The organism is Sarcina ventriculi, from assembly GCF_900456775.1.
GTDB classification, from domain to species: Bacteria; Bacillota; Clostridia; order Clostridiales; family Clostridiaceae; genus Sarcina; species Sarcina ventriculi.
The window spans coordinates 230,687-461,372 of sequence record NZ_UAUL01000007.1 but is presented as its reverse complement, the minus strand read 5'-3'; the positions used below and the strand labels follow the sequence as shown (position 1 = coordinate 461,372).

206 protein-coding genes, 10 tRNA genes, 1 pseudogene, 4 riboswitches and 3 other annotated features (2 of these 224 cut by a window edge) are annotated in these 230,686 nt (G+C 27.9%); of the genes and pseudogenes, 171 read left to right on the top strand and 46 right to left on the bottom strand.

The window, feature by feature from the left end; genetic code table 11:
• The 11 genes from DR020_RS06410 to DR020_RS06360 form a co-directional block, all read left to right on the top strand.
• Positions 1–552, top strand: partial view of a hypothetical protein gene (locus DR020_RS06410; RefSeq protein ID WP_112365543.1) — the 3' portion only. It extends 12 nt beyond the left edge of the window; the window shows 552 of its 564 coding nt (coding positions 13–564); its start codon lies beyond the left edge, outside the window; it ends in the stop codon at positions 550–552.
• Between the two features lie 170 nt (positions 553–722).
• Positions 723–797: transfer RNA gene (locus DR020_RS06405), tRNA-Glu, on the top strand.
• Between the two features lie 7 nt (positions 798–804).
• Positions 805–880, top strand: a tRNA-Val gene (locus DR020_RS06400).
• Positions 881–893: 13 nt separating this feature from the next.
• A tRNA-Asp gene (locus DR020_RS06395) sits at positions 894–970 on the top strand.
• Positions 971–974: 4 nt separating this feature from the next.
• Positions 975–1,049: transfer RNA gene (locus DR020_RS06390), tRNA-Glu, on the top strand.
• Between the two features lie 7 nt (positions 1,050–1,056).
• Positions 1,057–1,132, top strand: a tRNA-Val gene (locus DR020_RS06385).
• A gap of 13 nt (positions 1,133–1,145) precedes the next feature.
• Positions 1,146–1,222: transfer RNA gene (locus DR020_RS06380), tRNA-Asp, on the top strand.
• Between the two features lie 4 nt (positions 1,223–1,226).
• Positions 1,227–1,301 (top strand) — tRNA-Glu (locus DR020_RS06375).
• Between the two features lie 6 nt (positions 1,302–1,307).
• A tRNA-Val gene (locus DR020_RS06370) sits at positions 1,308–1,383 on the top strand.
• A 14-nt stretch (positions 1,384–1,397) separates the two neighbouring features.
• Positions 1,398–1,474 (top strand) — tRNA-Asp (locus DR020_RS06365).
• A 5-nt stretch (positions 1,475–1,479) separates the two neighbouring features.
• Positions 1,480–1,554 (top strand) — tRNA-Thr (locus DR020_RS06360).
• Between the two features lie 54 nt (positions 1,555–1,608).
• On the opposite strand, the gene DR020_RS06355 is transcribed toward DR020_RS06360, so the two are convergent.
• From DR020_RS06355 to DR020_RS06330, 6 genes are all read right to left on the bottom strand, one after another.
• The gene (locus DR020_RS06355) at positions 1,609–2,643 is read right to left on the bottom strand and encodes an ATP-binding protein (RefSeq protein ID WP_055259096.1); all 1,035 of its coding nucleotides are present in this window, start codon (positions 2,641–2,643) and stop codon (positions 1,609–1,611) included.
• Positions 2,636–3,652 (bottom strand): DnaD domain protein, encoded by a 1,017-nt coding sequence (locus DR020_RS06350; RefSeq protein WP_055259094.1) that lies wholly within the window; start codon positions 3,650–3,652, stop codon positions 2,636–2,638. Before DR020_RS06350 ends, DR020_RS06355 begins: the two co-directional genes overlap by 8 nt.
• An 88-nt stretch (positions 3,653–3,740) precedes the next feature.
• A complete protein-coding gene (locus DR020_RS06345) occupies positions 3,741–4,940 on the bottom strand; it encodes a S8 family serine peptidase (RefSeq protein ID WP_112365542.1) in 1,200 nt (399 codons plus the stop codon).
• 78 nt (positions 4,941–5,018) lie between these two features.
• A complete protein-coding gene (locus DR020_RS06340) occupies positions 5,019–5,453 on the bottom strand; it encodes a DMT family transporter (protein WP_055259091.1) in 435 nt (144 codons plus the stop codon).
• A gap of 128 nt (positions 5,454–5,581) precedes the next feature.
• Positions 5,582–6,061 carry a dUTP diphosphatase gene (locus DR020_RS06335; protein WP_055259089.1) on the bottom strand — a complete coding sequence of 160 codons (480 nt, stop codon included), beginning with the start codon at positions 6,059–6,061 and terminating at the stop codon, positions 5,582–5,584.
• 173 nt (positions 6,062–6,234) lie between these two features.
• Positions 6,235–6,780 carry a hypothetical protein gene (locus DR020_RS06330; protein ID WP_055259087.1) on the bottom strand — a complete coding sequence of 182 codons (546 nt, stop codon included), beginning with the start codon at positions 6,778–6,780 and terminating at the stop codon, positions 6,235–6,237.
• Between the two features lie 443 nt (positions 6,781–7,223).
• On the opposite strand from DR020_RS06330, the gene DR020_RS06325 reads away from it, so the two are divergent.
• From DR020_RS06325 to DR020_RS06275, 12 genes are all read left to right on the top strand, one after another.
• Positions 7,224–8,477, top strand: coding sequence for a UDP-N-acetylglucosamine 1-carboxyvinyltransferase (locus DR020_RS06325; protein WP_112365541.1), 1,254 nt, complete (start codon positions 7,224–7,226; stop codon positions 8,475–8,477).
• A gap of 19 nt (positions 8,478–8,496) precedes the next feature.
• A complete protein-coding gene (locus tag DR020_RS06320; RefSeq protein ID WP_055259085.1) occupies positions 8,497–9,291 on the top strand; it encodes an MBL fold metallo-hydrolase in 795 nt (264 codons plus the stop codon).
• Positions 9,292–9,411: 120 nt separating this feature from the next.
• Positions 9,412–9,909 carry an SEC-C metal-binding domain-containing protein gene (locus DR020_RS06315; RefSeq protein ID WP_055259084.1) on the top strand — a complete coding sequence of 166 codons (498 nt, stop codon included), beginning with the start codon at positions 9,412–9,414 and terminating at the stop codon, positions 9,907–9,909.
• Positions 9,910–10,128: 219 nt separating this feature from the next.
• The gene (gene rlmH, locus DR020_RS06310) at positions 10,129–10,608 is read left to right on the top strand and encodes a 23S rRNA (pseudouridine(1915)-N(3))-methyltransferase RlmH (RefSeq protein WP_058993573.1); all 480 of its coding nucleotides are present in this window, start codon (positions 10,129–10,131) and stop codon (positions 10,606–10,608) included.
• A gap of 102 nt (positions 10,609–10,710) precedes the next feature.
• Positions 10,711–11,034, top strand: a complete 324-nt coding sequence (locus DR020_RS12415) for a hypothetical protein (RefSeq protein ID WP_207655891.1) — start codon at positions 10,711–10,713, stop codon at positions 11,032–11,034.
• 27 nt (positions 11,035–11,061) lie between these two features.
• The gene (locus DR020_RS12410) at positions 11,062–11,241 is read left to right on the top strand and encodes a hypothetical protein (protein ID WP_207655890.1); all 180 of its coding nucleotides are present in this window, start codon (positions 11,062–11,064) and stop codon (positions 11,239–11,241) included.
• Between the two features lie 396 nt (positions 11,242–11,637).
• Positions 11,638–12,432 (top strand): MerR family transcriptional regulator, encoded by a 795-nt coding sequence (locus DR020_RS06300; protein ID WP_235865670.1) that lies wholly within the window; start codon positions 11,638–11,640, stop codon positions 12,430–12,432.
• 82 nt (positions 12,433–12,514) lie between these two features.
• Positions 12,515–13,192, top strand: coding sequence for a DUF554 domain-containing protein (locus DR020_RS06295; protein WP_112365540.1), 678 nt, complete (start codon positions 12,515–12,517; stop codon positions 13,190–13,192).
• A gap of 27 nt (positions 13,193–13,219) precedes the next feature.
• Entirely contained in the window at positions 13,220–13,918 is a 699-nt protein-coding gene (locus tag DR020_RS06290; RefSeq protein WP_112365539.1) for a B3/B4 domain-containing protein, read from the top strand.
• A gap of 163 nt (positions 13,919–14,081) precedes the next feature.
• Complete coding sequence (locus DR020_RS06285) at positions 14,082–14,696, top strand: sugar O-acetyltransferase (protein WP_055259073.1); 615 nt, start codon at positions 14,082–14,084, stop codon at positions 14,694–14,696.
• A 147-nt stretch (positions 14,697–14,843) separates the two neighbouring features.
• Positions 14,844–15,587 carry a carboxymuconolactone decarboxylase family protein gene (locus DR020_RS06280; RefSeq protein ID WP_112365538.1) on the top strand — a complete coding sequence of 248 codons (744 nt, stop codon included), beginning with the start codon at positions 14,844–14,846 and terminating at the stop codon, positions 15,585–15,587.
• Positions 15,588–15,620: 33 nt separating this feature from the next.
• Positions 15,621–16,055, top strand: coding sequence for a cupin domain-containing protein (locus DR020_RS06275; protein WP_112365537.1), 435 nt, complete (start codon positions 15,621–15,623; stop codon positions 16,053–16,055).
• Positions 16,056–16,124: 69 nt separating this feature from the next.
• On the opposite strand, the gene DR020_RS06270 is transcribed toward DR020_RS06275, so the two are convergent.
• From DR020_RS06270 to DR020_RS06260, 3 genes are all read right to left on the bottom strand, one after another.
• Positions 16,125–16,430 (bottom strand): hypothetical protein, encoded by a 306-nt coding sequence (locus DR020_RS06270; protein WP_112365536.1) that lies wholly within the window; start codon positions 16,428–16,430, stop codon positions 16,125–16,127.
• Between the two features lie 171 nt (positions 16,431–16,601).
• Positions 16,602–22,217 carry a beta strand repeat-containing protein gene (locus DR020_RS06265; protein ID WP_112365535.1) on the bottom strand — a complete coding sequence of 1,872 codons (5,616 nt, stop codon included), beginning with the start codon at positions 22,215–22,217 and terminating at the stop codon, positions 16,602–16,604.
• Positions 22,218–22,750: 533 nt separating this feature from the next.
• On the bottom strand, positions 22,751–23,218 hold the full coding sequence (locus DR020_RS06260; protein ID WP_058993554.1) for a DUF2383 domain-containing protein: 468 nt from the start codon (positions 23,216–23,218) through the stop codon (positions 22,751–22,753).
• A gap of 175 nt (positions 23,219–23,393) precedes the next feature.
• Between DR020_RS06260 and DR020_RS06255 the strand changes: the two genes are divergently transcribed.
• The 11 genes from DR020_RS06255 (at position 23,394) to DR020_RS06205 (ending at position 36,465) form a co-directional block, all read left to right on the top strand.
• The gene (locus DR020_RS06255) at positions 23,394–23,885 is read left to right on the top strand and encodes a GNAT family N-acetyltransferase (RefSeq protein ID WP_055259064.1); all 492 of its coding nucleotides are present in this window, start codon (positions 23,394–23,396) and stop codon (positions 23,883–23,885) included.
• 134 nt (positions 23,886–24,019) lie between these two features.
• Complete coding sequence (locus DR020_RS06250) at positions 24,020–25,207, top strand: M20 metallopeptidase family protein (protein WP_112365534.1); 1,188 nt, start codon at positions 24,020–24,022, stop codon at positions 25,205–25,207.
• 183 nt (positions 25,208–25,390) lie between these two features.
• Positions 25,391–26,572, top strand: coding sequence for a macrolide family glycosyltransferase (locus DR020_RS06245; RefSeq protein ID WP_112365533.1), 1,182 nt, complete (start codon positions 25,391–25,393; stop codon positions 26,570–26,572).
• 246 nt (positions 26,573–26,818) lie between these two features.
• Positions 26,819–28,204: an MFS transporter gene (locus DR020_RS06240; RefSeq protein WP_112365532.1), complete on the top strand. Its 1,386-nt coding sequence runs from the start codon at positions 26,819–26,821 to the stop codon at positions 28,202–28,204.
• 28 nt (positions 28,205–28,232) lie between these two features.
• Positions 28,233–28,676 carry a MarR family winged helix-turn-helix transcriptional regulator gene (locus DR020_RS06235; protein ID WP_058993544.1) on the top strand — a complete coding sequence of 148 codons (444 nt, stop codon included), beginning with the start codon at positions 28,233–28,235 and terminating at the stop codon, positions 28,674–28,676.
• 169 nt (positions 28,677–28,845) lie between these two features.
• On the top strand, positions 28,846–29,385 hold the full coding sequence (locus DR020_RS06230; protein ID WP_112365531.1) for a TetR/AcrR family transcriptional regulator: 540 nt from the start codon (positions 28,846–28,848) through the stop codon (positions 29,383–29,385).
• 176 nt (positions 29,386–29,561) lie between these two features.
• Entirely contained in the window at positions 29,562–30,767 is a 1,206-nt protein-coding gene (locus tag DR020_RS06225; RefSeq protein ID WP_112365530.1) for a macrolide family glycosyltransferase, read from the top strand.
• Positions 30,768–31,019: 252 nt separating this feature from the next.
• The gene (locus DR020_RS06220; RefSeq protein ID WP_055259050.1) at positions 31,020–31,706 is read left to right on the top strand and encodes a response regulator transcription factor; all 687 of its coding nucleotides are present in this window, start codon (positions 31,020–31,022) and stop codon (positions 31,704–31,706) included.
• Complete coding sequence (locus tag DR020_RS06215) at positions 31,690–32,748, top strand: HAMP domain-containing sensor histidine kinase (protein ID WP_235865669.1); 1,059 nt, start codon at positions 31,690–31,692, stop codon at positions 32,746–32,748. The genes DR020_RS06220 and DR020_RS06215 overlap by 17 nt, the downstream gene beginning before the upstream one ends.
• 160 nt (positions 32,749–32,908) lie before the next feature.
• A complete protein-coding gene (locus DR020_RS06210) occupies positions 32,909–34,705 on the top strand; it encodes an ABC transporter ATP-binding protein (protein ID WP_055259046.1) in 1,797 nt (598 codons plus the stop codon).
• The gene (locus tag DR020_RS06205) at positions 34,705–36,465 is read left to right on the top strand and encodes an ABC transporter ATP-binding protein (protein WP_058993538.1); all 1,761 of its coding nucleotides are present in this window, start codon (positions 34,705–34,707) and stop codon (positions 36,463–36,465) included. The genes DR020_RS06210 and DR020_RS06205 overlap by 1 nt, the downstream gene beginning before the upstream one ends.
• Positions 36,466–36,533: 68 nt before the next feature.
• On the opposite strand, the gene DR020_RS06200 is transcribed toward DR020_RS06205, so the two are convergent.
• Both DR020_RS06200 and DR020_RS06195 read right to left on the bottom strand, forming a co-directional pair.
• Positions 36,534–37,382 carry a MurR/RpiR family transcriptional regulator gene (locus DR020_RS06200; RefSeq protein ID WP_055259034.1) on the bottom strand — a complete coding sequence of 283 codons (849 nt, stop codon included), beginning with the start codon at positions 37,380–37,382 and terminating at the stop codon, positions 36,534–36,536.
• Between the two features lie 49 nt (positions 37,383–37,431).
• Entirely contained in the window at positions 37,432–38,286 is an 855-nt protein-coding gene (locus DR020_RS06195; protein ID WP_112365529.1) for a Cof-type HAD-IIB family hydrolase, read from the bottom strand.
• A 212-nt stretch (positions 38,287–38,498) separates the two neighbouring features.
• Here DR020_RS06195 and DR020_RS06190 point away from each other — a divergent pair, with 212 nt between their 5' ends.
• Positions 38,499–39,380 (top strand): PHP domain-containing protein, encoded by an 882-nt coding sequence (locus DR020_RS06190; protein ID WP_112365528.1) that lies wholly within the window; start codon positions 38,499–38,501, stop codon positions 39,378–39,380.
• A gap of 102 nt (positions 39,381–39,482) precedes the next feature.
• On the opposite strand, the gene DR020_RS06185 is transcribed toward DR020_RS06190, so the two are convergent.
• A complete protein-coding gene (locus DR020_RS06185; RefSeq protein WP_112365527.1) occupies positions 39,483–39,683 on the bottom strand; it encodes a hypothetical protein in 201 nt (66 codons plus the stop codon).
• A gap of 402 nt (positions 39,684–40,085) precedes the next feature.
• On the opposite strand from DR020_RS06185, the gene DR020_RS06180 reads away from it, so the two are divergent.
• Together DR020_RS06180 and DR020_RS06175 are read left to right on the top strand one after the other, a co-directional pair.
• On the top strand, positions 40,086–40,373 hold the full coding sequence (locus DR020_RS06180) for a hypothetical protein (protein ID WP_207655889.1): 288 nt from the start codon (positions 40,086–40,088) through the stop codon (positions 40,371–40,373).
• Positions 40,374–40,405: 32 nt separating this feature from the next.
• A complete protein-coding gene (locus tag DR020_RS06175) occupies positions 40,406–41,035 on the top strand; it encodes a class I SAM-dependent methyltransferase (protein ID WP_055259027.1) in 630 nt (209 codons plus the stop codon).
• 86 nt (positions 41,036–41,121) lie between these two features.
• Here the strand turns inward: DR020_RS06175 and DR020_RS06170 are convergent, their stop codons facing one another.
• Both DR020_RS06170 and DR020_RS06165 read right to left on the bottom strand, forming a co-directional pair.
• Positions 41,122–41,859 carry a hypothetical protein gene (locus DR020_RS06170; RefSeq protein WP_055259026.1) on the bottom strand — a complete coding sequence of 246 codons (738 nt, stop codon included), beginning with the start codon at positions 41,857–41,859 and terminating at the stop codon, positions 41,122–41,124.
• Between the two features lie 105 nt (positions 41,860–41,964).
• On the bottom strand, positions 41,965–42,522 hold the full coding sequence (locus tag DR020_RS06165) for a nitroreductase family protein (protein WP_112365525.1): 558 nt from the start codon (positions 42,520–42,522) through the stop codon (positions 41,965–41,967).
• A gap of 354 nt (positions 42,523–42,876) precedes the next feature.
• Here DR020_RS06165 and DR020_RS06160 point away from each other — a divergent pair, with 354 nt between their 5' ends.
• Together DR020_RS06160 and DR020_RS06155 are read left to right on the top strand one after the other, a co-directional pair.
• Complete coding sequence (locus DR020_RS06160) at positions 42,877–45,144, top strand: SH3 domain-containing protein (protein WP_112365524.1); 2,268 nt, start codon at positions 42,877–42,879, stop codon at positions 45,142–45,144.
• A gap of 199 nt (positions 45,145–45,343) precedes the next feature.
• Complete coding sequence (locus DR020_RS06155) at positions 45,344–46,336, top strand: NADH:flavin oxidoreductase (protein WP_112365523.1); 993 nt, start codon at positions 45,344–45,346, stop codon at positions 46,334–46,336.
• Between the two features lie 64 nt (positions 46,337–46,400).
• Here DR020_RS06155 and DR020_RS06150 read toward each other — a convergent pair whose 3' ends face one another.
• The gene (locus DR020_RS06150) at positions 46,401–47,051 is read right to left on the bottom strand and encodes a flavodoxin family protein (protein WP_058993527.1); all 651 of its coding nucleotides are present in this window, start codon (positions 47,049–47,051) and stop codon (positions 46,401–46,403) included.
• Positions 47,052–47,260: 209 nt separating this feature from the next.
• On the opposite strand from DR020_RS06150, the gene DR020_RS06145 reads away from it, so the two are divergent.
• The 3 genes from DR020_RS06145 (at position 47,261) to DR020_RS06135 (ending at position 48,637) form a co-directional block, all read left to right on the top strand.
• Positions 47,261–47,647: a winged helix-turn-helix transcriptional regulator gene (locus DR020_RS06145; protein ID WP_055259020.1), complete on the top strand. Its 387-nt coding sequence runs from the start codon at positions 47,261–47,263 to the stop codon at positions 47,645–47,647.
• A 21-nt stretch (positions 47,648–47,668) separates the two neighbouring features.
• Positions 47,669–48,007 (top strand): winged helix-turn-helix transcriptional regulator, encoded by a 339-nt coding sequence (locus DR020_RS06140; protein ID WP_055259019.1) that lies wholly within the window; start codon positions 47,669–47,671, stop codon positions 48,005–48,007.
• Positions 48,008–48,100: 93 nt separating this feature from the next.
• Positions 48,101–48,637: a fasciclin domain-containing protein gene (locus DR020_RS06135; RefSeq protein WP_112365522.1), complete on the top strand. Its 537-nt coding sequence runs from the start codon at positions 48,101–48,103 to the stop codon at positions 48,635–48,637.
• A 42-nt stretch (positions 48,638–48,679) separates the two neighbouring features.
• On the opposite strand, the gene DR020_RS06130 is transcribed toward DR020_RS06135, so the two are convergent.
• Complete coding sequence (locus tag DR020_RS06130; RefSeq protein ID WP_055259017.1) at positions 48,680–50,287, bottom strand: oleate hydratase; 1,608 nt, start codon at positions 50,285–50,287, stop codon at positions 48,680–48,682.
• A 252-nt stretch (positions 50,288–50,539) separates the two neighbouring features.
• Complete coding sequence (locus DR020_RS06125) at positions 50,540–51,187, bottom strand: TetR family transcriptional regulator (protein WP_055259016.1); 648 nt, start codon at positions 51,185–51,187, stop codon at positions 50,540–50,542.
• A 202-nt stretch (positions 51,188–51,389) separates the two neighbouring features.
• On the opposite strand from DR020_RS06125, the gene DR020_RS06120 reads away from it, so the two are divergent.
• The 17 genes from DR020_RS06120 to DR020_RS06040 all read left to right on the top strand — a co-directional run bounded on the left by DR020_RS06120 (position 51,390) and on the right by DR020_RS06040 (position 66,271).
• Positions 51,390–51,914 carry a flavodoxin gene (locus DR020_RS06120; RefSeq protein WP_112365521.1) on the top strand — a complete coding sequence of 175 codons (525 nt, stop codon included), beginning with the start codon at positions 51,390–51,392 and terminating at the stop codon, positions 51,912–51,914.
• 30 nt (positions 51,915–51,944) lie between these two features.
• Positions 51,945–52,388 carry a nuclear transport factor 2 family protein gene (locus tag DR020_RS06115; protein ID WP_112365520.1) on the top strand — a complete coding sequence of 148 codons (444 nt, stop codon included), beginning with the start codon at positions 51,945–51,947 and terminating at the stop codon, positions 52,386–52,388.
• A 193-nt stretch (positions 52,389–52,581) separates the two neighbouring features.
• Positions 52,582–53,550, top strand: coding sequence for a tRNA dihydrouridine synthase (locus DR020_RS06110; protein WP_112365519.1), 969 nt, complete (start codon positions 52,582–52,584; stop codon positions 53,548–53,550).
• Between the two features lie 128 nt (positions 53,551–53,678).
• Positions 53,679–54,719, top strand: coding sequence for an aldo/keto reductase (locus tag DR020_RS06105; protein WP_055259011.1), 1,041 nt, complete (start codon positions 53,679–53,681; stop codon positions 54,717–54,719).
• Between the two features lie 151 nt (positions 54,720–54,870).
• Positions 54,871–55,806, top strand: coding sequence for a type I phosphomannose isomerase catalytic subunit (locus DR020_RS06100; RefSeq protein ID WP_055259010.1), 936 nt, complete (start codon positions 54,871–54,873; stop codon positions 55,804–55,806).
• A 102-nt stretch (positions 55,807–55,908) separates the two neighbouring features.
• Entirely contained in the window at positions 55,909–56,211 is a 303-nt protein-coding gene (locus tag DR020_RS06095; protein WP_055259009.1) for a hypothetical protein, read from the top strand.
• Between the two features lie 238 nt (positions 56,212–56,449).
• On the top strand, positions 56,450–57,550 hold the full coding sequence (locus DR020_RS06090; protein ID WP_160110452.1) for a helix-turn-helix domain-containing protein: 1,101 nt from the start codon (positions 56,450–56,452) through the stop codon (positions 57,548–57,550).
• Between the two features lie 348 nt (positions 57,551–57,898).
• Positions 57,899–58,798 carry a L(+)-tartrate dehydratase subunit alpha gene (gene ttdA, locus DR020_RS06085; protein ID WP_112365517.1) on the top strand — a complete coding sequence of 300 codons (900 nt, stop codon included), beginning with the start codon at positions 57,899–57,901 and terminating at the stop codon, positions 58,796–58,798.
• Complete coding sequence (gene ttdB / locus DR020_RS06080; RefSeq protein WP_055259005.1) at positions 58,795–59,409, top strand: L(+)-tartrate dehydratase subunit beta; 615 nt, start codon at positions 58,795–58,797, stop codon at positions 59,407–59,409. Before ttdA ends, ttdB begins: the two co-directional genes overlap by 4 nt.
• A gap of 172 nt (positions 59,410–59,581) precedes the next feature.
• A complete protein-coding gene (locus DR020_RS06075) occupies positions 59,582–60,313 on the top strand; it encodes an FAD-binding oxidoreductase (RefSeq protein ID WP_055259003.1) in 732 nt (243 codons plus the stop codon).
• Between the two features lie 173 nt (positions 60,314–60,486).
• Complete coding sequence (locus DR020_RS06070) at positions 60,487–61,200, top strand: Crp/Fnr family transcriptional regulator (protein ID WP_112365515.1); 714 nt, start codon at positions 60,487–60,489, stop codon at positions 61,198–61,200.
• A 200-nt stretch (positions 61,201–61,400) separates the two neighbouring features.
• Positions 61,401–61,820, top strand: a complete 420-nt coding sequence (locus DR020_RS06065) for a flavodoxin (protein ID WP_112365514.1) — start codon at positions 61,401–61,403, stop codon at positions 61,818–61,820.
• 212 nt (positions 61,821–62,032) lie between these two features.
• On the top strand, positions 62,033–63,238 hold the full coding sequence (locus DR020_RS06060) for an FprA family A-type flavoprotein (RefSeq protein ID WP_112365513.1): 1,206 nt from the start codon (positions 62,033–62,035) through the stop codon (positions 63,236–63,238).
• Positions 63,239–63,405: 167 nt separating this feature from the next.
• Positions 63,406–64,041, top strand: coding sequence for a flavodoxin family protein (locus DR020_RS06055; protein ID WP_112365512.1), 636 nt, complete (start codon positions 63,406–63,408; stop codon positions 64,039–64,041).
• A gap of 120 nt (positions 64,042–64,161) precedes the next feature.
• The gene (locus DR020_RS06050; RefSeq protein WP_112365511.1) at positions 64,162–64,698 is read left to right on the top strand and encodes a flavodoxin family protein; all 537 of its coding nucleotides are present in this window, start codon (positions 64,162–64,164) and stop codon (positions 64,696–64,698) included.
• 53 nt (positions 64,699–64,751) lie between these two features.
• The gene (locus DR020_RS06045; protein WP_112365510.1) at positions 64,752–65,873 is read left to right on the top strand and encodes an aldo/keto reductase; all 1,122 of its coding nucleotides are present in this window, start codon (positions 64,752–64,754) and stop codon (positions 65,871–65,873) included.
• A 20-nt stretch (positions 65,874–65,893) separates the two neighbouring features.
• Positions 65,894–66,271: a MerR family transcriptional regulator gene (locus DR020_RS06040; RefSeq protein WP_055258992.1), complete on the top strand. Its 378-nt coding sequence runs from the start codon at positions 65,894–65,896 to the stop codon at positions 66,269–66,271.
• A gap of 131 nt (positions 66,272–66,402) precedes the next feature.
• Here the strand turns inward: DR020_RS06040 and DR020_RS06035 are convergent, their stop codons facing one another.
• Positions 66,403–66,933 carry an SH3 domain-containing protein gene (locus DR020_RS06035; RefSeq protein WP_112365509.1) on the bottom strand — a complete coding sequence of 177 codons (531 nt, stop codon included), beginning with the start codon at positions 66,931–66,933 and terminating at the stop codon, positions 66,403–66,405.
• Positions 66,934–67,184: 251 nt separating this feature from the next.
• Between DR020_RS06035 and DR020_RS06030 the strand changes: the two genes are divergently transcribed.
• Positions 67,185–67,763: a TetR/AcrR family transcriptional regulator gene (locus DR020_RS06030; protein ID WP_055258987.1), complete on the top strand. Its 579-nt coding sequence runs from the start codon at positions 67,185–67,187 to the stop codon at positions 67,761–67,763.
• Between the two features lie 191 nt (positions 67,764–67,954).
• Complete coding sequence (locus DR020_RS06025; RefSeq protein WP_112365508.1) at positions 67,955–68,773, top strand: N-acyl homoserine lactonase family protein; 819 nt, start codon at positions 67,955–67,957, stop codon at positions 68,771–68,773.
• Positions 68,774–68,853: 80 nt separating this feature from the next.
• Here DR020_RS06025 and DR020_RS06020 read toward each other — a convergent pair whose 3' ends face one another.
• Entirely contained in the window at positions 68,854–69,423 is a 570-nt protein-coding gene (locus DR020_RS06020; RefSeq protein WP_058993498.1) for a TetR/AcrR family transcriptional regulator, read from the bottom strand.
• A 171-nt stretch (positions 69,424–69,594) separates the two neighbouring features.
• Here DR020_RS06020 and DR020_RS06015 point away from each other — a divergent pair, with 171 nt between their 5' ends.
• The 3 genes from DR020_RS06015 to fliB all read left to right on the top strand — a co-directional run bounded on the left by DR020_RS06015 (position 69,595) and on the right by fliB (position 75,082).
• The gene (locus tag DR020_RS06015) at positions 69,595–71,685 is read left to right on the top strand and encodes an efflux RND transporter permease subunit (RefSeq protein ID WP_112365507.1); all 2,091 of its coding nucleotides are present in this window, start codon (positions 69,595–69,597) and stop codon (positions 71,683–71,685) included.
• An 18-nt stretch (positions 71,686–71,703) separates the two neighbouring features.
• Positions 71,704–73,677 carry a YhgE/Pip domain-containing protein gene (locus tag DR020_RS06010; RefSeq protein WP_112365506.1) on the top strand — a complete coding sequence of 658 codons (1,974 nt, stop codon included), beginning with the start codon at positions 71,704–71,706 and terminating at the stop codon, positions 73,675–73,677.
• Between the two features lie 172 nt (positions 73,678–73,849).
• A complete protein-coding gene (gene fliB, locus DR020_RS06005; RefSeq protein ID WP_112365505.1) occupies positions 73,850–75,082 on the top strand; it encodes a flagellin lysine-N-methylase in 1,233 nt (410 codons plus the stop codon).
• Between the two features lie 39 nt (positions 75,083–75,121).
• Here fliB and DR020_RS06000 read toward each other — a convergent pair whose 3' ends face one another.
• Positions 75,122–76,309, bottom strand: a complete 1,188-nt coding sequence (locus DR020_RS06000) for a glycoside hydrolase family 16 protein (RefSeq protein WP_207655888.1) — start codon at positions 76,307–76,309, stop codon at positions 75,122–75,124.
• Positions 76,310–76,799: 490 nt separating this feature from the next.
• On the opposite strand from DR020_RS06000, the gene mgsA reads away from it, so the two are divergent.
• Positions 76,800–77,177 (top strand): methylglyoxal synthase, encoded by a 378-nt coding sequence (mgsA, locus tag DR020_RS05995; protein ID WP_055258976.1) that lies wholly within the window; start codon positions 76,800–76,802, stop codon positions 77,175–77,177.
• Between the two features lie 105 nt (positions 77,178–77,282).
• On the opposite strand, the gene DR020_RS05990 is transcribed toward mgsA, so the two are convergent.
• Entirely contained in the window at positions 77,283–78,191 is a 909-nt protein-coding gene (locus DR020_RS05990; protein ID WP_055258973.1) for a DMT family transporter, read from the bottom strand.
• Between the two features lie 138 nt (positions 78,192–78,329).
• Between DR020_RS05990 and DR020_RS05985 the strand changes: the two genes are divergently transcribed.
• The 19 genes from DR020_RS05985 to DR020_RS05900 all read left to right on the top strand — a co-directional run bounded on the left by DR020_RS05985 (position 78,330) and on the right by DR020_RS05900 (position 98,285).
• Positions 78,330–79,238, top strand: a complete 909-nt coding sequence (locus tag DR020_RS05985; RefSeq protein ID WP_112365503.1) for an AraC family transcriptional regulator — start codon at positions 78,330–78,332, stop codon at positions 79,236–79,238.
• 2 nt (positions 79,239–79,240) lie between these two features.
• Positions 79,241–79,807: a TetR/AcrR family transcriptional regulator C-terminal domain-containing protein gene (locus tag DR020_RS05980; RefSeq protein ID WP_055258970.1), complete on the top strand. Its 567-nt coding sequence runs from the start codon at positions 79,241–79,243 to the stop codon at positions 79,805–79,807.
• A gap of 139 nt (positions 79,808–79,946) precedes the next feature.
• Positions 79,947–81,641, top strand: coding sequence for an oleate hydratase (locus tag DR020_RS05975; RefSeq protein ID WP_055258968.1), 1,695 nt, complete (start codon positions 79,947–79,949; stop codon positions 81,639–81,641).
• 183 nt (positions 81,642–81,824) lie between these two features.
• Positions 81,825–82,397, top strand: coding sequence for a LysR family transcriptional regulator (locus DR020_RS12615; RefSeq protein ID WP_265327739.1), 573 nt, complete (start codon positions 81,825–81,827; stop codon positions 82,395–82,397).
• Positions 82,390–82,713, top strand: coding sequence for a LysR family transcriptional regulator substrate-binding protein (locus DR020_RS12610; protein ID WP_321523635.1), 324 nt, complete (start codon positions 82,390–82,392; stop codon positions 82,711–82,713). The genes DR020_RS12615 and DR020_RS12610 overlap by 8 nt, the downstream gene beginning before the upstream one ends.
• A gap of 81 nt (positions 82,714–82,794) precedes the next feature.
• Positions 82,795–83,355 (top strand): TetR/AcrR family transcriptional regulator, encoded by a 561-nt coding sequence (locus DR020_RS05965; protein WP_055258965.1) that lies wholly within the window; start codon positions 82,795–82,797, stop codon positions 83,353–83,355.
• Positions 83,356–83,432: 77 nt separating this feature from the next.
• On the top strand, positions 83,433–84,359 hold the full coding sequence (locus DR020_RS05960) for a DMT family transporter (RefSeq protein ID WP_055258963.1): 927 nt from the start codon (positions 83,433–83,435) through the stop codon (positions 84,357–84,359).
• A gap of 206 nt (positions 84,360–84,565) precedes the next feature.
• Positions 84,566–86,635 (top strand): efflux RND transporter permease subunit, encoded by a 2,070-nt coding sequence (locus DR020_RS05955; RefSeq protein ID WP_112365502.1) that lies wholly within the window; start codon positions 84,566–84,568, stop codon positions 86,633–86,635.
• Entirely contained in the window at positions 86,628–88,580 is a 1,953-nt protein-coding gene (locus DR020_RS05950) for a methyl-accepting chemotaxis protein (protein ID WP_112365501.1), read from the top strand. The genes DR020_RS05955 and DR020_RS05950 overlap by 8 nt, the downstream gene beginning before the upstream one ends.
• Before the next feature lie 336 nt (positions 88,581–88,916).
• Positions 88,917–89,480: an alkyl hydroperoxide reductase subunit C gene (ahpC, locus tag DR020_RS05945; protein ID WP_055258958.1), complete on the top strand. Its 564-nt coding sequence runs from the start codon at positions 88,917–88,919 to the stop codon at positions 89,478–89,480.
• Positions 89,481–89,484: 4 nt separating this feature from the next.
• Complete coding sequence (locus DR020_RS05940) at positions 89,485–91,173, top strand: FAD-dependent oxidoreductase (RefSeq protein WP_112365500.1); 1,689 nt, start codon at positions 89,485–89,487, stop codon at positions 91,171–91,173.
• A gap of 189 nt (positions 91,174–91,362) precedes the next feature.
• Positions 91,363–91,611, top strand: coding sequence for a hypothetical protein (locus DR020_RS05935; protein ID WP_112365499.1), 249 nt, complete (start codon positions 91,363–91,365; stop codon positions 91,609–91,611).
• Between the two features lie 431 nt (positions 91,612–92,042).
• Entirely contained in the window at positions 92,043–93,476 is a 1,434-nt protein-coding gene (locus DR020_RS05930) for an NADP-dependent glyceraldehyde-3-phosphate dehydrogenase (protein ID WP_112365498.1), read from the top strand.
• A 141-nt stretch (positions 93,477–93,617) separates the two neighbouring features.
• Positions 93,618–93,858: a binding site (T-box leader), on the top strand.
• A gap of 100 nt (positions 93,859–93,958) precedes the next feature.
• Positions 93,959–94,582 carry a class I SAM-dependent methyltransferase gene (locus DR020_RS05925; RefSeq protein WP_058993473.1) on the top strand — a complete coding sequence of 208 codons (624 nt, stop codon included), beginning with the start codon at positions 93,959–93,961 and terminating at the stop codon, positions 94,580–94,582.
• 20 nt (positions 94,583–94,602) lie between these two features.
• Positions 94,603–95,757, top strand: coding sequence for a trans-sulfuration enzyme family protein (locus tag DR020_RS05920; protein ID WP_055258946.1), 1,155 nt, complete (start codon positions 94,603–94,605; stop codon positions 95,755–95,757).
• Positions 95,744–96,652, top strand: a complete 909-nt coding sequence (locus DR020_RS05915; protein ID WP_055258944.1) for a PLP-dependent cysteine synthase family protein — start codon at positions 95,744–95,746, stop codon at positions 96,650–96,652. The genes DR020_RS05920 and DR020_RS05915 overlap by 14 nt, the downstream gene beginning before the upstream one ends.
• Positions 96,653–96,670: 18 nt before the next feature.
• Positions 96,671–97,126 carry an S-ribosylhomocysteine lyase gene (locus DR020_RS05910; protein WP_055258942.1) on the top strand — a complete coding sequence of 152 codons (456 nt, stop codon included), beginning with the start codon at positions 96,671–96,673 and terminating at the stop codon, positions 97,124–97,126.
• 218 nt (positions 97,127–97,344) lie between these two features.
• Complete coding sequence (locus tag DR020_RS05905; protein ID WP_055258940.1) at positions 97,345–97,785, top strand: MarR family winged helix-turn-helix transcriptional regulator; 441 nt, start codon at positions 97,345–97,347, stop codon at positions 97,783–97,785.
• 119 nt (positions 97,786–97,904) lie between these two features.
• Positions 97,905–98,285, top strand: a complete 381-nt coding sequence (locus DR020_RS05900; RefSeq protein WP_112365497.1) for a ferritin family protein — start codon at positions 97,905–97,907, stop codon at positions 98,283–98,285.
• A gap of 69 nt (positions 98,286–98,354) precedes the next feature.
• Here the strand turns inward: DR020_RS05900 and DR020_RS05895 are convergent, their stop codons facing one another.
• Positions 98,355–98,765, bottom strand: a complete 411-nt coding sequence (locus tag DR020_RS05895; protein ID WP_112365496.1) for a nuclear transport factor 2 family protein — start codon at positions 98,763–98,765, stop codon at positions 98,355–98,357.
• Positions 98,766–99,131: 366 nt separating this feature from the next.
• Between DR020_RS05895 and DR020_RS05890 the strand changes: the two genes are divergently transcribed.
• Positions 99,132–99,662 carry a glutathione peroxidase gene (locus DR020_RS05890; RefSeq protein WP_055258934.1) on the top strand — a complete coding sequence of 177 codons (531 nt, stop codon included), beginning with the start codon at positions 99,132–99,134 and terminating at the stop codon, positions 99,660–99,662.
• A 54-nt stretch (positions 99,663–99,716) separates the two neighbouring features.
• Here DR020_RS05890 and DR020_RS05885 read toward each other — a convergent pair whose 3' ends face one another.
• Positions 99,717–100,031 (bottom strand): winged helix-turn-helix transcriptional regulator, encoded by a 315-nt coding sequence (locus DR020_RS05885; protein WP_055258932.1) that lies wholly within the window; start codon positions 100,029–100,031, stop codon positions 99,717–99,719.
• Between the two features lie 138 nt (positions 100,032–100,169).
• Between DR020_RS05885 and DR020_RS05880 the strand changes: the two genes are divergently transcribed.
• The 9 genes from DR020_RS05880 to DR020_RS05840 all read left to right on the top strand — a co-directional run bounded on the left by DR020_RS05880 (position 100,170) and on the right by DR020_RS05840 (position 106,300).
• Positions 100,170–100,574: a pyridoxamine 5'-phosphate oxidase family protein gene (locus DR020_RS05880; RefSeq protein WP_112365495.1), complete on the top strand. Its 405-nt coding sequence runs from the start codon at positions 100,170–100,172 to the stop codon at positions 100,572–100,574.
• A 127-nt stretch (positions 100,575–100,701) separates the two neighbouring features.
• Entirely contained in the window at positions 100,702–101,508 is an 807-nt protein-coding gene (locus tag DR020_RS05875) for a protein-ADP-ribose hydrolase (RefSeq protein WP_112365494.1), read from the top strand.
• Positions 101,489–102,340: an SIR2 family NAD-dependent protein deacylase gene (locus tag DR020_RS05870; RefSeq protein ID WP_235865668.1), complete on the top strand. Its 852-nt coding sequence runs from the start codon at positions 101,489–101,491 to the stop codon at positions 102,338–102,340. The genes DR020_RS05875 and DR020_RS05870 overlap by 20 nt, the downstream gene beginning before the upstream one ends.
• Before the next feature lie 85 nt (positions 102,341–102,425).
• The gene (locus DR020_RS05865; protein WP_055258925.1) at positions 102,426–103,850 is read left to right on the top strand and encodes a non-oxidative hydroxyarylic acid decarboxylases subunit C; all 1,425 of its coding nucleotides are present in this window, start codon (positions 102,426–102,428) and stop codon (positions 103,848–103,850) included.
• Positions 103,850–104,077: a non-oxidative hydroxyarylic acid decarboxylases subunit D gene (locus tag DR020_RS05860; protein ID WP_055258923.1), complete on the top strand. Its 228-nt coding sequence runs from the start codon at positions 103,850–103,852 to the stop codon at positions 104,075–104,077. The genes DR020_RS05865 and DR020_RS05860 overlap by 1 nt, the downstream gene beginning before the upstream one ends.
• Positions 104,077–104,424 carry a prenylated flavin chaperone LpdD gene (gene lpdD, locus DR020_RS05855; RefSeq protein ID WP_112365492.1) on the top strand — a complete coding sequence of 116 codons (348 nt, stop codon included), beginning with the start codon at positions 104,077–104,079 and terminating at the stop codon, positions 104,422–104,424. The genes DR020_RS05860 and lpdD overlap by 1 nt, the downstream gene beginning before the upstream one ends.
• Positions 104,425–104,480: 56 nt before the next feature.
• Positions 104,481–105,038 (top strand): UbiX family flavin prenyltransferase, encoded by a 558-nt coding sequence (locus tag DR020_RS05850; protein ID WP_055258919.1) that lies wholly within the window; start codon positions 104,481–104,483, stop codon positions 105,036–105,038.
• 14 nt (positions 105,039–105,052) lie between these two features.
• Positions 105,053–105,832 carry an IclR family transcriptional regulator gene (locus DR020_RS05845; protein WP_112365491.1) on the top strand — a complete coding sequence of 260 codons (780 nt, stop codon included), beginning with the start codon at positions 105,053–105,055 and terminating at the stop codon, positions 105,830–105,832.
• A gap of 18 nt (positions 105,833–105,850) precedes the next feature.
• Positions 105,851–106,300 carry a DUF3237 domain-containing protein gene (locus tag DR020_RS05840; protein ID WP_055258914.1) on the top strand — a complete coding sequence of 150 codons (450 nt, stop codon included), beginning with the start codon at positions 105,851–105,853 and terminating at the stop codon, positions 106,298–106,300.
• 108 nt (positions 106,301–106,408) lie between these two features.
• Here DR020_RS05840 and DR020_RS05835 read toward each other — a convergent pair whose 3' ends face one another.
• The gene (locus tag DR020_RS05835; RefSeq protein ID WP_055258913.1) at positions 106,409–107,008 is read right to left on the bottom strand and encodes a TetR/AcrR family transcriptional regulator; all 600 of its coding nucleotides are present in this window, start codon (positions 107,006–107,008) and stop codon (positions 106,409–106,411) included.
• Between the two features lie 294 nt (positions 107,009–107,302).
• On the opposite strand from DR020_RS05835, the gene DR020_RS05830 reads away from it, so the two are divergent.
• From DR020_RS05830 to pdxT, 5 genes are all read left to right on the top strand, one after another.
• Positions 107,303–108,526 carry an MFS transporter gene (locus DR020_RS05830; RefSeq protein ID WP_112365490.1) on the top strand — a complete coding sequence of 408 codons (1,224 nt, stop codon included), beginning with the start codon at positions 107,303–107,305 and terminating at the stop codon, positions 108,524–108,526.
• Positions 108,527–108,665: 139 nt separating this feature from the next.
• Positions 108,666–110,042 carry an MATE family efflux transporter gene (locus tag DR020_RS05825; protein ID WP_112365489.1) on the top strand — a complete coding sequence of 459 codons (1,377 nt, stop codon included), beginning with the start codon at positions 108,666–108,668 and terminating at the stop codon, positions 110,040–110,042.
• Positions 110,043–110,185: 143 nt separating this feature from the next.
• A complete protein-coding gene (locus DR020_RS05820; protein ID WP_112365488.1) occupies positions 110,186–111,295 on the top strand; it encodes an NADH-dependent flavin oxidoreductase in 1,110 nt (369 codons plus the stop codon).
• A 138-nt stretch (positions 111,296–111,433) separates the two neighbouring features.
• Complete coding sequence (gene pdxS / locus DR020_RS05815) at positions 111,434–112,303, top strand: pyridoxal 5'-phosphate synthase lyase subunit PdxS (RefSeq protein ID WP_112365487.1); 870 nt, start codon at positions 111,434–111,436, stop codon at positions 112,301–112,303.
• Positions 112,304–112,306: 3 nt separating this feature from the next.
• On the top strand, positions 112,307–112,867 hold the full coding sequence (gene pdxT, locus DR020_RS05810; RefSeq protein ID WP_112365486.1) for a pyridoxal 5'-phosphate synthase glutaminase subunit PdxT: 561 nt from the start codon (positions 112,307–112,309) through the stop codon (positions 112,865–112,867).
• 73 nt (positions 112,868–112,940) lie between these two features.
• Here the strand turns inward: pdxT and DR020_RS05805 are convergent, their stop codons facing one another.
• Complete coding sequence (locus tag DR020_RS05805; RefSeq protein ID WP_112365485.1) at positions 112,941–114,191, bottom strand: PucR family transcriptional regulator; 1,251 nt, start codon at positions 114,189–114,191, stop codon at positions 112,941–112,943.
• 345 nt (positions 114,192–114,536) lie between these two features.
• On the opposite strand from DR020_RS05805, the gene DR020_RS05800 reads away from it, so the two are divergent.
• Positions 114,537–115,214 carry a manganese catalase family protein gene (locus DR020_RS05800; RefSeq protein WP_055258899.1) on the top strand — a complete coding sequence of 226 codons (678 nt, stop codon included), beginning with the start codon at positions 114,537–114,539 and terminating at the stop codon, positions 115,212–115,214.
• Between the two features lie 60 nt (positions 115,215–115,274).
• On the opposite strand, the gene DR020_RS05795 is transcribed toward DR020_RS05800, so the two are convergent.
• Positions 115,275–116,627, bottom strand: coding sequence for an MATE family efflux transporter (locus DR020_RS05795; protein WP_112365484.1), 1,353 nt, complete (start codon positions 116,625–116,627; stop codon positions 115,275–115,277).
• 160 nt (positions 116,628–116,787) lie between these two features.
• Here DR020_RS05795 and DR020_RS05790 point away from each other — a divergent pair, with 160 nt between their 5' ends.
• The 11 genes and pseudogenes from DR020_RS05790 to DR020_RS05740 all read left to right on the top strand — a co-directional run bounded on the left by DR020_RS05790 (position 116,788) and on the right by DR020_RS05740 (position 130,856).
• Positions 116,788–117,711 carry a hypothetical protein gene (locus DR020_RS05790; RefSeq protein WP_112365483.1) on the top strand — a complete coding sequence of 308 codons (924 nt, stop codon included), beginning with the start codon at positions 116,788–116,790 and terminating at the stop codon, positions 117,709–117,711.
• Between the two features lie 628 nt (positions 117,712–118,339).
• Positions 118,340–119,164 (top strand): BglG family transcription antiterminator LicT, encoded by an 825-nt coding sequence (gene licT / locus DR020_RS05785; RefSeq protein WP_112365482.1) that lies wholly within the window; start codon positions 118,340–118,342, stop codon positions 119,162–119,164.
• A gap of 140 nt (positions 119,165–119,304) precedes the next feature.
• Positions 119,305–121,161 carry a beta-glucoside-specific PTS transporter subunit IIABC gene (locus DR020_RS05780; protein WP_112365481.1) on the top strand — a complete coding sequence of 619 codons (1,857 nt, stop codon included), beginning with the start codon at positions 119,305–119,307 and terminating at the stop codon, positions 121,159–121,161.
• 176 nt (positions 121,162–121,337) lie between these two features.
• Entirely contained in the window at positions 121,338–122,795 is a 1,458-nt protein-coding gene (locus DR020_RS05775) for a glycoside hydrolase family 1 protein (protein ID WP_112365480.1), read from the top strand.
• A 242-nt stretch (positions 122,796–123,037) separates the two neighbouring features.
• A pseudogene (locus DR020_RS05770) lies at positions 123,038–124,003 on the top strand (aldo/keto reductase).
• Between the two features lie 532 nt (positions 124,004–124,535).
• Entirely contained in the window at positions 124,536–125,177 is a 642-nt protein-coding gene (locus DR020_RS05765) for a ferric reductase-like transmembrane domain-containing protein (protein WP_112365479.1), read from the top strand.
• A gap of 258 nt (positions 125,178–125,435) precedes the next feature.
• Positions 125,436–126,056: a DUF488 domain-containing protein gene (locus DR020_RS05760; RefSeq protein WP_112365478.1), complete on the top strand. Its 621-nt coding sequence runs from the start codon at positions 125,436–125,438 to the stop codon at positions 126,054–126,056.
• 191 nt (positions 126,057–126,247) lie between these two features.
• The gene (locus DR020_RS05755) at positions 126,248–127,843 is read left to right on the top strand and encodes an alpha-glucoside-specific PTS transporter subunit IIBC (protein WP_055258880.1); all 1,596 of its coding nucleotides are present in this window, start codon (positions 126,248–126,250) and stop codon (positions 127,841–127,843) included.
• Between the two features lie 37 nt (positions 127,844–127,880).
• Positions 127,881–128,414, top strand: a complete 534-nt coding sequence (locus DR020_RS05750; protein WP_112365477.1) for a hypothetical protein — start codon at positions 127,881–127,883, stop codon at positions 128,412–128,414.
• A gap of 141 nt (positions 128,415–128,555) precedes the next feature.
• Positions 128,556–129,884, top strand: coding sequence for a 6-phospho-alpha-glucosidase (locus DR020_RS05745; RefSeq protein ID WP_112365476.1), 1,329 nt, complete (start codon positions 128,556–128,558; stop codon positions 129,882–129,884).
• 204 nt (positions 129,885–130,088) lie between these two features.
• On the top strand, positions 130,089–130,856 hold the full coding sequence (locus tag DR020_RS05740; protein ID WP_112365475.1) for a MurR/RpiR family transcriptional regulator: 768 nt from the start codon (positions 130,089–130,091) through the stop codon (positions 130,854–130,856).
• A 166-nt stretch (positions 130,857–131,022) separates the two neighbouring features.
• Here DR020_RS05740 and DR020_RS05735 read toward each other — a convergent pair whose 3' ends face one another.
• Positions 131,023–131,832 carry an undecaprenyl-diphosphate phosphatase gene (locus tag DR020_RS05735; protein ID WP_055258873.1) on the bottom strand — a complete coding sequence of 270 codons (810 nt, stop codon included), beginning with the start codon at positions 131,830–131,832 and terminating at the stop codon, positions 131,023–131,025.
• A 222-nt stretch (positions 131,833–132,054) separates the two neighbouring features.
• Here DR020_RS05735 and DR020_RS05730 point away from each other — a divergent pair, with 222 nt between their 5' ends.
• From DR020_RS05730 to DR020_RS05710, 5 genes are all read left to right on the top strand, one after another.
• Positions 132,055–132,693 carry a lactate utilization protein gene (locus DR020_RS05730; protein ID WP_112365474.1) on the top strand — a complete coding sequence of 213 codons (639 nt, stop codon included), beginning with the start codon at positions 132,055–132,057 and terminating at the stop codon, positions 132,691–132,693.
• Positions 132,694–132,757: 64 nt separating this feature from the next.
• Complete coding sequence (locus DR020_RS05725; protein ID WP_055258869.1) at positions 132,758–132,985, top strand: hypothetical protein; 228 nt, start codon at positions 132,758–132,760, stop codon at positions 132,983–132,985.
• Positions 132,986–133,056: 71 nt separating this feature from the next.
• Positions 133,057–133,168: riboswitch (SAM riboswitch) on the top strand.
• Between the two features lie 176 nt (positions 133,169–133,344).
• Complete coding sequence (locus DR020_RS05720) at positions 133,345–134,778, top strand: amino acid permease (RefSeq protein ID WP_235865667.1); 1,434 nt, start codon at positions 133,345–133,347, stop codon at positions 134,776–134,778.
• A gap of 135 nt (positions 134,779–134,913) precedes the next feature.
• A riboswitch (SAM riboswitch) is annotated at positions 134,914–135,024 on the top strand.
• Positions 135,025–135,185: 161 nt separating this feature from the next.
• Positions 135,186–136,472, top strand: coding sequence for an O-acetylhomoserine aminocarboxypropyltransferase/cysteine synthase family protein (locus tag DR020_RS05715; RefSeq protein WP_112365472.1), 1,287 nt, complete (start codon positions 135,186–135,188; stop codon positions 136,470–136,472).
• 1 nt (position 136,473) lies between these two features.
• Complete coding sequence (locus DR020_RS05710; protein WP_112365471.1) at positions 136,474–137,349, top strand: homoserine O-acetyltransferase/O-succinyltransferase family protein; 876 nt, start codon at positions 136,474–136,476, stop codon at positions 137,347–137,349.
• A gap of 91 nt (positions 137,350–137,440) precedes the next feature.
• On the opposite strand, the gene hcp (DR020_RS05705) is transcribed toward DR020_RS05710, so the two are convergent.
• The 3 genes from hcp (DR020_RS05705) to DR020_RS05695 all read right to left on the bottom strand — a co-directional run bounded on the left by hcp (DR020_RS05705) (position 137,441) and on the right by DR020_RS05695 (position 141,695).
• The gene (gene hcp, locus DR020_RS05705; RefSeq protein WP_174208899.1) at positions 137,441–139,084 is read right to left on the bottom strand and encodes a hydroxylamine reductase; all 1,644 of its coding nucleotides are present in this window, start codon (positions 139,082–139,084) and stop codon (positions 137,441–137,443) included.
• Positions 139,085–139,328: 244 nt separating this feature from the next.
• Complete coding sequence (locus tag DR020_RS05700; protein ID WP_174208898.1) at positions 139,329–140,696, bottom strand: YjiH family protein; 1,368 nt, start codon at positions 140,694–140,696, stop codon at positions 139,329–139,331.
• A gap of 198 nt (positions 140,697–140,894) precedes the next feature.
• Positions 140,895–141,695 (bottom strand): leucine-rich repeat domain-containing protein, encoded by an 801-nt coding sequence (locus DR020_RS05695; protein WP_112365470.1) that lies wholly within the window; start codon positions 141,693–141,695, stop codon positions 140,895–140,897.
• A gap of 396 nt (positions 141,696–142,091) precedes the next feature.
• On the opposite strand from DR020_RS05695, the gene hcp (DR020_RS05690) reads away from it, so the two are divergent.
• Positions 142,092–143,729, top strand: a complete 1,638-nt coding sequence (gene hcp, locus DR020_RS05690) for a hydroxylamine reductase (protein ID WP_112365469.1) — start codon at positions 142,092–142,094, stop codon at positions 143,727–143,729.
• A 158-nt stretch (positions 143,730–143,887) separates the two neighbouring features.
• Here the strand turns inward: hcp (DR020_RS05690) and DR020_RS05685 are convergent, their stop codons facing one another.
• Positions 143,888–144,115: a hypothetical protein gene (locus DR020_RS05685; RefSeq protein ID WP_112365468.1), complete on the bottom strand. Its 228-nt coding sequence runs from the start codon at positions 144,113–144,115 to the stop codon at positions 143,888–143,890.
• A 240-nt stretch (positions 144,116–144,355) separates the two neighbouring features.
• Between DR020_RS05685 and DR020_RS05680 the strand changes: the two genes are divergently transcribed.
• The 4 genes from DR020_RS05680 to DR020_RS05665 all read left to right on the top strand — a co-directional run bounded on the left by DR020_RS05680 (position 144,356) and on the right by DR020_RS05665 (position 148,374).
• On the top strand, positions 144,356–145,126 hold the full coding sequence (locus tag DR020_RS05680; RefSeq protein ID WP_112365467.1) for an SDR family NAD(P)-dependent oxidoreductase: 771 nt from the start codon (positions 144,356–144,358) through the stop codon (positions 145,124–145,126).
• Between the two features lie 57 nt (positions 145,127–145,183).
• Positions 145,184–146,056 carry an SDR family oxidoreductase gene (locus DR020_RS05675; protein WP_112365466.1) on the top strand — a complete coding sequence of 291 codons (873 nt, stop codon included), beginning with the start codon at positions 145,184–145,186 and terminating at the stop codon, positions 146,054–146,056.
• Between the two features lie 254 nt (positions 146,057–146,310).
• A complete protein-coding gene (proB, locus tag DR020_RS05670) occupies positions 146,311–147,120 on the top strand; it encodes a glutamate 5-kinase (RefSeq protein ID WP_112365465.1) in 810 nt (269 codons plus the stop codon).
• 3 nt (positions 147,121–147,123) lie between these two features.
• Positions 147,124–148,374, top strand: coding sequence for a glutamate-5-semialdehyde dehydrogenase (locus DR020_RS05665; protein ID WP_112365464.1), 1,251 nt, complete (start codon positions 147,124–147,126; stop codon positions 148,372–148,374).
• A gap of 67 nt (positions 148,375–148,441) precedes the next feature.
• Here the strand turns inward: DR020_RS05665 and DR020_RS05660 are convergent, their stop codons facing one another.
• On the bottom strand, positions 148,442–149,596 hold the full coding sequence (locus tag DR020_RS05660; RefSeq protein WP_055258844.1) for an iron-containing alcohol dehydrogenase: 1,155 nt from the start codon (positions 149,594–149,596) through the stop codon (positions 148,442–148,444).
• 343 nt (positions 149,597–149,939) lie between these two features.
• Here DR020_RS05660 and DR020_RS05655 point away from each other — a divergent pair, with 343 nt between their 5' ends.
• Entirely contained in the window at positions 149,940–150,770 is an 831-nt protein-coding gene (locus DR020_RS05655) for an AraC family transcriptional regulator (protein ID WP_160110451.1), read from the top strand.
• A gap of 46 nt (positions 150,771–150,816) precedes the next feature.
• On the opposite strand, the gene DR020_RS05650 is transcribed toward DR020_RS05655, so the two are convergent.
• Positions 150,817–152,103: an MFS transporter gene (locus tag DR020_RS05650; RefSeq protein WP_112365462.1), complete on the bottom strand. Its 1,287-nt coding sequence runs from the start codon at positions 152,101–152,103 to the stop codon at positions 150,817–150,819.
• A 369-nt stretch (positions 152,104–152,472) separates the two neighbouring features.
• On the opposite strand from DR020_RS05650, the gene DR020_RS05645 reads away from it, so the two are divergent.
• The 3 genes from DR020_RS05645 to DR020_RS05635 are packed head-to-tail and all read left to right on the top strand — an operon-like array spanning position 152,473 to position 156,201.
• Positions 152,473–154,548: a molybdopterin oxidoreductase family protein gene (locus DR020_RS05645; protein WP_112365461.1), complete on the top strand. Its 2,076-nt coding sequence runs from the start codon at positions 152,473–152,475 to the stop codon at positions 154,546–154,548.
• Between the two features lie 13 nt (positions 154,549–154,561).
• Entirely contained in the window at positions 154,562–154,975 is a 414-nt protein-coding gene (locus DR020_RS05640) for a 4Fe-4S dicluster domain-containing protein (protein ID WP_112365460.1), read from the top strand.
• Positions 154,975–156,201: an NAD(P)/FAD-dependent oxidoreductase gene (locus DR020_RS05635; RefSeq protein ID WP_112365459.1), complete on the top strand. Its 1,227-nt coding sequence runs from the start codon at positions 154,975–154,977 to the stop codon at positions 156,199–156,201. The genes DR020_RS05640 and DR020_RS05635 overlap by 1 nt, the downstream gene beginning before the upstream one ends.
• Positions 156,202–156,309: 108 nt before the next feature.
• Here the strand turns inward: DR020_RS05635 and DR020_RS05630 are convergent, their stop codons facing one another.
• Positions 156,310–157,275 carry an SLAC1 family transporter gene (locus DR020_RS05630; RefSeq protein ID WP_112365458.1) on the bottom strand — a complete coding sequence of 322 codons (966 nt, stop codon included), beginning with the start codon at positions 157,273–157,275 and terminating at the stop codon, positions 156,310–156,312.
• A gap of 282 nt (positions 157,276–157,557) precedes the next feature.
• Here DR020_RS05630 and DR020_RS05625 point away from each other — a divergent pair, with 282 nt between their 5' ends.
• From DR020_RS05625 to DR020_RS05585, 9 genes are all read left to right on the top strand, one after another.
• Positions 157,558–159,255, top strand: coding sequence for a ferredoxin hydrogenase (locus tag DR020_RS05625; protein WP_112365457.1), 1,698 nt, complete (start codon positions 157,558–157,560; stop codon positions 159,253–159,255).
• Positions 159,256–159,409: 154 nt separating this feature from the next.
• A complete protein-coding gene (locus tag DR020_RS05620) occupies positions 159,410–159,811 on the top strand; it encodes a 4Fe-4S dicluster domain-containing protein (protein WP_112365456.1) in 402 nt (133 codons plus the stop codon).
• A 70-nt stretch (positions 159,812–159,881) separates the two neighbouring features.
• A complete protein-coding gene (locus DR020_RS05615) occupies positions 159,882–161,081 on the top strand; it encodes a molybdopterin molybdotransferase MoeA (RefSeq protein WP_112365455.1) in 1,200 nt (399 codons plus the stop codon).
• Between the two features lie 10 nt (positions 161,082–161,091).
• The gene (locus DR020_RS05610; RefSeq protein ID WP_112365454.1) at positions 161,092–161,664 is read left to right on the top strand and encodes a molybdenum cofactor guanylyltransferase; all 573 of its coding nucleotides are present in this window, start codon (positions 161,092–161,094) and stop codon (positions 161,662–161,664) included.
• 6 nt (positions 161,665–161,670) lie between these two features.
• Positions 161,671–162,159 (top strand): molybdopterin-guanine dinucleotide biosynthesis protein B, encoded by a 489-nt coding sequence (gene mobB / locus DR020_RS05605; protein WP_055258822.1) that lies wholly within the window; start codon positions 161,671–161,673, stop codon positions 162,157–162,159.
• A gap of 48 nt (positions 162,160–162,207) precedes the next feature.
• On the top strand, positions 162,208–162,699 hold the full coding sequence (locus tag DR020_RS05600; protein ID WP_055258820.1) for a MogA/MoaB family molybdenum cofactor biosynthesis protein: 492 nt from the start codon (positions 162,208–162,210) through the stop codon (positions 162,697–162,699).
• An 18-nt stretch (positions 162,700–162,717) separates the two neighbouring features.
• Positions 162,718–163,734, top strand: a complete 1,017-nt coding sequence (locus DR020_RS05595) for a molybdopterin-binding protein (RefSeq protein ID WP_112365453.1) — start codon at positions 162,718–162,720, stop codon at positions 163,732–163,734.
• Positions 163,735–163,763: 29 nt separating this feature from the next.
• Entirely contained in the window at positions 163,764–164,240 is a 477-nt protein-coding gene (moaC, locus tag DR020_RS05590) for a cyclic pyranopterin monophosphate synthase MoaC (protein WP_055258816.1), read from the top strand.
• Between the two features lie 162 nt (positions 164,241–164,402).
• Complete coding sequence (locus DR020_RS05585; RefSeq protein ID WP_112365452.1) at positions 164,403–165,881, top strand: 4Fe-4S dicluster domain-containing protein; 1,479 nt, start codon at positions 164,403–164,405, stop codon at positions 165,879–165,881.
• Positions 165,882–166,049: 168 nt separating this feature from the next.
• Here DR020_RS05585 and DR020_RS05580 read toward each other — a convergent pair whose 3' ends face one another.
• Complete coding sequence (locus DR020_RS05580; RefSeq protein WP_112365451.1) at positions 166,050–167,030, bottom strand: hypothetical protein; 981 nt, start codon at positions 167,028–167,030, stop codon at positions 166,050–166,052.
• A gap of 561 nt (positions 167,031–167,591) precedes the next feature.
• Between DR020_RS05580 and DR020_RS05575 the strand changes: the two genes are divergently transcribed.
• From DR020_RS05575 to DR020_RS05530, 10 genes are all read left to right on the top strand, one after another.
• A complete protein-coding gene (locus DR020_RS05575) occupies positions 167,592–168,641 on the top strand; it encodes a carbamoyl phosphate synthase small subunit (RefSeq protein ID WP_058993400.1) in 1,050 nt (349 codons plus the stop codon).
• 12 nt (positions 168,642–168,653) lie between these two features.
• On the top strand, positions 168,654–171,863 hold the full coding sequence (gene carB / locus DR020_RS05570; protein ID WP_112365450.1) for a carbamoyl-phosphate synthase large subunit: 3,210 nt from the start codon (positions 168,654–168,656) through the stop codon (positions 171,861–171,863).
• A gap of 197 nt (positions 171,864–172,060) precedes the next feature.
• Complete coding sequence (locus tag DR020_RS05565) at positions 172,061–172,270, top strand: hypothetical protein (protein ID WP_055258806.1); 210 nt, start codon at positions 172,061–172,063, stop codon at positions 172,268–172,270.
• A 281-nt stretch (positions 172,271–172,551) separates the two neighbouring features.
• Complete coding sequence (gene murI / locus DR020_RS05560; RefSeq protein ID WP_055258804.1) at positions 172,552–173,334, top strand: glutamate racemase; 783 nt, start codon at positions 172,552–172,554, stop codon at positions 173,332–173,334.
• Between the two features lie 218 nt (positions 173,335–173,552).
• Positions 173,553–173,816, top strand: coding sequence for an STAS-like domain-containing protein (locus DR020_RS05555; protein WP_112365449.1), 264 nt, complete (start codon positions 173,553–173,555; stop codon positions 173,814–173,816).
• Positions 173,817–174,080: 264 nt separating this feature from the next.
• Positions 174,081–174,593, top strand: coding sequence for a peptidylprolyl isomerase (locus DR020_RS05550; RefSeq protein WP_055258800.1), 513 nt, complete (start codon positions 174,081–174,083; stop codon positions 174,591–174,593).
• A gap of 88 nt (positions 174,594–174,681) precedes the next feature.
• Complete coding sequence (locus DR020_RS05545; RefSeq protein WP_055258798.1) at positions 174,682–175,371, top strand: helix-turn-helix domain-containing protein; 690 nt, start codon at positions 174,682–174,684, stop codon at positions 175,369–175,371.
• Between the two features lie 259 nt (positions 175,372–175,630).
• Positions 175,631–177,334, top strand: a complete 1,704-nt coding sequence (locus DR020_RS05540; RefSeq protein ID WP_112365448.1) for a S8 family peptidase — start codon at positions 175,631–175,633, stop codon at positions 177,332–177,334.
• Between the two features lie 82 nt (positions 177,335–177,416).
• On the top strand, positions 177,417–178,742 hold the full coding sequence (locus DR020_RS05535; protein ID WP_112365447.1) for a peptidoglycan-binding domain-containing protein: 1,326 nt from the start codon (positions 177,417–177,419) through the stop codon (positions 178,740–178,742).
• Positions 178,743–178,765: 23 nt separating this feature from the next.
• Complete coding sequence (locus tag DR020_RS05530) at positions 178,766–180,082, top strand: peptidoglycan-binding domain-containing protein (RefSeq protein ID WP_112365446.1); 1,317 nt, start codon at positions 178,766–178,768, stop codon at positions 180,080–180,082.
• A 75-nt stretch (positions 180,083–180,157) separates the two neighbouring features.
• Here DR020_RS05530 and DR020_RS05525 read toward each other — a convergent pair whose 3' ends face one another.
• Positions 180,158–181,210, bottom strand: a complete 1,053-nt coding sequence (locus DR020_RS05525; protein WP_112365445.1) for a YkvI family membrane protein — start codon at positions 181,208–181,210, stop codon at positions 180,158–180,160.
• A 152-nt stretch (positions 181,211–181,362) separates the two neighbouring features.
• Between DR020_RS05525 and DR020_RS05520 the strand changes: the two genes are divergently transcribed.
• The 3 genes from DR020_RS05520 to DR020_RS05510 all read left to right on the top strand — a co-directional run bounded on the left by DR020_RS05520 (position 181,363) and on the right by DR020_RS05510 (position 184,230).
• Positions 181,363–182,475, top strand: coding sequence for a hypothetical protein (locus DR020_RS05520; RefSeq protein WP_112365444.1), 1,113 nt, complete (start codon positions 181,363–181,365; stop codon positions 182,473–182,475).
• Between the two features lie 78 nt (positions 182,476–182,553).
• A complete protein-coding gene (locus DR020_RS05515; protein WP_112365443.1) occupies positions 182,554–183,486 on the top strand; it encodes a TIGR01212 family radical SAM protein in 933 nt (310 codons plus the stop codon).
• 24 nt (positions 183,487–183,510) lie between these two features.
• Positions 183,511–184,230, top strand: a complete 720-nt coding sequence (locus DR020_RS05510; RefSeq protein WP_055258787.1) for a 2-phosphosulfolactate phosphatase family protein — start codon at positions 183,511–183,513, stop codon at positions 184,228–184,230.
• A 50-nt stretch (positions 184,231–184,280) separates the two neighbouring features.
• Here DR020_RS05510 and DR020_RS05505 read toward each other — a convergent pair whose 3' ends face one another.
• The 4 genes from DR020_RS05505 to DR020_RS05490 all read right to left on the bottom strand — a co-directional run bounded on the left by DR020_RS05505 (position 184,281) and on the right by DR020_RS05490 (position 189,003).
• Entirely contained in the window at positions 184,281–185,204 is a 924-nt protein-coding gene (locus tag DR020_RS05505) for a DMT family transporter (protein ID WP_055258785.1), read from the bottom strand.
• 207 nt (positions 185,205–185,411) lie between these two features.
• Positions 185,412–186,353: a DMT family transporter gene (locus DR020_RS05500; protein WP_112365442.1), complete on the bottom strand. Its 942-nt coding sequence runs from the start codon at positions 186,351–186,353 to the stop codon at positions 185,412–185,414.
• 57 nt (positions 186,354–186,410) lie between these two features.
• The gene (locus DR020_RS05495; protein WP_112365441.1) at positions 186,411–187,331 is read right to left on the bottom strand and encodes a DMT family transporter; all 921 of its coding nucleotides are present in this window, start codon (positions 187,329–187,331) and stop codon (positions 186,411–186,413) included.
• Between the two features lie 496 nt (positions 187,332–187,827).
• Entirely contained in the window at positions 187,828–189,003 is a 1,176-nt protein-coding gene (locus DR020_RS05490) for a class I SAM-dependent rRNA methyltransferase (protein WP_112365440.1), read from the bottom strand.
• A 135-nt stretch (positions 189,004–189,138) separates the two neighbouring features.
• On the opposite strand from DR020_RS05490, the gene DR020_RS05485 reads away from it, so the two are divergent.
• On the top strand, positions 189,139–191,061 hold the full coding sequence (locus DR020_RS05485) for an ABC transporter ATP-binding protein (protein ID WP_112365439.1): 1,923 nt from the start codon (positions 189,139–189,141) through the stop codon (positions 191,059–191,061).
• Positions 191,062–191,205: 144 nt separating this feature from the next.
• A complete protein-coding gene (locus tag DR020_RS05480) occupies positions 191,206–191,823 on the top strand; it encodes a hypothetical protein (protein WP_055258776.1) in 618 nt (205 codons plus the stop codon).
• Positions 191,824–191,897: 74 nt separating this feature from the next.
• Here the strand turns inward: DR020_RS05480 and DR020_RS05475 are convergent, their stop codons facing one another.
• Positions 191,898–192,113 carry a (2Fe-2S)-binding protein gene (locus tag DR020_RS05475; RefSeq protein WP_055258774.1) on the bottom strand — a complete coding sequence of 72 codons (216 nt, stop codon included), beginning with the start codon at positions 192,111–192,113 and terminating at the stop codon, positions 191,898–191,900.
• A 210-nt stretch (positions 192,114–192,323) separates the two neighbouring features.
• Between DR020_RS05475 and DR020_RS05470 the strand changes: the two genes are divergently transcribed.
• The 3 genes from DR020_RS05470 (at position 192,324) to DR020_RS05460 (ending at position 198,602) form a co-directional block, all read left to right on the top strand.
• Positions 192,324–193,661, top strand: coding sequence for a hypothetical protein (locus DR020_RS05470; RefSeq protein WP_112365438.1), 1,338 nt, complete (start codon positions 192,324–192,326; stop codon positions 193,659–193,661).
• A 39-nt stretch (positions 193,662–193,700) separates the two neighbouring features.
• Positions 193,701–193,981 (top strand) — a binding site (T-box leader).
• 137 nt (positions 193,982–194,118) lie between these two features.
• On the top strand, positions 194,119–197,229 hold the full coding sequence (gene ileS, locus DR020_RS05465) for an isoleucine--tRNA ligase (RefSeq protein WP_112365437.1): 3,111 nt from the start codon (positions 194,119–194,121) through the stop codon (positions 197,227–197,229).
• A 374-nt stretch (positions 197,230–197,603) separates the two neighbouring features.
• Positions 197,604–198,602, top strand: a complete 999-nt coding sequence (locus tag DR020_RS05460) for a LacI family DNA-binding transcriptional regulator (RefSeq protein WP_055258768.1) — start codon at positions 197,604–197,606, stop codon at positions 198,600–198,602.
• A gap of 72 nt (positions 198,603–198,674) precedes the next feature.
• On the opposite strand, the gene DR020_RS05455 is transcribed toward DR020_RS05460, so the two are convergent.
• Positions 198,675–198,860, bottom strand: coding sequence for a hypothetical protein (locus DR020_RS05455; RefSeq protein WP_055258765.1), 186 nt, complete (start codon positions 198,858–198,860; stop codon positions 198,675–198,677).
• A gap of 110 nt (positions 198,861–198,970) precedes the next feature.
• On the opposite strand from DR020_RS05455, the gene DR020_RS05450 reads away from it, so the two are divergent.
• The 4 genes from DR020_RS05450 (at position 198,971) to adhE (DR020_RS05435) (ending at position 206,323) form a co-directional block, all read left to right on the top strand.
• Positions 198,971–199,546, top strand: a complete 576-nt coding sequence (locus tag DR020_RS05450; protein WP_055258763.1) for a nucleoside recognition domain-containing protein — start codon at positions 198,971–198,973, stop codon at positions 199,544–199,546.
• A gap of 9 nt (positions 199,547–199,555) precedes the next feature.
• Positions 199,556–200,080, top strand: a complete 525-nt coding sequence (locus tag DR020_RS05445) for a spore maturation protein (protein ID WP_058993366.1) — start codon at positions 199,556–199,558, stop codon at positions 200,078–200,080.
• Positions 200,081–200,591: 511 nt separating this feature from the next.
• Positions 200,592–203,183 (top strand): bifunctional acetaldehyde-CoA/alcohol dehydrogenase, encoded by a 2,592-nt coding sequence (gene adhE / locus DR020_RS05440; protein WP_112365436.1) that lies wholly within the window; start codon positions 200,592–200,594, stop codon positions 203,181–203,183.
• Between the two features lie 542 nt (positions 203,184–203,725).
• Positions 203,726–206,323, top strand: coding sequence for a bifunctional acetaldehyde-CoA/alcohol dehydrogenase (adhE, locus tag DR020_RS05435; RefSeq protein WP_112365556.1), 2,598 nt, complete (start codon positions 203,726–203,728; stop codon positions 206,321–206,323).
• A gap of 75 nt (positions 206,324–206,398) precedes the next feature.
• On the opposite strand, the gene DR020_RS05430 is transcribed toward adhE (DR020_RS05435), so the two are convergent.
• A complete protein-coding gene (locus tag DR020_RS05430; RefSeq protein WP_112365435.1) occupies positions 206,399–207,067 on the bottom strand; it encodes an aquaporin in 669 nt (222 codons plus the stop codon).
• Between the two features lie 314 nt (positions 207,068–207,381).
• Between DR020_RS05430 and DR020_RS05425 the strand changes: the two genes are divergently transcribed.
• The 12 genes from DR020_RS05425 (at position 207,382) to DR020_RS05370 (ending at position 223,626) form a co-directional block, all read left to right on the top strand.
• Entirely contained in the window at positions 207,382–208,626 is a 1,245-nt protein-coding gene (locus tag DR020_RS05425) for an aminopeptidase P family protein (protein ID WP_112365434.1), read from the top strand.
• A gap of 71 nt (positions 208,627–208,697) precedes the next feature.
• Positions 208,698–208,872: riboswitch (Lysine riboswitch) on the top strand.
• 161 nt (positions 208,873–209,033) lie between these two features.
• Positions 209,034–210,788 (top strand): Na+/H+ antiporter NhaC family protein, encoded by a 1,755-nt coding sequence (locus DR020_RS05420; RefSeq protein ID WP_112365433.1) that lies wholly within the window; start codon positions 209,034–209,036, stop codon positions 210,786–210,788.
• A gap of 166 nt (positions 210,789–210,954) precedes the next feature.
• Positions 210,955–211,199: a binding site (T-box leader), on the top strand.
• Positions 211,200–211,325: 126 nt separating this feature from the next.
• A complete protein-coding gene (metG, locus tag DR020_RS05415; RefSeq protein ID WP_112365432.1) occupies positions 211,326–213,263 on the top strand; it encodes a methionine--tRNA ligase in 1,938 nt (645 codons plus the stop codon).
• 140 nt (positions 213,264–213,403) lie between these two features.
• On the top strand, positions 213,404–214,948 hold the full coding sequence (metG, locus tag DR020_RS05410; RefSeq protein ID WP_112365431.1) for a methionine--tRNA ligase: 1,545 nt from the start codon (positions 213,404–213,406) through the stop codon (positions 214,946–214,948).
• Between the two features lie 191 nt (positions 214,949–215,139).
• Positions 215,140–216,648, top strand: coding sequence for a DUF445 family protein (locus DR020_RS05405; RefSeq protein WP_160110450.1), 1,509 nt, complete (start codon positions 215,140–215,142; stop codon positions 216,646–216,648).
• A 146-nt stretch (positions 216,649–216,794) separates the two neighbouring features.
• A complete protein-coding gene (locus DR020_RS05400) occupies positions 216,795–217,574 on the top strand; it encodes a TatD family hydrolase (RefSeq protein WP_058993356.1) in 780 nt (259 codons plus the stop codon).
• Between the two features lie 41 nt (positions 217,575–217,615).
• Positions 217,616–218,158, top strand: coding sequence for a ribonuclease M5 (gene rnmV, locus DR020_RS05395; protein WP_058993355.1), 543 nt, complete (start codon positions 217,616–217,618; stop codon positions 218,156–218,158).
• A gap of 9 nt (positions 218,159–218,167) precedes the next feature.
• The gene (gene rsmA, locus DR020_RS05390; protein WP_112365429.1) at positions 218,168–219,016 is read left to right on the top strand and encodes a 16S rRNA (adenine(1518)-N(6)/adenine(1519)-N(6))-dimethyltransferase RsmA; all 849 of its coding nucleotides are present in this window, start codon (positions 218,168–218,170) and stop codon (positions 219,014–219,016) included.
• Between the two features lie 80 nt (positions 219,017–219,096).
• A complete protein-coding gene (locus DR020_RS05385) occupies positions 219,097–220,797 on the top strand; it encodes a hypothetical protein (RefSeq protein WP_112365428.1) in 1,701 nt (566 codons plus the stop codon).
• 188 nt (positions 220,798–220,985) lie between these two features.
• A complete protein-coding gene (locus tag DR020_RS05380; RefSeq protein ID WP_055258740.1) occupies positions 220,986–221,552 on the top strand; it encodes a hypothetical protein in 567 nt (188 codons plus the stop codon).
• Positions 221,553–221,635: 83 nt separating this feature from the next.
• A complete protein-coding gene (locus tag DR020_RS05375; RefSeq protein ID WP_112365427.1) occupies positions 221,636–222,412 on the top strand; it encodes a prolipoprotein diacylglyceryl transferase in 777 nt (258 codons plus the stop codon).
• A gap of 365 nt (positions 222,413–222,777) precedes the next feature.
• Positions 222,778–223,626, top strand: coding sequence for an Mrp/NBP35 family ATP-binding protein (locus DR020_RS05370; protein WP_055258736.1), 849 nt, complete (start codon positions 222,778–222,780; stop codon positions 223,624–223,626).
• 47 nt (positions 223,627–223,673) lie between these two features.
• On the opposite strand, the gene thiT is transcribed toward DR020_RS05370, so the two are convergent.
• Positions 223,674–224,372, bottom strand: coding sequence for an energy-coupled thiamine transporter ThiT (gene thiT, locus DR020_RS05365; protein ID WP_055258734.1), 699 nt, complete (start codon positions 224,370–224,372; stop codon positions 223,674–223,676).
• Positions 224,373–224,454: 82 nt separating this feature from the next.
• Positions 224,455–224,562: riboswitch (TPP riboswitch) on the bottom strand.
• A 349-nt stretch (positions 224,563–224,911) separates the two neighbouring features.
• Between thiT and nrdD the strand changes: the two genes are divergently transcribed.
• A complete protein-coding gene (gene nrdD, locus DR020_RS05360) occupies positions 224,912–227,026 on the top strand; it encodes an anaerobic ribonucleoside-triphosphate reductase (protein ID WP_055258732.1) in 2,115 nt (704 codons plus the stop codon).
• A 159-nt stretch (positions 227,027–227,185) separates the two neighbouring features.
• On the opposite strand, the gene DR020_RS05355 is transcribed toward nrdD, so the two are convergent.
• On the bottom strand, positions 227,186–227,878 hold the full coding sequence (locus DR020_RS05355) for an HDIG domain-containing metalloprotein (protein ID WP_112365426.1): 693 nt from the start codon (positions 227,876–227,878) through the stop codon (positions 227,186–227,188).
• Positions 227,879–228,103: 225 nt separating this feature from the next.
• Here DR020_RS05355 and nrdG point away from each other — a divergent pair, with 225 nt between their 5' ends.
• Positions 228,104–228,610, top strand: coding sequence for an anaerobic ribonucleoside-triphosphate reductase activating protein (gene nrdG / locus DR020_RS05350; protein WP_112365425.1), 507 nt, complete (start codon positions 228,104–228,106; stop codon positions 228,608–228,610).
• 77 nt (positions 228,611–228,687) lie between these two features.
• Positions 228,688–230,169 carry a leucyl aminopeptidase gene (locus DR020_RS05345; protein WP_112365424.1) on the top strand — a complete coding sequence of 494 codons (1,482 nt, stop codon included), beginning with the start codon at positions 228,688–228,690 and terminating at the stop codon, positions 230,167–230,169.
• 77 nt (positions 230,170–230,246) lie between these two features.
• Here DR020_RS05345 and asnS read toward each other — a convergent pair whose 3' ends face one another.
• On the bottom strand, positions 230,247–230,686 hold the 3' end of the coding sequence (gene asnS / locus DR020_RS05340) for an asparagine--tRNA ligase (RefSeq protein ID WP_112365423.1). 958 nt of this gene lie beyond the right edge of the window; only the last 440 of its 1,398 coding nucleotides appear in the window; its start codon lies beyond the right edge, outside the window; the stop codon is at positions 230,247–230,249.

Here is a 230,686-nt window from a genome sequence, read left to right as displayed (position 1 = left end):
ATTAAAGATAATAATTCTTTAGACGAGGGAAGAGAATTTAAGGTCAGACGTATGAATTATGATCAGGTGGTTGTTAATTATCCAGGGGAAAAAGGTATAGAAATTTTAAAAACTGATGATGTTGAATTTATTAGTGAAAATGAATTTGATGATTTTTTAATAAAGCATAGATATTTATTAAAAATAAAGATAAACAGAGGAATTTCAGTAGTATTTTATAAATATCTTTTTGATGAGTTAGAAAAATTAATACAAGATACAATAGTCGATTTTAAAGTTTTAAAAGATAGTTTTAAAATTGTTAATAAAAGAGGAATGTGGGAAAAAGAAATGGTTATTATGCTAAATCATGAATATAGTATACAAGTAAGTGTTAATGGTGAAAAATTTAAAAAAGATAGTTATAGATATGATGTAAAACAATTAACAGAAGATGAATTAATGGAATTTTGTAAATTTAATATTGATAAATTAGAAAAGGATATAGAAAATAAAAATAAAGAATTAAATATGTTTAAAGAAATAAAAAGCAATATTAATGAAAATGTTTAAATAGTGATTAAATATAATAGTTAAGATACAGTTTAAGTAGTATAAAAATACTAAATGATAAATAAAAAGAGAAAATATTAAAAAAAGTTAAAAAAAATAGTTGACACTTCTTTAGTTTTTCTGTATTATATTTATGTCGGGTAACCGAATATAGGAAATGTTAATTATAAGGCCCGTTGGTCAAGCGGTTAAGACACCACCCTTTCACGGTGGTAACAGGAGTTCGATTCTCCTACGGGTCACCATTTTTAAGGTCGCATAGCTCAGCTGGGAGAGCATCTGCCTTACAAGCAGAGGGTCACAGGTTCGATCCCTGTTGTGACCACCATTTAAAAAAATACGGTTCAGTAGCTCAGTTGGTTAGAGTGCCGGCCTGTCACGCCGGAGGTCGAGGGTTCGAGCCCCTTCTGAATCGCCATTAAGGCCCGTTGGTCAAGCGGTTAAGACACCACCCTTTCACGGTGGTAACAGGAGTTCGATTCTCCTACGGGTCACCATTTTTAAGGTCGCATAGCTCAGCTGGGAGAGCATCTGCCTTACAAGCAGAGGGTCACAGGTTCGATCCCTGTTGTGACCACCATTTAAAAAAATACGGTTCAGTAGCTCAGTTGGTTAGAGTGCCGGCCTGTCACGCCGGAGGTCGAGGGTTCGAGCCCCTTCTGAATCGCCATTAAGGCCCGTTGGTCAAGCGGTTAAGACACCACCCTTTCACGGTGGTAACAGGAGTTCGATTCTCCTACGGGTCACCATTTTAAGGTCGCATAGCTCAGCTGGGAGAGCATCTGCCTTACAAGCAGAGGGTCACAGGTTCGATCCCTGTTGTGACCACCATTTTAAAAAAATACGGTTCAGTAGCTCAGTTGGTTAGAGTGCCGGCCTGTCACGCCGGAGGTCGAGGGTTCGAGCCCCTTCTGAATCGCCATATTTGCTGGCATGGCTCAACGGTAGAGCAGCTGACTTGTAATCAGCAGGTTGTAGGTTCGATTCCTATTGCCAGCTCCAAAAAACTTCAACATATGTGTTGAAGTTTTTTTATTTTACATAAAGAAATTCATCCTAGAATTTATAGTAGGATGAATTTGCATTTTGCACTTTAGTTAAATTTTTTTTACTTCGTATTTCTTTAGTATTATTTTTAATTCTTATATCGTCACCATATACATTAAACAATCTAAAGTTTCCAAAAAGTCTTGATGTTATTCTTTCTATATACATAGTTGTAAGTTCAGAAATATTTAAGTTAGTGGAAATAATCATTTTTTTATTAAGAAGTAATTTTTTATTTAATAGATTGAAAAGTTCTGTTCTTGTAAAGTCAGTTATTTGTTCTGCTCCCAAATCATCTATTATAAGAAGATCACAATTTACAAGCAAATCTTCTAGTTCTATGTTATTTTCAAACTTTATTTCCCTTAAATTTTTAACTAGTTCATCTGATGTTCTGTATATAACCAAAAAACCTGAATCTAAAAGAGATTTTGCAATACAATAGGTTAAAAATGTTTTCCCAGTTCCAGGACTTCCGTAGAAAAGGAGATTATCGTTTATATTTTTAAAGTTAGGAATATATTCATTTGATATTGAATTTAATATTATTTGCATATTTTCCCTTGGAGAAAACATCTTATCTGTCCTTTTGTTAGAATAAACATCTAAAGAAAAACTACTAAAATTATTTACTCTTAAAGTATCCTCTAAATGTGAATTTTCATAATAAACTTTTATAAGTTTGTTTTTATAACAAGTACATTTTTTAGGTCCTATGTAACCTGTATCTTGACATTTTGGACATCTATAGTGAAGATTTAAATAATCAGTACTATATCCTCTTTCAACAAGCATTTCATACTTTTTAGCTCTTAAGTCTTCTATTTTTTCTCGAAGTTCATTAAGTTCAGCTTCTTTGTTAGGTGAATTTTTTAGTGCACACATAGATAGATTTAAACATTGCTTTGCTATGTTTTTTTCTAGCTTCATTATTTCAGGATACTTATCTTCAATTTCTTTAGTTCTTTGTTCTAATGATAATTTTTCTTCTTGACGTATTTTTTCATATAAATTCATAAGTTTAGTTTGATATCCCTTAATCATCGTCGTATTCACCATCATCCCATCCTAAAAGTTGTTTTTCTAACTTATCATAATCATATTGTCTTTGAGTGAAGTTAGCAAAGTTAGAAGGTTTGTCTTTATGAAAATTAATATTATTATTTTTATAATTATTATTTTGTATTTGAGTTTGTTTATTAACATCTTTAGTAGCTATATCTTCTAAAGTAGTTATATTATCTTTAAACCATTTAGCAAGTATGCCATCTATATATCTAAAATCTGCTCTATTTAGCCTTTGTGAACAAATATCACAAGCTTTTAATATAACTTCTATAGAAAAATTATATTGGAATAGCCATTTTTCTATCATATCCTGATGAGGTTTCATAATATCAGAATTCTTTATACCTAAATAATTCAAAATATTTCTTATTTTAGTCCATTTATCTTCATGTTTTGTTATAAGGTTTTGAGCATCATCTACTGTTTTAACTCCTGCATCAAACCAAGAAAGGGCAACCTTTTCAAAATATCTAGAATCATTTTTTCCTTTAGATAAGCAGTATTCTATAAGGATTAATATAAGTTCAGATGAAAAATTAAATTCACTTTGCCAAGATAAATAGTTAGACATTTCAGAGGGAGAAAGAGTTCTTCCTATAAGGTTTTCTATGTCTCTAAGCATATCTTTGTTATTTGATTGAGATAGTGCTGACAAAAGATCTATATTTTTTTTGTAGGTATCTTCTGAGTCTACTAAATCAATAAATTCTATGTTAAAATTATTCATTTTATCTATTGGATTTAATTTTATCACGCCTTCTTCATTCCAGTATGATAATGCGTTCATAATATCAGATTCTAAAAGGTTAAGTTTAGCAGCGAGTATTGAAGAACTTATTCCAGGTTCACCGCTCATGCTATATTTTAATAAAAGTATATACACTTTTACAAACTCACCGCGAGCTTTTAGCATATATTTATCTATAAATACATTATTGACTGGAGTGAAGTTATTAGCTGAGTTTTTAAGCATAAAAGTACTCACTTTTAGACTCCTTTCTGCTGTTAGTTATGCTATATAAGTATAATAATTATATCAAAGACAGTTTTTGATAACAACATGTAATACTTGTTTATAAAATTGATTTAAAAAATCTTTTTAGGTCTAAATATCCTTCACCAACTGTATCGTTTGAATAATATTCTATTTCATTACAGCTTAAGGTGATTAAAGAACGTAAATCTTTTAAAGTTAAATTAGGAGTATTATCTAATAAAATAGCACAAAGACCTGAAATATAAGCACAAGCTAAGGAAGTGCCACTAAAAGTTATATAATTATCATTAAGTTTTCTAGGATAAAGCTTAATCCCATTATTTTCGGGAATATATGAGGCATTAGAATTTAAGCAGCGTATTTCAGAACAAGCTGCACTAAGTTCTGGCTTTTTTAGATTTTTATTTCCTGATGATGAAAAATTATAAGGTTCAATTTCATGTTTAGTAGTATTTAATCCGCCAACAGTTAAACAATTTTTACATAATGCTATGCCCTTTATAGAATTTTCTAGGTTTAAATTGCTTCCAGATGCTACAATAGGAATTATATTTTTAAATTCAGCTAATTCAAAGATAGACTCAAAGCAATTTAATATAAACGGATTATTATCAAATGTTTCAAAAGGAAGGCATAAAACTCTAATGTTTAAAGAAGTATCCATTATTAAAGATTCTATTGCGAATAAAATATCTGATATAAAACCTTTTCCGGTAGAATTAAATGCTTTATAGCAACAAATAGAACCTTTTTCAACTATACCTTTGTATGTTCCTTCAGATGAAATTCCACTTCCGCATATAATTCCAGCTACTGCTGTACCATGTCCATTATCATCATATGGATATTTATAATTGTTTATTAAGTCAACAAAATGTTCAAGTTTATTAAAAGGTTTTACTAAATCTGGATGAGGATAAACTCCGCTATCTACTAAGCCTATATTTATATAATCACTTTTTATAGCTGGCATTTGTAAGTTTATATGATTGGCAGTTTTTAAGCTTAATCCACATAAAAATGCATACGGATCTAAAGAAATAAATTCAATTTCGGGATATTCTAAGAGTCTATTTATAGACCTAGGAGTTAATATAGCACAAATTATAGAGAGTGAGTCTACGCTGTTTAAAACTACACCTTTTAGTGATTTTATTTTTTTTTTCATGTCATTTACAAATTTTTTGCATTTTATAATCACTCTATATGACGTGTAATAGGATTTTTCTAAAGAAAATTTTAGATTATTATCTAATTTATTTTTGTATGAAAACATGATTATTACTCCCATTTAAAATACTATAATATTATATATTATGAATGAGAGTAAGTTTTTGATATCTAAAATTTAGTATTAATGAAATTTCCATTTAAATATTATAATCCCTGCAATCATAACAGCAACGCCTATAAATTCATTTAATGAAAATGTTATTTTAGGTGTTTCAAATAATCCAAAGGCATCTATGAGAGCGGCGACTACGAGTTGAGCTACTAAAATAGTGGCTATACCATATGTTGGACCAAGACCTGCAACAGTTTTTATAACGGTAAATGTTATAATTACGCCTAAAACCCCTCCAAGAAGATAAATTTTATTAACAGATACTAAACCTTTCATATTGCCTTTTCCAATAAAAAACATGATGATTAAAGATAAAACAAAAGCTGAACCTTGAACGATAGTTGTAGCTTCCCAAAGTCCTATTTTTTCATTTAATCTTGTGTTTAAAACTCCCTGAATGCTCATAGCAGCCCCAGAGATAATAGCAAGTATTATTGCTATCATAAACAGAACACCTCCTACTATGTTTAAAGTAACATTTTTATATGATTTATTAATGGTACATAAAGACTAAAAATATTAAATGTTAGATAAACATAGTATTTCCAAAATAAAAAAAAACTCTCTAAAAATTAGAGAGCAATTTTGCAAAATTTATTTTGAAAAAATTCTTGTTTTATTTTAGAACTTGAGAATCCAAGAGTTATTCCAAGGCTAATGAAATCTTCAAGTAATGTTTTGTAATGATCCATTGAATTTGAGATTATTAAGTCATTTGTGTCAATAAGTAAATTTAAGAATTGATCGCTCAAACAATAATCATTAGGTTTTACAGCAATGTATTCTAAATTATCATATCCTTTATCTATACCAATTCCAAGTATAAGACTTAAACAGTCGATATATTTTTTTAGAACAATATTTGGGGAAACTAAATTATCATCATTAGATATCCAATATTTAAAACATTTAGTTTCAGCTGCTAAATTACTAATTTTAACCTGTAAAGATAAGTGCTTTCTAGTATTAATTTTATAGCTAGTTAGGCTTTTATCTATAAAGATATTTTTCATTAAATCCTTCTCATGGGAGAAGAAATCTTTTAAATACATAAAATAACCCCCTTGGCATTATTCGAAAATATTCCTAATAGTAATTTTACAAAAAATTTTGATAATTGAAAAGCTTAGAAAACGAATATATAATAAAAATTCAGTAAATTTAGTAAAAAATTAAGAGATGTAAGAAGTTAACTTTTCTTATATCTCTTATATTGATATAAAAATTAATAAGATGGAAGGGTATAAGTTTTAATTATGTTATCTTTTTTATTATGCGTAGATTTCCAAAGTTCTATATTAGATACTTTAACTACATTTCTTTTAGAAGCTGTTCTAAGTGGTAAAAATTGATTAATTGGTTCACTTTTTTTGATAGGCTTTCCAAGAGAATTAAAAGATAATGGCATAAATAATGGAGAATCAATATTTTCTCTAATAGAAAAGCCATGTAGTTTTAACATATCATTTAAAGATCTATGTAATTTCTTAATATATCCCTTATTCTCTATTCTAAGGCTAGCTGATTTATTTAAATAATCGTGATAATTTAAATCACCTGTTAATTCAATTTTAAATTTTTTGTATGGTTTAATAAGTTTCTTTAGTATGTTATCTAACTTTTCAACGTTTGGATCTTCTAATGTTTCTAAAGGAATATAAAAAGTAGAAGAAGTTCTTGAAATTTTATATTTTCTTTGAATATTCCTCTGTAAAAATTCTATAGATTTTGTTGAATCAAAATCTAAAGTGGCTACTAAATAGTATCTCATACATAAAAACCCTTTCTAAAACCCAATGGGTATAAAAATAAATATTTATAAATATAATGAATGTAATTACTTTTATAGTATAATTTTAATTTTAATATATAATTATTCATTGAAAATTGATTAAATAATTATTAAGTTAATTATGATAAGTTAATATTAAAAAGTAGTTTTTTTATATATAATTGATAGAATTAAAAAAAAACTTTAAATATTGGTTTATTATGATATAATGAAACGTATGAGTAATTTAAAATTAAAAGAATATTAATAAATTAAAAAACTCAAGTTACTAAAAATCTTTAGTTTTAATTATACAATAAAGTTAAATTATTTAAATTTATTAAATAATTATAGCATATAATAACTTTGTTGATAAGAAAGATTTTAAAACCAAATGAAATTAATTAGAAATCAGATATAAAAAAATAGCAAGGGTGAATTTTATGGAAAAATTAATTATAAATGGTGGTAGCTCATTACGTGGTGAGGTTGAAATAAATGGTGCTAAAAATGCCGCAGTAGCATTGTTACCAGCAGCGATATTAGCAAGTGAAGGAAAATGTGTTATAGATAACGTTCCTGACATAGAAGATGTACATTGCTTGGAAAGAATACTAAAAAGCTTAGGAGCAAAGGTTAACAAGTTAAATTCTAACGCTTTAGAGATAAATGCACAAACTATAGATACAGTTAATGCGTGTACTGAAGATGTAAGAAGAATGAGAGCATCTTACTATTTTATAGGAGCTTTATTAGCTAGATTTAAAGAAGCTAGGGTTGAACTTCCAGGGGGATGTCCAATTGGGGTTAGGCCAATAGACCAACATATAAAAGGTTTTGAAGCATTAGGAGCAAAAGTGTCAATAGAACATGGAGCTGTAAATATAATGGCTGAAAAATTAGTTGGGACAAATATATTTTTTGATGTAGTAAGCGTTGGAGCAACTATAAATCTTATGATAGCTGCTACTTTAGCTGAAGGAACAACAACACTTGAAAATGTTGCAAAGGAACCACATGTAGTTGATGTTGCTAACTTCTTAAACTCCATGGGAGCAGATATTAAGGGTGCAGGAACTGATGTTATAAAAATAAGAGGCGTTGAAAAACTAAGTGGATGTAACTATAGTGTAGTTCCAGACCAAATAGAAGCAGGAACATTCATGATAGCAACAGTAGCAACAAAAGGAGATGTTGTTTTAAAGAATGTAATTCCTAAACATTTAGATTCAATTAGCGCTAAACTTATTGAAATGGGAGCAAAGGTTGAAGAGGGAGACGATAGTGTTAGAGTATATGTTGATGGACCTTTAAAGGGAATCAGTATAAAAACAGCACCATATCCAGGATTTCCAACAGATGTGCAACAACCAATGTGTACATTATTATCAAGCATTCCAGGAAGAAGTTTAATAGTAGAAACAATTTGGGAAAATAGGCATAAGCATGTTGATGAGCTTGAAAAGATGGGAGCACAAATAAAGGTTGAAGGAAGAACTGCCATAATAGATGGAGTTGAAACTTTAACTGGTACTTTAGTTAATGCAACTGATCTTAGAGCTGGTGCAGCTTTAGTAATAGCTGGGCTTATAGCAGAAGGTGAAACTCAAATCACTAGTATAGAACATATAGATAGAGGATATCCTCATATAGAAGATAAATTTAAAAAGCTAGGTGCGAAAATAACAAGAAGATAATTAAAATAGGGGGAAGCTTATGATATTTTGCTCATTATATAGTGGTAGTAGTGGAAATAGTATGTTCATATCATCAGAAAATACAAAAGTTTTAGTTGATGCTGGATTATCAGGTAAAAAAATAATAGAAGCACTAGAACAAATAAATGAACAGCCTAATGAGCTAGATGGAATATTTATAACCCACGAACATATAGACCATATAAAAGGCGTAGGAATAATATCAAGAAAGTTTGACATACCTATTTATGCGAATGAAAAAACATGGAATGCCATGGAGAATACTATAGGAAAGATAAAAGAACACAACATAAAAGTTATACCTAAAAGGAGTATTACAACTATAAAGGATTTAGACGTAATTTGTTTTAATACTCCGCATGATGCAATATCTCCTATGGGATATACATTTCATTCAAAAGGAAAGAGTGCAAGTATAGCCACAGATATAGGTACATTTACTGATGAAATTAAAAATAATTTAGCAGAATCAGATGTAATACTTTTAGAAGCAAATCATGATATTCAGATGCTAAAGTATGGCCCGTATCCATACAGCTTAAAGAGAAGAGTTTTAAGTGAAATAGGCCATTTGAGTAATGAAGATTGTGGAAGTGCTCTTTTAGACATATTAAAGCAAAATAATAAGTGTAGAAAAATAGTTTTAGGTCATTTAAGCAATACAAATAATGTACCAGAACTTGCATATAGAGCAGTAAAGAATATATTAGATGAAAAGTCATTAATTAGTGAGAGAAAGTTAGATATTAAATTAGCTGATAGAAATAAGCCAAGTAGTTATATTAAGTTTTAGGTTAATGGATAATTTGTGACAATAAGTAAATTATGAAAATACATATTATGTATTGAAACAAATGGTTTTAATTATTATAATTTAAGTAAATTAAAAACTATAGAAAAAGAGGAGTAAATTATGAGCTTATACAAACAATGGACAGACATGGTTGTAGAATATGTAAAAACTAAAGGAGAAGCTGCTTTTTGGAAAGAGTATAGCGATATAGAAACTAGAATATATAAAAATTTTCTAGCTAATCATAGTGAAGTAAAAAAATCTAGTATAACTAATCTTGCTAAAGAGTTTGATGCAAGTATTGAATTTATAATGGGATTTGTTGATGGAATAAATGATAGTTTAAAGACTCCATACGATTTAGAGAAAGTAACTGCTGATGAAGAATTAGTTTTTGATATAGATTTTGAAAAACTTTATTTCAATATGTTAGATGCTAAAGCTGAATATTTATTTGACTTACCACAATGGGAAGCTATTTTCTCCGTAGAAAAGAGAAAAGAGATAGCTACAGCTTATAAACAATCTAAGATAGTTAGAAATGAAAATAAAATCGGAAGAAACGACGCATGTCCTTGTGGAAGCGGAAAGAAATATAAAAAATGTTGTGGTAAATAATACGCAACGAATAGAGGCTGCTAGAAATTCTAGTGGCCTTAACTTAGTTTATGAGTAAATAAATACTGAAGTAAGAAATTAATTTTAATTAAGTTTAATTATTATATAAAAAAGGTTTTCCACAGTATATTCACAATAATAAATAAAATATGTGGATAACTTTTTAGTATTTGTGGATAAAATTCAAAAGTGTAAAGGTTATAAGAATGGAGAAAATTGATGAATATAACTATAATTTCAGTAGGAAAGTTAAAAGAAAGATATTTAAAAGATGCAATAGCTGAGTATTCTAAAAGATTAACTAGATATTGTAAGCTAGATATAATAGAACTTCAAGATGAAAAAACTCCAGATAATGCATCTGAGAAGGAAGAAGAATTAATAAAAGAAAAAGAAGGTAGAGCTATTTTATCAAAAATAAAAGAAAATGCTTTTGTAGTTGCTATGGATCTTAAAGGAAAGCAATTAACATCAGAAGAGTTTGCTAATTTTATAGAGAATCAAGGTATTGTAGGAAATTCAAATATTGTATTTATTATAGGTGGTAGTCTTGGTATTTCTCAAGAGGTTATAAAAAGAGCAAATGAGAAGATATGCTTTTCTAAAATGACCTTTCCTCATCAATTATTTAGAGTGATGTTACTTGAACAGATTTATAGAGGATTTAGAATAATGAAGAATGAACCGTACCATAAATAGTGCGGTTTTTGCTAAAATTGTATATGATTATTTTGGATGAAATAATTAATAGATGAGCTTGTGTAGTGATTAACACTTTACACCAAATGGGGGAAATAATATATGTTAAACTATCAATATTATCCTAAGAATAACATGGTCACTAATAATTTAAAAAATATTATAAATGTTTTTATTAATAGCTATGATACTATATCTTCTATAGATGATAAAAAACTTAAAAGTAATGAAGTATTAAGTGTGTGTAAAGATGGTTTAAAGAATATAGGGTATAGAGTTGAAAGCAAAGAAGATGGAACAATCCAAGTTCCAGTGTTATTTGGAAGGAATAATTCATTAGAAAAAGCTTTTAAGGCTGATGCATATAATGAAAAAGAAAAAACTGTTATAGAGGTTGAAGCAGGAAGAGGAGTAATGAATAATTAATTTTTAAAGGATTTATTTCAAGCATGTATGATGCAAGATGTTGATTATTTGGTTATAGCTGTTAGAAATGAATACAAAACAAAAACTAAGAATAACAGGGAACGAACAAATTATGATTTTGAAGAAGTATGTAAATTTTTTGATGCACTATATGCAAGTGATAGATTACAATTACCGTTAAAAGGAATATTGATAATTGGCTATTAAAATTTAAATAATATATGTAAAAATAGCGTGATTTAAGCGGATTATATTTGTATATTTTTTAGCACAAACTATTGTCAAAAGTAAATAAAGCTGTAGGTTTTATAGGTAATGGCACAGATGTAAATTCAATAGATAATCGCAGTATCTGAGCAATCTAAAATCAAGAAATTCTTTTGTATTATAGACTGTTAAAAGAATTTTTATACTAATCATTAGTTTTAAATATATATTCTTAGAGATTTGTTATATAAAAGTCCTCTTTTTAAGAACCTTAGATTTTAATTAATCTGTATGTGGTTTTTAGAAGGAGGATTTTTTCATGTGCAGTTTTATTAATAAAGAAAATTTTAGGTTATATTATATTTACAATAATAAATAGCAAGAGGGGGAAAATGTATGAATGGCTTATTCACAATTGGTGAGGTATCAAAATTATTTGATATCAATATTAAAACATTAAGATATTATGATGAAATTAATTTATTTAAGCCTATATTTATAGATAAGTTTAATAAATATAGATATTATTCAGCGGATCAGTTTGAACAGTTAAATACAATAATGTATTTAAAGGCTCTTGGAATGCCTTTAAATAAAATAAAATTTCATTTAAGCACACGTAGTATTGATAATATAACACAATTATTAGAAGAGCAAAAAAAGATTACAGTAGAAAAGATAAAAGAACTCCAATATATAGAAAGAAAAATTGAAAATAGGTTAAAACAAATTAATTATGCAACAAATTATGATAAATTAAATATCGTTGAGGAAATTGAATTTGATGAAAGAAATATTATTCTACTAAAGGAAAAAATAAAATGCAATAAAGATTTAGAATTATCGATTAGAAATTTAGAAAACAAGAGTAGAAAAAAGGCATCTATTTTCAATGGAAAAATAGGTGTATCAATTTCTAAGGATAATTTAAAAAGAAAAAGATTTAATGAGTATGATTCTATTTTTTCTTTTACAGATGGAGAAGAGTATAACAAGCAATTAAGAAAAATTTTGCCTAAGGGAACTTATGTTACTATTCGTTTTAATGGAAATCATAAGGATTCACCATCTTATTATGATAAACTTTTAAAATATATTGAAAAAAATAAGTATGAGATTGCGGATGATTCGATAGAAATAGCATTAATTGATTTTGGATTAACCACAAAAAAAATCAGAGTTTATAACTGAAATTCAGATATTGGTAAAATGATTTGACTCTCCAGTTACTAGAGCCTTTATAATCGAGATGTAAGTGACTGGAGGTGTTGATATGATTGGAACTATAGTAAATTGCACTGCTATTATAATTGGAAGTATCTTAGGAACTATTTTAAAAAATGGAATAAAAGAAAAATATAAAGATATTATGTTAAAAGCTATGGGGCTATCGGCTGCGCTTTTAGGAGTTAGTTCGGCAGTAAAAGGAATTAATGATAGTAATTATCCTGTTTTATTTATTATAAGTTTAGCGATATGTGGACTTATTGGAGAAGCATTAGCATTAGAAAAAAGAGTTAATAATCTTACATCAAAATTTTCTAAGGGCAATTTAGTAGAGGGATTATCTACAGCAGTACTATTATTTTGTGCAGGTGCTTTATCTATTTTAGGGCCTCTTGAGAGTGCTTTAAATGGAAATAATACGTTATTATACACTAATGCTATATTAGATGGCATAACTTCAGTTGTTTTAGCATCAAATTATGGAATAGGAATAGGGATTTCTGCATTTGTATTATTCATATGGCAAGGTTCAATTTATTTATGTGCAGATATTATCTCACCATATATAACACCAGCTTTATTAAATGAGATATCAATAGTTGGTGGAGTTTTAATATTAAGTTCAGGATTAAATATATTACAGATTAAAAAAATAAATGTTTTAAATTTGTTGCCATCACTACTTGTTCCTGTTACATACTTTTTTATTAAAAGTTTAATATAGATTAATTATAATTTGAGGTGAAATGATATGAAATTTAGTGTGTCAAAAGAAGTTTTTGAAAAAATGGATAATGTATGTTTTGGAGTTATAGTAGCAAGAGGTGTTAATAATAAGGAGAATAAGAAAATAGCTAAAATTCTAGAAGATAATATAGCGTCAGCAGAGGTAAAATTTAAGGATAAAAAAGCAAAAGAAATAGATGAAATAATCGATTATAGAAATTCATTATTAAAATTAGGAATAAATCCTAATAAATTTATGTGTTCTATAGAAGCTATAATGACAAGAATATTAAAAAAGAAAGGTTTTCCTAGCATAAACCCAATTGTTGATTTAGGAAATGCTGTATCAATAAAGAATGTAGTTACTCTTGGTGCTCATGATATTGGGAGTTTAAAAGATGATATATGTATTAGATTTTCAAAAAAAGGGGATAAATTTGTAGCGTTTGGGTCAAAAGAAGAGGAAGAGTTAGAAGATGGTGAATTAATTTATTGTGTTGGCAATGAAGTTAGAACTAGAAGATGGATTTGGAGACAAAGTGAAAAGGGCAAAATTACAGAAGAAACTACTGATATATTTTTTCCGATAGATGGATTTAAAGATAAAAATTATGATAGTGTAGTTAATGCAATGAATGAATTAGTAGAACTATTACAAGAAAATTTTGAGTGCCAAATAAAATTTGGGGTTGTGGATGTAAACAATCCAGAGTTTGAATTTTAAAAATTATAAGAAGTAAGATAGAGATAATTAATTAAAAGTTGTAGTTATAGCTACAACTTTTTTAGTTATAAAAATTTTAATAAATAATTTACTTTTTTTGTTTAAATAGTAAATTATAAGATTTATAATAATATAAAGATATAATTTATTAGGGGGAGATAAAATGGAATTAAGAGAGATAATAGAAAGACAATACAGCGGAAAGTTGTATTATTGTAATGATGAAAAAATATTAAAAGAACAAGGCAAGTGTGCAGATTTATTATATGATTTTAATCAAACACGCCCATCAGAGATGGAAAAGAGAAATAAATTATTAAAACAAATGTTTAATGAAATAGGTGACAACTGTTATATAGAACCGCCTCTTAGAGCAAATTGGGGAGGAAAAAATGTTCACTTTGGAAATGGTGTTTATGCAAACTTTAATCTTACTTTAGTTGATGATGGAGAAATATTTGTTGGAAATAACGTTATGTTTGCTCCAAATGTAATTGTTGCCACAGCTACACATCCTATACATCCAGAGTTAAGAAGAAAACAAGCTCAATTTAATCTACCAATATATATAGGTAACAATGTTTGGATTGGTGCAGGCTCGATAATACTTCCAGGTGTAAAAATAGGAGATAATACTGTAATTGGTGCAGGAAGTGTGGTAACAAAGGACATTCCTTCAAATGTAGTAGCTGTTGGTAATCCATGTAGAGTTTTAAGAGAAATTAATGAGAGAGATATGGAGTATTATTATAGAGACATGAAGATTGATATTGAATAAAAGATAAAAATATCATAAGGATTGTGTATTATTTTTAAGTTAAAAAAAATAATACAATATGTATTGACTTAGAGTGGACTTTAAGGAGTAAACTATGGGTAAGGTAAAGGGATTTGCTTAGAAATATTTATTAGGGAGGTAATTTTAATGAATAGAGTAGAAGAAGCAAATAAAATGATGCAAAAGCTTGGTGTTAAAGAAAATTCATTAGCTAAATCTTTTGATGAGTTTGAAACTGTAAAGAATAACTTTATTTATGGTGAAGTGTGGAAGCAAGGAAATATGGATGAAAAATTAAGAAGTATTGTTACAGTAGCGGTTCTTGCAACTGTGGAAGGAAAAGATTTAGAAGAGCAAATTCGTGTAGCACTTAATATTGGAGTAAAGCCACAAGAACTTTTAGAAGTTTTTCATCAAGGGGTTCCGTACATTGGATTTGCAAAAGCTGAGAAGGGTTTAGAAATTCTTAAAAAAGTTTTTGATGAAAAAAATATTTTAATGCCTTTAGAACATAGTGGTGTTGTTACGGAAGAAAATAGACTTGAAAAGGGGATTAGTGTGCAAAAATCAATTTTTGGAGAAAGAATTGATAAGATGAGAGCGTCTGCACAAGGGCAACAAAAGATAATGCAAGATTATTTATCAGCTTATTGCTTTGGCGATACTTATACTAGAAAAGTTCTTGATTTAAAAACAAGAGAACTTATAACTTTTGTTTGCATATCTGCATTGGGTGGATGTGATAATCAAGTAAAATCTCATGTAGGAGGTAATCTTGAAGTTGGAAATAGTAAGGAATTATTGATTTCAGCTATTTATCAATGTCTTCCATACATTGGTTTTCCTAGATCTTTAAATGCCATTTCAGCAATTAATGAAATTGCAAAGTAAAAAATAATAAATTATTTAGAAAGAGGTAATAACATGAAAGTAGCAAATAAAGAGCAATTTGAAAAAGAAAATATATTTGGAATGGGTATGCCCAATAATGCATATGCTAAATATTTTATAGGCGATTCATTTTTAAATCCGCTTACAAAGCCAGGTGAAAGTGCAGTATTTCTTGCTAATGTAACTTTTGAACCGGGATGTAGAAATAATTGGCATATACATCATGCCAAAAGTGGTGGTGGACAAATTTTAATCTGTACAGCAGGTAGTGGATGGTATCAAGAGGAAGGTAAAGAAGCTGTTAGTTTAGAACCAGGTATGGTTATTACAATCCAAACAGAGGTAAAGCATTGGCATGGTGCAAAAGCTGATTCATGGTTTAGTCATATTGCAGTAGAAGTTCCAGGCGAGGAAACAAGTAATGAATGGTGTGAAGAAGTTTCTGATGAAGTATATAGTAAGTTATAAAAGTTAATATAATTTATGTGATAAATGAAAAACCACTAGCTAAGCTAGTGGTTTTTTTATATAAATATTCTATTTAGAAATATTTCCATTATCAATAGTATATTTACTTCCGTTAGGAGCTGTGTATGTTCCATTTAATGCTACTAATCCATTATTAGTTATTTGATATACGACATTATTAGCTATTTTGTTAACTTGAAGATTTTTATTTTTTAAGTATAGTTGTCCTTTAGAGTTTGCTCCAGGGTTATAATTTATAGAGATTATATCTCCAACAGTATATTTTGTACCATTTATTAAACCTGTAAGGTCATAACCTTGTTGGTTAGCTCCAAATTCTTCTCCTTCAGCGTTAATATTTTTTATTAAATCCATATTTGAAGAATATAACTTGATATTTATTCCATCATTATTAGAACTTCCAATCCAAGTATGAGAGCCATTAGCTGAAATTACACCATTTTGGAAAATTATATTAGTGGTGTTTCTTCCCCAAGTATCAAGAATTATTGTTCCTAGAACAGGTTGTTCATTGTCTACAAGTCCTTACTGAGACATTGATTGTAACATTTCTTTAGCTGTGGCTTGTTGATTTGAATTTGTTACTGAATTTAATGCATTTGTAATAGAATTAACAAATTCATTAAATTGTTCAGTAGTTCCCTTTTGTAATATTTGGTCTTTTATTTGAAGTAATGTATCAAACATAGGCATTGGATATTGTTTAAATGTACTAATAATTTCATTTGAAAGATTTAGATAGTCTTGTGCAGTTAAATCATTATTAGTTTCCATTAAATTAATTTTATCAAGCCATGCTCTTAAGTTTAATGGTTGAATAGATATAGCTTCATTTATAGCATTCATTTTTTCTTGATATGATATGTTAGAGTTAACTAGCCATAAATATTCATTAGATTTTTCTAAAGCTGGTGTATCTGCATTTTGATATAATAAGTCATAATTAGTATTGTATATGTTTGTTGTTATTCCACTTGACCATCCACTTACATCAGCTCCTTGACTTTGAGACCAGCCAAATATATTATTACCTATTTCCCATTGACCATCAGTATAATATATAAATGCACAGTGACCTGGTTGTCCAACTGGTTGTGCTGGAATTCCAAATACTTGACATGATGATGCACCTAGCTTTGATGTAGCTCCACAAACTCCTCCGTCATACCACACATCTAAAACATTAGGATTTGGGCCATAAAAATCAGGGCCAAATACGCTTGTTCCTGTATGTGGATTTGTTTCATTATAGTTTATGGTATAAGCTATATTATTCAATCCACCGTTGCTAGAATTTATAAAACCATTATGATTTTGTAGAATTACATCTCTTAACTCCATTATTTGAGAATTTGGTACATTTGTATTAACTACATATATTAAATGTTTTATATCTAAAGTTTTAAATATAGGAAGCATACCACCATCTGCGTTTAATGTTTCAAAAATATTATATCTTTCAACAGGATTTCCTATATTACCATTACATGGCCATGAAGCTATTGGATTAGCGTTAGCTATAGCAGTTGCAATAGCTAATTTTAAATTAAATCCGTATCTTGAATTAGCATATGTATTCCAAATATTAGACCAAATTTGAAGTCCATTTATATTTACTCCTTCTTGACTTGTCCCTTCTAAATATTCTTGCATTGCAGTTTGATTATTTAAGACCCAATTTATAAATTCTTTATTAGCTGTGCTTTGATTAATAAAGTTTTCAAGGTTGTTTTCACCGATTCTACTTATAAATTCATTAGCAGTAATATCATAGTTTAAACTTGCATTAGTTAAGATGTCGCTATTACCGTTTTGGGTTATTGATGAACTGATATTACTATTTATTTTATTAAGATATTGTGATATATCACTTGAATTATTTATAGTAATTGTTGGAGTTGGTTTGATGCTTATTGTAAGTAAATTATCTGTATTTGCGTTTAATAAGAAATTAGAATTACTTTGTATATTTGATAATACTTTTATTGGAAATAATTCATTGTTTATATCTAAAGCAAATGTGTAGTTTTCTCCTTTAGCTAAATTACTTAAAGTTGATTCACTAATTATCCCTTGTACACTTGAAGTGTTATTATCTAAATTAGTTGTGTCTACTGAATCAATTATCTGATTGCTTGAATTTAAAATAACTAATTTTTTATTGCCATTTAAAATACTTTCACTTTGACCGTTAGCTAAATTACTATTTACTACTAAGTTATTTCCTTGCCAATATACATTGCTTGTATAAGCATTTTGTCCAAATTTAACAGATACTAACCCATCTTTAGTTATTTCAAAATATTCTGTGTTACCACTTATATTACCTAATACAGTATTTCCATTTAAAATTACTGGTTTAGAAATATTTGTATTATAACTTAAACCTATAATATCACCATAACTAAAAGATTTACCGTTTAAAGCTTCAGTTAATTGATTTGTAGAACCATTATTAATAGAAGAATTAGAAATTTCTTGTCCTTGGCTATTATATAGAGTTAAGTCGAAATAATGAGATTGTCCATTACCAAAACTATTAGAATAGTTGTTTACAGTAAATTGCATGGTTTCAGGGTTAAATGCAATGCTTGATACTAGAGCTCCAATATTTCCATTATTGTTATAAAAATTTATATAACTATTAGCTAATTTTATGTCTGAACTTATAGTAGGTTTAATGATTGTTGGGATATATCCTTTTGTTGTTATGGTTATTTCAGTATTGCTAGTAAATCCATTAATATCAGTTATAGGAATATTAAAGTTTCCACTTGAATTTGTTGTACCTGTAAAAGTTTGTCCATCTACTGATATAATTACTGGAGTGTTTGGATTTGCTGTACCTTCTACATTTGTTTTTGTTATATTTCCATTTGAACCTAGGATATCGACTGGTTGAACTTGGACAAATTTATTATTTAAATTTTCTAATCCATTATTTGTTATTTCAAAGTATTCTCTTGCACCTGTTGAATTTCCGATATTATTTTTTCCAGAATAAACATTAACTTTTGTATAAGAAGGATTATATGAAATTTCAACTATATCGCCGTTTGTATATGGAGTATTATTAATTTGATTAACAATGCTAGATACATCATTTAACTCATTACTACTAAAAGATTTTATTGTATTACCAGTAATAGGGTTTATAATAGATATATTTAATGTATTACCGTAAAAAGCTCCTGTATATTCTTTATCATTTATTGGTTGTTGAGTAACTTGAAGTGTTTGGTTAACTGGATTAAATGCTATATCAAAAATAGGAACATTTGTGTTATTTAAAACTTCTATTTTATTCTGACTTACATGCATATTTGATGCATATTGTACTGTTAATAAAGAAACATTTTGATTATTAACAAAAACTCTAACTTCACTACCTATTGGAGCTTGATCAATTGGAATGTCTAATGAAAATTCTCCATTAGAGTTAGATTCAACTACTTTAGAGGTATTTCCATAGGATATAGTAACATTTGTATTAGCTAAAGTTTTTCCAGTTAGAGTCATATTTTTTGTTCCAGTATATAAAACTTGAGAAGTTGTTAAATTTTTATTTGCTACTGCAACTAATCCATTTTGAGTTATTTCAAAGCATTTAAATTGATTTGTACAATCGATTTGACTTTGTCCACTATTAAGTAATAATTGCCCCATAGATAATTCTATTTCTTGAGGTTCATAGACTGCAATTATATCTCCATATTTAAAACTTGCACCATTTAAATTATTGCTTGATGAAAATACACTAAATTGACTTGGAGTACAACTTGTTAATACATTACCAGTTGTTTGGTCTATAAGTTGTACTGCAAAGTTAGAATGATTATTATCTACTACTGTCATATTTGCAGGATTAAAACTAACCATTTGACCAAAAGTACCATCTTGATCTTTATCAGATATAGTTATATTGGATTTTAGTATTCCAAGGGTATTAATAGCTGTTGGATTTACAATTGTAGCAAGTTCTCCAGATGTTTGAACAACTATATTAGTTGAGTCTGTAAATCCATTAGAATCTGATATTGTTAAACTGAATTCACCATTAGAGTTAGTTTTAGTAGTAAACGTTTGTCCATTTACTAATACTGTTACTGTTTGATTAGGTTTATTAGTGCTACCACTAAGTGTTCCAGATGTAACACTTCCATTACCTAAAACATCAAAAGGGTTTACTTTTATGTGTTCCATATTTGTTGATACTAAACCGTTTTTTTCTATGCTAAATGTTGCAGTTTGATTTACATTATAGGTTTTTCCGTTAACATTAGATATGTTTATTTCACTTGAAGAGTAAGGATATACAATTTGTATAATATCCCCATATGTATAATTTAAGTTATTAAATGCTTGAGATAGAGCATTTTCAGGATATTGCCCACCACCATAGACATTTACAGATTTTATTAATTCTCCAGTATTAGAATATAAAGCAACTGTAAATAATACTTGTGTGTTAGAAGCGTATGGATTTGTTTCAGCCCAGCCAGAATTGAATTGAATTTTATTTGTACTTGGGTTAAAACTTAATGTTCCTATGTTTTGATTCCAGTGGTTGTTTAAACTAATACTATTGTTTTGTATTTTGTATACATTAGGATTCAAAGTTGGAGTTATGTTTTGTACAGAGCCATTGCTTACAACCTGTATGTTAGTTGTATTAGTAATATTATTTGTAGCTGTTATATCTAAAGAAAAATCTCCGTTAGCGTTGGAAGTAGTTGTATAATCTTTATTGTCTATCCAGATATTAACTTGGGTATTTGCCGTTGTAGTTCCTGATACAGTTATCTTATTACTATTTAATTGATAATATACAGGATTAATTTTTAAAGTATTTACTTGCTTTAATCCACTTTCCTCAATAACAAATGATACAGTTTTATTTACATTATAAGTTTTACCGTCTATATTAGAAATGCTTATTTTACTTGATGAATAAGGATAAGATATTTGTATAATATCTCCATATGTATATTTTAGATTATTGAATGCATTACATAGAGCATCTTCAGGCCACTCATTACCATAGACATTGACTGTTTTTATTACTTGACCATTGCTTGATAATAAAGTGATAGCAAATAATTCTTGGGTACTAGAAGCATATGGATTTGTTATTGCGTTTCCTCTTGTTACTTGTAATTGTGAAGTTTGTGGATTAAATGTTATTGTTCCTAAACTTTGTTGCCATGTGTTATTTAATGTTATTACATTTTGTTGAATTTTATATACATTAGGATTTAGTGTAGGATTTATAGTTTGTAATGCGCCATTACTTTCTATTTCTATGTTAGTTGAGCTTGTTATATTTTCATCTGCTGAAATGTTTAATGAAAAATCTCCATTAGCGTTTGAAGTAGTTGTATAATCTTTATTGTTTATCCATATATTAACTTGAGTGTTTGCAGTTGTAGTTCCTGATACGGTTGTTTTGTTACTGTTTAGAGTATAATATATTGGGTTTATATTTAAAGTATTTATTTCTTTCAATCCACTTTGTTGTATAACAAATGATGTTGTTTTACTTATATTATAATTTGATTGTCCATTAACATTAGAAATGCTTATTCTACTTGAGGAATAAGGATATGTTATTTGTATAATATCACCATATGTATAGTCTAAATTATTAAATGCTTGAGATAATGCATTTTCAGCATATTGTCCACCACCATAGACATTTACAGATTTGATTACTTGTCCATTATTAGAGTATAGGGTTATTGCAAATAGTTCTTGACTACTTGATGCATAAGGATTTGTTTCTGCCCAACCAGAATTAAATTGAATTTTATTAGTAGTTGGATTGAAAGTTAGAGTTCCTATATTTTGGCTCCAAGTATTATTTAATGTTATTGTGTTGTTAGATAGGGGATTTGTATTCTCATTTGTTGTTATATTTTTTATATTTGTAGTTTTTACATTTTCATTTACAACTGGAGTTTTTGTATTTTTATTTGTTTTTATATTTTGATTTGTTGAACTTGATGAAGTCGATTCAATTTTAGGTGAATTAGATAACAACGTAATGCTTTTAAATTGAGATACATTTCCAGATACAACTTGGGAACTAAGAGCAATCGTTCCTGCTAGTGTAATTAGTGATACAAGTTTTTTTAGTTTCATTTAGTTACCTCCTAATGGATTGTTAAAAAATAATTTTAATTTCATTTAGTTATATATAACAATTATTTTTATAAAGCTTTATATGGTATTAATTTTTTTAGATAACGTATACATAAATAATACTTGATATACATATTTAAATAATAGGTAAATATATAATATTAAACTAATTTTACCTTAATTTATTTAATTTTATTGGAAAGTATTATCATAGAAATTATATAACATATTTATTAGTATATGTGGTATAAATTTAACATATTATTAATTAAATTAAAAAAAATATATAATATTTATACAATTAAAAATAAAAAACAATTATTAAATAGAAAAATGTTTGAAAATTATATGCTATAAAGAAGAGATTTTATTATTCATTGAAAAGTTTTCAAAAGCATATAAAAATAGTGCTGATTAAAAAGCAAATATTTAAATTTGCTTTTTAATAGTGTAGATTAAGATGTAAATTAAACCATGTATTTATTATTAGACTATTTATTATAATTATATTTTGCACTGATAAAGTGTTGTGATTATTTTATAACACTTTTTTTATAAAGTAGATTTAAATTATTAAGTATTATTTCATATTCTTGCAACATATCATTTAAGCTATTAATCATGGATTGATTTGCATTAATATTTTTTAAATTAGTTATTGCGTTTGAACCACCTTTTATACCCATATCCATTGCTTTTGTAGCACTTTTTAAAATTTCATCATCATTATTCATAAATATATCTTTTACTCTTTCAAAAAAGCTTGCTATTTCTCCACTTACACCTAGAGAGTCATTAGGATCTCCATTAACTTTTTCTATATATGAAATTATTATTTTTTTTTGGGACTTAAATTTAGATATAATTTTTGTGAATTCATGTTTTAGTTTAGAACTATCTGTTTTGTCCAAATATATTTCAAAAGAGTCTATTCCCATATTTATTCCTTTTAAAAAGCTATTTAATTGTTTTATAGTTTCTTCTTTTTTAGTTACATCCATCTTTTTCGCCTCCTAGTAGTAATTTTTCCACAAATATTGTTAATTTATTCATTGATAAAAGATAGTTTAATTTAGAAAAAGCTTGACTTAAGGACTTTAAACGACATAATTAATATATAAAAAGAACAGGATTTAATGATATTTAAAAAAATTGAAGAGGAAAAGGTGAATTAAAATGATAATAAGAAAAGCGAAAAAAGAAGATTTAAAAGAACTTTTGGATATATATAACTATGAAGTAGAACATGGAGTAGCGACTTTTGATTTGGAAACAAAGACTTTAGAAGAAAGAGAGGATTGGTTTTATAGTCATAATGTAGATAATCATCCTTTAATTGTAGCAGAAATTGATGGAAATATTGCGGGATATGCAAGTCTATCTTCTTATCGTGAAAAAGAAGCATATAAAAGTACAGTAGAACTTTCTATATATATAGGAGTTAGTTATAGAAAAAAAGGAGTTGCAACCGCTCTTATGGATTCTATTTTGGATGAAGCTAAAAGAGATGAAAGAACACATACAGTAATTTCAGTTATTACATCAGGGAATGAGGGGAGCAAAAAGCTTCATGAAAAGTTTGGGTTTGAATTTTGTGGAACCTTAAAAGAAGTTGGAATAAAATTTGGGAAATATAGAGATACAGATAGTTATAGGTTAGGTGTATAATTTATAATAATAAATTTTACAAAAAAATAAGAAAAAATCCATATTTAATCAAAATGTGTTTTCAAATATTTTAACATATAATATAATAAAAGTAAAAAAGTTGAATTTATTATAAAATAAAGTGAGGCAAATTTATGAGAAAAATATTAGAAAATGCTCAATTAATAAAAGATGAAATAGTAACCTTTAGAAGGACTATTCATGAAAACCCTGAGTTTGGTCAAAATCTTCCCAAAACTACTGCTTATGTAATGGATAAGCTTAGAGGATTTGGTTATGAACCAAAAGAGATATGTGAAAGTTGTGTTGTTGCTACAATACAAGGGAAAAAGCAAGGAAAAACATTTCTTTTAAGGGCTGATATGGATTCATTAAATATAAAAGAAGAAAGTGATTGTGAATTTAAATCAATTAATGGAAACATGCATGCTTGTGGACACGATATGCATACGGCAATGCTTTTAGGTGCGGCTAAGCTTCTTAAGGAATATCAAGATGAAATAGAGGGGACAATTAAATTAATATTTCAATCAGATGAGGAAGGCTTTACTGGTGCAAAGAGGATGATTAATGCAGGTGTGCTTGAAAATCCAAAGGTTGATGCTGCTATGGGATTACATGTTTTTTCTGGTGGGCCTACTAATACAATTTTATACACTTTAGAAACTGGTACAGCCAACTGTATTGGATTTAGAATAATTATAGATGGAAAAGGGTGTCATGGAGCTATGCCAGAGAAAGGTGTCGATCCTATTAATATTGCTTCACATATATATATATCTTTACAAGAAATTATAAGTAGAGAAATTTCGGCAAGTGAATCAGCTGTTCTTACTATAGGTAAATTTTTAGGAGGAGATGCTCCAAATGTAATACCAGATAATGTGGTTATGGAAGGAACGATACGTAGCATGTCAAAGGAAACAGGAGATTTTATTTATGAAAGAATGAATGAAATAGTTACATCAACAGGTCAACTATTTAGAGGAAAAGCAAGGTTAGAAAAAATATCATCAGTTCCGCCATTAAAAAATGATTTTGTTTTAACCAATGAGATTGCGTCTTACATAAAAGATATTGTAGGAGAAAAATCAGTGATTCAGTATAAAGGTGGACAAGGTATGGGCTCGGAGGATTTTGCATATTATTCACAAGAAGTTCCTTCTGTTTTCTTTATGGTAGGGGCAGGTAGTAGTAGTGAAAATCCCAAACATGGATTACCAATGCATCATCCTAAAGTAGAATTTAATGAAGAAGTGTTAGTTACTGGAGCAGCTATATATACTTATAGTGCTATTATGTGGTTAAAAAATAATAAATAAAAAGTATATAATTCTAAAAAATCTTCTAAAAATGATTAAAAATAATTTTAGAAGATTTTTTTATGTTAACTAATATAGAGATTTTATAAAAATTTTATAGAATTTTTATTTATAGATTTAAAATTTATGTTATAAATAATTATATAAATTTTACTTAGGATAAAAAGAAAGAAGGGATTTATAATGGCAAGAGGGTTGTTTTTAGCATTTCCAGGACATGGACATGTTAATCCAACAATAGGATTAGTTAATGAGCTTATTAGAAAAGGAGATGAAATAATTTACATATGTTCTGAAGAATTTAGAAGTAAATTTGAAAATACTGGTGCTAAATTTATAGGTTTTGATTTGGATCTTTCAGATTTTGATGGCAAAAATACAATTGATAATATGGGAGAAAGGTTTTTAAAAATATTTAAAAATATTTTAAATTTAGCTATAGAGCAAGAGGGAGAATTTGATTATATAGTAGTTGACCCTTTTATAAGACCTGGAACAAAAATTGTAGAAAAGTTTAAAGTTAAAAAAGTAATAACAATATCTACAACTTTTGCTATTAATAAAGAATTTTCTGAAAGAATTTTAAAATCTATGTCACAAGATAAATCAACAATTGATAAGATGACTGAAAATTTTATAAAGTTAAAACCTGAATTTGAAAAATTGGGAAAAGAGTTCGGTATATCTTTTCCAGAAAAGCCAATAGAATTAATAACTGGAGTTAAAAATGATTTAACTATAGTGTTTACATCTAAGTATTATCAACCAAATGCAGAAGTTTTTGATGAAACATATAAATTTGTTGGGCCATCTATATTTGATAGACGTGAATTAGAAGATTTTAAAATAGAAAATTCTAAAAACAAGAAAATTGTATACATATCTTTAGGAACTATTGCAAATACAAATATTGAATTTTATAAGAATTGTTTTAAGGCTTTAGGTTCTAGAGAAGATTTAATGGTTATAATGTCTGTAGGAAAGAAAATTAATATTAGTGATTTAGGACAAATTCCTACAAATTTTAAATTGTATAATTATGTTCCACAACTTGAAGTATTAAAGAAAGTTGATTTATTTATAACTCATGGAGGAATGAATAGTTCAAGTGAAGGTTTATATAATAATGTACCTTTAATAGTTGTTCCACAATTTGGAGACCAACCTGTGGTTGCAAAAAGAGTTGAGGAATTAGGTGCTGGTGTTCCTTTAATGGGGGACATATCTCCTTTAGCTATTGAAAATGCAGTTAATAAAATTTTATCTGATAATTCTTATAAAGAAAATGCTAAAAAAGTTGGCGAATCTTTAAGAGAATGTGGTGGATATAAAAAAGCTGCGGAAGCTATCCACAAGGTAATTTAATTGTATTTAAAATAAATAATTTTATAAGATTACTAAAAATATCTTTGAAGGAACTAGACCTTTAAAGATATTTTTTGTTGTATAGTAATTTTTAAATTTTAATTTAGTTGACAAATCAACTTATTTTAATTTATACTGTATTAGTATTATAGATTAATTTTTTTATCAAGAGTTTTAAATCTTTAATTTTAATTCATATTAAATTTGAAATAAAGTTTTATCTTGCAATAAACAAAGGAGGAAAATATGAAAAATACTAAGAATGCTACAAAATTAGCTGTTTTAGCTGTGGCTTTATTAACTATAATTGCTACATCAGCAATAGGGCCATCTCTTGCTATTATAAAAGTTAATTTTCCGCAAGTAAGTCCGACATTAATAAAATCAATAGTAACAATTCCAGCATTAATATGTATTCCTATAAGTTTACTTAGTAATCAATTTAGTAGACATATAAGAAAAAAATATTTGCTTATTTTAGGTCTAATTATTTATTTAATAGGAGCTATAGTATGTTATTTTTCAAATAATATATATATGCTTTTAGGGGCAAGAGGAATTTTTGGTATAGGACTTGGAATCATTGCACCTATGTCTTTGGTTTTAGTAGGTGATTTTTTTGAAGGAAAAGATAGAGCAAAATTTATGGGATATTCAAGTGCTTGTAGTAATATCGGAGGAGTTATAGCTACACCAATTGTTGGAATTATAGCTGTTATTGATTGGCATAATATATTTTTAATATATTTAATAGCTTTACCTATATTACTTGTTGTGATATTTTGTCTTCCAAAAGTTGCGCCTTTTGATGGATATGCGCCAGAAAATCGTAAAGAGAGTATACATAATGAAACTAAGCATATAAAATTAAATTTAGAGGTATTTAAATATGCAGTTATTATAATATTAGCTTTTATAACTTTTTATAGTATTCCAACTAATATAGCACTTTTAATTGAAAATAGAAATTTAGGAAATTCTGAAACATCAGCTATTTTAATAACATTAGTTACTTTGTTTGCATTTTTTTCAGCTATGTCATTTGGAAGAGTTCTAAGAATATTCAAAGAAACGTTAATATTAATCTCATTTATAATTATAGCAATTGGTTTAATAGTTTTAATTTCAGCTAATACATTTACTTTTATGGGACTTGGAGTTGTTTTAGTTGGTGTAGGATTTGGGCTTATTGTACCTTATTCACTTTATTACGCTTCAAAGTGTGTTCATAATAAACATACATCACTTGCTATTACTATAGTAACAACTTCAATATATGTTGGTGAAGCAATATGTCCTATAGTATTAGATTATATAGCTAAATTTCTTAACTTAGGAAATGTTATTGGTTCTTTTTATGCTGCTGAAGTATTAGCAATTGTGGCTATTATATTTTCTATTGTTATTATTGTGTTATCTAAAATTAAAAAAAGCGGTACTAATCAAAAGTCTATTAATTTAGAAGATGATGGTGAAACAAATGAAATTGTAGTAGAGGTTATTTCGGTTAATGATTTAAGTAATGATATTAAAACAGGTATTGATTATAATAGAATAAAATCACAAATAGATAATCAAGTTTCATTTGGATATAAAAAAAATAAAGTTAATATTTTAGAAAATAATAAATAAAAGAGAGTTTTATTTATAGGAGGATATCATGGGTTTAAATGAAAGAATAAAATTATCTAAATGGGCTGATATTCTCAGCAATAACTTTCAGGCTTATGTAAATTTAAAACTTAAACCTTATGATTTAAAATTTGCTGAATTTATATGCTTATTAAATTTGTATGAGAATGATGGAAGCCACCAAGATTTTATAATTAAGAGAAAATACACAGATAAATCTGCAATAACTAGAACTCTTCAGTCTTTAGAAAAAAAAGGCTTTGTAAGACGTGAAAAAAGTGAAGAAGATAAAAGAATTAATTGTGTTTATTTAACTGAAAAAGCATTAGATTATAAGGAAGAATTAGATAAAATTATTGATGAGTGGCAAGAATTTTTAAATGATTGTATTCCAAGAGATGAATATAATAAGATTGCAACTGCACTTGAAGATATAACAATAAAAGTTTTAACTAAGTTAGGGAAAAAATAATTTAATACTACACAAATTTAATATTAAAAATATCTTCTTTTTTAAAATTAACACAATAGCTTTGTGTAACAATGAATATATCTCAATTAAAATGTAAAATGTTATAATATTATACAAAGAAAAAAGGCTTAATAGCTATGGAGGAATTTGTATAGAGGAGTAAAAGATTATGCCAGTGGATATGAAGAGTCTTATAGGAAATACTTTTGAAGAGATGATGGAATATAAGAGTATAGATAAAATTACAATTAAAGATTTAGTAGATGCTTGTAATATTTCAAGGCAAGCATTTTACTATCATTTTCGAGATATAATGGATGTTGTAAAATATAAATTTGGAAAAGATATGAGAACAGTATTAGCTAATAGTCTTAATACATCTTCTTTAGAGGAAGCTTTACAAATATTTATTCTTGAAATAAGTAAAAGAAAAACAATTATTCAAAAACAGGTAATATCTCAAAGAAAAGAAGAGATAGCTGTAATAGCCCTTGAGGTGGTTAATAAGTATTTGCAAGAACTATTTAGAAAGAAAGTTTTAAAAAAGAAAATTAGTTATGAAGAGTTAGATGTAATAGTTGATTTTTATTCCTGTGGTATTACAACATTTTTACTAAAGCAATATGAGAAAGAACAAGTTGATGAAAAAAAATTAGCTTATGAACTATCTAAAATAATATCAGTAGGTATAATGCCTTATGAAATATAGTATAAAAATTTAATAATAAATACTGAATTTATTTTGACAAAAACACATAAGTGTAAAATTATTTTACGTTTATGTGTTTTTGTATATACATATCTTACAATTTGATAATGGTTGTACTATGAAATATTTGCTATAAATAGAATAAGAAAAATAATTAAGAGAAAGAAGTGACTTTTATGGCAAGAGGATTATTTTTAATGGTTCCAGCACATGGACATGTTAATCCAACAATAGGTTTAGTTAATGAACTTATAAGCAAAGGAGATAGTATAACATATATAGCAGGAGAAGAATTTAGAGATAAATTCGAGAATACAGGGGCTAATTTTGTAGGATATGAAGCAGATTTATCAGCATTTAATGGTCAAACAAGTAGTATTAGTAATATGGGAAAACAGTATATAAAGATATGTAAAGACATTTTAAATCTTGCTATAAAACAAGAGGGAGAATTTGATTATTTAGTGGTTGATCCTTTTATAAAACCAGGAACAAAAATTATAGAAAAGTTTAAAATTAAAAAGGTTATAGCAACATCTACAATTTTTGCTATGAATGAGAAAATATCTAATAGTGTTTCAAGTATAATGGAAAAAGATAATAAAGATATGTTAGAGATGATGAAAACTTTTCTTACATTAGCACCTAAATTTAAAAAATTAGGAAAAGAGTTTGGTATAAATTTTCCCAAAAACCCTATGGATTTATTAATGGGAGATAAATATGATTTAACTATAGTATTTACATCTAAATACTTTCAACCTAACTCAGATGAATTTGATGAAACATATAAATTTGTTGGGCCTTCTATATTTGATAGACATGAACTTGAAGATTTTACAATAGAGAATGGTGAAAATAAAAAAGTTATATATATATCTTTAGGAACTATTGCAAATACAGACCTAGAATTTTATAAAAGGTGTTTTGAGGCTTTGGGTTCTAATAAGGATTTGACTGTTATAATGTCCATAGGAAATAAAACCGATATTAAAGATTTAGAAAAAATACCTGAAAACTTTAAAGTGTACAACTATGTTCCACAACTTGAAGTTTTAAAGAAAGTTGATTTATTTATAACTCATGGTGGAATGAATAGTTCAAGTGAAGGATTATATAATAGTGTTCCTTTAGTAGTTGTACCACAATTTGGGGACCAACCTGTAGTTGCAAAAAGAGTTGAAGAGTTAGGTGCTGGTATAGCTTTAATGGAGGATAGAAGTGTCCAAGCTATAAGAAGTGCGGTTAATAAGATTCTATCAGATGATTCTTATAAAGAAAATGCTAAAAAGATAGGTGAATCTTTAAAAGCTTGTGGTGGATATAAAAAAGCTGCTGAAGCTATTTATGAAGCAATTGATAATGTTGAAGTTTTAGTTTAAATTTAATATATAGAAGCCACTTGGTTAGATTAACTAGGTGGGTATTTTTTTTATATCATAGACATCAAATATTTTAAAATATCCTGCACTAGCATTATAAAGAGCATATCCAATTACTTTTACTGTAACATCAACCTTTACCTTTTTGAAAAATTGTAGTTTTTATAGATGTGTATTAATAAGTTTATTTTAAATTTATTCACTAAAAGTATTATAATAATAAATAATGTAAATAATGGCGGAGGATATATTATGATTAGCATATTAGTTGTTGAAGATGATAAACATACTAGAAAATTAATGGAAACTATTTTAAAAAGGCAAGGATATTCTGTTTTTGTAGCAGAGGATGGAGTGCAGGGAATGGAAGTTCTTGATAATCATCATATCGATTTAATTATTTTAGATGTTATGATGCCTAATATGGATGGGTTTGAGTTTGCAAAAGAGCTTAGGGAAGGGGAATGTATGATACCAATACTTATGGTTACTGCAAAGCAATTGCAAGAGGATAAAATAAAAGGTTTTGTTGCTGGAGCTGATGATTATATGACAAAACCTATTGATACAGAGGAGATGCTTCTTAGAATAAAAGCACTTCTTCGTCGTTCTCAAATTTTCCTTTCAAAAAAAATTAATATTGGAAAGGTTACTTTAGATTATGATTCTTTAACTGTAACTCGTGATGGTGAAAAGCAAACTTTGCCTCAAAAAGAGTTTTATTTATTGTACAAGCTTTTATCTTATCCAGATAAGATATTTACTAGAATTCAATTAATGGATGAAATATGGGGAATGGAAACGGAAAGTTATGACACAACTATTAATGTGCATATTAATCGCTTAAGAAAGAGATTTGATTCTTATCCAGAATTTGAGATAGTTTCAGTTAGGGGACTTGGATATAAGGCGGTAAAAAAAGATGAAAGGAATGAATAGATGTAAAAAATTTATAGGTAAGATTAGTTTAACAATATCATTTTCTATTATAATATTTATTATAAATTTAATAATTACTATCATTGCTGGTGGGTTAGTATATTTTTTGGTATATGTAGGAATTGTAAATGATAAAAACATTCAAAATAAGATGTTGCTTCCAATAATAACTCTTATTTCGTGTATAATTATTGGAATCGTGGTTTCGACTATTTCAAGTAGAATTGTGCTTAAGCGTATTAGACAATTTATTGAGGCTACTGCTAAATTATCACGTGGCGATTTTACTACACGTCTTAATATAAAATATCCTCCAGAATTTATAGTGTTATCTAAAAACTTTAATCTTATGGCAGAAGAATTAGGAAGCATGGAGGTGCTTCGTACAGATTTTATAAATAATTTTTCTCATGAATTTAAAACACCTATTATATCTATAAAAGGCTTTGCTGAAATATTGAAAGATGATACTTTATCTAAGGAGGAGCGAGATGAATATTTGGATATAATTATAGAGGAATCTCAAAGATTAAGTTATCTTGCTACTAATGTTTTAAATCTTTCAAAAATAGAGGGACAAGCTATATTAAAAGATAAACAAAAATTTAATGTAGGAGAACAAATCCGTCAAAATATACTTCTCTTAGAACCTAAATTTAAAGATAAAAATATTTCATTAAATATTGATATTGATGATTGTATTTTAATTGGGAATAAAGAAATGTTAAGTCACGTATGGTTAAATTTATTAGGAAATTCTATTAAATTTATCAATGATAATGGCATTATTAGAGTTATTGTTAAGAAAAGAGATGATAATATTATTATGATATTTAGTGATAATGGCATAGGAATAAGTGAAAATGTCATACCTAAAATATTTGATAAGTTTTATCAAGGCGACACATCTCATGCAACAAAAGGAAATGGTTTAGGTTTAACAATGGTTAAAAAAATAGTAGAGTTGCATTCAGGAACAATAAAATGTGAGAGTGTTTTATCTAAGGGAACCAAATTTACGATTACATTGCCTATAGAATAAATTAAATATTAATACATTTAAAAAGAATTATTCATAGATATTCTAAGAATAGTTCTTTTTTTATTTAATATAAAAATCATATTTTCCAAAAAGTTTATTTTAAGTTTATATTTATATATTAATATACTAACAGGAAATTAGTAGGAAGGGGTTTAATTTTATGTTAAAGATATTTAAAAATTTTAAAGGCAAAGAATGGCTACTCTTAAGTGTTAGTGTTGTATTTATAGTGTTGCAAGTGTGGCTAGATTTAAGATTGCCAGATTACATGAGCGATATTACAAGACTTGTCCAAACACAAGGAAGTGAAATGAGTGAGATTTTAACCGCAGGTGGATGGATGCTTCTTTGTGCTTTAGGTAGCTTAATTGCATCAGTTATTGTTGCCGCACTTGCTGCAAAAATAGCTTCAAATTTTTCAGCTACGCTTAGGTCTAAATTGTATGACAAAGTTCAGGATTTTTCTATGGAAGAAATAAATAATTTTTCAACAGCAAGCTTAATAACACGTTCGACAAATGATGTAACTCAGGTACAAACATTTATAGTTATTGGCTTACAGTTATTGATAAAAGCACCTATATTAGCTGTTTGGGCTGTTTTAAAGATTACAGGGAAGAATTGGGAGCTATCTTTAACAACAGGAATAGCTGTTTTAATATTATTAATTATTGTTGGTATATGTATTGCAATAGCTCTTCCAAGGTTTGCAAAACTTCAAAAATTAACTGATAATTTAAACCGTATTGCAAGAGAAAATCTTTCAGGTATTTCTGTTACTCGTGCATATAATGCAGAAAGATATCAAGAAGATAAATTTGAAGAGGCAAACTCAGAACTTACAAGTGTTAACTTAGTTGCTAACCGTGTTATGGCAACGTTACTGCCAAGCATTAGCTTTATAATGAGTGGATTAACTCTTGCAATATATTGGGTTGGAGCAGTACTTATTCAAAATGCAGATATAACAAGTAGAATGGGATTATTTTCAGACGTTGTCGTTTTCTCATCATATGCAATGCAAGTTGTTATGGCATTTATGATGCTTGTTATAGTATTTATTTTAATGCCTCGTGCATCAGTTGCAGCAAAGAGAATTAATGAGGTATTAGATGCAGAAATTAAGATAAAAAATGGGACAACTTCACAAGAAATTGTTAGTGCAGTTGGAGAAATAGAATTCAAAAATGTTAGTTTTAAGTATCCAGATGCTGATGATTATGTGATAAAAGATATTAGTTTTAAGGTAAATAGAGGAGAAACTGTGGCATTTATTGGTGCAACAGGTTCTGGAAAGAGTACATTAATTAATCTTATTCCTAGATTTTATGATGCAACAGAGGGTGAGGTTTTAGTTAATGGTATGAATGTAAAAGAATATGATCAAAAACATCTTAGAAATAAGTTAGGTTATGTACCTCAAAAGGTAACTTTATTTGAAGGAAGTATTGAATCTAATATAGCATTTGGTGATAATGGAAGGTCAAAAATATCAAAAGATGATGTTGTTTATGGAATTTATGGGGCTCAAGCAACTGAATTTGTTGAGAGGTTAGATGGTCAATATGAGGCTCATGTTTCACAAGGGGGAAATAATTTCTCTGGTGGACAAAAACAACGTTTATCAATAGCTAGAGCGATATCCCGTAATCCAGAGGTTTTAATTTTTGACGATTCATTTTCTGCTTTAGATTATAAAACTGATAGCAAACTTCGTAAGTTTTTAAAACATGAAAGTGTTGGAACAACAACTATAGTAGTAGCTCAAAGGATTAGCAGTATAAAAGAGGCTGATAAAATAATTGTATTAGATAATGGACTAATTGTTGGTATGGGAAAACATGATGATTTAATGAAAGAGTGTAATGTATATCAAGAAATTGCTTATTCACAACTTTCAAAAGAAGAATTAAGTACAGTAAAAGAGGTAGAAGTTTTAGAAGAGGAGGCTATATAATGGATAAAAAGAAAAAAACAGAAAAAAATTTGGGCAAACTTATAGTTTATTGCAAAAGTTATATGCCTATAATAGTTATAGCATTAACAAGTGCAGTAATTGCAACTATTTTATCCTTATTAGGTCCTGATAAGCTTTCTGAAATGACAGATACTATAACTAATGGAATATTAACTAGTATTGACATGGAAAAGATAACTTCAATAGGATTAATTCTTGTTATTATATATGGAGCAAGTGTTATATTAAACTTAACTCAAGGATATATAATGGCAACTGTTACTCAAAGAATCACTAAAAATTTAAGAAAAGATATTTCTAAAAAAATAAATAAACTTCCAATGTGGTATTATAACAATAATACCACAGGAGATTTACTTTCTCGTGTTACAAATGATGTAGATACAATTGGACAAGCTTTGAATCAAAGTACAGGAACTTTGATAAGTGCGATATGTTTATTTTTAGGTTCTTTAGTTATGATGTTAAAAACGAATTTTATTATGGCAATAACTGCTGTTATGTCAACAATTATTGGGTTTGCACTAATGTCAGTAATCATGAAGAAGTCTCAAAAATATTTTACTAATCAACAGGAATATTTGGGAAAGATAAATGGGCATATTGAAGAAGTATATTCAGGGCATACTGTAATTAAGGCTTTTAATGCAGAAGAACAAATGAGGCATACATTTAAAAGTTTAAATTATAGTCTTAAAGATAGTGCTTTTAAAGCACAATTCCTTTCAGGACTTATGATGCCTATTATGACTTTTATAGGTAATTTAGGATATGTTGCAGTTTGTATAGTAGGTGCAATACTTGCTATGAATGGAAGTATATCTTTTGGAATAATTGTAGCATTTATTATGTATGTTAGATATTTTACACAGCCACTTGGTCAAATTGCACAAGGGGTTCAAAGTATGCAATCAGCAGCTGCTGCAAGTCACAGAGTGTTTGAATTTTTAGAGGCTGAAGAAATGGAAGATGAGAGTCATAAAGCTTTAGCTCTTGAAAATGCTGATGGAAAAGTTGAATTTAAAAATGTTAAATTTGGATATAAGGGTACAGGTAAAATAATAATAAATAATTTTTCAGCTGTTGCAAAACCTGGACAAAAGATTGCAATTGTTGGGCCAACAGGAGCAGGTAAGTCAACTTTAGTAAACTTACTTATGAGGTTTAATGAAATAAATAGTGGTGAAATATTAATTGATGATGTACCTATAAGTGATTTAACAAGAGAAAATATCCATGATTTATTCTGTATGGTGCTTCAAGATACTTGGTTATTTGAAGGAAGTATTAGAGAAAATTTAGTATATAACAAAACTGATGTGCCAGATGAGGTAATTAAAAAAGCATGTAAGGCGGTAGGATTAGATAGTTTTATAGAAAATTTACATGATGGATATGATACTGTTTTAAGTGATAAAGTTAATCTATCAATAGGACAAAAACAACAATTAACCATTGCAAGGGCAATGATTAAGGATTCACCAATGTTAATCTTAGATGAAGCAACAAGTTCAGTAGATACAAGAACAGAGCTTTTAATTCAACAAGCTATGGATAAACTTATGGAGGGAAGAACTTCTTTTGTTATAGCACATAGACTTTCAACAATTAAAAATGCTGATATTATACTTGTATTAAAGGATGGAGATATTTTAGAAAGTGGAAACCATGAGGAATTGCTTGAAAAGGGTGGTTTCTACGCAGAATTATATAATAGCCAATTTGAAGAGGCTTCTTAGGATATAAGATTTAGCTATGTTTTAAAAAATATTTTTTAAAACATAGCTAATATTTTTTTGTAAATAAATTATTTATCAGATAATTTTTTATAAGCATCAAGTTTATAAGTTATATTTTTATTATAATTAAATTTGAAATATGAGGTATATATGCAATCTAAAATATATAATAATGATAATCGTGTTGAAAAAGATGAAATTTTATTGTAGTGATTTTCATTAGAACTTAAATATAAGTGATAGTTTGCATATTTAGTTAAAGAATTTTTGTTAGTAGAGGAAATTAATATAATTGGTGTTTTGTTTGTTTTTAAAGTTCTAGCTAATTTCTCTATTATAAATCCTCTGCCTTCAAAAGAAACTATTATTGCTACATGACTTTCATCACTAGTAGATGCAGTTAAAAGTTGATGATATTCTTCTATTGGAACATTAACGAAAGTTCCAATTTCTTGCATTTGAAATTTAAAATTTTGTGCAAAATAAATATTTCCTGCAGAAGTATAAAAATCAATATGATGTGATTTATTTAAAACATTAGATATTAATTTTAATTGTTTTGTATCTATTAAATTTAATGTTGATATTAAAGTTTGTTCATATAATTCCTTTATTTTAATAGTAATTTGATTTTGTGTTTCATTTTCTTTAAATGGGTAATTATAGTCTATTGAAGTATCTTCTTTTAAATATTCACTAATAGACATAGATACTTGAAGCTTTAATTCTGATAATCCAGCCAAATTTAATTTTTGGCATAATCTATAAATAGTAGAGGTTGAAACAAAGGCAACTTCACTAATTTCAACAGCACTCATTTTTATAAAATCTTCAGAATTATTTTCTATATATTTAACCAATGTTTTTTCATTTTCAGTAAGATTAGTTATTTTATTTAATTTGCTAAAAATGTTCATAAGAATCACCTCATGAACATTATACAATATTCTTGTTAAATTTTAGTAGTTAAGTTAAACAATATATTGGAAGGAATTTGTTTAATGTATGAGCAATTCCATCTTCATCATTAGAAAAAGTTATTTCATCAGCTACTTTTTTTAAGGCATCTACTGCATTGTCCATAGCAATACCAATTCCAGCATATTTAATGATTGAAATATCATTATGACCATCACCAAAAGCAATAATTTCTTCTCTTTTATATCCCATAGGAGTTAAGACAGTATCTAAAGCTTTAGCCTTATCAATTCCTTTAGCAGTAAATTCAAAGTAAAATGGAGCAGTAAACATGCAACTTAAACTATCTTTAAATGGCTCCATTATTTCTTTATAGTGTTCTTCTAGGTATTCAGGATCCCCAGCAGTTAAGATTTTATTTAGTGGATAGTCAGCAAAGGCTACTAAATTATCTTTTTCACATAACTTAAATTTACCACCACGAGCCTCATATTGAATTATATTAAAAGGTTCATTTTTTATTTGTATGTTGCAATCAAAAACATCATTAACATATAAATAATCATCTTTATCAATCATAGGTTTAATATTAAATTTCTTTAAATGTTCTAAAACAGCTTGTCCCTCTTCAACAGTCATAGTTTCATTAAATAAAATTTCATTAGTTTCACAATCAATAACTTTAGAACCATTAAAGCAAACTAAAAGCCCATGATGTTTATCCATTTCTAGTTCTTTAGCAAAATCAATTAATCCAGAAGTAGGTCTTCCAGAGGCTAAAACCAAAAGAACACCATTATTTTGAGCTTCAATTAAAGTTTCTTTAGTCTTTTTTGTTATTATTTTTTTACTATTAGTTAAAGTACCATCCACATCCATTACAATTACTTTTATATCATTCATATGTGTCCCCCCTATTTTTTTCTTTTATTATATTAGTTATATTTATATAAAAAAATATGTATACGAAAAGATGAGTAATATTTATCATGAATAATAACTTTAGGGAAAATAAATGAAAAAAAATTATCATTTTATTTTGTTTAATTTACATAAAAATGTTTAGTTGTTAAAATGTTTTGTAAGAAAGTTACAAAGATAAGGGAGGAGAGAAAATGAGTTATATAGATTTGCATATGCATTCTTGCTACAGTGATGACGGAGAATTTGAACCTAAACAGTTAATTGATTTATGTTTAGAAAAAAATATAAAGTATTTCTCTATTGCAGATCACAATAGTGTAAGAGGAATAAAAGAAGCAAAAGAATATTGCGTTGGTAAAAATATCAATATTATTCCAGCAATAGAATTAGATTGTACTTTTAATGAAATTAATTTGCATGTTTTAGGGTATGGGATAGATTGTGATAAAACAGTATTTTATGATATTGAGGATAACATCATAAAACAAGAACAATTTGCATCAAAAAAACGTATGAAATTGGTTAAAGAGTTAGGAATAGATTTTTCAGATGAGGTTATTAATTCATTATCTAGAAATGGAGTAGTTAATGGTGAAATGATTGCTGAAGCAGCTATGAAATTTGATAAAAATCATGAAAATCCGCTTCTTATGCCTTACTATGAAAATGGTTCTAGGAGTGATAATCCATATGTTAATTTTTATTGGGATTATTGTGCTCAAGGAAAGGCAGCTTATGCTGAAGTGAGTTTTATAAGTTTGCAAGAGGCGATTAACATTATTGAAGAAAGTGGAGGCATTCCTATTTTAGCTCACCCAGGAAATAATATTAAGGAAAACATAAATTTATTAGAACAAATTATTTCTTGCGGTATTAAAGGAATAGAAGTTTACAGCAGTTATCATAGTAGAGAGCAAGTAGAATTTTATAAAAAATTCTCTTTAAAGCATAAATTACTTTTAACATGCGGAAGTGATTTTCATGGGAAGACTAAACCAAGTATAGTTATAGGTGGAACCGATTGTGAAGGAATTGAAGATAAAATTATATCGCAGTTAAAATGTTATTGTTAAAGGAATATAAAAATTTTATATTTTTATGTAATTTTCAATTAAAAAACTCTCTTTTAAGAACTTAAATTATTATTATCTTGGTTCTTAGAAGAGAGTTTTATATTAATTTTCTTTATTTTTTTTGTCTTTTTTTTCAGATGTTTTTTTAAAATTTTTAGTTACTTCATTATTTTTAGATAAAAAAGTATCTACAAATTTGTTTTCTATTTTTTTATAGGTTGTTACAACAGTTTTTTCAATGGTTTTATAAGCGCCTATTAAATTTTCTTCAATTTTTTTATTTTTCTTAATGAACTTTGACATAATAAAAAGTCCTTTAAAAATATATATTATTTATTATATTAGAAAACTCTTAGAATGTTACTCTATTATTTAAATTTTAAAATTTGTTTCAGATTTATTTTTCATAAATTAATAATTCTTATTATATCAAAAAATTATTAATTTTAATGATGTAAATTTTATTATAATTAAAGGAGTTATTTTGTGTACTTTAAAAGAAATGATATATAATTACATTATAAAATACATAAATTATATATAGTTTATGTGTATAAATAAAAGAGTTCATATTAAAAAATACACAAATTGTTTATGAAAGGATAGTTAATATGGAAATTTTAAACAAATATTTTTTTATTATTTGATGAAGCAAGAACAAGTAAAAATGCAAAGGAGGAGTTAATCAGTCTTTTTTCAGAAGATATGTCATTTGTTTTAGCAGGCAATATTAAGAATGGAATTGATGAATGGAAAAAATTTTTAGATTTAATATATGAAAATAATGCAGATATTAAACATATGCATGAAGAGTGGAAGTTCAATAAAAGTACAAATAGATATGAAGCTAAGTGGGCTGTTTGTGGAAAAAGTAAGGATGGTAAGGTATATACTAAACTTGGAATAGATATTGCAGAAATTGATGAACAAGGAAAGATTAAGTATTTAGAAAACGTACCTGATGATTCTAAACTATTTGAAAATTATAAATAAAATATAATATATAAAAATTGGAGGTTTAAAAAATGTCCGAAAAAATAGATTTTGAATTTATGAAAAATGCAGCATTTCCTAAAGGAGAAGATGGAAGTAAAATATTAGATAATATGAACGAGAGTCATTACAATCTTACTAAATGGGGTTTTGAACATGTGAATTTTGGAAATCGTATTTTAGACATAGGTTGTGGTGGTGGAGCTGCTATTGAACAGATTTCAAAACTTTATCCTCAATCTACTATATATGGATGTGATATTTCACATGTGTCTATAGAATCTACTATTGCAAAAAATAAAAAGCTTATTGATGAAGGCAGATTAAAGGTAGAAGTATGTGGGGTTTCAAAATTAAATTTCCCAGATGAATCTTTTGATTCTGTATATTCAATTGAAAGTTTATATTTTTGGCCAAATCAACAAGAAGATTTAAAAGAAGTGGCTCGTGTACTTAAAATAGGCGGTAAATTTATGACTGCTTTAGAGATGGTTGGGGGAAAGATGAATGAAAAAAGTTCTGCTATAGCTGAGCATTTAAACATGAAATGTCCATCAAAAGATGAATTAAAAACTTTACTTGAAAATGCAGGGTTTACAGATATAGCTTTAGATTATAATGAAGAAAATGCATGGCTTTGTGCTGTTGCTACTAGAAAGTAAATATAAAAAGCAAAAATGTTGTCTATAAAAATAGACAACATTTTTATTCAGAATTTTAAAATTGATTAGAATATTAATATTCAAAATTAAATTGTAGTTACTGTTTGGTATTGATATACAGATATATTAAGAACTAATAACAATTTTTCAGTTACTGTATCATATAAAATACTGTCTTCATTACATTTATTTTTCATAAGAACTGTCTCATTTATTGAATAAGAGTCTAATTCATATTGATAAGGTTCATTAATTGTTACAGTTTGAGTAAAATATCTTTGACAATCAGCTTGAGATACAGAACCTTTATCGCATACTTCTATGCAATTATTTAAATAAGATGTTTCAACCATATTAGGAGATGCTTCAACTTGAGCCCCTGTTATAGTTATAGGGTTTGAGAAATCGAATTTAACTTTAGCAGTTATATCATTATAAGTGTTTTTCATTGCTAAACAATCAGTTTCGCAATCAGAAGCTGTTCCTTCAATAGGAGTTGCATAAGATATATTTTTTAACATATATCCTTCACCAAACATATAACCTTGTATAGTTCCAGTTGTTGTGTTTATTGTTGTATTAGATACAAAAACTTGATCTAAAACTACTCTTCTTTGGATTTTCTTTATATCGTAAAAACCTTCGTCAATGTGTATTTCATCTCTTATAGGTTGAGTTATAGTTATATTACCAACTCTAACTAAAACTTTAGCTCCACCAGTTGTATTTTGTGTTTGACCTGATGAGAATACTCTAGTATCTACTTGCACCTCGTCTGTACAATAATCTTCTACGAAATCTTTTTCACAACGTGTATTATCCATTAATCCTACCTCTTAAATTAAATTTAATTGTTTATTTAATGTATTATATTAAGCAGGATGGAAAAGTGTTAATAAATTCTGATATTAAAAAGTAATTAAAAAAAATTAATGGTCAGTAGTTTTATTTTTTCCCGGTTTAATCCCTTCAAAAGAGTTAAAGAATACAGTTTCTTGTATATCATGACGAATATTGTGCAATTTGTTAGGAACAGAATCTTCGCTAGGATAACCAATTGGAAGAAGAGCAACAGGAACAAGGTATTCTGGCAAGTTAAATTTTTCTTTAATAAGTTCTGGAGAAAAATGTCCAACCCATGTAGTACCTAAGCCAAGATCAGCTATTTCTAACATCATTTGAGTTGTAACAATACTAGAATCAACATCTCCCATATCTTTTTTGTCGTAATGTCTTTTCCAACTAACTGAGGAATCATAACAAATTAAAATTGCTAATGGTGCATTAAAATGATATGGCGTACACTCTTTAAGCTTAGACAAACTTTCTTCATTTTCTATAACTAACATTCTTTGTGGCTGATAATTTACTGCAGTTGGAGCAACTCTTCCAGCCTCTAAAATCAAATCTAATTTTGATTGTTCTACTTTTTTATCACTAAATTTTCTTACAGAATATCTTTTTTTCACTAATTCTAAAAAGTCCATATTAAAATCCTCCTACAAATATCAAATATTTTATATAAATAATATATCATATATAAATAACTAAGCAAGTATGCATTTTTTTCTTTTTAAGTATCAAAAAGAAACTAATAATTTTTATAATCTTAAAACAATGTTAGCGTATTAACAATAAATTCATATTTTAACAATTTGACAAATAAATTCATATAAAATGTAGAAAAAAATATAAATTATATACAGAATAAATAAAAATATTATTTATTTATCAATAAAACAACTAATTTGTAAAAAAATATTTTTAATAATATATTTGTAAATATGTGATTTAAATGTTAAAGTATAAATACAGATAAATGCAAATGAGGGGGAATTTTGATGAAAAAAGGAAAAATAATGTCATTATTAGTTGCTACATCTATAACAGCAGGAACTTTTGCAGGAGTACAAGTTCCTAAAATAGCTTATGCACAAGATGAAAATAATATAAGTTCAAATGATGAAGACGTTATAGATGAAAATAATGCAGATTTAAATAATCAAGAGGTTATAAATGTTGATACTACGGATGTAAATTCAAGTGATGATGCTATTGAGGTTATAGATGATACAGTTGATTCGATAGATTTAAGTGGGTTTGATAATCAAGAAAGTTTTCAAGGTGACTATGATAATATAGATGAAAATGGAGCTCAAGCACAAGCAATTGATGAGGGGGATATTGGAACTAGAGTATCTCAAAATTATTATAATTTTAATATTGAAGGAGCACAAAAATATACTTATGGAACAAGCGGAAAAGGCAGACCATTATATTACTATAAAATAGGAAGTGGAGACAAGGTTTTATTATTAAATTTTGGTATTCACGGATATGAGGATGCTTGGAGCAAAGATGGTGAGGAACTTACAAAACTTGCTAAAAATTTAATTGAGAGAGTTGCAAAAGATAATGCATCAGGTGGATTAAATGGTTGGACAGTAGTAATAGTGCCAACATCAAATCCAGATGGAGTTTTAGATGGATGGACAAATAATGGTCCTGGAAGAACCCAAGTGTCTCAAAAGATAGATTTAAATAGATCATTTCCAACATTCTTTACGCCACAATATAGCGCAAGATATTATACTGGTTCAACACCACTTGCAGCACCAGAAGCTAAAGCTTTAGCTAGCTTAGTTGACCAATATAGCTCAAGTTCAAGTCATATGGCTTTAGTTGATGTTCATGGATGGTTAAATCAAACTATTGGAGATCCATCACTTGGACAAGCTTTTGATAATAGTTTTGGTATTTCAAATAAATTAATGAGTACATCAGCAAGTGGATATTTAATAAGTTATGCTCATTCTAAAGGAGCATTAGCAACATTACTTGAACTTCCAATGCCAAGCAGTTCAGCATCAATCCAAAACAATGGATACGCTAATAAACTATATAATGGAGTAAAATCTATAATAAATAATGGTGATGGATTTAAAACAATGAACGCACAAGGACAAGTCACTGGTACTAACTCTCTTAATATAAGAATAACAACTTCAACAAATTCAAATATTATAGGAAGTTATAGTAATGGAACTAAAATAAATATTCTTGGAAAGGTAGGAAATTGGTATCAAGTTAAATCAAGCGCTGGATATGGATATGTTTCAGCTGATTATATAAAAATATTAAGCAATGATACTAGTAATGGAAATAACGGAGGAAGTGTACAAGCTCCAACTAGTTATCAAACAGGTAAGGTTAGCAATATTTCAACATCATTAAATGTAAGAAAATCACCAAGTACAAGTTCTGCTGTTATAACAAGGTTAACTAATGGGACAGAAGTTAAAGTTGTGAGTACGGAAGGCGATTGGTATAAGATATATAGTGACTCTTTTGGATATGGATATGCTAGCAAAAGTTATATAAGCATAGTTGGAAGTGGAAATAATAACAGTAATTCAGATAATAATCAAGCTGTAATAACACAAAAAGGTACTATAATTAATATAAGTTCAACATTAAATGTTAGAGCTAGTGCTAATACTGGTTCTAAGGTTATAGGAACATTGAGAAATGGGAACAGTATAGATATAATTGCTAAAGAAGGAAGCTGGTATAAAATTTCTTATAATGGAACAACAGGATATGTTTATGGTGAGTATGTAAAGGTAAATAATAATGAATCTAAGCCAGAAACTCCAAGCACACCAGAAACACCATCGACTCCAGAAGCAACACAAACAGGAAAAGTTGTTAATGTAACTACAACACTTAATATTAGAAGTGGAGCAGGAACAAATTATGGAATAGTAGGAAGAGTGGGCGCTAATGCTACTGTGAATATATTAGGACAAGAAGGTGGTTGGTACAAGATATCATATAACGGATTAACTGGGTATGTATCATCTGATTATATTAGAGTAAATAACACAGCAGGAGATAATAATACAAATTCTACTGTGAAATATGGAAAAGTAGTAAATATAAGTACTAAGCTTAATGTAAGAAAATCAGCAAGTACTTCATCTAGCATTATAGGAACTTTAAATAATAATACTAAGGTTACTATATTAGAAAAAACAAATGGATGGTACAAAATTTCTTATAATGGAATCGTAGGATATGTTTCAGCAAGTTATATAAGTGAACTTTAAAAATACTAAGGGGGTATATCGAGTTTTGATATATCCCTTAATTGAGCATATAAAATAAAGAGATTTTATAAGAAGATTTATACATCTCTTACTTTTTAGATAGTATCTAACTTTTAAGTGCGTACTTTATTTATAAATTTGTTCGTTATAAAATAAATATAAGAATTAAGAACAAATTTATATATAAGGAGATAAAAACATGGCAAATTTATTACAAACTTTAGAAACTGAAAAATTAGTTTTAAATAATAGATTAGTTTTTCCACCAATGGCTACTGAAAAATCAAATGAAGGCGGAAAATTAGGTCAAGGAATACTAGATTATTATAATGAAAAATCAATGGGTGGATATATATCATTAATCATAATAGAACATAGCTTTGTAAATGAAAAAGGTAGAGCTAGTAAGGGACAATTATCTGTAGCAGATGATAGAAATAATGAGGGATTAAAGGAATTAGCAAATATAATTCATAAAAATGGTTCTAAAGCAGTAATGCAAATTAATCATGCCGGGAGTGCTACAACTAGTGAAATTACAGGAAATGAAATTGTTGGACCATCACAAGTAATGCATTTACGTGGAAAAGAAATCCCAAGAGAACTTACAAAAGATGATATAAAAGAAATTGTTAAAAACTTTAAAGATGCTGCAAAAAGAGTTAAAGATGCTGGGGTTGATGCAGTTGAAATTCACTCAGCTCACGGATATCTTTTAAATCAATTTTATTCACCAATAACTAATAAGAGAACTGATGAATATGGCGGAGATATTTTAAATAGAATAAGAATTCACTTAGAAGTTATAAAGGCTGTAAGAGATGTAGTAGGAGAGGATTTCCCTATACTTCTTAGACTTGGTGCTTGCGATTATATGGAAGGTGGAAACACTATAGAAGAAGCTAAAATAGTAGCGAAGGAATTTGAAAAGGCAGGAATAGATATATTAGATATTTCAGGTGGTATGCGTGGATTTGTTATTCCTGGAGTTACAGAGCAAGGTTATTTTGCAGATGTAACAAAAGCAATTAAAGAGGTTATAAATATTCCAGTTATATTAACAGGTGGTATAACTGATGTTAATGTAGCAGAACAATTACTTAAAGATGGTAAAGCTGATCTTATAGGGGTTGGAAGAGCTATATATAAAGATTCAACATGGGCAAAAAATGCTATTGAAAGTTTAAAATAGAAAATTTATAAAAATCACAAAAGCTTCTAAAACTTTAGTTTTTAGAAGCTTTTTATTTTTTAAATTACTGATTTAAAAGTTTTTTTCCTATAGAGAATGCATTTTCTAAATCTATAGGGAATTGTTTTTCTCTATGCTTTCTTTTTTCTTCTTCAGAAAAGCACTCAACTTTATATTTTGAATAATCATTAAATTGATAAGTGTTGTTTGAACACATAGATAAAGGTTTAGTAAATATCCTAGTTATAAAAGATTCTAAAGTATTAAATGTTTGTAAATAACCTACATCTTTCATCATATCTTCTGAAACATTCATAGTGTAAATAAAGGCTGTTGGCATTTTTTTTGGAGCAATTGATGTGTAGTTTTTATCATAAACTAAATAAGGAAACGCAAATCTTTCTAAAAATGACCTTAATTGTCCTGTTACATCGCTAAAGTATATTGGTGAACCAAATATAATTCCATCAGCTTGTGATAATTTTTCAAAAATTTCATATAAATCATCTTTTATTGCACATTTTCCATAACTCTTACCGTCTAATAATTTGCATGCAAAACAGCTTTTGCACCCAGTATATTTTAAATCATATAAATTAATCATTTCAGTTTCAGCATTTGGTGTTGTAGCTTTTACTCCTTCTAACGCTTTTTTAAGAAGACTTGCCGTATTATTATTTTTTCTAGGGCTTCCGTTGATTGCATAAACTTTCATATAATTCACTCCTATTTTTACATTTTAGTGTTAATCTATATTGCAATTTATATATAAATTCAATATAGATTCTTTTAAAAATTTCTAGTCGTTATAGTAGAATTTTTTGTTATAATTAATATAACATATGGACATAATTAAACAAGTATGCATTTTTTTCTTCTTTAGTATCTTTAATATACTTTGAGAATGAATGGAGGGATAAAATAATGGGAAATTATCTTAAATACGATAGTGAATATCCAGAGGAAAACATATATGAATCAGAATGTCCTGTTATATATGCTTTAAGTATTGTAGGACAAAAATGGAAGTTGCCTATAATGTGGTACTTATTTAAAAATGAATGCACAAGATACAATGATTTAAAGCGTCAAGTTAAAGGTATTACGAATATGATGTTGACTAAATCTCTTAAAGAGTTAGAGGAACATGGGCTTATTTATAGGAAACAATATGAAGTTATACCACCTAAAGTTGAATATTCTTTAACAGAGAGAGGAAAAGCACTTCTTCCAACCTTAGATGCATTATATTATTGGGGAAAAGATCAAATTGAAATTGATAAACTTAAAAATAAAAATTATGATATATAGAATAAATTAAAGGAGATTTATATGGATAGTGATTTAAAAGTAAATGCACAACCGTTTTTATATACAATGTCATTAATTAATGGAAAATGGAAAATGCACATATTATTTTGGCTTTCTAAGAGAAAAGTTCTTCGTTATGGAGAACTCAAGAAATCCCTTGGAAGTATTACTCATAAGATGTTAAGTTCTCAATTAAAAGAATTAGAACATGATGGATTAATTATTAGAACAGAATATAATCAAATACCACCAAAGGTTGAATATAGTCTTTCAGAAATCGGATTATCTCTTATGCCTGTGCTTAGTTCTATATGTGAGTGGGGAGGACAACATTTACCAGATAATCTAAAGGAAGTATGATATAAATGAAAGATAACTAAAAAATTGAATAATAATATATATCTATCCAAATACTAAAATCAAGTGATTTATAACAATGGATGGAGTATTATTATGAAAAAGAAAATAGTTATTATAATTGTATTAATATTATTTTTTACTCAAACACCTTTATTAACAAGTGTAAAAGAAAATATGAATACACAAAAAGCGATACTTGGACAATTCGCAAATTCTGATAATATAGTTGAAGTTTTATCTAAGGAAGGGAATTTCAAAACTTTAATTAAAGCGTTGCACAAGGCTAATTTATTAAAAGTTCTTGAAAGTGATGGAATGGTTACAATTTTTGCACCAACAGATGAAGCTTTTTCAAAGTTATCAAAGAAGAGTCTAAATAATATTTTAGATGAAACAAATAGAAAAGAACTTGTAAATATATTGTCTTATCATATTACTATAGAAAAAGTTATGCCTAATAGTATAGAAAATTTAAATGGAAAATATATAATTATGTTAAATGGTGAGAAAGCTAAAATAACAGTACAAAATGGGGAAATATATATAAATGATATAAAATGCGGTGATAGAATTGAAACTAAAAATGGCATAGTTTATCCAATAGATACCGTTATGATTTATCGGAAATAAACAAAAGAACCAGTAAAATTACTGGTTCTTTATATATAAATATTAGTTCATCATAGCGTATCCAGCGCCAAGTAAAACTCTTATATCATATTCTCCTTTATAAAAAGGTGGAATTACTTTTGTATCGTGTAAATCAAAGAATGTATAAACAGCTTCTTGAGCAGTACGAGCAGACATTTCTATAGTAAATGTACAAACATCTGGCATTTCAGCATATTGTCCTATAAAGGCTAAGTTAGTTGAGCATTTAGGAACTACTAAAGGTCTATCAGTCTTGTTGCAAACCATAAAGTGAGAAGTTATATATGGCATTATACATGGACGACAAATTGTAGTTGGTAAATATTCATTTATTTCATCTAACCATCCTAATTGATAACAAAGTTCTTCAAATATTTCTCTACCTGTACATTCAGTCATTGGTTTTTTAATGTAATCACCAACTTTTTCAGGGTGTAGAGCATATCCCCAGAATACTTGAGTATCTGCGTCTTGATTAATAAAATGAGGTTGTTTTGGAACAACTATGCTCATAAACCAACCTGAATCTTTAAATGTCATTAATGCACCTGTTCCAGGTTTATTACTTGAGAATTCAGTATATCTTTCTAAGAATTTCTTATCTTTTAAAGTTACTGTGAATGATTGCCACATTGCTCCAGGAATATCATTACAGAATGGAGCTGGATTTCCGAATTCAGGAGTTTTTGAAGCTAGGTTTTCCCATAAAGCCCAACATCCGTTTCCTTCTTTTGTAGGAGCAGCAGCAGGTGTATCCATTGTTCCGATAGTTGCATTTTCAGTCATAGTACCGTTTGTAACAAATACCAAGTCATTTTCTCTAACTAAAACAGAAGTTGGAATTCCGTCTTTAACCATTTTAATTTCTTTTGCTGTCATTTCTCCGTTATTTTCTGTAAAGTCTATATCTTTAACAGTACAACCTAATTCAAAATTCACACCTAATTTCTTTAGATGAGTTTCAAGTGGTAAAATTAATGAATCATATTGATTGTATGGAGTTCTATGAACACCAGCTAATGTGTGTATACGAGGCATTTCGTTTATAAATGCATGAGCATATCTTTTAAATTCAAAGGCACTGTGCCATGGTTGGAATGCAAATGTTGTAGCCCACATATACCAAAAATTAGTTTCAAAGAAATGTGGAGAGAATAGTTGGTCAATTCTAACAGGTGCTAATTTATCTTCATCAACTAACATAAGTTTAATCATTGCCATTCTATCATCATTATTAAATCCAAGCTTGTCTACATTTTTTACAATTTGATGGTTTTCATCTATTAATCTAGCAGTAGAGCAAGTTAGAGTCTCATTACTGAATTTGTATATTTCGTCTGTTACAGAAGTTTTTGGATCAGTAAGAGAAGGTACAAATCTATATAAATCTAAAATTGCAGTATAGTGTTCGTAGTTTATCATTCTACCGCCTCTTATCATGTATCCTTCTTCAGAATTACCAGCACCGTCACAGCTACCACCATTAATATTCATTTGTTCTAGTATAGTTATATTTTTAGGATCTACTTTAGCATCACGTATTAAAAATAGTGCAGCGGATAAAGAGGCAATACCACCTCCTACAAAATAAGCTTTTGTTGAATCGTTTACTTTGTATTTTTTTGACATATATAAATTCCTCCTAACTATAATTACAATTTTAAATGGCATATAAAAAATCACTGTCATTTATCTTATGTACTTATTATAAAAAGTTATTGCTATTATAAATATAGACAGTTTAGGTGATGTGTTTGATTTTTATACATTTTGGGTAAATTATATAAAAATTATCCTAAAAATTTTATTTTAACCATTTGTTTTAATGCGTGTTAATAAGATTAAAAAGTGAGGTTTTAAACCTCACTTTTTAATTCTGCTTTAGTATATATGACTATAACCAGTTATAAATATTTTCATAAAATGACGAAATGCTTCATAAAAGCTTTGTTTTTCATAAGTTTCACCACATAATTCTAATGCTTTTATTTGAATGGGGCTAAAGTTAACGTTATTATATAATTCGCTTGCATAAAAAAGTTGAGTAAAAAGAAAATTTTTAGTTTCAGAATAATCAAGCTTTGGAATTTGTTTTTGAATAATTGGAATTAATTTATATAAATCTGTAAGGACTTTCTTTTTAAATTCAGCTAGTTTTTCAAGTGAAACATTTGTTTCTATAATACTTCCAAGGATGCTATGAATTTTTAGCATACATTGGTGGTTACTTAAAATTTTACTCCATTTATCTACAAAATAATCATTAGAAAAAGTTTTGTTATTAGGAAATGAATTAACAACTTCATTTACCCAATCTTCTTGCTTTATAGCATACATTTTAAGAAAAATTTCTTCTTTAGTTGAAATATATTTATATAAGTTTCCTCTTGTGTAATCCAATTTATTAGCTATCATAGCTAGAGTAATTTCGCCATAGTTATGTTGTAAAAACAATTCTTCTGTTACTTCAAGAATTTGATTTATCCGTTGGTCTTTTTGCTTAGCATTACGTGCTCTTTTAAATTCCATAGTAAATTCTCACTCTAATCTTATAGTATTTTATTTTAAAAAATCATAGCATAAATTTTTATTATTGACAAGTAACACTGTGTTACTTATAATATAAATAACACTACGTTACTTATATTATGAGTGAGTTAAAAAACATAAGATAGCAGTTATTTTAACATTAGATAAATATAAAAGTAAAAAAAATAGTGAGGTGGTTAAAATGGCAAATATATTAATAGCATATTATTCTCGTAAGGGACAAAATTATTGGAATGGAAGTATTAAAAATGTAGATAAAGGTAATACTGAGGTTGTAGCGGAAATAATACAAGAAACTGTTGGTGGGGAGCTTTTTGAAATTGATACAGTAAATCCATATCCAGAAGATTATTATGAATGTATAGATGTAGCAAAGGATGAATTAAGAACTGAAGCTCGCCCTGAGTTAATAAATAGGATAAATAATATTGATGATTATGATGTGATATTTTTAGGATATCCAAATTGGTGGGGAACAATGCCTATGGCTGTATTCACATTTTTAGAAAGCTATGATATATCAAGAAAGACAATAATTCCTTTCTGCACTAATGAAGGGAGCGGAATGGGAGTTAGTGAAAGAGATATTAAAAAATGTACAAATGCAAATATATTAAAAGGGCTTTCAATTCATGGGGCTGAAGCAGCATCTAAAGCATCAGTAAAAAAGGTTAAGGAATGGGTAAAATCCATGCAATCTATTTAACTATAACTAAAGAGGAAAGAGGTAATAAATATGACAACAATAGAAATTTTAGAAGCACGTCAACAACTTAAAGATTTAGTAGATAATTATGCAACTGAATCAGATAAAAACAATCAAGATTATTATGTAAATATATTTACTCCTGATTGTCATGTTAGAGTATATTTTAATAATGTTCTTGGTATGGATATTAAAAGTGTAGATGAACTTATAGAAAAATATAAGGTATTTGGTGCAGCAAAGGAATCTTTCCACATGAATGGACAACAAACTGTAGAATTTCAAGATGATACCCATGCAACAGGAACATGTTATGCAATGGCACATCTTGTAACAGAAGAAGATGGAATTGATAAATTAACAGTACATGGTGTGCGTTATTATGATAAATATATAAAGAAAGATGGTAAATGGTGGATTGCAGAAAGAGAACAATATTTTGTATTCTCTGATGTGCGTACTATTGAAAAATAAAAAATTTTAAAAATTTAATATTCAATATCAGATAAGCTATATTAGAGTGTTTTCTAATATAGCTTATTTTTATGCTAAGAAACTAAACAATGCAATATTATAAAAAAATAGGACTTTTAAAGTGTATACAAAAATATTTTTCCTAGATACAATATATTTAAAATAAATAGAAAGTTTAAGGAGTTTTATACTTATGAAATATTATTTTGCCCCTTTAGAGGGAATTAGTGGATACATATATAGGAATGCTTATGAAAAGTTTTTTCCTAATAATATAGATAAATACTTTACACCTTTTATTGTTCCAAATCAAAGTAAAAGTCTTAAGACTAAAGAATTTAGAGATGTCTTGCCAGAAAATAATAATGGATTAAATATAATTCCACAGATACTAACTAATGATTCTAAAGGTTTTATTGCAACGTGTAAAAAGTTAAAGCAATTAGGATATGATGAAGTAAATTTGAATTTAGGATGTCCATCTGGTACTGTTGTTTCAAAATTCAGAGGTTCTGGATTTTTAGCAAAGAGAGAAGAATTGGATAATTTTTTAGATGAAATATTTAAAATACAAGATATGAAAATTTCAATAAAGACAAGGCTTGGAGTAGATAGTGCTGATGAATTTTATGAGATTATGAAAATTTATAATAAATATCCTATGGAGGAGTTAATTATTCACCCTAGAACTAGGCAAGATTTTTATGGAAATAAACCTAACATGGAAATGTTTAAAGATGCTTTAAAAAGTAGTAAAAATACCATTTGTTATAATGGGGATATTTTTAGTGTTAAGGATTGTGAAAAATTTATAGAAGAATGTCCAAGTGTGGATAGAATAATGATTGGAAGAGGAAGCCTAGCAAATCCTGGTTTAATCAATGAAATTAAAGGAAAAGGTGTTGTGGATAAAAATATTTTGAAGGAATTCCATGATGAGGTTTGCATGGGATATAAGGAAATGTTGTCTGGAGATATTAATGTTTTATTTAGAATGAAGGAATTGTGGTCATATATGATAGGCATGTTTGAAGACAGTGAAAAAGTGGCTAAAAAGATAAAAAAAGAAAGAATGTTAAATGAATACAATGTTATTATTTCAAGGCTTTTTGCAGAATATAATATAGATGAAACTGAAAATAGAGGGTTTAATAGAAATTAAAAGATTATAATTTTTTCTTATATTTTGAATAAAAGTTAAAATATATATTGACTTAGAGTTAAGTTAAGGGTTTACAATTTAAATGTAAAGAATAAAAAAATAAGTTTAATATATGAATAGGAGAAATTATGGAATATATAAAATTGGGTAATTCAGATTTAGTGGTATCAAGGATTTGTCTTGGATGTATGGGATTTGGTGATGCAACTAATGGAATGCATTCATGGACTTTAGATGAAGAAAAATCTACAGAAATTATAAAAAAGGCTCTTGAAAATGGAATTAATTTTTTTGATACAGCAATTGGATATCAAGGTGGAACGAGTGAACAGTATCTTGGACGTGCTTTAAAAAGATTAGCTAATCGTGAAGATGTTATAATTGCTACAAAATTTCCAGCTAGAACTAAAAAGGAAATTGAAGACAATATTAGTGCAAGGGAACATATTCAAAATATGTTAAATCAAAGTTTAGCTAATCTTGGGACTGATTATATTGATTTATATATCTGTCATATGTGGGATTATGAAACACCAATTGAAGAAATAATGGAAGCTTTAAATGAACAAGTGGAATTAGGAAAAGTTCGCTATATAGGAATTTCTAACTGCTTTGCATGGCAATTAGAAAAGGCAAATGCTATTGCTGAAAAAAATGGATGGAGTAAGTTTATATCAGTTCAAAATCATTATAATTTAATATTTAGAGAAGAAGAACGTGAAATGATGGGATGTTGTTTAGATGGTAATATTGCAATGACACCATATAGTGCTCTTGCGTCTGGAAGATTAGTTAGGGATGTTTCAGAGTCGACTAAGAGATTAGAAGAGGATTTTTATGCTAAAGGGAAATATGACTTAACAGCAGATCAAGATAGAATAATTATAGAGCGTGTTGCAGAAATTGCAGAAAAAAGAAATATGACAAGGATTCAAATAGCTTTAGGATGGTTATTATCAAAAGTTGCATCTCCAGTAGTTGGAGCAACTAAGTTTTCACATATAGAGGAAGCAGTAAAAGCAGTTTCTGTAAGATTAACAGAGGAAGAGATAAAGTATTTAGAGGAGCCATATATACCACATAAATTAGTGGGACTTATGGCGGAGAAACAATATGATGATATTTCAAAAAAATTAATGTTAGATAAAATTATTTCACTAGATAAATAAAAATTATGGTGATTACTTCAACAGATGTAGAAAAGAAAGGGATTACCCCTGTAATCTTTAGATGGAATAAAGACTTTTCAGTTATATTAAAATGGTGATAAAATATCAGTAGATAAAGTAGAAAAAGATTTCATATGGAGAGGGTGGGGGTATGTATCCAATAAAATTTGAAAATTTATATTATAAAAAAATTTGGGGAGGAAGAGATTTAGAAAGTTTTAGAGAAAATCTTCCTGAAGGAGATATTGGTGAAAGTTGGGATATAGCTTGTCATGATAATGGAATGAGCATAGTTGCTAATGGAGAGTTTAAAGGCAAAACCTTTAAAGAATTAATTAGTGAATATGGTGAAAAATTCGTAGGAAAAACTTTAGCAAATAAAGAATTTCCTTTGTTAGTAAAATTAATAAACTCTAAAGACAGGTTATCAGTTCAAGTGCATCCAAATGATGAGTATGCTAAGAGAGTTGAAAATTCATTAGGAAAAACAGAAGCTTGGTATGTTATTGATGCTAAACCAAATGCTTCTTTAATAGTTGGAACTAAAAATTGTGATAGAAGCATTTTTGAGAAGGCGATAAGGGAAAATAATACAGAAAGTTATTTAAATAAGATAGATATTAAAAAGGGTGATTGTTTTTTAATAAAAAGTGGGTTAGTTCATGCTATATGTGAAGGGGCAATTATTGCTGAGATACAACAAAGTAGTGATATAACATATAGAATTTACGATTATGGTAGACCTAGAGAACTTCATATTGAAAAATCATTAGATGTTATTGATTTTAATTTAAATGCTATAAATGAGAGTAAAAATAGGTTAGATAAATTTGAGGGATATGAAAAAGGAGTTTTATGTACTAGCGAATACTTTACGATAGAAAAATACATCATTAATAAAAGTGTTACGGAGAGTAGTGATATAAATAAATTCTTTATTTTTACTTGTGTTGACGGAGAGGGATATATTAAGTGCAAGGGTAAAGAAGATGTTTATATTAAAAAAGGTGATAGTATATTCATACCCGCAAGTTTAGGAGAGTACATTATAGAGGGTACATTAACAGTATTAAAAAGTTATGTATAGATATTAGAAATAGAGTATTACCTTTAAGGTAATACTCTATTTTTGATGTGAAATTTAACTTATAGTATAATAAAACAAAAAAATAAGAGAATGGAGAAATTTATGATGTTGGAAAAAAGATTTGAGGAAGAACTTGTTAAAGCTTGTGAAATAGCACAAAAAGAGTATGGATATAATGCAACAAGATTTTTAAATACAATATCAAAATTTGGTGGAGTAAAAACAGCAAAAGAAATTATAAGGAAAAATAATATTTCTGATAGTTTTGATAAACTACAAAACGCAGGACGCATTGACCTTACTATGGAAGCCATTATAACTAAACCAAAGTATGCAGAACTTTTTACAGATGATGAGGTAAATAGTTGTTTTGATTTACTTTGTGAATATGGATATTATAAATAATTTAAATACATGTTAATTTTGGTAGGTTTATTTTTAATCATAATTTGATATAAATAGTTTTTAAAAATATTGTGAGATACTTAAAGACGATTCTTTGTAGCTAACTTTTAAATTAGAGGAGAAAATGTTGGATAATTGTATTTTGAATTATAGTAAATTACTGTGATAAACCTTGACCATTGTATTTTGAAAATTCTACAATATAGATATATAAAACATGTATTTAGAGGTGGAAATTTTGAATGAATTTTATTATTCGTATAACAAAGCTAATAAAGGGATAAGTTTAAAGCAATATATTTATACAATTGGTTCATATCACTATAATTGGCATAATGATTTGGAATTACTACTTGTTATGAATGGTAAGATAGAAGTTTGTGCAGATGGTGAGAGTAGAATTTTAGAGGAAGATGATATGATATTGATTAATTCAAATATGGGGCATGCAACGTTAGCGCAAGAGCCAGATAGCATTGCTATGGCTATTCATATAGACCCTGTATTTTTAAAGGATTATTATGAAAATGTAGAATTATTATCTTTTAATCTATATTCGACAAAAGAAACTAAAAATCAAAAGTCATTTGCTTTAATAAGGTCTTATCTTTCAGAAATGATCTTATATTTTAATAAGGAAAAGTCAGAGAATAAATTATTTTTTGACAGTGCTTTTTATTCTTTATTGCGTACTATTGTGTTCTATTTTCCGCCTACAAAAATTAAAAGTAAGTCTTTTATAAAAAATGAAAAAAATTTAAATGCTATTAATAAGATGATTAAGTATATAGATAAAAATTATAAAAAGAAAATAACACTAGAAAACTTGGCTAAAGAAAGTGGTTATAATAGTAACTATGTATCTCAATTCTTTAAAATGAATTTAGGTATTAATTTTTATGATTATTTAACAAGAATAAGGCTTAGAGAAGCAACAAGGCAGTTAAGCCAATCAAATGATAAAATATTAGAAATTGCATTAGAAAATGGGTTTCCTGATATAAAGGCTTTTAATTTAGCTTTTAGAGATAACTTTGGCAAAGCGCTTACAGAATATAAAAATCAATTAAAAAGTGAAAATATAAAAAATGATATTAACTTTAAGAAACAATTTATTTCTATTGATAATACAGAAATTAATAATAAACTTAAAAGCTATATAGCTAGTATAAATAAGGATTCTTTAGAAAGTGATAAAAAAAGTGATTTAATAGAGAGAAATGATAAATTTAATAAGACTTTTAAAAATATAGAAGAATTAACAGCTAAATTTAAAAGGTTAAGTGAGGAGTTGTCACAAACAACAAATTGTTTAGAAAAAGGTCTTAAAGATTTATAAAAGAAGATTAGAGTTTTAAAATTAAAATAAAAAAAAGCTAAATCTAAATATTTTCTATTAAAAAATATTTAGATTTAAATTACATATTCTATAAACAAAAAAATAAATTATATATTTTAAAAACCCTTGTTTTTTGCAGTATTTTAAAAGTAAAAGACAAGGGTTTTTTTATATTATTTTTATGTTTATTTTTAGGGATTAGAAATATTCAAAGGGAAAACTTTTCTTTGTGTATTAAATAATGGATAGTTAGGTTTTATTTAATTTGTTAAATTAATTTTAGAGGAAAGTTAAATTTTACATAAGATTTATATAAAATATCGTTTATTTGTAAGGAGGATTATGGTTATGGAAAGAAAAGAAGCATTAGATGAGTTAACTAATTTAATTGCAAACTTTACATGTATAATAGGTAAGCGTCTTCCAGATGATGTTATGGTTAAGCTTAAGGCATTAAGTGAAGAAGAAACTGAGCCAATGGCTAAAATGATTTATGAAGCTATGGTAAAAAATCAAGAAAAGGCAGAGGAATTAAATAGACCTTCTTGCCAAGATACTGGATTAATCCAAATGTTTGTCCGTGTAGGTTCAAAGTTTCCATATATTGATGATTTAAGTAAGGTTTTAAAAGATGCTGTTAGTATTGCAACTAAAAAGGCACCATTGAGACATAATACAGTAGAAACTTTTGATGAGGTTAATACAGGAACAAATGTAGGAAGTAAATCACCGTGGGTATATTGGGATATCATGCCTAATAGTGATAAATTAGAATTAGATATTTATATGGCAGGAGGTGGTTGTTCACTTCCAGGGCAAGGAAAAACATTAATGCCAAGTGAAGGATATGAAGGGATAGTTAAATTTGTATTAGATATTATGACTTCTTATGGGCTTAATGCTTGTCCTCCATTATTGGTAGGTATAGGGGTTGGCTCCACAATTGATGCAGCGGCTTATATGTCAAAACGTGCACTTATGCGTCAAGTAGGAAGTCACAATAGTAATAAAATAATTGCAAAATTAGAAGATGAATTAGTAACTGCTATTGATTCGCTTAAACTTGGACCTCAAGGATTACGCGGAAGTAAATCAGTTATGGGTGTAAATATTGAAAATTCAGCACGCCATCCATCAGTAATTTCGGTAGCTGTTAATGTAGGATGTTGGTCACATCGTAGAGGAACAATAGTTTTTAATAAAGATTTAAGTTATGAAGTAATTACACACAGGGGGGCAAAATTATGAAGAAAATTTTAAATACTCCAATTTCAGATGAAGATTTAAAAGATATTAAAGCAGGAGATGTTATTTATCTTAATGGTCATATAGTAACTTGTCGTGATGTAGCACATCGTAGATTAATTGAGTATGGAAGAGAGTTGCCTGTTAATCTTCAAGGAGGAGCTATTTTTCATGCAGGACCTATTGTTAAAAAAATAGATGGTAAAGATAATAAATATGAAATGATTTCTGTGGGACCTACTACAAGTATGCGTATGGAAAAATTCGAGAAGGAATTTATTGAGAAAACAGGTGTTAAACTTATTGTAGGTAAAGGTGGTATGGGACCTAATACAGAAGCAGGATGTCGTGAAAATAAAGCTATACATTGTGTTTTCCCAGCAGGATGTGCCGTTTTAGCAGCTACAACTGTAGAAGAAATAGAAAATGAATATTGGCAAGACTTAGGTATGCCTGAAACTTTATGGGTGTGTCGTGTGAAGGAATTCGGGCCATTAATTGTTTCTATTGATGCAGAAGGAAATAATTTGTTTGAACAAAATAAAGTTTTATTTAATGAAAGAAAGGATAATGCTTTAAAGGGGCTTTATTCTAAGGTTAAGTTTATTAAATAATTAGAAAAAGTAGTACGTAATATTTTAATAATATATATTTATAGATTATTAAAGTAATATAAAAAAATAAAAATAATAATTATCGTTTTTAATTTGAATCACATAATTATTATTATCTTTAGTTATAATAGTAATTAGTTAGAACGTATAAACACTTAGCAGGAGGCAAATTATGAGCGATTTAAGATGGAAAGGATTTAAAGAAGTTAAGTTAGTTGAAAAAGAAGAAGAAGGTAAGGGGATATTTTCTTATTATTTAAAAGGAATGAATGATGAGATATTACCAGAATATACAGCAGGTCAACATATAGCCATAAGAATTAAAAGAGCAGATGGCAAATATACTCCACCTAGACAATATACTTTATCCATAAATTATAGAGCAGATTTTTATAGAATAAGTGTAAAGAGAGAAGAAAATGGATATGTTAGTAAGGTATTGGCAGATGAAGTTCATATAGGTGATACTGTTGAAATAACATCTCCATTAGGCAAATTTACATTAAAGGATAACGATAAGAAAATCGTATTATTATCAGGTGGTATAGGAATTACTCCTATGTTAGCTATGGCTTATGAGGCAGCTAATACATCTAAGAATGTTCAATTTATATATAGTACACAAAATCCAAAAACTCATAGTTTTAAAGAAGAAGTAGAACAATTAGCTGATGAAAACAGCAATATGAAGAGTATAGTATTTTATAGTGATATAGAAGAAGGAACACGTACAGATATTGACTATATAAAAGGAAGAATAAATAAACAATGGATGGAAGAAAATTTGGACAAGGATAGTGAATTCTATTTCTGTGGGCCAGCTGGATTTATGGAAGCTATAAAAAATATCCTTTTAGAAATGGGGGTAAAAGAAGAAAATATACATTTTGAATTTTTTAAATAGTTTTTAGTATAATAAATAGATATTGGTAACATATGTTACTTAATGGCAATAAATAAAATAGTATAATTTAGTTGAAAAAGTAATTAGAATATAATCTAATTACTTTTTTCTTTTATAAGAAACTATTAACACTAGAAGTTTAAGAATATAAGTGGCTACAAGGAGTGTGCGTTATGGATAAAAATCATATGAATTGTTGTGATGGATGTAGAGGAAAATATTGTGCGAGTAAAATTCCTATGTTTGAAAATTTGGTGGAAGATGAATTAGCTGAAGTGATAGGTCAAATTGATCACAGGGTGTATAGCAAAGGGGAAACGTTATTTAGAGAAGGAAATCAAGCAAATAATATGTTTTTTGTTAATGAGGGAAAAGTTAAATTATACAAATATACAAAAGAGGGTAAGGAACAAATATTACATATATTATCTGAAGGTGAGTTTTTTGGTGAATTAAATTTATTGAGTTGTAGCATTTATCATTTTAATGCTCAGACAATAAAGGATTGTAAAATATGTGTTATTAATAACGATTCTATGAAAAAAATAATAGAAAGAAATCCTAAAATAGGAATAAAGTTTTTAGAAAGTGCTGGAGAGAGATTAACAAATGCTGAGAATTTAGCACAAAATTTAGCTACCAATGATGCTGATTCAAGAGTTGCATATTTATTAATAGATTTATTGGAAAGATATGAGGGTGGAAATAGAGGAAAAAATGAATTTACTGTATCAATGTCTAGAGAAGATATGGCAAATTGTATTGGTGTAACTAGAGAAACTATGAGTAGAAAGCTTAAAAAATTTGAAGATGAAGGGTTGATAAAGATACCTAGGGTGAAACAAATAATAATTTTAGATGAGGAAAGATTAAGAGATTATATATAAAATTTTGTTTTGTAATTTGAATCATATTTTTTAATAGAGATAGGATATATAATTAACTCATAAGTTAAGTCCAAACAAATCAAGGACAAACTTAATACATAAAATATTAATTTATAATAATAAATTCGTTGAAAATGATATAAATAGACACCTATCCATGGTGTTTGCTAAAAATAAAAGATAGATAAGGAGAGAAAAAAATGAAAGTAATTTATTGGAGTCAAACAGGAAATACACAAAAGATGGCTGAATTAATAGCTAAAGGAATTGAAGAAGGTGGGAAAAAAGCAGAATTAGTTGAATTAGATAATATTTCAATTGATAATTTAAATGATGAAAAAGTAATTATATTAGGTAGCCCAGCTTCTGGAACAGAAGAATTAGAAGAAACTCAAGTTGAACCTTTTGTACAATCTTTAGAAGGAAAAATACAAGGTAAAAAAGTAGCTTTATTTGGCTCATGGGGATGGGGCGAAGGAGAATACTTAACTAATTTAGAAGAAAGAATTAAATCATATGGTGGAGAAATAGTAGGCGAAAGTTTATCAGTTATGGAATCACCAGAAGGTGAAGATGAAGCTAAGTGCGTTGAATTTGGAAAATTAATAGCACAACAATAAGATATAGTTTAATATAATTATATTTTAATTCTAGGTGATAGATAGTTTAGATAGATTAAGTAGGTTTGCTAATGCTTACCTACTATTTTTATATAAAATTATAAATCATTTTACAAGTTTTGAGTTAAATCACATAAATTATAAGAAATATTACATATAATTTACTTATAGATTAACTTAGAAGATATCAATTAGTTTAGGAGGAAATAGTGATGAACGGAGAAAATATTTATTCTGTAGGAGTTATAGATGATAGAAAAGTGCCATTTCATAGATTAATATTAGAAGATGGAACTACATATAATAGTTATTTATTAAAAACAGAAAAGCCAACAATAATAGATGCGGTAGATTTTATATATTCAAAACAATATTTAGAAAATTTAAAAAAGCTTATTGATTTAAAAGAAATACAATATATAGTTATAAATCATACAGAACCAGACCATTCAGGGGCTTTAGGTTCATTAGCTAAGCAAGCTTCTAATGCAACAATAGTTTGCAGTGAAAAAGCTGTTTATCATTTAAAAGAATTATATAAATTACAAGATAGAAATTTTTTAGTTGTAAAGGATAGAGATACTCTTGATATTGGTGGAAAAACGTTATTATTTAGAATTACACCATTTCTTCATACAGAAGAAACAATGATTACTTATTGCATAGAAGATAAAACATTATTCCCATGCGATATATTTAGTACACATTTAACAGCGAAAGAATATTTTGTGAGCAAAGCAGAAAAAGACATAACAGAAGCATTTACAGTATATTATGACCTTATAATGTCACCACATAGAAAATATGTAAGACCTATGATGTCTATGATAAAAGAATTAGATATAGATATGATAGCGCCATCTCATGGTTATATTTTAGATGAAGATATTGATAAATATATTTCTATATATGATGAAAAGAGTAAACAAACTCAAAAAGGAAAAAAGGCTACAATAGTTTATACAACAATGAGAAATTCAACAAAGAAAATTGCTGAAAAATTTAAAGAACTATTTGAGGCTGAAGAAGTTGAAGTTGCTATATTTAACGCGGATAAAACTGATGAAAATGAAATATTGGATTCTATTAAAGCATCAGATGCGGTTTTATTTGGAACATCAACAAAATATGGTGATTTAATAGGTTCTATTGAAAATGTATTAAAAAAATTAAAGGATATGAACTTAGAAGGTAAAGTTTTAGGTGCATTTGGTTCATTTGGATGGAGTGGAGAGCCTATTGAAATAATTCAAGACTATTTAAATGAAACTAATGGTAATGTTTTAAATACATCTTCAATAATAAAATCAACAGGAATGATAGATGTTAATTTCCCAGTAAGAGTTAGATTTTCATTAAATGAAGAATCAGAACAAGATGTAACAAGGGCAGCAGATTATATAATTTCAATATTATAGAACATTTTCTCCCTTTTATATAAATAATAAAACAAAATATGGACAAGCCTAAAAAAACATAACTAATATTTAGTTATGTTTTTTTGTTATTGACTTAGAGTTAACTCTAAGGAGTAGGATATATATATAGTTAAAAATTAATAATATTTTGAAAGAGGGTTTGAAACATGAAAGTATTACTAGTAAATGGAAGTCCTCATAAAGAGGGATGCACATATACTGCATTAACAGAGGTAGAAAAATCATTAAACAAAGAAGGAATTGAAACAGATATATTTTGGATAGGCAATAAGCCAATATCAGGATGTATTGCTTGTAAGGCATGTGTGAAATTAAAAAAATGTGTATTTAATAATGATAAAGTAAATGAATTTATTGAGATTGCTAAAGATTATGATGGTTTTATATTTGGAACCCCTGTACATTGGGCAGCAGCTAGTGGAGCTATTACATCATTTTTAGATAGAGTATTTTATGCAGATAGTTGTGGAGGAAGAAAATCATTTTATTTAAAACCAGCTGCAACAGTAATATCTGCAAGAAGAGCTGGTACAACTGCAACATTTGACCAAATAAATAAGTATTTTGGAATATTACAAATACCAATTATCACATCACAATATTGGAATATGGTTCATGGGGCAAAACCAGAAGAAGTAAAACAAGATTTAGAAGGTATGCAAACAATGAGAACCTTAGGAAGAAATATGGCATTTTTCTTGAAGTGTAAAGAGGCAGGAATAAAAGCAGGGGTTAAATTACCAGAGGTAGAACCAACAGTATTTACTAATTTCATAAGATAATAAAAGGTTTTTTATTAAATAAAATCAAAATAATGTAAAAAAGTATTGCGTTAGAGTTAACTCTAAATGTTAAAATATATAAAGAGTATAATAAAATAATTAAAAAGAGAGATGGTAAAAATGAAAAAAGTATTAGTGTTATCTTCAAGTCCAAGAAAAGGTGGAAATTCAGATATTTTGTGTGATGAATTTATTTTAGGGGCTAAAGAATCAGGAAATGAAGTTGAAAAAATTTTTTTAAAAGATAAAAAAATAAATTATTGTGTTGCATGTGAATATTGCACTAAAAATAATGGTATTTGTATTCAAAAAGATGATATGGCTGAGATTTTAGATAAAATGGTGAAGGCTGATGTTATTGTTATGGCAACTCCAGTTTACTTTTATACAATGAACGGACAAATTAAAACATTAATTGATAGAACTGTTGCAAGATATACAGAAATTAAAAATAAAGAATTTTATTTTATTGCGACAGCAGCAGATAACAGAAAAGAAGCATTAGAAAGAACAATAGAAGGTTTTAGAGGTTTCATAGATTGTTTAGATGGAGCGGTAGAAAAAGATATTATTTATGGAATTGGAGCTTGGAAAGTAGGAGAAATTAAAAATACTAATGCTATGAAAGAAGCTTATGAAATGGGTAAAAGTTTATAAATAAAATAGATTATAGAGCTAAAAAATAATAGGGTGATTTGGAGGAGCTATTTATGGAAGCAAAAAAACTAGGGTTTGGACTTATGCGTTTACCACTATTAGATAAAAATGATTCAGCAAGTGTTGATATAGAACAAGTAAAAAAAATGGTGGATACTTTTATAGATAAGGGATTTACTTATTTTGATACAGCATATATGTATCACTTGGGTAAAAGTGAAAATATTGCGAAAGAAGTATTAGTAAATCGCCATAAAAGAGATACTTTTACATTAGCTAGTAAACTTCCAACAATGTTTTTAAAGAAGCAAGAAGATCAAGAAAGAATATTTAGTGAACAGTTAGAAAAGTGTGGGGTAGATTATTTTGATTACTATTTATTACATGCTTTAGGTGCAGAAAATTATAAAATAGCTCAAAAATTTAATAGTTTTGCTTTTATTCAAGAGAAAAAGAATGAGGGAAAAGTTAAGAAGATTGGTTTTTCTTATCATGATGATGCTAAACTTTTAGATGAAATATTAACAGCTCATCCAGAAGTTGATTTTGTTCAGTTACAAATTAATTATTTAGATTGGAATAGTGAGAGTATACAATCAAGGAAATGTTATGAAGTAGCTAGAAAGCACAATAAGGCAATAGTAGTTATGGAACCTGTCAAAGGAGGTACTCTTGCAAAGATACCAGAGAGGGCAGAAAAATTATTTAAGGAATATGATTCTAATATGTCAATTCCATCATGGGCTATTCGTTATGTTGCAAGTCATGAAGGTGTAATGATGGTTTTAAGTGGAATGTCTAACATGGAACAACTATTAGATAACACAGGTTATATGGAAAACTTTAAACCATTAGTAAAGGAAGAATATGATATTATTGAAAAAGTTGTTGGAATTATCAATGAATCAATTGCTATTCCATGTACTGCATGTGAATATTGTGTAGAAGGGTGTCCTAAAAACATAGCAATTCCTAAGTATTTTGCTATATATAATGCAGATAAGCAAGTTGGAGGAAATGGTTCGGTATTGCAAAAAATGTATTATAATAATTATACAAAAATTAATGGGAAAGCATCAGACTGCATAGAATGTAAAAAGTGTGAAAAAATTTGTCCACAACATATTGAAATCACGAAATACTTAAAGAAAGTTGCTAGTACCTTTGAGGGATAAATTATAAGGAGATAAACAATATGACAATTGCAGAAGTAAGTAAAAAATATGGACTTACCGCAGATACACTTCGTTATTATGAACGTGTTGGATTAATTCCTAAAGTAAATCGTAATAAAAATGGAATTAGAAATTACACAGAGCAAGATTGTAGAAACGTTGAATTTATTAAATGTATGAGAAGAGCAGGGCTTCCTATTGAAGTATTAATTGAATATGTTACTTTACTTCAACAAGGTGATGAAACTGTTGAAGCTAGGAGAGATATATTAATAGAGCAACGTAAAGAATTAGTAAAAAAAATGAAAGAAATAAAAACAACAATAGACAGATTAGATTATAAAATAGATAGATACGAAAGTCTTGTGAAGAAGGAAAGCGAGTTAAAACAGTATTAGTTATATAAATAAAAAATGTCTATATTATTTTAAAAGCGTAGAGTGGAGAAACAATCAAAACAGCACCGCCTAATTTAGGTGCTGTTTTGTTGTTTATAAGTAAAATTTAGATTATTTTTATGAAGAGGTTATTATTTAATGTATGATGCACTTACATAGCCGTAGGAATTATAGTATTTGATTTTATACCAACCATTTTCTTTTGATACTATTTCAGCTACATCTCCTCTTTTTAAGGTTCCAATTATTTCGCTTGAAGTAGATGAACTATTTCTAACGTTAAGTTTAGAGGCTGTAACTTTTCCAGTTTTAATTACAGGAAGAGAATTTGAATTTATTATAGATATATAATTTCCACTAACATAAGCATATTTATCTCCAAATTTTATCATATACCATCCATTACTTTCTCTGTAAACCACATCTACCTTAGTTCCTCTAGCTAAATATCCAACTATACTTGAAGTAGATGATGAATCACTTCTAACATTTAAAACAGAAGCTGTAACTAGACCTGTATCACAATTAGATGAAGTTGATGATAGTAATGTTTTATTTTCAACAGTTTTAAGATTTTGATTTGAATAGGACATTCCTTGTAACATTAAACATGCCACAATTGAAAATAGCAAAAATAATATTTTTCTTTTCTTTTTTACCATTTAAATCCTCCTTAATATATAGTAGTAAAAAATAATTATATTAAAATATATTCCTATACCAATAATACTTTCCAAAAAATTACTATATAAACAAAGAAGAAAAAATATTTTATGTATAGATTATAATAATATTTAGAGTATATTTTGTTGGGGAGATATTTTGACAAGATTATATATATTTTAAAACAAAAATAACATTTTAGTGTAGGATAAATGAATTTTGAGAAGAATAGAAGAAAGGTTAATTTAATATGAATCCATATAAAACACAAACCGTTGTTAAACAAAATGTCTTGAATATGACAAAGATAAAAATAAAAGAAGCTTTTTTAGAGTTATATAAAATTAAGAATTTTCAAAGGATAACAGTAAAGGATATTTGTCAAAAAGCGTATGTAGCAAGGACAACTTTTTATCATTATTATAAAAATATTGTGGAAGTCATTGAGGAAATTGAAGATGAAGTTATAAATAAATTAATTCTTATAAATGATGATATTTTAAATGCAGATATAAAAGATTTAAAATCAATGGAGTTTTTTGAAAAGACTATAAATTATATTGATAAAAATTTTAATTTATTTTATTTGTTTCTTGTAAAGCAGCCTAATATTAGATTTATAAATAAATGGAAGAAGGGAATCAAATATCATTTTTATGATAAATGTTCAAAGGAAAATTGTAATATAAATATTGAACTTGCTATAGAGATGATAGCGTCTGCTGCAATTAGTGGCTATACATATTGGATTTCAAATAAAGATAAGGTAAAGAGAGAAAGTTCAAATGAAATTATTTGTATGTTTTTAACAGCTATACAAAATAAGTAGTTTAATTTAGTACATTTTTTGAAAATGTGTAGTGTTAACGGAGAATTTCTAGTGATATTATTTTTTTATAAGTTTAATGTAAAACCAAGAGGTTTTCATGCTTATTTAAATAAAATAGCATGATTAAATAAATTTAGAGGAAGGAGTTTCTAAAACTTATATTATGTATTTTTTAGAACAAAGATAAGATTATGGATAAGATTAAAATTCATATTTTACATTGTGGTGAAGTTCAAGTTGATAAAGCACTTCCTTTTCATGAGGAAACTCTAAATCCAGTTGCTTATACTGGGCTTTTTAGATCAAACAAAAATCAAATAAAACTCCCTGTTTCAGCATATTTAATAGAACATCCTAAGGGAAAAATATTAATTGATACAGGTTGGCACACAGATATAAGAAATAATCAACAGCAATATTTAGGCAAGTTTCATTATATGATAAATAAAGGTTTTTTACCTAAAAATAAAGCTATTGATGAACAACTTTTATTAATGGGGATAAAACCTAAAGATATTGAGTATGTTGTTTTAACGCATCTTCATAGTGACCATGTTAGTGGATTAAAGTTAGTTAAAGAAGCTAAAAATATCCTTGTAAGCAAAGAAGAATTAGAAGATGCTAGAAAAGATAAGCTTAGATATATACACCATATGTGGGAGGGAATTAATTTTCAAACTTTTGAGATGGTAAAGTCTAAATATGGCCCTAATAATTTATCTTTTGATTTATTTGGAGATGAATCTGTGGTTTTTGTAAGCGTACCAGGACATACAAAAGGATTGATTGCAACTCTTATTCAAAATAGTGGTAAATTTGTGCTATTAACAAGTGATTGTGGTTATGCAAAAAAATCTTGGGAAAAAATGATACTTCCAGGCGTATCAATAAATAAAAAGCAATTAATAAAATCCTTGGAATGGGAAAGGGAAATGTCTGAAAAATCTAATTGTGTAGAAATAATTGCAAATCATGATAGAAATGTTAAACCTCATACTATTATTTTGTAGAGTATAAATTAATTTAGATAAATGTAAAAGAAGATATTTAATTTCTTAAGCATTATCTAAATTAATTTGAATCTAAAAAATTATTCTATTGAGTCGAATAATTTTAAAATTACTTGACTGGTGATTTTTGCCATATAATCTGGTGAATCTTTTTTGTCTGAATTAATCCAAGTTTGAGCAAGTCCAATATAACCATAAAAGGCAGCAGAATAAAGATAATCATAGTTATTTTTATTAACATTAGGATATAATTTATTCCAAACATTAACGCAATGTTCCTTCATTAAATCTTTCATTTTATTTATAAAAATAAAATCAGAATTTAGTTCTGTTCCTATTAAAATTGATAATATTTCAGAATTTTTGTCTACAAATTCAAAAGTATCTTTCATAAGCAAAAGAGGCTGATCTACGTCATTTTTTATATCATTATGTAAAGATATAACTTGTGTAAACTCCTCTAATAAATCTTGCTTTACATTATCTAGCATGTCAAATATATCTCTATAATGGAGATAGAAAGTTTTTCTATTTATATCAGCTAATTCAGCAAGTTCTTTTACTGTGATTTGATTAATATCTTTATTTTTCATGAGTGTTATAAGTGCTTCTTTTAATTTACTTTGTGTTCTTCTTGCACGCCTATCCATAAATATACTTCCTTTCAATTTTAAATAATTTTATAAAAAAATTTACTCATAATACTCATATTATATCAAGAATGAGTATTATGCCACTATTTTAAAATCATTGGTTATTGAAAACCCATTTATTAGGAAATATACTTTTAAACATGAATATTTAAATAGGGGTGAAATAATATGGAAAACATATTTAGAAAGATAGTTGGTCATAAGAAAACAATTATAGTTACTTTTCTTATAGCGGTAATAATATGTTTTATTTCAGGGAATTTTGTTTCTGTAAATTATGATATGAATGACTATCTTCCTGAAGATACAAAATCCACAGTTTCCATTAACGTTATGGAGGAAGAGTTTGGGGGAGATGTAGCAAATGCACGGGTTATGGTGTCTAATCTTACGATTCCAAAGGCTTTAGAAATTAAAGAAAAATTGCTTAAAATAGATGGAGTAAGTGATGTTACATGGCTTGATGACGTTGCAAATATTAAAGAGCCATTAGAAACTTTAGATAATGAAATTATAGAAGGGTACTATAAGGATAATGCAGCTTTATTTACTTTAACTGTTGATGAGGAAAAAAGAGAAGAAGCTGTTAATTCAATTAGAGAATTAATTGGAGACGATAATGCAATGGCTGGTTCAATAATTAATACTGTGGTTGCAGCTGATGCAACTACTAAGGAAGTTAGCCAAATTATATTGTTTATAATTCCTATTTGTTTAATTATTTTAGCAATAACAACAACATCTTGGTTTGAACCAATACTATTTATGATAACAATAGGTATAGCTATTGTGCTAAATAAAGGAAGTAATTTTTTGTTTGGCGAGATATCTTTTGTAACTAATGCTGCAGGAAATGTTCTTCAATTAGCTGTATCAATGGATTATGCGATATTTTTACTACATAGGTTTGCTGATTTTAGAAAAGAAGGTTTAGATGCAGAAGAAGCAATGGTACAAGCTTCTGTAAACTCTGTTGGCTCTATTTTTTCAAGTGGTATAACAACAGTTATAGGCTTTGCAGCTCTTATATTAATGAGATTTAAAATAGGTCCTGATATGGGAATTGTTATGGCAAAAGCAATAGCTTTAAGTTTAATAACTGTTTTAGTTTTATTACCTGTTTTAACTTTATATTGTTATAAGATTATAGATAAAATAAAACATAGAGCATTTTTACCTAAATTTGATAAGTTTTCGAAATTGATTTCTAAGGTTATGATTCCAGTATCTTTAGTTTTTATTTTTATAATAGCACCAGCTTATTTAGCACAAAAAAACAATAGTTTTTATTATGGTTCTTCTAAAATATTTAATGAAAGTACTCAGTTAGGTAGAGATACTGCATTAATTGAAGATACATTTGGAAAATCAAATATGGCAGTTCTTATGGTACCAAAGGGTGATTTTGCCACAGAAACCAAACTTAGCAATGAACTTAAAAGTATACCACAGATAAGCTCTATTATTTCTTATGTAGATAAAGCAGGAGCTAAAGTTCCAATGGAATATTTAGATGAAGAAACATTAAGCAAGTTAATTTCTGAAAATTATAGCCGTATGGTTATTAATATAAAAGCTGATTTTGAGGGAGATGAGACTTTTTCAATTATAGAAAATATAAGAAGCATTGCTCAAAAGTATTATGGAGATTCTTATTTATTAGCAGGTGAAAGTGTTAGTACCTATGATTTAATGGATACTGTTACAGCAGATAATATTAGGGTTAACTTAATTGCGGTTGGTTCTATTTTTATAGTTTTATTAATTGCATTTAAATCATTATTAATGCCTGTAATTTTAGTTTTAGCTATTGAAACTGCTATTTGGATTAACTTAGGAATCCCTTATTTTGTAGGGAATAGTCTTTATTATATAGCTTATTTGATTATAAGTTCTATACAGTTAGGTGCAACTGTAGACTATGCAATACTTTTATCAAATTCATATGTTGAAAATAGAAAATTATATAACAAGAAAGAAGCATTATTAAAAACAATATCTTCAGTATCGTTATCAATACTTACATCAGCTACAATATTAGCTTTATCAGGAGTATTGTTAGGCGTGATATCAACTCATGGAATCATAAGTCAGTTAGGAGATTTAATATCAAAAGGAACCGTTCTTTCAACGGTAATAGTTTTATTTGTAATTCCAGGGCTTTTATATTTGTTAGATAAGCCTATACAAAAAACAATGTATAAATGTAATTTTAAAAATGAAGAAAAATATGTAAGAGAATATAAAAAAGTTGTATAGTTAATGGGGGAATTTTAAATGAAGAAAAATAAGATTATATCATTAGTTTTAGCTACTGTGATTATGGGAGGTGTAGCAACTCCTATAAGTGCATTTGCACAAGAAATTATTACTTCAGATAATTTAGAAGATTCAAGTCGTGAAAATACAGATAAAGAAGAAGTTGTATATGTTAACTTGAATAATAATGGTTTGGTAGATAAGGTTTATGCTGTTAATATATTTAATAGTAAAAATATAGTGGATTATGGTGATTATAGCGAAGTTAGAAATATGAATACTAATGATGTTTTAAATTATAGTAATGGGAAAATAGTTACTACTAATTCGTCTGATAAACTTTATTATGAGGGAGTATTAGAAAATGCAGAAATTCCTTGGAATATAGATATTAGTTATTATTTAAATGGTGAAAGAATTAGTGCTGATAAACTAGCTGGAAGTGCTGGGAGTTTGGAAATAAAAATATCTATAAGTAGTAATGAAAAATGCAACAGTGTATTTTTTGAAAATTATGCATTACAGGGAGCTGTATTATTAGATACAGAAAAGTGTGCGAATATAGAATCTGATGAAGCTACAATAGCAAATGTAGGAAGCCAAAAGCAACTATCATATATGATATTACCTAACAAGGGAAAGGAAATTACAATAAAGGCTGATGTTAAAGATTTTGAAATGCCTTCTATAAGTTTAAATGGGGTTAGATTTAATCTTGATGTTGATGTTAATACTGATGAATTAACAGATAAGGTAAAAGAGTTAACAGATGCCATAGATGAAATAAATTCAGGAGCTACAACTTTAAAAGATGGAACATCTACACTAAATGGTGGAACAAGTGATCTTTTGTCTGGTGTTGATAGTTTAAACTCAGGAGTTGATTCTTTAAATAGTGGAATTTTAAAGGTTAAAGAAGGGCTTGAAACTTTAAATAGCAAATCTTCAAATTTAACTGATGGTTCAAAAAAGATTTTAGATGCTTTAAATGAAATAAATCTAGCTTTAGAAAATGTTAATGTATCATCAGAGAGTATAGCACAATTAGTTTCAGCATCATCTGATATAAAAAAGGGAATTGATAATTTAGTTAAGGGTGCTTTATCATTAAATTCTAACATAGGGTATTCTGCTTATAAGGGAATTATGAGTTCAAATGGGTTAAATATAGATTCTTTACAAGGAAGCAATACAAGTGAGGTTAATGATATAAAGAGTCAAATTCAAAGTCTTACAGATGCTAAAAATGCTTTAATGGCAGAAGGTGCATTAGATGGTGATAGCAAAGTTTTAGCAATTGAAAATGCTATTAGCGAGTTAACAGAAATAATAGGATTGCTTCAAAAAAATTCTGCTGCTATTGGTGGAGTTGAAACTTATTTAAATAATGTTTCAACAGGAACACAAGAATTATTAACAGGTTCAAATACATTGCAAGAAAAATATGGTCAGTTTGATGAAGCAATTGTAAATCTTTCACAAAAATTAAGTGGCTTAGGTGAAAATATGGCTACTTTAGCTAATGCAATAAGTCAATTAACAGCTCAGTACAAAACTTTTGATACAGGAGTTAATGACTATACAAAAGGAGTATCTGCTTTACTTGAAGGATATTCAAAAATAGTAAATGGTTCTACTGAGTTAAAAAATGGAACAAAAACATTAAAGGATGGAGCAAATAGTTTAAATTCTGGGGCATCAAGCCTTTATGAAGGAACAACAAAGTTATCAGATGGAACAGGTGAACTTAACGATAAAACTTCTAATTTAGATGGAGAGATTAATGATGAAGTTGATAGTATGGTAAATGAATTAACTGGGAATTTAGAAGAGGTTGTTTCTTTTGTTTCTGAAAAAAATACTAATGTTGAATCAGTGCAATTTGTAATAAAAACACCTGCTATCGAAAAGGAAAAAGTTGAAAGTGTTGAGGAGAAAACTGAGAATTTAAGTATTTGGCAAAGGTTTATAAATCTATTTACAAAAAAATAAATGTGAATATGAAGCCCCTAATTTTATTTCTTAAAATTAGGGCTTTTTTATAATATAAAATTATATAAGATAGAATCAAAAGAAGTATGTAGATTTGTGGTAAGATATTATATGTGTATTTATATTAAATTTTAACAATAAATTATTATGATAATGCAAAAGGAAGTATGATATGGATATAAATGTTAAAAAGAAATACCCTAAATATCTTAAAGAGTTTAAATGTATTGGCGGTAAATGTACAGATAGTTGCTGTATTGGCTGGGATATAGATATAGATAAAACGACTTTTAGACAATATTATAAAGTTAAAGATGTAGAAATGAAAAAAATGTTTCAAAAAAATCTTTATAATAATGAGTATTGTACAAGTGATAATATAGATTATGGAAGAGTAAAATTAAAGGGTGAGAAAAGATGTCCTTTTTTAGATGATGAAAAATATTGTATTATTTATTCAAGACTTGGAGAAGAATATCTTTCTAATGTATGTACTTGCTTTCCTAGAATTTTAAATAAAATAGATGGATTTTACGAGATGTCGCTTGATATATCTTGTCCTGAAGCTGCAAGAATTCTTTTGTCTAAGAAAGAGGGAATTGAATTTACAAAAAGTAATGAAACTTTAGGAAAACATATAATTTCAAGTGAAATAAATACTAAATCTAAAGAATTTGATGGTTCACTTATAAAATATTTCACAGAAATTAGAGATTTAAGTATCAAAATAATACAAAATAGAAATTTAAGTTTAGATAAAAGACTTTATATCTTAGGTGAGTTTTTAAATGAAGTAGAAGATGAATTTGAATGTAATTACAGTAATTTATCAAATTTTATCAATAAATATGATATAAATTTAGTTAAAAATATTTATGAAAAAGATGAAATTAGATATACACTTCAAGTTGCTTTTTTTAAAACTGTTTTTAAATTAGCCAATGTATTTGAAAAAACAGATAGTGATGTATTTAAAAAGTATACTAAAGAAGTTATGGAGATTTTTAAATTAGATGAAGAAAATATAGTAAGCAACTCAGAACTTTATATAGGAGCTTTTGAAACATATAATAATAAATTTATGGAAGAGTATAGCTATATATTTGAAAATTATTTGGTTAATTTTATATATAATAATATATTTCCGTTTTCAGAAAGTCAGTCGGTGTTTGATGGATATATTTTGCTTTTAATAAGGTATGCATACATTAAGTTTTATTTAGTTGGGTTATATTTAAATAATGAAAAAGAGAGTGAAGAAAATATTATAAACTTCATACAAATTTTTTCGAAAAGTATAGAACATCATAAAACACTTTTAGTTGATTTGTTAAACTATATAAAGAGAAATGATTATAATAACATAGAATTTGCTAAAATGTTTTTGCCTAAAATAACTTTTTAAATAAAAAAACTGTATCAAAAAATTGATACAGTTCTTTTTTTAAGATGTAATAGTATTTAAATTATAATCATTTAAGTTTAAATTGTAAACTTTGATATATTTTATACTCATGGTTTGTGGGAAAGCATTGTTATCAATAGTTCCGCCATAAGTACCACCAATTGCAATATTTAGTATTAATTTAAACGGTTGGTTATAAGGCCATGTTTTCCAAGAATCTGAACCTGTATTATAAATATTTCTATCATAAGTAAGATAAACATGCCCATCTATAGACAATTCTATTTTATTTGGTGTCCATAAAACTCCATAAACATGATATTTAGAATATAAATCACTAACTTTTATGCTAGCTGTTTTTTGATCACCTGTCTTAAAGTTGTATGCATTCATTTGTAATGAGCCATGAACATAATTAGGTGTTTTTTGTGTAGCTTCCATAATATCTATTTCACCACTATCTGGCCAGTTACCATAAGTATTATTTTCAGGCAACATCCATATAGCAGGCCATGTACCTTTTCCTTTAGGAAGTTTAGCGCAAACTTCAATCTTTCCATAAAGATAGCTATTTTTACTAACTAGCCTAGCTGATGTATAGTTATATCCATTAAGGTTTTGTTTTAAAGCAGTTATATTTAGTGTACCATTTACTATATTGCTATTTTGAATGTTATCTGTATAATATTCTTCCTCTTTATTTCCCCAACCATCATTGTTGCCGATATCATAATTCCATTGATTAGAAACAGAGGATGGTGAGTTAAATTCTTCGTCATAAACTAATCTACCACAGTTTACGTCATAAGTAGGGGCGTTTCCAAGAGCTATAAAGTGCTCGCCTAATGAGTTTACCTTAAATGTTAAAGTATTATTGTAGACTTTTGCTTCACCAAGACATTCAAATGTTTTAGTACTTGTGTTATATGAATATATGTTTATAATTTTACCGTCAAGATCATTATTAGAAGATAAATTCATATTAATTGTTATATATTCACCATTTTTATAAGTATTAGTTTTATCATTTAAATTAAAACCATATATAAAAGATGTATAGTCTTGCTTTTTTAAATCTGAGTAAATAGGCACCATAGAACCATTTCCAAGAGTAGTAACAGAAATATTTTGTGATGCTTGTGTATTTTTTATGTAACTATTATATTTGTTTAGGGTAAAATTATAACTTAGACTAAAATAAACAGCTATAATAAGAACTAAAATCAAAATACATATACATACCTTTTCCCAGTGCTTTCTTAAAATTCTCAGATATTTAAGCAGATATGAATTTTCAGATATTTTAATTTTGTTTAAGTAACGCTGCTTTATAACTTTTAAGTAATTAAAAAAATTTGTAAATTTAAATGTTTTTAGTTTCTTTAAATAATGTTTTAATTTAAGCATGTATATTCATCCCTTGTATTTATATTTATTAATAAAATAACGTACTATACATATTTTATCATTATTTAGATAAATATAGAATGTTCAATATCACAATAAATCACGCTAAATAGCAAGTAATTTTTAGAAATAAAGATTTTTTATTGGTTTATAGGACATTTTATGTAAAAATATAATAAAAGTAAGGATATTATAAAAATTAATTATAATATTAAAAAGTTATATATTGCTAATTTATATGTTTGTATTTTAAAATAGTTGTAAGATAATAAAATTTAATAAATATTTTTAAATAAGGAGGGTGTATTTTATGAAGATAGCTTTAATCGCTCATGATAAGAAAAAAGATGAATTAGTGGAATTTTCAAAGAAATATAAAAACGTTTTATCAAATATGGAGTTAGTTGCAACAGGAACAACTGGAACAAGAATTATAGAAGCTACAGGTTTAGATATTTTTAGGTATAAAAGTGGCCCATTAGGTGGAGATCAGCAAATAGGCGCTTTAATACCAGTACATCAAATTGACATGATTATATTCTTTAGGGACCCTCTTACAGCACAACCGCATGAACCTGATATAAGTGCACTTTTAAGGCTTTGTGATGTGTATAAAATACCATTGGCTACTAATGAGGCAACAGCAGTAATGCTTATGAAGGGGATAGAATTTCAAGAGGAAAAATAGATAAATATAGTTTATATTGATTGTATAGAGGGGCTTGTTTAGTTTTTATTATGAGTTAAATAAAGAATAAATATCCACTATTTATTTGTGGATATTTATTTTAAATTATGTTAAAACTTTCTCTTTTTTTGAATACGATAGAATTATAACAGTAGATATAATGCATATAGTACCTATCCATTGTAGTGGAGCAAAGGAAACATTTAGCCAGATGATAGATAAAAATGCAGCGGATAAAGGTTCTAAAGATCCAAGTATACTAGCTTCTGTTGGTTGGATATATTTAAGACTTTCTAAGTAACAATAAAATGCTATTAATGTACCAAATATAATTACAAATGCAATTGCAATTATAGAATCTAATGATATTTCACCAGAGAAATTCAATGGATTATGAATAAAGCTAAAAGAAATTCCTCCTAAAAGCATACCTAAACCAACTACGGTGGTTGAATCATATTTCTTTAAAAGAGAAATAGGTTGAAGTGTATAAAGTGCAGAAGCAAAAGCTGATGCAATTCCCCAAAAAAGTGCTAATTTAGAAATAGACAAATTATTCATATCTCCTTTTGTTATTATGAAAAATGTGCCTATCATTGCAAGAATTATAGCTAATAATTGTTGAAAATGAGGAAATTTTTTAGATTTTATAGCTAAATAACAAGTAATTATTACAGGCGATAAATATTGAAGTATTGTAGCTGTTGCTGCATTTCCATAATTAATAGAAGCAAAATAGGTATATTGAACGCCCAGCATACCTAATATACTAAAAATTATAAGGCTAAATACATCTTTTTTATTTGTCCATATTTTAATAATATTTTTATTACCTTTTATGAAGGAGTATAGCGTTAAAATAATACCAGAAGCAAGCATACGTGCAACAACAAGCCATTCGGCAGTAAATCCCTTTTTTTGAAAAAGATATTGTGCGACAGTCCCAGAAATTCCCCAAAGTGTAGCACCTATTATAACAAGAAACATTCCTTTTAATCGTGTCTTATTATTCATAATTTTTCTCCTATCTGCTTTTATAATTATAAATATATTGATATGTTGAATTAAATCTGTAATAATTTTATTATTATTTTCAATGAGCAACAATTAATATATTGATAAAAAATAAAACTATATTAGCGAGATGATTAAATGCAAGTGTTAAAAATAAATGTGGATAGTAATATGAGAGAAACAACAAAACATGGTTCTTATGATTTACCAATAGCAGTATATACAGATAACTTTAATTTATTTGAAGATGGTCATATAAGATGGCATTGGCATAAGGAAGTACAATTTTCTTATTGTATTTCTGATAAAATACGTTTTTTTATTGAAGGAAAAGAAATAGTTTTAGAAGCTGGTGAAGGGATTTTTGTGAATTCTAATGTATTACATAAAATTACACCTTGTAGTAACAATTGTATGATGTTTTCAATAGTTTTTGATAAAGTATTAATAGGTGGGACACCTAAATCTGTTATCGAAAGAAAATATGTAGAGCCATTAGTACAGAGTAATAACTTAAAATTTATTTTATTAAAGAATCAAATAAAATGGCAACATAATTTATTATCTAATTTAAAAGAAATATTTAACTTATCTAACACAAAGCCATATGGATATGAATTAGAAATGAGAAATTATTTAAATTTTATTTGGTTAGTTTTAGTAAGAGAATTAAAGGATAATATTAAATATAATGAAGTTATGAATTCTTATGATGAAAAAAGAGTAAGAAAGGCAATGGAATATATACACAAACATTATGCCGAAAATATTAGTTTAGAAAATATAGCTGATGAAATATATATTAGTAAAAGTGAATGTTGTAGAAGTTTTAAAAGAATTTTAAACATGACTCCATTTGAATATTTAATGGAATATAGGATTTTAAAAGCAAGCGAAGAACTTGCTAAAAATGATGAAAGCATATCTAATATAGCTATTAGTAATGGATTTAATGGTTCAAGCTATTTTGGAAAGGTATTTAAAAAATATATAGGAAGTACACCATCGGAGTATAGAAAATCTTTAACAAGACAAAGGAGTGATTAAATTTGTCAAATTCCTTAACAACTGAGAGGGCATTAGCTAATTCTTTAAAAGATTTAATGGTTACTCGTTCAATAAACAAAATTACTGTGAAAGAGGTTACTGATAAATGTGGGATAACAAGGAGAACTTTTTATAATCATTTTAATGACATATATGAACTTTTAGGTTGGCTTTATGAACATGAGATTATTGAAGATATAGAGCAACACTGCAATTTGAAAGAGTGGAAAATTGCAGCTAGCATGATTTTAAATTATACAATAGAGAATAAAGAAATATGTTTAAATACATTTAACTCTTTAGGAAGAGATTTTTTAGAAAAATTTATATATAATACTTTTTTTAATGCGTTAAAATTAGTTATAGAGGATATTACTAGTGATATATGTATAGATGAGAATGTAAAATATGAGAATACTAGATTTTATACTTTAGCTATTGTAGGTGAATTTGTTTTATGGCTTAGAAATGGTCTTAAAGAAGAGGTAGAATCAATTTTGAGTAGGATAGAGAGAATGATGAATAATACGCTTTATTATAATTTAATAATGGGCAATAGAAAAGCGTAAAGTGATAATAAAATTTCACAATTTTATAGATGAGTGAAATTTTTAAACATATTCTTATTTTTGTTTATACCATTATTTTCTTAAAAGAAGTATTCTATAATCAAGAAATGAATTTTAAGGAAAATGAGAGGTGTTTATTATGGGAAATTATCAAAAAATTAATCCAATTGCACCAAAAAATATTGATGCAAGACAAGCATATTTAATAGGTGGGGGTATTGCTTCTTTATCAGCAGCAGCATTTTTAATAAGAGATGCACACATGCCAGGGAAAAACATACATATTTTAGAGGAATCTAAGATATATGGCGGTTCTATGGACGGTGCAGGAACACCAAGTGAAGGGTATACAGCAAGAGGCGGAAGAGAGATAGAAGAACATTTTGAATGTTTTATGGAGTTGTTTAGTTTTATTCCATCATTAAAAGATAAAAATAGAAGTGTGTTAGATGAATTTAGAGAATTAAATCTTGAAGAACCAATAGAATCACATTGTAGACTTGTTCATAATAAAGGTGAGAAAGCAGATTTTTCAAGCTTAGGTTTATCAAAGGAAAATGCAATGGAACTTGGTAAACTTCATATGTTAACAGAGGAAGCTTTAGGTGCTACAACAATTGGAGAATATTTTTCAGAATCATTCTTTAAGACAAACTTTTGGTACTTCTGGGCAACTATGTTTGCTTTTGAACCATGGCATAGCGTTGTAGAAGTTAAGCGTTATATGGAAAGATTCATGCACTTAATAGGTGGAATGAATAAACTTAAAGGAATTCTTCATACTGAATATAATCAATATGATTCTTTAATTTTACCATTAATCACATGGCTTAAAGAGCATGATGTATGTTTTGATAAAGGGTATAAGGTTTTAGATATAGATTTTGATTTTTCAAATAATGAAAAGGTAGCTACTAAAATTCATTATGTAAGGGACGGAGTAGAAGATGCTATTTCTGTGAAAGCTGATGATTTAGTTTTATTTACAAATGGTTCAATGACTCAAAACACTACAAGAGGCGACTTAAATAATCCAGCTATACTTAATCGTTCAGACGAAAAAGGATGTTTTAGTGTATGGGAAAAAATAGCTAAAAAATCATCAGATTTTGGTAATCCAGAAAAGTTTTGCACAGATATTGATAAGACAAAATGGTTATCTTTTACAGTAACTTTAAAAGATGATGATATTGTATTCCCATATTTGCTTGAGCTTACAGGGGACAAGCCAGGAATGGGTGGTCTTGTAACAATAAAAGATTCAAGTTGGTTTATGAGTTGGGTTGTACCAAAAGACCCTCATTTTATAAATCAACCAGAGAATGTTAAAGTTTTATGGGCATATGCTTTAAATCTTGACGTTGAAGGAGATTATATTAAAAAGACAATGTCTGATTGTACAGGGCGTGAAATGTTTGAAGAACTTTTATATCATATGGGATTAGAAGATAAAATTCCTGAAATTTTAAGCCATACAGTTAATGTAATTCCAAGCATGATGCCATATATAACTTCTCAATTTATGCCTCGTGTAAAAGGAGATAGACCAGAGGTAATTCCAGCAGGTAGTAAGAACTTTGGTTTCTTAGGACAATATGCAGAGGTGGCAAATGATTGTGTGTTTACTGTTGAATATTCAGTTAGAAGTGCAATGATGGCAGTATATGGTCTTATGGATCTTGGAAAAGTGGTAGATCCAGTTTATCCAAGTCAATATGATATTAGAGTTTTAGCAAATGCTGCAAAAACTTGTCTTGGACTTGATAATATATCATTAAAAGACATTCCATTAGGAGAACTTTTAAAGCATACAGAGCTTTTAAAACTTCTATAAGCAAAAATAGTTAAGTATTTATTTAAAATCCTACCAAGAGAATTTTTTGGTAGGATTTTTTTGTATTTTTAAAGGTTTATAAGGTTAAAAGAAGTTTTTAGAATAATAATAAAATAAAAACATTTGCATGTATAATATATATTATTGAATTAATAAATAAAATATATGAATTGAGGTTTTTCTATGAATTTACATGGATTAAGATTGTTTTATACAGTGGCGAAGCTTGGGAGCGTTACTTTAGCGGCAGAAAAGTTAATGATTAGTCAACCTGCAATTACAGTTCAGCTTAAGAAATTTGAAAAGGAGAATAATATAAAATTATTTGCTGCTAAGGATAGAGGAATATGTTTAACAGATATAGGGGAGGAGTTGTTTAAAGAAGCTGCGGCTATTTTTAAAGTAGAAAATAGACTAGAAACATTAATTGAAAATTATAAGCAGGGCAAAACTGGTACATTAAAAATAGTTGGAAATTATACTTTAGGGAATTTTTTATTACCTTTTTGGGTAACAGCATTTAAAAAAGCAAATGAAGATGTGAATATTGAAATAAGTTTAATGAATAGTGATTATGCCATAGAAAAGATTGTATCATATGAGTATGATATTGGAATTTTGGGAGGAGATATAGTAAATTATGAAGATAAAGTTGATTCTATGACAATAGCAGAGGATGAGTTATGGTTTGTAGTCTCGCCAGAGCACAAATATGCTAATAAAAGTGTAACGCTAAACGCTAGCTCAAATTGTTAATGAACCTTTTATAATAAAGAAAAAGGGTAGTTATGCTAGAAATATTTTAAAATCTCTTTGTTATACATATGGGGTTAAATCGCCTAAAATAGCTATGGAATTTGGAGAATTACATGAAACTTTATTAGTTCTTCAGCAAGGTTATGGGGTTACTTTTTGTCAATCAATGGCTGTAAGGGAATTTATAGAGCTTAAAAAATTAGCAAGAGTTTATGTGGAATGTAAAATACCTAAAAATAAAATATATATTTGTGTACGTAAAAATGAAGAAAAATCTTATTTGGTGGATAAATTTATTAAAAGTATTAACATATAAATTAATTGTTTAACTAATGGACTATATATTGGTATAATATTATTGGAAATATAGTGAATTTTGGAAGTAGGTAGGGTAAGTATGTCTAGTATAACAAAAATAGCATTAGCAGATTCATTAAAAAAACTATTACATGTTAAAACCTTAGATAAAATAACTGTGAAAGATATAGTTGAAGATTGTGGAGTTAATAGACAAACTTTTTATTATCATTTTCATGATATCTATGATTTACTTGGTTGGTTTTTTATTAAAGAAGCTGAAAAAATAGTAGGAAATAAAAAAACATATACAACATGGCATCAAGGATTTCTTGAGGCTTTTAAGTATGTAAATAATGATAAAAAGTTAATTATAAATGCATATAATTCAATTGGTCGTGAGTATTTAGAAAACTATCTTTATAGCATTGTATATGGGCTTCTTAAGGATATAGTTGAAGAAAAAGCACAAGGAATGAATGTGTCTGAGGAAGATAAAAAATTTGTTGCTGATTTTTATAAGTACGCTTTTGTGGGATTATCTTTAGAGTGGATTCGTATGGGGATGAAGGATGAGCCTGAATATATAATTGAAAAATTAAGCAAATTAATAAAAGGAGATATAGAAGCTGGTCTTAAAAAGTTAGAGAAAATAAATTAAAGTAATATATAAATTTGAGTGAATGTTAGATTGCTTATGTAGAATTGTGGCAAAGGTTTAAACTAATGAGGAGATAGATGAATAAAGAAGATTTTTTTACTAATAAAAAAATAATTATTATTTTTGCAATGATATGTTGTTTTCTTTGGGGAAGTGCATATCCTGCTATAAAAATAGGATATGAAGTTTTTAATATAGCGGAAAATGATCTTTCTTCAAAAATTGTGTTTGCAGGATATAGATTTGTTTTAGCAGGAATAATAGTTTTAGTTTTAGCGATAATTTTAAAGAAAAAGGTATTTAAATTAAATAAAAAACAAATAATTCAACTAATAGTTTTAGGGATTACTCAAACAACACTTCAATACACTTTTTTCTATATAGGGTTATCATATACTAGTGGTGTTAACGCAGCTATTTTAAATGGAACTGGGACATTTTTTAGTATAATAATAGCTCACTTTTTGTATAAGAATGATAGAATCAGTCTAAATAAGATTTTAGGTTGTATAATAGGTTTTGCAGGCGTTGTTTTAGTTAATTTCAACGGTAGTTTTAGTTCTGGTTTTAGTTTAAAGGGAGATGTACTTATAGTATTATCAACGCTTGTAACTTCAGCTGCTGTTATATATGGAAAAACATTATCTCAAAAACAAGATACATTTATAATAACTGGATATCAGCTTCTTATAGGAGGAATTGTACTTGTTATCTTAGGAGTAAGTTTTGGGGGATATTTATTAAACTTTAACATAGAGTCAATAAGTCTTTTAATATATATGGCGGTTTTGTCAGCAGTAGCATTTTCGTTATGGACATTGCTTCTTAAATATAATAAAGTAGGTAAAATAGCAGTATTTTATTTTTTAATACCTGTCTTTGGAACAATACTATCATCAATATTCTTAGATGAAAATATATTTAATATAAAAACTTTTATAGCACTTATTTTAGTTTGTATAGGAATTTTTTTAGTAAATAAGCAGAAAAAAGTTTTAAATTAATAAGTGCCAAAAGAAAAAAAGCATACTTTTAAAGTGTGCTTTTTTTGTATTTAAAGTAAGCATTAAATAAAAATTTTCCACATATTCTCTATTATTTAAAACATATTTATAATAAGCAGTACAAAAATGAAAGAAACATCTGATATTATAACTTGTTTTTGTTTATAATAAGTGAATTTGTTATTTATTATAGGAGAGGAGGAGAAGTGGAAAGGTTAGTAAATGGAATTTTAAAGTATAAAAAGAGTATATTAGTATTTTTTATATTAGCAACGGTAATATCTCTTTTTACATCATCTATGGTAAATATAAATTATAATATAATGGATTATTTACCAGAGGAAGCACCTTCGACTAAAGCTTTGGATGTTATGAATGAGGAGTATGATAAAGGTGCTGCAAATGTTCGTGTAGTTTTGAAAGATGTTTCTATAGTTGATGCTCTTAAATACAAAGAAAAGATAAAGAAAGTTGATGGAGTAGATGATATTCAATGGCTTGATGATGTTGTTAATATAAAGGAACCTTTAGAACTTCAAAATCAAGATACTATAGAATCTTGGTATAAGAATAATGAGGCGTTATTTAGTATTACTGTTAATGAAGATAATGAAGAATCGGCTATTGATGAGATAGGAGAGATAATTGGAGAAAACGGAATGATTTCTGGAAGTGCTGTAAATATAGTATTTGCACAAGAAACAACAGAAAAAGAACTTATAAAGATGATGGTAATTTTAATTCCTATTATTTTAATAATTTTATTTTTGACTACTTCATCTTGGTTTGAGCCTGTGTTATTTTTATCTACAATTGGTATAGCTATTATAATAAATTCAGGAACAAATTTAATTTTAGGTGAGATTTCTTTTGTTACAAAGGCAGCGGGAAGTATATTACAATTAGCAGTTTCTATGGATTATTCAATATTCCTTCTTCATAGATTTTCAGAGTTTAGGAATGAGGGATTAGCTGTAAAGGAAGCAATGAAAGAAGCAATATTAAAATCGGTATCGTCGATTTTGTCTAGTGGGCTAACTACAGTAGTGGGATTTGCAGCTTTAATTGTTATGAAATTTAAGATAGGGCCTGATATGGGTTTTGTAATGCTTAAGGCTATATGTCTTAGTTTAATAAGTGTTTTAGTGCTATTACCTGTATTAGCTTTATATTGTTACAAATTGATAGATAAAACTCAGCATAAAAGTTTTATGCCTAAGTTTAATAAATTTGCAAAGGTATCTTATAAGTTTAGACACATATCAATAATTTTATTTTTGCTACTTTTAATTCCATGTTTTTTAGCACAACAAAATAATAGTTTTAGTTATGGGGCATCTGAAATTTATTCAGACGAAAGTACAAAAATAGGACATGATACAGCTGCTATTAATAAAGAGTTTGGCAAAACTAATCCTTTGGTACTAATGGTTCCTAAAGGTGATTTAGTTAGTGAAAGAGCTTTATGTGATGAGTTAGAAAATATAGATAAGATAACTTCAATTACATCTTATGCTGAAACTGTGGGGATAACAATACCAACTGAGTATGTTCCAGACGATACATTGTCTCAATTAATTTCAGATAATTATAGTAGATTTATAATTGTAGCAAATGTAAAGGTTGAGGGAGATGAAACATTTGCTTTAATAGATGAAATACGAAATTTAGCTTATAAATATTATAATGATAGTTATTATTTTCTTGGAGAAAGCGTAAATACTCTTGATTTAAAAGAAACCATTGAAGATGATAATAAAAAGGTAAATGCTATTTCTATAATTGCAATTATGATTATACTTTTATTAACATTTAAATCCTTATCATTACCTATAATTTTAGTGCTTGTTATAGAATTTTCTATTTGGTCTAATTTAACTTTTAATTACTTTATAGGAAATGATGTATTTTATATAGCTTATTTAATAATTAGTTCTATTCAGCTTGGAGCTACCATAGATTACGCTATTTTGTTTACAAATAGATATATAGAAAATAGGGAAACTATGAACAAAAAAGAGGCTACACAAGCAACAATTTCAACAACAACGGTATCTATTTTAACATCAGCATCAATTCTTGCAACAGCAGGAATAATTTTAGGAGAAATATCAACAAATTCAATAATAGCACAGCTTGGAATTTTAATTGGTAGGGGCGCAATTTTATCTTTAATATTAGTACTTTTTGTTTTACCAGCACTTTTAATGTTGCTTGATAAGTTGATAGCAAAAACTACTAAGAAAAATAAGGGGGAAATTTTAATAAATGAATAAAACTATAAAAAAAATTATACCAATATCTATGGCTATGTTATTTGTCGCACCTATGACAACAGCTTATGCTGACGTTAATGCAAACAATAAAGAAGAAAATGTGTATATAAATTTAAAGGATGATGGTTCTGTTGAGGGGATTTATGTAGTAAATGAGTTTGATGCAGGAAATCAAACTACAATAACTGATTATGGTAAGTATTCATCAGTTTTAAATTTAAGTACAAATGAAGAAATAAAAGTGAATGGGGATATGATTACTTTTAATACAGATGATAATGGAATGTTTTATTATCAAGGGAATATGGAAAGTACAAAAATACCATGGAATATAGATATTTCTTACTATTTAGATGATAAAGAGGTACAAGCAAGTAGTCTAGCTGGAAAAAGTGGAAAGTTAAAAATAGCAATATCTATAAAAGACAATGAAGATATGGAGGATACTTTCTTTGATAATTATTTATTGCAAATGACTGCAACTTTTAATAGTGAGAAGTGCAAAGACATAGTTTCAGAACAAGCGACTATTGCAAATGTTGGAGATACAAAACAGTTAACTTATACGATTTTAGCAGGGGGTAATTCAGAGTTTACCATAGAGGCAGATGTAACTGATTTTGAAATGGATCCTATAACAATTAATGCAGTTCCTATGAATATATCAATTGATGACATAGATGTTTCAGACCTTAAAGATAGCCTTATAAAGCTTAGAGATGGTGTAGCTAAAATAGATGATGGCTCTAGTGATTTATATAGTGGTAGCAAAGATTTATCGAGTGGAACAAAAAGTCTTTTAGATGGAACAAATTCATTATCTAGTGGTGCTGAAAAACTTCAAAATGGCTCTAAGACATTGAAAGAGGCTATGGACACGTTAAACAGCAATTCTTTTAGCTTAACAAATGGCTCAAAAGAAGTTTTAAATGCATTAAATACTATAAATAGTGCTTTAGATAGTTTGAATGAAGCAAGTAATCAAGTTCAGCAATTAGTTGAAGGTAGTAATAAGTTTGCAAGTGGTATGGAGGAGTTGGCTCAAGGAAATACAAAAATATATAATGAAGTGAATCCGATATTAGAAGTAGTTAGAGAAAAATTAGCTCAAATAAAAGATACGAATTTTAAAGAAGAATTTGATTCAATAACAAACAAGGAAGATTATCTAAATGCATATAATGATGCTAAAGCAAAACTTGCAGAAAATCCAGATGATGAAGCACTTAAAATGTATATAGCTTTATTTGACCATATAATTGAAATTGCTAATAAATATGATAAGAATGTAACAAGTGCAGGTAGCCAAGCTCATGAAAAGATTGAAGAAGAATACGAAAAAATATGTGCATTAGATGATGGTATTGATGCACAACATAAAGCAATTCAAGAATTAAATAACGCTTATAAAAATGAGTTAAACCCAGCTATTGAAAAGCTTCCAAGTCTTTTAAGTAAACTAACAGAATTAAAAACAGCGTTAAACACACTTGTAAATAGTTATGCAACATTAGATAGTGGGATTAATTCTTATACAGGTGCATATGAACAAATAGTTAAAGGCTATCAAACTCTTTATAGTGGAATTGGAGATTTAGAAAAGGGTGTTGAAAGTTTGAATACGGGAACAAAAACATTGTATGATGGAACTATAAGTTTAGAAGATGGAGCAGAAGAACTAAATGATGGAACATCTGAGATGAGAGATAAGACTAAAAATATAGATACAGAGGTTGATGATAAAATAAATAATATGTTAGATGAATTTAAAAATACAGACTATAAACCAGAATCATTTGCATCATCAGAAAATGGAGAAATAAATGCTGTGCAATTTGTAATGAAAACTAAGGGGATTGAAATAAATAATGAGGTTCAAGAAGAGGTTAAGGAAGAACATTTAAATTTCTTTCAAAAAATTATAAGGCTATTTTTCAAAAAGTAGTTATGATGAGATGATTTTGTGCATTTGTTTTTATTAAAATAGATAAACAAGATTTTATAAATTAATGTTTATAATTATTTTGAGGATAATAAAGTATTAAAGAAACCAGATGTAAATATTAGATTATTTATATCTGTTTTTTTATAAAATTGCCCTAATTATACATAGGGATTTTGATGAATAATAAATAAAGATTAGTGTAAAAGTAAGTTATAAAAATAATTTATTAAACACAAGAAAAAGTGTTGACAAACTATTAATTAATAGTTATTATTAATTACAAGAAGTAAATGATAAAAATTATCATTTGAAATTAAATATCAGGAGAGATTTGTTATGTCATTAATCAGTAAGAAGGTTTCAGAATTCAAAGCACAAGCGTATCACAATGGAGAATTTGTAGAGGTAACATCAGAATCTTTAAAGGGGCATTGGTCAGTATTTGTATTTTATCCAGCAGATTTTACATTTGTTTGTCCAACAGAACTTGGAGAATTAGCAGATAACTATGAGAAATTTAAAGAAATAGGTTGTGAAGTATACTCTATATCAACAGATACTCATTTTGTTCACAAAGCATGGGCAGATACTTCAGATACAATAAAGAAAATTCAGTATCCAATGATTGGAGATCCAACAGGAAAATTAGCTAGAGATTTTGAGGTAATGATTGAAGAAGAAGGTTTAGCTTTAAGAGGATCTTTTGTAATAAATCCAGAAGGAGAAATAAAAGCTTACGAAATTCATGATAATGGAATAGGAAGAAATGCTGAAGAATTATTAAGAAAAGTTCAAGCAGCTCAATTTGTTGCAGCTCATGGAGATCAAGTATGTCCTGCTAAATGGAAGCCAGGTGAAGAAACGTTGATACCAAGCCTAGATTTAGTAGGAAAATTATAATAATATGGAAAAGATATATGATTTATTAGTACTTGGTGGTGGTCCAGCTGGACTTACTGCTGGTATTTATGCAGGTAGAGGAAAAATAAACACATTAATTATAGAAAAGGAAGAACTAGGTGGTCAAGTAAACAAAACATATAACATTGATAATTATCCGGGAGTAAGAAATGGTAATGGTCCAAAGCTTATGGGAGAAATGAGAAAACAAGCTGAGGACTTTGGGGTAAACTTTATGTCTGCTGAAGTAACTGAAGTTGATTTAAAGGGAGATATAAAGATATTAAAAACCGATAAAGGGGAAGTAAAAGGTAGAGCTTTGATAATAGCAACTGGTGCTTCTCCAAGAAAACTTGGATTCAAGGGTGAAAAAGAGTTTATGGGTAGAGGAATTGCATATTGTTCAACTTGTGACGGACAACTGTTTGAGGGTTTAGAGATTTTTGTAGTTGGTGCAGGATTTGCAGCAGCAGAAGAGTCAATGTTCCTTACAAAATATGCAACTAAGGTTACAGTGATTGCAAGAGAGCCAGAATTTACTTGTGCTAAATCAATTGCTGATAAGGTTTTAGCTCATCCAAAGATTGGGGTCAAATTTAATACTGAAATTTTAGAGGCGGGTGGAGAAAATTTAGTAAATTATGCTAAATTTATCAATAATAAAACTGGAGAAGTTTTTGAATATCGTGCAAAACCTGAAGATGGTTCTTTTGGTATATTTATTTTTGTAGGTTATGAACCACAAAGCGCACTTTTTAAAGATGTTTTGGAAATAGAAAGAGGTTATATAGTAACTAATGAGAATATGGAAACTAATATAAAGGGTGTTTACGCAGCAGGAGATTTAAGACCTAAACAGTTAAGACAAATCGTTACTGCGGTATCTGATGGAGCAATTGCAGCAACTATGGCAGAAAAGTATATTGTTGATTTAAAAGAAAGACTTGGAATAAAAGACGAGGGATATAAAACTAATAAAACTAATAAAACTAATAAAACTCAAAGAAAAGAGAATACATCTCCTGAAGTAAATGAAGCTTTAGGTAGTATTTCAAGAAAGAGCAAACTTTTAAACGATGGACTAAGGGTACAATTAAAAGCTGTTTTAGACAAATTGGAGAGAGAAGTAACTCTTGTTTCAATAGTTGATGAAACAAATCCAAAGTCTATAGAACTTAGAGATTTTATATTAGATATTTGTGATTTAGGTGAGAAAGTAAAGTGTGCTATTTATAAAAAGGGTGAAAATTTAAGTATTGAAAATACCATACATGCTGATAAATATCCAATAGTCGCTCTTTTAGACCATAATGGTAATTATGCTAGAGTTAAGTTTCATGGAGTTCCAGGTGGTCATGAGTTAAATTCGTTTATATTAGCTATATATAATCTTGGTGGAAAAGGTCAAGAAATAGCTAAAACAACATTAGAAGCTATAAAGAATATAGATAAAAATGTTAATATAAAGGTATGTGTATCATTATCCTGTCATTTATGCCCAGATGTTGTTGTTGCAACACAAAGAATGGCTATAGAAAATAAAAATATAGAGGTTGAAATGATAGATATTTCAAATTTTAAAGACATTAAGGAAAAATATAAGATAATGAGTGTACCAGCCATAATTATAAATAATAATGAAGTTCATTTTGGTGCTAAAAAAATAGATGAGATTATAGATTTTATAAGATAAGTAGTGTTAAAGTTAAATAAAGTATCAATATAATTTTTAAATATAGAAGGAGATAGTGGGATTACACTATCTCTTTTTATATTAAAAGAGTTATGTTTTTTATATTGATGGAGGAATAATTTTTAAGAACATTATATTAAAAAAAATAATATTATAGTTTATAAGTGTGCTTTAGTAAGGAGATTAACAATGGATAAAGCTAATATAATATTAGATGTAATACTAATATTATTAATAGTAATTTTACTAATTGTATTTGTTTATAATTTAATAACAATTAATAGATTTATGGAAGAAATAAATAATAATTTATTAGATATAAGATTAAGAGAGAAGGAAGAATCATTAAAAAGTAAATCTAAATTAGAGAAAAATGTTATTGATATAAAAGACAATAAGGAAACCGTGAATTTAAAGATTAAAATAAAGGGGAGATAAAAACTTAAAGTTTTATAATGCAAAAAAATTTAAAATATATAATAAATCAAATATTTGTGAAATTTTTTATATATAGAATAAAAGTTGTGTTTTTTAGCATAACTTTTTTTATATGAATTTATTAGCTATATAAGATTCAAAGTAAGATGAAATCAAGGTTTAGATAAAATTTAAAATGATTTAGTTAAAGAATAATAATTAAAGAAAAAGGCAAAAGTAAGTTATGAAAAGAATAAAAATTTGAGGAGAGTATTAAATAAAATTTTTATAATTTGTAATCCTAATCATATTTTATTTATATAAAACTATTATAATTTAACATATAAGAAGTTCATATATAAATTTACTAATTTGAATATACAATGATTAAAAAAAGTGTATTACAAATACACTTAATAATGGTTAAAATATCTAAACATAGGAGGAAAATTATGAGTACATATAAATATTATATAAATGGACAGTGGAAAGATAGTGATTCTAAAGAAACAATTAGTATTATCTCTCCGTATACAAATGAAGAAGTAGGAAAAGTCCAAGCAATAACTCAAGAAGAAGCAGATTTGGCTATAAAATCTGCAAAGGAAGCTCAAAAGGAATGGGCAACTTTAACTGTACGTAAACGTGGAGAATATCTTTATAAGTGGATGGATGAGCTTAATAAAAATAAAGAAGATATCGCAACAACTATTATGAAAGAGGTTGGAAAGGGTTATAATGATGCTCTTAAGGAAGTAAGTAGAACTATTGATTTTATTCGTTATACAATTGAGGAAGCAGTTCATATGTATAACGAAAGTATGTCAGGAGAAAATTTTGAAGGTGGCAATAATTCTAAGATAGCCATTATATCAAAAAGACCTTTGGGTGTTATTCTAGCAATTTCACCATTTAACTATCCTGTTAATTTGTCAGTAGCAAAGATTGCACCAGCATTAGTTTCTGGAAATGCTGTTATATTTAAGCCTGCAACTCAAGGAGCAATATCAGCAGTGAAAATTATAGAAGCTCTTGATAAGACAGGCATACCAAAAGGAATTTTAAATCTTGTTACAGGAAAAGGGTCAGTTATAGGAGATTTTTTAACAGAGCATGAAGGAATAAATATGATTTCATTTACAGGAGGTAGTGAAACTGGTAAACATATAGCTGAAAAATCAAAGATGATTCCTTTAGTTATGGAACTTGGAGGAAAAGATCCAGCTGTAGTTTGTGATGATGCTGACTTAAACTTTGTAGCTAAACAAATAATATCTGGTGCGTATTCCTATTCAGGACAAAGATGTACAGCCATAAAAAGAGTGTTGGCAAATAAGAAAATAGCTAATGAGTTAGTTAATATATTAAAAAATGAAGTAGATAAGCTTACAGTAGGTTCACCAGAAGAAAATAGCATAATAGTTCCTTTGATTGATAAAAAGTCTGCTGATTATGTACAAGGACTTATAGATGATGCTTTAGCAAAGGGAGCTACATTAGTTTGTGGAAATAAGAGAGAAGGTAATTTAATATATCCAACTCTTTTAGATAATGTAACATTAGATATGAGGATTGCTTGGGAGGAACCATTTGGTCCAGTATTACCTGTAATTAGAGTAAATTCAGATGAAGAGGCAATAAAAATTGCTAATGAATCAGAATTTGGACTTCAAGCAAGTATATTTACGCAAAATATAGATAGGGCTTTTAACATAGCTCCAAAACTTGAAGTAGGAACAGTTCAAGTAAATGGACGTACAGAACGTGGCCCAGATCATTTACCATTCTTAGGAGTAAAATCATCAGGCATGGGGGTTCAAGGAATTAGAAAAAGTATAGAATCCATGACTATAGAAAAAGTAACTGTAATAAACATAAATAGATAATTAATTGTAAAAAGCTGTATCAATTTTTGATACGGCTTTTTTATATAATTTAAATAAAATTACTATTGATTTTCAAAAAAAGTTGTACTATAATAAATTCAACAACAAAAACACACTAAACATATAAATTTAGTAGGTTATTAAAATGCGATGAAAAAGTAGAGTAGTATTTTGGAAAATTACAGAAAGAAAAACATTGATGAGAGTTTTTTATTTAGAAGAAATACGAAGTGCCCTTTGGAGTAGAAGCTTGAAATAATAGTAGAGTTATCCGGTATCACCCGTTATAATGATTAGGCATGATAGTGCTAAATTTCTTAAGTTGTAGATATTTTATTGTATCTAAATTAGAGTGGAACCGCGGGTAAACCTCGTCTCTATGTTTTTATAGAGATGGGGTTTTGTTTTTACAAATTATTCTAAAGAATTATAAATATTGTACTAAAAGAAAGTTAAATAGATTATTTTAAGGAGGAGTTTTTATGAATTCATTAAATTATTTTAATTCAATAGCAAAAGATTGGAATAATATTAGAGTTGATTATTTTAAAGATGAGCTTCGAGATATAGCGATTAATTCAGTAGATTTAAAAAATAAGGTTGTTGCAGACCTTGGAGCAGGAACAGGATTTATTAGTTTAAAGGTGGCTGAGAGCGCAGACATAGTTTTTTCAATAGATGCATCTAAAAATATGTTGAGGGAACTTAATAAATCAGCTCAAAATTTAGGTTTAAAGAATATTTATCCTATAACTGGTGATTTAGAAAGCTTACCTTTATTTGATAATTCTGTGGATGTTGTATTTATAAATATGGCATTACATCATGTTGTAAATCCTGATAAGGCTATCAAGGAGATGAGAAGGATTCTAAAAGAAGGCGGAAGAGTAATTATTACTGATGTAGAAGAGCATGATGGAACATGGGCAACAGATGAAATGAATGATGTTTGGCTTGGATTTAATCATAATGATTTAACAAAATGGTATGAAGAAGCTGAGTTTAAAGATATAGCTATAAAGGATACAGGTTTAGTAGCTAAAGGGGTTTCTTCTAGAGGAGATGTAATTGAACCAAAAATATTTATGGCGATTGGAACAAAATAGTTAAAAAGGTGGGGTTAACGATGAAAAAAAATTCTTTATTAATACATGGTGGAATAAGTACTGATGAAAAGACAGGTGCAGTAAATGTACCAATATATCAAACATCAACATATAAACAAAGTAAATTTGGAGAAAATACAGGATATGAGTATTCAAGAACAGGAAATCCAACAAGAGAGGCTCTTGAAAAGTTAATTGCAGATATAGAAGGTGGTACAAGAGGATTTGCTTTTGCATCAGGTCTTGCTGCAATATCAGCAGTTCTTAGTTTATTTAAAAGTGGAGATAAAATTTTAATTACTAATAATTTGTATGGTGGAACTTTTAGAATATTAAATCAAGTATTTAGTAACTTTAATATAAAGTATGAGATTGTAGATGATTTTGATAAGTTAGATAAACAAATAAAAGATGATGTTAAAGCGGTATTTATAGAAACACCAACGAATCCGTTATTAGATGTTATTGATATAAAAAAAGTTTCTTCCATAGCTAAATCAAAAGGAATTCTTACAATAGTTGATAATACATTTATGAGTCCATACTTACAAAATCCATTATTGTTAGGTGCTGATATAGTAGTTCATTCAGCTACAAAATATTTAGGTGGTCATAGTGATTTAGTTGCAGGATTAGCCATAGTTAAAGATGAGGAATTAGGAGAAAAGTTACACTTTATTCAAAATGCTACTGGTGGAATACTTCAACCTTTTGATAGTTTCTTGCTTATAAGAGGAATAAAAACGCTAAGCGTAAGAATGGATAGGCATGAGGAAAATGCAAGGTTTATAGCTGATAAACTTTCAAGAAGTACTAATATAAAAAAAGTTTATTACACAGGATTAAAAAATCATCCAGGACATGAAATTCAAAAGAGTCAAGCAAGTGGTTTTGGTGGAGTTATATCATTTGTTTTAAATGATGATTTGAATTTTAAAAGGTTTGTAGAAGGATTAGAGTTAATAACATTTGGAGAAAGTTTAGGAGGAGTTGAATCATTAGCATGTCATCCTGCTTCAATGACTCATGCAACACTTCCAAAAGAGCTTAGAGAACGTATTGGAATAACAGATAATTTAATTAGAATATCTGTTGGTATAGAGGATAAAGAAGATATTTTAGAAGATATACAAAAGGCATTAATATTGGCAGGTGGAAAAGATGAAATACTGTAATGATATTAGGGATTTAGTTGGAAAAACTCCTTTACTAAAATTAAATAATTTAGATGTTAAAAAAGGAGTTAATATATTTGCAAAACTAGAGTGCTTCAATCCTGGAGGAAGTTCTAAAGATAGGGTTGGAATGTACATGATAGAAAAGGCTGAAAGAGAAGGTAGGCTTAAAAAAGGTTACACGATTATAGAAGCAACTGCAGGAAATACAGGAATAGGAATTGCTCTAGCGGCATTAAATAAAGGATATAAAGTTATATTTATAGTTCCAGAAAAGTTTTCAATAGAGAAACAAAAAGTAATGATGGCTTTAGGAGGAGAAATAATAAATACTCCTAAAAAAGATGGTATGGAAGGAGCGATAAATTTAGCAGAAAAAATGTTAAAGGAAATTCCAAATTCAATTTCATTAAAGCAGTTTGAAAATAGTTCAAACCCGTTAGCACATTATGAAACAACAGGTAGAGAAATCTATGAAGATTTAGATGGACAAGTAGACTATGTTGTAGCAGGTGCAGGTAGCGGTGGCACATATACAGGAGTATTAAAATATTTAAAGGAAAATATTGAAGATGTTAAAGGAATATTAGCAGACCCAGAAGGCTCAATTATTGGTGGTGGAGCAGAAGGGTGCTATAAAGTTGAAGGAATAGGTAATAATTTTATACCTAAAACTATGGAAATGTCTTTAGTTGATGATGTTATAAAAACTAATGATAAAGATTCTTTTGAAACTGTACGGACTTTGGCTAAAAAAGAGGGCATTTTGGTTGGTTCATCATCGGGAGCAGCAGTTTTTGCAGCATTAAAACTAGCAGAGAAAATTGATAATGGAAATATAGTAGTGATACTTCCAGATAGAGGAGATAGGTATTTTAGTACAGATTTATTTTAAAATAAGGAGATGGATAAAATGATAAAGGTAGAAAGTTTTGAATTAGATCATACAAAGGTAAAGGCACCTTATGTGAGAAAAGCAGGAGTTAAGGTTGGGCCTAAAGGAGATATAGTCACTAAATTCGATTTAAGATTTGCACAACCTAATAAAGAAATATTGTCAGATAAGGGTATTCATACGTTAGAACATTTTTTAGCAGGATTTATGAGAGAAAAGCTAGATAATATTATTGATGTATCTCCAATGGGATGCAAAACAGGATTCTATTTAGTAAGTTTTGGGGAAGTAGAAGTTGATGAGGTTATAGATGCACTAGAATATTCATTAGATAAAGTGCTACAACAAGAAAAAATTCCAGCGGATAATGAAGTACAATGTGGAACAGCTGCATTACATTCCTTAGATTTAGCAAAAGAACATGCTAGAAATGTGCTATCAAAAGGAATAAGTAATAAATTTTATGTGGATTAAGAATAAATTAAATAATGTATTGTAATGCTTGGTATAGTAAAATTTTTGTTAACATTGAATTTATCAATTAGGCTTTTTTAAGTAATAAAGGGGATTTCAAGGGTTTAAGTATTATAGATAACTTATTATTACATTTGACAAGAATAAATATAAATAATATAATCAATTTATAAGTTGATTGAATCAAATTAAATTTCCTAAAATGTAAGGTGATAGAAATGGATAAATTCGAAAGTTTGAAATTAAGTAATCAAGTATGTTTTCCTCTATATGCAGCATCTAGAGAAGTTATAAAATTATATAAACCTTTTTTAGATGAGTATAATTTAACTTATACGCAATATATAACAATGCTTGTGTTATGGGAAGATGAAAAGATAACTATTAAAGAACTTTGCAAAAAATTATACTTAGATTCAGGAACTATTACACCAGTAATAAAAAAGCTAGAAGCTATGGGTTTATTAATTAAATACAGAGATAAAAGTGATGAAAGAATAGTTAACGTTGAATTAACAGATAAAGGAAGAGAATTAAAAGAAGAAATTGTTAAAGTTCCAGAACAAGTTTCTTGTAAGGTTAATGGAAGTATGGAAGATCTTTTGATTTTAAAAAATTTATTAGAAAAAGTATTAGATGAGATAAGCCCAAATAATTAAGTTAAATATAATATTTAACTTAATTTTTAAGAAAATTAATTTTGTAAAATTAAATTTGATTATTTAATATTAATTGAGAATTTTATAATTTGAAAATAAATAATAAGGAGTATTATATTATGAAACAAGAAGTAAAGGAATTATTAGTACAATACCAACAAGGTGAATTAGATGGAGTATTAGTTTATCAAGCATTAGCAAAATTAAGCCTTGATGAAAGTATGAAAAAAGCATTATTAGAATTGGCAGCAGATGAAGGTAGACATGCTGGCATATTAAAAAAATATACAAATAAAATTTTAACTCCAAATGATGAAAGTGCAAAAATGATGGAAGAGATGTACAAACAATACGGAAATAAAATATTTGAAAGAATTGCGGAAGCTGAAGAAAAAGGTGAGAAAATGTATGCACCATTTATAAACGATATACCAGAGGCGAAAAGTATGATTGAAGATGAACTTAAACATGCTAAAATAGCAAGAAGCTTTTTAGATTAAAAATTAATAGAATAAAGTAGAAAACTAGTTTTAATTTTCTACTTTAAAATTTTTTATAGTAATTTTATATTAAAATCCTTCTTTATCTGCAGTAACAGGCATATTTGAATAATGAACATGAGCTATTTTCCACTTATCATTTACTTTTATTAAAGTTTGGCTTTCACGTCCATTAGTTATAATATCGGTATTATCTTCTCTAAAAGTAGCATAGAAATCCCAATAAAATTCTACAACTGCTGTATTATCAGTAAGTAAATTTATTTTAATATTATGTATTCTTAAATCTCTTTTTGAAAATCTATTAATCATAGTTTTTACATAGAAGGCTTCTTTTACATTATCAAAACTTACTTCGTGTCCTCTTGGATGGATAAATGAAGTATTTTCATTTTGTAAGAATAATTTATCAGCTAAGTCTAAATCACCATTGTTTATTGAAGTAGCATAATTTTCAAGTAACATTTCAATTGTTTCCATAGCAATTCTCCTTTTTTTGAAATTTATTGTATAAACATAGCTTACTATTAATAAAAGTTTATGTGAAGTAGGTACTTTATAGTGCCATAGTTACTTTATAGTTACTTTAGGTTTATTTATAAAGTTATAAATGGATACCTTGACAAATATAAAAATGAAGAATATAATAAAAGTAAATAGAACAAAATTAAATTTAATAAAATAATAAATAAAAGAGTTAAATATATTTAAGTTAAATTTTAAATTTAGCTTGTTTTTTAAAAAAAAATAGATTTTAAAAAATTAAATTTAGATAAGCTAATAAAATAAATTAATTTACTAACAATAACTAAAGAGAGAAAATATAAATTATAGGGAGGAAAAATTATGTTATATGATTTTAAAGTTAAAGATATAAAAGGAAATGAAGTTTCATTGAAAAAATATGAAGGAAAGGTTCTTTTAATAGTAAATACTGCAACAGGATGTGGATTTACCCCACAATATGAAGGACTTCAAAAAATTTATGATAAATATCAAGATAAGGGCTTAGAAATATTGGATTTTCCTTGCAATCAATTTTTTGAACAAGCGCCAGGAAGCAATGAAGAAATAGCTAATTTTTGTCAATTAAAATACAATACGACTTTTGAAACTTTTGCAAAGATAGATGTTAATGGGGAAAACGCACACCCACTTTATAAATATTTGAAAAATGAGGCTCCAAAAGCTAAAGAAGATGAGGCATCAGAGGGATTATATAAGATGTTATCAGAAAGAGGATTTAACACAAGTGGTGATGATATAAAATGGAACTTTACTAAGTTCTTAGTAGATAGAAATGGTAAAGTAATCGCAAGATTTGCACCTACTTATGAACCGGAAAAATTATCTGAACAAATTGAGAAATTATTATAATTCTATAAAAAGACTGTATCAAAAATTACGATACAGTCTTTTTATACTTATTAATTATATATTAGATTTGTAATCATCTCCCCATTTAGCCATACTATCTAAAATAGGTTTTAAGCTATAACCAGTTTCAGTTAAAGTATATTCAACTTTAGGAGGAACTTGTGCATAGACTTTTCTTATTAAAAGACCGCTTTCTTCCATGCTTCTAAGGTTAGATGTTAAAACTTTTTGTGTTATATTACCAACAGATTTTTTTAATTCTCCAAATCTTTTTGTACCATCTAATAAGTCTCTTATTATCAATATTTTCCATTTATTACCCATAAGTTTTAAAGTTACTTCTACTGGGCAAGCAGGTAAATCATTCATTAAAAATCAGCTCCTTGCTTTAATAGTATCCTAATAGATACTATGGCACTTTTAAGTGCTTACTATACAAATGATATTATTGCATTTATTATAATATTATAAGATAAAAAAAACAATACGGTTACGGAGGTTATGAAAATGAATGAAGTAATAGAATTTTTAAAAGAGAATCCAGTACAATATTTTGCAACTGTTGGATTAGATAACAAGGCAAAAGTTAGACCTTTCCAATTTATGATTGAAGATGGTGGAAAATTATATTTTTGTACAAATAATGAAAAAGATGTGTTTAAACAAATAAAAAATAATCCATATGTAGAGGTTTGTGTATCAAACTCTAAATTTCAATGGATGAGATTAAATGGAAAAGTTAAGTTTTCAAATGATATGGATATAAAGAAAAAAGTTATAGAATCAAGTCCACTTGTTAAATCACTTTATAAAACTGCTGATAATCCTATATTTGAAATATTTTATTTAGAAGATGCAAAAGCTATTATAGCAGATTTTTCAGGTAATGCACCAAAGGAATTTAATCTTTAAAATTAAGCTGAAAAGAATTTAGATAAAGGCAAAGGTTCAAAATATTTTTGGGCTTTTGCTTTTTATTTATATATAGATATTTGTTTAAAAGACAGAAATGTTTTTAGAAAAGAGGAAAAGAAAATTTATGAACAATAATGAAAAGCTAGATTATTTAATAAATAGATTAATAGATGAAGATATAAGGTATAAAGATATTGAAATTCCTGATAATTATAAAGATAAATTTAACCTTTTAAGGTCTTTAATGAATGTTAGAGAGCCTAAAAAAATTGATGAGGATTTTTTGAAGATTCAAGATGAATTTTTAAAAGAAATATCTGTGGAAAAGGGAATAGTGGATGTTGATGATTTAGAAACTATAGATATTTTATTTAATAGAACAAAAAATAAACATAAAAATAAAATAATCCTTTGGAAAGGTGATATTACAACACTTAAAGTAGATGCCATAGTAAACGCTGCTAATAGTCAAATGCTTGGATGTTTTGTGCCATGCCATAGATGTATAGATAATGCAATACATACTTTTTCGGGAATTCAGTTAAGAAACGAATGTGAAGATATTATGAAAAAGCAAGGAAGTTTAGAGCAAACAGGAAATGCAAAGATTACGAAAGCTTATAATTTACCTTGTAAATATGTAATTCATACTGTGGGGCCTATTGTTAATGATGTTTTAACGGATGAAAAATGTCTAGAACTTAAATCTTGTTATGAATCATGTTTGGGTTTAGCTAAACAAAGCAGAATAAAATCAATAGCTTTTTGCTGTATATCTACTGGGGAGTTTCACTTTCCAAATGATAAAGCAGCTAAAATTGCTGTTGATACAGTATGTGAGTTTTTGGATGATAATGAAGATATAGAGAAGGTTATTTTCAATGTTTTTAAGGAGGAGGATTATAAAATATATGAAAGCTTACTTAAATAATATAAAAAAAATAAGAGAATTAATAGATAATGCAGATTATATTTTGGTAGGAGCAGGAGCAGGGCTTTCAGCATCAGGAGGAATAAATTATTTGGATAAAGCATTAGTTGAAGAATGGTTTCCTGAGTATAAAAATTTAAATTTAAATACTATCGTAGAAATACAATCCGCTTTTTGGAATTTATCAAATGAAAATGTATTAGCCTATTGGGGATATTGGGCAAGGCACATTTATAATATAAGATATAAAACAAAAGCTACCAAACCATATTTAGATTTACATCAACTTTTAAAAGATAAAGAACATTTTATAATAACAACTAATGTAGATGGTCAGTTTGAGAAAGCTGGATTTAAAAAGGAAAATATATTTACACCTCAAGGAGATTATGCTCTTTTTCAATGTTCTAGTCCTTGTTCAAATAAATTATATGACAATAAAGAAATGATAAATACTATGGTAAAAAATATGGTGAACGAATTTTATATAAGAGAAGAAGATATTCCTAGATGCCCTAGATGTGGGAATTTTTTAGTGCCTAATCTTAGGATAGATAATTCTTTTGTCCAAGAAAGCCATTTTAAGATATTTAATAATTTTAATGATTTTATAGAAAAGGCTAAGGGAAAGAATTTTGTTTTATTAGAACTTGGTGTTGGATATAATACTCCCGCAATTATAAAATATCCTTTCGAAAATATTGTTGCAAAATATCCTTCAAATACTACACTTATAAGAATTAATCTTGGTGAAGAGAACATTCCCTTAGAAATTAAAAATAAAGCTATTTGTATAAATGATGATATACAGAAAGTGTTGAATTTAATTTGACAGTTAAAATTTAAGGGTATATAATTTAAACATACAACAATATAAAACTAAATTCAACAATGTTGAATAAAAAGGGGAGATAGGTTTGTCATATAAAGATTTAAGGGAGTTTTTAGAGCTTCTAGAGAAGGAAAATCAATTAGTAAGAATTAAAGATGAAGTTATGCCAGAGCCTGATTTAAGCGCTATTGGAAAATCAGCACCGAGTATGGAGAGTGCTCCGGCTATACTTGTAGAGAAAATTAAAGGATATAAAAATTCAGTAGCATTAAATGTTCATGGCTCATGGCAAAATCATGCTCTTATGCTTGGACTTCCAAAGGATACTCCAGTAAAAGAGCAATTTTATGAATTAGATAAAAAGTGGTCTAAGTATCCAATAAAACCTGTATGGGTAAAAGATGCACCTATTAAGGAAGTTAAGATAACAAAAGATATAAATCTTTTTGATATTTTACCTTTATTTAGGGTTAATAAATATGATGGTGGATTTTATATATCTAAAGCTTTAATAGTTAGCAAAGATCCAGAAGACCCAGACAATTTTGATAAACAAAATGTTGGTACATATAGAATTCAAGTTAAAGGAAAAGATTTAGTAGGAATTCAACCATTACCTTTTCATGATATAGCTATTCATTTGAAAAAAGCGGAAGAAATGAATGAACCATTACCTATATCTATATGTTTAGGGAATGACCCAATTTTAAACTTTATGTCAAGCACTCCAATAGAGTATGTACAATCAGAATATGATTTTGCAGGAGCATTAAAAGGAGAACCTATTGAACTTACTAAGAGTGAAGTTGGGAATTTGGATATTCCAGCTAGAAGTGAAATAGTTCTAGAAGGTTATATAATTCCAAGAAAAAGAAAAATAGAGGGACCTTTTGGAGAATTTCCTGGAAGTTATTCAGGTGCAAGACTTCAACCAGAAGTTAGGATTCACACAATAACTCACAGAAAAAATCCTATTTTTGAAAATTTATATTTAGGAATGCCTTGGACAGAAATTGATTATTTAATGGCTTTAAACACAAGTTTACCTTTATATAGACAACTGAAAAGAGATTTTCCAGAAGTTGTTGCTGTAAATGCTATGTATACTCATGGAATAGGTGTAGTTATATCAACAAAATCAAGATTTGGAGGGTATGGAAAGGCTGTTGCCATGAGACTTTTATCAACACCACATGGAATGCCATATTCTAAAATAGTTATTGTAGTTGATGAGTTTGTTGACCCATTTAATTTAGAACAGGTTATGTGGGCGTTAACAACAAGAGTTCGTCCAGATAAAGATGTAGTATTAATTCCAAATGCGCCTGGTATGCCATTAGACCCATCATCAGAACCAGCTGGTATGCACACAAAGCTTATAATTGATGCTACAACTCCAGTTGCACCAGATAAAGCAAGAGAAACAGAGCTTTTAGAAGTTCCTGAAAAAACTGATTTTTGGAGTGATTATTTAAAAAATGCATTAAGAGATATAAGGGGGAATAAATAATGATTTGTCCAAGATGTGGTTCAGAAACAGTAAATTTATTAACAAAAGCACCAGTTGATGATGCATGGGAAGTATATATATGTGATACATGTTGCTTTTCTTGGAGGTCAACAGAAGATGAAGATATCACAAATTATGAAAAATATGATAAAAGATTTAAAATTAATCCTGAAGAAATAAAAAATCTTGACCAAATACCTCCTATTCCAGAGTTGATTAAAAAATAATGATAGAAATAAAAAAGGAATTTAAAAGAATAAAAATAAATCTTAAAGCTATAAAAATGGGAGAAGATTTATGTGTTATTTTAACAGGAGGAGATAAACCTCATTTGGGAGCCTTAACAATAGGCTCCTCTTTAGTTAATTTAAATACTTTTACATTTCAAGGACATAAAGAAAATTTTGTTACAGAAGTTATAGGAGATATATTAAAAAAAGAGTTTTCGGGAAAGTTTGTGGTATGTTGTGGTATACATTTAGATGATATAAGCAAAAATGAGATACAGCATGTGTTATCTTTATGTAAAGATATTACGGTTGAATTATGTAATAAACTAAAAGAATTAAACTAGTTTTATAAAGGTACATATTCTTTGCTTAGAACAATAAGAAATTTAAGAGGTGAAAAATGGACATCGTAATTGGAGTTACTGGAGCAACAGGAACAATATATGCAGTAAAATTATTAGAAACTTTAAATGATATAAATGGAATAAAAACGCATCTTATTTTAAGTGATTGGGCTATTAAAAATCTTGAAATAGAAACTGAATATAAAGTGAATTATTTGAAAAACTTAGCAAATTATGTTTATGATAATAAAGATTTAGGTGCTAAAATATCTAGTGGTTCATTTATTACAGATGGCATGATAATACTTCCATGTAGTATGAAAACATTAAGTTCAATAGCTAATGGATATGATGATAACTTAATTTCAAGAACTGCAGGTGTCATGATTAAAGAAGGCAGAAAATTAGTATTATCAGCCAGAGAAACGCCTTTAAGCCCTATACATTTAGAAAATATGCTTAAATTATCAAGAATTGGAGTTAGGATGGTTCCTCCAATGCCAGCATTTTATAATAATCCTAAAACTTTAGATGATATAATAAATCATCATATTATGAAACTTTTAGATCAATTCAATATAAATTATAATAAAGCTAAGAGGTGGAATGGCTAGGAGGAATTATAATAATGGCTGAAAAAAAAATAATAAATTCACTTGTAAAGGCATTAAAGATATTAGAGTGTTTTTCTATTGAAACTAAGGAATTAAGGTTAACAGATATAGCTAAAATGTTAGATATGCCAAAAAGTACAGCATCAAATTTAATATACACAATGGAATCAATGGGATATATTGAACAAAATAAGGATAATGGTAAATTTAAGTTAGGAACTAAATTATTTATTTTAGGAAAAGCTTTTGAATATCATACAGATATAATTGAAATAGCTAGACCTTACATGGAAAAGTTAAGAAATAAATTTAATGAAAATATACAATTATCAATGCCTTATGATGAAAATGGAATAGTTGAAGGAATTTGTGTTGAAAAGGCTAGAGAGTTTAATACTGTTAGTGTAAATTCTAGAGTTGGAGGCAAAATACCTCTTCATTGTACAGCATCAGGAAAACTATTTTTATCTTCAATGGATAACGAAACTTTAGATAAAACGTTAGATAAGATTGAATTATTTAAACGCACTGAAAATACTATTACAGATAAAAATGTATTAAAAGAAGATATATTGAGGGTAAAAAATCAAGGTTATGCAATGGCTATCGAAGAGGGAGAACTTGGAATAACTAGTATAGCAGCTCCTATATATGAGTATAATTCGCAGTTTATAGCATCTTTAAGTATAGCAGCACCATCAGTAAGACTTTCTGGAGAAATAGGATGTGAAATCATAAATGATTTATTAAAATCAGCTAAAGATATTTCAGAAAAATTAGGATATAAAAAATAAATTTTAGGAGGAGTTTAAATGTTAGAAGAAGTTTTTTCAATAGTAGTAAAGGTAGATAAGCCAATATTAGTTGGGCAAGATGATATAGTTGGAAGAAGACAATTAATTCCTATATTAAGTGGCGAACTTAAAGGAGCAAATATGCACGGTGAAGTTTTACCAGGTGGAGTTGATAGTCAAATAATAAGACCTAATGGTAAGTGTGATTTAAGTGCTAGATATGCTGTAAAACTAGACAATGGAATGAGTTTTTATATAGAAAATAATGGATTTAGAACTGTACCAAAGGAATATGTTGAGATAGTTAAAAACGGAGGTTTTGTAGATTCATCTCTTTATTATTTTTGTACAACACCAAGTTTTGAAGTTTATAATGAAGAACTTAGATGGCTTTCAGAAACAGCTTTTGTGTGCAAGGCAGAGAGGCTAACAGATAGTGTAATTCTTAAATTTTTTAAAGTTAAATAAAGATATTTAGTTGATATATATTGAGTATTTTAGTATAAAAATTTTATTAAACTAGTAAAATATAAATACATAATTCAGATTTGTTATTTAACGGTGGTACAAATTATTTTAATTTGCACCATCGTTTTCAATTATATTGGTTAATGCTAAATCAAGATAGCTGATGGTTTCATCGATAGATATATCAGCGTCATTTTGTAACCACCAAATACCAAGTCCTATCATTGTAGCATAATAAAGCTCTGCTAATACAGGAATGGGTATAGTAAAATTAGCACCATGTTTATTATTATCTTCTAGCCTATATTTTATAGATGTAACTATAATTCTTTTAAAGTTATTTATAAGGAAATCACTTTTTAGATTTCTTAATCCTACAAGATAGATTTTTCTATTATTTTCAATATGTTGTAAAAAAGATTTAAATAAATTTATGTAAAATTTTCTTGAAACAGTATTATTATAAAAATCAAGACTCTTAATTTCAAACCCGTTTATAATATTTTTCAATGCATAACTTAATAAATTATACTTATCTTCAAAATGCTTATAAAATGTTGTTCTATGAATCATAGCCCCATTACATATATCAGAAATTCTAATATCATCAAAAGATTTTTCTTTTAATAAATTCATAAATGTGTCTAAAATTAATTTATCAGTTCTTTTTACTCTTAAATCTATTTTTTTTATATTTTTAGTAGACAAAGTTAAAATTCCCTCCCTACATAATCTACACTTTGTATAGTTATGTAGACTAACTATACAAAAAATATTTTTTGATTCTTGTTAAAAAAAATAAAAAACTGTATATTCATAAATATAATAATAAAAATGAAAATTTGTATTGATATTTATTATAAATTTTATCATGAATTTATAGTGAATATATTAAAAAAAATATTAAAAAATGAAATATATTGTGTCAAAAATGTTAACAGTGAATATTTTAATTCAAATTTATATTAATAGAAAAGGAGAAAAGAGAAAGGAAGAAGTTTAATGAATACAAAAGATAAAAAAATAATAGGTTTATATTCTAGTAACCTATTTATATATTTGTTAGCAGGTGGTATTTATTATGGTATTTTTGTTGTTTTCCTAAGTTCTGTTAAGGGATTTACAACAGATGAAATATCATTAATAGTTAGTATACCACCTCTTATAATGTTACTTGTATCGCCTTTATGGGGGAAAATTATTGATAAATCTAAAAGACTTATACATCTAACAAAATTGGTAACGATAGCAAATGCGATTACTATAATAGTTTTAGTATTTATAAATAATTTTTGGATATTTTTTGGTGTAACCATAGTTGGAAGTTGTCTTTATGCACCAAGCACTAGTTTGATGTCTGAATATTTATTAGCTATAGAAAAAAAGACAAAATATCCTTTTGGTAAGGTACGTGTATGGGGAGCGATAGGATATGGAATTTCAGGTCTTATATCTCCAGTATTTATAAATCTATGGGGAACAACAGGTGCGTTACTTATATGTGGTATTATAATGTTATCTACTATCGTTATACTTCAATTTATACCTGAACTTACAACAGGAGAGAATGCAGTTGAAGTAAATGTAAATGATGATTTAGATGTTACTGAAAATAATGTTAACGCTAAAGAAATTCTTTTTAGTTTGCTTAAAAATAAGGCGTTTTTGATACAGTTATTTGCAACAAACGTGATAATGGCAACATGTAATTCTGCAAGCAATTATTCTATACAAGTTATTCTTGAAAAACTTGGTTGTCCTACTAGTTTGATAAGTACAGTTCCTTTTATTATGATTGTGATGGAAATACTATTGTTGTTTATTTTTCATAAATTACCTTTTGCTAAAAGGAGTTATTTAGCGACATTTACAGCATTAATTATTCTATGTTTTAGATGGTATTTTATGGCTATAATACCTAACTACATGTTTTTATTATTCTTAATGATTGTTCATGGAGTTGTTGTTGGGATTATAATGCCAGTTCAAAATAATTTAATTGCTGATCTTGTTCCTACAAATCAACAATCAACAGCATTTTTATTTGAAGTTGTTGTTGTTCCAACTATTTTATCTAGTATATTAAATTTATTTACTGGTTACTTAAGTTCATATACAGGAATATCTATATTTGGTTATACATATTTAGCATTAAGTATAGTTGCATTAATTATGATAATCCCTTCATTCTTAAGAGAAAGTAGAAGAAAAAAGAAAGTTTGTTAATTAAGAGAACTAAATTTTAGTTCTCTTTTTTGTTGCAAAAAAATATAATAAAAGTCGAACGAAAAAACTTACAGATAATATAATAAATATGTTAAAATATCTAAGTATGTAATAAATTATATAAAAAGGGGGACAAAGTATGGAGAGAAGCACAAAGAATATAAAAGAAAATAAGATGGGGACTATGACGGTAAATAAATTACTTATTTCAATGTCATTGCCTATGATTATATCAATGCTTGTTCAAGCACTTTATAATGTTGTAGATAGTATGTTCGTGGCTCAAATAAGTGAGAATGCTTTAACGGCAGTTTCTTTAGCATTCCCACTTCAATCCTTGATGATTGCAGTAGGGGTTGGTACTGGAGTTGGAGTAAATGCTGTGTTATCTAAAAGTTTAGGGCAAAAAGATTTTGAAAGTGCTAATAAGGCAGCTAGTAATGGAATAATTTTATCGTTTTTAAGTTATGTAATTTTTGCACTTATAGGAGTATTTTTAACTGGAGTGTTTTTTAAATCACAAACTAGTAATGTTGAGATAATAAATCATGGAAGTCAATATATATATATTTGTACAATTTTATCTGTAGGTTTATTTGGGCAAATAATACTTGAGAGGCTATTACAATCAACAGGAAAAACTTTCTATACCATGATAACTCAAGGGATAGGAGCAATTATAAATATAATTTTAGATCCAATACTTATATTTGGATTATTTGGAGCACCTGAAATGGGGGTTGCTGGAGCAGCAGTTGCAACTGTAACTGGACAAATTATAGCTATGTTTTTAGCTCTTTATTTTAATTTAAAGAAAAATCATGAAATTAAGTTAAATAAAAAGGTATTCAAACTTGATATTAAAATTATAAAGAGAATTTATGCTGTTGGAGTTCCATCTATCGTAATGCAATCAATAGGTTCTGTTATGACATTTGGATTAAATAAAATATTAATAGGTTTTACGCCAACAGCAACAGCAGTATTTGGTGTATATTTTAAACTTCAAAGTTTTGTATTTATGCCTGTGTTTGGTCTTAATAATGGTATGGTTCCAATAGTTGCATATAATTATGGAGCTAAAAATGAAGAACGTGTTACAAAAACAATAAAACTTAGTACAATTTATGCAATGGGTATTATGCTAGTAGGATTTTTAATATTTCAAGCATTTCCAAAACAACTATTATGTTTATTTAATGCCTCAGAAGATATGTTGCGTATAGGAATTCCAGCTTTAAGAATAATAAGCATAAACTTTATTTTTGCAGGTTTTTGTGTCATAGCAAGTTCGGTGTTCCAAGCTCTAGAAAATGGAATGTTAAGTTTAGTGGTTTCAGCTGTTAGACAATTAATTGCAATATTACCATTAGCATTTATATTTGGTCAAGTTTTTGGAGTAAATGCAATATGGTTTGCTTTCCCAGTATCAGAAATAATAGCGGTAATACTTAGTGCTATGTTTATGAAAAAAGTTTATAATGAGGCAATTAAGCCAATAAGCATGATTGCGTAGATGAATTTTGACTATCTTAAAAAGATAGTCTTTTATTTTTTTGTTTTTTAATATTAAATAAAGTTTTTGTTAGGGGCTATACATTTGGAATAATAAAAATTAAAATAAACAAACTAAATAAGAAAAGAACAAGGAGGGGTTTTATGTTTAATGAATTTAAATTAAATGATAAAGTTACTTTAAGAAATAAATTAGTAATGGCACCTATGACAACTTGTGCGTCTAATGATGATTTAACAGTTGCAGATGATGAAGCTGATTACTATAAAGTGAGAGCAAAGGATTTAGGAATGGTCATAACAGGTTGTACATTTTTCAAGCCTAATGGTCAGGGTTTTAAAGATGAATTTTATGCAGGTGATGATAAATTTATCCCTTCATTAAAAAAAATGGCAGATGCCATAAAGTCGCAAGGAGCTAAGGCAGTGCTTCAAATATTTCATGCAGGAAGAATGGCAGACCCGACTAAAGGAGAGCTTGTAAGTGCATCTGCTGTTAAGCCAAATTATAATTTGTTTGGGCCTATGGAATCTTTAAAAGCGCCAAGAGAACTTACAAATGAAGAAATTTTAGACCTTATAGATGGATTTTATGAAACTACAAGAAGAGCCATAGAAGCTGGGTTTGATGGAGTTGAAATTCATGGAGCGAATACATATTTAATTCAACAATTCTTCTCACCACACTCAAATAGAAGAAATGATCAATGGGGAGGAAGCAGAGAAAAGAGAATTAAATTCCTTTTAGAAATTGTAAAAGCAGTAAATAAAGCTAAAAAAGATTTTGGTAAAGAAGACTTTATAATAGGTTATAGATTTTCACCTGAGGAATTAGAAAATCCAGGAATAACTTTAGATGATACTCTTTATTTAGTTGATACTTTAGCGAATGAAGAGATAGATTATCTACATATTTCATTAAGTAAATATAATAACACATCAATTAGAGATAAAGATGACAAGAGAATTATAGGAAAACTTATTTTAGAAAAAATAGGTGGAAGAAAGCCTTTAATAGGTGTTGGAAGTATTTATACAAAAGAAGATGCTAATGATGCATTAGAAAATGTGGGGTATGATTTAATTGCTTTAGGTCATGTAATTATTACTGATCCAGATTGGGTTAATAAAGTAAAAAATAATGAAAAAATAGAAACTGTTGTTCATGCTAATAATTTAGAAAAACAAAAAATACCTAAAAAGATGATGACGATGTTAGAAGCGTCTGAGGGTTGGTTTGAGATAGAAAAATAAATAATGTTATAATGCCTTATTTAGTATAGAAGAATACATAAATAAGGCATTAATATTGTACCCATACATTTGTGTATTTATTTTATTTTATGATATATTTATATAAAATAAGTAATTGTAAAAAAATGGGGGAAAACTATGAGTAGAGAATCAATTAATAAAAATCTAGCACAAATGCTTAAAGGTGGAGTAATAATGGATGTCACTAATAAAGAAGAGGCTATTATTGCTGAGAAAGCTGGTGCTTGTGCAGTTATGGCACTTGAAAGAGTTCCATCTGATATAAGAAAGCAAGGTGGAGTGGCTAGAATGTCAGATCCAAAAATGATTAAAGAAATTCAAGAAGCTGTTTCAATTCCTGTAATGGCTAAGGTTAGGATAGGTCATTTTGTAGAAGCTCAAATTTTAGAAGCTTTAGAAGTTGATTTTATAGATGAAAGTGAAGTTTTAACTCCTGCTGATGATAAATATCATATAATTAAGAGTGATTTTAAAGTGCCTTTTGTATGTGGTGCAACAAATATTGATGAAGCATTGAGAAGAATAGGGGAAGGTGCTTCAATGATAAGAACTAAGGGTGAAGCTGGAACTGGTGACATAGTACAAGCTGTAACACATATGAGAACAATGACTAAGCAAATAAAAGAAATTCAAAACTCTACTGAGGAAGAACTTATGACTTTAGCTAAAAATTATGGAGCACCTTATGATTTAGTGAAAGAGGTTCATGAAACAGGGAAGCTTCCAGTAGTAAACTTTGCAGCAGGTGGGGTTGCAACTCCAGCAGATGCTGCTCTTATGATGCAACTTGGAAGTGAGGGTGTATTTGTAGGCTCTGGTATATTTAAATCAGATAATCCTGAGAAAAGAGCAAGAGCAATTGTTTTAGCAACAACATATTATAATGATCCTAAAAAGTTAGCTGAGGTTTCTGAGGATTTAGGAGAAGCAATGTTTGGAATAAATGCTAATGAATTAGAAACTAGATATGAAGAAAGAGGATGGTAGGCTGTGAAAATTGGAGTTTTGGCTTTCCAAGGAGGAGTTATAGAACATATAAAACAGATAGAAGCTTTAGGTCATGATGCTATAGAGGTTAAAAAAGAAGAGGATTTAGAAGGGTTAGATGGAATAATATTACCTGGTGGAGAAAGTACAACTATGGGAAAACTTTTAAGGATAACAAATCTTTTAAAACCTCTAAAAAGAAAAATAGAAGAAGGGCTTCCTACCTTTGGAACTTGTGCCGGAATGATACTTTTAGCAAAAGAAATTGAGGGAGAAAATAGCCATTTAAATCTTATGAATATAAAGGTTAAGAGAAATGCTTTTGGAAGGCAATTAGATAGCTTTAGTGAATTTCATAAAGTTAAAGGGATAGAGAATGAAATGGAACTTGTATTTATAAGGGCTCCTTATGTAGAGGAAGTTGGAGAAAATATAGAAGTTTTATGCAAGGTTAAGGATAGAATTGTTGCTGTTAAAGAAAAGAATATTATAGCAACATCTTTTCATCCAGAACTTACAGAAGATTCAACTTTTATGAAATATTTTTTAAGTATTTGTGGTTAATCTAAATAAGATATTATTATTTACAGAATAATTGTATAATTTTTATAAGTTAAAACTTTGTAATAAAGATATATCAAAAACTTGATATATCTTTATTTATATACTTTAACAATTTTAATGATAATTCTAATCTAAATAAGATATCGCTGTCTGATAATGATATGTTAAGCAATGCTTCTATTTTATGGAATCTATAAAAAAAGGTACTGTTATGAATTTTTAAAACTTTTGATGCTATGTTTGAATTTCTGTTGTATTCTAAATAAGTAATTAAAGTTTTTAAAAGTTCAGTATTATGCTTTTTATCATTAATGATAATTTTTTTTATATATGGGTGTATTAAGTTTTTTATGTTGATTTGATTTTTATTATTTACTGATAAGTTAAACCAATAATATTCTAAGTAATCCTCAAAATAAAAAATATAATCTTTAGAACATAAATTTTCAACTATATTTAAAACATTTATGCTTTGTTTATAAAATTCTCTTGTTTCTAAAATATTTTCAAAGGGCATACTAATTCCAGATTTTAGATGATTTAGTTTTAAAAAATTTAAAAATTGAGTTTCAACATCACAAGAAAACAATTTTTCAGAGTTTTTACTTACAAGAAATATAATTTTATTATCAATATAGGTTGTAATGGAATTTAGAAGAATGCTTTTAATACTGCTTATTAACTGTTTTAAGCCAAAGTTGTGCCTATAATCTTTATACATTTGTTTAAAAGGAATTGCCACTAAAAATAGGTTATCCTTTATCTTAAAATTTGTTTGAGATAGTCTTTCTTTTACATAATCTATATCATCTACTTTGTTTTCTAATAAATCAATAAGATAGTATTCTTCCTCTAAACCCGAGGTACTTATAAATAAATTATTCTTTTGAATTTGTATAGATAATGTTTTAGATAGAGTATTTACAAGATTTAAATCATCAAAGTCAAAATCTCTATATTTTTTTACAACACAAATATACGCTGTCGTTATTTCATTTGTTTTTATTCCACAAAAGATAAGTTTTTCGTTAGTAAAGTGAAAAAATGCTTCAGTGGAGTTATATACTGTGTTCATACAATTATCTTCTTTAATGTTTTCAATAATTTTAGAAACTAAATAATAATTTTCATTATGGTTATTTATAGAATCATGAAGTAGTGTTGCAAGTTTAGAAAGTCCTAAAATTTTATAGCTAGTATCTAAGATTAGTATTGGATTATTTAAATAATTTTCAGCTATATTTAAGATTTCGTAAATCTCAAAATCATTAGTTATACTATTAAATATAGTATATTTTTTTATGTAGAGTTGTTGTTTTTTCATTAAAAATTCAGAGATTAGAATATAAATTTTTTCTAATGAAAAATTAGTTTTTAATTGGAGCAAGGAAAAATTTTTATCAATGTCTTTTGTTACAGCTAAAATATTAAATTTTTTAGAGTAATTTAAGTTAATAGGTAGTAAAAGAAAAGTTTGAAAAATATAAAAACATAAAATTTAAAGTAATAGAGATTAATAAGTAAAACAAAAAAGTAAGCACTATTTAATGAGTAGATATTAAATAGTGTTTTTAAATATGTATTATGATATTTACTGATGATAGGAATAAATCCATAATAATGTGAAATCCTAAGAAATAGGAATTTATATTTTAGGAGGAATTATTTTATGTTTAAACATGAAAAGCAATTATTACATGAGGTAAAAGTGGAAAAGCCAAATCCTCAATATGCAGTATTAATGCAAGAACAATTAGGAGGTTGCAATGGAGAATTAAAGGCAGCACTACAATACATATCTCAAAGTTTTAGAATAAAGGATAAAGAGATTAAAGATTTGTTTTTAGATATAGGTGCGGAAGAGCTTAGCCATATGGAAATGGTAGCTCAAACTATAAATTTATTAAATGGTCATGATGTGAATTACGAAGCTGTTGGAGTTGGTGGAATAGAACCTCATGTAACAAACGGATTATCACCAGTTTTAGCGAATGCATCAGGATATTCTTGGACAGCAGATTATGTAACAGTAACAGGGGATTTAGTTGCTGACCTTCTTGCAAATATTGCATCAGAACAAAGGGCAAAGGTAGTTTATGAATATTTATATCGTCAAATAGAAGATAAATATGTAAGAGAAACAATAGACTTTTTACTTAATAGGGAAGAAGCACATAATGCTTTATTTAGAGAAGCTTTAAATAAAGTTCAAAATAGTGGTTCAAATAAAGATTTTGGAATTACTGAAGATTCTAAGCTTTATTTTGATTTATCATCACCAGGACCAAAACATGAAGCGCCAAATCCAACACCAGTATCATTTGAAAATCCAAGAAGAGATAAATAATTAAATATAAGATAAAAAATCACAGTATCTAAACATATATTGTGATTTTTTACTTATAAATTATTTATATAACTTTATTTTTTTAGTAAATTTTGAATCTTTGATTAAAAAGTATATTGCAACTAAAGATGCAATAAGATTAGATAAAGGTAGTGCTATCCAAACGCCTAATACCCCTAAGTTAAATACATAAGGAAGTATATAAAGCATTGGTATAAAAAAGATAATTCTTCTTAACATTGATAGAATTATAGATTGTTTTGCATATCCAATAGCCCTATAAAAAGCAATAGATAAAAAATATACGCCAAGAAGAGGTGAAGCTAAAAGAGTAATTCTAAGAACATGGCTACAATTATTTATTAATGATAAATCGTTAGTGAACATAGCCACAAAATCTTTAGAAAGAATAATCATAATAATTGTAGCTATTAAGCATATGGAGGTTGAAATTATAGCACTAAACTTTACGGCGTCTTTTATCCTTTTAAAGTTTTTAGCACCAAAATTATATCCAATTAAAGGTTGAGAACCTCTTGAAAATCCACCAGCCGACCTTTGAATAAGTGAAGTTAATTTATAAACTATTCCATAAATTGCAACAGATTCTGTGCTCCCTAAAGAATATAAGACATTATTTAAAAGAACAATTGAGATACTTCCTGTAAGTTGATTTAAAAATGTTGAAAATCCAATAGGAATAGCTTTTTTTAGCATATCAATATTATATCTTATATATCTAGTTCTAATTTTTAACATAGCTTTAAATTTAAAATAATAAACTATATAAAGGAAGTTTATAAATTTTGATAATGTTGTGGCAAGTCCAGCACCTGTAACTCCCCATCTTAAAAGAACTATGAATATATAATCTAAAATTATATTAGAAACAATACTAATTACTGTTCCATACATTGAATAGTTAGCGCTACCTTCTGCTCTCATAACATTATTTGATGCTAAACAAAGAGGAAAAAATAGTGTCCCTATAAACATCATTCTAGCATAGTTTGTAGCATATGGAATAATGCTACCTTCAGCAGAAAATAATTCTACAATTTGTTTTGGAAAAGATACTCCTAAAATACATAAAATTATAGCAAGAGTAGTTATAAAAGCAAAAAGAGTTCCTATGGATTCTTCAGCTTTATCATAGTGTTTTGCACCTATTTGTCTTGAAATAAAAGAACCTATGCCAGATGCAAAAAGAAGTGTTGAAGCTGAAATAATCATTTGAATAGGAAGATAAATAGATATAGCGGCTATGCCCACATCCCCTACATATTTACCTATAAAAATAGTATCTATAATATTATAAATGACTGTGGAAAGTGCAGATAATGTAGCAGGAAGGGTTAAAACAAAAATGGCTTTATGTAATTTTTCTTCACCTAGTAAATATTCTCTATTCATATATTTCTCCTTTGTATAGTTAATAAGCAACAATTATTATTATAAACTAATGTTTACTTGTAAACAATATTTAATAAATTGTTAATGCTAATCAACTTTATAGATTTATAAGTAAAAATATGATAAAATTTAAGAAAAGATTTAAGAATGGAATGGTTTTATGAGTAAAACTTTTAATGTGTTAGGGAAAAATGTAACTTTTAAAGATGAGGAAAAATTATATATTGATATAAGAAATATATTTTATAAAGAAGCATTAGATAGCTCGCAAAATTTCATTAATAAATTTAATAAAAAGTATACAAGCCTTGATGATTTTATGATACGAGGTAATAAAGATGGGCTTAAGGTTATAAATAATGCTTTAGAAAAAGGTTTTTATGTTTTAAAAAGTGCAGGCATAAATAACATAGATTTTAATTGCTTTGAGAAATATAGTAAAAATTACTTAGGAAATTTCAAAAGAAGTTTCTTAAATTTAAAAGAGCAATATAATAATCTTATGGATAGTAAATATAAAAGAAGGAATAGACGGGTTAGAAGAGTTGTAAAAAAGGGTTTAGTAAGGTCTAGTGGTAGAGGATATAAATCTATTGAGGAATCTTTAGAGTCAAAGTTTTTGGAAGTACTTTATGAGATTGGAAGTATTATTGGAAACGTTTTTGAAAATATAAAATTAGATATAAAAATTAATAATAAAATGACAAAAATTTTTAAAGATATAGAAACGAAAGAAAAATTAAAGAAGGGTATATACAAAGATGTTTTTAGTATCCATTATGCAATTATAGATATAATAAATGAAAAAAAAGGGTATGAAATAAATGCTTTTTATGATAATAAAGGTAAAAAAGAAGCAAATAATATTTATTATAAGTTAATTGATGGAGAAATAAAAAAGGATAAAATTAGGGAGAAATCTCAAGAAATGATATATAAATATCCTTTTTCTAAAAAGTTTTATAGGTTTATTATAGGATATTTTAGAAATTATAATAAAGAAATAGAAAAATATGCTGAATTTTTTGGGATTGATGTAAAGACAATTAGATTAAAAATGTTAAAATCAAAAAAAATTGTATAATTTCTATATAATAAATACATTTCGACTTAATTAAAATAATAAAAAGACCATGAATTTATTCATGGTCTTTTCTGGCAGTAATATAGAGAATAGAATATATTAAAACTCTATACTTAGTAATAAGTGTGAATTATTAGGAATTATTAATTATAAGTTAAGTTGTTTTATAAAGCGAAAATTTCTATTTTGCTTTAAGTAAAATTTTATGATTTAATAATAAACGTTATTTAAACATAGAAAATATTATTTAATAATTATTTTCTATAATTATATTATATACGAAAAAATGTATATGTCAAATGCATATTTTAATTATATAATTTTTTTATAATAAATTCTAGTGTAAAACAATAATTTTAACAATGCGAATATATTGTTATAATCAAAATTCATTTGATTTTTGAACCTTAAAATCTTTTATATAAGTAAATTTATATAAAATTCCATTTAAATAGAAAGTAGAGATAAGTGTTAAATATATAAAAATAATAAAAAAGTTACAAAACAGTATTTACAATTTATTATAAAAATGGTATATTAAAAGTAGTTAGACGTTTACAAAATATATAATCATTTAATAAATTTTTTTGTTTTATGTGTTTGCATAAAAGATGTGAGGGTTGCAAAGATGATTATAAAAAAAATTTTTAATAATAATGTAGTTCTAGCTAAAGAAAAAAATAAAGATGAAATTATAGCAATGGGATGTGGAATAGCTTTTAAAAAGAGGTCAGGAGATATTTTAGATAAGGATTTAATTGAAAAGACTTTTATTTTAAAAGAAAATAATGCATCAGATAGATTTAAATCTTTATTAGAGAATGTTCCAATAGAGCAAATTAAGGCATGTTCAAATATCATTGAATATGTTAAGGCAAATTTAAATGTTAAATTGAATGATTATATTTATGTAACACTTACAGATCACATAAATCATTCAATAAATTTATATGATGAAGGAATTAGCAAACCCAATATTTTAGGTTGGGAAGTAAAAAAATTTTACAATAAAGAATATAAAGTAGGGTTAAAAGCATTAGATATTATTGAGGAATATACTAAAAAAAGACTTCCAAATGATGAAGCTAGTAATATTGCTCTTCATATTATAAATGCTCAAATTAATTGTTCATCGAAGGAAAGTTTAGATGCTATAAAAATAGCCAAGTATATTCAAGGAATAATGACAATAATAAGGTATACTTATAATATAGAAATTGATGAAAATTCATTAAATTATGATAGGTTTATTACACATTTAAGATTTTTATTAAAAAGATTAAATGATAATAATATGATTGAATCAGATAATGATTTATTAGAACAAGTGAAAGAAAAATATAAAAAAGCATATAACTGCATGTTAAAAATAGAAAAGTTTTTAGAAGTTGATATGTCAAATGATGAAAAGTTATATTTAACAATTCATATACAAAGGGTTACTCAGAGATAATTTAAAGATTAAAATTAAATAATTTTGGATTGTTACTTGGATTTACAGGGCAATACCAGTATTAATAGAATTTTTTTAAGTTTTATTAATACTAGTATTGCCTTTTTATATTATAAAAAATTTAGTAAGGGGGTAATTTTATGAAGTATGAAAATTTAGCTAAAGACATTATAAAAAATGTAGGTGGAAAAGAAAATATAAATAGTTTATGTCATTGTATTACTAGGTTACGTTTTAAATTAAAAGATGAAAGTAAGGCAAATACAGATGTATTAAAAAAGATGGACGGTGTTGTAACCGTTGTAAAAAGTGGAGGGCAATACCAAGTTGTAATAGGAAATCATGTGCCAGATGTTTATGCTGATGTTTGTAGTGTTGCAGGAATTAGTGATAATGCATCTAGTGGAGAAGTAGAAGAAAAGATGAATCCTCTTAATAGGTTTATTGATATAGTATCTGGAGTTTTTCAGCCTATACTTGGGCTCTTAGCAGCAACAGGAATGATTAAGGGTGTAAATGCTATTTTAATATCGGCTAATATCCTTACAGCTACTGATTCCACTTATATGATTTTAAATGCTATAGGTGATAGTTTAATGTACTTCTTCCCTGTATTCTTAGGGTTTACAGCAGCTAAAAAGTTTAAAGTAAATCAATTTTTAGGTATGGCAATCGGTGCAGCGCTTATTTATCCTGACATTGTAGGTCTTGCAGGACAAACAATAACTTTCTGTGGAATTCCTGTAGTTATGCCAGCTAGTGGGTATGCTTCAACAGTTATACCTATAATATTATCAATATATGTGGCATCTGTTGTAGAGAAATTTTTTAAAAAGATTATACCAGATGTAGTTAAAACATTCTTAGTACCTTTTTGTACATTATTAATAGTTGTACCTGTAACATTTATTGCGGTTGGACCAATAGCATCATCAGCTGCTAATTTATTAGGTGATGTTACAATAGCTATTTATAACTTTAGCCCAATAGTTGCTGGTATATTTATCGGTGGATTATGGCAAATATTTGTTATGTTTGGTATGCATTGGGGACTAGTTCCAATATCTATAAATAATATAGCAGTTTTAGGTTCAGACCCAGTTGTTGCAACTTCAGTTGCAGTATGTTTTGCACAAACAGGTGTAGTAATTGCAATAATGCTTAAGGCTAAAAACAAAAAATTAAAATCTTTATGTATACCATCTATAATTTCAGGAATATTTGGAGTTACCGAACCTGCAATTTATGGTATAACTCTTCCAAGAAAGAAACCATTTATCTTAAGTTGTATAGGTGGTGCTGTTACTGGTGGAATAATGGGGCTATTTGGAACAAGATTATATTCATCAGGAGCTATGGGATTATTTGTAATTCCAACATGTATAAATCCAACAGGAATAGATAGTGGATTTTATGGAATTATATTAGCAACAGTAGTTGGATTGGCAGTAGGATTTGCTTTAATGTTCTTCTTTGGCAAATTAGACGAAGAAGATTTAACTGATGGTGAAGTGGTAGAAACAGTTGAGAAATCTATAATAAAAGGAGAAATATTGACAAGTCCAATAAAGGGAGTAGTTAAGTCTTTATCAGATGTTAAAGATGAGGCTTTTGCTAGTGGGTTATTAGGAAGAGGTATAGCAATTGAGCCTAAAGAAGGCAAAATTATTGCACCAGCTGATGGAACGTTAACAACTCTTTTTCCAACTCTTCATGCTTTAGGAATTACAACAGATAGCGGAGCAGAACTTTTAATTCATGTGGGAATGGATACAGTAAAGTTAGAGGGGAAACATTTTAAGGCAAGAGTAAAACAAGGTGATAAGATTAAAAAAGGTGATGTATTATTAGAGTTTGATATAAATGCTATAAAAAGAGAAGGATATTCTTTAGAAACTCCAGTAATAATTACAAATTTTGATAAGTATTTAGATGTTATAGAAACAAATAAAGATATTATTGAATATGGAGAAAATCTAATAACAGTAATGTCTTAATAAGATTTTAAATAAAATAGATATTGTGTTTAGGTTAGGTGAAATTTTTTTTCACCTTTCCTAAATATATAATTAATTGAATTTTAGTTAGATAAAATATTTTTATTTTCAATATGTGTAACCTTATAGGTTATAGATATTAAAAATAAAATATAAAGTAATTAGGGGGAATAAGTATGAAAACAGATGTTAAATTTCCAGAAAACTTTCTATGGGGAGGAGCAACTGCTGCTAACCAATTTGAAGGTGGATATAGAGAAGGTGGTAAAGGATTAAGTACGGCTGATGTTATGACAGGGGGAACACATACTACAGCTAGAAGAATAACTCCAGAGCTTGAAGATAACACATACTATCCAAGTCATGAAGCAATAGATTTTTATCATAGATATAAAGAGGATATAGCACTTTTTGCTGAAATGGGATTTAAAACATTTAGACTGTCTATAAACTGGACAAGAATTTTTCCAAATGGTGATGAATTAGTTCCAAATGAGGCAGGATTAAAGTTTTATGATGATGTTTTTGCAGAATTAAAAAAATACAATATAGAACCATTAGTAACTATATCTCATTATGAAACTCCATTTGGATTAACTGAAAAATTTAATGGTTGGTTAGGAAGAGAAACTATCGACTGTTATTTAAGATATTGTGAAACTATATTTAATAGATATAAGGATTCAGTTAAGTATTGGTTAACATTTAATGAAATAAATATATTAACTCATGGACCTGCAGCAGCATTTATGGGAGCTGGAGTTATGTTTGATGATATAAGAGAATTAAGATTTGGGCCATCTGAAAAAGATCATAATCAAGAATGTTTCCAAGCACTTCATCATCAATTTGTTGCAAGTGCAAAGGCTGTGCAACTTGGTCATTCAATAAATAAAGATTTTAAAATTGGATGTATGATAGCATATGGTGCTCAATATCCATATACTTGTAACCCTGAAGACGTATTATTAGCAGAGCAAAAAGAAGAGTTTTCAAACTATTTATGTGGTGATGTTCATGTAAGAGGAGAATATTCAGGATTTGCTAAGCGTTTCTTTAAAGAAAATGATATACAAATAAAAATGGAAGAGGGAGATTTAGAAACTTTAAAAAATGGATGTGTTGATTTCTATACTTTCTCATATTATATGTCTAATTGTGTAAGCAACAATCCAGATGTAGAAACTACAGGAGGAAATCTTTCAATGGGATTAAAGAATCCTTATTTAGAAGCAAGTGATTGGGGATGGCAAATTGACCCTGTAGGATTAAGAATTACTTTAAATAAAATTTATAATAGATATCAAATTCCATTAATGGTTGTTGAAAATGGTTTAGGTGCTGTGGATAAAGTTGAGGAAGATGGCTCAATTAATGATGATTATAGAATAAATTATCTAAAGGCTCATATTGAGCAAATGAAAGAGGCAATTGGTGATGGGGTTGAACTTTTAGGATATACTCCTTGGGGGTGTATTGACCTTGTAAGTGCTGGAACTGGAGAGATGAAGAAGCGTTATGGCTTTATATATGTTGATAAAAACAATGATGGAACTGGAACTTTAAATAGATTAAGAAAAAAGAGTTTTAATTGGTATAAAGAAGTTATAAACTCAAATGGTGAGAATTTATAATTTTAAAATTTATTTTAATAGTAACAAGAATAATATCATGGAATATTCACATAGTATTTCCATGATATTTTTTATGGAAAAAATATATTTATAAGGATAATTAGTCTGCAATAAAAATACTTGCTTTTAAGTTAACTCAAAGATATATCATTTATATATAAAGAAGAAATTTAAATTAATAAAATCTACATATATTATAGTTTAAATATAGCAAACTATGATTATTAAAAGGAAAGATGGAAATGAAAAAACGTATTTTAGGAAATGATGGTCTTGAGGTTTCTGAAATAGGGCTTGGATGTATGGGGATGGATCATGCTTATGGACCTGCTGCTGATAGAAAAGAAATGATTAAATTAATTCATAGAGCAGTAGAAATGGGATGTAATTTTTTTGATACTGCAGTGGTTTATGGAGAAAATAATGAAAAACTTTTAGGAGAGTCATTAAAATCTTTTAAAGAAAAAGTGGTTATAGCTACTAAGTTTGGTATAACAGGAACAGTTATTAATGATGGAAAGTTAGAACATGTTTTAGATAGCACTCCAGAATCTATTAGGAAACAATTAGAAGGTTCTTTGAAGCGTTTAAAAGTTGATTGTATAGATTTATATTATCAACATCGTATAGAGCCAAAGGTAGAGCCAGAAGTTGTAGCAAGAACAATGAAAGAATTAATAGAAGAGGGGAAAATAAAGCATTAGGGCTTGTCTAATGCACCTATTGATTATATGAGACGTGCTCATGCTGTGTGTAAAGTGACAGCTATAGAGAATCAGTATTCTATGGTATGGCGTAAGCCAGAAAAATAATTATTTGATGTGTGTGAAGAGCTGGGGATTGGGTTTGTTGCTTATAGCCCTCTTGGAAATGGTTTTTTAAGTGGAAAACATACAAAAAACACAAAATATGATAAAAATGATTTTAGGAGCTTTATGGGAAGATTTAAGCCAGAGGTTATGGAAAATAATCAAAAGTTATTAGATTTAATTTTTGAAATTGCTAAAGATAAAAATGCTACACCAGCTCAAGTAGTTTTAGCTTGGGAACTTGCTCAAAAATCTTTTATAGTACCTATTCCAGGAACAACTAAAATCCATAGATTAGAAGAAAATTTAGGGACTGTTAATATTAGACTAACAAAAAATGAGTTAGAAAATATTAATAATGAGTTAAATAAAATTAGTATAGATGAAACGCATTTTTAAGATAAAATTTTTAAAGATAGGAGCGTATTCTTAAATATGAGGAACAATTAATTCCTGAAAATAAGCAAAAAAATAAAGATTAATATTAGTTGTAAAAAAAGTAATAAGTATTGCTAATTGTCCATTTTAGTAATACTTATTATTTTTTAGTTGTTCAATAATTTAAATTATTAATAAAATGTAAATTAAAAACAAAATTATTGACAATGGTATAAAAACATATTACAATATAACTGTAAATGAAAATCATTATCAATTAAATGAAGGATAAATTAAATAATTTTACAAGTCAATACTTTTAAAGCATTGGTTATTAAGTTTTTTCCACAAAATCGGATCATATTAAACAAACAATGTTTAATTGATAAAGAGTTTACTTTTAATTGAATATTCACATATATGGTTAAAAGAATTTCGTTTGACATCTCTTTTTTAGGAGCTATATCTTTTGATAAAGCTCCCTCTTTTTAAATGAAAGTATTAAAATTAATTAGTGTTAAGTTACTAAAAGGTTTACTGGAGGTAATTTAATTTGGAATATATTTCATCAAATATAAAAAGGCATAATAGGGCTATATATTTACTTGCCATATTATTAGTTGCGTTGATTACATATTGTGAGTTAAATAAATTAAGTAGTTTTTTGCCAAGTTATTTAAAATATATAGAAAAATTAACTTATAATGGTTATGTATCTACGTTTTTATTTGTTGTTGTTATGTTTATGGGAGTCATGAGCAGAAATATGTCTTTAACAAAACATTTTATGAAAATAAGGGCTGAACTTGCAATAGTAGCATCATTATTAATAGTTCCACATATATATGTTCATGGACTAAAATTAATTATGATATTAATGAGCGGAAAGCATCTTACTACAAATCGTATAATATATTCAATTGCAGGTGTCTTAGCAGTTGTTATAATGATTCCACTTTTTGTAACATCATTTAATTTTGCAAAGAGAAAATTAAAGGGTGGAATGTGGAAAAAGATTCAAAGATGGTCTTATGTGTTTTATGGTTTGATTTATGTTCATATTTTATTTGCGTATTTAAATAGTAAAAATATAAATATGAAAAATGTAATAATATTAAATATTGTTTTCATCTGTTATACCGTCTTAAAACTAATAAAAGTATTTAATAAAAGCAATAAGAAAAGTAAGATGTAAAGCTCATTTATATAAATTTAGATTTCTTAAGTAAATTAATTTTTAAAACACTAAAATCGACATTAACTATAAAAAACGCTATGTTTTAAATAAGCAATTATAAATTTGTTGTTTATTTTGATGTAGTGTTTTTTTATTTTATATTTCAGAATAAAAGTTAAATATCAAACTATTTTCTGTAAATAATAAAGTTATAATAGAACAGTAGAAATAGTATAAAATTTTTTATGATTTATAAAAATGAGAGGGGATATGCTTATGAAAATATATACTTTAGGTCATTCAAATTATAGTGTTGAAAGGCTTATGGAGATGTTAAGGTATTATGATATTAATTGCGTTGTAGACATTAGAGGAACACCTTACTCAAAGTATAACGTTTGGTTTGATAAGGAAGTTATAGCATATACACTTGAAAAAAATGGATTTACTTATATCTATATGGGAGAAGAATTTGCAGCTAAAAGAGTTAGAAAGGTTTCTTACAATAAAGAAGGATATGCTGATTTTGATAAGGTTATTTTAGAAGAAGAATTTTTAAGAGGAATCAAAAGACTTAAGACAGGACTAGAAAAAGGATATAAAATAGTGCTTTTAGGTGCTATGCAAGATCCTGTAAGGTGTCATAGAAGCATTTTAGTTGGAAGAGAACTTGAAAAACATGGATTTGATGTAAATCATATATTAGATGATTATTCATTAGCTTCCCAAAGAGATATTGAAGAAAGTCTTTTAGATAAGTATTTTAAGGATAGAAATCAGCTAACTATAGATAATATTCTTGGAAATGCTAAGAGTAGAGAGCAGTTAATTGAAGATGGATATAAATTTGCTAATAAGGAAATTGGTTATAGGATAGAAAATATAAATAAAAAATAATGCTTATTTTAAATTATTATAATATCAAAATAATGTGAAATTTCACATATCTATGTAAACATTTCCAATAATGTGTAAAAAAGAACTGAAAATACAAATATATAGATAACTTCATTGATAAATATTAAAATAATATTAGTAATAATTAATTTTGTTCTTTTAAAATAAAATTATTAAGGGGGATGATGCATATGATGCAGAAAATTCAAAGATTAGGTGGAGCTATGTTTACTCCTGTACTATTATTTGCTTTTTCGGGAATGATGGTTGGATTTGCAACATTGTTTAAAAATCCAGTAATAATGGGGTCAATAGCAAGTGAATCTACTTTTTGGTACCAAATGTGGAATGTCATAGAGCAAGGTGCATGGACAGTATTTAATCAATTACCTCTTCTATTTGTAATAGGGTTACCAATAGGGCTTGCTAAAAAGCAACAAGCTAGAGCTTGTATGGAAGCTGTAGTTGTATATTTGACTTTTAATTATTTCTTAGGAGCGATTCTTGGAACATGGGGAAGTAGCTTTGGAGTTGATTTTGCAGCAGAAGTTGGAGGAACAAGTGGTTTAGCTAATATTGCAGGTATTAAAACTTTAGATACTGGTATGATAGGTGCTATTTTAATTTCTTTAACTGTTGTTTCTATTCATAATAAGTTTTTTGATGTTGAACTTCCAGAAGTTTTAGGAATATTTAAGGGGTCATCACTAATAGTTATAATTGGCTTCTTTGTCATGATACCAATAGCATTTTTAGTAGCAGCTGTTTGGCCAAAAGTTCAAGGAGCAATAGCATCATTACAAGGATTTTTATTATCATCTGGTGCAGTTGGAGTTTGGATTTATACATTCTTAGAAAGAATTCTTATACCAACAGGGCTACATCACTTTGTATACAGTCCGTTTATGTATGATTCTATAGCTGTTGATGGTGGAATAACAGCTTATTGGGCAACTCATTTAACAGAGTTTTCAATGTCAACAGCACCGCTTAAAACATTATTCCCAGCAGGTGGATTTGCACTTCATGGAATGTCAAAAATATTTGGTAGTGTTGGTATAGCAGGAGCATTTTATGCAACAGCTAAGAAAAATAAAAAGAAAATAGTAGCTGGTCTTTTAATACCTGCAACATTAACTGCAATAGTGGCAGGGGTTACAGAACCTTTAGAATTTACATTCTTATTTATAGCTCCATTATTATTTGCAGTCCACGCAGTTTTAGCAGCAACTTTATCTGCAACAGCTTATATATTTGGTGTAGTTGGTAATTTTGGTGGTGGATTAATTGAATGGGCTTCACTAAACTGGATTCCTTTATTTAGTAGTCATGGTGGAACTTATATAAAACAAATTGCTATTGGATTAGTATTTACAGGAATATATTTTGTAGTATTTAGAACTTTAATTTTGAAGCTTGATTTAAAAACTCCAGGTAGAGAAGATGATGAAGAGGAAACTAAGCTTTATACAAAAGCAGATTATAAGGCTAGTAAGGGTATGGGTGTTGCTATGGATAGTATAAGTCCAGCAGAAATAGACAGCACTAATTTAAGTAAGGCACAAATTATATTAAATGCTTTAGGTGGAGCTGACAATATCGAAGAACTTAATAACTGTGCAACTAGACTTAGAGTTTCAGTTAAAGATCCAAGTTTAGTTCAAGATGTTTCTGTATTTAAAAAGGCAGGCGCTCATGGACTTGTTAAAAAAGGAAAGGCAGTACAAGTAATAATAGGAATGTCAGTTGTTAAATTTAGAGAAGAAGTTGAAGTTTTAATGAAATAATTAATAATTAAAAGCTTTTAGAGAAAGGAATGATTGCATGAAAGCAGTAAGAAAAGGTGTAGTATCTAAAAGAAGTACAATTAATAGTTTAAAGGATAAAGAGTCTAAAATAAGTTATAAATGGATAAGCATTAGTATGTTTTTTTGTTTGAGTATTCCTTTAGTGTTTTTGATGTGCTTATACGCTATATCATTAATAAGTGGAAGAGGTGTTTTTGATCCGATATTAATGAATAGTAAAATAACTTTAGCATTTATAATTTCTATGTTGGGTATATTTTGTGCCTATGTATGTAATCGTTCTGTTAAGATACTTAAAGATAAAAATGATGTAAATAGTGCAAAGAGAAATTTAATAATTATAGCAATAGCGCAAGGGTTAGTGGCAAATATTTTTGGATTTGTTCTTATAGTTTTTGCGATAATAAAGACGTTTAAAATAAAGTCTTTTAAGGAATTTAATATTAAAGAAATATTTATAAAAAGTAAACTAGATTTAGATTTTATATTTAGTTTGTTTATACTATTTGTATCAGCAATGTGTTTGATTCTTATAGTGAATATTTATTAGTGTTGTTAATATTTACAAGATAAAGAACTAAATAACAAAATAAGTAGAAAAATATCTAAAGAGTGAAAGTTAATTGCATTTATTTAAACGTTTTGATAGTATTAAATTACAATATATGTATTAATTTAGGGGGTATTTATTATGAAAAAATTTTCAATAGTTGTAGCAGGTGGTGGAAGTACTTTTACTCCAGGAATAGTAATGATGCTTTTAGATAATTTATATAAATTTCCAATAAGAAAAATAAAATTCTATGATAATGATGAAGAAAGACAAGATACAATAGCAAAGGCTTGTGAAATATTAATAAGAGAAAAAGCTCCAGATATTGAATTTTTAGCGACAGTAGATCCAGAAGAAGCATTTACTGATGTTGATTTTGTAATGGCACATATTAGGGTTGGAAAATATGCTATGAGAGAATTAGATGAAAAAATTCCTCTAAGACATGGTGTTGTTGGACAAGAAACTTGTGGACCAGGAGGAATAGCGTATGGCATGAGGTCTATTGGTGGAATAATTGAAATAGCTAAATATATGGAAAAATATTCACCAAATGCGTGGATGTTAAATTATTCAAATCCAGCTGCCATAGTTGCAGAGGCTACAAGAAGACTTCTTCCAAATTCAAAAATATTAAATATATGTGATATGCCAATAGGAATTGAAGGGCGTATGGCAAAGATAGCAGGATTAGAATCAAGAAAAGATATGATAGTTAAGTATTATGGTTTAAATCACTTTGGATGGTGGTCAAGCATCACAGATAAAGAAGGAAATGATTTAATGCCAAAAATAAAAGAACATGTTGCTAAATTTGGATATGATACAGATTCAACAGGAGAAGTGCAACATACAGATGCTAGTTGGAGTGACACTTATAGAAAAGCTAAAGATGTGTATGAAATAGATCCAACTACACTTCCAAATACTTATTTAAAATATTATCTGTTCCCAGACTATGTAGTTGAACATTCAGATAAAAATTATACTAGAGCAAATGAAGTAATGGATGGAAGAGAAAAGCATGTATTTGGAGAATGTAGAAGAATTGCAGAAGCTAATACTTCACAAGGTTCTACTTTAGAAATAGATGAACATGCATCTTATATAGTTGATTTAGCTAGAGCAATAGCATACAACACTCAAGAAAGAATGTTATTAATAGTTGAAAACAACGGTTCAATAGAAAACTTTGATAAAACAGCAATGGTTGAAATCCCTTGCTTAGTTGGAAGTAATGGACCAGAACCATTAAGAATTGGTGATATTCCAAGATTCCAAAAAGGATTAATGGAACAACAAGTTGCAGTTGAAAAATTAGTTGTTGATGCATGGATTGAAAAATCATATCAAAAATTATGGCAAGCAATTTCTCTATCAAAAACAGTACCAAGTGTAAAAGTTGCTAAAGAAATCCTAGATGATTTAATTGAAGCTAATAGAGAATTCTGGCCAGAATTAAGATAATAAATTAAGATAAGCTGTACTAGTAAAATATCTAGTACAGCTTATTTTTTTTATATTGTATGCTTATTGGGTGTTTTAAGTATGCAATATGAGAAACATAAATATATATTTAATACAATAAAAACTGTTAAGAATAAAGAGAAATAAAAATATAAATACTTGGTTAAATTTGTTATAATAAACTTATATAAAGGGGGAGTTATTATGAAAATTGATGATTTAGTTAATTTGCATTATGATAAGTTAAATCAAAGTGATTTGCACATTTGGAAATATATAAACGCTCATAGAAAAGAAAGCTCTAATTTAACTATTGATGAACTTGCATCAAGGTGTAATGTGTCAAGAACTACAATTTTAAGATTTGCTCAAAAGTTATCTTTAAAAGGATATAGCGAATTAAAGGTATATTTAAAATGGGAAAATAAAGAAGTAAATAAAGAGATGGACAGCATTGAAAGTGTATGCGATATGTTTAAAAACAGTATAGATGAAATGGAAAAAAATGATTATCATAAAGCTTGTAAAATGATTTATGATAGTAAGCGTGTATTCATTTATGGAACCGGTTTTTTTCAAACTTTAGTAGCTCAAGATTTAAAAAGAGTTTTTTTATCAGGAAAAAAATGTTTTTCTATAATAGATGGAATAAGAGAAATAGATTTAACATTAGATGCATTAACTTCAGAAGATTTAGTTATAATAATATCTTATTCTGGTGAATCAAGTCAGGTGAAAAGCTTTGCTAAGCAATTATTGATTAGGGATATTCCTTTTATTTCAATAACTCAGCTTAAGACAAATAATCTTGCAAGGTTAAGTAATGAAAGTATTTATATAAATACTAAAACTGTTAATATAGGAAATAATATAAGTTACAATTCAACAAATTTATTTTTTATATTTGTAGAACTGTTTTTCTTAAAATATATGAATTATAAAAATGCTATTGAAGCGGAGAAAGATAGTTAAAAATGTTTGTAACATTTAGTCATCTTAAGATATTTATAAAATAAATAATTATTTAAATATATATAATATGTTATCTTCAATTGATATGTATTTTAGAATAACAGAAAAATTTAAAGATAAAAAATAAGGGCTAATATGAAAAATCATATAAGCCCTTTATTTAATTTTAAGCTAAAACATAAAAATAACCTAAAACTAATATTCCAAGTATTATTCTATAATAACCAAAGAATTTAAAGTCATGTTTTTTGATATAGTCCATAAGGAATTTAATTGCAATAACTGATACTATAAAGGCAACGAAGCATCCTGTAAGTAAAACTCCCCATTCAAGTGCATTAAAAGCAAAACCTGCTTTAACAAGTTTTAATGCACTAGCACCAAGCATAGTTGGAATAGCTAAAAAGAATGAAAATTCTGCTGCAACAAATCTTGATGTTCCAAGTAAGATTGCTCCAATTATTGTAGCACCAGACCTTGATGTTCCAGGAATTAGAGCTAATACTTGAAAACATCCTATAAAAATAGCTGTTTTATAAGTTAATTGTGAAAATGTTTCAATTTTAGGTTTTTTATTTCTGCTTTCTAAGATTATAAAGATAACTCCATATACTATAAGCATTATTGCTACAGTTGTTGGGTTAAAAAATATTTCTTCTATTTTGTCATCAAATAAAAGTCCAATTATTCCAGATGGAATAACTGCAATTATAACTTTAAGCCAAAGGCTTATAGTGTCTTCCCTTTGCATTTTTGTTTTTGATGGGTCAAAGGGATTTAGCTTTTTAAAATATAAAAATAATACTGCAAGGATAGAACCAAATTGAATTACAACAAAAAATGTGCTGATAAATACTTGAGAAAAGTCAAGTTTTATAAATTCATCAACTAATATCATATGCCCTGTACTACTTACAGGAAGCCACTCGGTTATACCTTGTACAATTCCTAGTATTATGGCTTTTAAAAATTCCATTAATATACCCCCGATTTTTTAATATGTTAATAAGTATGCAAATACAATTATATATATAATATAGAATTAATGGAATAATTTAATATAAAAGTTAACAATAAGTACATAAAAATTAATGATTGGGTAGATGAAGTTGTATATATGTGTAATTCGTTCTATAATGAATAATATATAAGATTTATTATTTGTTATAGAGTATGTAGATGCGTGGAGGAAATGATTATGAATGATGATATTAAATGGTTAAACGAAATTAGAATTAAAAAGACTATAAAGGCTTTGAATGATAATGGAATGGAAGCTTGTTTAGTTTCTGATAAAGAAAGTCTTATAAATAAAATTGATGAAATATTAAAAGAGGGAAGTTCTGTAACTTTAGGTGGCACTATGACTGCTTTTGAGGTAGGAATTGTTGATCATTTAAAGAGTGGAAGATTTGAGTATTATGATAGATATAAAGAAAATTTAACTGATAAAGAGAGAAAAGATATTTATAGAAAAGCTTTTTCTTGTGATGGATATATAACAGGTTCTAATGCTATAACAGAAGATGGGGAACTTTACAATGTAGATGGTAATGGTAATAGAGTTGCTGCTATGATTTATGGACCGGATAAGGTGATAGTTATAGCTGGAGTTAATAAAATTGTTAAGGATTTAAATGAAGCAAAATCTAGGGTTGAAAGAATTGCAGCACCTGCTAATGGCAAAAGATTAAATAGAAAAACACCTTGTGCAAAGGTTGGATACTGTATGGATTGTAAGAGTCCTGAAAGAATGTGTAGGGAATATACTGTTATTAAAAGACCTATTCCGGGAAGAATTCATGTTATATTTTTAAATGAAGAATTAGGATATTAAAGGAACTAAACATTTTAAACCTTAATATTATATTTATGTGATAATTATTATATAAGGTGATATTATGTGTTCAGATGTCTCACTTTTAAATATAGCTATAAATTTTTTACCTTTAAATGCTAATATTGTTTCTATTAATAAAAAAAATAATACAGGTATGAGAGGTAATGCTAACGATAACTTAATTGTTCAATATATATATAATGGTACTGATTATACATTAATTTTAGAGAATAACAATGATTATTGGAGAGTTAAAGAAACATATAATGAGTTTTTAGAAATATTTTAATGTTTTTTATGGTTGAAGAAATTTATTATAAAGAGTATAATAAATTTAAAATTAAATATTAATGAATAAGTCTTTTATCAAGAACGGTGGAGGGACTGGCCCTGTGAAACCTAGCAACAGCCAATAAATCGTATTGGAATTGTGCTAAATCCTGCAAGAATGTATTTTCTTGAGAGATGAGAGAGAATTTAGTTAAATTAGTTAATAATTTTTAGTTAAGATAGAAACTATTTCTTTGTCGTCTTGCAAAGAAGTAGTTTTTTTGCTTTAGAAAAAAATATGTTTTGAATTATATATTTTAAACAATGGATTGTTCTAAAAATTAGATTTGAAAGTTAATGAAAGAGGAGGTTTTTTGTTTGGAGAATAAAAAGAAGCTTTCAATGTTTGGATTTTTGTTTATAACAGGTTCAATCCTTGTAGAGTTGTATGAATATCCAACCTTTGCAACATCAGGCTTTAGTGCTGTGTTTTATTTATTAGCTGGAGGATTTTTATGGTTTTTACCAGTTGTATTGTGCGCAGCAGAGATGGCAACTGTTGAAGGATGGAGTGAGGGTGGAGTTTTTACTTGGACTAAAAATACTTTAGGTGAAAAATGGGGATTTGCTCACATATTTTTTCAGTTTGTTGTTTTTACAATAGGTGCAGTAACAATGATATATTATGTTGTAGGTGCAATAGCATATGTAACTGGATGGACAGCGTTAAATTCAGATCCAACACTTAAATTTTTAGCAGTAATTATAATTTTCTGGGCTGTAACTTTTATTCAATTAAGTGGAATAAGAAATACAGCTAAAATAGCTAGAATTGGATTTATAGGTGGTGTTTTAATACCAGCATTTATTTTATTTATTTTATCAGCAGTGTACATATTTTCAGGAAATCCAATTGATATAGACATAAGTGCAAAGACATTTTTACCTAATTTTACAAATATAAATTCATTGGTTGTATTAGTGTCATTTATGTTATCTTATATGGCGGTTGAAGTTTCAGCAACTCATGTAAATGATATGAAAAATCCAAAAAGAGATTACCCAATAGCAGTAATTATTTTATTATTTTTAGCAATAATTTTAAATACAATAGGAGCTATATCAGTAGGGGCAGTTGTCCCTAAATCAGTTCTTAGCTTAAATGAAGGAGTATTTCAAACTTTCGCACTACTTATTAATCACTTTGGGCATTTTTCATGGCTTGTGGATATTATAATAATTTTCTTAGCGATTGGTTCTATTGCAGAGGTTAGTTCTTGGATTGTAGGACCAACTAGAGGACTTTCTGTTGCAGGTGAATATGGAATATTTCCTAAGGGGTTAGCTAAAAGAAATAAAAATGATGTAGCACCAAAACTTTTAATAATTCAAGGAATTGTTGTTACAATGTGGGCAATAGTTTTAACTTTTGGAGGCGGAAGCTCTAATGTTTCATTTTTTATGGCAATGACATTAACAGTTATTGTTTATCTTGCTGCATATTTTCTATTTTTCTTAGCATATATTAATCTTGTACTTAAGAAAAGAAATTTAAAGAGAGCTTACGAAATACCTGGGGGAATAGTAGTAAAACTTATTTTAGCTATAATAGGTTTAATATTTTCAGTAATAGCCTTTATAATATCTTTCTTGCCACCATCTGGTCTTCAAAGTGGTAGTATAGGAGAGTATACAACAATATTAATTGTTTGTTTTGCAGTAACTATGGTGTTGCCTTTTATAATTTATTATGTGTTTAAAGGAAGAAAGATTAAAGCAACTTCAAATAATGTAGAAGCTAAGGTTAGTTAGATTAAAATATTATTAAAGTTTTTATAAATAGGAATATTTTACTTTAAATATTATTATAAATTATATTAAGAAGTTGTAACAAATAAAATAAATATTAAATATTATAAAAATATAATTAAAAAATAAATAAAAAATCTTTTATCAAGAATGGTGGAGGGACTGGCCCTATGAAGCCTAGCAACAGCCAATAATCATATTGGAATTGTGCTAAATCCTGCAAGAATTTATTTTTTTGAGAGATAAAAGTAGTTTATGAGTACATTAATTTAGTAACTAAACTATTTCTTTATCTTTTTAGATATAGAAATAGTTTTTTATTTTATAGAAAAATAAAATTTTATTTATCATGTATAAGTTAATTATTATTGATTATTGCTAAAAAATGTAGTATTAAGGGGGAATTAATAATGAATAAAGAAAATTTGCAAAAAGAAACATTATGTATAAAAGGTGGATATAATGGTGAAACGTTAAATTCAGTTACGTTACCAATAGTTCAAAGCACATCTTATAGATTTGATAGTGCAGAGCAGGTGGCTAATCTTTTTGATTTAAAAGAAAATGGGCATATATATTCTAGAATAAGCAATCCAACCGTGGCTGCACTAGAAGAAAAATTAACAGCTCTTGAAGATGGAGTTGGTGCAGTTTGTGTATCATCAGGTCAGTCAGCAGTGCTATTAGCCGTTTTGAATATTTGTAAAAGTGGTGATCATGTAGTTTCAGTTTCTAGTGTTTATGGTGGAACTTTTAATCTATTTAATGTAACATTAAGGAATTTTGGAATAGAAACAACATTTGTTGATCCTTATGATAGTGAAGATGAAATTTTAAGTAAAATTCAAGATAATACTAAGCTTATATTTGGTGAAACCATAGGAAATCCTAGCCTTAATATATTTGATTTTGAAAAATTTTCAAAGGTTGCAAAGATATCTAATATTCCTTTAATTATAGATAATACAACAGCAACGCCGTATCTGTTTAATCCATTTAAATATGGAGCTAATATTGTTGTTCATTCTACAAGTAAATATATAGATGGTCATTCGGTAGCGTTAGGTGGTGTGATTATTGATGGAGGTAATTTTGATTGGGAAAATGGAAAATTTAATGAGCTTACAGAACCAGATCCAAGTTATCATGGGTTAAAATATGTGGAAACTTTTAAAAATTCAGCGTATATAGTTAAGCTTAGGGTAACGCTTCTTAGAGATTTAGGGAATGCAATTAGTCCTAATAATGCCTTTTTAACTAACCTAGGATTAGAAACATTGCATTTAAGAATGGATAGACATAGTAAAAATGCTCTAGCCTTAGCTAAATTTTTACAAACTCATAAGAATGTAGAATGGGTTAATTACCCTCTTTTAGAATGTAATAAAGATTATAAGATAGCTAAAGAGTATTTACCAAAAGGAGCATCTGGTATATTAACATTTGGTGTAAAAGGAGGAGTAAAATCTGCTAGAAAACTTATAGGTAGTTTAAAATTAATTCCTTTGGTTGTTCATTTAGGAGATGTTAGAACAACTTTAATACATCCAGCTAGTACAACACATAGGCAATTATCAAAGGAAGAACTTAAAATTTCAGGTGTATCAGAAGATTTAGTTAGGGTTTCGGTAGGAATTGAAAATATAGATGATATAATATGTGATTTTGAGCAAGCCTTAAATAAGGTAGGATATTAAAATGACCATTTATATTTCAAAAAAATTTCAAGCAATAGAGATATTAAAAGATGAAAATATAAGTATAAATTTTAATGGATGTAAACATGGGGCAAAGCATATTGGAATAGTTAATTTAATGCCTAAAAAAAGTGAAACAGAAGCTCAAATAGTAAAACTTTTAAATAACTGTGATGAGGATTTGAATATTCATTTTATAAAAATAAATACTTATAAGTCAGAACATGAAAATTATAGATATATGCAATTAAATTATGAGGATTTCGATGAGATTAAACAAAAGCTTGATGGGATTATAATAACGGGAGCCCCATTAGAGAAAATAGAATTTAGAGATGTTTCTTATATAGATGAATTAAATGCTATATTAGATTATATAAGAAAGAATAAAAAATACTCGCTTTATATATGTTGGGGGGCACAAGTTGCTTTGAATCATTTCTATGGCGTAAGAAAAGAGTTAAAGGAAAGTAAAATATTTGGAGTATTTAGACACAAGATTATAAAGAGAGATGATATTTTAAAAGATGTTTATAATTCTTTTAAATCACCTCATTCAAGGTACACATCTTTGAATAGACAAGATATAGAAAATAGCAATAGTTTAGAACTTTTGGCTATAACAGAGGAAAATGAAGAACATATTTTAAAGGGAAACTTTAATGATTATTATATTTTAGGACATTTAGAGTATGATAAAGATACGTTAAAGAAAGAGTATTTAAGAGATTTGAATAAAGGATTAAAAATTAATATTCCAAAGTATTATTTTAAAAACAACTCCATAGAAAGTGATATAGATTTTAGTTGGCGAGAAGATGCTATTAAAATTTATAGTAATTGGATTAAAATTATAAGTAAAGACAATGGTAAATAAAATTTAAAAAACTCTATGTTAAATTTTTTAACATAGAGTTAAAAAAACATATATATTTATATTTTTATACTATATATGGTTTTAATTTTTGTTAGTTTAATGTTTCTTCTAAATCTTTTTCAGGTGTACTTATTGGTTTTATATCAAAGTTATCAACTAGATATTGTAACACATTAGATGATATAAATGCAGGAAGTGATGGTCCTATATGGATTCCTTTAACTCCTAGTGAAAGAAGAGCTAAAAGATCAGCTACTGCTTTTTGTTCATACCATGATAAGATTATTGATAATGGAAGTGAATTTACATCAGTATTAAATGCATCAGCTAGAGATAAAGCTATTTTTACAGCTGAGTAAACGTCATTACATTGTCCAACATCTAATAATCTTGGAAGACCTTCTAATGTACCAAAGTCTAATTTATTAAATCTATATTTTCCACAAGCTAGAGTAAGAATTATACAGTCTTTTGGTACGTTTTGAGCGAATTCTGTATAGTATTTTCTTGCTGGTTTTATTCCATCACAGCCACCCATTACGTAAATATGTCTTAGTTTACCACCTTTTACTGCTTCTATTATTTCATTAGCATGAGATAGTACTGCATTATGACCGAATCCTACAGTTATTTCTTTTACTTCTTCATCTTCTGTAAATCCACCAAGTTCTAATGCTTTATTTATAATTTCTGAGAAGTCTTTTGTTCCATCTTCTTTTACTGGTACGTATTTTAGTCCTTCCCAACCAACTACATTAGTTGTAAAAATTCTATCTTTATAACTATCTTTTGGTTTCATAAGACAGTTAGTAGTCATAAGAATACATCCTGGAATTCCGTCAAATTCCTTTTGTTGATTTTGCCAAGCAGTACCAAAGTTACCTACTAAATGACTATACTTTTTAAGGCTTGGATATCCATGTGCAGGAAGCATTTCACCATGAGTGTATATGTTTACTCCTTTGCCTTCTGTTTGTTGTAATAATTGTTCTAAGTCTCTTAAGTCATGACCTGATATTACTATGAAAGGTCCTTTCCTTCTATTTACATTTACTTGTTGAGGTGAAGGATTTTTATATGTAGTTGTATTTGCTTCATCTAAAACTTTCATTATTTCAACACTAGCAGTACCAGCTTTCATAGATAAGTCTATTAAATCTTGAAGTGTTAAGCTATCATCAGTTAAAGCTTCTAATGCTGTTATATAAAATTCATCAACTGATTCACTTCTGTATTTTATATATCTAGCTTGATGCCCGTAAGCACTAATTCCTTTTAATCCATATAATATTGTGCTTCTTAAAGAACGAATATCTTCATTTAATTTATCATCATACATTATTCCAGCTTTTACAGAGTCTTTTAACATAGATTCCTTATCATTGCTTAAGTTATATAAAGCAGCATCTCTATGTATTTCACAATTTGCTTGTTTTCTTAAATTTTCTTTTATTTTTTGAGATTCTTTAAGCAATTCTATATGGACAGCGCTATCAAAATTAACATTAGTTAATGTTGTAAAAAGGCAATCTTCTATGAATTTAGAAACAGATTCATCAACCTTTTTTCCTTGATCTAATATATTTTTTCCATAGCAAGCTATACCTTTTAATTGATATATTAATAAATCTTGTAAATTTGCTATTTCAGCAGTTTTTCCACAAACTCCGACTTTAGTACAGCCTTTTCCACCTGCAGTTTGTTCACATTGATAACAAAACATTGAATTTTCCAAAGTAAAAACCTCCTCATTTATGAGTATTTGATTAAAATATGGCATTTTATTTCTAAAAATGCTATGTTTATATAATATAATTAAATAAATATAATTGCAACTACATTTTAGATAACATTTTCAATTTGAGATAATATGTGAATATTATATAATTTTTTTAAACAAAAAAACTCCTAATATGAAGGTTTTAGGAGTTTTTTATTGCAATATTTTATTTAATTAACGTTATTCTAGTAAATTATTTTTAAAATAATATATGAGCAATAAGAGTTATTATAGGCAATGTTATCAATGTTCTCATTAAAAATATTATAAACAAATCTTTAAGTTTCAAAGGTATTTTAGAACCTAAAATTACACTTCCAACTTCTGAAAGGTATATAAGTTGTGTCACTGAAACGCAAGCTATTATAAATCTTGTCATATCTGATGATATTTTTGTAGCCATAACTGATGGTAAAAACATATCAGCAAAGCCAACTATAACTGTTTGCGAAGCCGCCTGAGCTTCTGGTATTCCTAAAAGTTTAAGTAGTGGAATAAACGGTGCTCCAAGCCATTGGAATATTGGTGTATATTCTGCAAGTCCTAATGCGATAGTTCCCATAGCCATAACTATTGGTAAAACACCAATCCACATATCTAAAACATTTAGAAATCCTTCTTTAAAAAAAGCTTTAATGCCCTTTTGAGTGGATGCTTTTTTTATAGCTAAATCAAGACCAAAGGTAAATGGGGTATAGCCATTTGGAATTTTTTCTGTGCTTTTAGGTTGTACTCCATTATGATATTTATTAGGAATATATTTAAGTGGCCAAGTCCTAGGTAAAACTATAGCAGCGATAATTCCAGAAATCATAACAGTTAAATAAAATGGTATGAACATATGGCTAAGACCAACTTGAGATATTATAACAAAACTAAATGTAATTGACACAACAGAGAAAGTTGTACTAATTACACAAGCTTCTCTTTGGGAATAGAATCCTTCTTCATATTGTTTTGAAGTTAGCAATACTCCAATTGTTCCATCTCCAAGCCAAGATGTTATACAATCTACTGAAGATCTTCCAGGAAGCTTAAATAATGGTCTCATTATTTTAGTAAGCATAGAACCACAGAACTCTAAAAGACCAAAGTTTAATAATAGTGGTAGGAATAATCCTGCAAAGAAAAATACCACAAACAATGTAGGTAAAAGTCCTGTAAGTATAAATGCACCTGTATCTTCAGAAGATATAAAGCCTGATCCTATATTTAAATAAGACATTAAAATAAATAAAGCGCCTAATATTCTTCCAATTAACCATATAGGTTTTATATCAAAAAGTGTTTTACATACTTTATTATTAATCATAAATTTAGGTTTTGTTATTTTGTAAATTGCAGTAATTACACCAACTAAACAAATCAAAATTGTAAGGACAAGGGGCAATATATCACCTAATAAGCCTTGTACAATATTTGAACAAACTGCAATTGGAATTGAAAGTTCACCATTATAGTAAATGGGAACCATAAATAATGTAACTCCTATAAGAGAAGGGATTATAAATTTTAATAGATTACTATTATTATTTTTTTGTTTGTTAGTCAACTCCTTAATCAACATAGAATTTCCCCCTTACATGTATAAATATAAAGTAAATTTAAGTAATACTTGTAAATTATACAAATAAATATATAAAAAATCAATAGTTTCAAAGGAATTAATTTAAAAAAAATAATATTTATGTATAAATATACAAATTAATAATAAAAGTAAAAAACTTCTTTTTATTAAATTTAATATAAGAGAAGTTTTTTATGATTATTTAGTAATTTTTAATCCATTAATATTAGATAATATTTTAGTTGAAGTGACATTATTTGCACTAATATTTAATGATTGAAGATTAGATACGTTAGCAAGTGAATCAATATTTGTTATATTATTATGGCTTAAATCTAAGTTGTTTATAGTTAAGCCGTCTAGAGCACTTATATCAGTTAAGTTATTATATGATAAATTTAATGAATTTATATCAAATCCTTTTAATTGTTGTATTCCATTTAAGGTAGTTAAATGTTGTCCAGATAAATTAATATCAAGAGGGGCAACACCGTAATTATTTTCGACACCATAGCAATATGAAGCTAAATTATAATATGTTAATTCATTAGGACTTGCTTGAATAGCGTTTGCAACGGCATTAGCTAAAGCTTTATTCCCATCAAAAGTCATAGGTGTTTCAACAGGATTTACAGTTATATTATTGCTATTTGTATTAAGTGTTATTGTATTATAGTAAGGTATCTCTATTTTAATAGTATTATTTCCTAAAACATTATTTATAGTTAAAGAACCACTATAATCATAATTTTCAGTATATGTTTTTCCATTAACAATAACATTTATATTAACATTAGTTAAATACGCATTCCAATTAAACATATTTCCAAAGTTTATTGTTAAGTTTTCAGTCTTTATTGAGTTTGAATTTGTTGTGATAGTACTATTAATATTGTGATTTGGTAATGTTTGAGCGTAGGTTACAGTTGTTGGTAAACCAATTGCTCCTATTAGTAAAGCAGAGCTTATAATTAATCCATAAATTTTTTGTCTATTCATTTTAATCCTCCTGTACGTATTGATATGAATCGATATTCTATGTATTCATATTTATTAAACGCAATTAATAAATTAATTTTTAAAAATATATGTAAATATGTATAAGTAAAAATGTTTTTTTCTAAATTTATAATTATATACTTCATAAAAGAAATATATAGAAAAATAGGAAAGCGAAACTAATTATAAATAAATTAAAAAATAATATCTGTAACATGAGTTACAGATATTATTTTTTTAATAAACTATAATAATAACTGTCGACAGCAAAGACAAAAGAGATTAGAAATTAAAATACATACAATGTATAAAAACAAAAGACGAAATTAAAAAAACAAAAGATAAAAATAATAAAGAATTAATATAAATTAAGATAAAAGAGGGAGTGTAAAAATTATGAGTATGTTTTGTTATCAATGTCAAGAAACAGCAGGATGTAAGGGATGTACAGTAAAAGGAGTTTGTGGAAAAACTGAAGATTTAGCTAAATTACAAGATTTATTAGTATACATAGTAAGAGGAATATCTGCAGTTAGCACAAAAGCTAGAGAAGTTGGGGTTATAGATAAGAATGTTGACAACTTTGTAGTTGAATCATTATTTGCTACTATAACTAACGCTAACTTTGATAAAAATGTATTTGTTTCAAGAGCAAAAGAAGGACTAGCTTTAAGAGAAGCTTTAAAAGTTAAAGCTAAAAATGCAGGTGCAGATTTAGCTAATTTACCAGAAGCTGCAATGTGGACAGGTGAAACAGAAGAAGCTTTAAATGCTAAAGCTGGTACTGTTGGAGTTTTAGCAACAGAAAATGAGGATGTAAGAAGTTTAAGAGAACTTATAACTTATGGTGCAAAAGGACTTTGTGCTTATTTAAAACATGCAAAAGCATTAAATTATGATGATGATGAAATTCATGGATTTATGCATAAAGCATTAGCTAAAACTTTAGAAGATTTATCAGTAGATGAATTAGTTGCTTTAACTCTATCAATGGGTGAATATGGAGTTAAGGGTATGGCTCTTCTTGACAAAGCTAATACTGAAAGTTACGGAAATCCAGAAATAACTAAAGTAAATATAGGTGTTAGAAATAACCCAGCTATATTAATAAGTGGACATGATTTAAGAGACATGGAACAATTATTAGAACAAACTGAAGGAACTGGAGTTGACGTTTATACTCATAGTGAAATGCTTGCCGCTAACTACTATCCAGCATTTAAGAAATATAGTCACTTTGTAGGTAACTATGGAAATGCTTGGTGGAAACAAACTACTGAATTTGAAAGCTTTAATGGTCCAATACTTATGACTACAAACTGCTTAGTACCACCTAAAGATAGCTACAAAGACAGAGTTTACACAACTGGTGTTGTAGGATTTGAAGGATTAAAACATATAGATAAAAATGAAAAAGGAGAAAAAGATTTCTCAGAAATAATAGAACATGCAAAAAGATGTGCTGCTCCTACTGAAATAGAAAGAGGAGAAATAGTTGGAGGATTTGCTCATAACCAAGTTATAGCTTTAGCTGATAAAGTTGTTGAAGCTGTTAAAACAGGAGCAATTAAAAACTTCTTTGTTATGGCAGGATGTGATGGTAGAGCTAAATCAAGAAACTACTATACTGAATTTGCTGAAAAATTACCAAAAGATGCAGTTATATTAACAGCAGGATGTGCTAAATATAAATATAATAAATTAAACTTAGGTGATATAAACGGAATTCCAAGAGTTTTAGATGCTGGACAATGTAATGATTCATATTCATTAGTTGTAATAGCTTTAAAATTAGCAGAAGCATTTGGATTAGATAGCATAAACGATCTACCACTTCACTACAATATAGCATGGTATGAACAAAAAGCTGTAATAGTATTACTATCATTATTACACTTAGGAGTTAAAAATATTCACTTAGGACCAACACTTCCAGCTTTCCTTTCACCAAATGTTGTTAAAGTATTAGTAGACAACTTTGGAATAGGTGGAATTACTAACGTAGATGATGATTTAAAAATGTTCTTAGGCTAATAGTTTTAAGATATATATAAATGATATAAAAAATGTATAAGCAATTAAAAATTTACTAAAGATAAATAAATCAAGTTAAACAAAATGTATTACAATAGCTTTAAAGGTGCAGTCTATTTCTAGGCTGCACCTTTTTGTAAATATAAATAAAAATGTTATTATCTTGATGTATCAGAACTAGTTGTAGCATCTGCTTCAGCACTAGAACTAGTAGTGGAATTGAATCTAACATCTTTAGCTAAAATAAGACTTAAATTACTATTTAGTGTGGAAATAAAAGCTATTAAAGTTAGAAGTTCATTTTTAGTAAGCGTATTTGATACTGAATAAGCAGTTGCGGTGGCTAAAAAACTAAGTTCTAAATCAGTTAAATCAAAAATAGTCATAATTATTACCTACTTAGAAATTATATTTTAAAATAAATATCCTTTTTATTAAGTAAAAAAGTTTATTATAATTTTATGGAAAATATTTATGATTTATGATACTTTTTAAATATTATGATTAATTTTAAGAAAGGACTAAAGTAGTTGCTTAGAATTAATGTGGATTTTAACACACAACTAAAATAGATAGATTGTGTATTTAATTTATAAAAAGACTCTAAGTAATGATATATAATTTTTATGAGAGAGATAGTTTTAATTACAGGGGCTACTAGTGGTATTGGATATGAGTTTTCTAAAATATTTTACGAAAAAGGCTATAATTTAATTTTGATTGGTAGGAATGAGAGTGTTTTACAAGAGATGAAATCATGTATGGGGGAGAAAAGAGTTATAACTTATTCTTGTGATTTATCAAAAAGTGAAAATGTGAAAAATTTTTTAGAATTTGTGGATAAAAATAATATAGATATAGATATTTTAATTAATAATGCAGGGATTGGTTTTAATGGCTATTTTAATGATATCTCATGGGAGAAAAATGAAACAATTATTAATACTAATATAATGGCTTTAACTTTTTTAACTAAGGTAATTACAGATAGAATGAAAAAAAGAGGAAAAGGTAAAGTTTTGAATGTAGCATCAACAGGTTCGTATGAACCAGGACCCTTAATAAATGTTTATTATGCAAGTAAAGCATATGTTTTATCTTTTTCTCAAGCATTAAGACAAGAACTTAGAGATTTTGGAATAACTGTTACAACACTTTGTCCTGGGGCTACTAAAACAAATTTTTCAAGACGGGCAGGAAAAGGTGATTTAAATGTTGCTATGAGTGCAGAAAAAGTTGCTAAACAGGGGTATAAAGCTCTAATGAAAAATAAAGCTATATGTATCCCTGGTAATTTAAATAAATTTTTAGTATTGGGGTGCAAAATAGCACCTTCATCAATAAGTGCTAAGATAGTAAAAAATATTCAAAAAAAAGCTATGATGAATAAAGCATAATAAAGGTCTTAAATTCTAAAGATATATTTGTATTTTAATATATTTTGGAGGTGTTTTATGAGCATAGATGAAAATTTTCCAAAGAGTTTTCCAAAGCAACATCAAAATAAGCAACCAGGTAGTGAAAGTCAAATGAATCCAATGCCTATTTATGATGCGCCAGAATATCATAATGATGGCAAAAGGTTAAAAGGAAAGGTTGCAGTAATAACTGGTGGAGATAGTGGGATTGGAAGAGCAATTTCTCTAGCTTTTGCTAGAGAAGGTGCGAAGGTTTGTATAGTGTATAAAGATGAGCATGAAGATGCTAATAAAACTAAAGAGTTAGTTGATAAAGAAGAGGCAGATTGTCTTTTAATAAGTGGAGATATTGGTTGTGAAGATTTTTGTAATGACTGTATAAATCAAGTTATGAATAAGTATAAAAGTATAGATATACTTATAAATAATGCGGCTGAGCAGCATACTGTAAATAGTTTAGAGGAATTAACGAAAGAGCAATGGGAAAGAACTTTTAAAACCAATATATTTGGACCATTTTATTTAACAAAAGCTGCTCTTCCTCATTTAAAGAAGGGTTCCTCAATTATAAATACTGTATCAATAGTAGCATATAAGGGACATGAGCAACTTATAGATTATTCTGTAACAAAAGGCGGACTTGTTGCATTTACTAGGTCTTTAGCTAAAGGATTAGCAAGTAAAGGAATAAGAGTTAATGCTGTTGCACCAGGGCCTATATGGACACCTCTTATACCAGCTTCTTTTGATGAGCAAAAGGTATCAAAATTTGGTTCAACTAATATTATGGGTAGAGCTGGTCAACCAGTTGAACTTGCACAGGCATATGTGTTTTTAGCATCTCAAGGAGCTTCTTATATAACAGGAGAAGTTATTCATGTAAATGGTGGAGACATGGTAGAGACATAAAATAATTATTTTTAAGGTATTGTTACTGCTTATTTTAACAATACCTTAATTTTTTGTATTTTATATAAAATAGTCCTACTTTTTATGATATTATTTATATATTAGATATTTATAAAAGAAAAGATAATTTAAATTTTATTTTGTAGTTTAGTAAATGGTTTAACATAACTTTATTAAAAGAATTTAAATATAAGGATTAAAATTTTAGTAATTGTTCTAAAATTATAGATACATAGAGGAAGGTTTGATTTAAAGTGAGACAAAAAATTAAAGATGGAAAAAGAATAGTTATAAAGGTTGGAACATCAACATTAACATATGATAATGGAGCTATAAACTTTAATAGAATAGAAAAATTATCCATGGTAATTTCTGATTTGTGTAATATGGGAAAGGAAGTAGTATTAGTTTCTTCAGGTGCTGTTGGGATTGGTTGTGGAAAACTTAGACTTGATAAAAAACCTGAAACTATAAAAGAAAAACAAGCAGCGGCAGCAGTTGGACAATGTGAGCTTATGCATATATATAGTAAATTCTTTGCAGAGTATGGTCATGTAGTTGCACAAATATTATTAACTGGAATTGTTTTAGATAATAATGAAATGAAGGAAAATGTTTGTGCAACTTTTGAAACATTGATTAAACAAGGTATTGTACCTATTGTTAATGAAAATGATGCGATATCTAGTTATGAAATGGAAAATGTAAAGAACTTTGGTGATAATGATACATTATCAGCCATAGTTGCAAAACTTGTTAATGCAGATACTTTAATAATACTATCTGATATTGATGGATTCTATGATAAAGACCCAAGAAATAATTCTGATAGTAAAATGATAAAAGAAATTCATGAAATAACAAAAGATATAGAGGATTTTGCAGGTGGTGCTGGAACTAATAGAGGTACAGGTGGAATGAAAACTAAGATTTCAGCAGCTAAAATTGCAACAAGTGGTGGAACTAACATGGTTTTAGCAAATGGAGAAAAACCTGAAATATTATTAGATATAATTGAAGGAAAAGAAATAGGTACTGTTTTTGTTGGAAAAAAGGAGGTTTAGTTTATGAATGAATTAGAGTTAAAAGGGAAAAGGGCTAAAAAAGCGTCTTATTTTTTATCAAATTTATCAAGTGAAGAAAAAAATAATGCACTTAGGAACATAAGTAAAAAATTAGTTGAAAGAAGCGAAGAGATTATAAAGGCAAATAGCTTAGATATTTATAATGCTATGGAAAAAGGTACATCTAAAGCTATGTTAGATAGATTAAGTTTAGATAAGAGTAGAATAGAAGATATTGCACAAGGTGTTTTAAATATAGTTTCTTTAAATGATCCAATAGGTGAAGTAACATCAATGTTTAAAAGACCAAATGGCTTGAAAATAGGTGTTCAAAGAGTACCTATTGGGGTTATAGGAATTATATATGAGGCAAGACCAAATGTAACTGTAGATGCAGCAGCACTTTGTTTAAAATCAGGTAATGCAGTTATTTTAAGAGGTGGAAAGGAAGCGATAAATTCAAATCTTAAAATAGTTGAAATAATGAATGAGGCTCTAAAGGAATGTAGCTTTGAAGAAGGTGCGATAAATATTTTAGAAGATACATCAAGAGAAATAGCTAAGGAATTTATGAAACTTAATAAATATTTAGATGTTTTAATTCCAAGAGGTGGAGCAGGATTAATTAAAAGTGTTGTTGAAAATGCAACAGTTCCAGTTATAGAAACAGGGACTGGTAACTGTCATATTTATATAGATGAACAGTGCGATATAAATATGGGAAAAGAGATAATTGTAAATGCAAAAACATCAAGACCATCTGTATGTAATGCCGCAGAAAGTCTTTTAGTTCATAAAAATATAGCGGAAAAATTTTTACCTATTGCTATAAAAGAATTAAAGGAAAAAGGTGTTGAAATAAGGGGCTGTGAAGTAACAAGGGAAATTTTAAAAGATAGTGATATTAAAGAAGCAACAAATGAAGATTATGCAACAGAATTTTTAGACTATATTTTATCTGTTAAAGTTGTTAATGATATAGATGAAGCAATAGAGCATATAAATAAATATGGAACAAAACATTCTGAGGCTATAGTTACAACCAATTATTTTAATTCAGAAAAATTCTTACAAAGAGTAGATGCAGCAGCAGTTTATGTTAATGCTTCAACTAGATTTACAGATGGTGGAGAATTTGGTTTTGGAGCTGAGATTGGAATAAGCACACAAAAGCTTCATGCAAGAGGGCCTATGGGACTTAAGGAACTTACAACTAATAAATATATAATCTATGGAAATGGTCAAATAAGGTAAATAAAGAAGCACTCTGATAAAATCAGAGTGCCTTTTTATTTATAAGAAAATTAAATTCATTTTAAAATTACATTGCAGAAGCAAATATTCCTATAACGTCTTCCTTACTTCCTTGTACTGGATTTGTAAGAGAACATACATCTTTTAAAGCGTTAGTAGCTAGAGTGTCAAAATCTTCTTCTTTAACACCTATTTCTTTTAATCCTGATGGAATTCCAACAGCTTTAGATAATTTCTTTATAAGTTCAACGCAAAGGTTAGCAGCATCTTCAGTTGTTAATCCTTCAACATTTCCACCCATTAATACAGCAGCTTTAGCAAGCTTTTTAGCAGCCATTGGGTTTTTAGCATTGTATGATTGAACATGTGGAAGTAATACCGCGTTACATACTCCGTGAGGTAAGTTATAGAATCCACCTAATTGGTGAGCCATTGCATGAACATATCCAAGAGATGCATTATTAAATGCCATTCCTCCTAAATATTCAGCATAAGCCATCATATCTCTAGCTTCTAAATCTTTTCCGTTTTCAACTGCTCTTAATAAATAATCGCTAACTAATTTAATAGATTTTTCAGCACAAGCATCTGTTATTGGGTTAGCTATTGTAGAAACATAAGCTTCTATTGAGTGAGTTAAAGCATCCATTCCAGTTGCTGCTGTTAATCCTTTTGGCATTCCTACCATTAATTTAGGATCGTTAACTGCTATAATTGGAGTTAAGTGTTTATCAACTATAGACATTTTAACGTGTCTATCTGTATCTGTTATTATAGCGAATAAAGTCATTTCACTACCAGTACCAGCAGTTGTATTTATGCTTATTAAAGGTAATTGAGGTTTTTTAGCTTTATCAGCACCTTCATAATCTTGGATTTTTCCTCCATTAGTTGCAACTAATGCAATACCTTTAGCACAATCGTGGGAAGAACCTCCACCTAAAGATATAACAAAATCACAGTTATTATCTTTTAATATTGCTAAACCATCATTAACATTTTTTACAGTTGGATTTGGTTGAACTTCGTCATAAAACGCATAAGAAACATTTACAGAATCTAAAATATTAGTAACTTGTGTAGCTGTTCCTATTTCTCTTAAAACTTTATCTGTAACGATTAAAGCCTTTTTAAAACCTAATTTTTTGATTTCTTGACCAGCGTCTTCTAAACAATTTTCTCCTAGTAAACTCATTAAAGGCATGTAAAATTTATATCCCATATTATTTCTGTTAACAAAATTTATAAAACTTATTATGTATTATGTAAGCTTATAAACTGTAACAGTCCACCTCCTGTCATTAAAAGATTAATATTCATTTTATTATATATTGTGTTTTATTTTAAATTTAATTAATTATCCTTGTTAGAAATTTATTGATAAGATTATAAATATTCAATAAATTGATGTAAATTAACTAACTTAGTTAAAAATTTAATTAATGTTTGCAAACAATATCTATATAGGTAATAATAATTTATATAAGCGATATTTTCTATCGCATTTTTGTTTAAAATAGTCGATTTTTTTATATTAGTAAAAAATAATGATTGGGGATAGAGCTATGAATATTTTTAATAAAGAATTGAAGTTGACCAATGAGTTAAAGACAGATTTTTTAAGAATTTTTTACTATGATTTTGAAGAAAACTATAAAGAAAAATATAAAACATATGAATATATTAGATTATGTATTGTATTATCAGGAGAAAAAAATATAAAAATAGGGAAAAAAAGATATAAGTATGATAAAAATCAAATAATGTTGCTTATACCACATTCAGAAGTAGAAATAGAGGTATTAGAGCCAACTAAAGCTTTGGTTATAGAAATAAGTGACAGACTTATAGAGGAAGTTAAAAGTAAAATTAAATTGAATTTAGATATTAATTCTTATAATAAATTTAACGGTTTATTATTAAGAAGGAGAGATATTAGATTTAATAGCAGTCTAAAAAAAATTTTAGATATTTCTCTTAGTGATTGTGAAGATAAGAGTTTTTTATTAGATTTATACTCACAACAATTAATTTATGATATGTTACATATGAAGGAGATAAATTTTATATTAGATTTTAGTTTTAATAATCCAATAAATAGAGCAATAAAAATGATGCGGGATAGTATATTTGAGAAAGTAACTATAACAGATATAGCACAAAAACTTAATATGTCAGTATCTAATTTTTCATCAAAGTTTAAGAATGAAGTTGGTATAAGTCCTAATATATATTTAAGAAGATTAAAATTAAATGAAGCTAAGAATATGTTAAAGTTTAAAAATGTTACAGAGGTTTCTATGGCTTTAGGATATGATAATATATCTCATTTTATAAAATTATTTAAAAAGTATTATGGTATAACTCCAAAGCAATATTTTTTAAAAGAAATTTAGAAAGGCTAGAATTAAGAAGTAAATAAAAAAAGGGCTAAGCCCTTTTTTATGCATTTAATTTCTTCTTTGGTCTTAAAAGATACATCATAAGTAAAGAAATTAAAGTTAAAATTATAAATATAACAAATCCAGTTGCATATCCGCTAAGGTTACCACCTGAAATAAATAGTGTAAGTGCAAGTGGTACAAAGAAACCACCAAGTCCACCAAGTCCACCTACCCATCCAGAGGCACCACCCATTGCTTCTGGAACTGCATTTGGAACCATTTTAAATACAGCAGCATTTGCTATACCCATTCCGATAGCTAAAATGATTATTCCAACTAATGCTAAAGGAAGAGAAAAAGCAAATGTCATTATTATAGAACCTATAAGTGTTACTATTAATGATAATAAACATATCTTTTCTCCAGAAAATTTATCTGACAATTTACCACCATAGACTCTAATTAATGATGCTAAAATTGAAAATATAGCAGTAAATATAGCTGCTGTTGTTAAATCAATATGGAAAAATGTTTCAAAATATTCTGGGAACCATGCAGTTAATGCTAAGAATCCACCAAATGTTGTGAAATATATCATAGTAAGAGCCCATGTTTTCCATGATTTACCTGAGATAGCTAAACTTTGAGTTACTTTAACTCTAGGGAATAGTTCTTGTCTGTAATGTTTTTCTGCGTAACTAATGGCATCTTCTTTTTTAAAACCTTTTTTTAGAAGTTGGAAATACCAAGCATTTTCAGCAATTAAAAAATAAAGAATAGTTCCAATAACTACAAATATTAACCAAGCTAAATATGTACCAGATAAGCTTAAAGAAGCTAATAAAAATGGAACTACTACAGTAAGTATTCCAGGTCCTAAATTACCTATACCACCATATATTCCAAGAGCAATACCTTGCTTACTTTTTGGAAACCAATATGATGTTTGAGATATTCCTACAGAGAATGTCGCAAGTCCACAACCAGCAACTAGTGAGAAAATTAACACAAGTAAATAGTTGTTTGATAGGTCATGTCTAAAGAAAGTTATAAGTATGTATAATCCAAGCATTCCTAATATGTAAAGTATTAAGAGTACAAATAATGGTTTTTTACCACCTGTTGTATCAACCCAAGCTGAGAAAGGAATTCTAAGTAAAGAACCTGATAATGAAGGGGCTGCAACAAGTAAAGAAATTAACATAGGGTTTAAATGAACAAAGATCTCTTTAAAAATGGTAGCAGTAGGTCCAAAAAGAGATACAACTGTACAACCTATGAAAAAACCTAAAGTTGGTCCAATTAAACCTCTAGCAGGGTTACCTTTTAGTTTAAGATTTTCCATATATTTTCCTCCAATCGAAAATAAAAATATTATTTTAAAAAAAATTGTTTAAACTTTAACAAATTTTATATAAATAAAACTTGGATAATAAAAATATAAAAAAATATTTATAATATGAAGTTTATGTAATATTTTTTGCTTAATAGTTTAAAATATTAAGAAAAATATTAAACAAAAGCATATGATAATAAAATATCATATTTCTTTAAAAAAGAAAATACGTTAACAACAAAAAAATTTACAAAATCTTAATATGTCAATTTAAAATATGAAAATGTGATTATCATCATGGTATGATTTGAAAAAATATGATAGAATAATAAAAAATGATAAAAATTTAACAATGATTCAAGAAGTGGAGTGATTTTTATGGAGATAAAGCAAACAACTTGTAACTTTTGTGGTCTTGCTTGTAATATGACCTTTTACGTTGAAGACAATAAAATAGTTAAGGTAATGCCAACTGAACATTATCCAGTTAATAAAGGGTTTTCTTGCATAAAAGGTTTAAACTTAGATAAACAAAACACAAAGTATAAAAGACCTAGTTTACCATTGTTAAGAGATAAGAATGGTGAGATGAAAGAAATACAATGGGATGAGGCTTTTAAAACTTTTGCAGATAAGATAAAGGAATCACAAGAAAAGTACGGAAAAGAAAGTGTTGCCTTTATAAGTACTGGTCAATTAATGACAGAAGAAATGGCGCTTCTAGCTCATATAGTAAGAGACTATTTACAAGCTAATGGAGATGGAAATACAAGACTTTGTATGTCAACAGCAGTAGTTGCTCATAAACAGGCTTTTGGTTTTGACTCACCTCCATATACTTTAAATGATGCAGAACTTTCAGATACAATAATAATAATAGGTGCAAATCCAGTTGTTGCTCATCCTATTTTTTGGGGAAGAGTAAAAGAAAATAAAACTGCTAAAAAGATAGTAATAGATCCAAGAAGAACTGAAACTGCTTTAAATGCAGATGAGTGGTTAAACATAAAATCTAAAGGTGATTTAACTTTATTATATACTTTAGCAAATGTTCTTATTGAAAAGGATTGGATAAATAAAGAATATATAGATAAATATACCGAAAATTTTGATGAATTTAAGAAGCATGTTCAAAAATACACTTTAGATGATGTTGAGGAAAAGACAGGGATATCAAAATTACAAGTTTTAGACTTAGCTAGAACAATTCATGAAGGAAAGAGAGTATCTTTTTGGTGGACAATGGGTGTTAACCAATCTTATGAAGGGGTCAGAACAGCTCAAGCAATTATAAATTTAGCTCTTATGACAGGGAATATAGGAAGAGCAGGAACAGGTGCTAATTCTTTAACTGGACAATGTAATGCAATGGGTTCTAGAGCATTTAGTAATCAAACAGGTCTTTATGGTGGAGCAGATTATGCTGATATGGCTCAAAGAGAAAGAATTGCGAAAATTATGGGAATGGATGAATCTATGCTTCCTAAAAAACCAACAATACCATATAACGAGATAATTGAGAAATGTATATCAGGTGATATTAAGGTTCTTTGGATTCTTTGTACAAATCCTAGACATTCATGGGCAAATAACGAGCAATTTAAAAAAGCTGCTGAAGGCGTAGATTTTTTAGTTGTTCAAGATATATATGATGATACTGATAGTGTACAAATTTGCGATTTATTATTACCAGCAGTTCCAGCTATTAAAAAAGAAGGATTCATAATAAACACAGAAAGAAGAATGTCTGCTGTTAAACAAATATTAAAGAGAGAAGAAAATGAATTAAGTGATTTTGAAATTCTTTTAGGAATTGGTGAAGCATTAGGAATGGGAAGTCAACTTGATAATTGGAGAACTCCAAGACAAGTATTTGAGATGCTTAAGCAATGTACAGAAGGAATGCCTTGTGATATAACAGGTGTCGATTTTGAAATGTTAGAATCTTCAAAAGGAATTCAATGGCCATTTAAAAAAGGTCAAAAATTAGTTGAAGATGAGAGAAGACTTTTTGAAGATGGTAAATACTTCACTAAAAATGGAAAGGCTAAGTTTGTTTTTGAAGATGTGAGTAAAAATGAAAATGAACCAAGTGAAGAGTTTCCATACGTTTTTAATAGCGGTAGAGGAACAGTTGGGCAATGGCATACTCAAACAAGAACTAGAGAGTTTGATGTATCAAGAGCTATATATCCAAAACAGTCTTATGTTGAAATAAATACTAAATTAGCTAAGAAATTTGATATAAAAAGTGGTGAAAGAATTTTAATTACAAATCAATATGGTAAATCAAGTGCGTTTAATGCTGTTATAACAGATAATGTTAAAGAGTATGAACTATATGCTCCAATACATTATATAGAAACTAATGCTTTAACACCATCAATATATGATCCATATTCAAAAGAACCTTCATATAAAACTGTAACTGTAAAGATTGAGAAAATAAATTAGGTGGTGCAAATTGATGAAAAGAATAAAAATAGATAGAAAAAAATGTGTAGGTTGTTTAACATGTACCACAGCTTGTATAGTATCTCATGGTGGTGTAGAAACAAGAAGTAGAATAGCTACAACAAGTCAAGGAAAATACACTCCTATATTTTGTAGACATTGCACAAAGCCTGAATGTGTTTATACTTGTATGTCAGGTGCTATGCATAAAGATGATGAGACTGGGTATGTCCTTTATGATAAGGAGAGATGTGCAAGTTGTTATATGTGTATAATGGCTTGTCCTTATGGAGTTTTAAAGGAGGATTCAAAAGCTCATAAAGAAATATTAAAATGTGATATGTGCGTTTCTACTAAAGAGGGAACACCTCAATGTGTTGCTAAGTGTCCAATGGGTGCAATCACATTAGAGGAGGTAGAGTATTAATGAAAAGATATATAGTAATAGGTGCGTCTGCTGCTGGAATAAGTGGTGCTAAAACTTTAAGAGAAATAGATAAAGATGCTGAGATAATATTAGTTTCAAAAGATACACATGTTTATTCAAGATGTATATTGCATCATTATATAAGTGGTCATAGAACAGTTGAAAAACTAGATTTTACAACAAAAGATTTCTTTAAGAATAATAATATAAAATGGCTTAAGGGATTAGAAGTTTTAGATGTTGATTCAAAAGAACATACAGTAAGTTTATCAAATGGAGAAGTTTTAAATTACGATAAACTTTTAATTTGTAGTGGAGCATCATCGTTTATACCTCCAGTGGAAAATTTAAGAACTGCTAATAATGTAATTGGTCTTAGAAATTTAGATGATGCAGAAAAGATAAAAGAACTTGCTAAAACTATAAAAAGTGCAGTTGTTTTAGGAGCAGGATTAGTTGGAATTGATGCTGTATCAGGATTAATAGATCAAGGAATTGATATAAGTTTAGTTGAAATGGGGAATAAAATATTACCACTTCAATTGGATGAGTATGCATCAGATGTTTATAAACAAAAATTTAGAGAACATGGAGTAAATTTAAAATTAGGAGTGAGTGCTCAAAAGCTTTTAGTTGATGAAAATAATAACCCAAAAGCTTTAGTTTTAAATACAGGAGAAGAAGTTCCATGTGAGCTTGTGGTAGTGGCTACTGGGGTTAGAGCTAATGTATCATTCTTAAAAAATGGTGGAATTGAAACAGATAGATTTGGACTTATAATAAATGAAAAGGGTGAAACTAACACTAGAGATGTATATGGAGCAGGAGATGTAACAGGAAGAAATCCTATATGGCCAACAGCTGTTAAGGAAGGAATAATTGCAGCTAATAATATGACAGGAAACGAATTATTTATGGAAGACTTTTTTGCCAAAAAAAATACCATGAATTTTTTAGGGATTCCTACTATGTCATTAGGTGAAGTAGAAGCTAGTGGTGAAGGATTTGAAATTGAGATTGAAAAGGATGATAAAAATTATAAAAAGATAATCCACAAAAATGGGAAAATTTATGGTGCTATAGTGCAAGGTGATTTATTCTATGTTGGTATTTTAACTCAGCTTATAAAGGAAAAGATAGACGTATCAAAAGTTAAGAAACCATTGTTTAATATAGATTATGCAGATTTCTTTAATATTAAAGAAAACTTTGAGTTTACTTATTAAAGAATAAAAGGAACATAGTACAATCTGTTGACTATGTTCCTTTAATATGTAGTTAAAGTGAATTTTATTTATATGTATACTTTATAGATTCTATGATATAAATTGTTGCTACTTATTAGATATAGGTTTTATAGTATTTACGATAGATAAGATAACTATTGCAAATATAGCTATAGAAGCTATTAAAAGTTCTATATATCCTATTGATTTTAATATAAGTGCAATCTGAGTATAATCTATCTTTTCAAAATAAACAGCTGCTTTAAATTGACAAAGACATGATATAGCAAGACCAAATGTATAACCAGCAAAAGATGGTCTAAATCCATCAGACACTACTTTAGGTAATTTAATGTATGAAAATAACGTCATAGTGATTGAAATTAAAAGCATACATGATAAAAGTTGTATATTTGTTTTACAAACTGCCAAATACCCTACTGTAAGTAAGCTAGCCGGTGCTGAGGTTATGCCATAATAAGGGTAAATAGCTTTAGGTAGAGAAAATTTTAAACATCTATATATAATTATAGGTATAATTATTATATAAGCTATCAAACAACACAACCATACTATTCTAGTATAAGGTATTAGAAATGTGTTAAAGTTAGATGCAGGTATTACTACACTTCCTACTAATAAAAGGAACCAACCAGGTGATATATTTTCAAGTTTTGGTTTTTTTATTGCATACATATACAAAAAGCTTAAAACTATAAAAATATCTAAACCAGCACCTATATACCATAAGATTTTACCTATTTGAACATTATATTCTGAATAAAATTTACCAACGGTCATAACTGTCATAGGAAAAGCTATATATGTACTATATAACTCAGGTCTTTTTACTTCGGCTAAAATGTTTTTAGGAAAGGCTAAAAGCTTTAAAAAGCCTAAAATAAGTAGAAATGCTCCAAGATTCATTAAGACAAATTGAACAGATTTTAAATCTATACTAGCATAAGCGTTAGCTAAGATTACTATTCCGAGGGCTCCTCCCATAAGACCTATTGGTAAGTTAGCAAAAAAATTTGTTTGATTAGAAGAAATATTGTTCTTACTTTTTTCCATAAATCCTCCTTTTTATATAAGTGTAATTTAATATAATTAAATTATATATTTAAATATATTATAAACTAAAAATCATTTTAATTATAGATGATAAGTTAGTTAATTATAAAAATTATTAATGATAGTAGTTTTATGATATTAAACATTTAATTTTTGGTATTATTAGTGTATAATAGTGAGAAAACAAAAATTATATAATAATTATTATCTGTATATTAAGAAAATTAGTAAAATTTTAGTAAAATTAATAATTAAATGTTATTTAAAGAGGAAGGTATTATTATGAAAACTATTTTTATAAATAACCATAAATTTGAAGCTTGTGATAGCGATAGCATACTACAAGTTGCAAAGAGAAATCACATAAATATACAAACATTATGTTATCTTGAAGAGTGCTCAAATATGGGGCACTGTGGAGTTTGTTTGGTAGAGATGGCTGAAACGGGTGAACTTATAAGAGCGTGTTCAACTCCTGTTGAAGATGGAATGAAAATCAAAGTAAATACTAATAAGGTTCAAAATGCAGTAAGAGAAAGAATTTCAGACATATTAAATCATCATAATTTTAACTGTGGAACTTGTGTAAGAAAAGGATCATGTGAATTATTTGATATTATAATTAATAATCGTGCAAAAAAGACAGCATATTTAGAATATAAAGATATAGAACCAGATACAAGGAGTGCTGCTATTGTTTATGATAAATCAAAATGTATAGAATGCGGAAGATGTGTGTCAACATGTAGAGATAAAAGTGGAACAGAGGCAATACGATTTACAAATTTAGATCGTTCTTTTGATGAAACTAAATGTATTTTGTGTGGACAATGTGTGGCTACATGTCCAGTTGGAGCATTATATGAAAAAACTCATTTAGATAGAGTGAAAGAAGCGCTAAATGATAAAAATAAACATGTTATAGTTGCAATAGCACCATCTGTTAGAACTGCTATTGGAGAAGAATTTAAGATGGGTTATGGCGTTGATGTTACTAAAAAGGTATATACTGCTTTAAGAAGTCTTGGTTTTAAAAAGGTTTTTGACTTAAACTATGGTGCAGATATGACTATAGTTGAAGAAGGGACTGAATTTATTGAAAGAATAAGAAACAATGGACCATTTCCAATGTATACATCTTGTTGTCCTGGATGGATAAGATTAGTAGAAAATTATTATCCACAATTATTACATAATATATCAAGTGCAAAATCTCCACAGCAAATGTTTGGTGCTGCTACGAAAACATATTATCCAACTATTGAAAATTTAAATCCAGAAGAAGTATTTACAGTTACTGTGATGCCATGTACAGCTAAAAAATTTGAAATAGATAGAGAAGAAATGGTAAATAGGGGAATAAAAAATATAGATGCCATTTTAACAACTAGAGAGCTTGCAAAGTTAATAAAAGAATCAAAGATGGATTTATATAATATGAAAGAAAGCATAGTTGATAAGGCTATGGGAGAATATACAGGTGCTGGAGTTTTATTTGGAACAACAGGTGGAGTAATGGAGGCTGCATTAAGGTCAATTAAAGATTTAACAGAAGGAAAATCTTTTGAAGAGGTAGACTATAAAGTAGTTAGAGGTTTTGATAATATAAAAGAAGCCTCAGTAACAATAAATGGGAACAATTATAATATAGCTGTAATAAATGGAACAAAAAATTTCGTTAAATTTTATAATAGTGGTTTATTAGATAAGAAGCAATATCATTTTATAGAAGTAATGGCTTGTCCTGGTGGGTGTATAAATGGTGGTGGACAACCTATATTAACACCAGAAAAGAGAGAAAAAATTAATTATAAAAAACTTAGAGCGGCAGTATTATATAATCAAGATAAAAATTTACCATATAGAAAATCACATAAAAATGAAGCTTTAATGACAATGTATAGAGTATATATTGGACAACCTGGAAATGATGTAGCACATGAACTTTTTCATGTACATTACAAAAAGAAACATGATTAATTATGGAAGTGAATTTAGATATATAAGTTAGGGCTGTTTAATGTCTTAAAAGTTAATGTTGGTTTTATTGGTAACAGTAAAATCAACATTTTTGCGCATTAAGATTGAAAAATGCTAAAAAATAGATTAGATTAGAATTAGAGGGATAATTATTATGAGGAAAATAACAATACATAGAGAAAAATGTGTAGGATGTTTAACTTGTACAGCTGCTTGTATGGTAGCCAATTTTGATGTTGATTCAAGAAGTAGAATTATATTAGATGCGAAAGGAAAATATAATCCTATCTTTTGCAAACAATGCGAAAGACCAGAATGTGTTTTTGCATGTCAAACAGGAGCAATGCATAAGGATGAAGAAACAGGTGTAATTATTTATGACAAAGAAAGATGTGAGAGTTGTTATATGTGTATAATGTCTTGTCCTTATGGAGTGTTGAAAACAAACGCTGTTAATTCAAATGTTATTATGAAATGTGATATGTGCAAAAGCACAAAGGAGAATAGTCCTAATTGTGTAGATAAATGTCCAATGGGTGCTATAACATTAGAATAGTTTACATAGGGAATTTTTAAAATGAAGTTGCTTTATTATAAAGTAAATAATAGAAAGAAGGTAAGATATTATGGTATCTTTAGAAGAAGCACAAAAATATTTATTAGATAATTCAAGAAAAATGGATACAGAAATTATAAACATATGTGATAGTCATAAAAGGGTTTTAGCAGAAGATATACATGCACCTTTTGATAATCCTCCATTTAATAAGTCACCTTTGGATGGATATGCTGTTATGGCTGAAGATTTAGAGAATGCATCAAAGGAGAATCCAGCTATATTTAAAGTTATAGATAAAGTTTATGCAGGTTATGTTGCTAAGGAAAAAGTAACTAAGAATACTGCGATAAGAATAATGACTGGTGCACCTATTCCAGATGGAGCAAATTGTGTTGTAAGACAAGAGAATACAGAAATAGATGGAGATGTAGTCAAAATTTTTGAGAGTCTTAAACCATATGATAATTTTTGTTATAAGGCAGAGGATTTTAAAGCCGGAACAAAGATTTTAGAAGAAGGTGAAATCTTAGATTCATCAAGAGTTATGTCTTTAGCTTCATTGGGATTTGATAAAGTTAAAGTTTACAAAAAAGTAAGAGTTGGAATAATAACAACAGGGGATGAAATACAAACACCAGGGACAGCTTTAAAGCCAGGAAAGATTTACAATAGCAATGGATATTTCTTATATACTAGACTTGTTGAACTTGGAGCTGATCCTGTAATATTTAATTTAGCTAAAGATGATTCTCAAGGTATACAAAATGCAATGGAACAAGCTTTTGATAAGTGTGATATATTAGTGACAACAGGTGGAGTTTCTGTTGGAGAAAAAGATTTAGTTAAAGAAAGTGCTAAAAATGCAGGTTATGAAATATTGTTTTGGAAAGTAAACATAAAGCCAGGATCACCTATGTTTGGTGCTGTAAAAGATGGAAAGCTACTTATAGGTCTTTCAGGAACTCCTGTTGCAGCTTCAACAACCTTTGAATTGACAGTAAGACCTATTCTTAGCAAGATGATTAACTGCAATGAGATAAATTTAAAACAGATAAAAGCTATTGCAGAAGATGAGTTTACAAAGGTCTCAGGAAAAAGAAGATTTTTAAGAGTGAAAATTGAGCAAAAGCAAGAAAATAGAGTTTACATAGAGCATGCATATCAAAGCCCAGGGCAAGTTCACACAATGTTAAATAGCAATGCAATACTTGAAGTTAAACCAAAAACATCTATTAAAAAGGGTGATTTAATAGAAGTTATTTTATAGGAGAATTTTTATGAGTATTAAAAAAAGTGCAGTTATATTATCTGGTGGAAAAAATTCGAGAATGGGATATGAAACTAAGGCTTTTTTGAAATTAAATGATAGGAAATTTATAGATTTAATAATAGAGTCACTAAAAGATTATGATGACATAATAGTGTCTTGTAATAAGTTAGAAGATTATAAATATTTAAAACAAGTTACATTCATAGAAGATGAAATAAAGGATATTGGTCCTATGGGTGGGATTTATTCTTGTCTTAAAAAGTGTAATTATAATAAATGTTTATTTGTTGCGGCAGATATGCCCTTTATAAATAAAAATGTTATAGACACTTTAACTTATTGCGAATTTAATGAAGATGCATTAGTTCCTATAGTTAATGGGAAAATTGAGCCTTTAGTTGCTGTGTATGATAAGAAAATAGTACATATTATAGAAGAATTGATCGATAATAATGACTTTAAAATAAGAAATCTTTTAAAACTTATAAATGTAAAATATATAGAAATAAATGACAATAAAGCATTTATAAATGTAAACACTAAAGAAGAATATGAAAATATTAAAAAAGAAGAGGAATAGGGTACTATGGCAAAAGTTATAAATATAATTGCCTGTAAATCTAATGTTGGTAAAACAACTTTAATTGAAGGTTTAATAAAAGAACTTAAATTAAGGGGACATAGTGTAGCAACAATAAAACATGATGCTCATGACTTTGAAATTGATAAGGAAGGCAAAGATACATGGCGTCATAGAAAAGCTGGTGCTGAGGCTGTAGTTATATCCTCTAAAAGCAAAATGGCGATGATAAAGGAAATTAAGCAGGAAATATCACTAGATGAATTGATTAATCTAGTTAGTGATTATGATTTTGTAATAGTTGAAGGTTATAAAAAAAGTTCTTATAAAAAAATAGAAGTTTTTAGAAGTGCAGTAAGTACAGAAATTATAACTCCAAAAGAAAAGTTAATTGCAGTAGCTAGTGATATTGAACTTAATTTAGATGGAGTTTTAGAGGTCAATATTAATGATTATAAATCTTTAGCAAATATTGTGGAAGAAATAGATTTGTAAAGTTTTAACAATATTATTAATATAAAAAATATTTAGGAGGTAAATAGAATGTATACAGTAGGAATTATAACAAGTAGTGATTCAGGGTATGCAGGAAAAAGAGAGGATAAAAGCGCAGAAGTTATAAAAAAATATGTAGAGAGTAGAGGCTTTAAGGTTGAAAAATATATTTTAGTTCCAGATGATAAGGAAATGCTTAAAGAAGCTTTTATAAAAATGAGTGATGATTTAAAGCTTAATTTAGTTTTAAGTACAGGTGGAACAGGTTTCTCTCCAAGAGACGTAACTCCAGAGGCTACTAAAGAAATTATACAAAGAGAAGCTCAAGGGATAGCAGATGCTATAAGAATGTATAGTTTACAAATAACTAAAAGAGCTATGTTATCTAGAGCAACATCTGGAATTAGAAATAAAACATTAATAGTGAATCTTCCAGGAAGTCCAAAGGCTTGTGAAGAAGCTTTAGATTTTGTTTTAGAGGATTTAAAACATGGAATTGATATATTAAATGAAACAGCTAAGGATTGTGCAAGAAAATAAATGAGGAAGTGGATTTAAATGAAAAAAGTAAATGTACGTGATGCAGTAGGAATGGTTTTATGCCATGACATAACACAAATAATACCAGGAAAATTTAAGGGTAGAGCTTTTCAAAAAGGACATATAATACAAGAAGAAGATATAGAAAAATTATTAAGCTGTGGTAAAGAACATATTTATGTTTGGGAGTATAAAGAAGGAATACTTCATGAAAATGAAGCAGCTGAAAGACTTAGAGATATAGTTTGTGGTGATGGAATAGAATTTGGAGCAGAAATAAAAGAAGGAAAAATAGACTTTTTTGCAAAAGAAGATGGACTTTTAAAGGTTAATGAAGAAGAACTTTTTAAGATTAACTCTTTAGGGGAAATGATGGTTGCAACAATACATAATAATACTCCAGTTAAAAAAGGTGAAAAATTAGGTGGAACAAGAATAATTCCATTAGTTATAGAAGAAGAAAAAATAAAAAGAGCAGAAGACCTTATACTAACTAAAATAATGGAAGTTAAAAAAATACACCCTAAAAAGGCTTACATGATAACAACAGGTAGTGAGGTTTATTCAGGCAAAATTCAAGATGCTTTTGGACCTGCTGTAAAGAGAAAACTTGAAGAATACAATTGTGAACTTGTAAGACAAGTAATTTTACCAGATGATAAAGAAAAAATAAAAGAGGCTATAAAGGATGCATTAAATGATGGAGCAGAACTTGTAATGTGTACAGGAGGAATGTCAGTTGACCCAGATGATATGACTCCGACTGCTATAAAAGAAACAGGAGCAGAACTTGTAACTTATGGTTCACCAGTTTTACCAGGAGCTATGCTTTTAGTTGCATATAATGGTGATGTTCCAATATTAGGGCTTCCAGGATGTGTAATGTACAATAAAAGAACTGCATTTGATTTAGTTTTACCAAGAGTATTAGCAAATGAAAAAGTTACTTTTGAAGATATAGCAAAACTTGGTCATGGTGGATTTTGTTTAAACTGCAAGGTTTGTACTTTCCCACATTGTTCATTTGGTAAATAGAATTAAGATTAAGTAAGAAGGTGTAGATTATGTCTAATGAATTTACTCATTTTGATAGTAAAGGAAATGCTATCATGGTAGATGTTACTGAAAAGCAAAAAACTGAGAGAGTTGCAGTGGCTGTTGGAAAAATAAAGGTTAGTAAAGAAACTTTAGATTTAATTTTAGCAGGAAAAATAGGCAAGGGAGATGTTTTAGGAGTTGCAAGAGTTGCAGGTATAATGGCATCAAAGCAAACATCTAATTTAATTCCTATGTGCCATCCACTTATGTTGACAGGAAGTGGTATAACATTTGATATAGATGAAAAAAATTTAGAAATAAATATAACAGCTACAGTTAAGGTTTTTGAAAAAACAGGTGTTGAAATGGAAGCTTTAACTGCTGTAAGTGTTGCGGCTCTTACAATTTATGATATGTGTAAAGCAGTAGATAAAAGAATGGTCATAGGAGATATTCATCTCTTAAAGAAGACCGGCGGAAAAAGTGGAGAATTTAATTTTTAGACAGAAAACTTTATAGTAATTTTTATTATATCATTATAATAATTATGTAGTATCCCTAAAAGTTCAATCATATATTTTAGTTTAGAATAATAGTTATTTATATAGCTTAAAAGTTACTAGATTTAAATATATTTAGGTTGAGTTTTTGGGGGTATTTTATTTATGGAGAAAGATACTAATAAGAAACATATAAAATTTGATACATCTGTTCAAATTTTAAAATATGAAGTTTTAAAAAGAGTAGCTGAAAATGCATTTAATGACACATTGGATAAAAATATTTTAAGTATAGCAAAAGAAGTTGTTGATGATTTAAACCCTAATGTTAGATGTTGTATTTATAAGGAAAGAGCTATTGTCCAAGAACGAATAAAGGTGGCTTTGGGAGGGGATAAGCTTAATGATAATGTTATTGAAGTTATAGATATAGCTTGTGATGAATGCTCAATAAATAGATTTATAGTTACAAATGCGTGTAGAGGATGTTTAGCTAAAAAATGTCAAGAAAGTTGCAGATTTGGGGCAATAAGCTTTGATAGCAAAAAATCTAAAATAGATTATTCTAAGTGTAAAGAGTGTGGAAAGTGTAAAGAAGCATGTCCTTATGATGCCATAGCAGAAGTTAGAAGACCGTGCATGAAATCTTGTTATCCTAAAGCATTATCGTATAATACTGAGAGTAAAAAAGCAGTGATAGATAATAATAAATGTATTCAATGTGGAGCTTGCGTTATTAATTGTCCTTTTGGAGCAATAATGGACAAATCATCAATAGTAGATGTAATAAATCTTATAAAGGATAATTCTAAAAAAGTTTATGCAATTATTGCACCAGCAATTGCTTCACAGTTTAAAGGAAATCATATAAATAAAGTTATAACAGCCATTAAAACATTAGGGTTTGATGATGTTTTAGAAGTAGCTTTAGGGGCTGATTTAGTAGCACTTCATGAGTTTAATGAATTTGCAAACTATGGGGAAGAATCATTTTTAACATCAAGTTGTTGTCCATCTTTTGTTTCATTTATTGAAAAAAAATTCCCAATGCTTAAAGATAATATATCAAATACTGTATCTCCTATGATAGCTATTGCAAGGCTAATAAAGAAAAACGATGAAAATTCTAATATTGTATTTATAGGTCCATGTATAGCAAAGAAAATGGAAATATTAAGAGAAGAGATAAAAGGAGAAGTTAATTACGTTATGACATTTGAAGAACTTTTAGCAATGCTTGATGCAAAAGATATATGCATAGATAAGTGTGTTGATGGTATGAGTGAAAATGGTTCTCTTTATGGAAGAATGTTTGCACGTTCTGGTGGAGTGTTAGAAGCTATAAAGCATGTAGTTAACGAATATGGACAAGATATTTATTTTAATCCACAAAGTGCAAATGGAATAAAAGAATGTGATGCTAAGCTTATGCAGGCTAAATTTAAAAGAATTCAATGTAATTTTTTAGAAGGAATGATTTGTACTGGAGGATGTATAAACGGGCCTGGTACATTAAATCATGATATTAAAAATAATAAAGAAGTAGATATTTATGGCAAGGAATCAGACTATCAAAATATAAAAGACTCTACTGAAAAATATAATGATTTGATGTTGGATTTAAAAAAGTATAAAGATAGATAAATTTTCAAATTGATAAATAAAAATTTATATATAAGTGTATAAAACCATATTTTTAATACAATGTTGATTTTAGAGAAGATAAAAAACTTAATTTTTAAACTTATCTAAATCAACATTTTTTATATGGTTAAAATATTAAAACTTTATATATAGAGCTGTTTAAAATATTTAATGATTTTTATAGCATAAAATAGCATCAACTCTTTTAACATGTTGATTAAATTTAATCCATCTTCGTCCTATCCATTTCCAACCACTTAAAAAACCTCTGTCAAATCTATCTAAATAAGCCCAGTAACCTCGTCCATTTATTTCCCATATATAAACTAAATTATTAACACAGTTTCTTATATAAGATGGAGGTACGTATTTGCAAGGGTTTTCACTAGAATATCCAGGGCCATGAGCGGGACCTCCTTGATGTGGTGGTTTTGGTGGTGGACATTTATGAGTTCCATCATAATCTATTATTTTTACATTTTTACTATTTTTTAAAGGTAATTTAGAAGGTGGTGGACTTGTTGGAGGTTTATCGTAATTATAAGAAGGTGCAGGGCCCCTTTCATCTTCTAAAAAATCATAGTCATCATTATCATAATTGTTATATTCATCATAATAATCAAAGCTTCTTTGATTTTCATCAGATACATCTTCTCTAGGAGATTTTGGTTTACAAGAGCCTTGACTGCCACAACAGTTTTTCTTATGCATAGACCAAGGGTAATTCCAATTCCATGGAAAATGATTAGACCAAGGATAATTCCAATTCCATGGCCACCAAGGTCCTTGCCATGGAGTAAATGGTGGGAATGGAGGTCTTAATTTAGTTACATCTAAATAGGGAATTTTTATTTTAGCAAATTTAATTGGTTTATTTTTATCATCAGTCTGTTTAGATTCTTGGGAACCCCTGTAATCATAGTCACTAAGATAATTATAATTAGGATAATCATAATCGCTTAAATAGTTATACGATTCATCAAAATCATACTCGTCGTAATTATCATACTCATAATAGTCATCAGTATTATAGTCTTCTCTCAAATCATAGTCATATGTTTCATCAGTAATACTCATATCTGTTAAGGAATCTATGTCTTTATTTTCGTTAAGAGATTTTAAAAATTCATCAGGATAAATAATTTCCATAAAAAACTCCTAAATATTAATTATATTATAAGATATGTAATATTTGTAATTTTATGATTTTGTTAATAATATTTTGTTCATACTTAATAATGTTGACAAAACATTATATATATATCATAATGTTAAAGTAAATATTCAATAGGACAAAGGTATAGGTTGAAATTAAGTTAAGGTGTTAGAAATTTTCTAACACCTTAACTTATTTGTAAATTGGAAATATTATTTAATATGTGAAAAATAAAATTTTTTATAAATAAATAATCTTATTGACGATTTTAAATAATTAGACTAAAATATGTGTAATAAGAATTTATAAACAATACACTTTAAATTGGTCCTGTGAGGCCAGAAAGAGGTATAAACATGAGAAATAAAAATGGAGAAAATCTATTACAAAACAAAATAACTTTGAATTTTATAATAATTGAAAATATATGTAGGTAACAGGGGATTAAAAAAATGAAAATTTTAATCTCCATGTTACCTTTTCCTTTTTTTAAATAAATAATACGTAAATTCCTTGTAAAGTGTGTTTTATAAATATTTAAAGGAGGCAGTTTTATGAAAGCAAAGCTTATATTAGAAAATGGTATTGTATTTGAAGGTAAAGCATTTGGATACTTAAAAGAATGTGTTGGTGAGGTTGTTTTTAATACAGGAATGACAGGATACCAAGAAGTTTTAACAGACCCATCATACTATGGACAAATAGTTACTATGACATATCCCTTGATTGGTAACTATGGGATAAATTTAGAAGATGTTGAATCTAATAAACCAAAGGTTAGAGGGTTTATAGTTAGAGAAAAATGTCAGTATCCAAATAATTTTAGGTGCGAATTAGAACTTGAAACTTATTTACATCAAAATAAAATATTAGGTTTAGATGGAATAGATACAAGAGCTCTTACAAAAATATTAAGAAATAACGGTACTATGAAAGGAATTATAGTATTAGATGAGCATTCAGAAGAAGAAGTTAAACAAAAATTAGCAGCTTTTTCTAATAAAGATGCAGTATCAAAAGTTTCGACTAAAGAAATATATGAATTAAATGGTGTAGGAAAACATGTTGCTATGATTGATTTTGGAATGAAAGAAAACATAGTAAGAAATTTTATTAAAAGAGATTGTAAAGTAACAGTATTTCCACATGATGTTAAAGCAGAAGAAGTTTTAAATGTAAATCCTGATTTAGTGTTTTTATCAAATGGTCCTGGAGATCCAGAAGATATGGGATATGCAATAGAAGAAATAAGAAAAATAGCCAAACAAAAACCAATGGTAGGAATATGTTTAGGGCATCAATTATTAGCTCTAGCTTTTCATGGCAAGACTGAAAAATTAAAATTTGGTCATAGAGGATGTAATCATCCTGTAAAAGATATTTTAAACGATAGAGTTCACATAACATCACAAAACCATGGGTACTATGTAGCTAAAATGCCAGAAGGATTTGAAGTGACTCATATAAGTATGAATGATGAAACAGTAGAAGGAATGAGACATAAGACTATGCCAATATTCTCTGTTCAATTCCATCCAGAGGCTTGCCCAGGTCCAAAGGACAGTGAGTATATATTTGATGAATTTATGAAGTATGCACTATAGGAGGAAAATATTATGCCATTAAATAGAGATATAAAAAAAGTTTTAGTAATAGGTTCAGGTCCAATTATAATAGGTCAAGCAGCAGAATTTGATTATTCAGGAACACAAGCTTGTCAAGCTTTAAAAGAAGAAGGTATAGAAGTTGTACTTGTAAACTCAAATCCAGCAACTATAATGACTGATAAAGAGGTTGCCGATAAAGTTTATTTAGAGCCTTTAACTTTAGAATTTTTAGAAAAAGTAATAGCAAAAGAAAGACCAGACTCCCTATTAGCAGGAATGGGTGGGCAAACAGGGTTAAATCTTGCTGTTGATTTAAGTGATGCAGGGATTCTAGATAAATATAATGTTAAAGTAATAGGTACATCAATATCTTCAATTAAAGAAGGCGAAGATAGAGAATTATTTAGAAATATGATGAATAGAATAAATCAGCCTGTTATAAAGAGTGAGATTATAACTGATTTAGAATCAGGTATTGAATTTGCTAAAGAAATTGGATATCCAGTTATAGTAAGACCAGCATATACTCTTGGAGGAACTGGTGGTGGAATAGCTAGTAATGAGCCAGAACTTAGAGAAATATTAAGTTCAGGATTACAACTAAGCTCAATAGGTCAAGTATTACTTGAAAAGAGCGTTAAGGGTTGGAAAGAAATAGAGTACGAGGTTATGAGAGATTCTAAAGGAAACTGCATAACTGTTTGTAACATGGAAAATATAGACCCAGTTGGAATACATACTGGAGATTCAATAGTTGTTGCACCTAGCCAAACTTTATCAGATAAAGAATATCAAATGCTAAGAGATGCTTCTTTAGCAATAATAGATGCAGTAGGAATTGAAGGTGGATGTAACGTTCAATTTTCTCTAAATCCTCACTCATTTGAATATGCTGTTATAGAAATAAACCCTAGGGTTTCAAGGTCGTCTGCTCTAGCTTCAAAGGCGACAGGTTATCCAATAGCAAAAGTTGCTGCAAAAATAGCTTTAGGATACGGATTAGATGAAATAAAAAATGCAGTAACTCAAAAAACATATGCGTGTTTTGAACCATCTCTTGACTATGTAGTTGTAAAAATTCCAAAATGGCCATTTGATAAATTCCAAAGTGCAGATAGGGCTCTTGGAACTAAGATGATGGCAACTGGAGAAATAATGGCTATAGGAAGTAATTTTGAATCAGCTTTCTTAAAAGGAATAAGGTCTTTAGAAATTGGAAGATATTCTTTAGAGCATAAAAAATTCCAAGAACTTTCTATGTATGAATTAAGAGAAAGAGTTATAACTCCAGACGACGAAAGAATATTTGCCTTGACTGAAATGTTAAGAAGAGGATACAGAATAGATATGGTTTCTAAGATAACAGGAATAGATATATTCTTCTTAGAAAAATTTAGATGGCTTGTTGATGAAGAACAAAAACTTAAACAATCTAGTATAGATAACATGAATAAGGCTTGGCTTTATAAGTTAAAAAGAAGAGGATTCTCAGACAAAGCAATTGCTGATATGCTAAGAGTAACACCAGAAGAAATATATAGATTAAGAATGATTTGGAATATTAAGCCTGCATACAAAATGGTTGATACTTGTGGTGGAGAATTTGAAGCTTTATCTCCATACTATTATTCAACATATGAAGAATATGATGAGGTTGAAGTTTCAGATAGAAAAAAAGTTGCAATTTTAGGTTCGGGTCCAATTAGAATAGGTCAAGGTATTGAGTTTGATTATTCTTCAGTTCACTGTGTAATGGCACTTAAAAAGTTAGGAATAGAAACAATAGTTATAAATAATAACCCAGAAACAGTAAGTACAGACTTTAGTATATCTAATAAGTTATACTTTGAACCATTAACAGAAGAAGATGTTTTAAATATATTAGATAAAGAAAAACCAGATGGAGTTATCCTTCAATTTGGTGGTCAAACAGCAATAAAACTTGCTAAATTTTTAAAAGAAAAAAATATAACAACTTTAGGAACTACTTCTGATCAAATAGATTTAGCTGAAGATAGAGAACAATTTGATGCTTTATTAGAAAAGTTAGATATTGCAAGACCAAAAGGAAAAGGTGTATGGAATGTTGAGGAAGGGTTAGAAGAGGCGAGAAGACTTGGATTCCCTGTTCTTGTTAGACCTTCGTTTGTTCTTGGAGGTCAAGGAATGGAAATAACTCATGATGAAGATGAGCTTGTATTCTATTTAAAAAATGCTTTTGAAAAAGATAGTAAAAATCCAATTCTTGTAGATAAATATTTAATGGGAAGAGAAATAGAAGTAGATGCTATATCAGATGGAGAAGATGTTTTAATTCCAGGAATAATGGAACATTTAGAAAGAGCTGGTGTTCACTCAGGAGATAGTATAACAATGTATCCTCCACAACACTTAAGCGATAAAATAAGAAATGATGTATTAGAATATACTAAAAAACTTGCTTTAGAAATTGGAATAAAAGGGATGATAAATATTCAATTTATTGAATATCAAGAAAATCTTTATGTTATAGAAGTTAATCCAAGAGCATCTAGAACTGTTCCATATATATCAAAGGTAAGTACAGTTCCGATAGTAGATATAGCTACAAGAGTTATGCTTGGAGAAAAATTAAAAGATTTAGGTTATGGTACAGGTGTATTTAAAGAACCAGAATTAGTTTCTGTTAAAGTACCAGTATTTTCAACTCAAAAGCTTCCAAATGTTGAGGTAAGTTTAGGACCTGAAATGAAATCAACAGGAGAAGTTTTAGGTGTAGGTAGAAACTTAGAGGAAGCTTTATATAAGGGATTTTTAGGTGCATCAATGTATATTGGTAACGGAAATAAAACAATTCTTGCAACTGTAAATAATCATGATAAAAAAGAATTTTTAGAGATAGCTAAAGATTTAAATAAATTAGGATTTAATTTTGTAGCAACTGAGGGTACAACTAAATTTTTAAGAGATGCAGGAATTGATGCTAGAGAAATTGCTAGAATAGGTGAAGACTCTCCAAATTTAATGGATCTTATAAAGAATAAGGAAATAGATTTAATTGTTAATACTCCAACTAAAGCAAATGATTCAAAGAGAGATGGTTTCCTTATGAGAAGAGCAGCAGTTGAGAGAAATATTGGTGTTATAACTTCATTAGATACATTAAAAGCATTAGTAGATGTTAAGAAAAGCAAAGTTGAAGATAAAGATTTAGAAGTATTTAATTTAGTTGAAATGTAATTTAAAAATAATCCACAAGTGATAGATTATTTAATCTTGTGGATTATTAATCTTCATACAAATAGTTTCTATATTTTTATTAATTATTGAAAAACTAATAATTAAATAGTATTTAAAACATACATAAGTGGAATAATAAATGCAAAGTTTGTAGTAATGAAAATGATTTGTTATAATTTAGAAAAGGAGTGATTATAATGTTAGAAATGTTTAATAAACTTGATAAATTTGATAAAAAAGATTGTGAATTAAAGAGAGCAGTTCATCAATTAATAAAAGAAGATAGAAAATTAAAAAATGCAATACTTTTAGATTGTGCAATTGGAGCTATGGTCGTTGGTACAATTATAGGCTTAAAGATGCATAAATGTTATAAATATCGTAAAGAATCTAAATATGAAGAATAATCATATTTAGTTTTTGATGGATGTAGATTATTTTTAAGATAAATAGGAATAGAAATGATGTTTTTTATTTTTCAGCATTTACGTTTTTATATAAAAAGTAGTTAATTTTTATGTGAAAGTGTAAATGTTTTTTTATTGCTTAAAAATAGATATAATTTTGTTATAGATAAAATAAAGTTTAAAGTAATGAGATTTAGTATTTAATGAAATTATAGATTTATTAGTCATAAAGGTATAAAATAATTTTAGTGTTATAATGCAATGTAGGAGTGAGAGTGAAGATGTATAATACGGTTGATAAAAATAGTCCTATAGGTTTTTTTGATTCAGGGGTTGGCGGTATAAGTGTTATGAGGAGAGCTGTTGAACTTATGCCAAATGAAAATTACATATATTTTGGAGATTCTAAAAATGCTCCATATGGTGTTAAACATGCTGATGAAGTGAGAAAATTAACTTTTAATGCTATGAAATTCTTTGAAGAAAGTGGAGTAAAAGCTGTTGTTATAGCCTGTAATACAGCTACATCTGCAGCTATAAAAGAGTTAAGAGAAACTTATAATATTCCGATAATAGGCATAGAACCTGCTATAAAGCCAGCAGTTGAATCTAAAAAACAAGGTAAAATAATAATAATGGCAACAACTATGACCCTTGCAGAGAAAAAATTTAACAATCTTATGGACAAGTATAAAGATGAAAGAGAAATTATAAAACTTCCAGCACCCGGTTTAGTAGAATTTGTTGAAAGTGGAATATTTAGTGGCGAAGAGGTTATGGAGTTTTTAAAAGAAAAATTAAGTCCTTATTTGAATAGTAAAATATCGACTATTGTATTGGGATGTACCCATTATCCTTTTGTAAAAAATGCTATACAAGATATAGTTGGAGAAGATGTTGATATAATAGATGGTAGCTATGGAACCATAAGAGAACTAAAAAGAAAATTAGAAAAAATTAATTTAATAAATGATCAAAGAGAAGATGGATATGTTAAAATATTTAATTCATCAGAAGATAAAAAAATAGTAGAACTTTGTAAGGTATTATTAAAAACAAAATAAAAAAATAATAAGAATTAAGCTATCTGGATATATTACTTATAAGGGTAGCTTAATTTTTATAATACGAAAAATCAATAGAATTAGATATAAAGAAAAATATTTAAACAATTTGTTAAAATATTGACATGAAAAACGTAAGGTGATATTATAATATCATAAAAAAGAATTTTCAGAAAATTTTAAATAAATAAAAAATTACAAACTTAGGAGGGGAATTTATGAATATAAATGTTAAAAAAATATTAGGAAATGCACTAAATATTGAGGATGCTATTGTTTTAAGGCGCTATTTAGAGGAAAATCAAAATGTTGAATTAGATTTTGAAGGAATTGATAGAGTACCATCAACTTTCTTAAATTGTTTATTTGCTGATATGATAAATAAAGAGGGAAGAGATATTGTAGCGAATAAAGTGGAAGTGAAAAATTTATCAAATTATAATGATTATTCAAGAGTTGTGTTAGGAACAACATTTTGTTAACAAAAATATTTAATATAATTTAAGGGTAGTTTATAATTTTAAATTTTAAGCTACCTTTTTTATATTTATTAAATCGTATTATTTTTATGTGGAGTGAATGATTTTATATTATAATGTTTTAAATTATAATAATGATTTCTTTAAATAATTAAAAAAATAATATATAATTTATTAAAAGACTACTTAAATATAAATAGTAGAAAAATATGAAAGGAGAAGTTACTTATATAATATAAATTTAATTATAGGTAGCGCATAAAATTTATGAATCCAATAGTTACGATAGAAATGCAATCTGGGGACAAAATAAAAGTAGAACTTTATGAGAATATAGCTCCAAATACAGTAAGAAATTTTGTTAGTTTAGTTAAAAAAGGTTTTTATGATGGAGTAATATTTCACAGAGTTATTCCAGGATTTATGATTCAAGGTGGAGATCCAGACGGAAATGGAACAGGTGGTCCAGGATATTGCATAAAAGGTGAGTTTGAGGCTAACCGTATTAAAAATGATTTAAAACACACAAGAGGTGTTATATCAATGGCTAGAACTATGGTTAATGATTCAGCAGGAAGTCAATTCTTTATAATGGTTGAAAATGCTCCACATTTAGATAGACAATATGCAGGATTTGGTAAGGTTATAGAGGGAATGGAAGCTGTTGATAAAATAGTATCTGTTAAAACTGATAGAATGGATAAACCTTATGAAGATCAAGTTATGGCTAAGGTAACAGTTGAAAATGCTGATAATATGCCAGAACCAGAAAAAATATAAATTTTTAAATATTAAAATTGGTGCTTAAGGTAGTTAAGACTAACCATAAGCACCTTTTTAGAATGTATTTAACAAATGGAGGTAAATTATGAGTAGAGTTGGAGAAAGAATAAAAAGTGTTAGGGAAAAAAGCGGATTAACCCAAAAAGCTTTAGCTAAAAAATTAGGTGTAGCTGAAAAATTCATAAATGAAGTTGAAACTGGAAGAAAAATATTAAATGAAGCACTTATAGAGAAGGTGTCTAAAGTTTTAAATACAGATTTAAATGATATAAGTATGGTTGTAACTGATGATGATTTACAAAAAGAAAAAATTGCAGAATCTTTAAGAAAAGCTCCTGTTATTAAAAAAACTAAACCAGATAAAGAGGTTGATGAGGTTTGGAATCAAGCTTTTGGTAACGTCTTAAAAAATGTTCCTATATATAACTATAGTTTAACTAAAAATAATGGATATAAACAACTTCCTATGCATTCAAATAAAATAGAAGGACATTCATCTGATAAAGTATTTTATGTTGTTATAGAAAAAAATGATATGACAGGATATAGAATTCAACAAGGTGATTTAGCTTTTTGCCATTCTATAAAAGAAATTGAAAACAACTCTATATGTTTAATTGAATTTCAAGGAGTAAGAGTTATTAGACAAATAAAAAGATTAGATAATTCTAAGGTATTATTAATAAGTAATGGTGGTTCTATGAAAACAGAAACTGCATTAATAAAAGAAGTACTTCCAATAGCAAAACTTGATAGAATAGAATTTAATATATAAATTTGTTGCATGCTTATATTACTTTTATAAATTAAAAATTTAAAAAATAAAGCTGTACTATAATAAACATTGTAGTACAGTTTTTTATTATTTAATACATTTATATAGAATAATAAAACATAAATGTATAAGTTATCCACAAATGTGGATAACTTATGTGGATAACTTGTTTTAAAATTAAAATATATTATGAAAATGTATATAAATCTAATAAATAAGAATATTTTATAATAAATTAATTATTTTTTAGGAGAATTTTATGAGTGAAGGTTTAAGGCAGTTTTCTAAGTATTTAAGCAATATTCCTCAGGATATATTAAATGAGATAATAGTTAAAAATTCTTTTAATACTCAAGATGGTAATTTTATAGAATTTATAGTTGTATATCAGGGGACGGCAGATGAATTTAGAACAGATGCTGAAAGTATAGGAGTTAAATTTGATGATTTAGGTTATGGGTTTGGTATTGTAACTATGAAGGTTTCTGAGATTAATAAATTAGATAATCTAACAAGGATTCAATATGTAGAATTACCAAAAGTATTAGAAACTACTGACTATCAAAGTAATAGTGCGTCTTGTGTTCAATCAGCTTGGAATACTTATGGATTATCTGGGGAAGGAACGATTATAGGCTTTTTAGATACAGGTATTGATTTTACTCATCCAGGATTTATAAGCAATGATGGAGAAACTAGGCTTCAATATATTTATGATTTGCAGACAGATAAAATATACAATAGAGATGATATAAATAGAGCTTTAAAAAGTGATGAATCTTATGATGTTGTGCCAGTTCAAGACCTTGCAGGTCATGGTACTCATGTAGCAGGAATTGCATGTGCTGGTGGGAAGATAAATTTTAATAATTATGGAGTTGCTTATAAAAGCGATATAATCATGGTCAAAATAACAAGAGAAGGTGATATAAATAGAGCGCTGTCTACTCAACTTATGAAAGGAGTGAAATTTTTAATAGATAAGGGATATGAATTAAATAAACCTTTAATTATAAATATAAGTTTAAGTACAAATCAGGGAGGACACAATGGAAGGAGTTTGCTTGAAAAATATATAGAAATAGTAAGTACAGTAGAAAAAGTGACAATAGTTATAGCTGCGGGAAATGAAGGAAGTGCAGGGCATCATGTTGGCGGTGAAGTACAACAAATAGTAAGAATACCTCTTAGTATAGCAGATGAAGAAAAATCTATTTCTATTCAATTTTACAAGACATTATTAAATAGTTTTTCAATAGAGATAATATCTCCAGCTGGAATAAGTAGTCAAGAAATTATATTAGACCAGCGTTATAATGAAAGATTTTTAGGAAGGGTAAAAGTAGCCACTTATAATATGGGGGCATCACCAATTGATGTAATTGGGCAGATATATATTAGATTAACCACATCAGATGTTCAATTAATTTCTGGAGAATGGACAATTATTTTAAGAAGTTTAAATGAGTATGAGGGTTATTACGATATGTGGCTTCCAGTGGCAGAAGGGTTAAATCCGCAAACAAAATTTTTACAGCCAAGCATTTCAAATACTCTAGGAATACCAGCTACAGTAGATGGGGTTATTTCTGTTGGTAGTTATAGTTATATAAATAATACCCTTTCACCTTTTTCAGGAAGAGGGGTTAAGAGACCGGGAAGGGACAGAAAGCCTGATATATTAGCACCTGGAGAGAATATATTATCAACTATAGTGGGAGGAGGATTTGATACTAAAACAGGAACATCTATGGCAGCACCAACAGTAGCAGGTGTATGTGGTCTTCTTTGTGAATGGGGAATTGTAAAGGGTAATGATATATATCTTTATTCGGGAAGGCTTAAATATTATTTGTGTAGGTCTGCTAAAAGACCTATAAATAATTTAAATTATCCTGATATAGCCTATGGATATGGATTGGTATGTGTGGATAATGTAGTTAATTTAATACAATCTGAGTAATGTAATTAGTTGTAGTTCAAAATCACATCTTATAAAAAGTTTCATACAATAAATTATATTATTTATTTTAAAGGAGAGTTTTATGGCTAAAGGTGCTCTTAAGGTTCAATGCTTTAGTGAAGACACATATATTCCTGTTAATAAGGCAAAAATAATAATAACCCCAACAGGTATAGATGGTGTAGCTATAGGGAATAATATAGAACTTTATACTAATTCATGGGGAGCCACAGAAGTTATAGATTTGGAAACTCCTCCAATTAAAAATTCCCAAACACCAGGTCTTATTCCATATAGTTTTGCTGATATAACAGTAGAAAGAGATGGGTATATACCGGTTTTAGTGAAAGGAGCTCAAATATATCCAGATAGAGTTGCATTTCAAAAAATAAATTTCACGAATGATGATAAGTTAACAAGGCAACAAATAATTATTGATATTCCAGCTAATGTACAAGTAGGAAATTATCCAGCTAAAATACCAGAAGCAGAAGAAAAACCTCTTCCAAAGCCTCAGGGAACAGTAGTGCTTCCTCAACCAGTTGTTCCAGAATATATAAGAGTTCATGCAGGAGTTCCAGATGATAATTCAGCTCCTAATTATACAATACCTTATAAAGAATATATAAAGAATGTGGCATCTTGCGAGATATATTCAACATGGCCAGAAACAACAATAAGAGCTAATGTCTATGCTATAATATCATTTACTTTAAATAGAGTTTATACAGAGTGGTATAGAGGTAAGGGGAAAAATTTTGATATAACAAGTTCTACGGCTTATGATCATGCATTTAGTTATGGAAGAAATATATATGAGAATATAGGTGCAATTGTTGATGAGATATTTTCAACATATATAAAAAGAGATGGTGCAAAGCAACCACTTTTAACCCAATACTGTGATGGTGTAAATGTTCAATGTCCTAATTGGATGACTCAATGGGGTTCAAAATATTTAGGCGATCAAGGAAAAACCCCTTATGAAATATTAACATACTTTTATGGAGATAATATAAATCTTACAACGGCACCTAAAGTAAATGGTATACCAAAGTCATATCCTGGAACATCTTTAACTATAGGATCTACTGGAGAGGCGGTAAAAACAATCCAAAGTCAGTTAAATGACATAGCTAAGGCTTTTCCATTGATTCCTAAGTTAGCGGTAGATGGAATATATAATCAAGCAACTGCTAATTCCGTTAAAGTTTTTCAAGAAAATTTTAACTTATCAAACACAGGTATTGTAGATTATGCAACTTGGTATAGGATTTCTGATATTTATGTAGGAGTTACTAAAATAGCTGAACTTAGATGTTATGATGAGAACTCAAAAAAGATATTTGTTCCGCCAACTATATCAGCCTATGAGGATGATATACCAAAAGTACCTTATTATATATAGAGTAATTTTAAGGAGAAAATTATATGGCAAAAGGTTCTTTAAAAATAGAATGTTTTAGTGAAAATACATTTATTCCTGTAAATAAGGCGAAAGTAATAGTAACGCCTACAGATTCAAATGGAACTGCTACACGAGATAATGTAGAATTGTATGCAAATTCTTCAGGAGCAACACAAGTTATAGAATTAGATGCACCACCGATAGAAAATTCTTATACTCCAGGACTTATTCCGTATAGCTTTGTTAATGTGACAGCAGAGAAGGAAGGGTATGAAACTGTTTCTATTAAAGGAGTTCAAATATATCCAGATAGAGTTGCAATTCAAAAAATAAATTTTAAAGAAACTACGACTCCATCAAGACAAGAAGTTATAATTGAAATTCCAGCTAATGCTCAAGTTGGAAATTATCCTCCTAAAATATTAGAGGCAGAAGAAAAACCACTTCCAAAACCACAAGGAGTGGTAGTTCTTGCACAACCTGTTGTTCCTCAATATATAAGAGTTCATGCAGGACTTCCAAATGATAATTCAGCACCAAACTATACAGTCACTTATAAAGAATATATAGCAAATGTAGCGTCTTGCGAGATATATTCAACATGGCCAGATACGACAATAAGGGCAAATATTTACGCTATAATCTCATTTACTTTAAATAGAATATATACAGAATGGTATAGGGGACAAGGAAAAAATTTTGATATAACAAGTTCTACTGCTTATGACCAAGCTTTTAGTTATGGAAGAAATATTTATGAAAATATTGAACAGATAGTTGATGAAATATTTGCAACATATATACAAAGGCAGGATGCTAAGCAACCTCTTTTAGCCCAGTTTTGTAATGGGACAACAGTTACGTGTAATGGACTGTCACAATGGGGTTCTAAATACTTAGGTGATAATGGAGATACGCCTTATGAAATATTAACTTATTATTATGGTGATAATATAAATCTTGTAGTAGCACCGAAAGTTCTTGGTATTCCACAATCATATCCTGGGTATTCATTAAGTTTAGGCTCAAGTGGAAGTGCGGTTAGAACAATTCAAAATCAACTAAATACAATAGCAAATTCATTTCCTTTAATACCTAAGTTAGCTGTTGATGGAATATATGGAAGTAGAACTCAAAATTCGGTTAAAATATTTCAGCAGACATTTAATTTGCCAGTTACAGGAATTGTAGATTATGCTACATGGTATAAAATATCAGCTGTTTACGTTGGTGTTACCAAAATTGCAGAGCTTAGAAATGATTTAGATTTGCTTGAAAAAATATTTATCCCACCAGTTATTGAGGCTTTAGAAGAAGAAATACCAAGGGTGCCATATTAATAAAAAATATTTAAAAATAATCCACAGTAAAGTTAAAATTTATTAACTATATTGTGGACTATTTTTTATAAATAATTATTTTTTCATTTTAAAAAAATAAAAATAACAACATTGTGCAATAAAAATAAGACTAAGTATGCCAAAGATAGGATATAAAGTTGATATAAGGTTGGAAAATCCTATAAGAGATATAGGAAGTGCTATTAAAAGCACAAGAAATATAGATTTCTTATATTTAATTTTAAAAGATTTATTTAATGTTTTACTTATTGAGTATACATCTGAAACTTCTGTTGAGAACATTTCAGCTAAAATTATAGCAAGAAGTAAAATTTGAATAGGTTTGCCAAATCTATCGGTAATATAAAGAAGAGGTATATCGTATTTGTAAATGTAAGGTTGGTTAACCATAAGCATAGCATTTATAAAGATGCAAATTATTGAAAGAACTAATGCACCTAAAGCAATACCTTTTATCATGGATTTTCTATCAGATGTTTCATAGCTTAAAGGTACAATAACTCCACAGCAACATAATGTGTTATATCCTGCATATAAAATTGTAGATGTTAACCAGTCAGAGTTTTTTACAGGCTCAATGGATAGAATGTTTGAAATAGTTAAATCTTGTCTACAAAATAAAAGATATAAAATCATAATTAATGTGATTACTGTAACTAATGATGGTACGATAACTGAGTTTATTTCAACTAATCCATTTGTTTCACGCAAAAGAGCAAAGGATGCAATTATAGCCATTATAATAGAACCGACTATTTTAGGTATACCAAAGAATTGATGTAAAAGTGCACCACTACCAGCTAAGATTATGGACGCACTAGATATTAAGTAAAATGTTGTTGTAATACCTGTTATTTTTCCTAAAATATTAGGACTTACAAGATTTATAGCCTCACTATATGAACTTAATTTATGCTCTATGCTTATTTTAGATATGATGGTACATATAAATATGTAAAATATACCGGTTAATAAAATTCCTAAAAAGCTTATATATCCATATTTAGTGAAAAAAGTTGTTATTTCTTTACCAGAAGCTAATCCAGCTCCAACAATAGTTCCAATAAAGACAGCAGCTATTTGAAATATTTTAATAAAGTTTTTCAAATTTATCCCCCCTTAAATAAATATATTAGATAAATATTAGTTTATTCATAAAATCAATCATAGATTTATATGTTTTGGAAAACATAATAATGTATTTATATGTCTTAATTTTAAAAATAATAAACCTAATATAAAAAGGAGTGAATATCTTCATGAAAAACTTAGTAATAGGTATTTTGTCAGTTTTAATGCTTTTTACTTGTGGATGTACTAGCCAAAAAGAAATTGAAGAGCAAAAACAGGAAGTTATAAATTTAAGTTTTGATAATAATATATCGTCTAGTATAGCTGATACATATATGAATGCCTTCTCTATTGGAGATGTTACAGGGATGAAATCTTTAGGCACAGAAACATTTCAAAAAGGATTTGATGGAGAATTAAATAAAAATATTAAAGTTTTAGGAATAAGACAAGAAGAGGCAAATCAAAATGGCTTAAGTGCTCTCTATGAGTATACTGTTATAAAGGCATTAGAAACCGAGCCTAGAGCATATTTACAAACTTATTATCTTAAAGTTAAAAAAGAAAATAATTCTTATAAGGTAGAGTCTGCTACAGCTATTCCACAATATGAAATCTTTAGAGAAGGAAAAGAGTTAAAAATAAGAAAAGATAATAATGTTGAAATAGGTAATTTAATGATTATGAAAAATTTACCCGATGTTGCTTATTCTAAAAGTGATAGTGGTGATGTTGTTATGTTAAGTGTTCCTAATAAAGACTATGGACCAATTGGTATATCATATACAGGACAAAAAGTTGCTATAAGTACAACAGATGGAGAAAGAAGTTATGTTGGGATAGTTGAGGTTGATGAATCAGTAAATACATCAACACAAAGTTCTAATCAAAGTTCACAAGGCTCAAATCAAGGTCAAAATTCACAAGATAACGGGCAAAATCAAAGTGAGGAGATTTATTTTGATGAATTAGTGGGAAAAAGTATAGATACAATAGATGTGTATAGTAATGTAGTTTTAAAAAATATAGTATTTTCTAAAGATGATGCTTATGTTGCTGTGATTTATGACAATGAGGATTCTGTGACTAAATTCAAATTTTATAAAGTAAGTGGTGAAATTGTAGGATTAAATTTGGATAGTATTTTTGCACAAAATAAATATAATTTAATATATAAGGATTATAAAGATAATGAAGTTTATTTTGATGTTACAGGTGTTAGAAATGCAGATGACATAGTTGAAAGTTTGCTTGGAAGCTATAAGGTGTCAACAAAGGATTTTAAAGTAAGTAAATTGTAGTATAATAAATATAAAAAGTGCAATAAGTTTATCTAAGTTGTTGCGCTTTTTTTATTGGTTGAGAAAGGATGAATTTTAGTGGAGATAAAAAAAAATTGGGGAGATAAAAGGTATCATACTTTAAATTATTTTTTAAGAGAAAAATTTGGTTGTAAAACTTTTAAAATAAGTTTGGATGGGGGTTTTACTTGTCCTAATAGAGATGGAAAAGTTGCAAAAGGTGGATGTACTTTTTGCAGTTCAAATGGTTCAGGAGATTATGCTGGAGAAAGAATGAAGTCAATTTCTGAACAGTTTGATAATATAAAAGATATGATGAATAAAAAGTGGAAAGATGGAAAATACATAGCTTATTTTCAGGCTTATACAAATACATATGCTCCAATTAATGAACTTAGGGAAAAGTATGAAGAAGCTATTTCAAAAGATGGTGTTACAGCTCTTGCTATTGCTACAAGACCAGACTGTATAAATGAAGAAGTTTTAGATTTAATAGAAGAGATGAATAAAAAGGTGTATACATGGGTAGAACTAGGTCTTCAAACAATTCACGATAAGACAGCAGAAAGTTTTAATAGGGGCTATAATTTAGAAACTTTTGATAAATCTATGGAAATGTTAAAAAAGAGAAATATAGATACTGTTGTTCATTGTATATTTGGTCTTCCAAAGGAAAGTAAAGAAGAAATGTTGCAAACAGTTGACTATATAGCACATAGTGGTGCTAAAGGAATAAAATTTCATCTGCTTCATCTTATGAAAAACACTAATATGGTTAAGGATTATGAAAATGGCAATTTGAAATTTTTATCTAAGGAGGAATATATAGACCTTGTTTGTGAAGGGGTATCTAGAATTCCACAGGATATGATAGTTCACAGGTTAACAGGAGATGCTCCAAGAGATCTTTTAATAGGGCCTATGTGGAGTTTAAATAAATGGGAAGTTTTAAATGCTATAGATAAAGCTTTAGAAGATAATGATATTTATCAAGGAAAAAACTTTAAGTAAAGTTGAATATGGGGGAATATTTTTATGAAGATAGATTTAATAATTTCAGCAGATTATATAGAAGAAAATAAAATAAAGGATAAAATAGTTGTAGTTATAGACATGTTAAGAGCAACAAGTGTTATAACAACAGCTTTAAAAAATGGAGCTAAATGTGTAATTCCAATTCTTACGGTAGATGAAGCTTTTGATAAAGCAAAAAAATTAAGAGATTGTGGGGAAAATGTAGTTTTAGGTGGAGAGAGGAGAGCTTTAAAAATAGAAGGTTTTGATTTTTCTAACTCGCCTTTAGAATATGCTCAAAATAAGGTATTAAATAAAACAGTAATTTTATCTACTACAAATGGTACAAGAGCGTTAAATCTTTGCAAAAAAGCTGATTTAATATTGATTGGTTCTATGATAAATGGACTTGCAGTATCTAAAAAATTGCTTGAATTAAATAAGGATGTTGTGTTTGTCAATGCAGGAACAAATGGCGAATTTTCTATGGATGATTTTATTTGTGCGGGATATATGATAGATAATATATTGAAAGAAAAGTATTGTGAAATGTCTGATATAGCCAAAACTGCGAAATATGTTTATGAAAATAATACGGATATAATTTCGTTTATTAAAAATGCTAGACATTTTGATGTTTTAACATCTTTAGGCTTACAAGATGATTTAAATTATTGTTGTTCTAAAAATTTAACAGATATAGTTCCTATTTTTAGAAATAATAACATAGACATATTATAAGTTATGCTACTAAATATTATTAAAAAAAATTTAAATTAAAAACAAAAATTTTAGCTAGTAGCCTTAGTTTCTTGTTTTGAACTATCTGTAGTTTTTGAATTATATAGGACTAAGGTAATAGCTGCTGCTAAAATTATTATGTAACCAATGATAGAGATAATTGTTGGAAGTGATCCAAATACAATAAATCCAAGCACGGCAGAGAATATAACATCAATATATGAGAATATAGCTATTTCTCTAGCAGGGGCATATTTATAAGCTGAAGTTATGGCAAATTCAACTACAAGATAACAAACTCCTGATAAAAGTAAGTAAGTCATTGCTTTAATAGTTAAAACCTTATAATCCATTAGCATAAATGGTGTAAGAACTACTGCACAGGCAACATTGTAAAAGAATACAATTGTACTTGGTGAAGCAGTTTTTCTTAAATATCTCATAGAAACTGAGTCTCCAGCATTCATTGCAGAACCAAATATAGCGGCTAAAGATGGTGTAAGAACAAATTTGGCGCTAGATGGGTTTATTACAAATACAGCTCCGACAAAGCCAACGCATATCAATACAACTTGCCAAAATTTAATTTTTTCTTTCAAGAATATAAAAGAGAAAATTACAAGAAAGAACACACTTAAATCTTGAATTACGCTAGAAGTAGATAAAATTAGATATTGAAGTGCATAAATATTTGCGGTTCCTCCGGTTAAACCACATATTGTTCTAATGGAAAGACCAAAAATATTTTTTTTATTACCAATAAATCTACCCTTATCTTTGAAACCGTAGGTTTTAGCTATAACAATAAATCCTCCGATAATACAAATAAAGCTTTTATAAACTATTTTTTCTGTTGGAGGAATAGGACCTGCTAATTTTAATAATGTATTCATTAAAGCAATTGATATAGCATATAAAATTATGTAAATTAATCCTTTTTTCCTGTTATCTAAACTATTAAATTTTTCACTCATACTATTATTTTATGTAAAAATACATAAACCTCCTTTAAATATAAAGTTGTAAAAATAAAAAAAATAATACTTAGTAGATTAACTTTATAAGTCAGTTGATTTAATTATATTCCTTAGTTATGAACATTTATAAAATAAATAATTAATAAAAAATTAATTTTTTGTAAATTAAAAAACTATGCTTAAATTAAGCATAGTTTTTTTCTTTTATGCTGTATGTTTTTGATTTGAAGTGTTTTCTTTAACTTTAAAATTGTATAAAACTAAAAGTATAGCGGCTGCTATAATTATCACATATCCTATTATAGCTGTTACTTTTGGGAATGTTCCAAATACAATAAATCCAAGAGCGGCAGAAAATACTACATCTACATAGGAAAAAATAGCAATTTCTCTACCTGGAGCATATTTGTATGCTGAAACCATGGCAAATTCAACAACGATATAACAAAGTCCAGCAAGAATTAAAAATATAGTTGTATGTAATGATAAAACTTTATAATCCATTAACATAAATGGAGTAAGTATTATTGCAGAAACAAAGTTATAGAAGAATACTACGGTAGATGGAGAAGCTTTTTTTCCTAAAAATCTCATAGAAACAGCATCTCCACCATTCATTGCAGCACCAAAAATAGCAGCAAGAGCAGGAGCAATAGCAAATTTTACGCTAGTTGGGTTTATTACAACTAAAGCACCTAAAAATCCAACACAGATTAATACAATTTGCCATAATCTAATTTTTTCTCTTAAGAATATAAATGAAAATATTACAACAAAGAATACGCTTAAGTCTTGAAGTACACTGGCTGTTGATAAAATTAAATATTGCAAAGCATAAAGGTTAGCTGTAATTCCAAGTATTCCACATATAGTTCTCATAGAAAGACCTAAAATATTTTGTTTATTTCCAAAGTAACGACTTTTATCCTTAAATCCATAAGCTTTAGCTACAGCAATAAAACCTGCGATAGCACAAATTCCATTTCTATAAACAGTTTTTTCAGCTACTGGAATATGACCTGCTGACTTTAAAAGAGTGTTTGTAATAGCTAAAAATAAGCCAAATATAAGTATATATATAAGACCTTTTGTTTTATTATCTAAATTGTTAATTTTTTCTGACATTATATTTTTGTGTGAAGCCACACATCCTCCTTAATAAAATTTTTCTTTTGTATATTAGTAAATTAATTGATACTTTTGTTAAAGGCTAGTATCAAGAGCTTTTTTAGTTTCTTTAATTTTAAAGTTATATAAAACTAAAAGTATAGCAGCTGCTATAATTATTGCATATCCTATTATAGCTGTTACTTTTGGGAATGTTCCAAATACAGCAAATCCAAGAGCGGCAGAAAATACTACATCTACATAGGAAAAAATAGCAATTTCTCTACCAGGAGCATATTTGTATGCCAAAACTATGGTAAAATCAACTACAGTATAGCAAACTCCTGCAAGAAGTAAAAATATAGTTGTATGTAATGATAAAACTTTATAATCCATTAACATAAATGGCGTAAATACTATTACAGAAACAAGGTTAGAGAAAAATACTACAGTAGATGGAGCGGCTTTTTTTCCTAAAAACCTCATAGTAACAGAAGTTCCACTATTCATTGCAGTGCCAAAAATAGCAGCAAGAGCAGGGGCAAGAGCAAATTTTACGCTAGTTGGGTTTATTACTACTAATGCGCCTAAAAATCCAACACAAATTAATACAACTTGCCACAATCTAACTTTTTCTTTTAAGAATATAAATGAAAATATTACGACAAAAAATACACTTAAATCTTGAAGTACACTAGCTGTCGATAAGATTAAGTGTTGCAAGGCATAAAGGTTAGCCGTAATTCCAAGTATTCCACAAATATTTCTCATGGAAAGACCAAAAATATTTTTTCTATTTCCAAAGTAAAGGCTTTTATCTTTAAATCCGTAGGTTTTAGCAAGAAATACAAAACCTGCGATAGTACAAATTACATTTTTATAAACAATCTTTTCCGCAATAGGAATAGGACCTGCTAATTTCAAAAATGTATTCATAATAGCCAAAAATAAGCCAAATATAAGTATATATATAAGGCCTTTCGTTTTATTATCTAGATTATTAATTTTTTCTGACATTATATTTTGTGTAAAAACACTTCCTACTTAGTAAAATTTTTTATCTAATAAATTAGACTAAGAACAATTATAATACAAAGTTTAAAAAAAATTAAGGGATTTTATGAAAAAATTTTTTGAAATGGATTAAAGATATGAAATTTTTTATGAGAGAAAAAGAAGAAATATAAAGGATAGGAAGGTTTTTGAAATATATAATACTTTAAATTAGATAATTATGGATTAAAGAATTTGAAAAAACTTAATATATAATTTAATAATAGAAGACTATATTAAATATTTTTCTTATACTATTTTTAGATATTATAAGCGTAGATATTTAATATAGTCTTGCATTTATATAAATTAAATATTATATAAAATAAGTTATATAATATTTAAATTAAAGTAGCCAAGCAGGATATTTTTTTAAATATCCGTGCTACATTATTATATTTTCCAAAATAATTTAAATAATTCTAAGAAATTTATGGAATTTATTAAATTAACTTAAAAACTAAATAACTTGGAATATAAAAAATTTTAAATAATAAGACTCATCTGAATTCCAAAGAATTGGATGATCTGAACTTTGTGTTCTAACTTCAATTTGCCTTAGAGTTCTTCTTGCATCATGGGCAGCTTCTAAAACTGTTTTTTTAAGTTGTTCTTCACTCATATAATGAGAACAAGAGCAGGTTGCAAAATAGCCACCTTTCTTTACCATTTTTAATCCTCTAAGATTTATTTCTTTGTAGCCCCTTATTGCTTGTTTTATTGTATTTCTAGATTTTGTGAAAGCTGGAGGGTCTAATATAACAACATCAAATTCTTTTCCATTCCTTGACCATTCTCCTAAAACATCAAATGCGTTATGACATTCAAATTTTACTGTGTTTTGAAGATTATTAAGCATGGCATTCCTAGTTGCACAGTCTACTGCATGTTGAGATACATCAATACCTAAAACTGATTTAGCACCTGCTATTCCAGCATTTAATGCAAAAGAACCTGTGTGTGTAAAGCAATCTAGAACATCTTTATTTTTACAAATCCTATGAATTGCAGCTCTATTTTCTTTTTGATCTAAGAAAAATCCAGTTTTTTGTCCGTTTTCTAAATCTACTATATATTTAACACCATTTTCAATTATTTCTATGTCTGTATTAAAAGGTTCGGTTAAAAATCCTTTAGTTTGTTCTAAACCTTCTATTTCTCTAGTTTTTATATCACTTCTTTCGTAAACACCTTTTGCATTATATTCTTCAACTAAGATTTTAACTATTAAATCTTTGTATTTTTCCATTCCTAAAGTTGATATTTGAATTACATAATAATCTTCAAATTTATCAACAGTAAGCCCTGGTAAAAAGTCAGCTTCGCCAAAGATAAATCTGCAAGAAGATGTGTCAATTACAGTTTTTCTATAATCCCAAGCATCTTTAAATCTTTTTTTGAAAAACTCTTCATTAATTTCTTCATTTATATCACGAGTCATTATTCTAATTGTTATTTTACTTCTGTCATTTATGTAGCCTTTTCCTAAAAAATAGCCTTTATGATTATAAACTTCAACTATATCTCCATTTTCATAATCACCATCATATTCATTAATTTCATCAATATAAACCCATGGTCTACCTTGTTCTACTCTTTTGTTTTTTCCTTGATGTAAATAAAATTTACTCGTCATAAAATTTCTCCTCTCAAACTATTAGCTTTAAAGATTATAACATAAAATGATTAATTATTGATGTTTATAAATTCTTTAATAAAATTGAGTGTTATATTATAATGAAGTTAATATTCTTAGAAAAGGATGATAAAAATGAATTTAATTACGTTGGAAAATATAACGAAAAGCTATTCAGAAAAAATTTTGGTTAATAATATATCTTTAGGAATAAATGAAGGAGAGAAAATAGGTCTTATTGGTGTAAATGGAACAGGAAAATCTACCTTTTTAAAAATTATTGCAGGTATAGAAGAGTGTGATAGTGGAAGTATTACAAAGGGAAATAGGGTTAGAATAGAATATTTATCTCAAAATCCTGATTATGATAATGAATTAACTGTTATAGAGCAAGTATTTAGAGGAAATTCTAAAGAAATGCAAATTATAAGAGAATATGAGGAAGTTTTAGAAAAAATAAATTCAAATACAGCAGATGAAAGTTTACATAAAAAACTTATAAATCTTCAAGGGGAAATAGATAGTTTAAATCTTTGGGATTTAGAAAGTGAGGCTAAGATAGTTTTAACAAAGCTTGGTATAGAAGATTTTAATGCTAAAGTAGGGAATTTATCTGGGGGACAAAGAAAGAGAGTGATGTTAGCTTCAGCTCTTATAACTCCATGTGAGCTTTTGATTTTAGATGAGCCTACAAATCATTTAGATAATGAAACTATAAATTGGCTTGAGGAATATTTAAATAAAAGAAAAGGTGCTCTTTTAATGATTACTCATGACAGGTATTTTTTAGATAGAGTAACTAATAGAATTTTAGAATTAGATAGAGGAAGATTATTTAGTTATGATGGAAATTATTCTATGTTCTTAGAAAAAAAGATGGAAAGATTAGAGATTGAACAAGCAAATGAGGATAAAAGACAAAATCTTATAAGAAAAGAATTGGCTTGGGTTAGACGAGGAGCAAAGGCTAGAAGCACTAAACAAAAAGCAAGACTTGATAGATTTCATGATTTGACTTCTCAAGAAGGATTAGTAACCAATGATAATATTGAGATTTCTGTTATGAGTAGTAGGTTAGGTAAGAAAGTAATAGAACTTCATGATATTTCAAAGACTTTTGGGGACAAAAAAATAATAAATGATTTTAGCTATATAGTTTTAAGAAATGATAGGATAGGTATAGTTGGACAAAACGGAGTTGGAAAATCAACTCTTATAAAAATTTTAGAAGGAAAATTAATTGCAGATAGTGGGGAAGTTATAAAAGGTGAAACAGTAAAGATTGGTTGTTTCTCTCAAGATGATAGTCACATGAATCCTGATATGAGAGTTTTAGAATATGTAAAAGAAGCAGGAGAATATTTACCAACAGCAACAGGTGATAGAATAACTGCCTCTCAAATGTGTGAAAAGTTTTTATTTGATGGAACTATGCAGTGGACTTTAATTGGAAAATTATCAGGTGGTGAAAGAAGAAGACTTCATCTTTTAAAGATTCTTATGGAAGCTCCAAATGTATTGCTTTTAGATGAACCTACTAATGATTTAGATATAGAAACATTAAAAATTTTAGAGGACTATTTAGATGATTTTAATGGTGCAGTTATAACAGTATCTCATGATAGATATTTCTTAGATAGAATTTGCAATAAGATATTTTCTTATGAAGGAAAAGGCGAGATAAAAAAATATGAAGGAAATTATAGTGATTATTTAATCCACAAGGAAAAAGATAAAGTTGTTGATAAAGAAGAAAAAACTGTGGATAAAAATAAAATTTCTGTGAATAAAAAAGTTGAAAAGATTAGAGAGAAAAAATTAAAATTTACTTTTAAAGAGCAAAAGGAATTTGAAACTATTGATAGTGATATAGAGATTTTAGAGAATAAAATTATATCATTAGATGAAGAAATGAGCAAATATTCTAGTGATTTTTCAAAACTTCAAGAACTTATGAAGGAAAAAGAAGAGGTCGAAAAGAATTTAGAATTTAAATATGAAAGATGGGAATATTTAAATGACTTAGCTCAAAAAATAGAGGAAAGTAAGAAACAATAGTGTTAAGTTATGCATATATTTAGATTATGCTAAATAATATGATAGTGAGTTGCCATATATTTTATGGCAACTCATATCAGGGTTTAAAATTTAATTATCATAATTTAAAAAAATACAATATGAGTATAAAAAGGGGACTATAATATGCAAAAGAATAATCATTTTAAGTTTTTTAAAGATAATAACATAGAAAAAATAATTGATGAAGTTGAAGATAGAATTTTTAAGATTGTTGTACCTATAAACAAAGAAAATAAAAATTCGATTCTTATAGTTTTAAAGGCACCAAAACCTTATCAATTAGAGGATTCAATGAAAAGTTTAAAAAGAGCTACAAAGTATCTTTTAGACCATGATGATGAATTTGGAGGAATAAAAAGAATTAGTTTTGTATTTGTTTTTCCGTGCATTGAGTATACAAAATATGCTTTAGAAGAAATATTCAAAACAAAAGGAGAATTATTCTTATTAGGCAACGAGGGAATATGGCAAAATGGTGAATTTATAAAAAATGATTTAGTAATATTTGAAGAAATGATAGATTGTAATCATATTATTTTTGCTTGGGGGGAACCGCCAATAGGATTAAAATCTATTTTTGAAGATAGAATACAATATATATTAAAGGGTTATAAAACTGTTAAAAATAATTGTTTTGATTTAAAAAAGACCTATGTTGTCGGAAGTAGTACAAGCCAAGGATATCCAAGAGCTTGTTCATCATGGGCAAAAGATATGGAACTTATTGAATGGCAAATTTAAACTATAAAATTTATAGTAATATTAAGAGCAAGAAAATTAAGGCTATGATTATCATAATCATAGCCTTAAAGTAATTAATTATTCATTTCAGTTATTAAATTTTCTATTTTAAGTTTGCATCTAGAACCTTTACATGAACCAGTACAAGCACCAGTATCTTTTATAACTTTATCTAATGTATCAGCTCCTAATTTTATTGATTCTTTAATTTTAGCTTTTGATATAGCTTTACATACACAAACTTTAGTCATTTTATCTAAAACAATTTCTTGTAAATCTTTATTATCCATAAAAATTCCTCCTAGTGAGTTAGTTTAAATTACTATTTATAAAGGATATTTTAATTAATTTAATTATATCAAAATAAGTCATAAACATAAATAATAATAAATATTTATTAATAATAAAAATAAATATTTAAAATATTTTTAATATTTGTTTAATTAAATAAAAAAGTGGGTAATATCATAGCTAGAATTAGAAAGTGTTAGGAGATGTGCATGAAAAAGAAAAGTAGAGTTATAGTGCTATTACTTGTATTTTTAATTTTTTTTATTTCAAATAATGCTTTAGGAGTTGAAATAGAAAACATTTTAGAAAGAGAAGAAGTTTATGAAAATAAAGATTACGAAGAATTACAAGAAATAAATAATGAACTAGATGATAATAAAGAAGAAAAAATAGATATTTTAAATTATAGTAAATGCATTTTAGAAATTGAGAGATTATATGATTTATTGAATGGAGATTACAGCAATTATAATTACGAAGAAATTGTTGATGAGTTTTTGCAAGTAAATTTAAATGATTTAAATGATATTATAAGATATCTAAATGATATACATGTTGTAAATGATGAAATTAAAGAGAAAATTATAGACTTAAATGATGGTAAGATTAATACCGTTTATGAAATAACAGATATTTTAGAAAAAATTATTTTATATTATACAGACTATAAGTTTGAAGAAGATAAATGCATGGAATTAAACAATAAAGAGAGTATAGAATTAGAAGATACAGATATGCATGATGAGATAATTTATGTAAAGGATAGTTATGATATCAATGAAATTAATAATTCTTTAGATATAGAAAATTCAATCCAAAATGTTGAAACATCTGAAGAGTTATTAAGTGATAATAGGGTTAGAGAAGTGTCTGAAAGAAATAATTCTAATATTATATATAGCGCTGATACGAAAAATGTTAATAAAAATGAAGAAAGCTATAAGGTTAATGTTTCAAACTTAGAAATAATAAAAGAAAATGATAAATTAAAAATAACTTTTAAAATAGATAGTAATTTAGATTTGAAAAATGAAAAAAATGATTTGAAAATATATATAGGAAATAAGAAAATGGATAATAAAGTATTAATAACTAAGGATAAAAATATAGAAAAATACTTATATTTAGAAAATATAACTAGTATATCTGGGGATATTTTAAAATTTGGTAAGGATGATATTTTAGTAGATGGAATGTATACAGTTATTTTAAGTGATGAAGAGCAAAAAGAACTAAATAGTGTCGGATTAGAAAATTTAATAATAAAAGCACAAGTTAATTCGGATAATAAAGTTAGCAGTGTAGTTGGATATTTAAAAGAAGAAATTGCTTTAGAAAATAGTAATTTAAATAGTTTGAATGATAAAGATGAAACTCCATTGTTAATAGCGGAAAGTGATAGTGAAAATGAAAAAAGTCAAAAAGATATTGCTAATACATTACCTAAAACAGGAATATTTCCAGTTAATTATTTGTCTTTATATGTAGGTATTTTCATGTTTTTATTAGGAAGTTTTTTTATTGGGTATAAAAAAATAGATAACTAGACTTTATTGACTTTTTTAGGAGGCTATTATATAATTTTTTTAGTAACTTTGATCAGGGCAAGTACTTAAATTCAAGCCTTTTAGAGAGTGATTGGTTGGTGAAAAATCATAGGAAAATTTAAGGAATATCACCTGTGAGTTGGATGCTGAACGAAAGTTTTATTTTTATTAAGTTATCCCGTTTATCCACGTTACAGGATTAAGGCATAATATGTGCTTTTACGAAACTTAGCAAGAAACCTTACTTATATAATTTTAAAATTTATTGCTAAGATAACTATGCAATTTAGGTGGTACAGCGAATATACTTCGTCCTTTAGAGGACGGAGTTTTTTGTTTTTAAAGGATTTTTTATATATCTGTCTAAAATTTACTTAGTAAGCAAATAATTAATTAGTAAACCAATAATTAATTATTTATTATGATATACATTTAATAATGAAAGGAGTTTAGGTTAATGTATAAGAAAGTTGAACTTCCAAAATCAGGTTTTGTTGGAATCGAAAAAGATATAGCTGATTTTTGGAAAGAAAAAGATATAAAGCAAAAGAATTTTGATATGAATAAAGATGGAGAATATTTTACTTTTTATGATGGACCTCCAACTGCAAATGGAAAACCTCATGTAGGTCATGTTTTAACTAGGGTTATGAAGGATATTATTCCAAGATACAAAGTTATGAAAGGGCATAAGGTTATAAGAAAAGCAGGTTGGGATACTCACGGGTTACCAGTTGAGCTTGAAATAGAAAAGAAGCTTGGAATTTCAGGAAAACCTCAAATAGAGGAATATGGAGTTGAAAAGTTCGTTAAAGAATGTAAGGAAAGCGTATTTACTTATGTAAGCATGTGGGAAAAAATGACTGACCAAATAGGATATTGGGTAGATATGGAACATCCTTACGTTACTTATCATAATAATTATATAGAATCAGTATGGTGGGCTTTAAAACAAATGTGGGATAAAGACTTACTTTATAAGGGTCATAAAGTTATGCCATATTGCCCAAGATGTGGAACAGCTTTATCTTCTCATGAAGTTGCTCAAGGATATAAAGATGTTAAAGACTTAACTGCAATTGCTAAATTTAAAGTAGCAGGAGAAGATAATAAATATATATTAGCTTGGACAACAACTCCGTGGACATTACCTTCAAATCTAGCTTTATGTATAAACAAGGCATATACATATGTTGAAGCAAAAATTGAGGATGAAATAGTTATATTGGCTAAGGATTTAGCACCAAAAGTTTTAGGTGAAGATTATGAAATAATTAGAGAATTTCCTGGAACAGAATTACTTGGAACTAAATACGAACAATTAATGCCTTTTGGAAAAGTTGAGGGAAAAGCTTTTGAGGTAATTCATGGTGATTATGTAACTTTATCAGATGGTACTGGTATTGTTCATATAGCTCCAGCTTATGGTGAGGATGATAGTTTAGTTGCCAAAGCTAATGGAATTACTTTTATAAACTTAGTTGATAGAGAAGGTAAATTCGTAGAAGAAGTTACTCCATGGGCAGGTAAGTTTGTAAAGAAATGTGATGAAAGTATTTGTAAATGGCTTGAGGAAAATAACAAATTATTTAAAGCTGAAAAGCACCTTCACTCATATCCACATTGTTGGAGATGTGATACACCTCTTCTTTACTATCCAAAAGAGAGTTGGTTTGTTGCAATGACAACTCTTAGAGATAAGTTATTAGCAAATAACAATAAAATAAATTGGTATCCAGACAACATAAGAACAGGTAGATTTGGTAAGTTCTTAGAAAATGTTATTGATTGGGGAATATCAAGAGATAGATATTGGGGAACTCCTCTTCCAATATGGGAATGTGAATGTGGTCACAGAGAGTGTATAGGAAGTGTTGAAGAACTTAAGGCAAAGGGAATTAATGTTCCAGATGGAATAGAACTTCATAAACCATTTATAGATAATGTTCATATTAAATGTGAAAAATGTGGAAAAGAAATGACTAGAACAGCAGAGGTTATTGACTGTTGGTTTGACTCAGGTTCAATGCCATTTGCTCAACACCATTATCCATTTGAAAACAAAGAATTATTTGAACAAAACTATCCAGCTCAATTTATATCAGAAGCTGTAGACCAAACAAGAGGATGGTTCTATACATTACTTGCTACATCAACAGCAATTTTTGATAGAAATCCATTTGAAAATTGTATAGTTTTAGGTCACGTTTTAGATAAAAAAGGATTAAAAATGTCAAAATCTAAAGGAAATGTAGTTGATCCATTTAGCGTTTTAGATACACAAGGTGCAGATGCTACAAGATGGCATTTCTATACTGCAAGTGCTCCATGGCTTCCAACAAGATTTTCAATAGATGATGTTGCAGAAACTCAAAGAAAGTTCTTAAGTACATTATGGAATGTATACTCATTCTATGTTTTATATGCAGAACTTGATAACTTTAATCCATTAGATTACAAAGACTTTGTATCAGATAATGTAATGGATAAATGGATGATGTCAAAGCTTAATACTTTAGTTAAAGATATTGATGAACATTTAGATAATTACAGAATAACTCAAGCAGCTTTAGAAATTGAAGAGTTTACAGATGAGTTATCAAACTGGTATGTAAGAAGAAATAGGGCAAGATTCTGGTCAGAAGAATTAACTGATGATAAGATAGGTGCGTATACAACTTTATACAGAGTTTTAACTACTTTAGTTAAAGTAGCTGCTCCTTTTGTTCCATTTGTAACAGAAGAAATATATCAAAATTTAGTGGTTAATTTAGATAAAGAAGCTAAGGAAAGTGTTCATTTATGCATATGGCCAGAAGTTTCAGAAAAGGCTATAAACAAAGAGTTAGAAAAAGAAATGGACTTAGCGTATAGATTAGTTAAGCTTGGAAGAAGTGCAAGAAATGCTGCTAATATTAAGAATAGACAGCCACTTTCAGAAATGTTAATATCAACAGATGCTCTTCCAAAATACTATGGAGATATAATAAAAGACGAACTTAATATAAAGGAAGTTCAATTTGGAGCTGATCTTTCTGCTCATGTTAAGTTTAAAATAAAACCTAATCTACCTGTTTTAGGAAAGGCTTATGGTAGACTTATACCTGCAATAAGAAAAGAAATAGCTAGCAAAAATCAAATGGAACTTGCACAAAAACTTCAAAATGGAGAAGTAGAAGTTATAAATGTTAATGGAGTAGAGATTGAACTTAATAAAGAAAATTTACTTGTAACAATGCAAGGTTTAGAAGGATATGCATTTGCTGGTGAAGGACAAATTGGTGTAGTTTTAGATACTACTATTACAAATGAGTTAAGAGAAGAAGGTCATGTAAGAGAAATAATATCAAAAATTCAAAATATGAGAAAAGAAAATGGATTTGAAGTTTTAGATAGAATAACTCTTTATTTAGCTAACAATGATATGCTTATGGATGTTGTTAAAAAGTTTGAAGATACAATAAAGAAAGATACTTTAACAGAAAAAGTTGTTTACGGTTCTGATAAAAACTATGTGGATACTGTAATAAACGGTGAAAATTTAGGTATAATTGTTGAAAAAATCTAGTTGTTAGTTGATATGAAAACTGAGTATTGGCTTAAGTTATAAAGCCAATACTCTTTTTAAATTATTATAAATTTTAATGATTTAGTGATGCAAATAATTGCATAGTTAGATAAAACGTATTAATATTATTAGGTAGACTAATTTAACAACTGTTATTTTAGAATAAAATGTTTATGTTATTACAAAGAATAAGTATATGATTTTTAAAATCAATATAGCTGAATTTGGTTAAATACTAAGTTTTTGAGTAGAATAATAAAAAATGGATAAATATAAATCCCTTGTATAAAATGATACTAAATATTATAATAGATTATTGGTGAAAAAATGAGGGTTGATTAAATTAAATATTTTAAAGAGGAGATGAAAAGTACATGGCAGCTTCAATTAAAGATGTAGCAAAAGAGGCAGGTGTATCTATTGCTACTGTATCAAGAGTATTGAATGATATAGATGTAGTAAATGAAGAAACTAAAAAGAAGGTTTTAGAAGCAATAAAAAAATTAGGTTATAGACCTAATATTGTTGCTAGAAGTTTAAAAACTCAAAGAACTAGAACAATAGGAATACTTATCCCTGATATATCAAATCAATTTTATCCTGAAATAGTAAGAGGGGCTGAGGATGTGGCAAACATTTATGGTTATAATGTTATGCTTTGCAACTCTGATTTTGATACGGATAAGGAAAAAGAATATTTAAGAGTTTTAAAAGAAAAGATGGTTGATGGAGTTCTTTATATGAGTTCTTCATTAGAAAATGATATATTAGATTTAATAAATGAATTAGATGTAAAAACGGTATTAGTTGAAACAGATGATAAAAATGCTGATTTGCCAAGTGTTACAATAGATAATGTAAAAGCTACATATGAAGTAACTAAATACTTAATAGATAAAGATATTAGAGATATAGCTTTTATAGGTGTTAGCAGAGAAGATAATAATGCTTGGAAAAAAAGATTTACTGGATATAAAAATGCATTGCAAGAAAGTAATATAGAGTTTAGAGAAGAGTTCACATATTTCCATAACTTAAAAGTGGAAACAGGATACACTGGGGTTATAGAGATGTTAAATAGAGGAGTAAGTCCAAAAGCAATAGTATGTGCATCTGATGAAATTGCCATGGGTGCAATAAATGCTCTAAGAGATAAAGGTTTAAAAGTTCCAGAGGATGTAAGTGTTGTAGGTTTTAACGATATAGATCTTGCAAGAGCCTTTTATCCTAAGTTAACAACAGTTTATCAACCAATGTATGATATGGGTTCTGTTGCTATGAGAATGCTTATAAAACTTATAAATAATAAAGTTTTAGAAGAAGGACATTTTGTATTAAACTATAAGTTAGTTGAAAGAGATAGTTGTAAATAATTATTAAAAGTTTTATTATTGATAGCAATAAAAAAGGCAGAGGAATTGATCCTTCTGCTTTTTTTATTTATATTATAAAATACCCTCAGTTTTAAGAATGCTTTCTAAATCTTGAACCTTTTTTGTAAGGGAAACGAACTGTTCCTTTAAAACTTCTTTTGACAAGTCATTTGAATCTAATATTTGCTCTAAATTTTCAACAGCTTTTAAAGCATTTTCCACTTCTTGTTGAGCTAGTTTTAAATTGTCTTCGTTCATAAAAATTCTCCTTTGGATTAAATAAAATATAACTGTTAATTTTATGTTATCACTACTAAATGGTTAATGCAAGGCATATATTAATATGAGATTAATAATTAGGAGATAATATGATAAATTACATATGGTTTTTTATAATAGCTTCAGGAGTATTATTTGGAGTGTTTACAGGGCAAGGAGCAGTTATATCAAAAGGTGTTATAGAATCAACTGAAAGTGCTACAAGATTTGTAATATCATTAGTTGGAATTATGTGCTTTTGGTGTGGAGTTATGAAGGTTGCTGAAAAAAGTGGATTGACTGCTAAAATTGCTAAACTTTTAAAGCCAATACTAAAAATGATTTTTAAAGAGAGTGCTAAAAGTGAAGAGGCGCTAGGTGCAATTGTTATGAACTTAACTGCTAATATGCTTGGTCTTTCAAATGCAGCAACTCCTTTTGGTATAAAAGCTATGGAAGAGTTGGATAACATAAATAATAAAAAAGGAATTGCATCAAATGATATGGCTCTTTTTTTAGTTATGAATGCATGTTGTATTCAGCTTTTACCATCTACCGTAATATCTATAAGGGCAGCTGCAGGATCAAATAATCCAGCAATTATAATACTTCCGGCATTAATATCAACTGCAGTAGCGTGTATTGTTGGAATTATATGTTGCAAAATACTTCAAAGATATTTTTAGAGGTGCTATATGGGAAATTATTTATCAAGTAGTTTAGTTCCATTAATACTTTTAATTATAGTATGTTATGGAATGATTAAGGGTGTTAAAGTTTATGAGTGGTTTATAGAAGGGGCGAAAGATGGACTTAAAGTTTGTATAAGAATATTTCCTCCACTTCTTGCTATGCTTGTAGCTGTAAGAATATTTAAAGATGCTAATCTTTTGAATTTACTTAATAATTTTTTTGCACCAATAGTTAGTTTGATAGGTCTTCCAAAGGAATTAGTTCCACTAGTTTTCATAAAACCTTTATCAGGTAGTGGTGCTCTTGGGATTTTTACAGAAATAATAAATACTGTTGGGGCGGATACTAAAACAGGACTTATAGCTTCAGTAATAATGGGAGGGACAGAAACTATATTTTATACAATAACAGTTTACTTTGGTGCAGTTGGTATAAAGAAAATAAGACATACTCTTTGGGGAGCAGTTATGGCAGATTTGGTAGCTATAATAATGGCCATATTTATGACTAATCTATTGTTTTTTTAAACCTTGCTTAATGTGTTTAGGCAAGGTTTTTATAGTTGCAAGAATTTAAAATATTTATTTTAGTTTATGAAAAAAGGCAATCATATAAAGAAATTAGGTATTAGTAATATATTAACAAATGTAAATAAGAAGTAAAAAATAAAAAAATAGGTGAATATATAAGTAATATGAAATAAAAGAGAGAATTTTAAAGGTAATAGTTAACAATTTAACTATAAGGCTAAAAATGAAATTAGTAACATATTAACATATATGTTAAAATAATAACATAACAAGAAATAAAAAGTAATGAAAACTTATAAAAATAAAAGTTTTTATACTAGTATTGATTTGAAATTGCAATAATGATGGTTAAATTATTAACTTCTAATATTAATTAATAAAATTTAAAACATTTAAATTTTGTATGTTGCACGATAGATTTTGATATTTAATTATCATAAATTATAGATATATTTTAAGAGGGGAGAATATTGTAAAGAGCATTCTTTATAATAAGGTGTAATTAGCTATGAAAGTAACAAATATGGATGAACTTTTAGAAAGAATTTCTCAAATAAGAGAAGCACAAAAAATATATTCAACATATACTCAAGAACAAGTTGATGAAATTTTTAGACAAGCTGCTTTGGCTGCTAATAATGCTAGAATAAAATTAGCTAAAATGGCTGTTGAAGAATCAGGAATGGGAATTGTAGAAGATAAAGTTATAAAAAATCACTTTGCTTCTGAATATATATATAACAAATATAAAAATGAAAAAACTTGTGGAGTTATAGATAGTGATGTTGCTTTTGGTATAACAAAAGTTGCTGAACCAATAGGTGTTGTTGCAGCAGTAGTTCCAACTACAAACCCAACATCAACTGCAATATTTAAGGCTCTTATAGCTTTAAAAACTAGAAATGGTATAATTTTTTCACCACACCCAAGAGCTAAGAATGCAACAATTGAAGCTGCAAGAATAGTTTTAGAAGCTGCTGTTAAAGCTGGAGCACCTAAAAACATAATAGGTTGGATTGATGAACCATCTTTAGAAATGACTCAAAGAGTAATGTCAGAATGTGATATAACATTAGCAACTGGAGGCCCTGGAATGGTTAAGGCTGCATACTCATCAGGAAAACCAGCAATCGGAGTTGGAGCAGGTAATACACCAGCAATAATTGATGATACAGCTCATATAAAAATGGCAGTAAGTTCAATATTAATGTCTAAGACTTTTGATAATGGAGTTATTTGTGCTTCTGAACAAACAGTTTTAGTTATGGATTCTATTTATAATGAGGTTAGAAAGGAATTTGCTGATAGAGGAGCTTATTTCTTAAAGAGCGATGAAATAGATAAGGTGAGAAAAACTATAATAGTAAATGGTGGGTTAAATGCTAAAATAGTTGGACAATCTGCATTTAAAATAGCAGAACTTGCTGGAGTTAGTGTTCCAGAAGATGCTAAGGTATTAATTGGGGAAGTTGAATCAGTTGAACTTGAAGAAGAATTCTCTCATGAAAAATTATCTCCAGTACTTGGAATGTATAGAGTTAAAACATTTGATGAAGCTTTAGCTAAAGCAGAGAGATTAGTTGAGCTTGGAGGATTTGGTCATACTTCAGTTTTATATACAAATACACAAATATCAAAGGATAGGGTTAAAAAGTTTGGAGCTACTATGAAAACTGGTAGAACAATAATTAACATGCCATCAACTCAAGGAGCTATAGGAGATATTTATAATTTCAAATTAGCACCATCTTTAACACTTGGTTGTGGCTCATGGGGAGGAAACTCAGTTTCTGAAAATGTAGGACCTAAGCACTTGATAAATATTAAGAGTGTAGCTGAGAGGAGAGAAAATATGCTTTGGTTTAGGATGCCAGAAAAAGTATACTTTAAATATGGTTCATTGGGAGTTGCACTTCCAGAGCTTAAAGAAATGAAAAAGAAAAAAGCTTTTATAGTAACAGATAGAGTTTTAGCTGAGCTTGGATATGTTGATAAAATTACTAAGGTTTTAGATGAAAATGGAATAGATTTTAGAGTGTTCTCAGAAGTTGCACCAGATCCAACTTTAGCAATAGCTAAAAAAGGTGCTGAAGCTATGAGAAGTTATAACCCAGATGTAATTATAGCATTAGGTGGAGGCTCACCAATGGATGCTGCAAAGATTATGTGGGTATTATATGAACATCCAGAGGTTAATTTCCATGATTTAGCTATGACATTCATGGATATTAGAAAGAGAGTATATCCATTCCCTAAAATGGGTGAAAAAGCAATGATGGTTTCAATACCAACATCAGCTGGTACTGGTTCAGAAGTTACTCCATTTGCAGTTATAACTGATGAACAATCAGGGGTTAAATATCCACTTGCAGATTATGAATTAACTCCAGATATGGCAATAGTTGATGCAGAACTTATGATGAATATGCCAAAAGGATTAACAGCAGCATCAGGTATAGACGCTTTAGTTCATGCAATAGAGGCTTATGTTTCTGTTTTAGCATCAGAATTTACTAATGGATTAGCTTTAGAAGCAATAAGATTAGTATTTAAGTATCTTCCTCAAGCATATAGTGAAGGAACTACAAATGTTAAAGCAAGAGAAAAAATGGCTCATGCATCAACAATAGCAGGAATGGCATTTGCAAATGCATTCTTAGGAATTTGTCACTCAATGGCTCATAAATTAGGAGCAGAACATCACATAGCACATGGTGTAGCTAATGGAATATTAATAGACCATGTTATAAGATTTAACGCTGTTGATAATCCAAGAAAACAAGCATCATTCCCACAATATAAATATCCAAATGCTAAATGGAGATATGCAAAAATTGCTGAACATTTAAATTTAGGTGGAAAAAATGATGATGAAAAAGTAGAAAACTTAATAAAAGCAATACAAAATCTTAAAAAACAAATAAATCTTCCAAGTACAATTGCTGAGTGTGGAGTAACTAAGGAAGCTTTCTATAGCACATTAGATTCAATGACTGAAGATGCATTTGATGATCAATGTACAGGGGCTAATCCAAGATATCCATTAATGAGTGAATTAAAAGAAATGTATATAAATGCTTATAGTAATAATGAAGAATAAAAAAATAATATTTTAGAATAAAAAAAGACAGTAGATATTTAACAAACAATATTAACTGTCTTTTTTGTTATATTTTAATAATTAAATCTATAACTTTGTTATAATTATGATTTTAATTTAAGGATTTAATAGAATTTTATACATATTTATAGAAAAATATGTTTAAAAATGCTTTTTAAAATTTGTATACACATAAGATATAGTTAATAATACGGAGAAAATTAAAGATAGAAGTTAATAAATTAACAATGTTAGCGATAATGGGGTGGAAAAACTGAATTAAATATGATAATATATTAACAGAGATAAGGTTTATATACAATGTTAAATATAGACCATATATTAATTAATAGTAAGTAAAGTAATATTTATTAATAATAGTTAAAACATTAACATCTAAATAGTAATTAAGATTGAATTTTAAATTAAATAATAAGAGATACTAAGTTTGGTAAGTTATTATTTATTATTTAAATTATAAATACTTTAAGAAAGGGAGAATGGGACAAGAATTACAGTTTTATATGTCTCAAGGTGAAATTATGAAAGTAACAAATACTGATGAACTTTTAGTAAAAATTGCTGAAATAAGAGAAGCTCAAAGAATATTCGCAACATATACTCAAGAACAAGTAGATAAAATATTTATGGAAGCTGCTTTAGCTGCTAATAATGCTAGAATAAAATTAGCTAAAATGGCTGTTGAAGAATCAGGAATGGGAATTGTAGAAGATAAAGTTATAAAAAATCACTTTGCTTCTGAATATATATATAACAAATATAAAAATGAAAAAACTTGTGGAGTTATAGAAAAAGATGAAGCTTTTGGTATAACAAAAGTTGCTGAACCAATAGGTGTTGTTGCAGCAGTAGTTCCAACTACAAACCCAACATCAACTGCAATATTTAAGGCTCTTATATGTTTAAAAACTAGAAATGGTATAATTTTCTCACCACACCCAAGAGCTAAGCATGCAACAATTGAAGCTGCAAGAATAGTTTTAGAAGCTGCTGTTAAAGCTGGAGCACCTAAAAACATAATAGGTTGGATTGATGAACCATCATTAGAATTAAGCCAAAAGGTAATGTCAGAATGTGATATAACATTAGCAACTGGAGGCCCTGGAATGGTTAAGGCTGCATACTCATCAGGAAAACCAGCAATCGGAGTTGGAGCAGGTAATACACCAGCAATAATTGATGATACAGCTCATATAAAAATGGCAGTAAGTTCAATATTAATGTCTAAAACTTTTGATAATGGAGTTATTTGTGCTTCTGAACAAGAAGTAATTGTTATGGATTCTATTTATAATGAAGTTAGAAAAGAGTTTATTGCAAGAGGAGCTTATTTCTTAAAGGGCGATGAAATAGATAAAGTAAGAAAAACAATAGTTAAGAACGGAAGATTAAATGCAGATATAGTTGGTCAATCAGCATTTAAGATAGCACAATTAGCAGGGGTTAATGTTCCAGAAGATGCTAAGGTATTAATTGGGGAAGTTGAATCAGTTGAACTTGAAGAAGAATTCTCTCATGAAAAATTATCTCCAGTACTTGGAATGTATAGAGTAAAAACATTTGAGGAAGCTTTAGCTAAGGCAGAAAGATTAGTTGAACTTGGAGGATTTGGTCATACTTCATCTTTATATACAAATACACAAATATCAAAAGATAGAGTTGCTAAATTCGGGGCTGCTATGAAAACTGGTAGAACAATAATAAATATGCCATCAAGCCAAGGTGGAATAGGAGATATCTACAACTTTAAGATAGCGCCATCTTTAACTCTTGGTTGTGGTTCATGGGGAGGAAATTCAGTTTCAGAAAACGTAGGACCTAAACATTTAATTAACGTAAAAAGCGTTGCTGAAAGGAGAGAAAATATGCTTCTATTTAAAGCACCTCAACAAGTATATTATAAATTTGGTTCACTAGTTATGGCTTTACCACAACTTGCTGCCATGAAAAAGAAAAAAGCATTTATAGTAACAGATAATATGTTATCTGAACTTGGATATGTTGATAAAATAACAAAAATATTAGAAGAAAATGAAATAGATTTTAGAGTATTCTCAGATGTTGAACCAAATCCAACATTAGGCTCAGCTAAAAAAGGTGCTGAACTTATGAGAACTTATAACCCAGATGTAATTATAGCATTAGGTGGAGGCTCACCAATGGATGCTGCTAAGATTATGTGGGTATTATATGAACATCCAGAAGCTAATTTCCATGATTTAGCTATGACATTCATGGACATTTCAAAGAGAATATATCCATTCCCTAAAATGGGTGAAAAAGCAATGATGGTTTCAATACCAACATCAGCTGGTACTGGTTCAGAAGTTACTCCATTTGCAGTTATAACTGATGAAAAAACTGGTGTTAAATATCCACTAGCTGACTTTGAGTTAATGCCAAATATGGCAATAGTTGATGCAGAACTTATGATGAATATGCCAAAAGGATTGACAGCGTCATCAGGTATAGATGCATTAGTTCATGCACTTGAAGCTTATGTTTCAGTTATGGCATCAGAATTTACTAATGGATTAGCTTTAGAAGCAATAAGATTAGTATTTAAGTATCTTCCTCAAGCATACAATGAAGGAACAACAAACATTAAAGCAAGAGAAAAAATGGCTCATGCTGCAACAATGGCAGGAATGGCATTTGCAAATGCATTCTTAGGAATTTGCCACTCAATGGCTCATAAGTTAGGAGCAGAACATCACATAGCACATGGTGTAGCTAATGGAGTATTAATAGACCATGTTATAAGATTCAACGCTGCTGATAAGCCAACAAAACAAGCAATATTCCCACAATATAAATATCCAAATGCTAAATGGAGATATGCAAAAGTTGCTGAATATTTAAATCTTGGTGGAAGAACTGAAGATGAAAAAGTAGAAAGATTAATAAAAGCTATAGATGAACTTAAGAAACAAGTAAATCTTCCAATGACAGTAAAAGAATGTGGAGTTAACGAAACAGACTTTATGAGAAGTTTAGATAAAATGGCAGAAGCAGCTTTTGACGATCAATGTACAGGAGCTAACCCAAGATATCCATTAATGAGCGAATTAAAAGAAATGTATATAAACGCTTATGAAGGAAATAACGAAAGAGTTTAATGAATAGATAATATATAAAAATAATAAAACTATGCTGATATTTCTTCAGCATAGTTTTTTATTGTTTATAAATATTTATTTTTCGGTATCTAAAATAAATCTACCAATTATAGCAGATAAAATTCCACCGCAAATTGGTGCAAGGATAAACAACCATAATTGTTTAATAGCAAGTCCACCTACTAATAGAGCAGGTCCAATGCTACGAGCTGGATTTGCAGACATTCCTGTTACTGGTATACCTACTAAATGAATAGTAGTTAATGAAAGTCCAATAACAATACCTGTAACAAGACCACCATTTCCCTTTTTACTAGTTACTACTAATATAACTAGAATAAATATAAATGTTAATATAAATTCAGTTAAAAAAGCACCACCAGCACCAAAATGACCAAAACTATTTTGTCCTAAGTTTGTTACGGGCATATGACCTGATTTTAAAATTATAAATAACATAGATGAAGCAAGTATTGCTCCTAAAATTTGAGCTATTATGTAAGATATAAATTGATGGAGAGATATTCTTTTGTTAATAAACATAGCCACAGATACTGCAGGATTTATATGGCAACCAGAAATATTTCCTATAGCATAACACATTATCATAAGTGCTAAACCAAAGGCAGCAGCAATTCCTAAAATGCCAATTCCGGTTGTTCCACCACCAAGTATAGCAGCTCCAGTACCTATAAATACTAAAACAAAAGTACCTATAAATTCAGCTATTGCTTTTTTTGCCATATTAAAGGCCTCCTTAAAGTTTTATAATTAAATATGTAAACAAAATGTGAACACGAATAGCATTATACCATTAAATAAATTAATAGTAATTTATTACATTAATAAAATTAAAATTGTTAATGTTTACTTTATAAAGTAATTAATTTGAAAACAAGTAACAATAAATAAAAATAAATAATAAATAATGTAAATTTAGTATATTATTAATTATTATTACCAATTTTTAAGCAAATAAAACTTAACTGAATAAAGTTTTTCTTTGTGTTAAAATAATAGATATAGTAAGTAAAGAATTTGGAAAGTAGGGAAGGGTTATGAAAAAAGAAGTATTTATAAAAAATAGAGATAATTTAGCTAATCTTTTAGAAAATAATTCATTGGTGATATTGTTTGCTGGAGAGGCATTTTTTAAAAGTGCAGATGAAAAATATAAATTTACGCCAAATAGAAATTTTTATTATTTAACAGGTGTAAATGAAGAACATCATATTTTGGTTATGCAAAAACAAAATGATGAACTTTTTGAAACTTTATATGTTTTAAGACCAGATGAAATTCAAGAAAAATGGACTGGTAAAACTATAAGAGATTATGAAGCAAGAGAGATTTCAGGAATAGAAGACATTAAATATTTAGATAATTTTTACGCAGATATAAACAATCTTTTAATAAGTGGAGATATAAAAAATGTGTACTTAGATTTAGAAAGAAGAGGATTTGATGAGGAACTTAGATATCCTCAAAGTTTCGCTAAGAAGTTAAAAAAGAAATATGCAGATATTATAGTTAAAAATGTTTATAATGAAATAGCTAATCTTAGAAAAATTAAATCAAAAGAAGAAATAGAAGAAATGCAAAAAGCTATTGATATAACTACAAAAGGTGTAGAGGTATTAATGAAAAATTGTAAACCGGGGATGAAAGAATATGAATTAGAAGCATATTTTGATTTTACTTTAAAACAAAGTGGTGTAACTGATTTTGCTTTTAACACAATAGCGGCTTCAGGTAAAAATGCTACTGTTCTTCATTATGTAGATAATAATAGTGAACTTAAGGATGGAGAATTAATTCTTTTTGATTTAGGTGCTCAATTTAATTATTATAATGGAGATATTTCAAGAACTTTCCCTATCAATGGTAAATTTACAGCTAGACAAAAAGAGGTTTATGAGGAAGTATTAAAAGTAAATGAAGAGATTTCAAAGATGTTAGTTGTAGGTGTAACTTTTAGAGAAATAAATGATAAGGCTAACGATTTAATTGCAGAGGCTTGTATAAGGTTAGGATTAATAGATGATAAAAAAGATTTTAGAAAGTATTATTTCCATTCTATAGGACATAGTTTAGGTCTTGATACACATGATGTTGGAGAAAGATGGGGAGAATTAAAAGAAGGTATGGTGTTTACTGTTGAGCCTGGAATTTATATTGAAGAAGAGAGAATTGGTATAAGAATAGAAGATGATGTTCTTATAACTAAGGATGGACCTGTAGTTTTAACAAAAGATTGTATAAAAACTGTTGATGAAATAGAAAATTTTATGGCTAATATATAAATAAGGAAATTAATTCTTGCATATTGATTATAAATAGTGTATATATAATAATATAAAAAGTGAATAATTTAAATTAAGGTAGAGGTGCGGTTATTAAAAGTATTTAAACTTTTATGTTAAGCAAATGAGGTTTAATGAAAGGAATAATCGCCGAAGTGTTTAGCTAAAGCTTTAATGCTAGATGCTGGGGGTATATAAAATATATATATCACTGTCACAAAAAATTTGTGGAGAGCTATCATCTAAATTTTATAAACTATAAGTTTATTTATAAAATGAAGTTATTTTGTTTTATTTAAAAGCGTATTTATAGACCTTGGGTGATAAACTCAAGGTCTTTTTATTTTGTTTTAGGGGAAAAGTTGCCTTAAGTTATTATTCGCATAATAAAGGGGGAAAATTAAATAGTGAAAAAGAAAACTTCGTTACAAATATTTTTATCTATATTTATATTTTCGATGCTTTGTTCAACAGTAGTTTTTGCTTCTAATGGAGATGTAGATACAGGTTCTTTAAGTTTTGGGGCAATGACAATATTACCTCCTCTTGTTTCGATAGTATTAGCATTTATAACAAGAAATGTAATAGTATCTTTATTTTTGGGGACATTTTCGGGATGTGTAATATTAAACTTAAATGGATTTAATATATTTTCTGCAATTTTTCAAGGGGCTATAGATTTTACTTATAGGGCTTTAGAGGTATTATCAGATCCTTGGAATGCAGGAATAATTCTTCAAGTTTTAGTAATTGGAGGTGTAATACATTTAGTTGCTAAAATGGGTGGAGCAAAGGCTATTGCAGAGGCTTTAGCTAGAAAGGCTAAAACAGTTAAAAGTGTTCAACTTACAACTTGGCTTTTAGGACTTGCGGTATTTTTTGATGATTATGCTAATGCTTTAATTGTTGGGCCTATTATGAGACCTGTTACAGATAAGCTTGGAATTTCAAGAGCAAAATTAGCTTTTATAATAGATGCAACAGCAGCACCAATTGCAGGTCTTGCAATTATATCTACTTGGATTGGGCTTGAAATTGGGCTTATTGGAGATGCTTTTTCAAGTATAGGAATAAATGTGGATGGATTTAGTGTATTCCTTCAAACAATACCGTATAGATTTTACAATATATTAATTTTAGTTTTTGTATTTATTACAGCAATAACTTTGAGAGAATTTGGTCCTATGTTAAGTGCAGAAAAAAAGGCTAGGAAAGCCATAAAGAGGGAAGCACTTTTAGAGAGGGTTGAAAAAATAGAAAAAACGCATAATGAACTTGAACCAAAGGAAGGTGTAAAACTTAGTATATGGAATGCAATAATTCCAATAGGAACTTTAGTATTCTCATCACTTATAGGTTTTTATTATAGTGGATATTCTTCTGTAATGAATGGAGCAGATGTTGTGGCAAAAGAAGTTTTTATAAATGCACCATTTAGTTTTAGTGCCATTCAAGAAGCTTTTTCAAATGCTGATGCATCAGTAGTTTTATTTCAAGGAGCGCTTCTTGCAAGTTTAGTTGCTATAATAATGTCAGTTTGTAAAAAGATTTTTACTATATCAGAAGCAATAGAAACTTGGATTGAAGGAATGAAGGGACTTCTTATAACAGGAGTTATATTGGTTTTAGCTTGGTCATTAAGCTCTGTAATAAAGGAACTTGGAACTGCTGCTTATTTAGTTTCTGTTTTGCAGTTTGCAATACCAAAATTTTTACTTCCATCAATAATATTTATATTAGGTTCTATAATAGCTTTCGCAACAGGAACAGCTTATGGAACAATGGGTATACTTATGCCTCTTGCGGTGCCTTTAGCATATGCAATAAACCCTGATATGAGTTTTATAGTTGCTTGTATATCAGGCGTTTTAACAGGAGCGATTTTTGGGGATCATTGCTCACCTATATCAGATACAACTATATTATCATCAACTGGGGCTGGTTGTGATCATATAGAGCATGTAAGAACTCAAATATGGTATTCGTTATTTGTTGGGGCTATAACGATAATATTTGGATATATACCTGCTGGTTTTGGTGTAAGTATTTGGATTATACTACCTGTTGCTATAATTGCGCTTATAGCAATAACATTTATGATTAGTAAAAAGATTGAACTAGAAGATAATGAAAAAATAAGTGCTAAAAGTATTGAAGCATAAAAATTATAAATAAATGATAAACTTAAGATAAAGACTTTAGCAATAAGTAAAAAAAGAGGGTTTTAGAATATAGCAAGACTACCTTAATTTTAGAATTAGGGTAGTTTTTTGTGTTAAAAGCTTTAAATCAATTGACACTTTTTACATTTTATCATATGATAAGAGGGTAAATGCTATGATGAGAAGAGTAGCAAGGTTGAGAGTGCAAAAGAGAGCTGGAAAAAGGTGAAAGCCAGAGACTTGAGATTTTGTGAATATGGCCTTTGAGCAGATTTTTTGAGGAATATTATTCTAAGGAAAGTACGGTAGCAACCGTTATATTGCTAAGTAATTTTTTTATTCTACTTATTAAGGTATCTATGGTGACATAGGTATAAATTAGAGTGGTAACGCGTGAATAACGTCTCTATGGTATTTCCATAGGGATTTTTTAATATTAGTTTTTCTATATTTGAATGATTATAGGATTAAGTTTTGATTTATTTTATTAAACAATGTAAATACTAGAATATGATATAAATTTAGGGAGGATAAAATATGATGAAAAAACCATATTATATAACAACACCAATTTATTACCCATCAACAAAGCTTCATATTGGAAATACTTATACAACAGTAGCTGCTGATGCTTTAGCTAGATTTAAGAGATTAACAGGTCATGAGGTTATGTTTTTAACAGGTAGTGATGAGCATGGTCAAAAAATAGAAAGAATAGCTAATGAAAAAGGAATAACTCCAAAAGAACACGTAGATGAAATAGTTGCAGGAATAAAAGACTTATGGAAAATGATGAACGTAAGTTATGATAAATTCATAAGAACAACTGATGACTATCATGTGAAGGCTGTTCAAGATATATTTAAAAAATTATATGATCAAGGAGATATATATAAGAGTTCTTATGAAGGGTTATATTGTACACCTTGTGAATCATTTTGGACAGAAACTCAATTGGTAGATGGAAAGTGTCCTGACTGTGGAAGACCAGTTGAAACTGCAAAAGAAGAGGCTTATTTTTTCAGAATGAGCAAATATGCTGATAGACTTATTAAATATATAGAGGAAAATCCACATTTTATTCAACCAGAATCAAGAAAAAATGAAATGCTTAATAACTTCTTAAAACCAGGTCTTCAAGACCTTTGTGTATCAAGAACAAGTTTCACTTGGGGAGTTCCTGTAAGTTTTGATGAAAAACATGTTGTTTATGTTTGGATAGATGCTTTAACAAACTATATAACAGCTTTAGGATATGGTCAAGAAAATGATGAACTTTACAAAAAATTCTGGCCAGCAGATCTTCATTTAATAGGAAAAGATATATTAAGATTTCACACAATTTATTGGCCAATAATGCTTATGGCTTTAGGATTAGAACTTCCAAAACAAGTATTTGGTCATGGATGGTTACTTGTTGATGGTGGTAAAATGTCAAAGTCAAAAGGAAATGTTGTTGATCCGGTAGTTTTAGTTAATGAATTTGGAGTTGATCCAGTAAGATACTATCTTTTAAAAGAAATACCATTTGGCTCTGATGGATTATTTAATAATGAAATATTTATAAAGAAAGTAAATTCGGATTTAGCTAATGATTTAGGAAACCTTTTATCAAGAACTATAGCTATGGTTGATAAGTATTTTGATGGAGTTATTCAAGCACCAACTTGCAAGGAAAATATTGATGATGAATTAATAAATCTAGCTTTAGATACTCCTAAAAAGGTAGAAAAGGCTATGGATGAATTAAGAATTCCAGAAGCTTTAGAGGAAATTTGGACTCTTATAGGCAGAGCGAATAAATACATTGATGAAACAACTCCATGGATACTTGCTAAGGACGATGAAAAAAGAGATAGACTTGGAACAGTTTTATATAATCTTTTAGAATCATTAAGATTTATATCAGTTTTAATGACTCCATTTTTAACAGAAACAAGTGAAAAAATGAATGCTCAATTAAATACAGAATTAACTACTTGGAATAGCTTGGCTTCTTTTGATGGAACAAAAGCAGGAGGTCATGTGGTTAAAGGAGATGTTATATTCCCAAGAATAGATGTTGAAGAAAAGCTTAAACAACTTGAGGCTTTAAAACCAGCCCCTGTAAAGGCTGCTAATGAAGAAATAGTTAAAAATCCTATAAAAGAAGAAATAACTATAGAAGATTTTGAAAAAATAGATTTAAGAGTTGTTAAGGTTTTAGAATGTGAACCGATTAAAAAGGCTAAAAAGCTTTTAAAACTTAAAGTCGATTTAGGTGGCGAAACAAGACAAGTAGTTTCAGGTATAGCAATGCATTATAAACCAGAAGATTTAGTGGGTAAATATGTGGTTTTAGTTGCTAACTTAAAGCCAGTTAAGTTAAGAGGAGAATTATCACAAGGAATGATTCTTGCAGCATCAACTTCAGATGATTCATTATTGACACTTGTAAATCCAGGTGAACTTCCAACAGGTAGTCAAGTTAGATAATTAATTAGATTGTTTTATTATATTTATAATTAATAATGTAGTAATTAAAATATAATTTGATATTTAGAGTTATAAAATTTAAGGTTCTAGAAGGTTAATTTATTGCTTTCTAGACCTTTTTATTATAGGAGGGAATAAATTTGAAAGTATTAATAGCAAATGCATGGCCTTATGCAAATGGTTCACTTCATATAGGAAGAATTGCATCGTGGCTTCCTGGAGATGTTTTAGCTAGATATCATAGGGCAAAAGGAGATGAAGTAATATTCTTATCAGGTTCAGATTGCCATGGTGCTCCAGTTTTAAAAAAGGCAAAGGAAGAAAATAAAACTCCAAAAGAGATTAGTGACTTTTATCATAGAGAATTTATTAGATGTTTTAATAAACTTGGTTTTTCTTACGATATATTTTCGAGAACAGATACGTTTAATCATAGAGAGGGCGTAAAAAAATTTATAATAGAACTTTATGAAAAAGGATATATTTACGAAAAAGAGGTTCAAAAATATTATTGTGAAAACTGTTTAGAGCTTTTAGAAGAGGAAGATTTAGAAGATGGAAAATGTAAGGTTTGTCAAGGTGAAGTAGTAGAAGCATCATCTAAGCATTTATTTTTTAAATTATCAAGTTTTGAAGAAAATATTAAAAATTTAATAGACGATAATAATACTTGGAGAAGTGATGCTATAAATATTACGAGAAGGTATTTAGATGGTGGATTAAGGGATAGAATTATAACTAGAGATATAGATTTAGGAATTAATGCACCTATTAAAGGGTATGAAGATAAAAAGATTTATGTTTGGATAGATGCATTAATGTCTTATCTTACGACATCTATGAATTATATAGATGATATGGGAGAAGATTTTAAAGAGTATTGGAATGATGCAAATAGTAGAGTATACTTATTGCATGGAAAAGAAAATATACCTTTTCATACAACTGTATTTCCTGCTATATTATTTGGTCTTGGGATTGATAAATGCAATATAAGAATGTTGTCATCACAGTATTTAAATTTAGAAGGAAAGACATTTTCAACTAATAAAAATTGGGTTCTTTGGGTTCCTTATATGATAGAAAGATTTAATATAGATTTAATTAGATATTATTTAATAAGTAGAGGACCAGAAGTTAAAAATTCAGATTTTACATGGAAAGATTTTATAAATGCTAATAATAATGAGTTATTAGGTTGTTTTGGAAATTTTGTAAATAGAACTTTAGTATTTATAAATAAAAATTTAAATGGAAGTCTTGAAAATTGTGAAATGGATAAAAGATGGATGGGGGTTTTAGAAAAAGTTTATGAGTATGTTGGGCGAAAATTTGAGGAAGGTTCTTTTAGAGAGGCTTTAAAATATGTGTTTAAAATAATAGCAATTGCTAATGAATATTTTGATAAGGAAAAGCCGTGGCTTTTAATTGATAAGGATAGGAAAAAGTGTGAAAATCTTTTATATACCTATGCTCAAATAGTTATAGCATTAAGCAATATTTTAAATCCAATAATGCCGTTTACTTGTGAATGTATTAGGGATTTTATGGGGAATGATAATGTTTTATGGGAGTTTAAAGAAGTAAAGAATATAAAGGTTAAAAGAGTTGATTTTTTATTTGAGAGAATAAACAGAAAAGTAGCTATAAATGAATTTGAAAAATTAAAAATGAAAAAAAGATAAAACAAATAGCCCTTGAAATTTGTGTAAGGGGGACAAATTCCTCAAGGGCTAATTTAAGGGGTAAAATTAAATTAGTGTTTTAGCTACGTTAAAATTATTATAATACTAGTTGTATGTGTCAATTTAGTGTCAAAATCATAAAAAATTATTTATATTACAAGAAAAATGTAGTAATAGGAGGTAAAATGTCGATGAAGATTTATTTAATATCTGCATTAGTTGGAGCTGTTATAGGTTATATAACAAATTGGTTAGCTATAAAAATGCTTTTTAAACCTCATAATGAGAAAAGAGTATTTGGTATAAGAATTCCTTTTACACCAGGATTAATACCTAAAGAAAAGAAGAGAATTGCAAAAAGTATAGGTGAAACAGTAAGTGAACATATTCTTACAAATGAGGTAATTGCTCAATCTTTAAATAATGAAAAGATTTTATTTGGTTTAAAAAATATGGTAGATACAAAAGTTCATAAAGCTTTTGATGAAAATTTTAGTGTAAATGAAGTTATGAAAAATTTAGAAGCTAATAATGCTTTTATGGAAGAAAAATTAAGAAAAAAAGCGTATACAAGTTTAGAGAAAATAATCAATAACAAGGAAATAAATGTAATAATTTCTAGTAATATTTTTAATTGTATTTTGGAGAGAGTAAAAGAAAAACCTCAGTTAATTATAAAATTGATTAAAAGTAAAAAATTCAAAGATAGTTTATTAGAGTTAAATGCAAAGCAAAAATCTAATAAAATATTAGATAAAAAAATAGTAAACATGATAAGTGAAAAAACTTTAAATTTTATACAAGAAGAAAAAATTTTGAATGATATTATACCAGATGAAATATCGAAAGGTATTGAGGAGCTTATATACAATCAAAAAGATATAATTTGTGAGAATTTAATAAAGGCTTTAGAGGGTGAAATTTTTTCGAGTAAAATAAAAGACATAATAGGGGCAATATTGCCATCTATGGTAACCATGTTTATGAGTATTGATAGTCTTTATGAAAAGTTATTTAATTCGGTTAAAGGGTATTTATTAGTAGAAGAAAATAAGATAATTGTATGTAATTACATTATTTCTATGTTAAATAATTTAAAGGATACTAAGATAGAGGAGATAATAAGGTCATTATCAGAGGATGATTTTAATAATATTTGTAAAAATATTTCTGATTTACTAAATAATAAATTGTTAAGTGATGAAAATATATTGATGTGTATAGAAAAGTTTGAAAAATACATGGAAAATATAGATTCTTATGAAACTATTATTTTGAAAGTAGATGAGAACTATAAGCAACATTTAAAAGAATTTTTAGATTCTAGTATAAAAAAGTTAGTAAAAAAAGAGGAATTTAAAGATTTAAGTGAAGGTATTGTAAATAATTTAATAGGATATTTGTTAGATTTAAGAGTAAAAGATATCTTTGATAATGAAGAAGAAATGTTTAATTTTGTGTGGAATATAATTAGTAAATATTACAATGATTTTATTGAAAAAGATGCACATAAAGTTGTTGAATTAATAGATATTTCAGGGTTAATAGAAGAACAGATAAATTCATTTGATGTAAGTTATGCAGAAAAGTTAATAGTGAAAATAGCTAGAAGGGAATTGGAAGCAATAACTTGGCTTGGTGCACTTCTTGGGGCATTTTTAGGTTTGTTGTCTCCGCTTTTATCAAGGCTTTATAGTTAAATAGTAAAGTGGATGATGCTTGTAAATTCTTTTACTCTTATATAAAATCAATAATAGTATATGATGAAGTTTGTTAATATTAACTATTAAGATTATTATAAGGTTAGTGTAACACTAAAATCTAATATAAATGTAAAGGAGTTTTTATGAAATATAGAATTTTTGATACTCATGCTCATTATGATGATGAAAAATTTAATGAGGATAGAGAAAGTGTAATTGAAGAAATACAAAAAAATGGAGTTATTGGGGTTTTAAATGCTGGTGCTTCTTTAGAAGGATGCATAGATTCGGTAAAACTTGCGAATGAAAATGATATGTTTTATGCATCAGTTGGTATACATCCAAGCTATGCTGATAAGGTTACGGATGAAGTTATAGAAAAATTAAAAGAACTGAGTCAAAATAAAAAAGTAAAAGCAATTGGTGAAATTGGTCTTGACTATTATTACGAAGAAAATCCATCAAGAGAGATTCAAAAAGAAGCTTTTAGAAAACAGATGAAATTGGCTCAGGAATTAGATTTGCCAGTTGTAATTCATGATAGAGATGCGCATAAAGATACTTTAGATATATTAAAAGAGTTTCCAAAAGTTAATGGAACTATCCATTGTTTTTCAGGATCTGTTGAATTTGCTAAAGAGTGTATATCACTTGGATATTATATAGGGTTTACAGGAGTTTTAACTTTTAAAAATGCAAAAAAATTAGTAGAAGTTTGTGAAAGTATTCCGTTAGATAGAATGTTAGTTGAAACAGATTGTCCTTATATGGCACCTACACCTAATAGGGGGAAGAGAAATCAATCAGATTATATACAATATATAATAGAAAAAATATGTGAAATAAGAGGATTAGGTAGAGAAGAAATACAAGACATACTTCTTGAAAATACAAAAAGAAGATATAAAATAGATATAGTGTAATATATGATGGTTAACCAAAAAGAAGAAAGGGCGTGTAAATCTTGATAAAAGAAGTGATAGTTGTAGAGGGCAGAGATGATATTACAGCCGTAAAAAGAGCAATAGATGCAGAAATGATAGCAACTGGTGGATTTGGTATAAATAAAAAGGTTATTGATAGAATTAAAGAAGCTCAAAAGAGAAAGGGCGTTATAGTTTTAACTGATCCAGATTTTGCAGGAGAAAAAATAAGAAGTATAATATCAAAAAGAGTTCCTGGTATAAAGCATGCATATATAAGCAGAGCAGAAGGAACAAAGGGAGACAACATAGGTGTTGAAAATGCAGAACCTGAAGCTATAATAAAAGCTTTAGAGGAAGCTAAAATAACTCTAGAAGAAAAGAGAGAAGAGTTTACAATTTCAGATTTAGTTTATTTTAAATTGTCAGGAGATCCAAAAGCTAAAATTAGACGTGAGCTTATAGGAAAAGAGCTTAGAATAGGTTATGGTAATGCAAATCAAATGTTATCAAGATTAAATAATTATGGGATAAGTAAGGAAGAATTTATTAAAGCCATAGAAAAGATAGAAAATATGATATAGGAGATTTTAATGGATATAAAAGATGTAAAAACTAAAGAATTAGTAGAAAAATATAATTTTAGGTTTTCAAAAAGCTTAGGGCAAAACTTCTTAATAGATGATACAGTTTTAACTGATATTGTAGATGGTGCTAATGTTTGTAGTGATGATTTAATTATCGAAATAGGTCCAGGAGTTGGAACACTAACTGTACAACTTTTAAAGAAAGCAAAAAGGGTTGTTTCAATAGAATTAGATAGTGATCTTATACCGATTCTTATGGAAGAGCTTGGAGATAATCCTAATTTTCAACTTATACATAAAGATGCTTTAAAAGTAGACTTTAATGAAATAATAGGTGATGAAAAGAGTGTAAAGCTTGTTGCTAATCTTCCTTACTATGTTACAACTCCAATAATAGCTAATCTTTTAAATGGAGGTTATAAATTTAAATCTCTTACAATAATGATACAAAAGGAAGTTGCGGAGAGAATAAACTCAAAGCCAAATTGTAAGGAATATGGTTCGTTATCACTTCTAGTTCAGTATTTTTGTGATACATCAATTATTAGGACAGTTGCTCCATCTTGTTTTATGCCAAGACCAAAGGTTGAATCTATAGTTATAAAGCTAGATAGATTAGAAAAACCACGAGTAGATGTTAAAGATGAAAAACTATTCTTTGATATTATAAGGAGTGCTTTTAATATGAGAAGAAAGACTTTATGGAATGCTACAAAGAATATAGGTCTTTCAAAAGAACAAATGGAGAAAGCATATAGTGATGCAGGCATTGATCCTAAAAGACGTGGTGAAACTTTAAGCATTAATGAGTTTGGGGCTTTAGCTGATGCTGTATACAAATATATAAATAAGTAATTAAAATTAAAAAAACTATTCTTAATTAGCATATCCCTTCATATAAATGTAATGATAAATTTATATGGAGGGATATTAATTTGGCAAGTAATAAATTATATAGAAGCTTTATAATACTTCAAGAAGATGAAAGAGGCCATTCAATATCAAATGATAAACCACTGTCAGGTTATGCAAAAATTGAAGCAAAGGGTGAAAAATGTAAAATAGCATTTTATGCTCAAAACTTAAAATCAGCAGATGAAAAGTGTCATATGGCTCTTGTATGTAGCAAAAAAGATGGAAATTTTATTTTAGATTTAGGATTAATGAACATAAACTCTCAAGGTAAGGCTGAAGCATCTTTAGAATGTGGCACAAATAACATAGGGAATTTAGATGTCAGTTATGACAAGATAATAGGAGCTGTTGTATATAAGGAGATTGGTGGAAAAGTAATATATTTAATGTGTGGTTTCTTAAATGGACAACAACCAAAAGATAATTGGAAAGTATACAATATATTATCTAAGCATGGATTAATTAAGAAATCTAAGAATGATGGTAGTAAGAAAAATGAAGAGAAACATAATACAAACAATAAAGTTGAAAAAGAAAATAACGAACAAAGAACTGTTGAACAAGGCATAGAAAGAGAAGATACAGATATTAGATTAAATAGTGAAACAAGAACAGAAAATATTGATAATCTTTTAGATGAAAATGTTTCAGAAGATATGGAGTTAAATAGTGCACAAGTAAATGATGATATTTTAGATGAAGATATAAATGAAAATGAAAGTAGATTTGATGAGTATGAAAATCTTATTGAGGCTAGAATAAATGGTGGAAACTATGAGAGAGAAGCTGATGAAAGTTATTCTGAATTAGAAAGTCAAAGGGAAATTGAAGTAATAAAATTAGATAATAACATTGTTGAAGACGGTGTAATGAATGAGAAAACGACTAGAGGTGATATACAGGAAGATGTATATTATGAAAAACTTCAAGGAAGTGAACAAAATTCTGTTAGTAGCCAAGGAATTACTGGTATTCAAAGTAGTATGAGTGTTACAGGAGTTCAAAGTAGCATGGGCATTACAGGACTAAATGGTGTTACAGGGTTAAATGGTGTTCAAGGGATTACTGGAACACAACAGGATCAAGGTATGCAACAAGGACAAAGTACAGTAACTCAATGGAGCACTGGAAGTCAAGGTGTCACAGGAACTCAAAGCGCTCAAGGTGTTCAAATGGAAACCCCTCAGCAAGGAACTATGCATGCTGGATACAGAGCGTGGCAAGAAGAAACTAAACAAAGTAAATCAACGCAAGATGAGAAAACTAGAGATGATGTTTTTGAAGATGTTGAAGAAGAATTTGAGTTAACAGGCTCAACAGCAGAATTTTTTTCATCAGTAGTTGATGATTTTGAATATACTAGAGGTTTTGCAAAAGATGTTAAAAAGTGCAAATGGTATAAAGTTAAAGTAGATAACTTTGATGTCTTATGCAATATGTCAAATTACAACAAATATACAGTTGCATATTATCCGATGATAAATTACTATCCTTATATTTGCAGGAAGGGATATTTTATGATTGGATTTAAGTATGATGAAAATGGAGTAGTAAAATATGTAACGTATGCTATCCCAGGATACAAGGATAAAAAAGATCAACCTTATGGTGGAAAAACTGGATTTGTTACATGGTGTCCAGAATTTAAAAATTCTGTTGATGGACATTGGATAATGTTCTATGATTTTCAAGCTTCCAAGGTTTTAGTTCCTATTGTGTAGATAGAATAATTAAAAGTTGATAGTTTTATTTAAAATAGCTATGTTTTATTAGTTTACTAAAACATAGCCTTTTATTTTGCTGTATTTTATAAGGAGTGTGCAAAATAAAAAAGTAATTCTTTCGTTATATTGTGAATATACATATTTATATAAAGTTAACTAAATGAGGGGAAGGAGAGGAAGCAAAGATGAATAAAAAGCAACTATCAATAACTCTAATATTAATATTTTTGATGACAGTGCTTTTTATAGGAAAGAATATTTTTAGTGATAATATAGAACGAGCTGTATTAGAAAATTATAATATAGGTGAATTGAGTTCATATTCAGCATTAGAAGGAGTTATAAATTATACTTTACCAGATACATGGGATGTTCAAGAACAGCAATATCCAGGAAACTATATAATATATAATAATAATTTTGTAAGTGATGATATGAGTATACTTGGGTATATACAAATAATAAATTACTCTAAAAGTTTAGAGGAACTTATAGATAAAGATAAGCAAAGCATAGATTTTGATGAATCTAATTATTATAGCAAAGAAATTCAAGATATAGATGGTGAACAGATATATAAAGTTGTTTACAAAGAAAAAGGTGATGGAGGGCGAGTATATTTAAATATGATTTATTATAAAAAATTAGATGATAATAGAATTTTAAAGGTGCTATTTAGCTCGTTAGATGATAAATTTAAAGAAAGCAATGATACAATATATAACATAATTATAAAAAGTTTTAATCAATAATAATAATTTGATTACAATCCATAAAAAAACTATAATAAGAAATGAAAAAGATATGATTTAACTTATATAGTTATGGAGGATTTATGAAATTAGTATTGTTTAATTTATTTGGGTTTAAAGTATATAGTTATGGCCTTATGATAGGAATTGGGATTATTGTGGCAGTTATGATTTTAAATTTTAATGTGAAAAAGAGAAATTATGATGAAAACAAAGTATTCAATATGATAATAGGAACTGTATTGTCAGGAATTTTAGGAGGGAAGCTGTTATTTATAATAACTAATCTTAATGACTTTATAAAAAATCCAACAGCTATCATTACTAACTTTGGATATGGTTTTGTTGTTTATGGCGCAATAATTGGAGGGATGATATCTATTATTTTATATAGCAAGAAAAACAAGTGGAATACTTTAGAAATATTTGATTTCGTGGTTCCATGTCTTGCGATAGCTCAAGGATTTGGAAGAATAGGATGTTTTTTAGCAGGATGTTGTTATGGGGCTGAAACAAGTAGTTTTTTATTTGTGGTTTTCCCAGAGAATAGTTTGGCAATTCCGCATGTACATCTTCACCCGACTCAAATATATTCTTCAATTTTTGATTTTACACTTGGTATATTTCTTATTATATATAGTAGGAAAAAGAAGGATAGTGGAAAAACTTTCTCGTTGTATCTTATATGTTATAGCATAGGTAGATTTATTATAGAATTTTTAAGAAATGATGTTCGAGGAAATATTGGGATGCTTTCAACATCACAATTTATATCAATATTTACATTAATACTTGGAGTATATATTTGGATTTATAGCTCTAAAAAGTTTTTGAAAAAGAACAATACTGCTACCAATTAAACAAAAGTAATACTTAATTTATATACTATAATTTAAGAGTATTGATTTATAGGTGTTTAAGAATTGTATTTAATAGTGATAAATGTAAAATTATATTTTTATTTATACTGTTAGATACAATTTTTTTTATATGAATTTTAAAATGTAAGTGAGAAATTTACTATACTTGACAAACTTTATCCTAGTGCTAAGATAAAATATAGATATAAAATAGTGCTAGTTCTAAATAAATTAAAAAGTACATATAAATTGCATTTTATTTTATCTTTTAAGCATATGAAAGTGATTAATGGAACTAGAAATATTTTTATATGTTATTAGACATAAATATAATAAGTAAATAATAGAGAAAAAGGAGAATAAAAATGAGTAGTAGTTGTTCATCATGTTCAAGTAGTAGTAGTTGTGCTTCAGCTAAAAATGGTAGTGGATGCGGAAGTGGAATCGCTAAAATAAAAAATAAATATGGAAATATAAAGAATATTGTAGGAGTTATAAGTGGTAAAGGTGGAGTTGGTAAATCAACTGTAACAGGAATGTTAGCGTCTCAGTTAGCTAAAAAAGGTTATAAAGTTGGTGTATTAGATGCGGATATTACTGGTCCTTCAATGCCAAGATTTTTTGGAATAAATGAAAAAAGGGCTGAGATATACCCAGAAGGTGAAGGGGTTAGATTTATTCCTGTAGAAACAGGTTTAGGAATCAAAGTGATATCATTAAATCTTATTACAGAAGTTGAAGATGAGCCTGTTATATGGAGAGGCCCTGTTATAAATGGAGTTTTAAATCAAATGTATCAAGATACAGTTTGGGGAGATTTAGATTATCTTTTAATAGATATGCCTCCAGGAACTGGGGATATAACTTTAACAGTAATGCAAAGTTTCCCATTAAAAGAAATAATAATAGTTTCAACACCTCAAGATATGGTATCTATGATAGTTAAAAAACTTGTTGTAATGGCTGAAAAATTAGGAGTTCCTGTAAGAGGGGTAGTTGAAAATATGGCATACATATTATGTGGTAAATGTGGAGAAAGGATGAATGTATTTAGTAAAAAATCATCAGAGGAACATGCTAAATATTTAGGTTTAAAACTTTTAGGTGAGTTACCTATAAACTTAGATTTTACTGAAGCATTAGAAAATGGAAAAGCAGAAGAATATGTAGTACAAAATGAGTTGTATACATCAGTATTTAAAGATTTATATTAAAATAAAAATAAGGATATCTAAACAAGATAGTTTAGATATCCTTATTTTTATGTATTTGTTTTGGTTGGCTTATATTTATTTACGTTTTTGATTATCCTATCAATTGGTAAAAAGTACAAAACAACTAGACAAATTATAGTATCTGGTAGTAAGAATGAGCCATTGTAAACTATTGAATATACTAAAGGTGACATACCAGCTGGAGCATAACTTCCATAGAAGGCAACTCCTGATATAACATGACAAACAAATCTAAAGAAAATGGCGATTATAGCGCCGAGTAATCTTTTTTTTGGAAAAAATCCTGCTATTCCTAAGCATAAAAAAGGAAGAGGATAATCAAACAAAACTTGTACAGGTTGAAGTATATATGGATTTATAAGTAAAGTAAGTAATCCATAAATGAATCCTGTAAGCATACCAACTCCTGGACCATAAATATATGCTATTAAAATTATAGGAACCATACTAGCTAGTGTTACGCTTCCACCTTGAGGAAGTTGATAAATTTTAAATAGACTAAGAACAACACTTAGAGCTAATGCGATAGCTATTGTGGTAATCATTCTTACATCAAATTTTGTTTTTCTAGCTTTTAATAGTACAAGAATTATTACTGCAAGCCCAATTATAGTAACTATTGTCATAGGACTAGCTAGGATTGTTCCAATATTTGAAGGTAATCCTGTAAAAATTTGAGAAAATCCCGTAACAAATTTGTTTAGGATTTCTTGAAAAGACATCATTTTAAAAGTCCTCCTTGAAATTTATTATTCCTATTTTTATAAACAAAAAAGGCGTAATTATCGCAAGATAAGTACGCCTTTTTTGTTTATAAAAACGCTTTCCTACGCTGGCACTATCCAGATCAGGTCTTTGAGGGTTAATGAATAAATTCATTTCTCAGCCTAAATTTAGGCACCCCTAGCACATAATATTCTTTATTATTTATATTATATATTTAAATATATTATTAATCAATCTAATTTTTAATATAATAATCTTGATATAATGATGGATTTTTCACTAATTGATTCATTTAAAATTCTAGTTAATGTGGTTTTCTTTAACCAATTATTATAAAATAATAAAGATATTTGAAAACTGGATACGCAAAAGTTTAAATGTCAACATATGAAAATCTTTAGAAAAAGTTAAAAAAGAAAGAAAAAAAGACCTATATAATATAGGTTTAATTTAAAGGAAAATTTAAAATTAGCACCATAAATGATAGTAGAGTATAATAAATTCTCGGTACTATATATAGTAGAGTGGAGGAATTGTAATGCTACATGTTGTGAAAAGAGACGGTAGAGATGCAAGATTCAATACCGATAAAATAAGTAATGCTATAAAAAGAACGGCTCAAGAAATAGGATATGATATATCTGAGAGTCAAGTTTTAGGAATAATTCAAAAGGTACTAAATTATATAGAAATGTCTGGTAAAAGTCATGTATCAGTAGAGGAAATTCAAAATTTGGTACAAAAGGCATTAAATGATAGTGGATTAAAAAATATATCTATGGCTTATTCAAATTATAGAGCAGAGAGAACTAGGGTTAGGGAAATAAAATCTGATTTGATGAGGGCAATAAGTAAAATAGGAGTAGAAACTGATAGAGATAATGCTAATGTTGGAAATAACTTTTCATCAAAACTTTTAAGAATAGCTTCAGAATCTAATAAATGGCATAATTTATCTATAATGCCAAAGCATTTAGCGAAAGCTCATGAAAATGGTGATATATATTATCATGATTTAGATAGTTATAATTTAACTACTAACTGCCTTCATATACCTACAAGAATGGTTTTGGAAAGAGGATTTAATACAGGATATGGAACAATAAATACTCCAAAAAGAATAGAAAGTGCTGCTGAATTATCTTGTATTTTGTTGCAATCTAGCCAAAATGATATGTTTGGAGGGCAATCGCATCCAGATTTTGATAATGACATAAGTATATTTGTTCATCCAACTAGAGAAGAAATTAGAAAAGAGTATGAAGAACTAGGCGTAGCATCAGATAAAATAGAGAAACTTACAGAGAAAAAGTTAAGAGCAAGAATACATCAAGCAATGCAAGGAATTATATATAATTTAAATACAATGCATTCAAGAGCAGGCTCACAAGTACCATTTAGTTCAGTAAATTTAGGATTACCAGATTCCAATGATGCTGCTTTAGTTTGTGAGATTTTTTTGAAAGAGTACGAAAAAGGTTTAGGAAAGGGAGAACAGCCCATATTCCCTAATATAATATTTAGGGTAAAAGAGGGGGTAAATAGAGAGGTTGATGATCCTTATTTTTACCTTTATGAACTTGCGTGTAGGGTAGCTGCAAAGAGAATGAATCCTACATTTATGAACATAGATGCTGATTTTAACAAAGAGTATTATGAAAGAGGATATAAACCAGCTACAATGGGATGCAGAACTTATTTGATGAGTAATGTAAATGGTGAACCTGGCTGTGCAGGTAGAGGAAATATTGCGCCAGTGACAATAAATTTACCTAGGATTGGTATATTAGCAAAGGGAAGTGAGGAAAAATTCTTTAGAATTTTGCATGAAAGGCTAGAAACATGTAAAGAAGCTTTATTGCATAGATATGATGTTTTGAAAAAACTTAAAGTTAAAGATTTGCCTTTTGTAGCTGGTCAAGGACTTATGAGAGGGTCAGAGGGATTAAATCAAGAGGATTCCATTGAACCAGTTTTAAAGCAAGGAACTTGGGGAATTGGATTTATAGGTCTTGCGGAAGCTTTAATCGCTTTAACTGGAAAACATCATGGAGAGAGCGAAAAGTCTAGGGAATTAGGTCTAAAAATAATATCATATATAAGGCAATATACTGATAGAGTAACTGAGGAGACACAGTTAAATTGGAGCTGTTATGCAACTCCTGCTGAAGGATTATCAGGTAAGTTTATAAAACACGATAAAAGAGCTTTTGGAAAAATCAAAGATGTAACAGATAAAGATTATTATACAAACAGTTATCATGTGCCTGTTTATTATCCAATATCAATAAAAAATAAAATAGAAATAGAAGCTCCATATCATAAGATTTGTAATGCAGGGCATATAAGTTATTTAGAAGTAGACGATTGTCCAGATGGCGAAACTATAATGAATATATTAAACTATGCTTACAAACACACAAATATAAGTTACTTAGGGATAAATTTTCATATAAGATATTGTAAGTGTTGTGGTACGTATCTTCATAGCAATGAGTTAGCATGTGTAAATTGTGGTTCAAGTGATATACAAGGAATTTCAAGGGTTACAGGATACCTAAGTCTAGATGAAAGATTTGGCCCAGGTAAGAGTGCAGAAAGGAAAGATAGAGTTTCACATGTTGGAGATAATCATAAAGCATATAAGATATAGATTATTTAAATGCTTAAATTTAAATATTAAGCTTAATGAAGAATATTATTTATTTTTTTAAAATACTTATACTTTATGAGAGTTAATATAAATAAGAAATATCGATAAATTTGATATTTCTTATTTTGTTTTAAATTTAAAATTATTAGTAAATATTAATTAGAAATTTATAGAGAAATTATCATAGTGTAATCCTGTCTTAGAAGACATTATATTTAAAAATTTATTTATATCATTAAGTATTGTTTCTTTGTCTTCTTTGGAAAGATTTTTTTCTCCAAGTCTATCACATAATGAAAGTAGAGCTACATCATGTATGTCTGTATTTTCTATCATGTTTAAAACTTTATTAGTTTTTATTCTATTTAAAATATAGAAGTGTGTCATGTGATATTTTATTAAAGAAACAATATTATCTCTAAGGGTTATATTATTTATATAGGTTCTTAGAATTCTACGAGCCATTTCTCCCCCGACTAAATCATGATGAGGGTATATATATATAATATTATCGTCGTTATTTAATACAGTTGTTTTTGTTTTTCCTATATCATGGAGAAGTGCAGCAAACATAAATGCCTTTTTGTTATGAGCCAAATCTTTATATTTAGCTGCTTGGTCAATTACATATAAAGTGTGTGTTAATGCATCTTCTTCGTTATCAAGCATTGAGTTTTTTTTAACTTTTTTTAAATTACATAGGGTATTTATTAAATTATAGCAAGTGTCATTATTGCTATTAAGAAACGTTTCCATTAAATATATTGACGGTTTTTTATCATATAATAGATGATGTTCTAATTCATAAAATAATTCATCTGAAGTTTCATTAATTATACTTTTGATTTCCATATTAAATCCCCCTAACAATGTGGTTATAGTATAATATTATCCATATTATACTATTTTTAATCAAAAAATATGATAAAAAATTATAAAATACACTGTGATTAAGTAGAAAATTTATATTATTAGTTGTAAAGTATATCAATAGTTTTTATAAAATTAAGAAGTATTTTTGTATTTAAATCATAGTGTACTTAAATTTAAATATTATTAAAGGCTGGAGTGATAAATATGAACAAGATAAGACTTGCTGGAATTGCTTATGAAAGTTTAGTAAATGGCCCAGGAATGAGAAGGGTGTTTTTTTCTCAAGGATGCAAGCACAATTGTTTGGGGTGTTTTAATGAAGATACTCATGATTTCTTAGGAGGAGAGGAAAGGGATATAGAGTTACTAATTGATGATTTGAAAAATAATCCTATGATAAACGGGGTTACATTTAGCGGAGGAGATCCATTTGAGCAGGCAGATAAGTTTGCATATATGGCGAAGAAAATTAAAGAGCTAGGTCTTAATATTTGGTGTTATACTGGATATACTTTTGAATATATATTAGAAAATCTTAATAAAAGACAGGGCTGGGAGGAACTTTTAAATAATATAGATGTTTTGGTTGATGGGAAGTTTGAGATAAGTAAGAAAATAGACGGATTAAAGTTTAAAGGTTCTACTAATCAAAGAATAATTGATGTTAATCAAAGTCTGAAAAATAAAAAAATAAAGTTAATAGAGTTTTAATAAAATAATAAATGTATTTAGATATAATTAAATTAATAGTGAAAAATTTGGATTTTATGATGAAAGGAAGGTTTTAAATGTATAATTTTTTGGTTAAAGATACAACTATAGAGAATGCGGACATGATAATAGTTCCGCTATTTGAAGATAATTTAAATTTCAGAGATGAAGAAATAAATAGAAAATTAAAAAGATTGGAAAGAAGAGAACTATTTGATGGTAACTTTGGAGAAATTTTAAATATAACTGGTGTTAAAGATGAAATACAAAATGTTATATTTTTAGGTCTTGGTGAAGACGAAAAGTTAAATAAAGAAAGGTTAAGAAGAGTATTTGGAAAGGTTCAAAAATATATAGAATCATTAAAAGGAAAAAAGATTTTTATAGAGTTTGTAAAATCAAAAAATATTTCTATAGAAGATAGCGTAAGGGCAATGATAGAAGGTTTATCTTTGTCAAATTACAAGTTTAATAAATATAAAAGTGATAGAGAAAAGATTGATGAAACAGATGTAAGTATAACAATAGGTGGACATAATTTAGAACATAAAGATTATAGTGATATAGTGGAAGAAAGCAAAATATTAGTTGAAACAGTGTTTAATGCTAGAGATTTAGTAAATGAACCTTCCAATGTAATATATCCAGAAACATTAGCAGAAGAGGCTGTAAAGTTTTCTAAAAGATATGGTTTTGAAATAGAAATAATAAATCATAAGAAAATAGAAGAATTGCAAATGAATTCATTTTTAGCCGTAGGAAAATCATCTATACATAAGCCAAAAGTAATTGTAATGAGATATTTTGGAGATAAGGATAACTTAGATCAAAAATTAGGATTAATTGGTAAGGGATTAACTTATGATTCAGGTGGATATTCTTTAAAACCATCAAACTCTATGGTTGATATGAAGTCAGATATGGGGGGAGCGGCTACTGTAATTGGAGCAATAAGCGCTATTGCTAAAAGAAAGTTGAAAATAAATGTAGTTGCAGTAGTTGCGGCTTGTGAAAATGTAATAGGAAATGAGGCATATAAACCAGGAGATATAATAAGCTCTATGGCAGGAAAAAATATAGAAATATTAAATACTGATGCAGAAGGTAGATTAACTATGATTGATGCTGTAACTTATGCTATAAGAAAGGAGCATATAACAGAAATTATAGATGTAGCAACCCTTACAGGAGCAGCTCTTGTTGCACTTGGAAATGATGTAACAGCGGTTGTAACTAATAATGATAGCTTCTATAAAGAATTGGAAAAAGCATTTATATCAACTGGAGAGAAAATGTGGAATTTACCTAATTTTGATGATTACAAAACGCTTATAAAATCAGACATAGCTGATTTAAAAAATACTGGTGGAAGATATGGTGGAACTATAACAGCAGGTTTATTTGTTGGTGAATTTGTTGAGAATAAACCATGGTTGCATTTAGATATAGCAGGCCCTGCATATATAACAGTTCCTTGGGACTATTGTCCAAAGGGTGGTACAGGAGCTGGCGTTAGAACGCTTTATGAATTAGCTAAAAATAGAAGCGAAAACAGATAGAGTGTATTTAAATCACAGATAATTATTAAAAAGGATAGAACATTTTTTAAATGTTCTATCTTTTAAGTTTATTAAAATTAGAATTCAGAACTTCCAGTAGTTCTTGGGAATGGTATAACGTCTCTTATATTAGACATTCCTGTTATATACATAATAAGTCTTTCAAAACCTAGTCCAAATCCAGCGTGTTTAGTTCCACCGTATTTTCTAAGTTCTAAATACCACCAGTAATCTTCTTCATTTAAATTAAGCTCTTGCATTCTAGCCTTTAATACATCTAATCTTTCTTCTCTTTGGCTACCACCTATTATTTCACCTATTCCAGGAACTAGACAATCAGCAGCTGCAACTGTTTTTCCGTCTTCATTTAATCTCATATAGAACGCTTTAATATCTTTTGGATAATCAGTTACAAAGACAGGTTTTTTGAAAATTTCTTCTGTTAAATATCTTTCATGTTCAGTTTGAAGGTCAATTCCCCATTCAACTTCGTAGTCAAATTTCTTTCCTGAATCTT

Excerpts from the sequence above, each read along its gene's own strand:
- DR020_RS06355 (WP_055259096.1), bottom strand. The coding sequence starts at position 2,643 with ATGATTAAGGGATATCAAACTAAACTTATGAATTTATATGAAAAAATA.
- DR020_RS06345 (WP_112365542.1), bottom strand. The coding sequence starts at position 4,940 with ATGTTTTCATACAAAAATAAATTAGATAATAATCTAAAATTTTCTTTA.
- DR020_RS06340 (WP_055259091.1), bottom strand. The coding sequence starts at position 5,453 with ATGATAGCAATAATACTTGCTATTATCTCTGGGGCTGCTATGAGCATT.
- DR020_RS06335 (WP_055259089.1), bottom strand. The coding sequence starts at position 6,061 with ATGTATTTAAAAGATTTCTTCTCCCATGAGAAGGATTTAATGAAAAAT.
- DR020_RS06330 (WP_055259087.1), bottom strand. The coding sequence starts at position 6,780 with ATGAGATACTATTTAGTAGCCACTTTAGATTTTGATTCAACAAAATCT.
- DR020_RS06325 (WP_112365541.1), top strand. The coding sequence starts at position 7,224 with ATGGAAAAATTAATTATAAATGGTGGTAGCTCATTACGTGGTGAGGTT.
- DR020_RS06320 (WP_055259085.1), top strand. The coding sequence starts at position 8,497 with ATGATATTTTGCTCATTATATAGTGGTAGTAGTGGAAATAGTATGTTC.
- DR020_RS06315 (WP_055259084.1), top strand. The coding sequence starts at position 9,412 with ATGAGCTTATACAAACAATGGACAGACATGGTTGTAGAATATGTAAAA.
- rlmH (WP_058993573.1), top strand. The coding sequence starts at position 10,129 with ATGAATATAACTATAATTTCAGTAGGAAAGTTAAAAGAAAGATATTTA.
- DR020_RS12415 (WP_207655891.1), top strand. The coding sequence starts at position 10,711 with ATGTTAAACTATCAATATTATCCTAAGAATAACATGGTCACTAATAAT.
- DR020_RS12410 (WP_207655890.1), top strand. The coding sequence starts at position 11,062 with ATGATGCAAGATGTTGATTATTTGGTTATAGCTGTTAGAAATGAATAC.
- DR020_RS06300 (WP_235865670.1), top strand. The coding sequence starts at position 11,638 with ATGAATGGCTTATTCACAATTGGTGAGGTATCAAAATTATTTGATATC.
- DR020_RS06295 (WP_112365540.1), top strand. The coding sequence starts at position 12,515 with ATGATTGGAACTATAGTAAATTGCACTGCTATTATAATTGGAAGTATC.
- DR020_RS06290 (WP_112365539.1), top strand. The coding sequence starts at position 13,220 with ATGAAATTTAGTGTGTCAAAAGAAGTTTTTGAAAAAATGGATAATGTA.
- DR020_RS06285 (WP_055259073.1), top strand. The coding sequence starts at position 14,082 with ATGGAATTAAGAGAGATAATAGAAAGACAATACAGCGGAAAGTTGTAT.
- DR020_RS06280 (WP_112365538.1), top strand. The coding sequence starts at position 14,844 with ATGAATAGAGTAGAAGAAGCAAATAAAATGATGCAAAAGCTTGGTGTT.
- DR020_RS06275 (WP_112365537.1), top strand. The coding sequence starts at position 15,621 with ATGAAAGTAGCAAATAAAGAGCAATTTGAAAAAGAAAATATATTTGGA.
- DR020_RS06270 (WP_112365536.1), bottom strand. The coding sequence starts at position 16,430 with ATGGATTTAATAAAAAATATTAACGCTGAAGGAGAAGAATTTGGAGCT.
- DR020_RS06265 (WP_112365535.1), bottom strand. The coding sequence starts at position 22,217 with ATGAAACTAAAAAAACTTGTATCACTAATTACACTAGCAGGAACGATT.
- DR020_RS06260 (WP_058993554.1), bottom strand. The coding sequence starts at position 23,218 with ATGGATGTAACTAAAAAAGAAGAAACTATAAAACAATTAAATAGCTTT.
- DR020_RS06255 (WP_055259064.1), top strand. The coding sequence starts at position 23,394 with ATGATAATAAGAAAAGCGAAAAAAGAAGATTTAAAAGAACTTTTGGAT.
- DR020_RS06250 (WP_112365534.1), top strand. The coding sequence starts at position 24,020 with ATGAGAAAAATATTAGAAAATGCTCAATTAATAAAAGATGAAATAGTA.
- DR020_RS06245 (WP_112365533.1), top strand. The coding sequence starts at position 25,391 with ATGGCAAGAGGGTTGTTTTTAGCATTTCCAGGACATGGACATGTTAAT.
- DR020_RS06240 (WP_112365532.1), top strand. The coding sequence starts at position 26,819 with ATGAAAAATACTAAGAATGCTACAAAATTAGCTGTTTTAGCTGTGGCT.
- DR020_RS06235 (WP_058993544.1), top strand. The coding sequence starts at position 28,233 with ATGGGTTTAAATGAAAGAATAAAATTATCTAAATGGGCTGATATTCTC.
- DR020_RS06230 (WP_112365531.1), top strand. The coding sequence starts at position 28,846 with ATGCCAGTGGATATGAAGAGTCTTATAGGAAATACTTTTGAAGAGATG.
- DR020_RS06225 (WP_112365530.1), top strand. The coding sequence starts at position 29,562 with ATGGCAAGAGGATTATTTTTAATGGTTCCAGCACATGGACATGTTAAT.
- DR020_RS06220 (WP_055259050.1), top strand. The coding sequence starts at position 31,020 with ATGATTAGCATATTAGTTGTTGAAGATGATAAACATACTAGAAAATTA.
- DR020_RS06215 (WP_235865669.1), top strand. The coding sequence starts at position 31,690 with ATGAAAGGAATGAATAGATGTAAAAAATTTATAGGTAAGATTAGTTTA.
- DR020_RS06210 (WP_055259046.1), top strand. The coding sequence starts at position 32,909 with ATGTTAAAGATATTTAAAAATTTTAAAGGCAAAGAATGGCTACTCTTA.
- DR020_RS06205 (WP_058993538.1), top strand. The coding sequence starts at position 34,705 with ATGGATAAAAAGAAAAAAACAGAAAAAAATTTGGGCAAACTTATAGTT.
- DR020_RS06200 (WP_055259034.1), bottom strand. The coding sequence starts at position 37,382 with ATGAACATTTTTAGCAAATTAAATAAAATAACTAATCTTACTGAAAAT.
- DR020_RS06195 (WP_112365529.1), bottom strand. The coding sequence starts at position 38,286 with ATGAATGATATAAAAGTAATTGTAATGGATGTGGATGGTACTTTAACT.
- DR020_RS06190 (WP_112365528.1), top strand. The coding sequence starts at position 38,499 with ATGAGTTATATAGATTTGCATATGCATTCTTGCTACAGTGATGACGGA.
- DR020_RS06185 (WP_112365527.1), bottom strand. The coding sequence starts at position 39,683 with ATGTCAAAGTTCATTAAGAAAAATAAAAAAATTGAAGAAAATTTAATA.
- DR020_RS06180 (WP_207655889.1), top strand. The coding sequence starts at position 40,086 with ATGTCATTTGTTTTAGCAGGCAATATTAAGAATGGAATTGATGAATGG.
- DR020_RS06175 (WP_055259027.1), top strand. The coding sequence starts at position 40,406 with ATGTCCGAAAAAATAGATTTTGAATTTATGAAAAATGCAGCATTTCCT.
- DR020_RS06170 (WP_055259026.1), bottom strand. The coding sequence starts at position 41,859 with ATGGATAATACACGTTGTGAAAAAGATTTCGTAGAAGATTATTGTACA.
- DR020_RS06165 (WP_112365525.1), bottom strand. The coding sequence starts at position 42,522 with ATGGACTTTTTAGAATTAGTGAAAAAAAGATATTCTGTAAGAAAATTT.
- DR020_RS06160 (WP_112365524.1), top strand. The coding sequence starts at position 42,877 with ATGAAAAAAGGAAAAATAATGTCATTATTAGTTGCTACATCTATAACA.
- DR020_RS06155 (WP_112365523.1), top strand. The coding sequence starts at position 45,344 with ATGGCAAATTTATTACAAACTTTAGAAACTGAAAAATTAGTTTTAAAT.
- DR020_RS06150 (WP_058993527.1), bottom strand. The coding sequence starts at position 47,051 with ATGAAAGTTTATGCAATCAACGGAAGCCCTAGAAAAAATAATAATACG.
- DR020_RS06145 (WP_055259020.1), top strand. The coding sequence starts at position 47,261 with ATGGGAAATTATCTTAAATACGATAGTGAATATCCAGAGGAAAACATA.
- DR020_RS06140 (WP_055259019.1), top strand. The coding sequence starts at position 47,669 with ATGGATAGTGATTTAAAAGTAAATGCACAACCGTTTTTATATACAATG.
- DR020_RS06135 (WP_112365522.1), top strand. The coding sequence starts at position 48,101 with ATGAAAAAGAAAATAGTTATTATAATTGTATTAATATTATTTTTTACT.
- DR020_RS06130 (WP_055259017.1), bottom strand. The coding sequence starts at position 50,287 with ATGTCAAAAAAATACAAAGTAAACGATTCAACAAAAGCTTATTTTGTA.
- DR020_RS06125 (WP_055259016.1), bottom strand. The coding sequence starts at position 51,187 with ATGGAATTTAAAAGAGCACGTAATGCTAAGCAAAAAGACCAACGGATA.
- DR020_RS06120 (WP_112365521.1), top strand. The coding sequence starts at position 51,390 with ATGGCAAATATATTAATAGCATATTATTCTCGTAAGGGACAAAATTAT.
- DR020_RS06115 (WP_112365520.1), top strand. The coding sequence starts at position 51,945 with ATGACAACAATAGAAATTTTAGAAGCACGTCAACAACTTAAAGATTTA.
- DR020_RS06110 (WP_112365519.1), top strand. The coding sequence starts at position 52,582 with ATGAAATATTATTTTGCCCCTTTAGAGGGAATTAGTGGATACATATAT.
- DR020_RS06105 (WP_055259011.1), top strand. The coding sequence starts at position 53,679 with ATGGAATATATAAAATTGGGTAATTCAGATTTAGTGGTATCAAGGATT.
- DR020_RS06100 (WP_055259010.1), top strand. The coding sequence starts at position 54,871 with ATGTATCCAATAAAATTTGAAAATTTATATTATAAAAAAATTTGGGGA.
- DR020_RS06095 (WP_055259009.1), top strand. The coding sequence starts at position 55,909 with ATGATGTTGGAAAAAAGATTTGAGGAAGAACTTGTTAAAGCTTGTGAA.
- ttdA (WP_112365517.1), top strand. The coding sequence starts at position 57,899 with ATGGAAAGAAAAGAAGCATTAGATGAGTTAACTAATTTAATTGCAAAC.
- ttdB (WP_055259005.1), top strand. The coding sequence starts at position 58,795 with ATGAAGAAAATTTTAAATACTCCAATTTCAGATGAAGATTTAAAAGAT.
- DR020_RS06075 (WP_055259003.1), top strand. The coding sequence starts at position 59,582 with ATGAGCGATTTAAGATGGAAAGGATTTAAAGAAGTTAAGTTAGTTGAA.
- DR020_RS06070 (WP_112365515.1), top strand. The coding sequence starts at position 60,487 with ATGGATAAAAATCATATGAATTGTTGTGATGGATGTAGAGGAAAATAT.
- DR020_RS06065 (WP_112365514.1), top strand. The coding sequence starts at position 61,401 with ATGAAAGTAATTTATTGGAGTCAAACAGGAAATACACAAAAGATGGCT.
- DR020_RS06060 (WP_112365513.1), top strand. The coding sequence starts at position 62,033 with ATGAACGGAGAAAATATTTATTCTGTAGGAGTTATAGATGATAGAAAA.
- DR020_RS06055 (WP_112365512.1), top strand. The coding sequence starts at position 63,406 with ATGAAAGTATTACTAGTAAATGGAAGTCCTCATAAAGAGGGATGCACA.
- DR020_RS06050 (WP_112365511.1), top strand. The coding sequence starts at position 64,162 with ATGAAAAAAGTATTAGTGTTATCTTCAAGTCCAAGAAAAGGTGGAAAT.
- DR020_RS06045 (WP_112365510.1), top strand. The coding sequence starts at position 64,752 with ATGGAAGCAAAAAAACTAGGGTTTGGACTTATGCGTTTACCACTATTA.
- DR020_RS06040 (WP_055258992.1), top strand. The coding sequence starts at position 65,894 with ATGACAATTGCAGAAGTAAGTAAAAAATATGGACTTACCGCAGATACA.
- DR020_RS06035 (WP_112365509.1), bottom strand. The coding sequence starts at position 66,933 with ATGGTAAAAAAGAAAAGAAAAATATTATTTTTGCTATTTTCAATTGTG.
- DR020_RS06030 (WP_055258987.1), top strand. The coding sequence starts at position 67,185 with ATGAATCCATATAAAACACAAACCGTTGTTAAACAAAATGTCTTGAAT.
- DR020_RS06025 (WP_112365508.1), top strand. The coding sequence starts at position 67,955 with ATGGATAAGATTAAAATTCATATTTTACATTGTGGTGAAGTTCAAGTT.
- DR020_RS06020 (WP_058993498.1), bottom strand. The coding sequence starts at position 69,423 with ATGGATAGGCGTGCAAGAAGAACACAAAGTAAATTAAAAGAAGCACTT.
- DR020_RS06015 (WP_112365507.1), top strand. The coding sequence starts at position 69,595 with ATGGAAAACATATTTAGAAAGATAGTTGGTCATAAGAAAACAATTATA.
- DR020_RS06010 (WP_112365506.1), top strand. The coding sequence starts at position 71,704 with ATGAAGAAAAATAAGATTATATCATTAGTTTTAGCTACTGTGATTATG.
- fliB (WP_112365505.1), top strand. The coding sequence starts at position 73,850 with ATGGATATAAATGTTAAAAAGAAATACCCTAAATATCTTAAAGAGTTT.
- mgsA (WP_055258976.1), top strand. The coding sequence starts at position 76,800 with ATGAAGATAGCTTTAATCGCTCATGATAAGAAAAAAGATGAATTAGTG.
- DR020_RS05990 (WP_055258973.1), bottom strand. The coding sequence starts at position 78,191 with ATGAATAATAAGACACGATTAAAAGGAATGTTTCTTGTTATAATAGGT.
- DR020_RS05985 (WP_112365503.1), top strand. The coding sequence starts at position 78,330 with ATGCAAGTGTTAAAAATAAATGTGGATAGTAATATGAGAGAAACAACA.
- DR020_RS05975 (WP_055258968.1), top strand. The coding sequence starts at position 79,947 with ATGGGAAATTATCAAAAAATTAATCCAATTGCACCAAAAAATATTGAT.
- DR020_RS12615 (WP_265327739.1), top strand. The coding sequence starts at position 81,825 with ATGAATTTACATGGATTAAGATTGTTTTATACAGTGGCGAAGCTTGGG.
- DR020_RS05965 (WP_055258965.1), top strand. The coding sequence starts at position 82,795 with ATGTCTAGTATAACAAAAATAGCATTAGCAGATTCATTAAAAAAACTA.
- DR020_RS05960 (WP_055258963.1), top strand. The coding sequence starts at position 83,433 with ATGAATAAAGAAGATTTTTTTACTAATAAAAAAATAATTATTATTTTT.
- DR020_RS05950 (WP_112365501.1), top strand. The coding sequence starts at position 86,628 with ATGAATAAAACTATAAAAAAAATTATACCAATATCTATGGCTATGTTA.
- ahpC (WP_055258958.1), top strand. The coding sequence starts at position 88,917 with ATGTCATTAATCAGTAAGAAGGTTTCAGAATTCAAAGCACAAGCGTAT.
- DR020_RS05940 (WP_112365500.1), top strand. The coding sequence starts at position 89,485 with ATGGAAAAGATATATGATTTATTAGTACTTGGTGGTGGTCCAGCTGGA.
- DR020_RS05935 (WP_112365499.1), top strand. The coding sequence starts at position 91,363 with ATGGATAAAGCTAATATAATATTAGATGTAATACTAATATTATTAATA.
- DR020_RS05930 (WP_112365498.1), top strand. The coding sequence starts at position 92,043 with ATGAGTACATATAAATATTATATAAATGGACAGTGGAAAGATAGTGAT.
- DR020_RS05925 (WP_058993473.1), top strand. The coding sequence starts at position 93,959 with ATGAATTCATTAAATTATTTTAATTCAATAGCAAAAGATTGGAATAAT.
- DR020_RS05920 (WP_055258946.1), top strand. The coding sequence starts at position 94,603 with ATGAAAAAAAATTCTTTATTAATACATGGTGGAATAAGTACTGATGAA.
- DR020_RS05915 (WP_055258944.1), top strand. The coding sequence starts at position 95,744 with ATGAAATACTGTAATGATATTAGGGATTTAGTTGGAAAAACTCCTTTA.
- DR020_RS05910 (WP_055258942.1), top strand. The coding sequence starts at position 96,671 with ATGATAAAGGTAGAAAGTTTTGAATTAGATCATACAAAGGTAAAGGCA.
- DR020_RS05905 (WP_055258940.1), top strand. The coding sequence starts at position 97,345 with ATGGATAAATTCGAAAGTTTGAAATTAAGTAATCAAGTATGTTTTCCT.
- DR020_RS05900 (WP_112365497.1), top strand. The coding sequence starts at position 97,905 with ATGAAACAAGAAGTAAAGGAATTATTAGTACAATACCAACAAGGTGAA.
- DR020_RS05895 (WP_112365496.1), bottom strand. The coding sequence starts at position 98,765 with ATGGAAACAATTGAAATGTTACTTGAAAATTATGCTACTTCAATAAAC.
- DR020_RS05890 (WP_055258934.1), top strand. The coding sequence starts at position 99,132 with ATGTTATATGATTTTAAAGTTAAAGATATAAAAGGAAATGAAGTTTCA.
- DR020_RS05885 (WP_055258932.1), bottom strand. The coding sequence starts at position 100,031 with ATGAATGATTTACCTGCTTGCCCAGTAGAAGTAACTTTAAAACTTATG.
- DR020_RS05880 (WP_112365495.1), top strand. The coding sequence starts at position 100,170 with ATGAATGAAGTAATAGAATTTTTAAAAGAGAATCCAGTACAATATTTT.
- DR020_RS05875 (WP_112365494.1), top strand. The coding sequence starts at position 100,702 with ATGAACAATAATGAAAAGCTAGATTATTTAATAAATAGATTAATAGAT.
- DR020_RS05870 (WP_235865668.1), top strand. The coding sequence starts at position 101,489 with ATGAAAGCTTACTTAAATAATATAAAAAAAATAAGAGAATTAATAGAT.
- DR020_RS05860 (WP_055258923.1), top strand. The coding sequence starts at position 103,850 with ATGATTTGTCCAAGATGTGGTTCAGAAACAGTAAATTTATTAACAAAA.
- lpdD (WP_112365492.1), top strand. The coding sequence starts at position 104,077 with ATGATAGAAATAAAAAAGGAATTTAAAAGAATAAAAATAAATCTTAAA.
- DR020_RS05850 (WP_055258919.1), top strand. The coding sequence starts at position 104,481 with ATGGACATCGTAATTGGAGTTACTGGAGCAACAGGAACAATATATGCA.
- DR020_RS05845 (WP_112365491.1), top strand. The coding sequence starts at position 105,053 with ATGGCTGAAAAAAAAATAATAAATTCACTTGTAAAGGCATTAAAGATA.
- DR020_RS05840 (WP_055258914.1), top strand. The coding sequence starts at position 105,851 with ATGTTAGAAGAAGTTTTTTCAATAGTAGTAAAGGTAGATAAGCCAATA.
- DR020_RS05830 (WP_112365490.1), top strand. The coding sequence starts at position 107,303 with ATGAATACAAAAGATAAAAAAATAATAGGTTTATATTCTAGTAACCTA.
- DR020_RS05825 (WP_112365489.1), top strand. The coding sequence starts at position 108,666 with ATGGAGAGAAGCACAAAGAATATAAAAGAAAATAAGATGGGGACTATG.
- DR020_RS05820 (WP_112365488.1), top strand. The coding sequence starts at position 110,186 with ATGTTTAATGAATTTAAATTAAATGATAAAGTTACTTTAAGAAATAAA.
- pdxS (WP_112365487.1), top strand. The coding sequence starts at position 111,434 with ATGAGTAGAGAATCAATTAATAAAAATCTAGCACAAATGCTTAAAGGT.
- DR020_RS05805 (WP_112365485.1), bottom strand. The coding sequence starts at position 114,191 with ATGAAAAAACAACAACTCTACATAAAAAAATATACTATATTTAATAGT.
- DR020_RS05800 (WP_055258899.1), top strand. The coding sequence starts at position 114,537 with ATGTTTAAACATGAAAAGCAATTATTACATGAGGTAAAAGTGGAAAAG.
- DR020_RS05795 (WP_112365484.1), bottom strand. The coding sequence starts at position 116,627 with ATGAATAGAGAATATTTACTAGGTGAAGAAAAATTACATAAAGCCATT.
- DR020_RS05790 (WP_112365483.1), top strand. The coding sequence starts at position 116,788 with ATGAGTAAAACTTTTAATGTGTTAGGGAAAAATGTAACTTTTAAAGAT.
- licT (WP_112365482.1), top strand. The coding sequence starts at position 118,340 with ATGATTATAAAAAAAATTTTTAATAATAATGTAGTTCTAGCTAAAGAA.
- DR020_RS05780 (WP_112365481.1), top strand. The coding sequence starts at position 119,305 with ATGAAGTATGAAAATTTAGCTAAAGACATTATAAAAAATGTAGGTGGA.
- DR020_RS05775 (WP_112365480.1), top strand. The coding sequence starts at position 121,338 with ATGAAAACAGATGTTAAATTTCCAGAAAACTTTCTATGGGGAGGAGCA.
- DR020_RS05760 (WP_112365478.1), top strand. The coding sequence starts at position 125,436 with ATGAAAATATATACTTTAGGTCATTCAAATTATAGTGTTGAAAGGCTT.
- DR020_RS05755 (WP_055258880.1), top strand. The coding sequence starts at position 126,248 with ATGATGCAGAAAATTCAAAGATTAGGTGGAGCTATGTTTACTCCTGTA.
- DR020_RS05750 (WP_112365477.1), top strand. The coding sequence starts at position 127,881 with ATGAAAGCAGTAAGAAAAGGTGTAGTATCTAAAAGAAGTACAATTAAT.
- DR020_RS05745 (WP_112365476.1), top strand. The coding sequence starts at position 128,556 with ATGAAAAAATTTTCAATAGTTGTAGCAGGTGGTGGAAGTACTTTTACT.
- DR020_RS05740 (WP_112365475.1), top strand. The coding sequence starts at position 130,089 with ATGAAAATTGATGATTTAGTTAATTTGCATTATGATAAGTTAAATCAA.
- DR020_RS05735 (WP_055258873.1), bottom strand. The coding sequence starts at position 131,832 with ATGGAATTTTTAAAAGCCATAATACTAGGAATTGTACAAGGTATAACC.
- DR020_RS05730 (WP_112365474.1), top strand. The coding sequence starts at position 132,055 with ATGAATGATGATATTAAATGGTTAAACGAAATTAGAATTAAAAAGACT.
- DR020_RS05725 (WP_055258869.1), top strand. The coding sequence starts at position 132,758 with ATGTGTTCAGATGTCTCACTTTTAAATATAGCTATAAATTTTTTACCT.
- DR020_RS05715 (WP_112365472.1), top strand. The coding sequence starts at position 135,186 with ATGAATAAAGAAAATTTGCAAAAAGAAACATTATGTATAAAAGGTGGA.
- DR020_RS05710 (WP_112365471.1), top strand. The coding sequence starts at position 136,474 with ATGACCATTTATATTTCAAAAAAATTTCAAGCAATAGAGATATTAAAA.
- DR020_RS05700 (WP_174208898.1), bottom strand. The coding sequence starts at position 140,696 with ATGTTGATTAAGGAGTTGACTAACAAACAAAAAAATAATAATAGTAAT.
- DR020_RS05695 (WP_112365470.1), bottom strand. The coding sequence starts at position 141,695 with ATGAATAGACAAAAAATTTATGGATTAATTATAAGCTCTGCTTTACTA.
- hcp (WP_112365469.1), top strand. The coding sequence starts at position 142,092 with ATGAGTATGTTTTGTTATCAATGTCAAGAAACAGCAGGATGTAAGGGA.
- DR020_RS05685 (WP_112365468.1), bottom strand. The coding sequence starts at position 144,115 with ATGACTATTTTTGATTTAACTGATTTAGAACTTAGTTTTTTAGCCACC.
- DR020_RS05680 (WP_112365467.1), top strand. The coding sequence starts at position 144,356 with ATGAGAGAGATAGTTTTAATTACAGGGGCTACTAGTGGTATTGGATAT.
- DR020_RS05675 (WP_112365466.1), top strand. The coding sequence starts at position 145,184 with ATGAGCATAGATGAAAATTTTCCAAAGAGTTTTCCAAAGCAACATCAA.
- DR020_RS05665 (WP_112365464.1), top strand. The coding sequence starts at position 147,124 with ATGAATGAATTAGAGTTAAAAGGGAAAAGGGCTAAAAAAGCGTCTTAT.
- DR020_RS05660 (WP_055258844.1), bottom strand. The coding sequence starts at position 149,596 with ATGGGATATAAATTTTACATGCCTTTAATGAGTTTACTAGGAGAAAAT.
- DR020_RS05655 (WP_160110451.1), top strand. The coding sequence starts at position 149,940 with ATGAATATTTTTAATAAAGAATTGAAGTTGACCAATGAGTTAAAGACA.
- DR020_RS05650 (WP_112365462.1), bottom strand. The coding sequence starts at position 152,103 with ATGGAAAATCTTAAACTAAAAGGTAACCCTGCTAGAGGTTTAATTGGA.
- DR020_RS05645 (WP_112365461.1), top strand. The coding sequence starts at position 152,473 with ATGGAGATAAAGCAAACAACTTGTAACTTTTGTGGTCTTGCTTGTAAT.
- DR020_RS05640 (WP_112365460.1), top strand. The coding sequence starts at position 154,562 with ATGAAAAGAATAAAAATAGATAGAAAAAAATGTGTAGGTTGTTTAACA.
- DR020_RS05635 (WP_112365459.1), top strand. The coding sequence starts at position 154,975 with ATGAAAAGATATATAGTAATAGGTGCGTCTGCTGCTGGAATAAGTGGT.
- DR020_RS05630 (WP_112365458.1), bottom strand. The coding sequence starts at position 157,275 with ATGGAAAAAAGTAAGAACAATATTTCTTCTAATCAAACAAATTTTTTT.
- DR020_RS05625 (WP_112365457.1), top strand. The coding sequence starts at position 157,558 with ATGAAAACTATTTTTATAAATAACCATAAATTTGAAGCTTGTGATAGC.
- DR020_RS05620 (WP_112365456.1), top strand. The coding sequence starts at position 159,410 with ATGAGGAAAATAACAATACATAGAGAAAAATGTGTAGGATGTTTAACT.
- DR020_RS05615 (WP_112365455.1), top strand. The coding sequence starts at position 159,882 with ATGGTATCTTTAGAAGAAGCACAAAAATATTTATTAGATAATTCAAGA.
- DR020_RS05610 (WP_112365454.1), top strand. The coding sequence starts at position 161,092 with ATGAGTATTAAAAAAAGTGCAGTTATATTATCTGGTGGAAAAAATTCG.
- mobB (WP_055258822.1), top strand. The coding sequence starts at position 161,671 with ATGGCAAAAGTTATAAATATAATTGCCTGTAAATCTAATGTTGGTAAA.
- DR020_RS05600 (WP_055258820.1), top strand. The coding sequence starts at position 162,208 with ATGTATACAGTAGGAATTATAACAAGTAGTGATTCAGGGTATGCAGGA.
- DR020_RS05595 (WP_112365453.1), top strand. The coding sequence starts at position 162,718 with ATGAAAAAAGTAAATGTACGTGATGCAGTAGGAATGGTTTTATGCCAT.
- moaC (WP_055258816.1), top strand. The coding sequence starts at position 163,764 with ATGTCTAATGAATTTACTCATTTTGATAGTAAAGGAAATGCTATCATG.
- DR020_RS05585 (WP_112365452.1), top strand. The coding sequence starts at position 164,403 with ATGGAGAAAGATACTAATAAGAAACATATAAAATTTGATACATCTGTT.
- DR020_RS05580 (WP_112365451.1), bottom strand. The coding sequence starts at position 167,030 with ATGGAAATTATTTATCCTGATGAATTTTTAAAATCTCTTAACGAAAAT.
- DR020_RS05575 (WP_058993400.1), top strand. The coding sequence starts at position 167,592 with ATGAAAGCAAAGCTTATATTAGAAAATGGTATTGTATTTGAAGGTAAA.
- carB (WP_112365450.1), top strand. The coding sequence starts at position 168,654 with ATGCCATTAAATAGAGATATAAAAAAAGTTTTAGTAATAGGTTCAGGT.
- DR020_RS05565 (WP_055258806.1), top strand. The coding sequence starts at position 172,061 with ATGTTAGAAATGTTTAATAAACTTGATAAATTTGATAAAAAAGATTGT.
- murI (WP_055258804.1), top strand. The coding sequence starts at position 172,552 with ATGTATAATACGGTTGATAAAAATAGTCCTATAGGTTTTTTTGATTCA.
- DR020_RS05555 (WP_112365449.1), top strand. The coding sequence starts at position 173,553 with ATGAATATAAATGTTAAAAAAATATTAGGAAATGCACTAAATATTGAG.
- DR020_RS05550 (WP_055258800.1), top strand. The coding sequence starts at position 174,081 with ATGAATCCAATAGTTACGATAGAAATGCAATCTGGGGACAAAATAAAA.
- DR020_RS05545 (WP_055258798.1), top strand. The coding sequence starts at position 174,682 with ATGAGTAGAGTTGGAGAAAGAATAAAAAGTGTTAGGGAAAAAAGCGGA.
- DR020_RS05540 (WP_112365448.1), top strand. The coding sequence starts at position 175,631 with ATGAGTGAAGGTTTAAGGCAGTTTTCTAAGTATTTAAGCAATATTCCT.
- DR020_RS05535 (WP_112365447.1), top strand. The coding sequence starts at position 177,417 with ATGGCTAAAGGTGCTCTTAAGGTTCAATGCTTTAGTGAAGACACATAT.
- DR020_RS05530 (WP_112365446.1), top strand. The coding sequence starts at position 178,766 with ATGGCAAAAGGTTCTTTAAAAATAGAATGTTTTAGTGAAAATACATTT.
- DR020_RS05520 (WP_112365444.1), top strand. The coding sequence starts at position 181,363 with ATGAAAAACTTAGTAATAGGTATTTTGTCAGTTTTAATGCTTTTTACT.
- DR020_RS05510 (WP_055258787.1), top strand. The coding sequence starts at position 183,511 with ATGAAGATAGATTTAATAATTTCAGCAGATTATATAGAAGAAAATAAA.
- DR020_RS05505 (WP_055258785.1), bottom strand. The coding sequence starts at position 185,204 with ATGAGTGAAAAATTTAATAGTTTAGATAACAGGAAAAAAGGATTAATT.
- DR020_RS05495 (WP_112365441.1), bottom strand. The coding sequence starts at position 187,331 with ATGTCAGAAAAAATTAATAATCTAGATAATAAAACGAAAGGCCTTATA.
- DR020_RS05490 (WP_112365440.1), bottom strand. The coding sequence starts at position 189,003 with ATGACGAGTAAATTTTATTTACATCAAGGAAAAAACAAAAGAGTAGAA.
- DR020_RS05485 (WP_112365439.1), top strand. The coding sequence starts at position 189,139 with ATGAATTTAATTACGTTGGAAAATATAACGAAAAGCTATTCAGAAAAA.
- DR020_RS05480 (WP_055258776.1), top strand. The coding sequence starts at position 191,206 with ATGCAAAAGAATAATCATTTTAAGTTTTTTAAAGATAATAACATAGAA.
- DR020_RS05475 (WP_055258774.1), bottom strand. The coding sequence starts at position 192,113 with ATGGATAATAAAGATTTACAAGAAATTGTTTTAGATAAAATGACTAAA.
- DR020_RS05470 (WP_112365438.1), top strand. The coding sequence starts at position 192,324 with ATGAAAAAGAAAAGTAGAGTTATAGTGCTATTACTTGTATTTTTAATT.
- ileS (WP_112365437.1), top strand. The coding sequence starts at position 194,119 with ATGTATAAGAAAGTTGAACTTCCAAAATCAGGTTTTGTTGGAATCGAA.
- DR020_RS05460 (WP_055258768.1), top strand. The coding sequence starts at position 197,604 with ATGGCAGCTTCAATTAAAGATGTAGCAAAAGAGGCAGGTGTATCTATT.
- DR020_RS05455 (WP_055258765.1), bottom strand. The coding sequence starts at position 198,860 with ATGAACGAAGACAATTTAAAACTAGCTCAACAAGAAGTGGAAAATGCT.
- DR020_RS05450 (WP_055258763.1), top strand. The coding sequence starts at position 198,971 with ATGATAAATTACATATGGTTTTTTATAATAGCTTCAGGAGTATTATTT.
- DR020_RS05445 (WP_058993366.1), top strand. The coding sequence starts at position 199,556 with ATGGGAAATTATTTATCAAGTAGTTTAGTTCCATTAATACTTTTAATT.
- adhE (WP_112365436.1), top strand. The coding sequence starts at position 200,592 with ATGAAAGTAACAAATATGGATGAACTTTTAGAAAGAATTTCTCAAATA.
- adhE (WP_112365556.1), top strand. The coding sequence starts at position 203,726 with ATGAAAGTAACAAATACTGATGAACTTTTAGTAAAAATTGCTGAAATA.
- DR020_RS05430 (WP_112365435.1), bottom strand. The coding sequence starts at position 207,067 with ATGGCAAAAAAAGCAATAGCTGAATTTATAGGTACTTTTGTTTTAGTA.
- DR020_RS05425 (WP_112365434.1), top strand. The coding sequence starts at position 207,382 with ATGAAAAAAGAAGTATTTATAAAAAATAGAGATAATTTAGCTAATCTT.
- metG (WP_112365432.1), top strand. The coding sequence starts at position 211,326 with ATGATGAAAAAACCATATTATATAACAACACCAATTTATTACCCATCA.
- DR020_RS05405 (WP_160110450.1), top strand. The coding sequence starts at position 215,140 with ATGAAGATTTATTTAATATCTGCATTAGTTGGAGCTGTTATAGGTTAT.
- DR020_RS05400 (WP_058993356.1), top strand. The coding sequence starts at position 216,795 with ATGAAATATAGAATTTTTGATACTCATGCTCATTATGATGATGAAAAA.
- rsmA (WP_112365429.1), top strand. The coding sequence starts at position 218,168 with ATGGATATAAAAGATGTAAAAACTAAAGAATTAGTAGAAAAATATAAT.
- DR020_RS05380 (WP_055258740.1), top strand. The coding sequence starts at position 220,986 with ATGAATAAAAAGCAACTATCAATAACTCTAATATTAATATTTTTGATG.
- DR020_RS05375 (WP_112365427.1), top strand. The coding sequence starts at position 221,636 with ATGAAATTAGTATTGTTTAATTTATTTGGGTTTAAAGTATATAGTTAT.
- DR020_RS05370 (WP_055258736.1), top strand. The coding sequence starts at position 222,778 with ATGAGTAGTAGTTGTTCATCATGTTCAAGTAGTAGTAGTTGTGCTTCA.
- thiT (WP_055258734.1), bottom strand. The coding sequence starts at position 224,372 with ATGATGTCTTTTCAAGAAATCCTAAACAAATTTGTTACGGGATTTTCT.
- nrdD (WP_055258732.1), top strand. The coding sequence starts at position 224,912 with ATGCTACATGTTGTGAAAAGAGACGGTAGAGATGCAAGATTCAATACC.
- DR020_RS05355 (WP_112365426.1), bottom strand. The coding sequence starts at position 227,878 with ATGGAAATCAAAAGTATAATTAATGAAACTTCAGATGAATTATTTTAT.
- nrdG (WP_112365425.1), top strand. The coding sequence starts at position 228,104 with ATGAACAAGATAAGACTTGCTGGAATTGCTTATGAAAGTTTAGTAAAT.
- DR020_RS05345 (WP_112365424.1), top strand. The coding sequence starts at position 228,688 with ATGTATAATTTTTTGGTTAAAGATACAACTATAGAGAATGCGGACATG.